This is a genomic window from Stappia indica (assembly GCF_001696535.1).
Lineage (GTDB): Bacteria > Pseudomonadota > Alphaproteobacteria > Rhizobiales > Stappiaceae > Stappia > Stappia indica.
Genome location: NZ_MBQE01000001.1, coordinates 112070 through 337427, shown reverse-complemented (window position 1 = coordinate 337427; position 225358 = coordinate 112070). Strand labels below are relative to the sequence as shown.

General features: G+C 66.1%; 203 protein-coding genes, 3 tRNA genes and 1 pseudogene (2 of these 207 cut by a window edge). 117 read left to right on the top strand and 90 right to left on the bottom strand.

Annotated elements, in window-relative coordinates; genetic code table 11:
• A protein-coding gene (locus BBX35_RS01560) for an LpxI family protein (RefSeq protein WP_067218028.1) crosses the window boundary here: on the top strand, positions 1–437 show its final stretch. The gene continues 475 nt to the left of window position 1, outside the view; only the last 437 of its 912 coding nucleotides appear in the window; the start codon falls outside the window, past its left edge; it ends in the stop codon at positions 435–437.
• Positions 434–1630, top strand: coding sequence for a lipid-A-disaccharide synthase (gene lpxB, locus BBX35_RS01555; protein ID WP_067215244.1), 1197 nt, complete (start codon positions 434–436; stop codon positions 1628–1630). Before BBX35_RS01560 ends, lpxB begins: the two co-directional genes overlap by 4 nt.
• Positions 1631–2047: 417 nt before the next feature.
• Here the strand turns inward: lpxB and gltA are convergent, their stop codons facing one another.
• Both gltA and gltX read right to left on the bottom strand, forming a co-directional pair.
• A complete protein-coding gene (gltA, locus tag BBX35_RS01550; RefSeq protein WP_067215241.1) occupies positions 2048–3340 on the bottom strand; it encodes a citrate synthase in 1293 nt (430 codons plus the stop codon).
• Positions 3341–3590: 250 nt separating this feature from the next.
• On the bottom strand, positions 3591–5021 hold the full coding sequence (gltX, locus tag BBX35_RS01545) for a glutamate--tRNA ligase (RefSeq protein WP_067215238.1): 1431 nt from the start codon (positions 5019–5021) through the stop codon (positions 3591–3593).
• 213 nt (positions 5022–5234) lie between these two features.
• On the opposite strand from gltX, the gene BBX35_RS01540 reads away from it, so the two are divergent.
• Complete coding sequence (locus BBX35_RS01540) at positions 5235–7730, top strand: ComEC/Rec2 family competence protein (protein ID WP_067215236.1); 2496 nt, start codon at positions 5235–5237, stop codon at positions 7728–7730.
• A gap of 39 nt (positions 7731–7769) precedes the next feature.
• Here BBX35_RS01540 and lexA read toward each other — a convergent pair whose 3' ends face one another.
• The 6 genes from lexA to BBX35_RS01510 all read right to left on the bottom strand — a co-directional run bounded on the left by lexA (position 7770) and on the right by BBX35_RS01510 (position 14189).
• On the bottom strand, positions 7770–8486 hold the full coding sequence (gene lexA / locus BBX35_RS01535) for a transcriptional repressor LexA (RefSeq protein WP_067215233.1): 717 nt from the start codon (positions 8484–8486) through the stop codon (positions 7770–7772).
• A gap of 176 nt (positions 8487–8662) precedes the next feature.
• Positions 8663–9877, bottom strand: a complete 1215-nt coding sequence (locus tag BBX35_RS01530) for a molybdopterin molybdotransferase MoeA (RefSeq protein ID WP_067215231.1) — start codon at positions 9875–9877, stop codon at positions 8663–8665.
• Between the two features lie 32 nt (positions 9878–9909).
• Positions 9910–10431, bottom strand: coding sequence for a cyclic pyranopterin monophosphate synthase MoaC (gene moaC, locus BBX35_RS01525; RefSeq protein ID WP_067215229.1), 522 nt, complete (start codon positions 10429–10431; stop codon positions 9910–9912).
• Between the two features lie 3 nt (positions 10432–10434).
• On the bottom strand, positions 10435–11244 hold the full coding sequence (trpC, locus tag BBX35_RS01520; protein ID WP_067215227.1) for an indole-3-glycerol phosphate synthase TrpC: 810 nt from the start codon (positions 11242–11244) through the stop codon (positions 10435–10437).
• Positions 11237–12265, bottom strand: coding sequence for an anthranilate phosphoribosyltransferase (gene trpD, locus BBX35_RS01515; protein WP_067215226.1), 1029 nt, complete (start codon positions 12263–12265; stop codon positions 11237–11239). The genes trpC and trpD overlap by 8 nt, the downstream gene beginning before the upstream one ends.
• A 34-nt stretch (positions 12266–12299) precedes the next feature.
• Complete coding sequence (locus BBX35_RS01510; protein ID WP_067215223.1) at positions 12300–14189, bottom strand: peptidylprolyl isomerase; 1890 nt, start codon at positions 14187–14189, stop codon at positions 12300–12302.
• Positions 14190–14437: 248 nt separating this feature from the next.
• Here BBX35_RS01510 and tpiA point away from each other — a divergent pair, with 248 nt between their 5' ends.
• The 11 genes from tpiA to BBX35_RS01455 all read left to right on the top strand — a co-directional run bounded on the left by tpiA (position 14438) and on the right by BBX35_RS01455 (position 28398).
• Positions 14438–15196, top strand: coding sequence for a triose-phosphate isomerase (tpiA, locus tag BBX35_RS01505; RefSeq protein ID WP_067215221.1), 759 nt, complete (start codon positions 14438–14440; stop codon positions 15194–15196).
• 133 nt (positions 15197–15329) lie between these two features.
• Positions 15330–15698 carry a preprotein translocase subunit SecG gene (gene secG / locus BBX35_RS01500; RefSeq protein ID WP_067215219.1) on the top strand — a complete coding sequence of 123 codons (369 nt, stop codon included), beginning with the start codon at positions 15330–15332 and terminating at the stop codon, positions 15696–15698.
• 120 nt (positions 15699–15818) lie between these two features.
• Entirely contained in the window at positions 15819–17447 is a 1629-nt protein-coding gene (locus BBX35_RS01495; RefSeq protein WP_067215216.1) for a CTP synthase, read from the top strand.
• Between the two features lie 63 nt (positions 17448–17510).
• The gene (locus BBX35_RS01490) at positions 17511–18377 is read left to right on the top strand and encodes a VOC family protein (protein WP_067215214.1); all 867 of its coding nucleotides are present in this window, start codon (positions 17511–17513) and stop codon (positions 18375–18377) included.
• Between the two features lie 124 nt (positions 18378–18501).
• A complete protein-coding gene (locus BBX35_RS01485; protein WP_067215211.1) occupies positions 18502–19647 on the top strand; it encodes an efflux RND transporter periplasmic adaptor subunit in 1146 nt (381 codons plus the stop codon).
• Between the two features lie 5 nt (positions 19648–19652).
• On the top strand, positions 19653–22802 hold the full coding sequence (locus tag BBX35_RS01480; protein WP_067215209.1) for an efflux RND transporter permease subunit: 3150 nt from the start codon (positions 19653–19655) through the stop codon (positions 22800–22802).
• Between the two features lie 84 nt (positions 22803–22886).
• Positions 22887–22962, top strand: a tRNA-Lys gene (locus tag BBX35_RS01475).
• A gap of 365 nt (positions 22963–23327) precedes the next feature.
• A complete protein-coding gene (locus tag BBX35_RS01470; protein WP_067215207.1) occupies positions 23328–23618 on the top strand; it encodes a hypothetical protein in 291 nt (96 codons plus the stop codon).
• 426 nt (positions 23619–24044) lie between these two features.
• Positions 24045–25013, top strand: coding sequence for a TAXI family TRAP transporter solute-binding subunit (locus tag BBX35_RS01465; protein ID WP_067215204.1), 969 nt, complete (start codon positions 24045–24047; stop codon positions 25011–25013).
• Positions 25014–25123: 110 nt separating this feature from the next.
• Complete coding sequence (locus BBX35_RS01460; RefSeq protein ID WP_067215202.1) at positions 25124–27964, top strand: TRAP transporter permease; 2841 nt, start codon at positions 25124–25126, stop codon at positions 27962–27964.
• Entirely contained in the window at positions 27961–28398 is a 438-nt protein-coding gene (locus BBX35_RS01455; protein ID WP_088941621.1) for a universal stress protein, read from the top strand. The genes BBX35_RS01460 and BBX35_RS01455 overlap by 4 nt, the downstream gene beginning before the upstream one ends.
• 76 nt (positions 28399–28474) lie before the next feature.
• Here BBX35_RS01455 and BBX35_RS01450 read toward each other — a convergent pair whose 3' ends face one another.
• The 3 genes from BBX35_RS01450 to BBX35_RS01440 all read right to left on the bottom strand — a co-directional run bounded on the left by BBX35_RS01450 (position 28475) and on the right by BBX35_RS01440 (position 30485).
• Entirely contained in the window at positions 28475–29563 is a 1089-nt protein-coding gene (locus BBX35_RS01450) for a YeeE/YedE family protein (RefSeq protein WP_067215200.1), read from the bottom strand.
• Positions 29564–29650: 87 nt separating this feature from the next.
• Positions 29651–29983: an ArsR/SmtB family transcription factor gene (locus BBX35_RS01445; RefSeq protein ID WP_067215198.1), complete on the bottom strand. Its 333-nt coding sequence runs from the start codon at positions 29981–29983 to the stop codon at positions 29651–29653.
• Between the two features lie 100 nt (positions 29984–30083).
• A complete protein-coding gene (locus tag BBX35_RS01440) occupies positions 30084–30485 on the bottom strand; it encodes a thioredoxin domain-containing protein (RefSeq protein WP_228187974.1) in 402 nt (133 codons plus the stop codon).
• A 208-nt stretch (positions 30486–30693) separates the two neighbouring features.
• On the opposite strand from BBX35_RS01440, the gene BBX35_RS01435 reads away from it, so the two are divergent.
• The 10 genes from BBX35_RS01435 to BBX35_RS01390 all read left to right on the top strand — a co-directional run bounded on the left by BBX35_RS01435 (position 30694) and on the right by BBX35_RS01390 (position 39922).
• Complete coding sequence (locus tag BBX35_RS01435) at positions 30694–31434, top strand: cytochrome c biogenesis CcdA family protein (protein ID WP_067215197.1); 741 nt, start codon at positions 30694–30696, stop codon at positions 31432–31434.
• Between the two features lie 186 nt (positions 31435–31620).
• Positions 31621–32076 carry a sulfur oxidation c-type cytochrome SoxX gene (gene soxX / locus BBX35_RS01430; RefSeq protein ID WP_067215195.1) on the top strand — a complete coding sequence of 152 codons (456 nt, stop codon included), beginning with the start codon at positions 31621–31623 and terminating at the stop codon, positions 32074–32076.
• 57 nt (positions 32077–32133) lie between these two features.
• Entirely contained in the window at positions 32134–32586 is a 453-nt protein-coding gene (gene soxY / locus BBX35_RS01425; protein WP_067215193.1) for a thiosulfate oxidation carrier protein SoxY, read from the top strand.
• A gap of 52 nt (positions 32587–32638) precedes the next feature.
• Entirely contained in the window at positions 32639–32965 is a 327-nt protein-coding gene (soxZ, locus tag BBX35_RS01420) for a thiosulfate oxidation carrier complex protein SoxZ (protein ID WP_067215191.1), read from the top strand.
• Positions 32966–33050: 85 nt separating this feature from the next.
• The gene (soxA, locus tag BBX35_RS01415; protein ID WP_067215188.1) at positions 33051–33905 is read left to right on the top strand and encodes a sulfur oxidation c-type cytochrome SoxA; all 855 of its coding nucleotides are present in this window, start codon (positions 33051–33053) and stop codon (positions 33903–33905) included.
• Positions 33906–34048: 143 nt separating this feature from the next.
• Positions 34049–35743, top strand: a complete 1695-nt coding sequence (gene soxB, locus BBX35_RS01410) for a thiosulfohydrolase SoxB (RefSeq protein ID WP_067215186.1) — start codon at positions 34049–34051, stop codon at positions 35741–35743.
• Positions 35744–35827: 84 nt separating this feature from the next.
• Positions 35828–37117, top strand: coding sequence for a sulfite dehydrogenase (gene soxC, locus BBX35_RS01405; RefSeq protein WP_067215184.1), 1290 nt, complete (start codon positions 35828–35830; stop codon positions 37115–37117).
• Positions 37101–37763: a c-type cytochrome gene (locus BBX35_RS01400; protein WP_067215182.1), complete on the top strand. Its 663-nt coding sequence runs from the start codon at positions 37101–37103 to the stop codon at positions 37761–37763. Before soxC ends, BBX35_RS01400 begins: the two co-directional genes overlap by 17 nt.
• A gap of 69 nt (positions 37764–37832) precedes the next feature.
• Complete coding sequence (locus tag BBX35_RS01395) at positions 37833–38570, top strand: c-type cytochrome (protein WP_067215179.1); 738 nt, start codon at positions 37833–37835, stop codon at positions 38568–38570.
• A gap of 74 nt (positions 38571–38644) precedes the next feature.
• Positions 38645–39922: an FCSD flavin-binding domain-containing protein gene (locus BBX35_RS01390; protein ID WP_067215177.1), complete on the top strand. Its 1278-nt coding sequence runs from the start codon at positions 38645–38647 to the stop codon at positions 39920–39922.
• A 67-nt stretch (positions 39923–39989) separates the two neighbouring features.
• On the opposite strand, the gene BBX35_RS01385 is transcribed toward BBX35_RS01390, so the two are convergent.
• Together BBX35_RS01385 and BBX35_RS01380 are read right to left on the bottom strand one after the other, a co-directional pair.
• Positions 39990–40970 carry a DMT family transporter gene (locus BBX35_RS01385; RefSeq protein ID WP_083205960.1) on the bottom strand — a complete coding sequence of 327 codons (981 nt, stop codon included), beginning with the start codon at positions 40968–40970 and terminating at the stop codon, positions 39990–39992.
• A 54-nt stretch (positions 40971–41024) separates the two neighbouring features.
• Positions 41025–42077, bottom strand: coding sequence for an SPOR domain-containing protein (locus tag BBX35_RS01380; protein ID WP_141687797.1), 1053 nt, complete (start codon positions 42075–42077; stop codon positions 41025–41027).
• 270 nt (positions 42078–42347) lie between these two features.
• Between BBX35_RS01380 and glmS the strand changes: the two genes are divergently transcribed.
• Positions 42348–44174, top strand: a complete 1827-nt coding sequence (glmS, locus tag BBX35_RS01375; RefSeq protein ID WP_067215172.1) for a glutamine--fructose-6-phosphate transaminase (isomerizing) — start codon at positions 42348–42350, stop codon at positions 44172–44174.
• 88 nt (positions 44175–44262) lie between these two features.
• Here glmS and BBX35_RS01370 read toward each other — a convergent pair whose 3' ends face one another.
• Together BBX35_RS01370 and BBX35_RS01365 are read right to left on the bottom strand one after the other, a co-directional pair.
• Complete coding sequence (locus tag BBX35_RS01370) at positions 44263–45726, bottom strand: peptidoglycan-binding domain-containing protein (protein WP_067215169.1); 1464 nt, start codon at positions 45724–45726, stop codon at positions 44263–44265.
• A gap of 174 nt (positions 45727–45900) precedes the next feature.
• Positions 45901–46308 carry a YbaN family protein gene (locus BBX35_RS01365; protein ID WP_067215167.1) on the bottom strand — a complete coding sequence of 136 codons (408 nt, stop codon included), beginning with the start codon at positions 46306–46308 and terminating at the stop codon, positions 45901–45903.
• A gap of 232 nt (positions 46309–46540) precedes the next feature.
• On the opposite strand from BBX35_RS01365, the gene BBX35_RS01360 reads away from it, so the two are divergent.
• Entirely contained in the window at positions 46541–47212 is a 672-nt protein-coding gene (locus BBX35_RS01360; protein ID WP_208979781.1) for a DUF502 domain-containing protein, read from the top strand.
• Positions 47213–47233: 21 nt separating this feature from the next.
• Here BBX35_RS01360 and recG read toward each other — a convergent pair whose 3' ends face one another.
• Complete coding sequence (gene recG, locus BBX35_RS01355; protein ID WP_067215163.1) at positions 47234–49342, bottom strand: ATP-dependent DNA helicase RecG; 2109 nt, start codon at positions 49340–49342, stop codon at positions 47234–47236.
• A gap of 198 nt (positions 49343–49540) precedes the next feature.
• Here recG and BBX35_RS01350 point away from each other — a divergent pair, with 198 nt between their 5' ends.
• From BBX35_RS01350 to BBX35_RS01295, 12 genes are all read left to right on the top strand, one after another.
• Positions 49541–49837, top strand: coding sequence for an FAD assembly factor SdhE (locus BBX35_RS01350; protein ID WP_067215160.1), 297 nt, complete (start codon positions 49541–49543; stop codon positions 49835–49837).
• 48 nt (positions 49838–49885) lie between these two features.
• On the top strand, positions 49886–53386 hold the full coding sequence (gene mfd, locus BBX35_RS01345; protein ID WP_067215158.1) for a transcription-repair coupling factor: 3501 nt from the start codon (positions 49886–49888) through the stop codon (positions 53384–53386).
• 87 nt (positions 53387–53473) lie between these two features.
• Positions 53474–53812: an FtsB family cell division protein gene (locus BBX35_RS01340; RefSeq protein WP_208979736.1), complete on the top strand. Its 339-nt coding sequence runs from the start codon at positions 53474–53476 to the stop codon at positions 53810–53812.
• Between the two features lie 195 nt (positions 53813–54007).
• Positions 54008–55060, top strand: a complete 1053-nt coding sequence (pdhA, locus tag BBX35_RS01335) for a pyruvate dehydrogenase (acetyl-transferring) E1 component subunit alpha (RefSeq protein WP_067215155.1) — start codon at positions 54008–54010, stop codon at positions 55058–55060.
• Between the two features lie 15 nt (positions 55061–55075).
• Positions 55076–56470 carry a pyruvate dehydrogenase complex E1 component subunit beta gene (locus BBX35_RS01330; RefSeq protein WP_067215153.1) on the top strand — a complete coding sequence of 465 codons (1395 nt, stop codon included), beginning with the start codon at positions 55076–55078 and terminating at the stop codon, positions 56468–56470.
• A gap of 15 nt (positions 56471–56485) precedes the next feature.
• Entirely contained in the window at positions 56486–57880 is a 1395-nt protein-coding gene (locus BBX35_RS01325; RefSeq protein ID WP_067215151.1) for a pyruvate dehydrogenase complex dihydrolipoamide acetyltransferase, read from the top strand.
• 106 nt (positions 57881–57986) lie between these two features.
• Entirely contained in the window at positions 57987–59435 is a 1449-nt protein-coding gene (lpdA, locus tag BBX35_RS01320; RefSeq protein WP_067215149.1) for a dihydrolipoyl dehydrogenase, read from the top strand.
• Positions 59436–59528: 93 nt separating this feature from the next.
• Entirely contained in the window at positions 59529–59777 is a 249-nt protein-coding gene (locus BBX35_RS01315) for a GlsB/YeaQ/YmgE family stress response membrane protein (RefSeq protein WP_067215147.1), read from the top strand.
• 57 nt (positions 59778–59834) lie between these two features.
• Positions 59835–60074: a GlsB/YeaQ/YmgE family stress response membrane protein gene (locus tag BBX35_RS01310; protein ID WP_067215144.1), complete on the top strand. Its 240-nt coding sequence runs from the start codon at positions 59835–59837 to the stop codon at positions 60072–60074.
• Entirely contained in the window at positions 60071–60505 is a 435-nt protein-coding gene (locus BBX35_RS01305) for an acyl-CoA thioesterase (RefSeq protein WP_088941620.1), read from the top strand. The genes BBX35_RS01310 and BBX35_RS01305 overlap by 4 nt, the downstream gene beginning before the upstream one ends.
• A gap of 54 nt (positions 60506–60559) precedes the next feature.
• The gene (gene lipA, locus BBX35_RS01300) at positions 60560–61543 is read left to right on the top strand and encodes a lipoyl synthase (protein ID WP_067215139.1); all 984 of its coding nucleotides are present in this window, start codon (positions 60560–60562) and stop codon (positions 61541–61543) included.
• Positions 61544–61604: 61 nt separating this feature from the next.
• Positions 61605–62063, top strand: coding sequence for a type II toxin-antitoxin system RatA family toxin (locus tag BBX35_RS01295; protein ID WP_067215138.1), 459 nt, complete (start codon positions 61605–61607; stop codon positions 62061–62063).
• A 2-nt stretch (positions 62064–62065) separates the two neighbouring features.
• Here the strand turns inward: BBX35_RS01295 and BBX35_RS01290 are convergent, their stop codons facing one another.
• The 3 genes from BBX35_RS01290 to BBX35_RS01280 form a co-directional block, all read right to left on the bottom strand.
• Positions 62066–62518 (bottom strand): hypothetical protein, encoded by a 453-nt coding sequence (locus BBX35_RS01290; protein WP_067215135.1) that lies wholly within the window; start codon positions 62516–62518, stop codon positions 62066–62068.
• Between the two features lie 82 nt (positions 62519–62600).
• The gene (locus BBX35_RS01285; protein ID WP_425274568.1) at positions 62601–63107 is read right to left on the bottom strand and encodes a CinA family protein; all 507 of its coding nucleotides are present in this window, start codon (positions 63105–63107) and stop codon (positions 62601–62603) included.
• Positions 63108–63121: 14 nt separating this feature from the next.
• On the bottom strand, positions 63122–64381 hold the full coding sequence (locus BBX35_RS01280) for a bifunctional 2-C-methyl-D-erythritol 4-phosphate cytidylyltransferase/2-C-methyl-D-erythritol 2,4-cyclodiphosphate synthase (protein ID WP_244271546.1): 1260 nt from the start codon (positions 64379–64381) through the stop codon (positions 63122–63124).
• 145 nt (positions 64382–64526) lie between these two features.
• Between BBX35_RS01280 and dusB the strand changes: the two genes are divergently transcribed.
• From dusB to hflX, 9 genes are all read left to right on the top strand, one after another.
• On the top strand, positions 64527–65561 hold the full coding sequence (gene dusB, locus BBX35_RS01275) for a tRNA dihydrouridine synthase DusB (protein WP_067215131.1): 1035 nt from the start codon (positions 64527–64529) through the stop codon (positions 65559–65561).
• A complete protein-coding gene (locus tag BBX35_RS01270; protein ID WP_067215129.1) occupies positions 65558–66673 on the top strand; it encodes a two-component system sensor histidine kinase NtrB in 1116 nt (371 codons plus the stop codon). The genes dusB and BBX35_RS01270 overlap by 4 nt, the downstream gene beginning before the upstream one ends.
• Positions 66674–66690: 17 nt before the next feature.
• Positions 66691–68127 carry a nitrogen regulation protein NR(I) gene (gene ntrC, locus BBX35_RS01265; RefSeq protein WP_067215126.1) on the top strand — a complete coding sequence of 479 codons (1437 nt, stop codon included), beginning with the start codon at positions 66691–66693 and terminating at the stop codon, positions 68125–68127.
• A 170-nt stretch (positions 68128–68297) separates the two neighbouring features.
• Positions 68298–70523 carry a sensor histidine kinase NtrY-like gene (locus tag BBX35_RS01260; RefSeq protein ID WP_208979735.1) on the top strand — a complete coding sequence of 742 codons (2226 nt, stop codon included), beginning with the start codon at positions 68298–68300 and terminating at the stop codon, positions 70521–70523.
• Positions 70513–71880 (top strand): nitrogen assimilation response regulator NtrX, encoded by a 1368-nt coding sequence (gene ntrX / locus BBX35_RS01255; protein ID WP_067215123.1) that lies wholly within the window; start codon positions 70513–70515, stop codon positions 71878–71880. The genes BBX35_RS01260 and ntrX overlap by 11 nt, the downstream gene beginning before the upstream one ends.
• 57 nt (positions 71881–71937) lie before the next feature.
• Positions 71938–73314, top strand: a complete 1377-nt coding sequence (gene trkA, locus BBX35_RS01250) for a Trk system potassium transporter TrkA (protein WP_067215121.1) — start codon at positions 71938–71940, stop codon at positions 73312–73314.
• A 43-nt stretch (positions 73315–73357) separates the two neighbouring features.
• Positions 73358–74221 (top strand): D-amino-acid transaminase, encoded by an 864-nt coding sequence (gene dat / locus BBX35_RS01245; RefSeq protein ID WP_067215119.1) that lies wholly within the window; start codon positions 73358–73360, stop codon positions 74219–74221.
• A 208-nt stretch (positions 74222–74429) separates the two neighbouring features.
• Positions 74430–74684 (top strand): RNA chaperone Hfq, encoded by a 255-nt coding sequence (hfq, locus tag BBX35_RS01240; protein ID WP_067215116.1) that lies wholly within the window; start codon positions 74430–74432, stop codon positions 74682–74684.
• Positions 74685–76088: a GTPase HflX gene (hflX, locus tag BBX35_RS01235; protein ID WP_083205959.1), complete on the top strand. Its 1404-nt coding sequence runs from the start codon at positions 74685–74687 to the stop codon at positions 76086–76088.
• A gap of 17 nt (positions 76089–76105) precedes the next feature.
• Here hflX and mazG read toward each other — a convergent pair whose 3' ends face one another.
• Positions 76106–76942: a nucleoside triphosphate pyrophosphohydrolase gene (mazG, locus tag BBX35_RS01230; RefSeq protein ID WP_067218008.1), complete on the bottom strand. Its 837-nt coding sequence runs from the start codon at positions 76940–76942 to the stop codon at positions 76106–76108.
• A gap of 118 nt (positions 76943–77060) precedes the next feature.
• Between mazG and arfB the strand changes: the two genes are divergently transcribed.
• Positions 77061–77480: an alternative ribosome rescue aminoacyl-tRNA hydrolase ArfB gene (gene arfB, locus BBX35_RS01225; RefSeq protein ID WP_067215115.1), complete on the top strand. Its 420-nt coding sequence runs from the start codon at positions 77061–77063 to the stop codon at positions 77478–77480.
• Here arfB and BBX35_RS01220 read toward each other — a convergent pair whose 3' ends face one another.
• Positions 77481–78311: a helix-turn-helix domain-containing protein gene (locus tag BBX35_RS01220; protein ID WP_067215112.1), complete on the bottom strand. Its 831-nt coding sequence runs from the start codon at positions 78309–78311 to the stop codon at positions 77481–77483.
• Between the two features lie 131 nt (positions 78312–78442).
• Between BBX35_RS01220 and BBX35_RS01215 the strand changes: the two genes are divergently transcribed.
• From BBX35_RS01215 to xylA, 3 genes are all read left to right on the top strand, one after another.
• Positions 78443–78850, top strand: coding sequence for a hypothetical protein (locus BBX35_RS01215; protein ID WP_067215110.1), 408 nt, complete (start codon positions 78443–78445; stop codon positions 78848–78850).
• Positions 78851–78993: 143 nt separating this feature from the next.
• Entirely contained in the window at positions 78994–80457 is a 1464-nt protein-coding gene (gene xylB / locus BBX35_RS01210; protein ID WP_067215108.1) for a xylulokinase, read from the top strand.
• Positions 80454–81761 (top strand): xylose isomerase, encoded by a 1308-nt coding sequence (xylA, locus tag BBX35_RS01205; RefSeq protein ID WP_067215105.1) that lies wholly within the window; start codon positions 80454–80456, stop codon positions 81759–81761. The genes xylB and xylA overlap by 4 nt, the downstream gene beginning before the upstream one ends.
• Positions 81762–81873: 112 nt before the next feature.
• Here xylA and BBX35_RS01200 read toward each other — a convergent pair whose 3' ends face one another.
• Positions 81874–82077 carry a hypothetical protein gene (locus BBX35_RS01200; protein ID WP_067215104.1) on the bottom strand — a complete coding sequence of 68 codons (204 nt, stop codon included), beginning with the start codon at positions 82075–82077 and terminating at the stop codon, positions 81874–81876.
• Positions 82078–82251: 174 nt separating this feature from the next.
• Here BBX35_RS01200 and BBX35_RS01195 point away from each other — a divergent pair, with 174 nt between their 5' ends.
• Positions 82252–83148, top strand: coding sequence for a LysR family transcriptional regulator (locus tag BBX35_RS01195; protein WP_067215101.1), 897 nt, complete (start codon positions 82252–82254; stop codon positions 83146–83148).
• A gap of 15 nt (positions 83149–83163) precedes the next feature.
• Here the strand turns inward: BBX35_RS01195 and BBX35_RS01190 are convergent, their stop codons facing one another.
• Both BBX35_RS01190 and BBX35_RS01185 read right to left on the bottom strand, forming a co-directional pair.
• Positions 83164–85599, bottom strand: a complete 2436-nt coding sequence (locus BBX35_RS01190) for a GcvT family protein (protein ID WP_067215100.1) — start codon at positions 85597–85599, stop codon at positions 83164–83166.
• Between the two features lie 62 nt (positions 85600–85661).
• Entirely contained in the window at positions 85662–87251 is a 1590-nt protein-coding gene (locus BBX35_RS01185) for a trimethylamine methyltransferase family protein (protein WP_067215097.1), read from the bottom strand.
• A 535-nt stretch (positions 87252–87786) separates the two neighbouring features.
• Between BBX35_RS01185 and BBX35_RS01180 the strand changes: the two genes are divergently transcribed.
• From BBX35_RS01180 to BBX35_RS01160, 5 genes are all read left to right on the top strand, one after another.
• The gene (locus BBX35_RS01180; RefSeq protein ID WP_067215095.1) at positions 87787–89478 is read left to right on the top strand and encodes an ABC transporter substrate-binding protein; all 1692 of its coding nucleotides are present in this window, start codon (positions 87787–87789) and stop codon (positions 89476–89478) included.
• Between the two features lie 127 nt (positions 89479–89605).
• Entirely contained in the window at positions 89606–90556 is a 951-nt protein-coding gene (locus BBX35_RS01175; protein WP_067215093.1) for an ABC transporter permease, read from the top strand.
• An 18-nt stretch (positions 90557–90574) separates the two neighbouring features.
• Positions 90575–91594, top strand: coding sequence for an ABC transporter permease (locus BBX35_RS01170; RefSeq protein ID WP_208979734.1), 1020 nt, complete (start codon positions 90575–90577; stop codon positions 91592–91594).
• A 13-nt stretch (positions 91595–91607) separates the two neighbouring features.
• A complete protein-coding gene (locus BBX35_RS01165) occupies positions 91608–93695 on the top strand; it encodes a dipeptide ABC transporter ATP-binding protein (RefSeq protein WP_067215090.1) in 2088 nt (695 codons plus the stop codon).
• Between the two features lie 205 nt (positions 93696–93900).
• Positions 93901–95178, top strand: coding sequence for an adenylate/guanylate cyclase domain-containing protein (locus tag BBX35_RS01160; protein WP_067215088.1), 1278 nt, complete (start codon positions 93901–93903; stop codon positions 95176–95178).
• Between the two features lie 861 nt (positions 95179–96039).
• Here the strand turns inward: BBX35_RS01160 and gyrA are convergent.
• The gene (gene gyrA, locus BBX35_RS01155; protein ID WP_244271584.1) at positions 96040–98799 is read right to left on the bottom strand and encodes a DNA gyrase subunit A; all 2760 of its coding nucleotides are present in this window, start codon (positions 98797–98799) and stop codon (positions 96040–96042) included.
• Positions 98800–99094: 295 nt separating this feature from the next.
• Between gyrA and BBX35_RS01150 the strand changes: the two genes are divergently transcribed.
• Positions 99095–99739, top strand: coding sequence for a MarC family protein (locus BBX35_RS01150; protein ID WP_067215084.1), 645 nt, complete (start codon positions 99095–99097; stop codon positions 99737–99739).
• Between the two features lie 25 nt (positions 99740–99764).
• Here BBX35_RS01150 and BBX35_RS01145 read toward each other — a convergent pair whose 3' ends face one another.
• The 5 genes from BBX35_RS01145 to BBX35_RS01130 all read right to left on the bottom strand — a co-directional run bounded on the left by BBX35_RS01145 (position 99765) and on the right by BBX35_RS01130 (position 102314).
• Positions 99765–100322: a disulfide bond formation protein B gene (locus BBX35_RS01145; RefSeq protein WP_083205958.1), complete on the bottom strand. Its 558-nt coding sequence runs from the start codon at positions 100320–100322 to the stop codon at positions 99765–99767.
• Between the two features lie 11 nt (positions 100323–100333).
• Positions 100334–100492: a DUF5993 family protein gene (locus tag BBX35_RS23540; RefSeq protein ID WP_158592635.1), complete on the bottom strand. Its 159-nt coding sequence runs from the start codon at positions 100490–100492 to the stop codon at positions 100334–100336.
• Positions 100493–100717: 225 nt separating this feature from the next.
• The gene (locus tag BBX35_RS01140) at positions 100718–101068 is read right to left on the bottom strand and encodes a hypothetical protein (protein WP_067215081.1); all 351 of its coding nucleotides are present in this window, start codon (positions 101066–101068) and stop codon (positions 100718–100720) included.
• A 79-nt stretch (positions 101069–101147) separates the two neighbouring features.
• Entirely contained in the window at positions 101148–101489 is a 342-nt protein-coding gene (locus BBX35_RS01135) for a hypothetical protein (RefSeq protein ID WP_171901371.1), read from the bottom strand.
• A gap of 534 nt (positions 101490–102023) precedes the next feature.
• Positions 102024–102314, bottom strand: a complete 291-nt coding sequence (locus BBX35_RS01130) for a hypothetical protein (RefSeq protein ID WP_141687796.1) — start codon at positions 102312–102314, stop codon at positions 102024–102026.
• A gap of 865 nt (positions 102315–103179) precedes the next feature.
• Here BBX35_RS01130 and BBX35_RS01120 point away from each other — a divergent pair.
• Positions 103180–103728, top strand: a complete 549-nt coding sequence (locus BBX35_RS01120) for a glyoxalase superfamily protein (protein ID WP_067215073.1) — start codon at positions 103180–103182, stop codon at positions 103726–103728.
• 80 nt (positions 103729–103808) lie between these two features.
• Here the strand turns inward: BBX35_RS01120 and BBX35_RS22665 are convergent.
• Positions 103809–103919: pseudogene (locus BBX35_RS22665) on the bottom strand (SDR family oxidoreductase); the annotation flags it as partial.
• Positions 103920–104096: 177 nt separating this feature from the next.
• Between BBX35_RS22665 and BBX35_RS22660 the strand changes: the two are divergent.
• From BBX35_RS22660 to BBX35_RS01105, 4 genes are all read left to right on the top strand, one after another.
• Positions 104097–105284, top strand: coding sequence for a restriction endonuclease (locus BBX35_RS22660; RefSeq protein ID WP_171901370.1), 1188 nt, complete (start codon positions 104097–104099; stop codon positions 105282–105284).
• A gap of 112 nt (positions 105285–105396) precedes the next feature.
• Entirely contained in the window at positions 105397–105903 is a 507-nt protein-coding gene (gene coaD, locus BBX35_RS01115; RefSeq protein ID WP_067215070.1) for a pantetheine-phosphate adenylyltransferase, read from the top strand.
• Positions 105904–105938: 35 nt separating this feature from the next.
• Positions 105939–106481 carry a peptidylprolyl isomerase gene (locus BBX35_RS01110; RefSeq protein ID WP_067215069.1) on the top strand — a complete coding sequence of 181 codons (543 nt, stop codon included), beginning with the start codon at positions 105939–105941 and terminating at the stop codon, positions 106479–106481.
• Between the two features lie 86 nt (positions 106482–106567).
• The gene (locus BBX35_RS01105; RefSeq protein ID WP_088941638.1) at positions 106568–107005 is read left to right on the top strand and encodes a peptidylprolyl isomerase; all 438 of its coding nucleotides are present in this window, start codon (positions 106568–106570) and stop codon (positions 107003–107005) included.
• A 114-nt stretch (positions 107006–107119) separates the two neighbouring features.
• Here the strand turns inward: BBX35_RS01105 and BBX35_RS01100 are convergent, their stop codons facing one another.
• Positions 107120–107692, bottom strand: coding sequence for a dihydrofolate reductase family protein (locus BBX35_RS01100; RefSeq protein WP_067215064.1), 573 nt, complete (start codon positions 107690–107692; stop codon positions 107120–107122).
• Positions 107693–107898: 206 nt separating this feature from the next.
• Between BBX35_RS01100 and BBX35_RS01095 the strand changes: the two genes are divergently transcribed.
• Positions 107899–108510, top strand: a complete 612-nt coding sequence (locus BBX35_RS01095) for a pyridoxamine 5'-phosphate oxidase family protein (protein WP_067215061.1) — start codon at positions 107899–107901, stop codon at positions 108508–108510.
• Positions 108511–108534: 24 nt separating this feature from the next.
• On the opposite strand, the gene BBX35_RS01090 is transcribed toward BBX35_RS01095, so the two are convergent.
• Complete coding sequence (locus BBX35_RS01090) at positions 108535–109530, bottom strand: SLAC1 anion channel family protein (protein ID WP_208979733.1); 996 nt, start codon at positions 109528–109530, stop codon at positions 108535–108537.
• Positions 109531–109715: 185 nt separating this feature from the next.
• On the opposite strand from BBX35_RS01090, the gene glmU reads away from it, so the two are divergent.
• A complete protein-coding gene (gene glmU, locus BBX35_RS01085; RefSeq protein WP_067215059.1) occupies positions 109716–111077 on the top strand; it encodes a bifunctional UDP-N-acetylglucosamine diphosphorylase/glucosamine-1-phosphate N-acetyltransferase GlmU in 1362 nt (453 codons plus the stop codon).
• Between the two features lie 683 nt (positions 111078–111760).
• Here the strand turns inward: glmU and BBX35_RS01080 are convergent.
• The 3 genes from BBX35_RS01080 to BBX35_RS01070 all read right to left on the bottom strand — a co-directional run bounded on the left by BBX35_RS01080 (position 111761) and on the right by BBX35_RS01070 (position 112811).
• Positions 111761–111910: a DUF1127 domain-containing protein gene (locus BBX35_RS01080; protein WP_067215056.1), complete on the bottom strand. Its 150-nt coding sequence runs from the start codon at positions 111908–111910 to the stop codon at positions 111761–111763.
• A gap of 281 nt (positions 111911–112191) precedes the next feature.
• Positions 112192–112344 carry a DUF1127 domain-containing protein gene (locus tag BBX35_RS01075; protein ID WP_067215054.1) on the bottom strand — a complete coding sequence of 51 codons (153 nt, stop codon included), beginning with the start codon at positions 112342–112344 and terminating at the stop codon, positions 112192–112194.
• Positions 112345–112661: 317 nt separating this feature from the next.
• Positions 112662–112811: a DUF1127 domain-containing protein gene (locus BBX35_RS01070; protein ID WP_067215052.1), complete on the bottom strand. Its 150-nt coding sequence runs from the start codon at positions 112809–112811 to the stop codon at positions 112662–112664.
• Positions 112812–113188: 377 nt separating this feature from the next.
• Between BBX35_RS01070 and queA the strand changes: the two genes are divergently transcribed.
• Positions 113189–114274, top strand: a complete 1086-nt coding sequence (gene queA, locus BBX35_RS01065) for a tRNA preQ1(34) S-adenosylmethionine ribosyltransferase-isomerase QueA (RefSeq protein ID WP_067215049.1) — start codon at positions 113189–113191, stop codon at positions 114272–114274.
• Positions 114271–115416, top strand: coding sequence for a tRNA guanosine(34) transglycosylase Tgt (gene tgt / locus BBX35_RS01060; RefSeq protein WP_067215047.1), 1146 nt, complete (start codon positions 114271–114273; stop codon positions 115414–115416). Before queA ends, tgt begins: the two co-directional genes overlap by 4 nt.
• A gap of 51 nt (positions 115417–115467) precedes the next feature.
• Here tgt and BBX35_RS01055 read toward each other — a convergent pair whose 3' ends face one another.
• Complete coding sequence (locus BBX35_RS01055) at positions 115468–115923, bottom strand: DUF4864 domain-containing protein (RefSeq protein ID WP_067215044.1); 456 nt, start codon at positions 115921–115923, stop codon at positions 115468–115470.
• Positions 115924–116169: 246 nt separating this feature from the next.
• On the opposite strand from BBX35_RS01055, the gene BBX35_RS01050 reads away from it, so the two are divergent.
• Complete coding sequence (locus BBX35_RS01050) at positions 116170–116505, top strand: PilZ domain-containing protein (RefSeq protein WP_067215041.1); 336 nt, start codon at positions 116170–116172, stop codon at positions 116503–116505.
• On the opposite strand, the gene BBX35_RS01045 is transcribed toward BBX35_RS01050, so the two are convergent.
• From BBX35_RS01045 to BBX35_RS01035, 3 genes are all read right to left on the bottom strand, one after another.
• Positions 116502–117713 (bottom strand): lytic murein transglycosylase, encoded by a 1212-nt coding sequence (locus tag BBX35_RS01045; RefSeq protein WP_067215039.1) that lies wholly within the window; start codon positions 117711–117713, stop codon positions 116502–116504. The two genes, BBX35_RS01050 and BBX35_RS01045, sit on opposite strands and share 4 nt — an antisense overlap.
• A gap of 87 nt (positions 117714–117800) precedes the next feature.
• Positions 117801–119960 (bottom strand): putative bifunctional diguanylate cyclase/phosphodiesterase, encoded by a 2160-nt coding sequence (locus BBX35_RS01040; protein WP_067215037.1) that lies wholly within the window; start codon positions 119958–119960, stop codon positions 117801–117803.
• A complete protein-coding gene (locus tag BBX35_RS01035; protein WP_141687795.1) occupies positions 119944–120525 on the bottom strand; it encodes a hypothetical protein in 582 nt (193 codons plus the stop codon). Before BBX35_RS01035 ends, BBX35_RS01040 begins: the two co-directional genes overlap by 17 nt.
• Positions 120526–120759: 234 nt before the next feature.
• On the opposite strand from BBX35_RS01035, the gene BBX35_RS01030 reads away from it, so the two are divergent.
• A complete protein-coding gene (locus BBX35_RS01030; protein WP_067215032.1) occupies positions 120760–121854 on the top strand; it encodes a fatty acid desaturase in 1095 nt (364 codons plus the stop codon).
• Positions 121855–121866: 12 nt separating this feature from the next.
• Here the strand turns inward: BBX35_RS01030 and BBX35_RS01025 are convergent, their stop codons facing one another.
• Positions 121867–122634: a porin family protein gene (locus tag BBX35_RS01025; protein WP_067215029.1), complete on the bottom strand. Its 768-nt coding sequence runs from the start codon at positions 122632–122634 to the stop codon at positions 121867–121869.
• Positions 122635–122947: 313 nt separating this feature from the next.
• Between BBX35_RS01025 and BBX35_RS01020 the strand changes: the two genes are divergently transcribed.
• The 7 genes from BBX35_RS01020 (at position 122948) to BBX35_RS00990 (ending at position 128526) form a co-directional block, all read left to right on the top strand.
• Positions 122948–125695: a cation-transporting P-type ATPase gene (locus BBX35_RS01020; RefSeq protein ID WP_067215027.1), complete on the top strand. Its 2748-nt coding sequence runs from the start codon at positions 122948–122950 to the stop codon at positions 125693–125695.
• A 69-nt stretch (positions 125696–125764) separates the two neighbouring features.
• Positions 125765–126112, top strand: coding sequence for an ArsR/SmtB family transcription factor (locus BBX35_RS01015; RefSeq protein WP_067215024.1), 348 nt, complete (start codon positions 125765–125767; stop codon positions 126110–126112).
• The gene (locus BBX35_RS01010) at positions 126109–126519 is read left to right on the top strand and encodes an SRPBCC family protein (RefSeq protein ID WP_067215021.1); all 411 of its coding nucleotides are present in this window, start codon (positions 126109–126111) and stop codon (positions 126517–126519) included. Before BBX35_RS01015 ends, BBX35_RS01010 begins: the two co-directional genes overlap by 4 nt.
• A 47-nt stretch (positions 126520–126566) precedes the next feature.
• A complete protein-coding gene (locus BBX35_RS23830; protein WP_067215019.1) occupies positions 126567–126800 on the top strand; it encodes a hypothetical protein in 234 nt (77 codons plus the stop codon).
• Complete coding sequence (locus BBX35_RS01000) at positions 126800–127231, top strand: DUF1801 domain-containing protein (protein WP_067215016.1); 432 nt, start codon at positions 126800–126802, stop codon at positions 127229–127231. Before BBX35_RS23830 ends, BBX35_RS01000 begins: the two co-directional genes overlap by 1 nt.
• Before the next feature lie 16 nt (positions 127232–127247).
• On the top strand, positions 127248–127652 hold the full coding sequence (locus BBX35_RS00995) for a DUF1801 domain-containing protein (protein ID WP_067215014.1): 405 nt from the start codon (positions 127248–127250) through the stop codon (positions 127650–127652).
• 112 nt (positions 127653–127764) lie between these two features.
• A complete protein-coding gene (locus tag BBX35_RS00990; protein WP_067215011.1) occupies positions 127765–128526 on the top strand; it encodes a MauE/DoxX family redox-associated membrane protein in 762 nt (253 codons plus the stop codon).
• A gap of 31 nt (positions 128527–128557) precedes the next feature.
• On the opposite strand, the gene BBX35_RS00985 is transcribed toward BBX35_RS00990, so the two are convergent.
• The 4 genes from BBX35_RS00985 to BBX35_RS00970 all read right to left on the bottom strand — a co-directional run bounded on the left by BBX35_RS00985 (position 128558) and on the right by BBX35_RS00970 (position 130399).
• Complete coding sequence (locus tag BBX35_RS00985) at positions 128558–129271, bottom strand: alanyl-tRNA editing protein (protein ID WP_067215008.1); 714 nt, start codon at positions 129269–129271, stop codon at positions 128558–128560.
• Between the two features lie 99 nt (positions 129272–129370).
• Entirely contained in the window at positions 129371–129904 is a 534-nt protein-coding gene (locus BBX35_RS00980) for a GNAT family N-acetyltransferase (RefSeq protein ID WP_067215006.1), read from the bottom strand.
• A complete protein-coding gene (locus BBX35_RS00975) occupies positions 129892–130182 on the bottom strand; it encodes a type II toxin-antitoxin system TacA family antitoxin (RefSeq protein ID WP_425274567.1) in 291 nt (96 codons plus the stop codon). The genes BBX35_RS00980 and BBX35_RS00975 overlap by 13 nt, the downstream gene beginning before the upstream one ends.
• Positions 130183–130309: 127 nt before the next feature.
• Positions 130310–130399 (bottom strand) — tRNA-Ser (locus BBX35_RS00970).
• 534 nt (positions 130400–130933) lie between these two features.
• Here BBX35_RS00970 and BBX35_RS00965 point away from each other — a divergent pair.
• From BBX35_RS00965 to BBX35_RS00925, 9 genes are all read left to right on the top strand, one after another.
• Entirely contained in the window at positions 130934–131332 is a 399-nt protein-coding gene (locus BBX35_RS00965) for a hypothetical protein (RefSeq protein ID WP_067215001.1), read from the top strand.
• 450 nt (positions 131333–131782) lie between these two features.
• Positions 131783–132997 (top strand): septal ring lytic transglycosylase RlpA family protein, encoded by a 1215-nt coding sequence (locus tag BBX35_RS00960; RefSeq protein ID WP_083205953.1) that lies wholly within the window; start codon positions 131783–131785, stop codon positions 132995–132997.
• A 109-nt stretch (positions 132998–133106) separates the two neighbouring features.
• Entirely contained in the window at positions 133107–134315 is a 1209-nt protein-coding gene (locus tag BBX35_RS00955) for a D-alanyl-D-alanine carboxypeptidase family protein (protein ID WP_171901369.1), read from the top strand.
• Positions 134308–134979 (top strand): dTMP kinase, encoded by a 672-nt coding sequence (gene tmk, locus BBX35_RS00950; RefSeq protein ID WP_083205952.1) that lies wholly within the window; start codon positions 134308–134310, stop codon positions 134977–134979. The genes BBX35_RS00955 and tmk overlap by 8 nt, the downstream gene beginning before the upstream one ends.
• Complete coding sequence (locus BBX35_RS00945; RefSeq protein WP_067214997.1) at positions 134976–136049, top strand: DNA polymerase III subunit delta'; 1074 nt, start codon at positions 134976–134978, stop codon at positions 136047–136049. The genes tmk and BBX35_RS00945 overlap by 4 nt, the downstream gene beginning before the upstream one ends.
• Positions 136050–136124: 75 nt before the next feature.
• Positions 136125–137690 carry a methionine--tRNA ligase gene (gene metG, locus BBX35_RS00940; protein WP_067214994.1) on the top strand — a complete coding sequence of 522 codons (1566 nt, stop codon included), beginning with the start codon at positions 136125–136127 and terminating at the stop codon, positions 137688–137690.
• Positions 137690–138490, top strand: coding sequence for a TatD family hydrolase (locus BBX35_RS00935; RefSeq protein ID WP_067214992.1), 801 nt, complete (start codon positions 137690–137692; stop codon positions 138488–138490). The genes metG and BBX35_RS00935 overlap by 1 nt, the downstream gene beginning before the upstream one ends.
• 5 nt (positions 138491–138495) lie before the next feature.
• A complete protein-coding gene (locus BBX35_RS00930) occupies positions 138496–139320 on the top strand; it encodes an MBL fold metallo-hydrolase (RefSeq protein WP_067214990.1) in 825 nt (274 codons plus the stop codon).
• Positions 139317–139853, top strand: a complete 537-nt coding sequence (locus BBX35_RS00925; protein WP_067214987.1) for a regulatory protein RecX — start codon at positions 139317–139319, stop codon at positions 139851–139853. Before BBX35_RS00930 ends, BBX35_RS00925 begins: the two co-directional genes overlap by 4 nt.
• Positions 139854–139906: 53 nt before the next feature.
• Here BBX35_RS00925 and BBX35_RS00920 read toward each other — a convergent pair whose 3' ends face one another.
• The 16 genes from BBX35_RS00920 to BBX35_RS00845 all read right to left on the bottom strand — a co-directional run bounded on the left by BBX35_RS00920 (position 139907) and on the right by BBX35_RS00845 (position 158624).
• Entirely contained in the window at positions 139907–140815 is a 909-nt protein-coding gene (locus BBX35_RS00920) for a hypothetical protein (protein WP_141687794.1), read from the bottom strand.
• A gap of 82 nt (positions 140816–140897) precedes the next feature.
• Positions 140898–142856: a diguanylate cyclase domain-containing protein gene (locus BBX35_RS00915; RefSeq protein ID WP_171901368.1), complete on the bottom strand. Its 1959-nt coding sequence runs from the start codon at positions 142854–142856 to the stop codon at positions 140898–140900.
• Between the two features lie 415 nt (positions 142857–143271).
• A complete protein-coding gene (locus BBX35_RS00910; RefSeq protein ID WP_067214979.1) occupies positions 143272–143814 on the bottom strand; it encodes a GNAT family N-acetyltransferase in 543 nt (180 codons plus the stop codon).
• Between the two features lie 10 nt (positions 143815–143824).
• Positions 143825–144427, bottom strand: a complete 603-nt coding sequence (locus BBX35_RS00905) for a helix-turn-helix domain-containing protein (protein ID WP_341871200.1) — start codon at positions 144425–144427, stop codon at positions 143825–143827.
• 193 nt (positions 144428–144620) lie between these two features.
• Entirely contained in the window at positions 144621–145688 is a 1068-nt protein-coding gene (locus BBX35_RS00900) for a BMP family ABC transporter substrate-binding protein (RefSeq protein WP_067214974.1), read from the bottom strand.
• 107 nt (positions 145689–145795) lie between these two features.
• Positions 145796–146716 carry an ABC transporter permease gene (locus tag BBX35_RS00895; protein ID WP_067214972.1) on the bottom strand — a complete coding sequence of 307 codons (921 nt, stop codon included), beginning with the start codon at positions 146714–146716 and terminating at the stop codon, positions 145796–145798.
• Between the two features lies 1 nt (position 146717).
• Positions 146718–147797, bottom strand: a complete 1080-nt coding sequence (locus BBX35_RS00890) for an ABC transporter permease (protein WP_067214969.1) — start codon at positions 147795–147797, stop codon at positions 146718–146720.
• A complete protein-coding gene (locus BBX35_RS00885; protein ID WP_067214967.1) occupies positions 147787–149367 on the bottom strand; it encodes an ABC transporter ATP-binding protein in 1581 nt (526 codons plus the stop codon). Before BBX35_RS00885 ends, BBX35_RS00890 begins: the two co-directional genes overlap by 11 nt.
• Positions 149368–149386: 19 nt before the next feature.
• The gene (gene xdhC / locus BBX35_RS00880) at positions 149387–150406 is read right to left on the bottom strand and encodes a xanthine dehydrogenase accessory protein XdhC (protein WP_067214965.1); all 1020 of its coding nucleotides are present in this window, start codon (positions 150404–150406) and stop codon (positions 149387–149389) included.
• The gene (gene xdhB / locus BBX35_RS00875; RefSeq protein ID WP_067214962.1) at positions 150406–152745 is read right to left on the bottom strand and encodes a xanthine dehydrogenase molybdopterin binding subunit; all 2340 of its coding nucleotides are present in this window, start codon (positions 152743–152745) and stop codon (positions 150406–150408) included. The genes xdhC and xdhB overlap by 1 nt, the downstream gene beginning before the upstream one ends.
• Complete coding sequence (gene xdhA / locus BBX35_RS00870; RefSeq protein ID WP_067214960.1) at positions 152735–154222, bottom strand: xanthine dehydrogenase small subunit; 1488 nt, start codon at positions 154220–154222, stop codon at positions 152735–152737. Before xdhA ends, xdhB begins: the two co-directional genes overlap by 11 nt.
• Positions 154223–154225: 3 nt before the next feature.
• A complete protein-coding gene (gene uraH, locus BBX35_RS00865) occupies positions 154226–154579 on the bottom strand; it encodes a hydroxyisourate hydrolase (protein ID WP_067214957.1) in 354 nt (117 codons plus the stop codon).
• A 120-nt stretch (positions 154580–154699) separates the two neighbouring features.
• Positions 154700–155641 carry a LysR family transcriptional regulator gene (locus BBX35_RS00860; RefSeq protein WP_067214955.1) on the bottom strand — a complete coding sequence of 314 codons (942 nt, stop codon included), beginning with the start codon at positions 155639–155641 and terminating at the stop codon, positions 154700–154702.
• A gap of 9 nt (positions 155642–155650) precedes the next feature.
• Positions 155651–156628: a quinone oxidoreductase family protein gene (locus BBX35_RS00855; protein WP_067214952.1), complete on the bottom strand. Its 978-nt coding sequence runs from the start codon at positions 156626–156628 to the stop codon at positions 155651–155653.
• A gap of 131 nt (positions 156629–156759) precedes the next feature.
• The gene (locus BBX35_RS00850) at positions 156760–157485 is read right to left on the bottom strand and encodes a CDP-alcohol phosphatidyltransferase family protein (protein ID WP_067214950.1); all 726 of its coding nucleotides are present in this window, start codon (positions 157483–157485) and stop codon (positions 156760–156762) included.
• 158 nt (positions 157486–157643) lie between these two features.
• Entirely contained in the window at positions 157644–158624 is a 981-nt protein-coding gene (locus tag BBX35_RS00845; RefSeq protein ID WP_208979732.1) for a DUF2182 domain-containing protein, read from the bottom strand.
• A 179-nt stretch (positions 158625–158803) separates the two neighbouring features.
• Here BBX35_RS00845 and BBX35_RS00840 point away from each other — a divergent pair, with 179 nt between their 5' ends.
• Positions 158804–160039 (top strand): UbiH/UbiF family hydroxylase, encoded by a 1236-nt coding sequence (locus tag BBX35_RS00840; protein ID WP_067214947.1) that lies wholly within the window; start codon positions 158804–158806, stop codon positions 160037–160039.
• A gap of 32 nt (positions 160040–160071) precedes the next feature.
• Here the strand turns inward: BBX35_RS00840 and BBX35_RS00835 are convergent, their stop codons facing one another.
• Positions 160072–161154: a CaiB/BaiF CoA transferase family protein gene (locus tag BBX35_RS00835; RefSeq protein ID WP_067214944.1), complete on the bottom strand. Its 1083-nt coding sequence runs from the start codon at positions 161152–161154 to the stop codon at positions 160072–160074.
• A 68-nt stretch (positions 161155–161222) separates the two neighbouring features.
• Positions 161223–162176, bottom strand: a complete 954-nt coding sequence (locus tag BBX35_RS00830; RefSeq protein WP_067214941.1) for an AEC family transporter — start codon at positions 162174–162176, stop codon at positions 161223–161225.
• 154 nt (positions 162177–162330) lie between these two features.
• Here BBX35_RS00830 and BBX35_RS00825 point away from each other — a divergent pair, with 154 nt between their 5' ends.
• The 3 genes from BBX35_RS00825 to hspQ all read left to right on the top strand — a co-directional run bounded on the left by BBX35_RS00825 (position 162331) and on the right by hspQ (position 164914).
• The gene (locus BBX35_RS00825) at positions 162331–163248 is read left to right on the top strand and encodes a lysophospholipid acyltransferase family protein (protein ID WP_067214938.1); all 918 of its coding nucleotides are present in this window, start codon (positions 162331–162333) and stop codon (positions 163246–163248) included.
• Positions 163249–163402: 154 nt separating this feature from the next.
• On the top strand, positions 163403–164446 hold the full coding sequence (locus tag BBX35_RS00820; RefSeq protein ID WP_067214936.1) for an HpcH/HpaI aldolase/citrate lyase family protein: 1044 nt from the start codon (positions 163403–163405) through the stop codon (positions 164444–164446).
• A gap of 144 nt (positions 164447–164590) precedes the next feature.
• The gene (gene hspQ, locus BBX35_RS00815) at positions 164591–164914 is read left to right on the top strand and encodes a heat shock protein HspQ (protein ID WP_067214933.1); all 324 of its coding nucleotides are present in this window, start codon (positions 164591–164593) and stop codon (positions 164912–164914) included.
• Positions 164915–165038: 124 nt separating this feature from the next.
• Here hspQ and BBX35_RS00810 read toward each other — a convergent pair whose 3' ends face one another.
• Positions 165039–165677: an invasion associated locus B family protein gene (locus BBX35_RS00810; protein WP_067214931.1), complete on the bottom strand. Its 639-nt coding sequence runs from the start codon at positions 165675–165677 to the stop codon at positions 165039–165041.
• Positions 165678–166016: 339 nt separating this feature from the next.
• On the opposite strand from BBX35_RS00810, the gene BBX35_RS00805 reads away from it, so the two are divergent.
• From BBX35_RS00805 to BBX35_RS22655, 5 genes are all read left to right on the top strand, one after another.
• Entirely contained in the window at positions 166017–167879 is a 1863-nt protein-coding gene (locus BBX35_RS00805; RefSeq protein WP_067214928.1) for an extracellular solute-binding protein, read from the top strand.
• A 19-nt stretch (positions 167880–167898) separates the two neighbouring features.
• Positions 167899–169521, top strand: a complete 1623-nt coding sequence (locus BBX35_RS00800) for an AMP-binding protein (RefSeq protein WP_067214927.1) — start codon at positions 167899–167901, stop codon at positions 169519–169521.
• Positions 169518–170672 carry a hypothetical protein gene (locus BBX35_RS00795; protein ID WP_067214924.1) on the top strand — a complete coding sequence of 385 codons (1155 nt, stop codon included), beginning with the start codon at positions 169518–169520 and terminating at the stop codon, positions 170670–170672. Before BBX35_RS00800 ends, BBX35_RS00795 begins: the two co-directional genes overlap by 4 nt.
• A gap of 47 nt (positions 170673–170719) precedes the next feature.
• Positions 170720–171415 (top strand): DsbA family oxidoreductase, encoded by a 696-nt coding sequence (locus tag BBX35_RS00790; protein WP_067214922.1) that lies wholly within the window; start codon positions 170720–170722, stop codon positions 171413–171415.
• Between the two features lie 159 nt (positions 171416–171574).
• On the top strand, positions 171575–174559 hold the full coding sequence (locus tag BBX35_RS22655) for an NACHT domain-containing protein (protein ID WP_083206090.1): 2985 nt from the start codon (positions 171575–171577) through the stop codon (positions 174557–174559).
• Positions 174560–174668: 109 nt separating this feature from the next.
• On the opposite strand, the gene eno is transcribed toward BBX35_RS22655, so the two are convergent.
• Entirely contained in the window at positions 174669–175943 is a 1275-nt protein-coding gene (eno, locus tag BBX35_RS00785) for a phosphopyruvate hydratase (RefSeq protein WP_067214919.1), read from the bottom strand.
• 98 nt (positions 175944–176041) lie between these two features.
• Positions 176042–176893: a 3-deoxy-8-phosphooctulonate synthase gene (kdsA, locus tag BBX35_RS00780; protein ID WP_067214916.1), complete on the bottom strand. Its 852-nt coding sequence runs from the start codon at positions 176891–176893 to the stop codon at positions 176042–176044.
• 289 nt (positions 176894–177182) lie between these two features.
• Here kdsA and galU point away from each other — a divergent pair, with 289 nt between their 5' ends.
• Genes galU through BBX35_RS00765 form a run of 3 tightly spaced genes read left to right on the top strand, consistent with a single transcriptional unit; the run spans position 177183 to position 179709 of the window.
• Entirely contained in the window at positions 177183–178064 is an 882-nt protein-coding gene (gene galU, locus BBX35_RS00775) for a UTP--glucose-1-phosphate uridylyltransferase GalU (protein WP_067214914.1), read from the top strand.
• A gap of 11 nt (positions 178065–178075) precedes the next feature.
• Positions 178076–179086: an NAD-dependent epimerase gene (locus BBX35_RS00770; protein ID WP_067214911.1), complete on the top strand. Its 1011-nt coding sequence runs from the start codon at positions 178076–178078 to the stop codon at positions 179084–179086.
• 11 nt (positions 179087–179097) lie between these two features.
• On the top strand, positions 179098–179709 hold the full coding sequence (locus BBX35_RS00765) for a pyridoxamine 5'-phosphate oxidase family protein (protein ID WP_067214909.1): 612 nt from the start codon (positions 179098–179100) through the stop codon (positions 179707–179709).
• Positions 179710–179715: 6 nt separating this feature from the next.
• Here BBX35_RS00765 and BBX35_RS00760 read toward each other — a convergent pair whose 3' ends face one another.
• A complete protein-coding gene (locus BBX35_RS00760; RefSeq protein ID WP_141687793.1) occupies positions 179716–180156 on the bottom strand; it encodes a hypothetical protein in 441 nt (146 codons plus the stop codon).
• Here BBX35_RS00760 and BBX35_RS00755 point away from each other — a divergent pair.
• Together BBX35_RS00755 and BBX35_RS00750 are read left to right on the top strand one after the other, a co-directional pair.
• Positions 180155–181084, top strand: coding sequence for an AEC family transporter (locus tag BBX35_RS00755; RefSeq protein ID WP_067214904.1), 930 nt, complete (start codon positions 180155–180157; stop codon positions 181082–181084). The genes BBX35_RS00760 and BBX35_RS00755 overlap by 2 nt on opposite strands.
• A gap of 120 nt (positions 181085–181204) precedes the next feature.
• Positions 181205–183262 (top strand): M3 family metallopeptidase, encoded by a 2058-nt coding sequence (locus BBX35_RS00750; protein WP_067214902.1) that lies wholly within the window; start codon positions 181205–181207, stop codon positions 183260–183262.
• A 24-nt stretch (positions 183263–183286) separates the two neighbouring features.
• Here the strand turns inward: BBX35_RS00750 and BBX35_RS00745 are convergent, their stop codons facing one another.
• The 14 genes from BBX35_RS00745 to BBX35_RS00685 form a co-directional block, all read right to left on the bottom strand.
• Complete coding sequence (locus tag BBX35_RS00745) at positions 183287–185095, bottom strand: DEAD/DEAH box helicase (protein ID WP_067214901.1); 1809 nt, start codon at positions 185093–185095, stop codon at positions 183287–183289.
• Positions 185096–185471: 376 nt separating this feature from the next.
• Positions 185472–186047, bottom strand: a complete 576-nt coding sequence (locus tag BBX35_RS00740) for a sarcosine oxidase subunit gamma (protein ID WP_067214899.1) — start codon at positions 186045–186047, stop codon at positions 185472–185474.
• A complete protein-coding gene (locus BBX35_RS00735) occupies positions 186040–189060 on the bottom strand; it encodes a sarcosine oxidase subunit alpha (protein ID WP_067214897.1) in 3021 nt (1006 codons plus the stop codon). Before BBX35_RS00735 ends, BBX35_RS00740 begins: the two co-directional genes overlap by 8 nt.
• Positions 189057–189362, bottom strand: a complete 306-nt coding sequence (locus BBX35_RS00730) for a sarcosine oxidase subunit delta (RefSeq protein WP_067214895.1) — start codon at positions 189360–189362, stop codon at positions 189057–189059. Before BBX35_RS00730 ends, BBX35_RS00735 begins: the two co-directional genes overlap by 4 nt.
• A 9-nt stretch (positions 189363–189371) precedes the next feature.
• Positions 189372–189728 (bottom strand): cupin domain-containing protein, encoded by a 357-nt coding sequence (locus BBX35_RS00725; RefSeq protein WP_067214894.1) that lies wholly within the window; start codon positions 189726–189728, stop codon positions 189372–189374.
• Between the two features lie 8 nt (positions 189729–189736).
• Complete coding sequence (locus tag BBX35_RS00720) at positions 189737–190990, bottom strand: sarcosine oxidase subunit beta family protein (RefSeq protein ID WP_067214891.1); 1254 nt, start codon at positions 190988–190990, stop codon at positions 189737–189739.
• A 176-nt stretch (positions 190991–191166) separates the two neighbouring features.
• Positions 191167–191571 carry a DUF423 domain-containing protein gene (locus BBX35_RS00715; protein ID WP_067214889.1) on the bottom strand — a complete coding sequence of 135 codons (405 nt, stop codon included), beginning with the start codon at positions 191569–191571 and terminating at the stop codon, positions 191167–191169.
• Positions 191572–191575: 4 nt separating this feature from the next.
• Positions 191576–192487 (bottom strand): nitrilase-related carbon-nitrogen hydrolase, encoded by a 912-nt coding sequence (locus BBX35_RS00710; protein WP_067214887.1) that lies wholly within the window; start codon positions 192485–192487, stop codon positions 191576–191578.
• An 85-nt stretch (positions 192488–192572) separates the two neighbouring features.
• Positions 192573–192776 carry a hypothetical protein gene (locus BBX35_RS23280; protein WP_139111061.1) on the bottom strand — a complete coding sequence of 68 codons (204 nt, stop codon included), beginning with the start codon at positions 192774–192776 and terminating at the stop codon, positions 192573–192575.
• A gap of 113 nt (positions 192777–192889) precedes the next feature.
• A complete protein-coding gene (gene recJ, locus BBX35_RS00705) occupies positions 192890–194719 on the bottom strand; it encodes a single-stranded-DNA-specific exonuclease RecJ (RefSeq protein WP_067214884.1) in 1830 nt (609 codons plus the stop codon).
• 22 nt (positions 194720–194741) lie between these two features.
• Entirely contained in the window at positions 194742–195740 is a 999-nt protein-coding gene (gene glpX / locus BBX35_RS00700; RefSeq protein ID WP_067214882.1) for a class II fructose-bisphosphatase, read from the bottom strand.
• 38 nt (positions 195741–195778) lie between these two features.
• Positions 195779–197101 (bottom strand): homoserine dehydrogenase, encoded by a 1323-nt coding sequence (locus BBX35_RS00695; RefSeq protein ID WP_067214879.1) that lies wholly within the window; start codon positions 197099–197101, stop codon positions 195779–195781.
• Between the two features lie 51 nt (positions 197102–197152).
• Positions 197153–198370, bottom strand: coding sequence for an LL-diaminopimelate aminotransferase (locus BBX35_RS00690; RefSeq protein ID WP_067214877.1), 1218 nt, complete (start codon positions 198368–198370; stop codon positions 197153–197155).
• 174 nt (positions 198371–198544) lie between these two features.
• Positions 198545–199057, bottom strand: coding sequence for a hypothetical protein (locus BBX35_RS00685; protein WP_141402579.1), 513 nt, complete (start codon positions 199055–199057; stop codon positions 198545–198547).
• 165 nt (positions 199058–199222) lie between these two features.
• Here BBX35_RS00685 and BBX35_RS00680 point away from each other — a divergent pair, with 165 nt between their 5' ends.
• Together BBX35_RS00680 and BBX35_RS00675 are read left to right on the top strand one after the other, a co-directional pair.
• On the top strand, positions 199223–201028 hold the full coding sequence (locus BBX35_RS00680) for a PHA/PHB synthase family protein (RefSeq protein ID WP_067214872.1): 1806 nt from the start codon (positions 199223–199225) through the stop codon (positions 201026–201028).
• Between the two features lie 150 nt (positions 201029–201178).
• The gene (locus BBX35_RS00675) at positions 201179–201796 is read left to right on the top strand and encodes a DUF6653 family protein (RefSeq protein WP_208979731.1); all 618 of its coding nucleotides are present in this window, start codon (positions 201179–201181) and stop codon (positions 201794–201796) included.
• On the opposite strand, the gene BBX35_RS00670 is transcribed toward BBX35_RS00675, so the two are convergent.
• The 3 genes from BBX35_RS00670 to rocF form a co-directional block, all read right to left on the bottom strand.
• A complete protein-coding gene (locus tag BBX35_RS00670; protein ID WP_067214870.1) occupies positions 201793–202614 on the bottom strand; it encodes a sterol desaturase family protein in 822 nt (273 codons plus the stop codon). The genes BBX35_RS00675 and BBX35_RS00670 overlap by 4 nt on opposite strands.
• A gap of 210 nt (positions 202615–202824) precedes the next feature.
• Positions 202825–204036, bottom strand: coding sequence for an ornithine--oxo-acid transaminase (gene rocD, locus BBX35_RS00665; protein WP_425274542.1), 1212 nt, complete (start codon positions 204034–204036; stop codon positions 202825–202827).
• Positions 204037–204065: 29 nt separating this feature from the next.
• Complete coding sequence (gene rocF, locus BBX35_RS00660) at positions 204066–205019, bottom strand: arginase (protein ID WP_067214868.1); 954 nt, start codon at positions 205017–205019, stop codon at positions 204066–204068.
• Between the two features lie 188 nt (positions 205020–205207).
• Between rocF and BBX35_RS00655 the strand changes: the two genes are divergently transcribed.
• Complete coding sequence (locus tag BBX35_RS00655) at positions 205208–205630, top strand: Lrp/AsnC family transcriptional regulator (protein ID WP_067214865.1); 423 nt, start codon at positions 205208–205210, stop codon at positions 205628–205630.
• A 65-nt stretch (positions 205631–205695) separates the two neighbouring features.
• On the opposite strand, the gene rpsI is transcribed toward BBX35_RS00655, so the two are convergent.
• The 3 genes from rpsI to BBX35_RS00640 all read right to left on the bottom strand — a co-directional run bounded on the left by rpsI (position 205696) and on the right by BBX35_RS00640 (position 207285).
• On the bottom strand, positions 205696–206172 hold the full coding sequence (rpsI, locus tag BBX35_RS00650) for a 30S ribosomal protein S9 (RefSeq protein WP_067214863.1): 477 nt from the start codon (positions 206170–206172) through the stop codon (positions 205696–205698).
• A 3-nt stretch (positions 206173–206175) separates the two neighbouring features.
• Positions 206176–206643, bottom strand: coding sequence for a 50S ribosomal protein L13 (rplM, locus tag BBX35_RS00645; RefSeq protein WP_067214860.1), 468 nt, complete (start codon positions 206641–206643; stop codon positions 206176–206178).
• Positions 206644–206871: 228 nt separating this feature from the next.
• Positions 206872–207285, bottom strand: coding sequence for a PaaI family thioesterase (locus BBX35_RS00640; RefSeq protein ID WP_067217986.1), 414 nt, complete (start codon positions 207283–207285; stop codon positions 206872–206874).
• A 157-nt stretch (positions 207286–207442) separates the two neighbouring features.
• Here BBX35_RS00640 and BBX35_RS00635 point away from each other — a divergent pair, with 157 nt between their 5' ends.
• From BBX35_RS00635 to BBX35_RS00625, 3 genes are all read left to right on the top strand, one after another.
• Positions 207443–208273 carry an enoyl-CoA hydratase gene (locus BBX35_RS00635; RefSeq protein ID WP_067214858.1) on the top strand — a complete coding sequence of 277 codons (831 nt, stop codon included), beginning with the start codon at positions 207443–207445 and terminating at the stop codon, positions 208271–208273.
• 7 nt (positions 208274–208280) lie between these two features.
• Entirely contained in the window at positions 208281–208811 is a 531-nt protein-coding gene (locus BBX35_RS00630; protein WP_067214856.1) for a CoA-binding protein, read from the top strand.
• Between the two features lie 370 nt (positions 208812–209181).
• Positions 209182–210465, top strand: a complete 1284-nt coding sequence (locus BBX35_RS00625) for an O-acetylhomoserine aminocarboxypropyltransferase (protein ID WP_067214853.1) — start codon at positions 209182–209184, stop codon at positions 210463–210465.
• 74 nt (positions 210466–210539) lie between these two features.
• Here BBX35_RS00625 and BBX35_RS00620 read toward each other — a convergent pair whose 3' ends face one another.
• Positions 210540–211643 (bottom strand): COX15/CtaA family protein, encoded by a 1104-nt coding sequence (locus tag BBX35_RS00620; protein ID WP_067214851.1) that lies wholly within the window; start codon positions 211641–211643, stop codon positions 210540–210542.
• Positions 211644–211851: 208 nt separating this feature from the next.
• Here BBX35_RS00620 and BBX35_RS00615 point away from each other — a divergent pair, with 208 nt between their 5' ends.
• Positions 211852–212082: a DUF2842 domain-containing protein gene (locus tag BBX35_RS00615; RefSeq protein WP_067214849.1), complete on the top strand. Its 231-nt coding sequence runs from the start codon at positions 211852–211854 to the stop codon at positions 212080–212082.
• Here BBX35_RS00615 and BBX35_RS00610 read toward each other — a convergent pair.
• Positions 212057–213136: a polysaccharide deacetylase family protein gene (locus tag BBX35_RS00610; RefSeq protein ID WP_067214847.1), complete on the bottom strand. Its 1080-nt coding sequence runs from the start codon at positions 213134–213136 to the stop codon at positions 212057–212059. The genes BBX35_RS00615 and BBX35_RS00610 overlap by 26 nt on opposite strands.
• Before the next feature lie 217 nt (positions 213137–213353).
• On the opposite strand from BBX35_RS00610, the gene BBX35_RS00605 reads away from it, so the two are divergent.
• Positions 213354–214508 (top strand): GNAT family N-acetyltransferase, encoded by a 1155-nt coding sequence (locus BBX35_RS00605; RefSeq protein WP_171901367.1) that lies wholly within the window; start codon positions 213354–213356, stop codon positions 214506–214508.
• Between the two features lie 89 nt (positions 214509–214597).
• On the opposite strand, the gene BBX35_RS00600 is transcribed toward BBX35_RS00605, so the two are convergent.
• Positions 214598–216940, bottom strand: coding sequence for a GumC family protein (locus BBX35_RS00600; protein WP_244271545.1), 2343 nt, complete (start codon positions 216938–216940; stop codon positions 214598–214600).
• 54 nt (positions 216941–216994) lie between these two features.
• On the opposite strand from BBX35_RS00600, the gene BBX35_RS00595 reads away from it, so the two are divergent.
• From BBX35_RS00595 to BBX35_RS00550, 10 genes are all read left to right on the top strand, one after another.
• Positions 216995–217552, top strand: a complete 558-nt coding sequence (locus BBX35_RS00595) for a polysaccharide biosynthesis/export family protein (protein ID WP_067217984.1) — start codon at positions 216995–216997, stop codon at positions 217550–217552.
• 124 nt (positions 217553–217676) lie between these two features.
• On the top strand, positions 217677–218915 hold the full coding sequence (locus BBX35_RS00590; RefSeq protein ID WP_067214839.1) for a glycosyltransferase: 1239 nt from the start codon (positions 217677–217679) through the stop codon (positions 218913–218915).
• Complete coding sequence (locus BBX35_RS00585; RefSeq protein WP_341871199.1) at positions 218912–220471, top strand: undecaprenyl-phosphate glucose phosphotransferase; 1560 nt, start codon at positions 218912–218914, stop codon at positions 220469–220471. Before BBX35_RS00590 ends, BBX35_RS00585 begins: the two co-directional genes overlap by 4 nt.
• Positions 220468–221739: an O-antigen ligase family protein gene (locus tag BBX35_RS00580; protein ID WP_083205949.1), complete on the top strand. Its 1272-nt coding sequence runs from the start codon at positions 220468–220470 to the stop codon at positions 221737–221739. Before BBX35_RS00585 ends, BBX35_RS00580 begins: the two co-directional genes overlap by 4 nt.
• 72 nt (positions 221740–221811) lie before the next feature.
• Positions 221812–221888: transfer RNA gene (locus BBX35_RS00575), tRNA-Pro, on the top strand.
• Positions 221889–222358: 470 nt separating this feature from the next.
• Positions 222359–222826 carry a DUF930 domain-containing protein gene (locus BBX35_RS00570; protein ID WP_171901366.1) on the top strand — a complete coding sequence of 156 codons (468 nt, stop codon included), beginning with the start codon at positions 222359–222361 and terminating at the stop codon, positions 222824–222826.
• Between the two features lie 109 nt (positions 222827–222935).
• On the top strand, positions 222936–223226 hold the full coding sequence (locus tag BBX35_RS00565) for a ribbon-helix-helix domain-containing protein (protein ID WP_067214834.1): 291 nt from the start codon (positions 222936–222938) through the stop codon (positions 223224–223226).
• A gap of 168 nt (positions 223227–223394) precedes the next feature.
• Positions 223395–223790: a VOC family protein gene (locus BBX35_RS00560; RefSeq protein WP_067214832.1), complete on the top strand. Its 396-nt coding sequence runs from the start codon at positions 223395–223397 to the stop codon at positions 223788–223790.
• A 30-nt stretch (positions 223791–223820) separates the two neighbouring features.
• The gene (locus tag BBX35_RS00555; RefSeq protein WP_067214830.1) at positions 223821–224345 is read left to right on the top strand and encodes a twin-arginine translocation signal domain-containing protein; all 525 of its coding nucleotides are present in this window, start codon (positions 223821–223823) and stop codon (positions 224343–224345) included.
• 14 nt (positions 224346–224359) lie between these two features.
• Positions 224360–225358 carry the 5' portion of a GMC family oxidoreductase gene (locus BBX35_RS00550; RefSeq protein ID WP_067214826.1) on the top strand. The gene runs 573 nt beyond the window's last position, so only the first 999 of its 1572 coding nucleotides appear in the window; it begins with the start codon at positions 224360–224362; its stop codon lies off the right edge, out of view.

Below are 225358 nucleotides of genomic sequence, written 5' to 3'. Positions count from 1 at the left end.
AGGGCGAGCTGCTCGCGGACATGGAGCTGGGAGCCGCGACCGTCGCCGAGCTCGGCCGCCTCGACATCGGCCAGGCCGCCGTCTGCTTCCACGGTCGCATCATCGCGGTCGAGGGGGCGGAGGGCACCGATTCCATGCTGGAGCGCTGCCGCGAGTTGCGCGAGCGCGGCCGGGTGCGCGGCAAGGGCGGCGTACTGGTGAAATGCGCCAAGCCGGGCCAGGACCTGCGCGTCGACCTGCCGACCATCGGTCCGGGCACCGTGCAGCGGGTACGGGATGCCGGGCTCTCCGGCATCGCCATCGAGGCTGGCCGGGTTCTGATCGCCGAACGGGCCGAGACCGTGGCGCTGGCCGCGCGCTCAGGCATCTTTCTCTTCGGTATTTCAGGGGGCATTTCCGGCAAGGCTGCCGAGGCGCAGGCGGGGAACGGTCAATGAGCGACGAGGCCGGTCGTCCGCTGCGGGTCTATGTGGTGGCGGGCGAGGAGTCCGGCGACCAGCTCGCCGCGCCGATGATGGCGGCGATTGCCGCGCAGGCCGGCCGGCCGGTCGAGTTCTTCGGCGTCGGCGGCGAGCGTATGGAAGCGCAGGGGCTCAAGAGCCTCTTTCCCATCGAGGATATCGCGGTGATGGGCCTCACCGCCGTTCTGGCGCGGCTCCCGTCCATCGTCCGCCGGGTCTACCAGACCGTCGACGATGTGGTCGCCACCGCGCCCGACGTGCTGATCATCGTCGACAGTCCCGATTTCACCCACAACGTCGCCAAGCGGGTGCGCAAGCGCGCGCCCTCCATTCCCATCGTCGACTATGTCTCGCCGTCGGTCTGGGCCTGGCGCCCGGGGCGGGCGCGCCGCATGGCCGCCTATGTCGACCGGCTGCTGGCGATCCTGCCCTTCGAGCCCGGCGTGCACGAAAAGCTCGGCGGCCCGCCGACCAGCTATGTCGGCCACTCGCTGATCGAGCGGGTCGATGACTTCCGCCCCGCCGCCGGCGAGAGGAGGGCGCCGGAGGAGGGGGCTCCGGTGCTCTTGATGCTGCCGGGCAGCCGGCGCAGCGAGGTGACCCGGCTGCTGCAGGACTTCCGCGGCGCGGTCGAGATCCTGCGGCAGGCGCATCCGGATCTTGAGGTGGTGCTGCCGGCGGTGCCGCGCCTGAAGCCGATGATCGAGGAACAGCTTGCCGACTGGCCGCATCCGCCGCAGGTGGTGACCGGCGAGGCGGCCAAGCTTGCCGCCTTCCGCCGGGCCCATGCCGCGCTTGCCGCTTCGGGCACCGTCTCGCTGGAGCTGGCGATCTCGGGCGTGCCGATGGTCGTCGCCTACAAGCTCGACTGGTTCTTTCGCCGGCTCAAGGATATCCATCGCATAATCCCGGTCGCCCGCGTCAGCTCGATGGTGCTGCCGAACATCATCATCGGCGAGAATGTCGTGCCGGAGTTCCTGGACGACGACGCCAACCCGCGCTCGCTTGCCGATGCGGTCGGCCCGCTGCTGGTCGACGGCCCGGCCCGCCGGCGCCAGGTCGATGCCTTCGCCGCGCTCGACAACGTCATGCGGCTGGAGGGGAACGAGAGCCAGGCGGGCGCCGCCGCGCGCATCGTCCTGGAAGAGGTTCGCCGCCGGACTGCCTGACTGGGCGGGAAACCGGCGTTTGGCGTGAATTGAGACGCCAAACGCAAATTCGCGCTGAAATTTTGCAAAATTCGTCTCAAAAATATTTCAACGTTTTCAATGTCCTGGCGAAATATTGAGACGGCCTGCGCAAACCGCATGGGCCCGTTCCGCGCCACTTGTCCCCGTTTTTGCGACGGGAGCGGCGGGGCCTATCCCCGTTTGACGTACCGCGTCGGGGCGCTCCGGAACCATGCCACGACCGCCGTGCCTCTCCGGTCCCGGATCGTCGGCCTTCGGCCTCGTCCGGGTAGACGCAAAGAGAGGCATTCCGCCTCGCAACAGCCGACGTCACCTCCGGATCCGGGCTCGCCGTCGCCCCAAACGCAAAAAGGCCGCCCGGAGGCGGCCTTTTCGGAGCTTGTGGTGTCGATCCGCTCAGCGACGCTGGGAGATCGGCAGGTAGTCGCGCTGCGCGGCGCCGGTGTAGAGCTGGCGCGGGCGACCGATCTTCTGGGACGGATCCTCGACCATTTCCTTCCACTGGGCGATCCAGCCGACGGTCCGCGCCAGGGCGAACAGCACGGTGAACATGGTGGTCGGGAAGCCGAGCGCACGCAGGGTGATGCCCGAGTAGAAGTCGATGTTCGGATAGAGCTTCTTCTCGACGAAATAGTCGTCGTTGAGAGCGATCTTCTCCAGCTCCATGGCGACGTCGAGAAGCGGATCGTCCCGGATGCCGAGCTCTGCCAGCACTTCGTGCGTGGTCTTCTGCATGATGCGGGCGCGCGGGTCGTAGTTCTTGTAGACCCGGTGGCCGAAGCCCATCAGACGGAACGGATCGTTCTTGTCCTTGGCGCGGGCGATGTATTCCGGGATCCGGTCGACCGAGCCGATCTCCGACAGCATGTTGAGCGCCGCCTCGTTGGCGCCGCCATGCGCCGGGCCCCACAGGCAGGCGATGCCGGCCGCGATGCAGGCGAACGGGTTGGCACCCGAGGAACCGGCGAGACGCACGGTCGAGGTCGAGGCGTTCTGCTCGTGGTCGGCATGGAGGATGAAGATCCGGTCCATGGCGCGGGCGAGAACGGGATTGACCTTGTATTCCTCGCAAGGCACCGCAAAGCACATGTGCAGGAAGTTCGACGCGTAGTCGAGGTCGTTGCGGGGATAAACGAAGGGCTGACCGACGTGGTACTTGTAGGCCATGGCGGCCAGCGTCGGCATCTTCGCGATCATGCGCAGGCTCGCCACCATGCGCTGGTGCGGGTCCGAGATGTCGGTCGAGTCGTGGTAGAAGGCCGAGAGCGCGCCGACGGTGCCGACCATGATCGCCATCGGATGGGCGTCGCGGCGGAAGCCGGTGAAGAAGCGGCTCATCTGCTCGTGGATCATCGTGTGATAGGTCACGCGATGCACGAAGTCGTCCTTCTGGGCCTTGGTCGGGAGCTCGCCGTAGAGCAGCAGGTAGCAGCTCTCCAGGAAGTCGCCGTGCTCGGCCAGCTGCTCGATCGGATAGCCGCGATACAGCAGGGTACCTTCGTCACCGTCGATATAAGTGATCGCGGATTCGCACGAGGCGGTCGAGGTGAAGCCCGGGTCGTAGGTGAAACAGCCGGTCTGCGCATAGAGAGAGGCAATGTCGACCACATCGGGTCCGATGGACCCCGGACGCACCTTCAAGTCCCAGGACTTGTCACCCATCGTCAGCTTGGCAGTGTTGTCGCTCATTCAGGCTACCCCCTTGTATGAAGCGCGCCGCAGGATCGTCCGGGCCGGCTTCCAGGAGAGGCTGGGGCGTGCCGGACACACGGCGGGAGGAAAGGTCGAATGTTGCGTATCCCATTTGTCCGCTCCCCGCAAGCGCGCCTCCCTAACGCTTTCGTCACAGGGTGACGGGGGATTCATGTGAACCGCAGACGGCGGCCGGGATCGGGCCGCCGTCCGTTTGCAGCCGGCGCGTGCGCGGCGCCGTATCGGTTCAGTGGGCTGCCTGATCGGCGATGCGGGCAAGCGATTCCTCGCGGCCGAGCACAGCCAGAACGTCGAAGATGCCGGGCGAGGTGCCGCGGCCGGTCAGCGCCGCGCGCAGCGGCTGCGCCGCCTTGCCGAGCTTCAGGCCGGTCTCCTCGGCATAGGCGCGAACGGCCTCCTCGGTCGCTTCCGCACTCCAGGTGCCGACCGCGGACAGGCGGCCATGCAGGTCGGCGAGCACCTTGCGCGCATCGTCCGCCTCCAGCAGCTTTTCCGCCTTCTCGTCCATCGCGAGCGGGCGCTGCACCCACAGGTACTCGGCGCTGTCGGCCAGCTCCACCAGGGTCTTGGCACGCTCCTTCAGCCCGGGCAGGGCGGCGCGGAACATCTCGACCTGCGCCGGGTCCTGCAGCCAGGTGCGCAGGCCTTCGGCATTCTCCGCATGCGGCAGGAAGCTGGTGAAGTCGGCCAGCAGCTCGTCCGTACCGGCGGCACGCATGTAGTGGCCGTTGAGGTTCTCCAGCTTCTTGAAGTCGAAGCGCGAGGGCGACTTGCCGATGGCGTCGAGATCGAACCAGCCGGTCATCTCGTCGGTCGAGAAGATCTCGTCGTCGCCATGGCTCCAGCCGAGGCGCGCCAGATAGTTGCGCATGGCAGCCGGCAGATAGCCCATGGCCCGGTAGGCCTCAACGCCGAGCGCGCCGTGGCGCTTCGACAGCTTGGCGCCGTCCGGTCCGTGGATCAGCGGGATATGCGCCATCACCGGCACGTCCCAGCCGAGCGCCTGGTAGATCAGCGTCTGGCGGGCGGCATTGGTCAGGTGGTCGTCGCCGCGAATGATGTGGGTGACGCCCATGTCGTGGTCGTCGACGACGACGGCCAGCATGTAGGTCGGCGTGCCGTCGGAGCGCAGCAGGACGAGATCGTCGAGATCCTTGTTCGGGAAGACGACGCGGCCCTGCACGCGGTCCTCGATCACCGTCTCGCCGTCGACCGGTGCCTTGAGGCGGATCGCCGGCTTGACGCCCGCCGGCGCCTCGGAGGGATCGCGGTCGCGCCAGCGCCCGTCATAGCGCGGCGGCAGGCCGTTGGCGCGCTGCTCCTCGCGCATCGCGGTCAGCTCTTCCGGCGTCGCGTAGCAGCGATAGGCCATGCCCTTCTCGATCAGGCTCTCGGCCGCCTCGCGGTGGCGGGCGGCGCGGGCGAACTGCGAGATCGCCTCGCCCTCCCAGTCGAGACCGAGCCAGGTCAGCCCGTCGAGGATCGCCGAGATCGCCGCATCGGTGCTGCGCTCGCGGTCGGTGTCCTCGATCCGCAGCAGCATCTTGCCGCCGAAGCGCCGGGCATAGAGCCAGTTGAACAGCGCCGTGCGGGCGCCGCCGATATGCAGGTAGCCGGTCGGGGAGGGCGCAAAGCGCGTGACGACGGGAGAGCTCATTCAAACGGCCTCGTGATCGGTGGCGGTGCCGGCGCGGGGCGTCCGGCGGGCCTTCGGGATTATCCGGTGCCGTTTCGCGTCTTGCGCGAACCCGGGTTGCAATGCAACGCTTCGGTCCTGGCACGGTCGGCGACCGTGTAGCACAGCGGCGGCGCGCCACCAATGCCCGAGCGAGGGGCACCTGCGCGCCGGCCAGGGGAAGGGGCGGCTGGGGTGTCCCGGGCAGACAAGGACGAGGGCGAGAACGACGGCGGCCGGCAGCTTCCGGCCGCGCTGCCCGGCCAGCTTCCGGATGACGGTCCGGCAGCAGCGCCGGGGCGCGTGGGCGGCGGCAAGGCCGGTCGCCGCTGGCTGGCGCTCGCTCCCTTGCCGCTTGCCGATCTGCTGGCCCGTCGTCGGCGAGCCCGGACAAGATGGCACGAGAGCGAGGGGCCGGGGGCAAGATTTGCGGCCGCGGTCGCCGAGAGCCTGGCGCAGGGGCGCGGCCTTGCCTGGGCTGCGCTCGCCTTCACCCTCGGCATCGCCGCCTATTTCCGGCTGCCGTCCGAGCCGCTTGTCCCCGTTGTCGCGCTTGCCGCGGCGCTCGCCTGGGCCGGCTGGTTCGCGAGCGCGCGGCGCGGCACGCACGGTCTCGTGCTGCTGGGTCTGGCGCTGGTGCTGTCGGGGCTTTTTGCCGGCGCCCTGCGCACCGCGCTCGTGTCCGCGCCGGTGATCGACAGGGCCCGCAGTGTGACGCTGACCGGCTTCGTCGAGGAAGCCGAACGCACCGACCGCGGCACGCGGCTGCTGCTGCGCGTTGCGGGGATAGAGCGGCTGGCACCGGAGAAGACCCCGTACCGCGTCCGGGTGTCGCTGCGCGGCGATCCGGAGGGCGAGAGGATCGCCGTCGGCGAGGCTGTGCGGCTGCGCGCAAGGCTGATGCCGCCGTCGGCTGCCGTGATGCCAGGCGGCTACGACTTCGCCTTCCGCGCCTTCTTCGACGGCATCGGCGCGACCGGTTTCGCCTTCGGCGCGCCGAGCCGCATCGATCTCGGTCCCGCGCCGGTGCCGCTGCGGCTGAAGGCCGGGATCGCCAGCCTGCGCAAGGCGATAGCCGCGCGCATCATCGCCGCGCTCGGCGAGACGCCCGCCGCAGCGCTCGCCATCGCGCTGATCACCGGCGACCGCTCGCTGATCCCCGAACCGGTGACGGAGGCGCTGCGGACCGCCGGCCTTGCGCATATCCTGGCGATCTCGGGCCTGCACATGGCGCTGTTCGCCGGCTCGGTATTCTTCGTGGTGCGGGCGCTGCTGGCGCTGTCTCCGCACCTGGTGCATGAGCGGCGGATCGATGCCTGGGCGGCCGTCGCCGCAATGTCGGCTGCCGTCTTCTATCTCGGCATTTCCGGCGGCTCCATCGCGACGCAGCGCGCCTTCCTGATGATCGTGCTGGTGTTTTGCGGGCGGATCTTCGCTCGGCGGGCCTTGACGCTGCGCAATGTTGCCATCGCCGTCCTGCTCATCCTGGCGGTGCTGCCGGAGGCGCTGCTCGATCCCGGGTTCCAGATGTCCTTCGCCGCGGTGATCGCGCTGATCGCGGCCTATGAGGAGATCACCCGCCGGCGCGCTGCGCGCGAGCGCAAGGCACCGATGGCGCTGCCGGGGCGGGGACTGTTGCAGGCCGCGACATCGGGGGCGGCGGGCTGGTTCTGGGGGCTGCTCCTGACCTCGCTGATCGCGGGCCTCGCGACGGGCGCCATCGGCGCCTATCACTTCCACCGCATCTCCCCGCTCGGCACGCTCGGCAACCTGCTGGCGATGCCGGTGGTGACGCTCGTCGTGATGCCCTTCGCGGTGCTGGCGCTGGCCTTGCTGCCCTTCGGGCTGGAGGCCCTGCCGCTCGCCGCGATGGGCGCCTGCATCGATCTCGTGGTGGCGATGGCGACCTGGGTCAGCAGCCTGACGCCGGAGGACGGGGTGATCGGCGCGCCTTCGCTCACCGGCACGCTGGCGGTGGTCGCGGCCGGGCTCATCGCCTGCCTTGCGCCGCGGGGATATCGCCCGGCGGCGCTGTTGCCGCTCGCCGCCTTGGTGCTGCTTTATGCCCAGCACCGGCAGCCGGACATGCTGATCTCGGCCACCGGAACGACCATCGCCGTGCGCGACGCGGCCGGGGACTTGCGCGTCTCTGCGCGGCCGAGCGGCTTCCTGCCGGAGGTGTGGCTGCGGGCGGAGGGCATCAGCGTGCAGCACCACCGCGACCGGCGGATCGGTGCCGGCGACATGCGCTGCGACAAGCTGGCCTGCGTCGTGCGCGCGCACGGCCCGCCCGGATCTGTCCCCGGTGATACGCCCGCGGCAAACGGGCGACCGGACACGACGCCTCGTCCCGTTGCGGCAGGGCAGGGCCCGCCGGTGCTGCTGGTCTCGCTGGTGCGCGACAGCGCCGCCTTCGAGGAGGATTGCCGCAAGGTCGACATCATCGTCTCGGCGCTGATCGCCCCGCCCGGATGCCAGGCGAGCCAGGTGTTCGATGGCGCAAGGCTCGCCCGGGACGGTGCCGTCGCACTCTATTTCAGCGTCCCGTCTGCGCCGGGTGCCTTGGCCGCGTCCCGATCGACGACCGCCCACGCTCAAGCCGTTGCGCCGTCATCGTCCGGCAGAGGCGGCGCTCTCGCCGTGGCGGTGAGCCCCAGCTACGGCGTGCGTCGCCCCTGGACGCCGAGATAGCTCACGCACGACAACACTGTCGGGCGTCTGCCGCCGCCGTCAGTAGCGGCGGAACAGCGAGACGAGCTTGCCCTGGATGCGCACGCGTCCCGGCCCGAAGATGCGGGTCTCGTAGGCCGGGTTGGCGGCCTCCAGAGCAACGGACGCGCCCTTCTTGCGCAGGCGCTTCAACGTCGCTTCCTCGTCGTCGATCAGGGCGACGACGATGTCGCCGCTGTCGGCGCTGTCCGACCGTCGGATCACCACGGTGTCGCCGTCGAGAATGCCGGCCTCGATCATGGAATCGCCGCGCACTTCCAGCGCATAGTGATCGCCATTGCCGAGCAGGTCGGCCGGCATCGCGATGGTGTGGCTGTGGGACTGGATCGCCTCGATCGGCACGCCGGCGGCGATGCGGCCCATGACCGGGATCTCGATACTGTCGTTTGCCGCGGGCGGCAGGGCGGGGACCCGTTCCACCGGCGGCGTCTTGCCGAGCGAGCCTTCGATGACGGAGGGGGAGAAGCCCTGGCCGCGCTGCGCGGCAAGGCCCGGGGCGACCGATTCCGGCAGCTTGACGATCTCCAGCGCGCGGGCGCGGTTCGGCAGGCGGCGGATGAAACCGCGCTCCTCCAGCGCGGTGATCAGCCGGTGGATGCCCGATTTGGACCGCAGGTCGAGCGCATCCTTCATCTCGTCGAAGGAGGGAGGAACACCGGTTTCCTTCAGCCTTTCGTGGATGAACAGGAGCAATTCGTGCTGCTTGCGCGTCAACATGCGCTTGGGTCCCCCCGGTCTGGCTCGCAAGGCCCGGCCGAAATCGGCCGGCTGCTGCCGATCGCTGCCTGCGACTCAGGCTATGTACAAATCATGAACATAGTCTAACCGTTCTTGCCTTGTTCCACAATGCCCATGCGGGAACGAAAGCAGGAGGGGCAAGGCGCGGAGCGGGTTCAGCCCTGGGGCAGGCGCAGGACCGGGACCGGCGTGCCGGCGGGCAGGGGGGCGGCGTGCGGCGGACGCACCACCAGCGCATCGGCGCGGGTGAGCGTTGCCAGCATGGAGGAGTCCTGCCGCTCGAACGGGGCGACACGCTCGGTGCCGTCGTCGTCGCGCTGGATCCGCGCCCGCAGATAGTCCTCGCGCTGGTCGTTGCCGCCGATATCGGCGGTCAGCGGCAGCAGCTCGGCATCGCGCCGGCGCGGCGGGCGGCCGAGCAGGGCGTCGATCAGAGGGCGCAGGAAGAGAACGCCGCAGACGAGGCTGGAGACCGGATTGCCGGGCAGGCCGAGCACGCGCATGCCTTCGATCCGTCCGGCCATCAGCGGCTTGCCCGGCCGCATGGCGATGCGCCAGAAGCCGAGCTCCATGCCGGAGGCGGCAAGCACGTCCTGGACGAGGTCGTGGTCGCCGACGGAGGCGCCGCCGAGCGTCACGAGAATGTCGGCCCCGGCAGCGCGCGCCTCGGCGATCTTCTCGGCAATGTGCTCGCGCCGGTCGGCGGCGATGCCGAGCTGCAGCGGCTCGCCGCCGCAGTCTTCGACCAGGGCGGCAATGCCGGCATGGTTGGAGGCGATGATCTGATCCGGCCCCGGCTGCTCGCCCGGCTCGACCAGTTCGTCGCCGGTGGCAAGGATCGCCACCTTCGGCCGGCGGCGCAGCTCCAGCACGGGGTGGTTCATGGCCGCCGCCAGCGCAAGGCGGCGATAGTCGAGCCGCGTTCCCGCGGTGAGCAGCACCTCGCCGGCCTTGAAATCGAGCCCGGCGGGCCGCACGAACTTGCCCGACGGCGCGCTTTCCAGCGCGGTGACGCGCTCGCCGTCGCGTGTCGCGTTTTCCTGGATCAGGATCGTGTCGCTGCCTTCGGGAAGCGGAGCTCCGGTGAAGATGCGCACGGTCTCGCCCACCCCGATGGCACCGGTGAAGGCGCGGCCCGCCGGGGCCTCGCCGATCAGTGTCAGCGTTGCCGGAACCTTGGCGATATCGGCCGCGCGCACGGCGTAGCCGTCCATGGCGGAGGCGGCGAAGGGCGGCTGGGTGCGCGTCGCGGCAAGGTCGGCAGCGAGGATGCGGCCGTTGGCGCGGGCGAGCGGTACGGTTTCGGACCCGACAGGCTCGACGCCGCCGAGAAGTCGCGACAGGGCTTCGTCGACCGAGATCAGCGCCATGTCAGCCGTGCCTCATGTCCGTTGGCCTCGTGTCAGGCGGGGGGCGTTTCGCTGGCCGCGGTCCAGTCGCCGGACTTGCCGCCGGACTTGGCGACGACGCGGATGCCCTCGATGGTCATGCCGCGGTCGACGGCCTTGGCCATGTCGTAGATCGTCAGGCAGGTGACCGAACAGGCGGTCAGCGCCTCCATCTCGACGCCGGTCTGGCCGGAAACGCGGGCCATCGCGGTGACGCGCAGGCCCGGAAGCGCCTCGTCCGGCACGATGTCGACGGCGACCTTGGACAGCAGCAGCGGATGGCAGAGCGGCACCAGCTCGTGGGTGCGCTTGGCGGCCATGATGCCGGCGATACGGGCGGTGGCGATGACGTCGCCCTTCTTGGCCGAACCGGACAGGATCAGCGCCAGCGTTTCCGGCTTCATGCGTACATGGCCTTCGGCCTGCGCCTCGCGGGAAGTGACCTCCTTGGTCGAGACGTCGACCATGTTGGCCGCGCCGCTCTCGTCCAGATGGGTCAAGCGCGGGGAAGCGTCTCCAGACGATGAACCGGCCATATCCTACTCCGCCGCAAGTCCGGGACGCGCCAGCAGCGCGCGCGTCGCACCGGCCACATCGTCCTGGCGCATCAGGCTCTCGCCGATCAGGAAGGTGGAGATGCCGCAGCGCCCCATCCGGGCAAGGTCCTGCGGGGTGAAGAGGCCCGATTCGCCGACGACCAGGCGGTCGCCCGGGATCATCCCGGCCAGGTCCTCGCTGGTTTCCAGCCGCGTCTCAAAGGTCTTCAGGTTGCGGTTGTTGATGCCGATCATCGGCGAGGAGAGCCGCAGCGCCCGCTCCAGTTCGTCCGCATCGTGCACCTCGACCAGCACGTCCATGCCGAGGCCGAAGGCGGTCGCCTCCAGATCGGCGGCCAGCGCGTCGTCGACGGCGGCCATGATGATCAGGATGCAGTCGGCGTTCCACGCGCGGGCCTCGAACACCTGATAGGTGTCGTACAGGAAATCCTTGCGCAGGGCCGGCAGCGAGGTGGCGGCGCGGGCCGCGACCAGGAACTCCGGCGCGCCCTGAAAGGACGGCGTGTCGGTCAGTACGGAGAGGCAGGCCGCTCCACCCGCCTCATAGGCGCGGGCCAGCGCCGGCGGGTCGAAGTCGGCGCGGATCAGGCCCTTGGAGGGGCTCGCCTTCTTCACCTCGGCGATCAGGCCGAACTCGCCGGCCTCCTTGCGGGCGCGCAGCGCATTCAGGAAGCCGCGCGGCGCGTCGGCCCCGGCGGCGCGTCGCTCGATCTCGGCCTGCGGCACGGCGGCCTTGGCAGCGGCGATCTCCTGGCGCTTGTAGGCGCCGATCTTTTCCAGAATGTCAGCCATCGCCGCGCACCTCGTTCGACACCTCGACGAGGCGCGACAGACGCGCCAGCGCATTGCCGCTGTCGATGGCGCTCGCGGCCATCGCGACGCCCTCGGCAAGGGTCGGTGCGCGGCCGGCGACCACCAGCGTCGCGCCGGCATTCATCAGGACGGTATCGCGATAGGCGGACTTCTCGCCCTCCAGCACGGCCTTGAGCGCGACGGCGTTTTCCGGCGCCTCGCCGCCCTTCAGGTCGGCGGGGGCGTGGATCGCGAGGCCGACATCCTGCGGCGAGATCTCGAACAGGCGGATCTCGCCGTTTTCCAGCGCGGCGACGCGGGTCGGGCCGGTCGTGGTGATCTCGTCGAGACCGTCGGAGCCGTGTACCACCCAGGCCGATTCGGAGCCGAGGGCGGCCAGCACGTGGGCGATCGGCTCCACCCATTGCGGGGCGAAGACGCCGACCATCTGGCGCTTGACGCCGGCCGGGTTGGACAGCGGGCCCAGCAGGTTAAAGATCGTGCGGGTGCCGAGCTCGGTGCGGGCCGGGCCGACATGCTTCATCGCCGAATGATGGTTCGGCGCGAACATGAAGCCGAGGCCCGCCTCGCGGATGCAGCGGGAAATATGGGCCGGGCTGATGTCGATGTCGACGCCGAGCGCGGCCAGCACGTCGGCTGCGCCCGACTTCGACGACAGCGAGCGGTTGCCGTGCTTGGCGACATGGACACCGCAGCCGGCGACCACGAAGGCCGAGCAGGTGGAGATGTTGTAGCTGCCCGAGGCATCGCCGCCGGTGCCCACCACGTCGACCGCATCGGCGGGGGCGGAGACCGGAACCATCTTGGAGCGCATGGTCGCGACGGCGCCGGCGATCTCGTCGACGGTCTCGCCGCGCACCCGCAGCGCCATCAGGAAGCCGCCGATCTGCGCCGGGGTCGCTGCGCCCGACATGATGATGTCGAAGGCGGACTGCGCCTCGGCGCGCGACAGGGCGTGTCCGTCGGCCGCCTTGGCGATCAGGGTCTTGAGGTTGCTCAAATCGACGTCCTCCGGAAAGGGACCCGGGGCGGCATCAGCTGCCGCCCTGGCCGAGCACCCGGTTGATGTTGGCCTGGTTGACGCTGACGCCGAGCCGCGCCTCGCGTTCGCCGACATACTGGCCGATGACCGAGTTCTGCAGCGCGTCGGCCAGCCGCTGGTCGAGCGCGGCGATCTCGCCGGCCTCGCGGAAGAAGGCCGGGGCAGTGGCGCCGGTCACGCGGAAGACGAGACGGCGGTCGCCTTCGCGGGCGGCGGTGCCGAGCGTGCCGACGGGGCCGGAGAACACGGCCGGAATGGCGGAGGCGGGCAGGGGGCCGTTGGCGCCGTTGCGCTTGATGCCGCTGGCCGAGGCGACCGTCAGGCTGCGCTCGGTGGCGACATCCTGCAGCGACTTGCCGCCGCGGACCTCTTCGACGATGGACGCGGCCAGATCGTCGAGACGGGCCTTGCGCTGCTCGGCGGTCCAGGCGTCGACCACCTGCTGGCGCACTTCGTCCAGCGTGCGGTCGCGGGCCGGCACGACTTCGCGCACCTCGAACCAGAGGAACCCGTCGCGGCCGAGCTGCAGCATGTCGGCCTCGATGCCGACATCGCTCTCGAACACGTCGGAGATCAGGTCGTTCACCTCCGGCAGCGCGACGGCGTTGCCTGCTTCGTCCTTGCCGGCGCTGTCGAAGGCGGCCGGCGTGTCGAGGGTCAGGGAGAATCGCTCGGCGACCTCCTGCAGCGTCGCACCGCCGGCGCGCGCGTCCTCGATCTCGTCATGCAAGTCCAGCACCTCGCGCTGCGCCTGGCGCAGGGCGATTTCCTTGCGCAGCTCCGGCGCGACCTCTTCCAGCGGCGACTGGTGCGCCGGAGTGATGTCGGCGATCTTGAGCAGCACGGACGTCAGGCGACCCTCGACGATGTCGGAGGTCTGGCCCTCGGCGAGCGAGAACGCCGCCTCGGCGATGGCCGGGTCGAGCAGATCGGTGCGGGCCATGTTGCCCAGCTCGACCTGCGCTTCCGTCAGGCCGCGCTCGGCGAGGATGTCGTCGAAGGTCTTGCCTTCGGAAAGGGCTGTGCGGGCCGCCTCGACCGCGGCAGCATCGCCCAGCGGGATCTGCAGGATGCGGCGGCGCTCCGGCTCGCCGAAACGGTCGCCCGAGGCCTGGTATTCCTGGCGCACGTCGTCTTCGCTGACCTCGTCCGGGCGCGCCAGGCGCTCGGGCGTCAGCGACAGCAGCGCGACCTTGCGGTACTCGGGCGCACGGAACGTGTCCTGGTTGGCCTCGAAATAGGTGGTGAGCTCGCTGTCCGTCGGGGCGGGAATCTCGCCGGCCTGATCGGCGCCGAATTCCACGTAGTCGACGCTGCGCTCCTCATTGGCGTGCTGGTTGAAGGCTTCCAGCATCGCCGCCGGGGTCGCAAGGCCGCCGCTGATCGCGTCGGCGATCTGCCGGCGCTCCTCGAGCAGGCGCCGCTCGGCGACGAAGGCATCTTCGGTCAGGCCGTTGGCCATCAGCACGCGGGCGAGCAGGGCGCGGTCGAAGCCGCCGCCCGGCGCCTGGAAGGCCGGAGCCTCCTGAATCAGACGGACCAGTTCCTGGTCGGAAACGCCGAGATTGTACTGGTCGGCGGTCTCGTTCAGCGCAGCTTCCGCGATCAGGCGACCGAGCACCTGCGCGGGAATGCCGAGCGACGCGCCCTCGACGGTGGACAGCGGCCGGCCGATGTTGCGGCCGATCGTGTCGAGCTCGCGCCGATAGGCATTGTCGAACTCGACGATCGAGATCTTGCGGTCGCCCACCGTCGCGACCTGGTCGCCCCCGACATTGAGAAGATCGCCCGAAATGCCCCAGATCGCGAAGCTGATCACGAGAAGACCGATCAGGAGTTTGGAAATCCATGACTTTGCGCCGCTGCGCAGAGTGTCGAGCATTGCAGGTTCCGTCGTTTCTGGGGCGTTACCGGGGCAACAGGATACGGCCCGGACCTTGGGTAAGATCCGAGCGAGAGCGGCCGGATCATAGAGACGCGGGCCCGGCGGAGCAAGGCACTGGCAAAGGGTTGGGCGGCAGCTTGCGCCGTATCGTCTTGAACGGGGCGCAAATTCTGGTAGCACCGGCGCTGAACCTGCCTTTCGCGCAGACGCCAACCGCCGACCGAATGCCAGCCGAGGATGCCGACATGACCGAGAAGAACACGCCGCTGATCGCCGGAAACTGGAAGATGAACGGGCTGGCGACCGCACTCGGCGAGCTGCGCTCGATGGCGGAGGCGGCGGCCGGTGGTCTGGCCGCTTCGGTCGATCTGGCGATCTGCCCGCCTGCGACGCTCGTCGCGGCGGCGGCGGCTGCCGCCGGCGACAGCGGCCTCAGCATCGGCGGACAGGACTGCCACACCGCCGCGAGCGGCGCCCATACCGGCGACATTTCGGCCGAGATGCTGGCCGATTCCGGGGCGCGCTGGGTCATCGTCGGGCATTCCGAGCGCCGGGCCGACCACGGCGAGAGCGACGCGCTGGTCCGGGCCAAGGCGGAAGCGGCCTGGCGCGCGGGCCTCATCGCCATCGTCTGCGTCGGAGAGACGGAAGCCGAGCGCAAGGCCGGCAAGGCCCTCGAGGTCGTCGGCGCACAGCTTGCCGGCTCGGTGCCGGACGGGGCGGACGGCGCGCGGCTGGTCGTCGCCTACGAGCCGGTCTGGGCCATCGGCACGGGCCTGACGCCGACGGTGGATGACGTTGCCGAGATGCATTCCTATATGCGCAAGGAACTGCAGGGACGGTTCGGGCCTTCGGCCGCATCGATCCGGCTGCTCTATGGCGGCTCGGTGAAGCCGGGCAATGCCGGCGAGCTGCTGTCGGTGGACAATGTCGACGGCGCGCTGGTCGGCGGCGCCAGCCTGAAGGCCTCGGATTTCCTTGCGATCGCAAAGGCCGCCGGTTGATGTGCCGGCTCAGTTTCCGTCATGCGGCCAGCAGCTGGCAGCCATGAGCGGGAGCAGGGCCGATCAAGGGTGGAAACCGTGACGGCATTGGTGTAGAACCCGCTGCAATCCGAACACGAAAGACTGGTTGTCGATGGAAACCGTTGTCATCGTTATTCATCTGATGGTCGTGCTGGCGCTCGTCCTGGTGGTACTCCTGCAGCGCTCCGAGGGCGGTGCCCTCGGCATCGGCGGCGGCGGAGGCGGGATGATGTCCAGCCGCGGCAGCGGCAATGTGCTGACCCGCGCCACCGGCATCCTGGCTGCGGTCTTCTTCGCGACCTCGCTGGGTCTTGCGCTTCTGGCCAAGAACAGCGATCGCCCGGCCTCGATCCTTGATACCGTGCCGGGCACGCAGACCGCGCCGGCAGGCGAGGGAACGTCGGGCTCCGGCAACGGCATTCTCGACCAGCTGCGTCCGCCCGAGACGCCCGCCGGACCGCAGGTTCCGGCGGCGCAGTAAGCCCAGGGCGGCAGGCGTCTTCATCCAATGCCCCGCGATACCCGTCGCGGGGCATTTTCTTGTGTGTTAACTCCGTGTCGGGCGTTCGAATCAGCGCCCGCAGCGATATGGTATTTGTCCATGGCGCGATACATCTTCATCACCGGCGGCGTGGTTTCTTCCCTTGGCAAGGGACTCGCCTCCGCGGCTCTTGGAGCCCTCCTGCAGGCGCGTGGATACCGGGTGCGGCTTCGCAAGCTCGACCCCTATCTCAACGTCGACCCGGGGACCATGAGCCCCTACCAGCACGGCGAGTGCTTCGTCACCGACGACGGTGCCGAAACCGACCTCGACCTTGGCCACTACGAGCGGTTCACCGGTCGTCCGGCCAACAAGATGGACAACATCACCACCGGCCGGATCTATCAGGACATCATCGCCAAGGAGCGCCGCGGCGACTATCTCGGCGGCACGGTCCAGGTGATTCCGCACGTCACCGACGCGATCAAGGCCTTCGTGCTGGACGGCAACGACGACTACGATTTCGTGCTGTGCGAGATCGGCGGCACCGTCGGCGACATCGAGGGGCTGCCGTTCTTCGAGGCGATCCGCCAGCTCGGCAACGAGCTGCCGCGCGGGCATGCGGTCTATATTCACCTGACCCTGATGCCGTTCATCGCAACGGCCGGCGAGCTGAAGACCAAGCCGACCCAGCACTCGGTCAAGGAGCTGCGCTCCATCGGCATCCAGCCGGATATCCTGATGGTCCGCTGCGACCGCAAGATTCCGGACAGCGAGCGGCGCAAGCTGTCGCTGTTCTGCAATGTGCGCGAAGGCGCCGTCATTCCGGCCTACGACGTCAAGTCGATCTACGACGTGCCGATCGCCTATCACAAGGAAGGCCTGGACGACGAGGTGCTGGCGGCGTTCGGCATCACCGGCGCGCCGGCGCTCGACCTGTCCCGCTGGACCGGCATTTCCGAGACGCTCGCCAATCCGGAAGGCGAGGTCACCATCGCCATCATCGGCAAGTACACGGTCCTCAAGGACGCCTACAAGTCGCTGATCGAGGCGCTGGTGCATGGCGGCATCGCCAACAACGTGCGCGTCAACATCGAGTGGATCGAGTCGGAGATCTTCGAGAAGGAAGACCCGACCCCGTGGCTGGAAAGCGTGCACGGCATTCTGGTGCCGGGCGGCTTCGGCGAGCGCGGTGCGGAAGGCAAGATCGCAGCGGCCCGCTTCGCTCGGCTGCACAAGGTGCCGTATTTCGGCATCTGCTTCGGCATGCAGATGGCGGTCATCGAGGCCGCACGCAATCTCGCGGGCATCGCGGACGCCAATTCGACCGAGTTCGGCGAAGCGGCCGAGCCCGTGGTCGGCCTGATGACCGAATGGTCGAAGGGCAACCAGATCGAGGTCCGGCGTGCGGACGGCGAGCTGGGCGGCACCATGCGTCTCGGCGCCTATCCGGCGCGGCTGCAGAAGGGCTCGCGCATCTCCGACATCTACGGTTCGGAGATGATTTCCGAGCGCCACCGCCACCGCTACGAGGTGAACATCTCCTACCGCGAGCGGCTGGAGCAGGCGGGCCTGCGCTTTGCCGGCACCTCGCCGGACGGCCTTCTGCCGGAGACGGTGGAGATCGACGACCACCCCTGGTTCATCGGCGTGCAGTACCATCCGGAACTGAAGTCGCGCCCGTTCGAGCCGCATCCGCTCTTCGCGTCCTTCGTGGCCGCGGCAATCGAGCAGAGCCGCCTGGTCTGATCGGGACCGGACCGGCCGTCCCGCACGGGACGGGCCGGACGCATTGGGGCAGGGGAGAGAACTATGACCGCACGCGGTTTCGATCACTTGGTCTGGGCGGTGCGCGATCTCGCTGCCGCCGCCCGTTTCATGGAGCAGGCGGGTTTTCGCGTCACGCCGCGCGCCCGTCATCCCTGGGGGACGGAAAACCATCTGGTCCAGCTCGACGGGTTCTTCATCGAGATCCTCGGGATCGGCGACGAGACGCTGATCCCGGAAGCGTCGGGCAACAGCTTCTCCTTCGGCGCCTTCAACCGCGATTACGTGAAATCGCGCGAGGGCGTCTCGATGCTGGTGATGGAAAGCCGGGATCCGGCCGCGGACCGGGCCGATTTCGAGCAGGCCGGCCTTCACGTCTATGAGTCGTTCTCCTTCGGCCGCGAGGCGAAGCTGCCCGACGGCGGCATTCGCAAGGTCGGCTTCGACCTGACCTTCGTGCGCAACGACAGCGATCCCGCGCACGGCTTCTTCACCTGCCTCAACCGCTATCCGGAGAACTTCTGGTCGGCCGAGTACCAGGTCCACCCCAACGGCACGACCGCGCTCGAATCGGTGGTGATCGTCTGCGACGAACCGGCCGAGCAGCACATCTTCTACGCGGCCCTGACCGGGCAGCGGGAAATGCGGGCGACCAGCCTCGGGATCACCATCGAGACGCCGCGCGGCCGGCTGCACCTGATGCCCCCGGCGGCCTTTGCCTCGCTCTACGGCATCGAGGCGCCGCAGATCGCTCCGGGCGGTTCGGTGGTCGCCGCGCTCGGCCTGCGGACCCGCGACCGCGCCCATGTCGCGCAGATGCTGCGCGAGGCCTCGCTGGAGGCTGTCGAGGCCCCCGAAGGACTGGTTCTCCCGACCGGGGACCACTTCGGATTGGCGCTTGTCTTTGATTGAATTGCCTGCGTAACCTTTCCGAACTTGCAAAAAATCCGGCTGTGCTGGGGAGGTGTCATCGCCTCTTCTCGTTGGTCGGTTAGACGGGTGCCCTGTTTCCAGGACCCGGGGGGAGGTTACAATCATGGCCCAACTGCGTTCGTTCCTGCGCGTGAGCCTCGTTCCTGGTCTTGCCGTCGCGCTGGCCGCCTGCAATCCGTCGCAGGAGAGCTCGACCCAGGAAGCCCCGCCGCCCTCCGTCACCGTCGCCGCAGCCGTTTCCAAGGACGTGCGCCAGTCCGCGCGATTCGTCGGGCGCGTGCAGGCAGTCGACGACGTGAACCTGATCGCCCGCGTCTCCGGCTTCCTCAGCTCGAAGAATGTGGACGACGGCGCCACCGTTCAGGACGGCCAGTTGCTCTTCACCATCGAGCGCGCGCCCTACGAGGCGGCCCTTGCCTCCGCCAAGGCGGATGCGGCCCGCGCGGCCGCCGATGCGGCGCTGAAGGCCTCTGACCTGGAGCGCGACAAGGACCTGCTCGACAAGGGCCATGTCTCGCAGGCCAAGTATCAGGCGACGCTGGCTGCCAAGGAGCAGGCCGATGCGTCGGTCGCGGCGGCCAATGCCGCGATCACCCAGGCCGAGCTCAATCTCGGCTACACCGACATCACCGCGCCCTTCGCCGGCCAGATCGGCAAGACCAATTTCAGCGTCGGCGACGTGGTCGGCCCTTCGACCGGCGCCATCGCGCGGCTGGTTCGCACCGATCCGATGTATGTGAATTTCGCGATCAGCGAGAAGGACTACCTCGATGCAGTGCGCGGCGCCAATCCGGCCGATGCGGTCGGCGACAAGCGCCAGCTGCCGGGCATCCATGTGATTCTGCCGAACGGCCAGCGCTATGAGCAGGATGGCGAGATCGTCTTCATCGACAATGTGGTCGACCCGAAGACCGGGACCATCGCCGTGCGCGGTCGCTTCCGCAATCCGAACCGCCTGCTGGTCGCCGGCACCTTCGTCGAGGCGGTGATCGAGGCGCCGGTGTCGATGAAGGAAATCGTCATTCCGCAGTCGGCGGTCCAGCGCGACCAGCGCGGGCCCTTCGTCCTGGTGGTCGGCAGCAACGAGACGGTCGAGCAGCGCTATGTCGAGCTCGGCCCGCAGGTCGACACGGACTTCACCGTCAAGAAAGGCCTGCAGGAAGGTGAGCGGGTGATCACGCTCGGCCTGCAAAAGGTCCGGCCGGGCGTCCCGGTCAACGCCGCGCTCGCCGCCGGCTCGGCGGAGTAACGCCGATGTTCTCGCGGATCTTCATCAACCGGCCGAAATTCGCGCTGGTCATCTCGATCGTCATCACCATCGCCGGCGCGCTCGGCTACATGTCGCTGCCGGTCGAGCAGTTCCCCAACATCACGCCGCCGGTGGTCAACGTCTCGGCCAGCTATACCGGCGCCAGCGCGCAGGTGCTGGAAGAGACCGTCGCCGCGCCCATCGAGGCCGAGGTGAACGGCGTCGACAACATGCTCTACATGTCGTCGAACAGCTCCGACAACGGCAGCTATTCGCTGAACATCGTCTTCGATGTCGGCACCGACCCGGATATCGCGGCGGTGAACGTGCAGAACCGCGTGTCGCAGGCGACGAGCGTGCTGCCGGCCGACGTGACGCGCAGCGGCGTCACCGTACAGAAGGCCAGCACCAACATGTTGCTGGTGGTGACGCTGTTCTCGCCCAATCGCACCTATGACGAGCTGTTCCTCGCCAACTACGCCTCGATCAATCTCAAGGATTCGCTGGCGCGCGTGAAGGGCGTCGGCAAGGCCGACGTGCTCACCGACTTCGCCTACGGCATGCGGATTTGGCTCGATCCGAACCGGCTGGCGGCCCTGTCGATGACGCCGTCCGATTTCATCGCGGCGATCCAGGACCAGAACCTGCAGGTCGCGGCGGGCCAGATCGGCGCGCCGCCCGCGCCGGAGGGGCAGCAGTTCCAGTACACCGTGCGGGCACAGGGGCGCCTGTCGACGGTCGAGGAGTTCCGCGACATCGTGCTGCGGACCGGCGAAGACGGGGCGCTCGTGCGCGTCGGCGACGTCGCGCGGGTCGAGCTCGGATCGCAGTTCTATGCGGCGAGCGGGCGCTACGACGGCCAGCCGGCCACCGTCCTTGCCGTCTATCAGGCGCCGGGTGCCAATGCGCTGGCCGTTGCCGAAGGCGTCCGGGCGCGGCTCGAGGAGCTGTCCAAGGCCTTCCCGGAAGATATCGCCTACGACATTCCCTTCGACACGACCGAGTTCGTTCAGCGCTCGCTCGACGACGTGGTCATGACCTTGATGATGACCTTCGGGCTGGTCGTTGCGGTCGTCTTCGTGTTCCTGGGCAACTGGCGGGCGACGATCATCCCGACCGTCGCGATCCCCGTCTCGCTGATCGGCACCTTCGCGGTGCTGCTGCTCGCGGGCATGTCGCTCAACACGATCAGCCTTTTCGCCTTGGTGCTGGCCATCGGCATCGTCGTCGACGATGCCATCATCGTCGTGGAGAACGTCGAGCGCATCATTGCCGAGGAGGGGCTGTCCGCCAAGGAAGCGACCGAGAAGGCGATGACGCAGATCACCACGCCGGTGATCGCGACCACGCTGGTCCTGCTTGCCGTGTTCGTGCCGACGATCTTCATGCCGGGCATCACCGGACGGCTCTATTCGCAGTTCGCCGTGACCATCTCGGTCTCGGTGGTGATTTCCTCGATCAACGCGCTGACCCTGTCGCCGGCCCTGTGCGGCCTGGTGCTGAAGGCGCGCTCCGGCCCGCCGCGCGGGTTGCTGGCGGTGTTCGAAAAGGGGATCGGCGGCGCCCGCAACGGCTATGTCGGCGTGGTGTCGCGTCTTCTGCCGCGGTCGTTCCTGGGGCTTGTCGGCATTGCCGGCGCCGTTGCGCTGATCGTGGTGATGAGCGGACGCCTGCCGCAGGGCTTCCTGCCGCTGGAGGACCAGGGCTACCTGATGGTCGACGTGCAGCTGCCCGATGGAGCTGCGCTGCCGCGCACGACCGAGATCACCGACCGGATGGAGGAGATGCTGGAAGGCGTCGACGGCATCCAGCACGTCATCATGGTCAATGGCTTCTCCATCCTGAACTCGGGCCTTTCGCCGAACTCGGGCATGGTCATCGTCAAGCTGAAGCCCTGGGGCGAGCGCGAGACGCCGGAGCTGAGCGCCAACGGGATCCTCGCGAAACTCTGGGCGACGTTCTCGACCATCCCGGGCGCCAACATCATCGCCTTCAACGCGCCCCCGATTCCCGGTCTCGGCACCACCGCCGGCGTCGAGATGAAGGTCCAGCAGACCGGCGGCGGCACGCCGCAGGACCTGGCCTCGGCGGTCGGCTCGCTCGTCTACACCGCCAACCAGCAACCCTCCATTGCCCAGGCGTACTCGACCTTCCGGGCGAACGTGCCGCAGCTTTTCGTCAATCTCGACCGCGAGCGGGCAAAGCTGCTCGGCATCCGGATCTCGGACGTCTTTCAGACGTTGCAGGCCTATTTGGGTGGCTATTACGTCAACGATTTCAATCTGTTCGGGCGTGTTTATCGCGTGATGATTCAGGCCGAAGGCGCCATGCGCGACCGGGCGGACGACATCACCCAGTTGCATGTGCGCAACGAGGCCGGCGACATGGTGCCGCTGCGCTCCATCGTCAGCGTCGAGAACGTGCTCGGGCCGCAGATCCTCAACCGCTACAACATGTTCCGCGCCGCGTCGGTCAATGCCGAGCCGAAGGCCGGGATGTCCACCGGCGATACCATCAGGGAAATGGAGCGGGGGGCGGCCGAGGCGCTGCCGTCCGGCTACACCTATGAATGGACCGGCTCGGCGCAGCAGCAGCAGGGTGCGGGCGCGGTGGTCGTCATCGTGCTGATGCTCTCGATTCTCTTCGCCTATCTCTTCCTGGTCGCCCAGTACGAGAGCTGGTCGATGCCGCTGGCGATCCTGATGTCGGTGACGGTGGCGCTGCTCGGTGCCTTCGTCGCGGTGGCGGCGACGGGCAGCGACGTGAACCTCTACACCCAGATCGGCATGATCATGCTCGTCGGTCTCGGTGCGAAGAACGCCATCCTGATCGTCGAATTCGCGATGGAGGAGCGCGAGAAGGGCAAGTCGATCATCGCCGCGGCGCGCGAGGCGGCGCATCTGCGCTTCCGTGCGGTCATGATGACGGCGCTGGCCTTCCTGCTCGGCGTCGTGCCGCTGGTCACGGCGAGCGGGGCCGGCGCGGCCAGCCAGAAGGCCATCGGTTTTGCCGTGTTCGGCGGCATGCTGTTCGCCACCACGCTCGGCGTCGTGCTGATTCCGGTGCTCTATGTGGTCATGCAGATCCTGCGCGAGCGCATCAAGGGGATCTATGTCGGCGCCGACGTTGCACGGGACGAGGCGAGGCCCGCGTAAGCAGGCAAGGCGAGGGCGGTTATCCACCCTTGCCAATTCGCCTCTTGTCACGCTGGGCGCACATTGTTACAGGAACGCGCGTGTGAGCCTGTAGCTCAGTTGGTAGAGCAACTGACTTTTAATCAGTAGGTCCAGGGTTCGAGCCCCTGCGGGCTCACCATGATCTCCCCGGTATCGACGGTTCGAAAAGATATCGGGTGAGCAAGGTGAGCGGCTGCAAATCCTGTGCGCCGCCATCATGCACCTCTCTTCTTTGCGAGTTTCCTGCGTCTGCCGACGACTATGGCGTTTGTCGGGGGGAAACGCGTCCCATTCGCCTTGTTGAGCGCTTGCTCATCAGGCCGGTTGGAAAACCCATTCTTCATGATGTAGAGTTACGTTCGGGAATGGCGGGAGCGATCCTCGGCCTGCCGGCTCTGTCCGGACCGGACTTGAGGATCGTCTATCGACCATCCGGCCGATGGTGTGTACAACTGTCGGCAGAGGCGAGTGACCACTACAACGACTGGACGGACGCACGAGACGATGTCTGACACCTCCGGCGGCAACAGCACGGCAGAGTATGAGTTCCTGAGGGGGCACATCGCTGCGACCATGGCTCTCATCCATGGGCTGATCGCACAAGGTGCGCTCGACCGTCAGGCACTCGACGATTATTTCACCGACTATCTCAGCCGCCTGCCGCACACGCGAGAAACGCTGGCCTTGCGACTGGTCATAGATCAGTGGCGTCAGGGCCTGCGCGAGGGGCAGGACGAGGCGCAGCTGCGGCGCAATTTCCTCGAAGTCATCCATGGCGGCAAGAGCGGCGACTGAAGCTCTGCTGCACTAGAGCATCGATGTCCCGCGTAGCGGCACGCCGATCGTCTCCCCGATAGTGCAAGATTGTCCTGCAATCTTCCCAAGACCCTCCCGTCAATTTTTCCAGAACCTCTACAGGGGGTTGGAAGACCGTACGTTTTCGGTCTAACCTGACGCTCCGCATTTGCGCGGGAAGGCTGTGGCAGTTCTGTCCAGCCCACGCACGGAAGCGAGGAGGGGGAGGCAATCGTTCGCGCGAAGGCAGCTTTCGAGACTGCCGGCAAGCAGTGCGATCCCGAAGCGGGTCGGGCCTTGCACGTGAATGACAGCCCCGCGTTCGGGGCTTGCGATCTTCCTGAAGCGCCTTCAACCGGGCGGCCCGTCACGACGGGCTTCCCATGCGTGTTGCACGAAACCGCTGCCTATCACGGGAGGCACTGCATGAAACTCTTCAAGTCGTTGACCCTCGGGACGATGCTCGCCGGCGCCATGGCGCTGTCCGGCACTGCCCAGGCCGAGACCTTCATCACCATCGGCACCGGCGGCCAGACCGGCGTCTACTACCAGGTCGGCGGCGCCATCTGCCGCCTCGTCAACCGCGGCTCCGCCGAGCACGACATCAAGTGCACGCACACGACCGGCGGCTCGGTGTCCAACATCAACGGCATCCGCGCCGGCGATCTCGACATGGGCGTCGCCCAGTCGGACTGGCAGTACCATGCCTATAACGGTACGGCCCCGGACACGTTCCCGGATGGCAAGTTCGAGGAGCTGCGGGCAGTCTTCTCGGTGCACCCGGAGCCGTTCACCGTGGTGGCGCGCACCGATTCCGGCGTCAAGACCTTCGACGACCTGAAGGGCAAGCGCGTCAACATGGGCGATCCGGGCTCGGGCGCCCGCGCCACCTTCGAGGTGGTGATGGACAAGATGGGCTGGAGCGCCTCTGACTTCTCGCTCGCTGCCGAGCTGAAGTCGGCCGAACAGTCGGCCGCGCTGTGCGACAACAAGATCGACGCCATCGTCTTCACCGTCGGCCACCCGGCGGGCACGATCAAGGAGGCCACCACCTCCTGCGAGTCGCGCCTGATCAACGTCGACAACGACGTCATCCGCAAGCTGGTCGACGACAACCCGTTCTACTCCATGGCGACCATCCCGGCCGGCATGTATGCGGGCACGGACGAGGACACCACGACCTTCGGCGTTGGCGCGACCTTCGTCTCGTCGACCAAGACCTCTCCGGACGTCATCTACGAGGTCACCAAGGCCGTGTTCGAGAACTTCGGCCGGTTCAAGCAGATGCATCCCGCCTTCGAGAACCTGAAGGAAGAGGACATGATCAAGAACAACCTCTCGGCGCCGCTGCATGAAGGCGCCGTGCGGTACTACAAGGAGCGCGGCTGGATGTAATCCGGCGCGCAGGCCGGCGCGAAACCCTCGCGCCGGCCTCTTTTGTTTCAGATCGCGGTCAGGCTGTCCGGCGGACACGACATGGCTTGGGTTGAACCTGTGGGGGGCGCATGAGCGAAGGCACGAACAAGGGACAGCTGAGCGCGTCCGAGCTTGAGGACCTGGTCGCCTCGACCGATACCGGCGGACGCAACCCGACCAACCGCCATGTGGCCATGCTGATCGCCGGCGTCGCGCTGGCCTGGTCGCTGTTCCAGATCTGGATCGCCTCGCCGCTGCCCTACAGCCTCGGCATCGGCGTGTTTTCGAGCCGCGAGGCGCGGCCGATCCATCTCGCCTTCGCGCTTTTCCTCGCCTACCTCGTGTTTCCCGCGTTCCGCAATTCTCCGCGGCGCTCCGTGCCCATCGCCGACTGGGCGCTGGCCATCGGCGCGACTGCCTGCGCGCTGTATCTCTTCGTCTTCGACACCGCGTTGATCAAGAGCCTGATGGGCACGCGGCTCGCCGACCGGCCGAACAACCCGAACGGCACCGACGTCGTCGTCGCCGTGCTCGGCATCCTGTTCCTGCTGGAGGCGACGCGCCGCGCCCTCGGGCCGCCCTTGATGATCGTTGCGATCATCTTCCTCGGCTACACGTTCCTCGGCCCCTATGCGCCCGGTCTGCTTGCCTGGAAGGGCGCCAGCTTCAACGCCGTCGCCTTCCATCAGTGGTTGTCGACGGAAGGCGTCTTCGGCATCGCGCTCGGCGTTTCGACCGATCTCGTCTTCCTGTTCGTGCTGTTCGGCGCCTTGCTCGACAAGGCGGGGGCCGGCAACTACTTCATCAAGGTCGCCTTCTCGCTGATGGGCCATTTCAGCGGCGGGCCAGCCAAGGCTGCCGTCGTCGCCTCCGGCATGACCGGTCTCATCTCCGGCTCGTCCATCGCCAATGTGGTGACCACCGGCACCTTCACGATCCCGATGATGCGCCGTGTCGGCTTCTCGCCGGAAAAAGCCGGCGCCGTCGAGGTGGCCTCGTCGGTCAACGGCCAGATCATGCCGCCGGTGATGGGCGCCGCCGCCTTTCTGATGGTGGAATATATCGGCATCTCGTATTTCGAGGTGGTCAAGCACGCCTTCATCCCGGCGATCATCTCCTACATCGCGCTCGTCTACATCGTGCACCTGGAAGCGATGCGGAAGGGCATGGAGGGCCTGCCGCGGGCGAGCGAGCCCAAGCCGCTGAAATGGGCGCTGATCTCCTTCGGCGTGACGATCTCGGTGATGCTGGCGATCGCGGGAGGCATCTACTACCTGTTCGCGGCCTTCGAGGCGCTCGGCAGCTCGCAGAACCGCCTGTTCGCGGTCCTGATCGTGCTCGGCCTCATCGCCTGCGTGATGGCGCTGCTGCGCTCGCGGGCGGGCGAGGACACGCGCATGCGCGTGCTGTCGACCGGCGCGCTGGTCATCGGCGTCTCGGCCATCGCCTCCTTCGGCCTGTTCTTCTTCATGGACGTGCTCACTCGCGTCACCGGCAATTGGACGCAATGGGCGGTCGCGGTGCTTCTGCTGGCCGTCTATGTCGGGCTGGTGCGGTACTGCTCGCAGTTTCCGGATCTGGAGATGGACGATCCGAACGTGCCGGTGGTGCGGCTGCCGGAACCGGGGCCGACGGTCAAGTCGGGCCTGCACTTCCTGCTGCCGGTCTTCGTGCTGATCTGGTGCCTGATGGTGGAGCGGCTGTCGCCGTCGCTGTCGGCCTTCTGGGCGGCGATGCTGATGATCTTCATCCTGCTGACCCAGCGCCCGCTCTTCGCCTATTTCCGCAATGAGCCGACGGAAGGCACGGTGGCGCGCGGCTGGTCGGAGCTGATCGACGGCATGATTGCCGGTGCCCGCAACATGATCGGCATCGGCATCGCGACGGCAGCGGCGGGCATCATCGTCGGTGCGGTGTCGCAGACGGGCGTCGGCGCGGTGCTGGCGGCGCTGGTGGAATTCCTCAGCCAGGGCCAGATCCTGCTGATCCTGATCTTCACCGCCATCCTCAGCCTGATCCTGGGCATGGGCCTGCCGACGACGGCCAACTACATTGTCGTCTCGTCGCTGCTGGCGCCGGTGATCGTCGCGCTCGGGCAGCAGAACGGACTGATCGTGCCGCTCGTGGCGGTGCATCTGTTCGTGTTCTACTTCGGCATCATGGCGGACGTGACGCCGCCGGTGGGGCTTGCCTCATTTGCGGCGGCGGCGGTCTCGGGCGGCGATCCGATCCGCACCGGTTTCGTGGCGTTCTTCTATTCGCTGCGCACCGCGCTGCTGCCGTTCCTGTTCATCTTCAACACCGACATCCTGCTGATCGACGTGACGCCGCTGGAGGGCGTCGTGGTCTTCATCGTCGCGACGGCGGCCATCCTCGTCTTCACGGCAGGGGCGCAGGGCTACTTCATCGTGCGCTCGCGGCTTTGGGAATCGGCCGCGCTGATCCTGGTGGCGTTCACGCTGTTCCGTCCCGGCTTCTGGATGGATCTTGCCGTCGCGCCCTATGACCAAGTGGATCCGACCAGCCTCGTCGAGACGCTGGAGCGGGCAACGCCGGGCACGGAATTGCGTGCGACGGTGTCGGGCATGAACGACGTGGGCGACCCGATCACGCTGACGATGATGATCCCGGTCGGCAACGAGGCGACGGGCGACGAGCGGCTGGAAGCGTTCGGACTGATGGTGTTCGAGCAGGACGGCAAGCTGATCGTCGACGGAACCGCATATGACTCGCCCGCGCAGCAGGCCGGTTTCGATTTCGATCAGGTCTTCGAGACGCTCGACGTACCGACGGCCCAGCCGCCCCGCGAGCTGTTCTACATTCCGGCGCTGCTGTTGCTGGGGCTGGTCTACATGCTGCAGCGCGGCCGCAAGCGGCAGCTCGTCGAGGAGAAGAAGCGGCTGAAGGCCGACAAGGAGGCGACCGCATGAGCTCGCTGTTCAAGCATATCCTCGCCTGTATCGACCTCGGCGACGTGCCGACCTCGGCCCAGGTGATCGCCGCGGCGATGGAGACCGTGGGGGCGGATGACACGCTGCATGTCTTCACCGCCGTGCCGGATTTCGGCCGCAGCATCGTCGGATCGTTCTTCCCCGGCGACTATGAGAAGACGGCGATCCAGAAGGCGCGCGATGCGTTGCACGGGTTTATCGACACCCATGTGCCGAAGGGCACCCGGGTGCAGGCGGTGATCGGCCACGGCAACATCTACGAGGAGATCCTCGTCGCCGCCGACAAGGTCAAGGCGGACCTCATCGTTATTGGTTCGCATCGGCCGGAGCTGAAGGACTACCTGCTGGGGCCGAACGCGGCCCGGGTGGTCCGGCATGCGCAGGTGTCGGTGCTGGTCGTGCGCGAGCGCTGACGCGCCGGCGACTCCGGAAAACGAACAGGATCGAGAGGCGAGGGCGGTGCGCGCGTGCCGCCCTTTTGTTTTTGCGTCAGGCGCCGTGCGAGCCGCGCTGGCCCAACATCGCCATGATGCTGCCCTCGACCAGCCAGGCGAGGCCGAGCCGGGCACCGACCGCGATGGACACCATCACCAGCGGGGCGGAGACAGCAAGCACCGAGGCGGCAGTGATGCCCTGGCCGATGGTGCAGCCGAAGGCGAGAATGCCCCCGGTACCCATCAGGAAGGCGCCGACCATGTGACGGCGGAGTTCGCGGACATCGTCGCAGGCCTCCCACCGGAACTCGCGCTTGAACAGGGCGCCGGCGACCGCACCGAAGATCACCCCGAAGACGGAGCCGATGCCGAAGGTCAGCGTCGCCCCGCTATAGGTCATGACATAGACCAGCGTGTCGCCCAGCGGACGGACGAAGGTGAAGGATTCGAGTTTCTGCGGCTCGAAGGGATTGTTGCCGAGCAGGCCGGTCGCCAGCCATCCGCCGGTGATTGCAAGGCCAACGGCGATGCCGCTGACGACCAGACGGGTTTCGGCGCGGAAGCTGCCGTCGCGCAGAGCCCAGAGAGCCAGCGCGCCGGCGATCATGAGCCCCAGCGTCGCGCCGGTCTCCAGCCCGAGCGCCGTGTCGAGAATGTCGTTTAGACCCGTGCCCCCGAGCGAGGCGAGCGACAGGGTGAAGGGATCGATCAGGACCTGGCGCAGGACGCCGGTCACGCCGCGCATCGCCATATAGGCGGAGACCGCCATGACGAGGAAGGTCACGACCGAGCGCAGGTCGCCGCCGCCGATGCGCGCGAGCGTCCCGAAGCCGCAGGTGCCGACGAGTGCCATGCCGACGCCGAACATCATTCCGCCGGCAATCGCGCCGAGCCAGGGGAGGGTGGAGGGTAGGTAGATCGAGCGCGCCGGATCGATATGGCCGAGCGCGACCGCAATCTGGGTCAGCGCCAATGCAACGGCGATGGCGAGAGCCCAGCTGCGCAGCCGGCGCAGGTCGCCGCCGAGGAATGCATCCTCGAGCGCGCCCATGGTGCAGAACCGGCCGACACGCGCGGCAAGGCCCAGAGCGGCGCCGCCGGCAAAGCCGCACAGCGCCATCACAACGGATGTCTGCATTTCCATCGGCCGCGCCTCCCCTTCGCGTACGCTGGATTTATCGGGTCTTCTCCGTCGGCGATTCGCCCGACTGCCGCCGGCAGTCCTATCGCGTCACGTCCGGCAGAAGACGGTGTAGACCGCCTCGATGATCTGGCGGGCATCGTCGCTCGCTAGCCGGTAGTAGACGGTCTTGCCCTCGCGCCGGGTGGTCACCAGCTTGTCCATCCGCAGCCGCGCAAGCTGTTGCGAAACGGTCGGCTGGCGCAGCGAGAGCAGGGCCTCCAGTTCCGTGACGGATTTCTCCCCTTCCGCCAGGATGCACAGGATAAGCAAACGGCTCTCGTGAGCAATCGCCTTCAGGAAATCGCTCGCGACTTTCGCCCGGTCGACAATCCGGTCGAGGTCGTCCGAACATTCGAGTTCCTTGATTCCCGGCAGTGCCAAGTGCGTGTCCCTTGTCGTCGGTCCGCACGCGCGTCAGAGCGGAGCGGAGCTTGGTTTCGCGCAGTATACAGGTTCGGCGGTCAACCCGCATGCAGGCGGATCAGCCGGATGTCGGGCGGCTGGGTGCGCCTTCGTCGGACGGGGCCAGCTTCTCGATCATCTGTCCGAGCAGTCCCCAGAAGAAGTCCTGGCCCGGATAGCCGCGGATCCTGCCGATTTCGCGCCCGTCCTCGATCAGTGCGAAGCTCGGCGTGAACCGCTCGCCCTTCATCCAGCCCAGATCATCGGGCATCGGCTCGTGGATGTCGACGCGACGAAGTGGCGCCTGGCGGCCTTCCTCGGTCTTCGGGTAGATCGGTCCGATCTCCGCATGCCAGCGGGCGCACCACTCGCAGCCCTTCTGTTCGAACATGACGAGCTCGGCCGCGCGTGCCTGCGGCACAGCGAAAACGGCAAGAGCCGTCAGCAGCATGAGGGGCAGCATCAGGGCCGGCCAGCGCATCGTCGTTCTTTCTGATCGCCAAAAGGTGAGGGGACAGGTCTATCCCGCCAGCCTATACCAAAACAAGTGGATCATATGCGAAAAGAGGAATACGAGTTGAGGCAAGGGGTCACATTGCCGTGTAGCGTGTATGCGCTATGCCCGGTGATATCGGATCGCCGCTCACCTCGCCCTTCCGCCCGGTCCAAGACAGCAAGCAGGTAGGCTCATGTTTCAGGACATCACCGTCATCGGCGCGTTTTTCGCAGGTCTCCTTTCCTTCGTGTCTCCCTGCGTCCTGCCGCTGGTGCCGCCCTATCTCGGCTTTCTGGCGGGCGTTTCGCTGGATGAACTGACAGGCGAGGGCGCGGAACAGAAGGCCGATCCGCGCAAGGTGTTCTTCGCATCGCTCGCCTTCGTTCTGGGCTTTTCTTCGGTCTTCGTGGCGATGGGGGCCAGCGCGTCCTTCATCGGCCAGTTCGTCACGCAGCATCTCCAGGTGTTCGGCTATCTCGCGGGCGCCGCGATCATCGTCATGGGGCTGCATTTCCTCGGCGTCTTCCGCATCGGCCTGCTGTACCGGGAGGCGCGGGTGCATGTGGAGCGAAAGCCCGCGGGCCTCTTGGGCGCCTATGTGATCGGCCTTGCCTTCGCGTTCGGCTGGACGCCCTGCGTCGGGCCGATCCTGGCGGCGATCCTGTTCGTTGCAGGCACCGAGGAATCGGTATTGCAGGGCGCCGTTCTGCTCGGCTCCTATGCGCTGGGGATCGGCGTGCCGTTCCTGATCGCGGGCCTTTTCGCGGGCCCGTTCATGCGGTTCATGCGCCGCTTCCGCAAGCACATGGTGACTGTGGAGCGGGTGATGGGCGTGTTCATGATCATCACCGGCGTCGCCTTCATGACCGGCCAGATGGCCCGCTTCTCCTTCTGGCTGCTCGAAACGTTTCCCGCTCTCGCCGTCATCGGCTAAGCTGACGACCGCATCCGGGGGGAATGCGGTCGCATTGATGTATTCTCATAAATGAATATGTGAATTGATTGCCCCTCTCGATGGTGCTACGGTTTCATCAGGTCGGTTGAATCGACCGTCAAGAAGACAAGGCCGGGAACGCGGCCTGAAGCTGGCGCAAGCCGGTCAGAGGGAAGGAAATAGCCCATGAGCCTCTTTCGTAGGGGTCTGTCGGCTGCGTGCATCCTGCTTGCAGGCGTTGCAGCGGCCAGTGCCGAAGACATCGTGTCCTACGAAGTTGTCGACGGAACCATTCCGAAATCGCTGACAGGCGTCCCCGGAGATCCGGCCGCCGGACGCAAGGCGGTGATCGACCGCCGGCTCGGCAATTGCGTTGCCTGCCATACGGCCACGGAGCTGTCCGACCAGCAGTTTCACGGCGAGGTCGGGCCGCCGCTCGACGGCGTTGCCGACCGCTGGGACGAGGCGACCCTGCGTATGATCATCGTCAATCCGAAGATGGTCTACGAGGGTACCGTGATGCCGGCGTTCTACCGCAATGACGGCTTCCACCGCGTGGCGCCCAAATTTGCCGGCAAGACCATCATGACCGCGCAGCAGGTCGAGGATGTGGTCGCCTACCTGATGACGCTCAAGGACTGAGCCGCGGTCACCGGATGGCGTGCCGCGACCAGCCGAATTCTTAGCGAGGAACTCGAGATGAACATGACACGACGCCAGGCGCTTGCCCTGGGTGCCGGAGCCGCCGTTCTTGCGATGACGGGGCTGCCGCGCTTCGCATCGGCGGAAGACGCCAAGGTCCAGGCGGCGATCGATGCCTTTGCCGGCGGCGCCTCCATCGAGACGGGCACCGTTTCGCTGTCCGCACCGGAGATCGCCGAGAACGGCAATACCGTGCCGATCGGCGTGTCCGTCGACAGCCCGATGACCGATGCGGACCATGTGACCGCTGTCATGCTGCTGGCGGCCGGCAACCCGCAGCCGGGCGTTGCGACGTTCCACTTCTCGTCCATGTCGGGCTCGGCGGATGCCACCACCCGCATGCGGCTTGCCAAGACGCAGGATGTGATCGCACTGGCCAAGACGTCGACGGGCAAGGTCTTCATGGACCGCAAGACCGTCAAGGTGACGATCGGCGGCTGCGGCGGCTAAGCCGGCCCGCCTGCGTCCATTCTTCAACATTCATCGCCAGCAGGAGCGCGAGATGTCCAGTTCCAAGCCCCGCGTCAAGGTGCCGAAGACGGCGTCCAAGGACGAGGTCATCCAGATCAAGACCCTCATTTCCCACACGATGGAGTCCGGCCAGCGCAAGGACGACAAGGGAAATGTCATTCCGCGGTCGATCATCAACAAGTTCACCTGCGAGTTCAACGGGAAGACCGTCTTCTCCTGCGATCTCGAGCCTGCGATCTCGGCCAATCCCTATCTGGAATTCAGCGCCAAGGTGCCGGAGACGGGCACGTTCAAGTTCACCTGGGTGGACGACGACGGCTCGGTCTACTCCAGCGAATCCAAGATCACCGTCGAGTAAGGCGGGCCCTGCCGGCGATGGGGGTCGCCGGTGGACATTCGAACGGCACAAGCGGGTTGGCAGCTCGCATCACAGGGGGAGGCATATGAAGAAACTTGCGGGCACACTTATCGCCGGCACCGCCGCTGTTGTGGTCCTGGCGACAGGAGCCGCGATCGGTGACGAGACCGAGATGCCGAGCATCGACGGTACGACCATCGTGACGCGGGTGGCGCCGCCCGAGGGGCACCCCCTGAGCGAGGTGATCTCCGGCTTCGAGTTCAGGACCAAGGAAACCCAGGACCTCGAGCTCGACGACTTCAACAACCCCGGCTTCCTGATGGTCGAGCAGGGCGAGACGCTCTGGTCGACGGTCGAGGGCAGCGCAGGCAAGTCCTGCGAGAGCTGCCACGGCGATGCCTCCGAAAGCATGAAGGGCGTTCGCGCCTCCATGCCGAAGTGGAACGAGGCCGCCGGCAAGCCGATGGCGCTGGAGCAGTATGTCAACGCCTGCCGGACCGAGCGCATGGGTGCGGATGCCTGGAAATGGGAATCCGACCAGATGCTGGGCATGACGGCCTATGTCGGCCTGCAGTCCCGCGGCATGCCTGTCGCGCTCGACCTCAAGGCCGGCGCCATGCAGAGCTGGTGGGACAAGGGCAAGGAGATCTACTACACCCGCAGCGGTCAGCTGGATCTCGCCTGCGCCAGTTGCCATGAAAGCAACTACGGCAACTACATCCGCGCCGACCATCTCAGCCAAGGCCAGTCCAACGGTTTCCCGACCTACCGGCTGAAGTGGCAGAAGATGGGCTCCCTGCATCGTCGCCTGAAGGGCTGCATGGCGGATGTCCGTGCCGAACCCTATGACGTGGGGTCGGACGAATTCGTCGCGCTTGAGACCTATCTCGCCTGGCGCGGGACGGGCCTTTCGGTCGAGACGCCGGCGGTGCGCAACTAGGCGCGACCGGATCCGGGGCGGCGAGTGCCGCCCCGACCATTGACGAAAACAGAGGTGTTCCGTTCGCGCCCTTGCGGCGCAACGGCTTCGCTTTGCCCGTTCACGGGCGATGGCGAAGAACGACCCGGAGTGGATGAGCGAGCATGATTTCCCGGCGTGAGTTCCTGATGGCGGCGGTGGCCGCCGGTGCCCTGACCAGCGGTTCCGGCTTCGGCCAGTGGGCGCGGCTGGCGGCCCAGCAGAGCCTGAGCCAGGACGACCTGCTGTCGTTCCGGCCGCTCGGCAACGTCACGTTGGTGCATCTGACGGACATCCACGCCCAGCTGATGCCGGTCTACTTCCGCGAGCCGTCGACCAATCTGGGCGTCGGCGAGGTGAAGGGCCTGCCGCCGCACGTGACCGGCGAGGATTTCCTCAAGCTCTACAACCTGCAGCCGGGCTCTCCGGAAGCCTATGCGCTGACGTCGGTCGATTTCGATTCCCTGTCGCGCGCCTATGGGCGGATGGGCGGCGTCGACCGCATCGCCACCGTGCTGAAGTCGATCCGTGCCGAGCGCGAGGATCGGATGCTGTTCCTCGACGGCGGCGACACCTGGCAGGGCAGCTATACCTCTCTAAACACCGGCGGCATGGACATGATCGAGGTCATGAACGCGCTGGCGCCCGATGCGATGACCGGCCATTGGGAGTTCACCTACGGGGCGGAGCGCGTCAAGGAACTGGTCGAGGGACTTCCCTATGCCTTCCTCGGCAGCAATATCCGCGACACCGAATGGGACGAGGCGGTCTTCGAGCCCTATCGCATCTTCGAGCGCGGCGGGATCAAGGTCGCCGTGATCGGCCAGGCCTTCCCCTATACGCCGGTCGCCAATCCGCGCTGGATGATGCCCGACTGGTCGTTCGGCATCCGCGAGGAGGAGGTGCAGGCGAATATCGATGCGGTGCGTGCGGAAGGCGCTGAACTCGTCGTCCTGCTGTCGCATAACGGCTTCGACGTCGACCGCAAGCTGGCAAGCCGCGTCACCGGTCTCGACGTGATCCTCACCGGCCACACGCATGATGCTCTGCCCGAGCCGGTGAAGGTGGGCAAGACGCTGCTGGTCGCCACCGGCTCCAACGGCAAGTTCGTCTCGCGCCTCGATCTCGACGTGCAGGGCGGCGAGGTGAAGGACTTCCGCTACCGGCTGATCCCGATCTTCTCGGATGTCATCACGCCGGACGCGGAGATGGCTGCGCTGGTGGAAAAGGTCCGTGCACCCCATGCGGACGAGCTGGCGCGCGAACTGGCGACGACCGAAACGCTGCTCTATCGGCGCGGCAACTTCAACGGCACGTTCGACGATCTCATCTGCGATGCGCTGCTGGAGCAGCGCGAGGCGCAGATCGCCCTGTCTCCGGGCTTCCGATGGGGGACGTCGGTACCGGCCGGCCAGCCGATCACCGTCGAGGACCTGCACAACGCGACGTCGATGACCTATCCGGCCGCCTACCGGTCGGAAATGACCGGCGCGATGCTGAAGGACATCCTCGAGGATGTGGCGGACAACCTCTTCAACGTCGATCCCTATTACCAGCAGGGCGGCGACATGGTCCGCGTCGGCGGCATGGCCTATTCGATCGATCCCACCAAGGAGATCGGCAGCCGGATTTCCGACATGACGGTCATCGCCGACGGGACGGCCGTCGAGGCCGGCAAGAGCTATGTGGTGACCGGCTGGGCCAGCGTGAACGAGGGGACGGAAGGCCCCGCGATCTGGGATGTGGTCGAGGCCCATCTGAAGGACCGCGGCACGGTCACGCTGGAGCCGAACCGCGCCGTGCGCGTCACCGGGATCTGAGAGAGCGGATGCGGGGTGAAGCTCCGCCCTTAATATTCAATCATATGAAATCGCGTATCTGAAAAGATGCCTGCGGAGGACGAGATGAAGAAAACACCAGGACCTGACGGGGTGCTTGCCAGCCCGGGCCGCCGGTCGCTTCTGAAGGCGGGACTTGCGGCTGGCGGGCTGGTCGCGACAGGCGGCTTTTCCCGGGCCTCGGAGGTCAATCCGGACAATCTGCCGCCGAATGTCGCCGACTGGAGCCGCTATCTGGGCGCCGGCGTGGATGCCGCGCCCTACGGCATGCCGTCCGAGCACGAGGCGCATGTGGTGCGCCGCAGCGTCGAATGGCTGACGGCCTCGCGCGAGAGTTCGGTGAACTTCACGCCGCTGCACGAGCTGGACGGCATCATCACGCCGAACGGGCTGTGCTTCGAGCGCCATCACAGCGGCGTTGCGGATATGAACCCGACCGATTTCCGGCTGATGATCAATGGCCTCGTCGAAACGCCGCTGGTCTTCACGCTGGAGGACCTGAAGCGCTTCCCGCGCGAGAACCGGATCTATTTCCTGGAATGCGCCGCCAACTCCGGCATGGAATGGCGCGGTGCCCAGCTGAACGGCTGCCAGTTCACCCACGGCATGGTCCATTGTGTCATGTATACCGGCGTGCCGCTGAAGTACCTGCTGGAAGAGGCGGGGGTGAAGACCAATGCCCGCTGGGTCATGCCCGAGGGCGGCGATTCCGCCGGCATGAACCGCTCGATCCCGCTGGAAAAGGCGCTGGACGACTGCATGGTCGCCTTCAAGATGAACGGCGAGGCGCTGCGCCCCGAACAGGGCTATCCCGCACGCCTGGTGGTGCCGGGCTGGGAAGGCAACATGTGGGTCAAGTGGCTGCGCCGCATCGAGGTGGGCGACGAGCCGTGGCATGCCCGCGAGGAGACGTCGAAATACACGGACCTGCTGGAAAACGGCAAGGCGCGGCGCTTCACCTGGGTGATGGACACCAAGTCGGTGATCACCAACCCGAGCCCGCAGGCGCCGCTCCTGCACAGCCGCGGCCAGACCGTGCTGAGCGGGCTTGCCTGGTCGGGCAACGGCCGCATCACCCGGGTCGACGTCACGACCGACGGCGGACGCAACTGGCACCAGGCGCGCATCGACGGGCCGAGCCTGCCGAAGGCGCTGCATCGCTTCTACTACGAGTTCGACTGGGACGGGTCTCCGCTGCTGCTGCAGTCGCGTGCCTATGACGATGCGGGCTACGTCCAGCCGACCAAGAACGAACTGCGCGCCGCGCGCGGAACCAACTCCATCTATCACAACAACGGCATCCAGACCTGGGAGGTCAAGGCCGATGGGAGCGTGGAAAATGTCGAGATCTCTTAAGTCCGCGGCTCTCGTCCTGGCGCTGGCCGTCGCCGGAAGCATGCCGGCCTCGGCGGGCAAGCTCGGCCTTGGAACGCCGGCCACGCCCGAGGAGGTTGCCGGCTGGGACATCGACGTGCGTCCGGACGGACAGGGGCTGCCGGAGGGGCGCGGAACGGTCGCCGAGGGCGAGGCCATCTTCTCGGAGCAATGCGCCGCCTGTCACGGCGATTTCGGCGAGGGTGCGGGACGCTGGCCGGTTCTGGCCGGCGGGGCTGGTTCTCTGTCGTCGCACGATCCGGTGAAGACGATCGGCTCTTACTGGCCGTACCTGTCGACCGTCTACGATTACGTCTATAGAGCCATGCCATTTGGGAATGCGCAAAGCCTATCCCCCGACGAAACCTATGCTATCGTTGCATATCTTCTGTATCTGAACGACGTCGTGACGGATGAGGAGTTCGAGCTCTCGAAGGAGAATTTCAGCTCGATCAAGATGCCGAACGAGGATGGGTTCATCGACGATACGCGGTCGGAAGAGCCGATGAAGGCGACGGCCGAACTGTGCATGACGGACTGCAAGACGGATGTGAAGATCACGAAGCGGGCCCGTATCATCGACGTGACACCGGAAGACGAAGAGGCTGCCGGCATGTCGGTCGACTAGCCATCGAGCCCGGGACGGCGGGCTTCGATCGTTTCTCGTCACCTTGGGAGGGGGAGTGCGAGAATGGGAATGAGTGGCGTTCGGTCCGGCGTGCTGTCTGGCGTTCTGGGCATCACGCTTGCGATTGCCTGGGCGGGAAGCGTGCTTTCGGCCCAGGCGCGTGACGAACTGGTCGAGAAGGGCAGCAAGCTGTTCCGCCAGTGCCAGTCCTGCCATCAGGTCGGGCCGAAGGCCCGGCATGCGGTCGGACCCTATCTCAACAACATCTTCGGTCGCCGGGCAGGCACCCTCGAAGGGTTCCGCTATTCCGATGCGATGGAGCAGGCCGGGCAGGGCGGTCTGGTGTGGGACGAGACAGCGCTCGCCCGCTTCATCGGCGACCCGTCGGGGACGGTCAAAGGCACGCGGATGAAGTTCCGCGGTCTCACGGCCGAAGCCGACCAGAAGGCACTTGTCGCCTTCATCCGCCAGCATTCGCCCGGCCCCTCCAACATTCCCGAAACGCCGCCGACGGCGCCCGTGCATGCATCGGCAGGCGATCCCGACCTTCCCGAGCACATCCTGTCGATCGCGGGTGATTCCGCCTACGGCGAATACCTGTCCAGCGAATGCGTCACCTGTCACCAGGCCAGCGGCGAGGACAAGGGCATTCCGTCCATCACCAGCTGGCCGGCACGCCGCTTCGTGACCGTCATGCATGCCTACAGGTCGAAGCACCGGGAGAACCCGGTGATGCGCTCCGTGGCCGCGAGCCTGACGGACGAGGAGATCGCGTCGCTGGCGGTCTATTTCGAAACGCTTGAGTGAAGAGTAGGGAAGAGGATAACTTCAGGTTGAACAATCGAGGGTAACCCGCAAGGCGGGAACGGGAGGAGCAGAGCATGGGTATTACACGGCGCGGGTTTGCGAAGGGCACGGCGGCAATTGCCGGCGTAGGACTGCTGTCGGGGATGGGGCGTGCGGCCTATGGCCAGGCGCGGCCGAAGGTCGTGGTGATCGGCGGCGGTGCCGGCGGCGCGACGGCGGCGCGCTATCTCGCCAAGGACAGTCAGGGTGCCATCGACGTCACCTTGATCGAGCCGACGAAGGCCTACTACACCTGCTTCTTCTCCAACCTCTATCTTGGCGGCTATCGTTCGCTGGAATCCATCGGCCACACCTACGACAAGCTCGCCTCCGAGTTCGGCGTGAACGTGGTGCATGACTGGGCGATCGGCATCGACCGCGATGCGAAGACGGTGGCGCTCGCCGGCGGCGGCAGCGTGCCTTACGACAAGCTGGTGGTCTCGCCGGGCATCGATCTCATCTATGACAGCGTGCCGGGATACTCGCTGGAAGCCGCTTCGCTGATGCCGCATGCCTGGAAGGCGGGAACGCAGACCGCGCTGCTGAAGAACAAGATCGCGGCGATGCGCGAGGGCGGTACCTTCGCCATGGTGGCCCCGCCCAACCCCTATCGCTGCCCACCCGGGCCGTACGAGCGCATCTCCATGGTCGCGCATGTGCTCAAGACTTCCAATCCGACGGCGAAGATCGTCGTGATCGACCCCAAGGAGGCGTTCTCCAAGCAGGCGCTCTTCATGGAAGGATGGGAGAAGCACTATCCCGGTATGGTCGAGTGGCTGCCCGCCTCCATCCATGGCGGCATCGAGAGCATCGACCCGCAGACGGGCGAGATCGTCACCGGCCTCGATACGATCAAGGCGGATGTCGCCAACATCATCCCGGCGCAAAAGGCCGGACGGATCGCCGAGGCGGCAGGCCTGACCAACGAGAGCGGCTACTGCGCCATCGAGCCGGCGACGATGCAAAGCAAGGTGGATGCGAACATCCATGTCATCGGTGATGCCTGCATTGCCGGCGACATGCCGAAGTCGGGCTTTTCCGCCAACAGCCAGGCCAAGGTTGCGGCAATGGCGATCCGGGCCGACCTCACGGGCTCCAACAAGTTCCCGCCGAGGTTCTCCAACACCTGCTGGAGCCTCATCGCGACCGACGACGGCGTGAAGGTTGGGGCGAGATACGAAGCCGGCGAAGAAAAGATCACCTCGGTCGACAGCTTCATCAGCCAGACCGGTGAGGACGCGGCTCTGAGGAAGACGACCTACGAGGAGTCGGTCGGCTGGTACGAGGGCATCACGGCCGACATGTTCGGCTGATACCTGCCGGTTTTCCGCTGAAACTCTTCAAGCCGCCGGGCCCTGGGTCCGGCGGCTTTTGCGTGACTTACTCGGCAGCGGCCCTGGCACGGCCCGGCAAAGCATGCGTGAGCGAAGGCGGGAGCATCGCGGCAATCCGGCGCCATAGCGCTGCCGGCGCGGTCGCGAGCAGCAGGCCCGCCATGATCAGAAGAAAGCCGGCAAAGTGATAGCCGTGCAGTTCCTCGCCCAGGAACACCACGGCCATCAGTACGCCGTAGGGCGGTAGCAGATACATGAACAGCCCCGCCGTGGAAGGGCCGATCACCGCGACACCGTGCTGGAAGCAGTAGAAGGCCAGAACGGAGGAAATGGAGGCGAGACCGAAGATCGACAGCCAGGCATCGAGGGATGCCGGGAAGTGTCCGGTTTCGGCGATCTCCACCAGCGTGAAGGGGGCGAGCGTGACGACGCCGGCAAAGGCAAGCGCCGCGAAGAGCGACATCGTCGGGACGGCGGAGAGCGTGCTGCGCTTCAGGAGCACCGAATAGACAGCCCAACTGAGCGCCGCGATGGCGAAGATCACATCGCCTGCGTTGAAGCGGAGCGCGAACAGCTGGGCGAGCGAACCCTTCACCACGATGGCGACGACGCCGAGGATCGCCAGCACGATGCCGATGGCTTCGCGCCGGCCGATGGCACGGCCGCGGAACAGCCATTCCAGCACCAGGATAAGCACCGGCGATGACGTGTAGATTAGCGTCCCGTTGGTGGCGCTGGTGTAGCGCAGCGCGAAATAGACGCCGGCGCCGCAGAACCACATTCCGAGCAGGCCCATCACGCCAATGAGATCCCAGTTCCGGACGATGTCGCGCCCGTGCGCCTTGAGACCCGGCAAGGCGAAGGGCAGGAGGATCAGCAGGGCGACGAGCCAGCGAAGAAACGCCAGCGTCCAGGGCTCGACCGTATCGGCGGCAGCGCGGCCGATGACGATGTTGGAGGCGAAGAACAGCGGCATGACGAGAAGCAGGGCAAAGGCCCGCTGTCGGACATTCGTGGGATCGAACATGGAAAGCCTGACCAGGGGAGGGGCAGCCGCTCGCAACAGGCCGTCCGGTCGCCTCTAGCGCTGCTCGGTACGGTCCCGCGGGAACGGCACGGGCCGGCAACTGATACCCTCGTCTGCGATGTAGACGCAAGTCGCCGCTGCATCGGCAGCGTTTGGGTAGGGGCCGGCATAGAGGCGCACGCCTTCGCCCCCGTCTTCGTCCGGAACGATACGGCTGAGAACCTGCGTCGGCAGGTCCTTGTGCGCTGCGCGCAGGCCCGACCAGGCCTCTTCTGCCGCACTCTGTGAGGCGTATGGTCCGAGATCGATACCGAAATCCGTGCGCTGGATGCGGTCGCCGCTGTCGGAGGCGATGTGCCCAGCAGCATCCCGCACGGACAGGGACGGCGCTTCCGCTGGCGTCTCGTCCGTGTTCGTTGCCGGGATCGAAGCGGTGTTCGTCGCCTCTCCAGGCACCGGAAGGGCAACGATGCGCACCGGCTGGCGCAGCGTCTCGGGCAGGGCGGCCTCGATGAGGTTTTCCGATTTGGCGGCGGTCGCTTTTGCGTCGGCTTCCGGAGCTTCAGTGACCTGTTCGGTTGCCTGCGGCTCGGCGCGCCGGGCGCTCGGCGCGGGCAGCGTTTCGACCGGCGTCGGGGTGCCGGCGCGCGCGTCGACGGCTGCGTCCACGTTTTCGCGGAAGGTGGCGGGCGGGGCTGCGGCTTCTGCCTCGGCGGCCTGCTCCTTGCGCTCGATTAGAATCTCGCCGCGCTCATGCATCACCGACATGGCACGGCGCAATTCGGCGACCTCGCGCCGCAAGGTCTCGAGTTCGGCCTGCATCAGGCGGCGAGCCTGCGCGCCTTCGACGCCGCCGTCGGACGGATAAATCTCTACCCCGCCGGATGGGCGGGAATTGATCGAAGCGGTGCTGCCGACTTCGCCGACCGGCGGAAGAAGCATCGTGCCGGCCTGGCGCGCATGAAAGGGAGATTCGTGAGCAAGGAAGATCGAGGCCGCGCCGACAATGGCGAAGAGCATCGCGCCGCCGCCCCAGAGCGCGACGGTTCGCGTGTCGCCGGATATGTGGACCGGCCGTTTTCTCTTGCTCGCCTGTAGCGGTTTCACGCCGCGTTTCCCGCGCCTGCTTCGTCTCTCACCAGAGAATGCCGAACATGGTTAACAAGGCCTGAAGTTTCTGTCGACACAAAGGGTTTTAAGCAATTTTGCCGAGATGCGATGGCCGCCGTTTCGTCTTTGTTTGCAAATCCGTGTCACGAATTGAAACAGGTTTTGATTGTGCGGAGAGGGGCTGCGTTCGCTAAGGGTGTGGCCAGACACGACAGGCGGGGCGCCGAAACGGTGCGCCCGGACAGCGGCCTTTGGAGACAGTCACATATGTGCGGAATCGTCGGGATCTTGGGAAAGCAGCCGGTCGCGAGCCTGCTGGTCGATGCGCTGAAACGCCTTGAATATCGTGGCTACGATTCGGCCGGCGTTGCAACGCTCGATGCCGGACAGCTCGTGCGGTGCCGCGCCCCCGGCAAGCTGCGCAACCTTCAGGACAAGCTCGAGCGTGGGCCGATTGCCGGCCTTGCCGGCATCGGCCATACGCGTTGGGCGACGCATGGCGCAGCGACCGAGGCCAACGCGCATCCGCATTCCGCTCCCGGTGTTGCGGTCGTGCACAACGGCATCATCGAGAACTATCTGGAGCTGCGCGGCGAGCTGCAGGCCGGCGGTGCCAAACTTTCCAGCGATACCGATACGGAAGTCGTCGCGCATATGGTCTCGCGGGAGCTGGCCCGCGGCGCCAGCCCGCGCGATGCGGTGGCCGTGACGCTGCCCCGGCTCAAAGGCGCCTTTGCGCTGGCCTTCATCTTCGAGGGGCAGGAAGACCTTCTGATCGGCGCAAGGCGCGGGTCTCCGCTTGCGGTCGGCTATGGCGAGGGCGAGATGTTCCTCGGTTCGGACGCCATTGCGCTGTCGCCATTTACCGACCGCATCTCCTATCTGGAGGAAGGCGACTGGGTGGTGCTCACCCGGAACAGCTGCGAGATCATGGATGCGTCCAACGCGCCGGTCGAGCGGCCGGTGATCTCCTCGCAGGCGGTCTCGCTGACCATCGACAAGGGCAACTATCGCCACTTCATGGCGAAGGAGATCCACGAGCAGCCGGAGGTCATCGGCCATACGCTGTCGCGCTATCTCGACCTGTCGAAGATGCAGACGACTTTCACCAACGGCACGTTGATCGATTTCGCGCCGCTCGACCGGCTGATCATTTCCGCCTGCGGGACCGCCTATTACGCGGGTCTGGTGGCGAAATACTGGTTCGAGCGCTACGCAAGGCTGCCGGTCGACATCGATGTCGCCTCCGAGTTCCGCTACCGCGAAATGCCGATCCGCAAGGGCGACATGGCGCTGTTCATCTCGCAGTCCGGCGAAACGGCGGACACGCTGGCCGGCCTTCGCTACTGCAAATCGCAGGGCATCAAGGTCGCCGCGGTCGTCAATGTGCCGGAATCGACCATCGCCCGCGAGGCGGATCTCGTCTTCCCGACGATTGCAGGCCGCGAGATCGGCGTCGCCTCGACCAAGGCGTTTACCTGCCAGCTGGCCGTCCTGGCTTCGCTTGCGGTGCATGCCGGCGTGCAGCGCGGCCACGTCTCCGCCGACGAGGCGGCCGCGCTGGTGCGTTCCCTTGCCGAGGTGCCGGGCACGGTCAACCGCGCGCTGTCGCTCGAGGCAGAGGTCGAGGCGCTGGCCCAGCCGCTGTCGCGGGCCCGCGACGTGCTCTACCTCGGACGCGGGACCAGCTTCCCGCTCGCCATGGAAGGCGCGCTGAAGCTGAAGGAAATCTCCTACATCCACGCCGAAGGTTATCCGGCCGGAGAGCTGAAGCATGGCCCGATCGCGCTGATCGACGAGGACGTGCCGGTCATCGTCATCGCGCCGTTCGACCAGGTGTTCGAGAAGACCGTCTCGAACATGGAAGAGGTTGCGGCGCGCGGCGGCAAGGTGGTGCTGATCACCGACGAGAAGGGCGCTGCCGCCTGCGGCGCCCCGACCTGGCGCACGGTTGTGGTTCCGGACGTGCCGGAGTTCATCGCACCCATCGTCTTCGCGCTGCCGGTGCAGCTGCTCGCCTATCACACCGCTGTCTTCATGGGCACGGATGTGGACCAGCCGCGCAATCTCGCGAAATCGGTCACGGTGGAGTAGGCGGCACCGTCTGTCCCGTTGGTCCGAAACGAAAAGGCCACCCGGAGGCTCTCCGGGCGGCCTTTCCTGTTTTTCAGACGAGCAAGGTTCAGTTCGCCGGCTTCTGCTCGTTCGTTGCAGCGTCCTCGGTGTCGGCCGCAGCGGGGCACAGCATGCCCAGCGCACCGACGGTGACACAGGAGCGGCACCAGGTGATGCCCTGACGCTCCTGTTGCTGGAGCAGTTCTTCCTCGCTCATGCCTTCCGGCGCCGGGATGCAGCTGCGGCCGCAGGGCTCCAGGCTCTCGTCCTCGGCGCTGAGCAGGCTGTAGAGACGGCCGCTGGCACACAGGGCAGGGGCGGCGGCAAACGGTCCGGCCGAAGGCACGCTGCCGGCATCTCCCGTATCCGTGCCGTCGGCGCCTGTATCCTCGCCTGCGCCCGTATCGGGAGCCGCTGCGCCGTTCTCGCTTTCACCGGCCGGATTGCAGGCGGCGAAGAGCTTGGCCAGGGTCTCCGGGTCGGTGTACGGCGCCTCGTCGGTGCCGAGGTCGCTGTCCTCGCGGAAGCTGGCCCAGGCTTCGCGCGTCCGGCGTCCGGTCAGGCCGTCGACCGGACCGGCATCGTAGCCGGAGGCGTTCAGGCAGGCCTGGATCCAGGAGATGTTCTCCTGCGGCGTCGGAGCGGGACGCTCGGGCGCGCAGCCGGCGCCGAAGGGACGATACCCTTGTGCGCAGACGCAGCGGTTCTGGTTCGAGGAATAGACGAACGGGAACGTGCAGGCCTGGCTGTCGCGGCGCACGCATTCGCCGCCGTCGACCACATAGCCGCTCGGGCAGATGCAGCCGCCTGCGGAGCGCGAGTACTGCCAGGGCGCGATGCAGGCCGGCGGGGTAGCGATCGGCGGGACCGGAACCGGCAGGATGCAGCGACGCTCACGGGCGGAATAGATGTAGGGCAGACGGCAGACCGGCGGACGGTCCGGCATCACGCAGCGATTGCCCTGGCGCACTTCCGGCGGACGGCAGACGACCGGCGGCAACACGCAGCGACCTCCACGCATGACGCGCGGCGGGCGGCACTCGGGACGCTCTGGCATGACGCAGCGGTTGCCGCGGCGAACCTGCGGCGGCGGACAGATGATCGGCCGGTCGGGCATCACGCAGCGGCCGTTCTGCATCACGCGCGGCGGGGCACAGATCACCGGAGCCGGCAGCACGCACTGTCCGTTGCGCATGACGCGCGGCGGCAGGCAGACGGCCGGCCGCTCCGGCATTTCGCATCGCCCGCCACGCATCACCCGCGGCGGCGGGCACAGGACCGGCCGGTCGGGGCGGACGCAACGGCCGTTCTGCATCACCCGGGGCGGAGCACAGAGGATCGGCCGCTCGGGCAGGATGATCGGTCGGTCGCGGCCAAGATCGAGCGGCTGGGCGGCTGCCGGCGTTTGCAGAAAGGCAAAGAATGCCAGCGTCATTGCCATGAGCAGCCAGACGGCGGCTCGCAGACCGGCTGTCAGGGGCGGAGGGTCGGCGCAGGTCACGCCTGCAACAGCATGTGTTTTCTTGGTCATTGCCAAATCCTCGCAGTCTCTGGTTTGACCGTCGGCCTGTCCTGGCGGGGATCGGATGACGGGATGAGGCAAGTCTGCGCGTGCGACCAGCCTGTCGCCGTGACGGACATCACATGGTGCGGCGCCTTGTCACACGATGGTAAACCACTGGTGAGGAAGAGGCATCAGGGTTCTTCAGGTCGGCTCCGAGCCGGAGGGGCGCGAGGCGACATAGGTGGCGCAGCCCATCATGACCACGCCGACGAACACGGCGAGCGGCAGGGTCGGCCTTGCCGACAGCAGAAAGACCGCATAGCCGAAGGCCATGCCGCTGAGCGCGGCGATCTTGGCGCGCGGGCGTATGGCCCCTTCCTCGCGCCAGGCGCGGATGCCGGGGCCGAATTGAGGATGCTCAAGCAGCCAGGCTTCAAGCGCGGGCGAGGAACGGGCGAAGCAGGCCGTCGCACCGATGAAAAAGATGGTCGAGGGGAGCAGCGGCAGGAATGCGCCGATGATCCCGATCGCAACCAGCAGCACGCCGAGCAGCCGGTAACCGAGACGCAGGGCCCAGGAGGAGCTGGGCGTGGGTGCATTCTGGTCCATGAAACCGGTTTGTCTCCATGGGCGGCTTGCTCATTCGCTCAGGCTGACTATCAAATGTTCGGGCAGGGGGCTAGTTCGGCGCTGCAACATCGCAATATGCGAGAGGCAGGGTGCGAAGGCGGAGCGGCCGAAGCCGCATCGCCAGATGTCAGGACGTGAAGCAATTATGAGCGGAAGCAGCAATTCCGAAGACCTGGAGCCGACCTCCGTGCCGGTTGCACGGCCGCGAGCCATGACCCGGATGCGGAACTATTTTCTGACCGGACTGATCATCGCCGGCCCGCTCGGCATCACGGCCTATCTGACCTGGTCGATCATCCAGTGGGTCGACGGCTGGATCAAGCCGCTGATCCCGCATGTCTACAATCCCGATACCTATCTTCCTTTTCCCATCCCCGGTGTCGGCCTCATCGTCGCGTTCCTGGCGCTCGTCGTCATCGGCTTCCTTACGGCGAACATCGCCGGCAAGACGCTGCTGTCCTATGGCGAGTTGCTGCTGGGCCGCATGCCGGTGGTGCGCAATCTCTACAGCGGCCTGAAGCAGATCTTCGAGACCGTGCTGGCGGAGCGGTCCAACAGCTTCAAGAAGGCGGCGATCATCCAGTATCCGCGCCCCGGTCTGTGGGCCATCGTCTTCATTGCAACGGACGCGCGCGGCGAGGTCGCGCATCGTCTCGATCAGGTGGGAGCCGACGTCACCGCAGTCTTCCTTCCGACGACGCCCAATCCGACGTCGGGATTTCTGCTCTATGTGCCCAAGAGCGAGATCATCGAGCTGGACATGACCGTCGAGGACGCGGCGAAGCTCGTGATATCCGCCGGCCTGGTCAGCCCCGAATACGAGAAGCTCGCCGCGATGCAGCAGCAGAAGACCGAGGCCGAGGCTGTCGTCACGGCCGGTTGAAGACCTGCGACACTTGTCTCCTCATCCCGCGCGCAGCAGACGGACCGCTTCGTCGCGTCCGAAGAGATAGAGCAGCATCTTCAGGTGCGGACCGCGTTTGCCATCGAGGGCCGGCTCGGTCTCCAGCACCAGGCGTGCGTCGTCGCGCGCCGTTTCCAGCAGATCGGCTTGCGTCCCGGCATCGGCAATACGGAAGCCCGGCGTACCGGACTGGCGGGTGCCGAGGATTTCGCCTTCGCCGCGCAGGCGCAGATCTTCCTCGGCAATCAGGAAGCCGTCATTGGTCTCGCGCATGATCGAGAGGCGCGCACGGGCGGTTTCGCCAATCGGTGTCTTGTAGAGCAGAAGGCAGGTCGAGGCTTCCTTGCCGCGCCCGACCCGTCCACGCAGCTGGTGCAGCTGCGACAGACCGAACCGCTCGGCATGCTCGATGACGATGATGGAGGCTTCCGGCACGTCGACGCCGACCTCGATCACCGTGGTGGCGACGAGCAGCTGGACTGGACCATCCTTGAAGGCGCGCATCGCGGCGTCCTTCTCGTCGCTGCTTTGGCGCCCGTGCACCAGCGCGACGCGCGGTCCCAGGAGCTGCGTCAGGACCGCGTGTCGTTCTTCGGCGGCGGCGAGGTCCGACTTTTCGGATTCCTCGACCAGCGGACACACCCAATAGGCCTTCTTGTCCTCCTGCAAGGCGACGCGCAGGCGCTCGACCACCTCGTCCATCCGGTCGAGCGGCACAGCGACCGTGGTGATCGGCTGGCGGCCGGCGGGCTTCTCCGTCAGGCGAGAAACTTCCATGTCGCCGAAATAGGTGAGCACCAGCGTGCGCGGGATAGGCGTTGCCGTCATCACCAGCATGTCGACGCCCTGTCCCTTGGAGGCGAGCATCAGGCGCTGGTGGACGCCGAAGCGATGTTGCTCGTCGACGATGGCAAGGCCGAGATTGGCAAAGGCGATGTCCGACTGGAAGAGCGCATGGGTGCCGACCAGCAAGTCGATCTCTCCCGCCTCCAAGGCTGCCCGCGTCTCGCGCTTGTGGCGCGCGCCATCCCGCCCGGTGAGGATGGCAAGGCGAATGCCTGCCGCCTCGCAGAGCGGGGCGAGAGAGGCGTGGTGTTGGCGGGCAAGAATCTCGGTCGGTGCCATCAGCACGGTCTGGGCGCCCGACTCGATGGCCGCGGCTGCCGCCAGCAGTCCCACCACGGTCTTTCCGGCGCCGACATCGCCCTGCAGCAGGCGCAGCATGCGGATCGGCGAGGCGAGATCCTCCTCGATCTCGGTGACGGCCTGTGCTTGTCCATTGGTGAGCGAATAGGGAAGGGCGGCGAGGATCTTCGCCTTGAGGACGCCGTCGAACTTGCGGCCGATGCCTCGCGTTTGTCGCAGGGAGCGGCGCACGAGGGCCAGCGCCAGCTGGTTCGCGAGAAACTCGTCGTAGCTGAGACGCGCGAGAGCGGCGCTGTCCTCGCCGTGTTCGGCAAGGCGCGCCTCGTCGGGCCGATGCAGCGCGGTCAGCGCCTCGCGGAACGAGGGCCAGTTCGCCCGCTTGCCATGGGCGGCATCCAGCCATTCGGGCAGATCCGGCACGCGCTCCAGGCCCGCAGCGATGGCCTTTTGCAGCACCTTGCCCGACAGGCCCTGCGTCAGCGGATAGACCGGTTCGACCAGCGGCAGCGTGTCTGCCTCGTCCGCCGACACCACATGGTCGGGGTGGACCATCTGCGGGCGGCCGTTGAACCATTCGACCCGGCCGGAGACGATCAGATCGGCGCCCACCGGCATGGACTTCTCCAGCCAGCTGGAATTGGCATGGAAGAACACGAAGGCGATCTCGCCGCTGTCGTCGTGGCCGAAGATTCGGTAGGGCGCGCGGCTGGCGCGGGGAGGTGCCTGATGACGGTCGATCCGCACTTCCAGCGTAACGATGGCGCCTTCCGGCGCACGGGCGATGCCGGGGCGCAGGCGGCGGTCGATGACCCCGCTCGGCATGTGCATCAGCAGGTCGATGACATGCGGCTCGCGTTCCGGATCCGTTCCAAGCAGGCTGGCAAGGCGCACGGCCAGCCGGGAGCCGACCCCGGGCAGGGAGGAAACGGGCGCGAACAGCGGATCGAGACTAGAAGGACGCATGGACGAGACGCGGGCCGGTCTTCTGGCTGGTGGACATGCTGCCGAAGTCGAGGTCGCTGGAACCCGCGGCAGCCCCGTGCATTGAGTTTCACGCGGGGACCGCTATAACCCGCGCACGATCAGGGTTCTGTCAAGGCCGCACCCATACGGCCGGGCAGAGGCATCCCCAGGGATGCATGCGAAGGCAAAGGAAACGGCATGGCAGACCGTACGGTCACGTCCGAAAGCGAACGCGACGACGACAATGCGCGGCGCAAGCGCATTCTCTACCGCTGCCAGCATCGCGGCATGAAGGAGATGGACATTCTCCTCGGCGGATACGTGGGCGATAACATCGCAACGATGAGCGAGGCGGATCTGGCCACGCTGGAACTGTTGATGGACGTGTCCGACCAGGATCTGTTCGCCTGGATGATCGGCAACAAGCCGGTGCCGGCGGAGCACGATACGGAGCTTTATCGCGCCATCGCCGCCTATCGCAGCCAGAGCAGCTAAACACTCCGCCGGTCGCATGGGGTGCGGCCGGCTGCCGGGAACCGAATCGTGGTCGACAAACTCTCCCTCAAGACGGGCAATGCCGTCATTACCGGCGTGCCGGATGGTGCGGAAGCCTATGTGCTGGCGGCTCTCATCAAGGATGCCGGGCCGGGCCTTTCCCTCGTCTTCGTGGCGCGCGATGCCAGCCATGCCCGCAGCGTGCAGGATGCTCTGGCCTATTTCGCGCCCGATTGCGATGTGCTCGACCTGCCGGCCTGGGATTGTCTGCCCTATGACCGCGTTTCACCGACCTCTGCGCTGGTCGCCAGGCGACTGACCTCACTCAGCCGGCTGGCCGGCGGGGGCGGGGCGTTGGAGCGGCCGACCATCCTGCTCACGACCGCCAACGCCGCCCTGCAGCGCGTGCCGGTGCCGGATTTTGCCCGCAGCCAGAGCTGGAGCGCGCGCCCGGGCAATCGGGTCGACCTCGGCGGGCTGGTGTCGTGGCTGGAGACCAACGGCTTCGTGCGCTCCTCGACGGTGCAGGATACGGGCGAGTACGCCGTGCGCGGTGGCATCGTCGATGTCTTCGCGCCGGGAATGGAAGCGCCCGTCCGTCTCGACTTCTTCGGCGACACGCTGGAGTCGCTGCGTACCTTCGATACCGAGACCCAGCGCACCACGCGGCAGATCAAGCATCTCGATCTTGTCGCGATGAGCGAGGTCGTGCTGACGGAAGAGGCGATCTCCCGTTTCCGCAAGGGCTATGTCGCGGGCTTCGGCGCGACGGACCGGGACGACATCCTCTACCAGTCGATCAGCGAAGGCCGGCGCTATGCCGGCATGGAGCACTGGCTACCGCTGTTCCACGAGCAACTCGCCACCCTGTTCGACTATTGCGCGGGCGTGCCTTTCGTCCTGTCGTCGTCCATCGACGATGTGGTGCGTGAGCGCCAGGACCAGATCTCCGAGCACTACCAGGCGCGCGTCGACGCGATGGGCAAGGCCGGCGGCTCCGGTTCGGTGCCGTACAAGCCGCTGGCGCCGGATGCGCTCTATCTGACGGGCGATGAGTGGGCGACCTCGCTTGCCGATGGTGCGAGTCTGCGGCTTTCGGCCTTCGACGTGCCGCCGGGCACGGGGCAGCAGGTGCTCGAACTCGGCGGCCGGCAGGGTCGCAGCTTCGCGGCCGAACGCTCGGCCGGCGATGTCAACGTCTTCGACGCGCTGGCGGCGCATGCCAGCGCTCGCCGCAAGGCCGGAGACCGCATCGTCATCGCCTGCTGGAGCGAAGGATCGCGCGAGCGCCTGTCGCATGTGCTGGCCGACCACGGGCTCGACCGGGCCGCGCCGGTTGCGACCGACCGCGATGCGCTGGGCCTGCCCAGGGGCATGGCAGCACTCGCCGTGCTCGGCATCGAGCAGGGCTTCGAGGTCGACGGCCTGACCGTCATTTGCGAGCAGGACATTCTCGGCGACCGTCTGGTGCGCCAGCGTCGCCGCAAGGCGTCGGGCGCCAACGTCCTGACCGAGGCCGCAAGCCTTGCCCAGAACGACCTCGTGGTGCATGTCGACCACGGCATCGGCCGCTTCATCGGTCTGCGCACCATCGAGGCGGCCGGCGCGCCGCACGATTGCCTCGAGCTGCAATATGCCGGCGGCGACAAGCTGTTCCTGCCGGTGGAGAACATCGAGCTTCTGACCCGTTACGGATCGGAAGACACCGAGGCGCAGCTCGACAAGCTGGGCGGCGGAGCCTGGCAGGCCCGCAAGGCCCGGATGAAGAAGCGGATCCTCGAGATAGCCGACGGGCTGATCAAGACCGCCGCTGCCCGGGCGCTGCGCACGGCACCGCCCATCGTTCCGCCGGAAGGCGTCTACGACGAGTTTGCGACGCGCTTCCCGTATGACGAGACCGAGGACCAGCTCAACGCCATCGATGCGGTGTTCGAGGATCTCGCGTCCGGCCGCCCGATGGACCGGCTGGTCTGCGGCGACGTCGGTTTTGGCAAGACCGAGGTCGCCCTGCGCGCTGCCTTCATCGCGGCCATGACCGGCCGTCAGGTTGCACTGGTAGTGCCGACGACGCTGCTGGCCCGCCAGCACTTCAAGACGTTCTCCGAGCGCTTCCAGGGCCTGCCGATCAATGTCGCCCACGCCTCGCGGCTGGTGCCGGCCAAGGATCTTGCGGCGACCAAGAAGGGTCTTGCCGACGGTTCGGTCGATATCGTCGTCGGCACCCACGCCCTGCTCGGCAAGGGCGTCACCTTCCGCGATCTCGGTCTGCTGATCATCGACGAGGAGCAGCATTTCGGCGTGAAGCACAAGGAGAAGCTCAAGGAGCTGAAATCCGAAGTGCATGTGCTGACCCTGTCGGCGACGCCGATCCCGCGCACCCTGCAGCTGGCGCTGACCGGCGTGCGGGAACTGTCGCTGATCGCGACACCGCCGGTGGACCGGCTTGCCGTGCGCACGTTCATCTCGCCGTTCGATCCGGTGGTGGTGCGCGAGGCGCTGCTGCGCGAGCGCTATCGCGGCGGCCAGAGCTTCTATGTCTGTCCGCGCGTCTCGGATCTTGCCGACCAGAAGGCCTTCCTCGAGCAGAACGTGCCGGAGGTGAAGGTCGCGGTGGCGCATGGCCAGATGGCGCCGGGCGAGCTGGAAGACGTCATGAACGCCTTCTACGAGGGCAAGTACGACGTGCTTCTGTCGACGACCATCGTGGAGTCGGGCCTCGATATTCCGACCGCCAACACGCTGATCGTCCACCGGGCGGACATGTTCGGCCTTGCCCAGCTCTACCAGCTGCGCGGGCGTGTCGGCCGGTCGAAGACGAGAGCCTATGCGCTCTTCACGGTGCCGGCCAACAAGTCGTTGACGACCACCGCCGACCGCCGGCTCAAGGTGCTGCAGTCGCTCGACAGCCTCGGCGCCGGTTTCCAGCTTGCCAGCCACGATCTCGACATTCGCGGTGCCGGCAACCTGCTGGGCGAGGAGCAGTCGGGCCACATCAAGGAGGTCGGCTTCGAGCTCTACCAGCAGATGCTGGAGGAGGCCGTGGCACAACTGCGCACCGGCGACGACACCGAGGCCGAGGAGACCTGGTCGCCGCAGATCCAGGTCGGCACGCCGGTTCTCATTCCGGAGGACTATGTCGCCGACCTGCCGCTGCGCCTGTCGCTCTATCGCCGCCTTGCGGATCTCTCCGCGCCGGAGGAGATCGATGCGTTCGGCGCCGAGCTCATCGACCGGTTCGGACCGTTGCCGGAGGAAGTCGAGCACCTGCTGAAGATCGTCTTCATCAAGGGGCTGTGCCGCCGGGCGAACGTGGAGAAGATCGACGCCGGGCCGAAGGGCGTGGTCATCGCCTTCCGCAATGGCTCGTTCGCCAATCCGGCGGGGCTCGTCGCCTATATCGCCGAGCAGGGTGTGCTGGCGAAGATCCGGCCCGATCAGAAGGTGGTTCTGGTGCGCGACTGGGACAGCGCCGAGCAGCGGCTCAAGGGCAGCGCTGCCGTCCTGCTCAAGCTGGTGCGCCTTGCTGAGGCCGAAACTGCTGCCGCCTGAGCCTTTCGCCCGGGCGGCAACCAACCATTAAGGCTGTTGGCCGATAGTGGTCCCGTCGAACTGTTCGTATCGAGTCGGGTCGCTTCCGTGCCGTTCAATTCCACCCGTTACCGCCGCCGCACCCTTCGCCAGCGCCTCACGGTGCCCGCGATTGCCGTGGGGCTTGTCGCCTACTTCGCCTTTCACGCGCTGAACGGCGAGCTCGGTCTCGTGGGCAAGGCCCGCATCGAGCATCGCTATGCCGAGCTCGAAAAAGAGCTTGCGGTGGTGCGCGGGGAACGCGAAGAATTGCTGAGGCGCGTGATGCTGCTGCGCCCTGAAAGCCTCGATCCGGACATGATCGACGAGCGGGCGCGTGCCAGCCTCAATCTGGTCCATCCGCAGGAGCTTGCCATCCTGCGTCCGAGCCATGCCTCTGCAGAATAACCAAAATCCGGTTCAGAACGTATATTGAACCGAATTGCGGTTAAATCTGAAAAATGCCTTTTATATCAAAATCATAAATCGATTCTTGTGTCGGCAACTTCCGGCTTTCATTGACTTTTCGCCTCGCGTACCTTCCGCTAGATTGCTGAAGGGGAAACGCCGTCCTGCAAGGGACGCAAAACCGAGACGAGGGACATGGCTGGAACGTCTGGCAAGACCTCCGGTGCACGCTCGAAGAGCGCTGCCCGGTCGAAGGGAGGGGCGGCCAAATCGTCGCCCGCGATCGTAGAGTTCACCAAGGAGCAGGAACTGGGTGCCTATCGGCACATGCTGCTCATCCGCCGCTTCGAGGAAAAGGCCGGCCAGCTTTATGGCATGGGCCTGATCGGCGGCTTCTGTCACCTTTACATCGGCCAGGAAGCGGTCGTCGTCGGCATGCGCATGGCATCCAAGGACGGCGACCAGATGATCACGGGCTATCGTGATCACGGCCACATGCTCGCCATGGACATGGACCCGAAGGGCGTCATGGCCGAGCTGACCGGACGCCGGGGCGGCTATTCCAAGGGGAAGGGCGGCTCCATGCACATGTTCTCCAAGGAAAAGCAGTTCTACGGCGGTCACGGCATCGTCGGCGCCCAGGTCTCGCTCGGCACCGGCCTTGGCTTTGCCAACCGCTACCGTGAGAACGGTGCGGTCGCGATGACCTTCTTCGGCGACGGCGCCTCCAACCAGGGCCAGGTCTACGAGAGCTTCAACATGGCGCAGCTGTGGAAGCTGCCCGTGGTCTACGTCATCGAGAACAACAAGTACGGCATGGGCACCAGCGTCGAGCGCGCCTCGGCGACGACGGATCTGTCCCAGCGCGGCGCCTCGTTCGGCATTCCGGGCGAGCAGGTCGACGGCATGGACGTGCGTGCCGTCATGGCGGCCAGCGAGAAGGCTCTCGAGCATTGCCGCTCGGGCAAGGGCCCGTACATCCTCGAAATGATCACCTATCGCTATCGCGGCCACTCCATGTCCGACCCGGCCAAGTACCGGTCGAAGGAGGAGGTCCAGAAGATGCGCACCGAGCACGACCCGATCGAGCAGGTTCGCAAGCGTCTGCTGGACAACGGATGGGCGAGCGAGGACGACCTCAAGGCCATCGACAAGGAGGTGCGCGAGATCGTGGCGGAGTCCGCCGAGTTCGCGCAGACGGATCCGGAGCCGGATGTATCCGAGCTCTACACCGACATTCTTCTTTGAGCGCGGGAGCGTACGATGCCGATTGAGATTCTGATGCCGGCCCTCTCCCCGACGATGGAAGAGGGCACCCTGGCCAAATGGGTGAAGAAGGAAGGCGACAGCGTCGCCGCCGGCGATGTGATCGCCGAAATCGAGACCGACAAGGCGACCATGGAAGTCGAGGCGGTCGACGAGGGCGTGCTCGGCAAGATCCTCGTTGCCGAGGGGACCGAGAACGTCAAGGTCAACACGCCGATCGCCATGCTGCTGGGCGAGGACGAGGACGCATCCGCCCTCGACGCCGCGCCGAAGGCCGCCGCTGCAGCGCCCGCGCCGCAGGAAAAGGAAGCCGAGGCTCCGGCCGAAAAGCCCGCTCCTGTTGCCGCAGCGCCCGTTGCTCCGGCGCCTGACGATGTCAGCGATCCGGATGTGCCGGAAGGCACGCCGATGGTGAAGACCACCGTCCGCGAAGCGCTGCGCGATGCCATGGCGGAAGAGATGCGCCGCGACGGCGACGTCTTCCTTATGGGCGAGGAAGTCGCCGAGTACCAGGGCGCCTACAAGATCTCGCAAGGCCTGCTCGAGGAGTTCGGTGCCAAGCGCGTCATCGACACCCCGATCACCGAGCACGGCTTTACGGGTCTGGGCGTCGGGGCGGCGATGGCCGGCCTCAAGCCGATCGTCGAGTTCATGACCTTCAACTTCGCCATGCAGGCGATCGACCAGATCATCAACTCCGCTGCCAAGACGCTCTACATGTCCGGCGGCCAGATGGGCGCGCCGATCGTGTTCCGCGGCGCCAACGGCGCGGCGGCCCGCGTCGCCGCCCAGCACAGCCAGGACTATGCGGCCTGGTACGCCCATGTTCCGGGCCTCAAGGTCGTGCAGCCGTGGTCGGCGGCCGATGCCAAGGGCCTGCTCAAGGCCGCGATCCGCGATCCGAACCCGGTCGTCTTCCTCGAGAACGAGATCCTCTACGGCCAGACCTTCGAGATCCCGGATGTCGAGGACTTCGTCCTGCCGATCGGCAAGGCCAAGGTCGAGCGCAAGGGCAGCGATGTCACCATCGTCTCCTGGGGCATCGGCATGACCTACGTCATGAAGGCGGTCGAGGAACTGGCGGCTGCGGGTATTTCCGCGGAAGTGGTCAACCTGCGCTCGATCCGTCCGCTCGACATCGACACGATCATCGCCTCGGTGAAGAAGACCGGGCGCCTGGTCACGGTGGAAGAGGCCTACCCGATGTGCTCGGTCTCCTCGGAGATCGGCTATCAGGTCCAGGAGAAGGCGTTCGACTGGCTCGACGCGCCGATCCTGCGGGTCACCGGCAAGGATGTGCCGATGCCTTACGCGGCCAACCTCGAGAAGCTGGCTCTGCCTTCGGTGAAGGAAGTCATCGACGCGGTCAAAGCCGTCACCTACACGGCCTGAGGCGGGGAAGAGACGATGCCAATCAAGATTTTGATGCCGGCCCTCTCGCCGACGATGGAAGAGGGCAATCTCGCCAGGTGGCTGGTCAAGGAGGGCGACACCGTCTCCTCCGGCGACGTCATCGCGGAAATCGAGACCGACAAGGCGACCATGGAAGTCGAGGCGGTCGACGAGGGCACGGTCGGCAAGATCCTCGTTGCGGAAGGCAGCGAGGGTGTGAAGGTCAACGAGGTCATCGCGCTGCTGCTGGAAGAGGGGGAGGATGCCTCCTCCCTCGACGGCGCCGCGAAGGCCGATGCTGCACCGGCCAAGGCGGAAGCTCCGGCGAAATCCGAGGCTCCGGCAAAGTCCGAGTCTGCTGCCAAGTCGGAACCGTCCGCTCCGGCTGCTGACCAGCAGGCGGCTCCCGCCAAGGCGCCGCCGGCCCCGGCCAGCGACAAGGGCGAGCGCATCTTTGCCTCGCCGCTCGCGCGACGGCTTGCCGCGCAGGACGGTCTCGACCTTGCCGCGATCTCCGGCTCCGGTCCGCATGGCCGCATCGTCAAGCGCGATGTGGACGAGGCGCTGAAGTCAGGCACCGGGCGCAAGGGCGCGGAGGCGCCGAAGGCTGCTGCGGCCGACAAGCCCGCCGCGGCGGCTCAGGCTCCCAAGGCCGCTGCGCCGTCCGGCATGGCGGACTCGCAGGTACTCAAGCTCTTCGAGGAAGGCAGCTACGAGGTCGTGCCGCATGACAACATGCGCAAGACCATCGCCAAGCGTCTGACCGAGTCCAAGCAGACCGTGCCGCATTTCTACCTGACGGTGGATTGCGAGCTCGATGCTCTGCTGGCTCTTCGCGCCCAGCTCAACGATGCGGCGCCGAAGGACAAGGACGGCAAGCCGGCCTACAAGCTCTCGGTCAACGACATGGTCATCAAGGCCCATGCGCTGGCGCTGAAGGCGGTGCCGGCAGCCAATGCCAGCTGGACCGACGGCGGCATGCTGGTTCACAAGCACGCCGATGTCGGCGTTGCGGTGGCCATCGACGGCGGCCTGATCACGCCGATCATCCGCCGTGCCGACGAGAAGACCCTGTCCGCGATCTCCAACGAGATGAAGGACCTGGCCGGCCGTGCCCGCAGCCGCAAGCTGCAGCCCCAGGAATACCAGGGCGGCACCACCTCCGTGTCCAATCTCGGCATGTTCGGGATCAAGGACTTCGCTGCCGTGATCAATCCGCCGCACGCGACCATTCTCGCGGTCGGCGCGGGCGAGCAGCGCGCCGTGGTCAAGAACGGCGCACTGGCGATTGCCACCGTCATGTCGGTGACCCTGTCGACGGACCACCGCGCGGTCGACGGCGCCCTCGGCGCGGAACTGATGTCTGCGTTCCGGCAGTTCATCGAAAACCCGATGAGCATGCTGGTGTAATCAGCAGGCCGGCGCCGCACGGCGGCGCCGGCCGTCTCGCCATCATTTCCGTTTCCGCCGGGTGCAGCCTTCCGGCGCGCCCGCCGTCCTATCTGGAGGACTTTTCATGAGCGGTACGTCCTACGACGTCATCATCATCGGCTCGGGCCCGGGAGGCTATGTCACGGCCATCCGTGCGGCGCAGCTCGGCCTCAAGACCGCGATCGTCGAGCGCGAGCATCTTGGCGGCATCTGCCTCAACTGGGGCTGCATTCCCACCAAGGCGCTGCTCCGGTCCGCGGAGATCCTCGATCACGCCAACCACGCCAAGAGCTACGGCCTCAAGCTGGAGGGCAAGATGACCGCCGACGTCAAGGACGTGGTCGCTCGCTCGCGCGGCGTCTCGGCCCGTCTCAATGGCGGCGTCGCCTTCCTGATGAAGAAGAACAAGATCGACGTGATCTGGGGCGAGGCGAAGCTGACCAAGCCCGGCGAGATCAGTGTCGGCAAGTCGACGAAGCCGGTGGTCGAGCCGCAGAACCCGGTGCCGAAGGGCGTCAAGGGCGAGGGCACCTACACCGCCAAGCACATCATCGTTGCGACCGGCGCGCGTCCCCGCGCCCTGCCGGGCATCGAGCCGGACGGCGAGCTGATCTGGACCTACTTCGAGGCGATGAAGCCGGACGTCATGCCCAAGTCGCTGGTCGTGATGGGCTCGGGCGCCATCGGCATCGAGTTCGCCTCCTTCTATCGCTCGATGGGCGCAGAAGTGACCGTCGTCGAGGTGATGCCGCAGGTCATGCCGGTGGAAGACGCCGAGATCTCCGCTTTCGCCCGCAAGCAGCTGGAAAAGCGCGGCCTCAAGATCCTCACCGAGGCCAAGGTCGCCAAGGTCGAGAAGGGCGCGAATTCCGTTACCGCGCATGTTGAGACCAAGGACGGCAAGGTCGAGAAGATCACCGCCGACCGCCTGATCTCCGCCGTCGGCGTCCAGGGCAATATCGAGGGCCTCGGCCTCGAGGCGCTCGGCGTCAAGACCGACCGCGGCTGCATCGTCATCGACGGCTACGGCAAGACCAACGTGCCGGGCATCTACGCCATCGGCGACGTCGCCGGCCCGCCGATGCTGGCTCACAAGGCCGAGCACGAGGGCGTCATCTGCATCGAGAAGATCGCCGGCGTGCCTGGCGTCCATCCGATGGAGAAGAGCCGCATTCCGGGCTGCACCTACTGCAATCCGCAGGTCGCCTCCGTCGGCCTCACCGAAGCCAAGGCCAAGGAGCAGGGCCGCGACATCCGCGTCGGCCGCTACAGCTTCGCCGCCAACGGCAAGGCGATCGCGCTCGGCGAGGACCAGGGCATGATCAAGACGATCTTCGACAAGAAGACCGGCGAACTGATCGGCGCCCACATGGTCGGCGCGGAAGTGACCGAGCTGATCCAGGGCTTCGTGGTCGCCATGAACCTGGAGACCACCGAGGAAGAGCTGATGCACACGATCTTCCCGCATCCGACCCTGTCGGAAATGATGAAGGAAAGCGTGCTCGACGCCTATGGCCGGGTACTCAACGCCTGAGGACAGGCCCCGGTCCGAACTTGAGTTGCGCGATGAAGCGTCTACCCTCGGCGGGTGCTTCACCGCACCTTCCTGCAAACGGGGACTTTCGACATGGACGTCAAGAACATCCTCATCTGGTGCGTCATCGGTCTCATTGCCGGCTGGCTCGCCAGCCTGGTGATCGGCGGTGGCGGCCTCGTGCGCTATCTGATCACCGGCCTGATCGGTGCCTTCGTCGGTGGCTTCCTGTTCAACATGGCCGGCATCAGCATCAATGTCGGCAATGCCTTCGTGAACCAGATCATCGTTGCGGCGATCGGCGCCGTGGTGGTGGTGCTCGTGGCGCGGGTGATTGCCTGACCTTCCGGGCGACAACACCGGCCGGGTCCACCCGGCCGGTTCTCAGGTGAGGACATAATGGGCATCTTGCTCTGGATCATCATCGGACTGATCGCAGGCGCCGTCGCGTATCGCGTGCTCGACAGCCGCGGCGGCTTCTTTGGCAGCCTGATCGTCGGCCTGATCGGCGCGCTGGTGGGCGGCAAGCTCGCCGAAATCTTCAAGCTGAACGTTTCGGGCGGTTTCATCGACCAGTTGGTGCTGGCGACTGTGGGGGCGATCCTGCTTCTGTTCGTCTGGCGGAAGATCCGCAGTTGACCGAGCCGGCACCCATCGAGGCCTATCCGCTGCGCACGAGCGACAAGCTGCGCTACAGCGATACGGACCGGCAGGGACACGTCAACAACGCGGTCTATTCGACCTTTCTGGAGACCGGCCGGGTGGAGCTCCTGTTCCATGTGGCCGGCGAACTTGCAGAGCCGGGAGCCTCCTTCGTGATCGCCCGGCTGGAGCTCGACTTCCTTGCCGAAGGCCTGTGGCCCGGCACGGTGGAGATCGGTACGGCGGTGGCGAGCGTCGGGCGCAGTTCGGTGACTTTGGAGCAGGTGATCTGCCAGGACGGCCGGCCGCTGGCGAAGGCACGCAGCGTGGTGGTGCAGGTCAACGAAGCGACCCGCCGCTCGCAGCCGCTCGGCGAGACCGCCGTTTCGCAGCTCAAACGCTATATGAGACCTGCTGCGGCGGTATAGCAGACCGGCGCGGAACCGCTTGACCTTTCACCCCAACAGCGACACTTAGGTGCCATGGTTACACTCCTCGACACGGTCACCCAGGGCAACTCGCAGGCCGAGCGGCCCCGCCACCCGGAAAAGGCCCACCGGCCCGACAACCCGATCCAGCGCAAGCCTGCCTGGATCCGGGTCAAGGCGCCGACGTCTCCCGTCTACCGGGAAACGCAGCAGGTGGTGCGCTCGAACAACCTCGTGACCGTCTGCGAGGAAGCGGGCTGTCCGAATATCGGCGAGTGCTGGTCGAAGAAGCATGCCAGCTTCATGATCCTCGGCGACACTTGCACCCGCGCCTGCGCCTTCTGCAATGTGCGCACCGGCATGCCGGGTCCGGTCGATCCGAAGGAGCCGACCGGCGTTGCCGAAGCCGTTGCGACGATGGGCCTGGAGCATGTCGTCATCACCTCGGTGGACCGCGACGATCTTGCCGATGGCGGCGCCGGCCATTTCGCCGAAGTGATCCAGGCGATCCGCGAGCGTGCGCCCTCGACCACCATCGAGGTGCTGACGCCGGATTTCCTGCGCAAGCCCGGCGCCCTGGAGACGGTGGTTCGCGCGCGGCCCGACGTCTTCAACCACAATCTGGAGACGGTGCCGTCCAAGTATCTTACGGTGCGTCCCGGTGCGCGCTATTTCCACTCCATCCGCCTGCTGCAGCAGGTCAAGGAGATCGACCCGAGCATGTTCACCAAGTCGGGGATCATGGTCGGTCTCGGCGAGGAGCGGAACGAGGTTCTGCAGCTGATGGACGACCTGCGCACCGCAGATGTCGACTTCCTGACCATCGGCCAGTACCTGCAGCCGAGCTCCAAGCACCATGCGGTTGCGCGTTTCGTGACGCCGGACGAGTTCACGGCGTTCGAGAAGATCGCCTATGCCAAGGGCTTCCTGAAGGTTTCGGCAAGCCCGCTGACCCGTTCGTCGCATCATGCGGGCGAGGATTTCGCCGATCTGAAGCGCGCGCGTGCCGCCAAGCTCGGGCAGGCCGCTTCCGCCTGATCTTCCGGCCCGGCCACGCGCCGGGCCGTCGACACGAGAAAGACGCAGGACCGAAAGTCACATGCCGTCATTCCAGACCGTCCACAAGGTGGATCACAGCAGCGAAGACATGTTCGCTCTGGTCGCCGATGTGGAGAAATATCCCGAATTCGTACCGCTTTGCGAGAAACTGCAGGTGAGGGGGCGCAAGGACCTCGGCGAAGGGCGCGAGATGCTCGTGGCCGACATGACCGTCGCCTACAAGCTGTTCCGCGAGACCTTTACCAGCCGCGTGACCCTGGACCCGGCGGCCGGCCGCATTCTCGTCGAATATCTCGACGGGCCGTTCCGGCATCTGGAGAATGTCTGGACATTCAAGCCGATCGGCGAGAGCGCCTGCGAGGTCGGGTTCGACATCACCTACGAGTTCAAGAGCCGCACGCTGAGCGCGCTCATGTCGGCGATGTTCGATCGCGCGTTCCGCAAGTTCTCGGATGCGTTCGAGGCGCGGGCCGACGTCGTCTACGGCTCTTCGAGCTGACGTCAGCGCGCGTGATAGGATGAAGACGCTGCGCCGGAGTTCCCGTATTTGGAGAACACCTGCCGGATATAGATGAAGCGCATGCGGCGGTTCATCGCCTCTTCGCTGGCGCGCATCACTTCCGCATTGGTGCCTTCGATGCCGATATCGGCGAGCTTGACCTGCTCGTTCGGCTCCTCGCAGATCCGGTACCAGCCCTTCCCCTGATTGATTTCCAGACCGACATCGCGGCCTTCCTCGGCCTCGTAGTTCATCCAGGCGACCGTTGCCGCGCGGGCGTAGTAGGCCTGGCCGCAAAGCGCGATTTCGTAGAGATTCTCGCCGGCTCGCGTGAACACCTTGTGGCTGCCATAAAAAGAGCCGTCGGAATGGCGCGAGATCATATGGATGTCGCCGGCAAGGGCACCTGCGGGCAGGGCAATTGCGAGCACAAAGGTCAGGCAGGTCTTACGCATGTAACATGTCCCTGTTTGAACAGGACCTTGGGTGCATTCCCCAGAAAAAACAATTAACCGGGGAAAAACCTTGCCGATGTGGTCAGTCGCTCGTTTCCCGAGCCGATAAAACTTTAGCGATGGACTGCGACAGGCCGGCCAGCGCGCGCTCCACCGTGGCAAGTCGCACGTCGCTGCGCCCGATATCGCCGAAGCGCAATTCCTCATGATGGGTCGGCAGGCCCCTGGCTGCCAGCGCCATGTGGACGAGGCCGACCGGCTTGTCCGCCGAGCCGCCGCCCGGCCCGGCGATGCCGGTGACCGCAACGGTGATGTCGGCGCGGGATTCGGCAAGAGCGCCTTCCGCCATGGCGATGGCGACGTCGCGGCTGACCGCGCCGACGCGGGCGATCAGCTCGGCCGGCACGCCCAGCATGTCGCTCTTCGCCTCGTTCGAATAGGTCACGAAGCCGCGGTCGACTGCCGAGGAGGAGCCGGCGATTTCCGTGAGCGCTCCGGCGATGAGGCCGCCGGTGCAGGATTCGGCCGTAGCCAGCATCAGCTTGGCGGCGCTTGCCTCGCGGATCACCCGGGCGGCGCTGTCCTCGATGCGGGCAAGATCGGTCACGGCCTGGCTCCTTCGGCAAGTGCTTCGTCGTCGTCCTCGGCCGGCAGGCGCACGGTGGCGGTCGCCAGGGCTGCGATGCCTTCCTCCCGGCCCGTGAAGCCGAGCCGTTCCGACGTGGTGGCCTTTACCGATACCCGGTGCAGCGGTACGCCGCAAATCTCGGCGATACGCGCGCGCATCGTCTCGCGATGCGGGCCGATCTTCGGGCGCTCGCAGACGATGGTGACATCGAGATGGGAGATGCGGCCGCCGCGCTGGCGCAGGCGGTCGACCGCGTAGATGAGGAACTGGTCGGACGGCGCACCGCGCCACTGCGGATCGCTGGGCGGGAAATGATGGCCGATGTCGCCATCGCAAATGGTCGCCAGCACCGCGTCGGTGAGGGCGTGCAGCACGACGTCGGCATCGGAGTGCCCCTTCAGAGCGCGGTCATGGGGGATGGTGATGCCGCCGATGATAACCCCGCTGCCGGCTTCGAAGGCGTGCACGTCGTAGGCGGTGGCGACCCGCGTTTCCATCTCCATGTGCTGCTCCCTGGCGGCGTTGTCGAGGCGGCGCAGGTCCTCCGCCGTGGTGATCTTGATGTTGCCGGTCTCGCCGGGTGTGATCACGACCTGCAGGCCGACCCACTCGGCAACGGCCGCATCGTCGGTGAAGGAGGTCCGATCTTCGCGCGCCGCCGCCTCATGCGCGGCCAGAATGTCGCTATAGCGGAAGGCCTGCGGCGTCTGTGCGGCATAAAGCCCGCTGCGCTCCACCGTGCCGAGGATTGCACCGCTCTCGCCGTCCGCGCGCTTCAGCGTGTCGGAAACCGGGACGGCGGCGATTGCCGCACGATGGCCGTTCACGATCGCGTCGATCGAGGCGTTTACAACGTCCTTCGAGACGAAGGGGCGGGCGCCGTCATGGACGAGGACAATGTCGGGGGCGAAGTCTTCCAGCGCACGCAAGCCGTTCAGCACCGTTTGCTGGCGTGTGTCGCCGCCTTTGGCGGGCGGCAACAGGCGCGGATCGGCGAGGCCTGAGATGCTGTCGGCATAACGCGTGTCGTCGCTGTCGCCGATCAGAACCAGAACGGCGGAGACGCGCTCGCAGGCAAGCGCAGCCTCGATTGTGCGTCGCAGCACAGTCGCGCCGCCAAGCTTGCGGTACTGCTTGGGCAGGCCGCCGCCGGCGCGCAGGCCCTTGCCTGCGGCGACGATAATCATCGCCGCACGGGCGGGAGCGCTTGGCGGGAAGGTGTCGGGCACGGTCATCGTCATGTCCGGTCGTCAATGCGGATGCGGCGGTTTTGACGGTTTCGCCGCGCATCCACAAGGCTTATGTCGGACGCGCGAATTTCGCACTTGCAGCGTAAACGACATTGTCTATTCTGTAGGCACAGTGGAAAGTGCACATCATATGAGCATTCAGCAGGGCGGCGCCAACGGCCGCGGCATCAGGATCGGGACTGTCGAGAGCGCCAATCGCGTGTTTCTCGCCCCCATGTCCGGCGTTACCGATGTGCCTTTCCGGCGTCTGGCGCACCGCTTCGGCGCCGGGCTCGTCGTTTCCGAGATGGTGGCGTGCGAGCAGCTTGCCGAAGGCAATCCCGAAACGCGCTTGCGCAGCGAAGGCATCGACGGCGCGCCGCATGTGGTGCAGCTCGCGGGCCGCGAGGCCCACTGGATGGCGGAAGGGGCGCGCCTGGCGGAGGCCGCCGGCGCCGATGTCATCGACATCAACATGGGCTGCCCGGCCAAGAAGGTGACATCCGGCTATTCCGGCTCGGCGCTTATGCGCGATCTCGACCATGCTCTGACCCTGGTTGAGGCGACGGTCGGCGCGGTCTCCGTGCCGGTGACGCTGAAGATGCGCCTCGGCTGGAATCACGACTCGCTCAACGCGCCTGAGCTTGCCGCGCGGGCGGAGGCGGCCGGCGTTGCGATGATCACCGTGCACGGCCGCACCCGCTGCCAGTTCTACAAGGGGCAGGCGGACTGGGATGCGATCCGTGCGGTGCGTGAGCGGATTTCCCTCCCGCTCGTCGCCAACGGCGACTGCGCCTCGGCAGACGATGCGCGCGAGATGATGAGCCGTTCCGGCGCCGATGCAGTGATGGTCGGGCGCGGCGCCTATGGCCGGCCGTGGCTGCCGGGAGCAATCGCTGCCGAGCTCGACGGCCTGCCGGCTCCCGACGTTCCGTCCGGCGCGGCGCTTGGCGAGCTCGTTTGCGAACATGTCGAGATGATGCGCGAGCTCTATGGCGCGCAGAAGGGTCTGCGGCTCGCGCGCAAGCATATCGCCTGGTACCTCGATGCCGGCGCTGCCGCGGTTCCCGGCGAGGTGCGCCAGAAGATCCTCACATCGGAAGACGCCGGCTTCGTTGCCGCGAGCCTTCGCGCATGCTTTGCGGGCGAGCCCGAGACCGTATCCAGCCTGGAGGCCGCCGCATGAGAGGCGCACGCGAAGCCGCCGCCGGCCCGATCCCCGGCACAAACGGCCAGATCCTCGACGCCCTGCCGCATCCGTTGATCCTCGTCGACCCGCAGGGGCGCATCGTCGAGGCCAACATGGCGGCCGAAAGCTTCTTCCGCGCCAGCGCGCAGGTGCTGCGCCGGCATCCGGTCTCCCATTTCGTGCCCTTCGGCAGTCCGCTCCTGATGCTGATCTCGCAGGTGAGAGAGCGCGGCGCGCCGGTCAACGAATACAAGGTCGACATCAGCTCGCCGCGTATCGGCGCGGAGAAGATCGTCGACATCATCGCCGCACCGGTGACCGACCGGCCCGGCGCCGTCGTGCTGATGCTGCAGGAGCGCGGCATGGCGGAAAAGATCGACCGCCAGCTGACGTCCCGCGGCGCGGCGCGTACCGTTTCCGGTCTTGCGACCATGCTGGCGCACGAAATCAAGAACCCGCTGTCCGGCATTCGCGGCGCGGCGCAGTTGCTGGAGGCTTCGGCCGCCGAGGACGACCGTCCGCTCACCCGGCTGATCATGGACGAGACCGACCGGATCGTGAAGCTGGTCGACCGGATGGAGGTGTTCTCCGACGAGCGGCCCGTGGAACGCGAGCCGGTCAACATCCACGTGGTGCTCGACCATGTGCAGCGCCTCGCCAATTCCGGCTTTGCGCGCAACATCCCGATCAATGTCGAATACGATCCGTCGCTGCCGCTGGTCCTGGCCAACCGCGACCAGCTGGTGCAGGTGTTCCTCAATCTGGTGAAGAATGCCAGCGAGGCGGTGGCGGGCGAGCCGACCGGCGAGATCACCCTGACCACAGCGTATAGGCCCGGCATCCGCCTGTCGGTGCCCGGTTCGCGCGAACGTGTGAGCCTGCCGCTGGAATTTTGCGTGCGCGACAACGGTCCCGGCGTTCCCGAGGATCTGCTGCCGCATCTCTTCGACCCCTTCGTGACGACCAAGGCCAACGGCTCCGGCCTGGGGCTCGCGCTCGTCGCCAAGATCATCGGCGACCACGGCGGCGTCATCGAATGCGACAGCCAGCCGGGCCGCACCGTTTTCCGCATCCTGATGCCCGCCTACGCGACGCAGGACGAAATCTGACCTCTGGGACACCGACCATGCCGACCGGGACCATCCTCGTTGCCGATGACGACGCCGCAATCCGCACGGTGCTGAACCAGGCGCTGTCTCGGGCCGGTTACACCGTCCGGCTCACCTCCAACGCGACCACGCTCTGGCGCTGGGTCAGCTCGGGCGACGGCGATCTCGTCGTCACCGACGTGATGATGCCGGATGAGAACGCCTTCGACGTCCTGCCGCGCATCAAGAAGCTGCGCCCGGATCTGCCGGTCATCGTCATGAGCGCGCAGAACACGTTCATGACGGCGATCCGGGCCTCGGAGAAGGGGGCTTACGAGTATCTGCCCAAGCCCTTCGACCTGAAGGAGCTGACGAGCATCGTCGGCCGCGCCCTGTCCGAACCGCGCCGGATGAAGATCGACGAGCCGGAGGAAGCGGGCGAGAACATCCCGCTGGTCGGCCGCTCGCCGGCCATGCAGGAAATCTACCGGGTCCTCGCCCGGCTGATGCAGACCGACCTGTCGGTGATGATCAACGGCGAGTCGGGAACAGGCAAGGAACTCGTCGCCCGCGCCCTGCACGACTACGGCAAACGCCGCAACGGCCCCTTCGTTGCCATCAACATGGCGGCGATCCCTCGCGACCTGATCGAGGCAGAGCTGTTCGGTCACGAGAAGGGCGCCTTCACCGGCGCGCAGCAGCGCTCGGCCGGCCGCTTCGAGCAGGCCGACGGCGGCACGCTGTTCCTCGACGAAATCGGCGACATGCCGATGGAGGCGCAGACGCGGCTCCTGCGCGTGCTGCAGCAAGGCGAATACACCACCGTCGGCGGGCGCGTACCGATCCGCACCGACGTGCGCATCGTCGCAGCCACCAACAAGGACCTGCGCCAGCTGATCAATCAGGGCCTCTTCCGCGAGGACCTCTACTACCGCCTCAACGTCGTGCCGATCCGGCTGCCGCCGCTGCGCGAGCGCATCGAGGACATCCCGGATCTGGTGCGGCATTTCTTCACGTTGGCCGAGAAGGAAGGGCTGCCGGCCAAGCAGATCGAGACGGCTGCCATCGACCGGCTGCGCCGCTACCGCTGGCCGGGCAATGTGCGCGAGCTGGAAAACCTCGTTCGTCGCCTGTCCGCACTCTATCCGCAGGACGTCATCTCCGCGGCGCTGATCGACCAGGAGCTCAGCCAGCCGGCGCCCAACGTCGAGGAAGAGGAGAATGCACAGATCGACCTGTCGGGCTCGGTCGAGCGCTATCTCAACACCTACTTCCAGGCCTTTGGCGACGCGCTGCCGCCTCCCGGTCTCTATCACCGCATCCTGCGTGAGGTGGAGTATCCGCTGATCGGTGCGGCGCTCGCGGCAACGCGGGGCAACCAGATCAAAGCGGCAGAGCTGCTCGGGGTGAACCGCAACACATTGCGCAAGAAAATCCGGGATCTCGACGTCCAGGTGATCCGCTCCAACCGCTGACGCCGGCTTCACGCGGCGGCATCTCTGTCGTAATTTGGCAACATTGTGTGGTAAGGGTGCCGCATTCCCAGCACCCATCCCGCCTGGGCCGATTCTAGCAACGGTTGCCGATTGTGCTTGCCGAGAGAACCAGCGGAGCAGAGTCCCCGTCCGACAGCGGTCGGAGCGGGTTGCGTGTGCGTCGCATCGGCCTCGTGCTGGTCATCGTCTCGCTGATCTCCATCACGCTGACCTTCTTCGTGTTGATGGGCGTGACGCCGATTGCGCCGGACGGACCCGTCGCGCAGGTCGCGATGGTGATCAACGGCGTTCTGGTCGCTATCCTGCTGTTGCTGATCGGGCTCGAGTTCGCGGCGCTGCTGCAGGCGCGCAGGCGAGGGCGGGCCGCGGCCCGGTTGCACGGTCGCATCGTGACGCTGTTCAGCGTCGTCGCGGCGGTGCCGGCGGTTCTGGTCGCCATCCTTGCCACAATCACCCTCGACCGCGGCCTCGACCGCTGGTTCGAGGACCGCACCCGGCTGATCATCGACAATGCGCTGACCGTTGCGCAGGCCTATCTGCAAGAGCACGCGCGCGTGCTGCGCGGCGATCTCATCGCCATGGCCAACGATATCGACCGGGCCAAGGCGGTCTACGACTTCGAGCCGACGCGCTTCGACAGCTTCTTCCAGACGCAGACCACCTTGCGGGCGCTCGGCGGCGCCTATCTGATGAAGCCCGACGGCACGGTGATCACCCGCGTCGTCGTCAACCCTGACGTGGAAGTGATCCTGCCGCCGGTCGAGGCCTTCGGCCAGGCCGCGGCCGGCGAACCAGTGCTGATCGCGCCGGGCGTCTCCAACCTCGTTGGCGGCGTGATGAAGCTCTCCGCCTATGACGACATGTATCTCTATGTCACCCGCGCGATGGACAAGCGCGTGGTCGACTACATGCGCCTGGCCGAGGATGGGGCCAGCCAGTACGGCCGGATGGAGCAGAGCCGGTTCGGCGTGCAGGTGGCCTTCGCGCTCGTCTATACCGGCGTCACGCTGGTGCTGCTGCTGTCGTCGATCTGGATCGGCTTCGGCTTCGCCAACCAGCTGGTCTCGCCGATCCGCCGGCTCATCGGCGCCGCCGATCAGGTGTCCAAGGGCAATCTCTACGTCCAGGTCGAGACCGACAAGTCGGCCGGAGACCTTGCCAATCTCGGTACGACCTTCAACAACATGACGGCGCAGCTGCGTGGCCAGCGCGACGCACTGCTGGCGGCGAACGACCAGATCGACCGCCGCCGCCGCTTCACCGAGGCGGTGCTGTCGGGCGTGACGGCCGGGGTCATCGGCATCGACGACACCGGACGCATCACGCTGGTGAACCGCTCCGCCCTGTCGCTGCTCGACGTCAGCGAGAGCGCGCTGCTGGACGAGCCGGTCGGGCGCGTGGTGCCGGAGCTCGCCTCCGTCGTGGAGGACGTGCTGGCCCGCGCCGACGACCGGATGGCCGAGACGCAGGTCTCGCTGCACCGGCATGGGCGCGAGCGCAGCGTCAACGTCCGCGTCACCAGCGAACAGTCGACGCGCAGCGAACACGGCTTCGTGATCACGCTGGACGACATCACCGACCTCGTCACCGCCCAGCGCACGTCCGCCTGGGCAGACGTCGCGCGCCGCATTGCCCACGAGATCAAGAACCCGCTGACGCCGATCCAGCTGTCTGCGGAGCGTATCCGCCGGCGTTACGGCAAAACCATCGTCGACGACGACCGTACCGTGTTCGACCAGTGCATCGACACGATCATCCGCCAGGTCGGCGATATCGGCCGCATGGTCGACGAGTTCTCGTCCTTCGCCCGCATGCCGAAGCCGACGATGAGCACCAGCGATCTGCGCACCACCGTGCGCGAGGCGGCTTTCCTGCAGAGCGTCGCCAATCCGGACATCTCGATCCGCACCGATCTGCCGGAGGTGGCCGTCAAGGCGCGGTTCGACCAGAGGCTGGTCGGGCAGGCGCTGACCAACGTCATCAAGAACGCGACGGAATCCGTACTGGCGGTGCCGGCCGACAGCGGCAGCAAGGGACGGATCGACGTCACGGTGCACCAGAACGGCGAGACCATCGCCATCGAGGTGGTGGACAATGGCATCGGTCTGCCGGTGGAGAACCGTCAGCGGCTGCTGGAGCCGTACATGACGACGCGGGACAAGGGCACCGGCCTTGGTCTCGCAATCGTCAAGAAGATCATGGAAGAGCATGGCGGCGGCATCGAGCTTCTCGATGCGCCGGTGCGAGACGAGAGCATTGGAGGCGGACGAGGGGCCATGGTCCGCCTTACGATGGTACGAAACACGGCGGATCTTCCGCCAGACGCAGGCGAGGCGTCCGTGACCCCGGAGACGGTTGCTACAGATGGCGTATGATATCCTGATCGTTGACGACGAGGCCGACATTCGCGACCTCATCGCCGGCATCCTCGACGACGAGGGCTACAAGACGCGCACGGCCGGCGACAGCGATAGCGCGCTCGCCGCGATTCAGGAGCGTCGACCGTCCATGGTCGTGCTGGACATCTGGCTCCAGGGCAGCCGGCTGGACGGGCTCGAGCTGCTGGACGCCATCAAGGCCCAGGACCCGGAGCTCCCCGTCGTCATCATTTCCGGTCACGGCAATGTCGAGACGGCGGTTTCGGCCATCAAGCGCGGCGCCTACGACTATATCGAGAAGCCGTTCAAGGCCGACCGGCTGGTGCTGATCACCGAGCGCGCGCTGGAGGCCACTTCGCTCAAGCGCGAGATCAAGCAGCTGCGCCAGCGCAGCGGCGATGCGCCGGAGCTGCTGGGCGCCAGCAGCGCGATGAACAACCTGCGCCACATGATCGAGCGTGTCGCCCCGACCAATAGCCGGGTGTTGATCATCGGTCCTTCGGGCGCCGGCAAGGAGCTGACCGCCCGCACGATCCACGCCATGTCGCAGCGCGCGCGCAATCCCTTCGTGGTGATCAACGCGGCGACGATCACGCCCGAACGCATGGAAGAGGAGCTCTTCGGCATCGAGGATTCCGACGGGCGGATCCGCAAGGTCGGCGCGATGGAAGAGGCCCATGGTGGCACGCTCTACATCGATGAAGTCGCCGACATGCCCTACGAGACCCAGGGCAAGATCCTGCGCGTGCTTGTCGACCAGACCTTCACCCGTGTCGGCGGTGTCGGCAAGGTCAGCGTCGATATCCGGATCCTGTCCTCGAGCGCGCGCAACCTGGAGGGCGAGATCTCCGAGGCGCGCTTCCGCGAGGACCTGTTCCACCGGCTGGGCGTGGTGCCGCTGCAGGTGCCGCCGCTGGCCGAGCGGCGCGACGACATTCCGGATCTCGTGCGGTTCTTCATGGAGCAGATCTCGGCGTCGGCCGGCTTGCCGATCCGCAAGATTGGCGAGGATGCGATGGCGGTGCTGCAGGCCCACGACTGGCCCGGAAACGTCCGCCAGCTGCGCAACAACGTCGAGCGCCTGATGATCCTCACGCGCGGCGATCCGGAGGCGGTCATCACCGCGGATCTGCTGCCGGGCGAGATCGGGGCCGACGTGCCGAGCCTGCCGACCAACGGCGGCGGCGAGCACCTGATGGCGCTGCCGCTTCGGGAAGCGCGCGAGATGTTCGAGCGGGACTATCTGCAGGCCCAGATCAAGCGTTTCGGCGGAAATGTCTCGCGCACGGCGGAGTTCGTCGGCATGGAGCGGTCCGCCCTGCACCGAAAGCTGAAGTCGCTCGGTCTTTCATAGCCGTGACGACGTGGTAGGTTCCGGATTGACCGGACACCTTGAAGGGACTTCGATCCGATGAGAGTGGTGATTTGCGGCGCCGGCCAAGTGGGCTACGGCATTGCCGAGAAGCTTGCGGCCGAACAGAACGATGTCTCCGTCATCGATTCCTCGCCGCGGCTGATCAACGCGATCCGCGATACGCTCGACGTGCGCGGGTTCGTCGGCCATGGCGCGCATCCGGACGTGCTGGCGCAGGCCGGTGCGGACCAGGCCGACATGCTGATCGCCGTCACTCTCTACGACGAGGTCAACATGGTCGCCTGCCAGGTGGCCCACTCCCTGTTCAAGGTGCCGACCAAGGTGGCGCGCGTGCGTGCGCAGAGCTATCTGAAGCCGCATTGGAGCGATCTGTTCTCCCGGGACAACATGCCCATCGACGTGATCATCTCGCCGGAGATCGAGGTGGGCGAGATGGTGCTGCGCCGCCTTGCGCTTCCCGGTGCGGTGGAGACCGTGCGCTTTGCCGACGACCAGGTGGTGGTGGTCGGGCTGATCTGCCGGGAGGATTGCCCGGTGGTCAACACGCCGCTGCGCCAGCTCACCGAGCTGTTTCCCGATCTCGGCGCGGTGGTCACCGGCGTCTTTCGCGGCAACCATCTCTTCGTGCCCAAGAGCTCCGACACGCTGTTCGTGGACGACCTCGTCTATGTGGTGGCGCGGCGCGACCAGGTGCGGCGGACGCTGGCGATCTTCGGCCATGAGGAGCCGGAGGCGACCCGCGTCGTCATCGCCGGCGGCGGCAATATCGGCCACTACGTCGCCCGCACGCTGGAGCAGCGCCAGTCGGCCGCCAAGGTCAAGATCATCGAGCATTCGCGCGAGCGGGCGCTCAGCATCGCCGACACGTTGAAGCGCGCCGTGATCCTGCATGGCAGCGCGCTCGACCAGGGCATTCTCAAGGAAGCCGACATCCAGGACGCGGACACGCTGATCGCGCTGACCAACGAGGACGAGGTCAACATCCTGTCCTGCGTCATGGCCAAGAAGCTCGGATGCAAGCGCAACCTGTCCCTGATCAACAATCCGAGCTACCCGACCTTCGCCCATGCGCTCGGCATTGACGCCTTCGTCAATCCGAGGCAAGTGACGATCTCCAAGATCCTGCAGCATGTTCGGCGCGGCCGTATCCGCGGCGTCCATGCCCTGCAGAACGGCGCGGCCGAGGTGATCGAGGCCGAGGCGCTGGAAACCTCGCCGCTGGTCGGCAAGCCGTTGCGGGAAGTCGACCTGCCCGACGGCATTCGCGTCGGTGCGGTGTTCCGCGACGGGACCGTCATTACCCCGGACGGCTCGACCGTGATCCGCGCCCATGACCGCTGCGTGCTGTTTGCCATCGCGGAGCGGGTGCGGCAGGTGGAGCAGATGTTCCGCGTCAGCCTGGAATTCTTCTGATACGCGGCCGGGCCGCCGCGTTCCGCAATCGACTGGAGGAATCATGAGCCGCATCGCATATGTGAACGGGCGCTATGTCCGGCACGCGGAGGCCGCCATTCACATCGAGGACCGGGGCTACCAGTTCGCCGATGGCGTCTACGAGGTCTGCGAGATCTGGCATGGCCATCTCGTCGACGAACGGCGCCATCTCGACCGACTCGAGCGCTCCTTGAACGAACTGTCGATCCGCATGCCGATGGGCCGCGCCGCCCTGTCGCAGGTGCTGCATGAGGTCGTACGCCGCAACAAGGTCCGCGACGGTCTCGTCTACATGCAGGTGACGCGCGGCGTGTCTCGCCGCGACCACGTCTTCCCGCCCGCGACCGTCCAGCCGGCGCTGGTGGTGACCGCGCGCTCCTCGCAGCCCGCTGCGGCCGCCGCGCTGGCCGAAAAGGGCGTGTCGGTGATCTCCGTGCCGGAGAACCGCTGGGAGCGCGTCGACATCAAGACCGTCGGCCTGTTGCCGAACGTTCTGGCCAAGCAGAAGGCGAAGGAAGCGGGGGCCAAGGAAGCCTGGTTCGTCGACCGCGATGGCATGGTGACCGAGGGCGGCTCGACCAATGCCTGGATCGTCACCAAGGACAATTGCCTGGTCACCCGGCCGGCCGTGAGCGGCATCCTGAAGGGCATCACCCGCCAGGTCGTCCTCGACATGATCGAGCGCAACGGCCTCACCTTCGAGGAGCGTGCCTTCAGCCTTGAAGAGGCGAAGCAGGCCAAGGAAGCCTTCATGACCGCGGCGACGACGGTGGTGATGCCGGTGGTGCGGATCGATGGCCAATCCGTCGGCAACGGCCACCCCGGCGAGCTGACGCGGGAGCTGCGGCGCATGTTCCACGCCACGGCCGAAGTCAGTGCGGTGTGACTTGAGGCAGGCTGTGTCATATAAACGGGCAGAAATGGCAACAAGGATGCGCTAGACTGGCGTCGTGCGTCCGAGGGTCTTCCTCCGGGCTCTTGACGCCGGGTCTGCCGGGCGCAATGCTGCGGGCAGCAGAACTGCATGGCGGCAGATTTTGTTTCCGGCTGGGCGCACCAATAAATGACAATGCGAATGCAGGAAAAAATAAAACATGGCTGACCGCGCTCAAAACCTTCAGGACACTTTCCTCAACCATGTACGCAAGCAGAAGACCCCGCTGACGATCTTTTTGATCAACGGCGTGAAGCTGCAAGGCGTCGTAACCTGGTTCGACAACTTCTGCGTTCTTCTGCGCCGTGACGGACATTCGCAGCTTGTCTACAAGCACGCGATCTCCACCGTGATGCCGAATGCTCCCGTTCAGCTGTTCGAACCGGACGAGACCGGCGAAAAGACGGCGGGCTGATTGAAGAACCAACCCCGCTCGAATCGGAAGGACAAACCCGCGCAGGAACCGGACAATCCGTTCGAGGGCCCGCGCGGGGCCGCTGGCGCGCGCGCCGCTGTCGTCGTTCCGGTGCTCACCGGCCGCCATCGCGACGAGAGCGGCGCCCAGTTGCGCCGCTCGCCCGAGGCGCGGCTTGAAGAGGCGATCGGCCTCGCCGCCGCCATCGACCTGGAGATCGTCTCCAGCGGCATCGTCACGGTCGCAACGCCCAAGCCCGGCACGCTGTTCGGCAGCGGCAAGGTCGATGAGCTCGCCGCCATCGTGAAGGCGGAAGAGATCGAACTCGTCGTCGTCGACCATCCGCTCACGCCGATCCAGCAGCGCAATCTGGAAAAGGCGCTGCATTGCAAGGTGCTCGACCGCACCGGCCTTATCCTGGAAATCTTCGGCGATCGCGCCAGCACGGCAGAGGGCACGCTGCAGGTGGAGCTTGCCCACCTGAAGTGGCAGAAGAGCCGGCTCGTGCGCTCGTGGACCCACCTCGAGCGCCAGCGCGGCGGTCTCGGCTTCGTCGGCGGTCCCGGCGAAACCCAGATCGAGGCCGACCGGCGCCTCATCCAAGAGCGGATCAACCGGCTGGAGAAGGATCTCGAGCAGGTCACGCGCACCCGCGAGCTGCACCGCGCCAAGCGCAAGAAGGTGCCGCAGCCGGTCGTCGCGCTGGTCGGCTACACCAATGCCGGCAAGTCGACGCTGTTCAACCGGCTCACGCAGGCAGAGGTTTTCGCCAAGGATCTCCTGTTCGCGACGCTCGACCCGACGTTGCGGCGAGTAACGTTGCCGCATGGGCGCGACGTCATCCTGTCGGATACGGTGGGCTTCATCTCCGATCTGCCGACGCATCTCATCGCCGCGTTCCGCGCAACGCTGGAGGAAGTGACCGAGGCCGATCTCATCCTGCATGTGCGCGACATCTCGCACGAGGATACCGAGGCCCAGGCCGCGGACGTCGCTGCAACGCTGAATGCCCTGGGTCTGGAACAGGCGCAGAGCAGCCGGTTGATCGAGGTCTGGAACAAGGTCGACAAGCTGTCCGACGAGCATCGCCAGACGCTGCTTGCCGCCAACCGCATCGACGAGGGACCCGTTGCCGTCTCCGCCGTCACCGGCGAGGGCGTTGCGGATCTTCTGGCGCGGGTGGAGCTGCGGCTCGCCGAGGACAGTCTCGTCTACGAGCTGCGGCTGGCGCCGGAGGACGGCGAGGGGCTTGCCTGGCTTTATCGCAACACCGACGTGCTGCGGCGGACAGACGGCGAGGAGGGAATCTCCCTTCGCGTGCGTGTCGGCGAGCGGCGCAAGGGCGAGTTCACCACCCGCTATCGCGGCGTCTTTACCGAAATCGACGAGGGCGCGGCGGACTGAAATCCGCCGCGTCGGCCTCAGGCGTCGTTCGACTTCGCCGCCTGCCAGACCGCTTCCATCTCGTCGAGGCTCATGTCGGCGAGCGTTCGGCCTTCGCCCTCTGCTGCGTCTTCGATGGCTGCGAAACGGCGACGGAACTTGCGGTTGGTGCGCTTCAGTGCTTCCTCCGGGTCGATGTCGAGGTGCCGCGCAAGGTTGGCCACGGCGAAGATGAGGTCGCCGATCTCGCCGGCAATGCGCTCTCGGTCGGGTGCCTTGCCGCCCTCCGCGTCGATCTCGCTGGCCAGTTCCTCGGTCTCCTCGCGGATCTTGTCGAGCACGGGCCCGGCGCTGCCCCAGTCGAAGCCGACGCGCGCGGCGCGGCGTTGCAGCTTTTCCGCTTCGGTCAGGGCAGGGAAGATTGCCGGCACGTCGTCGAGGAACCGCCGGCGCTCTTCGCCCAGGCCCGCTGCCTCCCGGGCGCTGGCGCGCTCCAGCTTCTCCTGCTGCTTGATCTTCTCCCACATGCCCTTGGCGATGCCGGCCGAGCGGGCATCGTCGTCGCCGAAGACATGCGGATGCCTGCGGATCATCTTGGCGGTGATCGCCTCGACCACGTCGGGAAAGGCGAAAGCCCCCTGTTCCTGGGAAAGGCGGGCGTGATAGACCACCTGCAGGAGCAGGTCGCCCAGTTCCTCGCGCAGGTCGACCATGTCGCCGCGCTGGATCGCGTCGGCGACCTCGTAGGCTTCCTCGATCGTGTAGGGCGCGATGGTGGAAAAGTCCTGCTCCAGATCCCAGGGGCAGCCGGTCCCGGGCGTGCGCAAGGCGGCCATGATCTCGATCAGTCGCTGGATGTCGCGGTCCGGTGTCACGCTGGCGCCCCTCATATCTGGTCCTGGCGACCGACATAGCATTGCACCGGAGGCGTTCCAAGCGGCCCCCGGACGCGACAGGGAAACGGAACGGACGGCGATGGCATCAGTGGCGGACATGGATCTGGAGGTGGCGCCGGGCGTGACGATCCCGGCTGCGGACCTGTCGGAGAGCTTCGTGCGCGCTTCGGGACCTGGCGGGCAGAACGTCAACAAGGTGGCGACGGCCGTTCAGCTCCGCTTCCAGCTTTCCGAGAACCGGACGCTCGCCGAGGACGTCAAGCAGCGGCTTGCTCGCCTTGCCGGCAGCCGGCTGACGCTGGCCGGCGAGATTCTCATCCAGGCCGACAGGTTCCGTACCCAGGAGCGCAACCGGCTGGACGCGCTGGAGCGTCTTGCCACGCTAGTGCGCAAGGCGCTCGAGCGGCCGAAACCGCGCAAGGCGACGCGGCCGACAAAGGCCTCCAAGGAGCGCCGGCTCGCCGCCAAGAAGCAGCGCGGGGCGATCAAGCGGATGCGCTCCGGCTCCGACGACTGATCAGCCGGCCGGCGGCTTGTCCGCAAGGCCTGCACCGAGGTCCGCCATCGCCGCCGCGGTCGCCTCGTCGGCGGGAAAGAAGCTCTCGATCACCAGTTCCGACAGGAAGATGTCGAGCGCGGTTCCGAACAGCGTGGTCGTGCTGAGGAACGAAAGGACGGTATCGCCGGCGAGCAGTTCCAACGGGACGGCGATGCCCGCATGCCGGTCGCGGCCGTTGACCGGCTGCGCTTTCGCCGAGGTGGGCACCGGATAGCTGCCCAGTTCCTCCACCAGAGCTGCGATCTCCGCGTCTCCCGACAGATCGGCCTGCCGGCCCAGCCGCTCCAGCAGATGGGCCCGCCATTCGCGGTAGTTGCGGATGCGCGGGGCAAGACCCTCGGGATGCAGGCTCACCTTCAGCACGTTGACCGGAGGCTCCAGCAGGTGCGGGGCGATGCCGGTGAGCAGCGCCAGCGCCGGAGCATTGGCGCGGATCAGGTTCCAGTTGCGGTCGACGGCCAGCGCCGGGTGAGGGGCGTGCCCATCGAGAATTCGCCCGACCACCTCCATCGCGGCAGCAAGGTCGGGATGGTTCGGCGCGCGCTCCGGCATCTGCGGCGAAAAGCCGGCCGCGACCAGCAGGGTGCCGCGGTCGCGCGGCGGCAGGGCGAGCTGGTCGGCGAGCCTCAGAACCATCTCCCGGCTCGGCTGCGCCTTGCCGCATTCCAGGAAGCTGAGATGGCGCTGCGACAGGCCGGCCTCGGCAGCCAGTGCCAGCTGGCTGAGGCGCCGGCGGCCGCGCCACTGGCGCAGGAGGTCGGGAAAGCTGGCGGAGGGTGTCGTGATCATGGGCCTGATCCTGCCCGCGATCTTTTCTGTCTTCAATGACCTGCGAGGTAATCGCCTCAATGACCTGACGGGTGTTCTCTCCTGTCATCCAGTCCGGCATCCGGCCGGCCTGCCAGCCAAGGAGAGTTCCCATGTTGCAGATCTTCGACCGTCTTTCCCTGCGCGGCCTTCTCGGTCTCGATGCCGTCACCTGCCTTGTGATGGGCGGGCTGCTGCTTGTTGCCGGCGGCGTTCTGGCGCTGCCACTCGGTCTGCCGCACGATCTCCTGTTCTATGCGGGGCTCGCGCTGCTGCCGGTCGCCGCCTTCATGCTGGCGGTCGCCGTCCCCTCCGCTCCGCCGGCCGCGGGCGTGTTCGTCGTCGTTGCGGGCAACTGGCTCTGGGTGGCGGCAAGCCTTGCGCTGCCGCTGTTCGGCCTCGTCTCGCCGACAGCGCTCGGCTACGCCTTTCTCGGCATCCAGGCCGCCGCGGTGGCGGTGCTGGCGCTTGCCGAGCAGCGGGCCATGGCGCGCTTGGGGGCATCGACCGCTTCTGCCTGACCGAGGGCTTACGAACACCATGCTCCGGCGGCGCGATCCCTTCGTGCCGCCGCTTTTCATCGTGCCTCTTTATTTCCTCGCGCCATGGTATATTTTGGTATCGAAAATAATATGAACAGCCGCACGGCGGCGCGGGAGGACGCGTGTATCTGGGAATCGACATCGGTACGTCCGGGGTCAAGACCGTGCTCATGGACGAGACGGATGCGATCCTTGCTTCCGCCTCCAGTTCGCTGACCGTTTCCCGGCCGCATTCCGGCTGGTCGGAGCAGGACCCGCACGCCTGGTGGGAGGCGGTGGTCGCAACGCTCGACGAGCTCTCCCGCAGCCATCCGTCCGAAATGTCGGCCGTTGCCGGCATCGGCTTGTCCGGCCAGATGCACGGCGCCACACTGCTGGACGCCGCGCACGAGGTGCTTCGCCCGGCGATCCTGTGGAACGACGGCCGCTCGGAAGCCGAATGCGCGGCGCTCGACGCACGAGCGGACTTTCGCGGCATCGGCGGCAATCTGGTGATGCCGGGCTTTACCGCGCCGAAGCTCGAATGGGTTGCCCGCCACGAGCCCGAAACCTTCGCGAAAACTGCCTTGGTGCTGCTGCCGAAGGATTACGTCCGCCTGCGCCTGACCGGGACGGCGGCCTCGGACATGTCGGACGCCGCCGGCACCTTGTGGCTCGACGTTGCCCGGCGCGACTGGTCGGACGAGCTGCTCGCTGCAACCGGTCTCATGCGCGCCAACATGCCGGCGCTTGCCGAAGGAACCGACGCCACCGGGTCGGTCCTGCCGGAGCTCTCGTCCCGCTGGGGCTTTGCCCGTCCGCCGGTGGTGGCGGGCGGTGCCGGCGACAATGCCGCCAGCGCCTGCGGCATCGGCGCGGTGCGTCCGGGCGAGGCCTTCCTGTCGCTCGGCACGTCCGGCGTGCTCTTCGTCGCCACCGACCGTTTCCGGCCCAACACCGCCGGTGCGGTCCATGCCTTCTGTCACGCGCTGCCCGACACCTGGCACCAGATGGGCGTGATCCTGTCGGCGACCGACAGCCTCAACTGGCTGGCGCGGGTTTCGGGCTGCGATGTCGCGACGCTGGAGGCGGAGGCCGCCGCGCGCCAGCGCTCCCGCCGCGACGGGCCGCCGGTGCTGTTCCTGCCGTATCTGTCCGGCGAGCGCACACCGCACAATGACGCCTCGGCGCGCGGCAGCTTCGTCGGCCTGTCGCAGGCGCATGATCGGGCCGATCTCGCACTCGCCGTGCTGGAGGGCGTCGCCTATGCCTTCCGCGACTGCCTCGACGTGCTGTCGGCGGCCGGCACCCGTGTGGAGCGCGCCACCGCCATCGGCGGCGGTGCCCGCTCGCGCAACTGGCTGGAGATCCTGGCAACCGTGCTGGGCATCGAGATCGACGTGCCCGGCAACGGGGATTTCGGCGCCGCCTTCGGTGCGGCGCGGCTCGGCCGCGCGGCGGCCACCGGCGCTTGCGGCGCCGACCGTTTCGCACCGCCGCCCACGGCACATTCCATCGGCCCTGACGCGGGGCAGCGCGCCTTCCACGAGGAAGGGCTCGCCCGCTACCGGGCGCTTTATCCGGCACTGAAAGAGGTTCTGCGATGACAGCGTTTTTCGACGGCATTCCCGCCATTCGCTACGAAGGGCCGGAGAGCGAAAATCCCTTTGCCTATCGCTGGTACGACGCCGACCGGCTCGTGCTGGGCAAGCGGATGGAGGATCATCTGCGCTTCGCCGTCGCCTACTGGCACAGCTTCTGCTGGCCGGGCGGCGATCCCTTCGGCGGGCAGACCTTCGAGCGGCCGTGGTTCGGCGAGACGATGGAGATGGCGCGTCTGAAGGCCGATGTCGCCTTCGAGATGTTCGACCTGCTCGGCGTGCCGTTCTTCTGCTTCCACGACCGGGACGCGGTGCCGGAGGGCGCGACGCTCGCCGAGAGCAACCGCAACCTGCAGGAGATCGCCGAGGTCTTCGCCCGCAAGATGGAGACGTCTAAGACTCGCCTCCTGTGGGGCACGGCCAACCTCTTCTCGCACCGCCGCTACATGGCCGGCGCGGCGACCAATCCGGACCCGGACGTCTTCGCCTATGCGGCAGGGCAGGTGAAGGCCTGCATGGACGTGACCCATCAGCTCGGCGGCCAGAACTACGTGTTGTGGGGCGGGCGCGAGGGCTATGAGACGCTGCTCAACACCGACCTCAAGCATGAGCTCGACCAGATGGGCCGCTTCCTGTCGATGGTGGTCGAGTACAAGCACAAGATCGGCTTTCCGGGCACGATCCTGATCGAGCCGAAGCCGCAGGAGCCGACCAAGCACCAGTACGACTACGACGTCGCCACGGTCTACGGCTTCCTCAAGGCCTATGGCCTCGAGAACGAGGTGAAGGTGAACATCGAGGTCGGCCACGCGGTGCTCGCCGGCCATTCCTTCGAGCACGAGGTGGCGCTCGCTTCCGCGCTCGGGATCTTCGGCTCCATCGACATGAACCGCAACGACTACCAGTCCGGCTGGGACACCGACCAGTTCCCGATGAACGTGCCGGAAGTGGCTCTGGCCCTCTACTACATCCTGAAGGCGGGCGGCTTCACCACCGGTGGCCTCAACTTCGATGCCAAGCTCCGCCGCCAGTCGCTGGACGCGGCCGACCTGATCCACGGCCATATCGGTGGCATGGACACCTGCGCGCGCGGGCTTCTGGCTGCGGCCGAGCTCATGGAAAAGGGCGACCTGTCGGATGCGGTGGCCAAGCGCTATGCCGGCTGGCAGGCGCCGGAGGCGGCCGCGATGCTGAAGGGCGAGCGCACGCTGGAGGAGATCGCCGCGCGTGTCGAGCGCGAGGGCATCGATCCGCGTCCCGTCTCGGGCCGTCAGGAATACCTGGAGAACCTGGTCAACCGTCGCCTCTGAGCAGCGGTTCCTCGTCGCGCCTGCACGAAAACGAAAACCGCCGAAGCGTGAGCTTCGGCGGTTTGTCGTTCAGGCGGATCGATGCGGTCGTCGGGCCGGCGGGGATGCGTGCTCAGCGACCGTTCAGTCCGAGGCGGGCAGCGTTCGAGGCACCGGGCTCGCCGGCGCGGAACGACTGGAAGCGGGCCTGCTTCGCCGCGTCGCCCGACATGCCGAGATCGGCAAGGGTGCGCGGATCGGAGTCGGCGACCGAGAGCGCATGAACGCGCGATGCGATACCGAAGGTGTTGCCGAGGACCCGGGTCAGGTAGGACATGGGTGCTCTCCATATGCTCGAGTTGCGTGTGCCGTTGCGGTTCGGGCGGTTCGCGTTGGCGAACTGTCCTGCCGCTCTGACCGGGGATATGGTCGCATTCGTGCTATCAGGCAAACCAAAAGAACTCATGTATATGATCAATTTCATTGAACTGAACCGCCAGGAGGCCGAGCCATGGATCTGGTGCCGGGAAAAGGCACGCCGCTGATCGAGACGGACCTGTACAGGACCTTCCTCGTCATCGCGGAAACAGGAAGTTTTTCAAAGGCTTCCGAGGTGATCGGCCGCACGCCGTCGGCCGTCTCCATGCAGGTGAAAAAGCTGGAGACGCTGCTCGGCACTGCGGTTTTTGCAAGGGAGGGACGCAGTGTCCGCATGACTGCGGAAGGCGAGGCGTTGCTCGGTTACGCGCGCCGCATCCTGCTGCTCAACGAGGAGGCGGTGGCGATGTTCCGCTCGCCCTCCATCGAGGGCGAGGTGCGCTTCGGCGCGCCGTCCGATTTCGGCACGCGATTCCTGCCCAACATCCTGACGCGCTTCGCCCGGTCGCATCCGGCGGTCAATGTCGACGTGCATCTCGACGGCAGCCCGCCGCTGCTGCAGAAGCTCAAAGAGGGGCAGCTCGACCTGATCCTCTACACGGCGCGGCCCGACAGCGATCTCGCCCGGGGCGGGGAGATCGTCTACACCGAGCCGCTGGCCTGGGCCGGGCTGGAAGGGGGCGTCGCCTATAGCCGCAACCCGCTGCCGCTGGCGCTGTCGGTGTCCGGCTGCCCCTGGCGCAAGGCCGCGCGCATCGCGCTCGACAAGGCCGAGCATCCCTACCGCATCGCCTATCAGAGCTTCCACAGCGCGGGCCAGGAAGCGGCCCTGCTGGCCGACCTTGCCGTCGCACCGTTCCCGACCAGCGTCATCACGCCGCCGCTGCAGAAGCTGGACGCGCGTCACGGCCTGCCGGAAATCGGCGACTACCACTTGATCCTCAAGGAGGCGGGCAATGCCGGCAAGGCGAGCGATGCCTTCGCCAGCCATGTGATCGCCTGCTTCCGGGAGATGAATCCGGCAAGCTGACGCGCGCTGTGCCGTCTACATGCGCATGCGCTCGGCGCGCGGGTCGAACAGCGGCTCGGTGATGATGTGCGCCTTCACCCGCTCGCCGATGATCTCGATCTCGAAGGCGCCGTCCGCGCCGAGCGCCGCCAACTCCTTCGGCAAATAGCCCTGCGCCAGCGAGGCGTCGACGAAGTGGCCGTAGCCGCCGGAGGTGATCCAGCCGACGACCTTTCCGTCGTGCCAGATCGGCTCGTCGCCGATCACGTCGGCATCGTTCGCCTCAACGACGAAGCTGACCCGGCGCAGAGTGCCGCCGGTTTCCTTCTCCCGCATGGCGGCCTCGCGGCCGATGAAATCGCCCTTGTTCAGCGCGACGAAGCGGCCGAGATCGGCCTCATACGGCCCGTAAATCGGCCGGAACTCGCGGAACCAGGTGCCGAAGTTCTTTTCCAGCCGCAGGCAGAGCAGGGCGCGCATGCCGAAGTCGCCCAGGCCGAGATCGGCGCCGGCTTCCTTCAGCGCGTCGTAGACCCGGCGCTCGTAGTGAGGTGCCATCCAGATCTCGTAGCCGAGGTCGCCGGTATAGCTGATGCGGCTGACATGGCAGGGGGCCGAGGCGACGTCCATCGCCCGGCTGGCCATGAAGGGGAAGGCGGCATTCGACACGTCATCGCCGGTGACGCGCGCCAGCAGGTCGCGCGCCCTGGGGCCGGCGATCGACAGGCCGACCCAGCCGAGATTGATCGGCGTCACGCGCACCGAGCCGTCCTGCGGCAGGTGCCGCTCGAACCAGCGCATGTGATAGATTTCGGCCTGCGACGAGCCCCACATCAGGAAGCGGTCGTCGGCAATGCGGGCGATGGTGAAGTCGCCGATCAGCTTGCCGGTCTCGTTGAGCATCGGCGTCAGCACCATCTTGCCGAGGGCCGGCATGCGGTTGGTCATCAGCTTGTCGAGGAAGGCCTCGGCGCCGGGACCTGCGATCTCGTACTTGGCGAAATTGGCGATCTCGGTGATGCCGACGCCGTTGCGCACCGCCTGGCACTCGGCCTTGACATGCGCGAAGTCGTTGGACCGGCGGAAGGAGACGATGTCGCGCGGCTCCGTGCCTTCGGGCGCGAACCAGAGCGGGGTTTCCAGCGCCCAGCTGTCGCCCATCACGGCGCCTTGCGCGCGCATGCGGTCGTAGAGCGGCGTCGTCTGGTGCGGACGGGCGGCCGGCAGTTCCTCGTTGGGATAGCGGATGCGGAAGCGGCGGGAATAGTTCTCGCGCACCTTGGCGTTGGTATAGGCGAGGGTGGCCCAGGGGCCGAAGCGGGCGACATCCATGCCCCAGATGTCGAAACCGGGATCGCCGTCGACCATCCAGTTCGAGAGGGCAAGGCCGACGCCGCCGCCCTGGCTGAAGCCGGCCATGACTGCGCAGGCGCACCAGAAATTGGTCAGGCCGCGCACCGGGCCGACCAGCGGATTGCCGTCGGGGGCGAAGGTGAAGGGGCCGTTGACGAACTGCTTGATGCCGGTGTGCTTGAGCGCGGGGAAGTGCTCGAAGCCGATCTCAAGCGAGGGGGCGATGCGCTCCAGGTTCGGGGCCAGCAGCTCCTGGCCGAAGTCCCAGGGCGTCTGGCGCGGGCTCCAGGGCGTCGCCGCGCGCTCATAGGTGCCGAGCAGCATGCCGCCGCGCTCCTGACGGGTATAGATCTCGCCGGAAAAGTCGATGGCGTGGACCATCTCCTTGCCGGTCGAGGCGACGATCTCGGCGATCTCCGGCATGTCTTCGGTCAGCAGGTAGTGGTGCTCCATGGCAAGGACCGGGAGTTCCAGCCCGACCATGCGGCCGACCTCGCGCGCCCAAAGGCCGCCGGCATTCACCACGTGTTCGGCCTCCACCGTGCCCTGCTCGGTGACGACGAGCCAGGTGCCGTCCGGCTTCTGGGCCAGCTCGACGACGCGGTTGCGCAGCGAGATCTCGGCGCCGGCCTTGCGCGCCGCCTTGGCATAAGCGTGGGTGGTGCCGGAGGGGTCGAGATGACCCTCGATCGGGTCCCACATGGCGCCGACGAAGTGCCGCTCGTCGATCAGCGGCAGCAGCTCCTTGGCCTCTTTCGCCGAGATGATCTCCGTTTCCATGCCGAGGTAGCGGCCGCGGGCATGGGCCATCTTCAGCCAGTCGAGTCGTTCCGGCGTGTCGGCCAGCTGCAGGCCGCCGGTCAGGTGAAGGCCGCAGGACTGGCCGGAAAGCTCCTCGATCTCCTTGTAGAGCGAGACGGTATAGGCCTGCAGCTTGGCGACGTTCGGGTCGCCGTTCAGCGTGTGGAAGCCGCCGGCCGCATGCCAGGTCGAGCCGGAGGTGAGCTCCGAGCGCTCGATCAGCAGCACGTCGGTCCAGCCCCTCCGGGTCAGGTGATAAAGGACGCTGCAGCCGACGACGCCGCCGCCGATCACCACCACGCGAGCCTGGGATTTCATTCGTCTGCTTCCCCGCTTGTCTGGAAAGGGATGGGAGCGTCGGCGGCAGGCGGCCGCCGACGTCAGAAGTCGGTCGGGGCGCCGCCTTCGGCCTTTCGCCGGGCGACGAAGGCGGCCAGCTCCTCGGCGATGGCCGGATCGAGCGGCGGCGCCTCGTATTCGGTGAGCGCCTTCCTGCAGACCACCTGCGCCTTGTCGTAGGCGGTCGGCGAGCCGGCATCGCGCCAGGTCTCGAAGTTCCGCCAGTCGGAGATGATAGGCGGATAGAACGCGGTCTTGTAGCGGGCTTGCGTATGGGCCGTGCCGAAGAAGTGGCCGCCGGGCCCGACATCGCGGATCGCCTCGACCGCCAGCGCGTCCGGCGAGGTGTCGAGCGGCTGCAGGAAGGCATCCATCATCTGCAGGAGATCGATGTCGATGACGAATTTCTCGAAGCCGGCCGTCAGCCCGCCTTCCAGCCAGCCGGCGGCGTGCTTGATGTAGTTGGCGCCGCCCATGATCGCGCCCCAGAGCGAGAACACGGTCTCCCACGCGGCCTGGGCGTCGGGCGAGTTGGCCGCACAGACCGCGGAGGAGCGGTAGGGCAGCTTGTAGCGGCGGGCGAGCTGGCCGCCGACAAGGGCCGCCTGCATGTATTCCGGCGTGCCGAAGGCGGGGGCGCCGGACTTCATGTCGACATTGGAGGTGAAGCCGCCATAGACCACCGGCGCGCCGGGGCGCACGATCTGGGCGAAGGCGAGGCCGGCCAGCGCCTCGGCGTTCTGCTGCACCAGGGCGCCGGCGACGGTGACCGGCGCCATCGCACCGGCGAGCGTGAACGGGGTGAGCACGATCGGCTGCCCGCGCCGCGACATCTCGATGATGCCCTGGAGCATCGGCGTGTCCAGGCGCAGCGGGGAGGAGGAGTTGATAATCGATATGACAGAAGGAGTTCTTTCGAATTCCTCATGTGTCAGTCCAAGTGCAATCCGGGCGATCTCCATGCCGTCGAGATTTCGCTCGCGGCCGAGTGAGTAGATGTGGAAGGCCTTGTCGGTCAGCGTCACGAAGTCGGAGATGCAGTCGAGATGGCGGACCGACGCGTGGATGTCGACCGGCTCGACCGGGTAGCCGCCGTTCAGGTCGATGACGTTGAAGACCTGGCTGAGGCGGAGGAAGTCGCGATAGTCCTGCTGGCTGCCGGGGCGCCGGCCGCGCTGCGCGTCGGCGCAGTTCGGGGCGCTGGCGACACCGCTCCAGATGACGCTGTCGCCCCCGACCTTGAGATTTCGCTCCGGGTTCCTCGCGTGAAGGATGAACTCCTCCGGTGCGCTGGCGAGCGCCTGCAGAACCAGGCCGCGATCCATCCTGATTCGGTCGGACGAGGGGGATATGTCGGCGCCGGCCGCCTTCAAAAGGGCCTTCGCCTCGCTATTGATAAAATCGACACCGATATTTTCCAGGACGTCGAGCGAGGCGGAATGGATCGCCTCAAGTTGATCTTCGGAGACCGCCTGGACGGGAGCGAAGGGGTTGCGGCGGGCCCGGAAGGGCTTCTGCTCGATGGCGTCCGAATGGCCCTGGACCTCCCGGCGGCCCCTACGTCCGCGGCGACGGCCGCCGGCCTCCTCCTCGCCCGGGGCGAGACCCTCGATTTCGTCCGTCTGGGCCATGCGAACCGGCTCCCCCGCCGTGGTTGCGGACGTCTAGTTTCGTATCCGTCTCAGTAAATTTCCAGCGTTTCCGAAAACACCAAGCATACGGCCAGTTGTTTCGGAGGCGTTCGCGTTTCAATACGCGCGATATGACAGGAGCCTAGCGCCGGCAACGAGGGAAAGGCGATATCGATTATGCGACGATCTGTTGTTCGATACCGACACGGCCCTGCCGGACCTCAAAAAAATGCCTCCAAGGCTTTGCCAAGCCACCGGGATTGCATGTTAGGTTGACGCGATCCGATCCGTGCGGACCGCCTGTCGGCCGCTGCGGCATCGGGAAAGAGCACCGGTGCGCACATCCGGCGAGGGGCCGGACGGGCGGCCGGCCGAAACGGAGGATCTCCAGGGCAGGTCCGCAGTCGGACCCTGCAGGCGCGCCAGCGCCGGCGAGGAACGGCAAGGCCAGGAACGACATTCGAGCGCGAGCCCCGGCCCGCCTCGGCAGCACAAAAACATCAAGCACAGCAATCGGTTGGAGGGGAGACAGGGCATGTCGACCAACGAGACGTCAAGCAAGATGCATCCGAAAGTCAGGGAAGCGCAGGAACAGATGGACAGCGGCCGGCTGAGCCGCCGCGAGTTCGTCCGCTACGCCGCGCTTCTGGGTGTGGGCGCCGGCGCGGCCTACGCGATGGCGGGCCTTCCGAGCCCAGCGGTCGCGCAGGATGCGGCCAACCTGCCGTTCCCGGCAGACGATGCCAACGCCAAGGCTGGCGGCATCCTGAAGGTGGCGATGCAGGTCCAGAAGATCGACGATCCGGCGACCTTCTCGTGGACCCAGGCCTCCAACCAGACCCGCCACATGCTGGAATACCTGGCGATGACCGGCCCGGACAACGTGACCCGGCCGATGCTGGCCGAGCGCTGGGAAGCCTCCGAGGATTTGAAGACCTGGACCTTCTACCTGCGCAAGGGCGTGAAGTGGCACAACGGCGACGATTTCACCGCCGAGGACGTGAAGTTCAACTTCGAGCGCTGGACCAACCCGGATCTCGGCTCGTCGAATATCGGCCTCTCGTCGGTCTCGGCGATGGTCGAGGATAAGGACGGCAAGAAGAGCCTCATCGACGGCGCCATCGAGATCGTCGACGATCACACGATCCGCTTCAACCTGACCAAGCCGGTGCTGTCCTTCCCCGAGGATATGTACAACTACCCGACCGCCATCGTGCATCGCGGCTTCAAGCCGCCGCTCGACAGCTCGATGAACGGCACGGGCGCCTACACGATCACCGAGAATGTCGTCGGAGACCGCTGCATCCTGAAGAAGGTGACCGAGGTCGGCGGCCAGCCCTTCGAGTACTGGGGCGGCACGGTGTTTCTCGACGAGATCCACTACTACAACTTCGATGCCGACAACCAGCTGACCGCCTTTGCCGGACAGAGCGTCGATGCGATCTACGACTTCGGCGTCGAGCAGATGGAGCTGGCCAAGGCCATCGACGGCAACATCATCGCCGCCCGCACCGCGCAGTGCCTGTGCTGCCGCATGCGCGTCGATGCCGAGCCTTTCACGGACGAGCGCGTGCGCAAGGCCGTGACCATGGCCATCGACAACGCCGCGATCAAGCCGCTGGTCTATCCGGAAGGCGGCGATGTCGGCGAGAACCATCACGTCGCGCCGGTCCATCCGGACTACCAGGCGTTGGCGCCGCTGACCCGCGACGTGGAGGGCGCCAAGGCGCTGCTCGCCGAGGCCGGCCATCCGGACGGCATCACGCTGACCATCGATGTCGGCAACACGGACGGCCCGTGGCACCAGACGGCCGCCGAAGCCATGCGCGACCAGCTCAAGGACGCGGGCATCACGCTGAACATCAACGTCATTCCGGCTTCCAAGTACTGGGAGATCTGGACGCAGACGCCGTTCGGCGCCACCGCCTGGACCCACCGTCCGCTCGGCACGATGGTGATGTCGCTCGGCTACCGCACGGGCGTGCCGTGGAACGAGTCCGGCTTCGCCTCGCCGGAGTTCGACGCCGCGCTCGACGAGGCCGAGGCGACGCTCGACGTGGAGGCCCGCAAGGGGCTGCTCGCCAAGGCGGCGCAGATCCTGCAGGACGCTTCCGTGATGGTCATGCCGATCTGGCGGCCGGTCTACTGCATGGCCTCCAAGTCGGTGAACGGCTACCCGGCCCACCCGACCCAGTATCACCAGTTCAACAAGGTCTGGATGAGCTGACGCTGACAAAGGCTTGCCGCGCCTGGATTTTCCGGGTGCGGCGGCTTCTTTGCCGAGGTCAGGGGGAGGGCCCGCATGCCGCGCTTGAGGCGGGGCATGGTCGAGGGGCCGACACGGTGGGCACCACATGCTGAAACTGATCCTGAGACGCCTGGTTCAGATGGTTCTGATCATGGCGGTCTCCTCGCTGCTGCTGTTCGCGATCTTCGACACGCCGGAGTTCAAGAAACGGCTGGCAGTCCAGGAGCTTGGCGGCTTCGCCGTCTCCGCCCTGACCGAGGAAAGCTACAAGAGCTGGCTGGCCGCGCGCGGTCTCGACGTGCCCTTCTACCAGCGCTACGCCAACTGGGTCGGCAACATCCTGAGCGGCGATCTCGGCTTCTCCTACGAGAAGAACCGGCCGGTCGCGCCGCTGCTGGCCGACAGGCTGGCCAATACCGGCATCCTGGCCTTTTTCGTCTTCGCGCTGATGATCCCGCTGTCGCTGATCCTGGGCATTCTCGCGGGGATGAAGGAGGGATCGCTGCAAGACCGGACGATCTCGTTCGTCTCGGTGTTCACGACCAGTATCCCGGAGATCGCCAGCGCCATCCTGCTGACCATCATCTTCGCCCTCGGCCTCGGCTGGCTGCCGGTGAAATCGGCGATGATCGGCGGGTTCAATTTCCGCGAACTGATCCTGCCGGTGCTGACGCTGGTGATCTACGACTTCGGCTATGTGGCCCGGATGACCCGCGCCTCGATGGCCGAGGTGATGACCTCGCAATACATCCGAACGGCGATCCTGAAGGGCCTGCCGTACCGCCGGGTGGTGATGCGCCATGCGCTGCGCAACGCCTTGATCGCGCCCTTCACGCTGATCGTGTTGCAGCTCAACTGGCTGCTGTCGGGCGTCGTCGTGGTGGAGGTCTTCTTCGAATACGACGGCTTCGGCAAGCTGCTGCTGGAAGCGGCACTGTTTCCCGATGTGGAGGTGGTGCAGGCCTGCACGCTGGTCGCCGTCGCCGTTGCCGTGCTGTCGCAGATCATCTCCGACATCGGCTACACCTTCCTGAACCCTCGCATCCGTTTTGCGTAAGGACCGGAGACGCGTTCCATGGCAGTGACCGAGATCCCGTCCGGCCCTTCCGTCCTCGACCGGCTGTCGAAGCCGAAGCCCGTCGCCGTGCTGGTGCTGCTGATGTGGCTGCCGCTGATGGCCTATGTGATGTTCGGCCAGGCAATCGGCGGCGAGGCGCGGGCCGTGCTGCTGCCGGCGATCCCGGCGACGCTGATGCTCTACGTGCTGGGCATCCGGGCGTTCCGCGAGAGCCGCGTCGCGGTGATCGGGCTGACGCTGGTGTTCTTCTGGCTGCTGATGGCGGTCAGCGCGCCGTACCTGCCCCTGATGGACCCGAACAAGCCGATTGCCCCGTTCACGACGCCGTTCACCGAGCGGAACGACCTGTTCTTCTGGCTGGGCACCGACTTCAAGGGCCGGGACATGCTGTCGCGCATGATCTGGGGCTGCCAGCGGGTGCTGGTCTGGGGCGTGACGGCGACCATGGTCGCCTATGTGGTGGGCGCCATGTTCGGCCTGATCTCCGGCTACCTGGCCGGCTGGTGGGACGAGATCATTTCGTTCGTCGCCAACGTGCTGCTGTCGTTCCCGGTGATGGTGCTGTTCATCGTCATCCTGAACTATCTGGGGCCGTCGGGCTTCAACATCGTGGTGGCGGTGACCTTCGCCTCGGCGCCGGCGATCATGCGCATCGTCCGGGGATTGGCGCTCGACATCAAGACGCGCGACTACGTCTACGCGGCGCAGACCCGCGGCGAGCATCCGCTCTACATCATGATCTTCGAGCTGCTGCCGAACGTGCGCGGGCCGATCATCGTCGATGCCTGCCTGCGGCTCGGCTACACGACGGTGGCGATCACCACGCTGACCTTCCTGGGCCTCGGCCTGCAGCCGCCCGACCCGGACTGGGGATTGATGATCCGCGAGAGCGCCAAGACGGCGATGCTGTGGAAGTTCTCCTACATGCTGCTCGTGCCGGCGCTGGCCGTTTCGAGCCTGATCCTTGGCTTCAACCTGATGGCCGACGGCCTTCGGGAAATGAGCCTGCGCGACTGAGGAGGGGGACAGAATGAGCGATCACGCCGCCGATCAGGTTCCCGTTCTCGAATGCCGGAACCTTTGCATCTCCTACTACACGCGCGCCGGCGAGATCCCGGCCGTGGTCGACTTCAACCTGAAGCTCATGCCGGGCGAGGCGCACGGCATCGTCGGCGAGAGCGGCTGCGGCAAGTCGACCGTGGCGCTGGCCATCATGCAGTACATGGGCAAGAACGGCGCCATCGTCGGCGGGGAAATCCTGTTCGAAGGCCGCGACATGCGGCAGATGAGCGAGGAGGAGCTGCGGCGGATCCGCGGCTCGCGCATCGCCATGGTCTACCAGGAGCCGATGGCCTCGCTGAACCCGTCGATGACCATCGGCGACCAGCTGGCCGAGGTGCCGATCTACCATGACGGGTTGAGCGAGCGCGAGGCGCTGGCGCGGGCCGAGGAGATGCTGGCCAAGGTGCGCCTGCCGGACCCCAAGCGCATCCTGGCGTCCTACCCGCACCAGATTTCCGGCGGCCAGCAGCAGCGCGTGGTGATCGCCATGGCGCTGCTGTCGAACCCCAAGCTGCTGCTGCTCGACGAGCCGACGACGGCGCTGGACGTGACCGTCGAGGCGGGCATCGTCGAGCTGATCAACGAGATCGCCGAGGAGTTCGGCACCTCGATGATCTACATCTCGCACAATCTCGGGCTGATCCTGGAGACCTGCGACCGGCTGACCGTGATGTATTCCGGCGAGGCGGTGGAGGTCGGGGACATCCATGACGTCTTCGACGAGATGCGCCATCCCTACACGCGGGGACTGTTCGGCTCGATCCCGTTGCCCGGCGCCGACAAGAACGCCCATCCGCTGGCGGCAATCCCGGGCCAGCTGCCGCTGCCGCACGAGCGCCCCGAGGGGTGCAACTTCGGGCCGCGCTGCACCTTCTTCCGCGACGGGCTGTGCAATGTCGGCCGGCTGCCGATGCATGCGGTGCCGGGCGACGACGACCACAAGGTGCGCTGCGAGCGCTTCCAGGAGATCGACTGGGACCGCGACCTGCCGAAGGGCGAGGCGAAGCCGCCGGTGGAGGCGGGCGACACGGTGCTCTCCGTCGAGAACATGACCAAGCACTACCTGATCGAGGACGGCGGGCTCTTCGTCGGCGGCAGCGAGCGGGTGGTGAAGGCCAACGAGAAGCTGAGCTTTACCGCGCGCGAGGCCGAGACGGTGGCCATCGTCGGCGAGAGCGGCTGCGGCAAGTCGACCTTCGCCAAGGTGCTGATGGGGCTGGAGGATGCGACCGACGGCAAGGTGATGCTGGGCACTGTCGAGCTCGGCGACCTGCCGGTGGAGCGGCGCAATGCCGAGACCATCTCGAAGCTGCAGATGGTCTTCCAGAACCCGTTCGACACGCTGAACCCGTCGCATTCCGTCGGCAGCCAGATCGCCCGGGTGATCCGCAAGTTCGGGGTCGCCAGCAAGGACGAGGAGGTGGAGGAGATCGTCTTCCGGCTGCTCGACACGGTGAAGCTGCCGCGCGATTTCGCCAAGCGCAAGCCGCGCCAGCTGTCCGGCGGCCAGAAGCAGCGGGTGGGCATCGCCCGCGCCTTTGCCGGCAATCCGAAGGTGGTGATCGCCGACGAGCCGGTGTCGGCGCTGGACGTTTCGGTGCAGGCGGCGGTGACCGAGCTGCTGATGGACATCCAGCGCGAGAACCGCACGACGATGCTGTTCATCAGCCACGACCTGTCGGTGGTGCGGTACCTGGCCGACCGGGTGGTGGTGATGTATCTCGGCCGGATCATGGAGCAGGGCACGACCGAGGAAATCTTCGCGCCGCCCTACCATCCCTACACCGAGGCGCTGCTGGCGGCGGTGCCGATCGCCGATACGCGGATCGAGAAGCGGCACATCGTCCTGAAGGGGGAAATCCCATCGCCGACCAACCCGCCGAGGGGCTGTCCGTTCTCCACCCGCTGCCCCTACATGATGCCGGGCACCTGCGATGCCGAGCTGCCGCCGCTGCGCAGCTTCGGCGAGGGGCACCGGATCCTGTGCCATCTCGATCCGGCCGAACTGGCGGCGATGGAGCCGGTGATAAAGCCGAAGGTCGAGGCGGCCGAATAGGTCTTGAGAATTTCGAGACGGATTTTGCAAAATTCCGTCTCGAAATTGCGAAATTTTGATTTCGGCCGTCTCAATTTCCCGAAATCGCCGATGCTGCCGGGCGGCGTGCCCCGCAGCACTTGTCCCCGGTGCGGCTGCCTTGAGGTAGAGTGCGGTCGTGACGTGCTGTCCGGGGTGGCCGGATGAAGAGGCGGGAAAGACGGGGATGGCCGGGATCGATCCGTTTCCAAGGTCCTATGCGAAGGGGGTGCGGCTGCGCCGGCGCTCGCAGCGTGTGCCGGGCGAGGCGGGCGGAGCGGCAGGGACGCTCGCCGATCTCGAGGCCTGGCTGCTCGGCGAGGCGCTGGCGGTCGGCGACGTGCTGGATTTCTTCGAGGCGTTCTGCTGGCGCATGGCGGCGGCGATGCCGGCCTTCGAGCGGGCGAGCCTGCATGTCGGCACGCTGCACCCGCAGATCTATGGCTTTGCCTGGAACTGGGAGGCGGGCGACGGGATCTGCGACGAGATCCAGGTGGCCGAGGATATCCTGGCAACGGATGCCTATCGGCGAAGCCCGATCTTTGCGGTGATCGAGCGGGGCGAGGCCTTCGACCGGATGATCGACGAGGACACCTCGGCGCACTACCCCTTGCTGCGGGAACTCGGGCAACTCGGCTACAGCCATTACATGGCGCTGCCGCTGACGGCTGCCGGCGGAACCGGGGGTGGCGGCCAGCACAACCTGGTGTCGCTGGCAACGCGCCAGCCGGGCGGCTTCACGGAAACCGAGCGGGCGGGCATCGACCGGCTGCTTTCGATCCTGGCGCTGCATGTCGCCCGGCATATCGACCGGCGGATTTCGGCAAACCTGCTCGACGCCTATCTGGGGCCGGCGGCGGGAGGCAAGGTGCTGCAAGGCAGCATCCGGCGGGGCGTCGGCGAGGAAATCGACGCGGTGATCTGGATGTCTGACCTGCGCGGCTTCACCGATCTGTCGGCGCGGCTGCCCGGGCCGGCGATGACGGCGCTGCTCAACGCCTATTTCGAGCGGCTGGCCGGGGCGGTGATCGCCGAAGGCGGCGAGATCCTGAAATTCATGGGCGACGGGGTGCTGGCGGTGTTTCCGCAAGGCGAGGGGGCGGCAAGTGCTGCCCTGCGCGCTGCGCGGGCGGCGCTTGCCGGGATTGCGGCGCTGAACGAGGCACCGCCGGCGGCGGTCGCGGGCGCGCGGGATATCTGGGCGCCGCTGCGCACGGGCATCGCGCTGCACGAGGGTACGGTGTTCTTCGGCAATGTCGGCTCGGCCGGACGGCTCGATTTCACGGTGATCGGCCCGGCGGTCAACACGGCAAGCCGCATCGAGGCGCTGACCAAGGAGCTCGGCCGGGAAATCCTGATCTCGCAGGCGGCTGCGCGCGATCTCGATGTGCCGCTCGACGACCTCGGCGAGCATCGCCTTCGCGGCGTCGCCGAGCCGGTGCGGTTGTTCAGCCCGAAAGGGTGAGGGGGCGTTCTCTCGAGGCGACGATGGGAGAAGGCGGACGCAACGCGCCATCGCTAATGCTCTGGGAACGAATGGGCCCCGGATCTCCGGCTTCGCCTTCGTCCGGGGTGACGTCAGAGGTTGGGACGACGGCGGTGGGCTGACGGCCGAGGTGGGATCTCCGGTGGTGGGGTGCGAGATGGTGCCTCCCTCTCGGAGGTCATCCCGGGCAAGCGAAGCGCGACCCGGGACCTATTGGCACCCTCGGGAGGAGTGAGGCAGGAGGCGCCTGTTCCACTGTCCGCTGTCATACCTGCGAAGGCAGGTATCCAGTATCCGCCGGGGTGGATGGTGGCGCGAAGCCAGCCGCCACCGACGTTCCGGCGGCAGCGCTGAGGCTCAACGCGAACCGTACGGGGTTACTGGATCCCGGTCTTCGGCTTTGCCGAAACCGGGATGACATCCTGTGGGTGGGGCGGAGGATGTGCAGCGCCGAGCCTGGACCGGAGAGGCACGGCGGGTGAGGTGTCGTTCGGGAGCGCGCCTCATAGGCCCTCGGCTCTCCGGTCCCGGGTCGCGCTTCGCTTGCCCGGGATGACGAATCGAGAGGGTGGTGCGAGAGCGAGCGCTGTCCGGGAGGGCGAGGCGAGAGGCTTCGGTGTTCTCGCTGCCGCTCTGGGAACGAATGGACCCCGGCTCTGCGCTGCGCTTGGCCGGGGTGACAGCCGAGGTTGGGAGGGAGGCGGTGGGCTGACGGCCGAGGTGGGGTGGCTGCCTCGGGGAGGAGAGGAGATTGCGCAAGCGAAGGCGCGCTCGCGCAAACAAAAGGGCCGCAGGAGTGTCCTGCGGCCCGTGATGGTGTCGTGAGACGGTGAGGCGGGATCAGGCGTCGTCGCCCGGAGCCTCGTCGCCAGCCTCGCCATCGCCAGTCTCGCCGTCGTCGGCATCGCCCGACGTGTCGGAGTCGGACGCTGCTGCGGCCTCGTCGAGCATCGCCTCTTCGGCGTCCTCCTCGTCGGAGACACGGCCGACCGAGACGACTTCCTCGCCCTCGGCGGTGTTGAAGACGATGACGCCCTGGGTGGCGCGGCCGGCGATGCGGATGCCGTCGACCGGGCAACGGATCAGCTGGCCGCCATTGGTGACGAGCATGATCTGGTCGCTGTCTTCCACCGGGAAGGAGGCGACGAGCGGGCCGTTGCGCTTGGTCACCGCCATGGCGGTGATGCCCTTGCCGCCGCGGCCCGTGACCCGGTACTCGAAGGACGACGAGCGCTTGCCGTAGCCGTTTTCCGAGATGGTGAGGATCACCTGCTCATGCGCGCTCATGGCCACGTAGCGCTCCTGCGGCAGGTCGCCCGCCGGCACGCCCTCGTCCTCGCCGCCGGCCTCGCCGTTCGCCTCGCCATTGGTCTCGTCGGCCTCGCCGCGCATCAGGCGGCGCAGGCGCAGATAGGCGCTGCGCTCGTCCGCCGTGCAGTCGAAGTGACGCAGGATCGACATGGAGATGACGCGGTCGTTGTCGGCAAGGTTGATGCCGCGCACGCCGACCGAGTTGCGGCCCGCGAAGACGCGCACATCGGTGACGGCAAAGCGGATGCACTGGCCGAGCGCCGTGGTCAGCATGACGTCGTCATGCTCGGTGCAGGTGAAGACGCCGACGATGCCGTCGCCATCCTCCAGCTTCATCGCGATCTTGCCGTTCTTGTTGATCTGCGTGAAGTCGGAGAGCTTGTTGCGTCGGACGGTGCCACGCGTGGTGGCGAACATCACGTCGAGATTGCCCCAGCTCTCCTCGTCCTCCGGCAGCGGCATGATCGAGGTGATCTGTTCGCCCTGCTCGAGCGGCAGCATGTTGACCAGCGCCTTGCCGCGCGAGGTCGGGCCGCCGAGCGGCAGGCGCCAGACCTTCAGCTTGTAGGCGATGCCGCGCGAGGAGAAGAACAGCACCGGCGTGTGCGTGTTGGCCACGAACAGGCGGGTGACGAAATCCTCGTCCTTGGTCGACATGCCCGAGCGGCCCTTGCCGCCGCGCCGCTGCGCCCGGTAGGTGTCGAGCGGAACGCGCTTGATGTAGCCGGCATGGCTGACCGTGACGACCATCTCCTCGCGCTGGATGAGATCCTCGTCCTCAAGGTCCGCGCCGCCGTCCATGATCTCGGTCCGGCGGGGCGTTGCGAACTCCTCGCGGATTTCCGTCAGCTCCTGGCGGATGATGTCGAGGATGCGCGAGCGCGAGCGCAGGATGTCGAGATAGTCGCGGATCTCTTCGCCGATCTTGTTGAGCTCGTCGGCGATCTCGTCGCGGCCAAGGGCGGTAAGACGCTGCAGGCGCAGGTCGAGAATGGCACGGGCCTGCTCCTCGGACAGCTTGTAGGTGCCGTCCTCGTTGACCATGTGGCGCGGATCGTCGATCAGGCGGATCAAGGGCTCCACGTCGCGGGCCGGCCAGTTGCGCTCCATCAGCTGGGCGCGGGCGGTGGCCGGGTCCGGCGCGGTGCGGATCAGCGCGATGACCTCGTCGATATTGGCAACCGCGATGGCGAGACCGACGAGGACATGGGCGCGGTCGCGCGCCTTCTTCAGCAGGAAGCGGGTGCGCCGGCCGATCACCTCCTCGCGGAAGGCGATGAAGGCGGTCAGCATGTCCTTCAGGCCGAGCTGCTCCGGCCGGCCGCCGTTCAGCGCCACCATGTTGGCGCCGAAGGTCGATTGCAGCGCCGAGTAGCGGTAGAGCTGGTTAAGCACCACGTCGCCGACTGCATCGCGCTTCAGCTCGACGACCACGCGCATGCCGGAGCGGTCGGACTCGTCGCGGATGTCGGAAATGCCCTCGATGCGCTTTTCGCGCACATGCTCGGCGATCTTCTCGATCATCGACGCCTTGTTCACCTGATACGGGATCTCGGTGATGACGATGGCGTAGCGATCCTTGCGGATCTCCTCGATCTCGGCGCGGCCGCGCATGACGATGGAGCCGCGCGCGGTCTCATAGGCAGAGCGGATGCCGGAGCGGCCGAGGATGATGCCGCCGGTCGGGAAGTCGGGACCGGGCACGATCTCCATCAGCTCGGCCGTGGTCATCGCCGGATTTTCCATCAGGGCGATGGAGGCGTCGATGACCTCGCCGAGATTGTGCGGCGGGATGTTGGTGGCCATGCCGACGGCGATGCCGCCGGCGCCGTTGACCAGCAGGTTCGGGAATTTTGCCGGCAAAACGACCGGCTCGCTCTCCGAATTGTCGTAGTTGTCCTGGAAGTTGACGGTCTCCTTGTCGATGTCGTCAAGGAGGCGCGCCGACACCTTCTGCAACCGGCACTCGGTGTAACGCATGGCCGCCGCGGGATCGCCGTCGACCGAGCCGAAATTGCCCTGGCCGTCGATCAGCGGCAGGCGGAGCGAGAAGTTCTGCGCCATGCGCACGAGCGCGTCGTAGATCGCGCTGTCGCCATGGGGGTGATATTTACCCATCACGTCGCCGACCACGCGGGCCGACTTGCGGTAGGGCTTGTTCCACTCGTAGCCGTTTTCATGCATCGAGTAGAGAATGCGCCGGTGCACCGGCTTCAACCCGTCGCGCACATCCGGCAGGGCGCGGCTGACGATCACGCTCATGGCGTAATCGAGGTAGCTGCGCTTCATCTCGTCGGTGATGGAAACGGGCCGGATATCGGACGGCAGGCCACCCGTAGGTGCGTTCGTGTCCCGATCGGTCAAGGGATCTCTCACACTTGTTGAATCTGTCCCGATCTTATAGCCGATTCCGCGCCTCCAGCCAAATGGCCGAAGGGTTTTTGCGCCGCGAAAAGGATAGCTAAAACAGTGCCTTGTCACTTTCCCAAGGGAAAGTTCGGGAAGGGGGTGCCGCCCGGGTGCCGATCCACCGTATTTTGCCTGATATAACGGGGCCGGACGAGTCGAGCGGGGGGCTTGCGCAATGCTTGCGGACTATCTCATCAACGCCTTCGCGACGCTGTTCGTGACCATCGATCCGGTGGGCCTGGCGCCCATGTTCCTGGCGGTCACGGCAGGTGCCACGGCGGCCACGCGCCGGCGCATCGCGGTGCGCGCGACGCTGATCGGCGGGGCCATCCTGTTCCTCTTCCTGGTCGCCGGGCGCGGGGTTCTGGGTGTGCTCGGCATCTCCGTGCCGGCATTCCAGATCGCCGGCGGCTTGCTGCTGCTGATCATCGCCATCGAGATGGTGTTCGAGAAGCGCAACCGGCGGAAATCCGAGACCGCGGAAAAGGCGGTCTCGCAGCACGCGGCGCATCAGGAGGAGCTGCATGACGTGGCCGTGTTTCCGCTGGCGATCCCGCTGATCGCGGGACCTGCGGCGATCTCCGCCGTCATCCTGCTGTCGTCGCAGGCGGTCGACACGGTGTCCTATCTGGGCCTGGCGCTGGTCATCCTGGTGATCATCGGCGCCTGCTTCGTCTCGTTCCTGCTGGCCGACCGCATCGAGCGGATGATGGGCGAGACCGCCGCCGTGGTGGTGACGCGGCTGCTCGGCGTGCTGCTGGCGGCGCTGTCGATCCAGTTCATCGCGGACGGCATCCGCGCGATGATCGCCGCCAGCTAGGCGCACTCAGCCCGTCGGGGCCTGCCTATTGCAGCAGGCGGTAGACGGTCGGATCGTCCGGGCAGGCGGCAAAGCCGCATTCGGCAAGCGTGCTCGCCGCATTGAGCCCGGCCATCGCCAGCACCAGCAGGACGGCAACCAGCGACAGCCCGGTCAGGCGCGCCGGGCGGCCGCCGTCGGCACGCGGTTCCTCGCCGGGCGCGCGCAGGATCAAGAGCGCCGCACAGGCGGCAACGGCGACGACGAAGACGACGAAGGCCCAGGTGTAGAAGTGCAGGCCGAGGAACGGCGCGCCATAGCCCGCATCGCCCGGCTGGATGTGCAGCAGCACCTGGCGCATGGCAAAGCCCGCGCCGGCAAGCCCGGCAAGGATCGTCACGCCGTAATGGGCGGGCCGGGGACCGCGCGCCACGTTCAGCACCGGACCGATGGCCAGCAGCAGGAAGCCGGCGCGTTGCAGCAGGCAGAGCGGGCAGGGCAGCTCGCCATTGGCGAACTGGTCGAAGAAGGCGACGGAGAGCACGGCCGAGATGGCCAGAAGGGCAAGCGCGTTGAGCGTCGTCTCGAGGGATCTTGAGATCATGGCGTGCCCCTTCAGAACGACAGCGGCAGCGGATCGGTCGCGTGATGCAGGTAGACCAGCACGGCCGCGAGGAAGCTGGCCGCGGTCAACAGCCCCGCAAGGCGCATGGGGCCGAAGGCAGCGGCGGCAAGGGCCGCGAACAGCAGGGCAAAGAGGGCGGCGAGAAACATCGGGCGAAGCCTTTGCGGGTCCGGTTGCGGAACGTTGCGCCAAGGCTATGCGATTCTAGGGCGATCACGGAGCCGTGATTGTTGCCGATGCGGGGAAGTGCGAACGAAGGCTCAAAACGGCAAAGGCGACGCCTGCGGGGTGCAGAGCGTCGCCTTTTGCAGTATCGGACCGCCGGCATGCGGCGCCCGTTCTAGTCTCCGCTCGCCGGCATGCGGCGCGCGGGATCAGGAGCTGGACGGAACGCGCTCCAGAACCGAGGTGTTGGCGGCCGGCTGGCGGGTCTCGACGGTGGTGAACTGCACCTGGCGCATGCCCTTGTTGCCGCTCAGCGCTGCGGCACAGGTCGCCGACCAGTGGCCCCAGGTCTGGCCCTCGCATTCCATCGGCAGCGCGGAGGCGCCGCGGTCGGTCTTCGGGGCCGCCATCTCGGTCACTGCGGCGCCGGCGGACGCCGTCTGGACGGTGTGGGCGATGCTTGCGATGCCGCCGAACACGGCCAGAGCGGCGACGCCGGCAATCGCCAGATCCCGCATGCGGTTAGCGTGCTGTTCGCCATGATCGTGAATGAAGGTCATTGTCGTCACGTCCCTGCTTATTACCGTTCTTCGATGGCCCCACATTGAGGCATAACGGGCAAGGAAACCGTGACGCGGATCACGATCCGGAGGGTTGCACCGGCAGCGCCTGGTTGCCCGTCGCCGGCTCGGCGATCACCGGATGCTTCTGCGGCGGGGGGCCGGCGAAGCAATCGGGATCCTCTTCCCGGAAGATGATGCCGCCGCAGACCGCTTCGATGGTCTTTGCGATGACACGCTCGTCCTTGCCTGCCGAGATAACGTGCTCGCGGGCAGAAAGTTGCATATTGGCAGCGGTTTCCGCCGCGGCGTCGACATCCGAGGCGGCCAATCCAACCCCGAGCGTGGCGACAAGCAGCACGACGCCGGCGCCCCACAGGGCGATCGGAGTCGATAGCTGATGAATTTTGTGAATCGTCATCATGCACCGCCATATGGATTGTCTCGCCGGGATTGGCAAGACTTCGCCGGTTCAGCATTCCGTGAACGGCCTGTGCTGCTTTTGTGAACGATTGCAGCGAGTTGCCGGTAAGCCGGGCATGCTTTCGCATGCCAGCCATGCGTCCATCGCATGGCCTTTCGGCGGTTCGGACGCTTCGCAGATGCGAAACGGTCCTGCCTTCTGCCCGCGACCGGCCTTGCACCGGTCCAGCCGGGGGAGCGCGGCGCGCATCCCCTTGCAACCCTGTCTGGTCAGATGGGGAGCGCCGGGGCGCGGACAAGACGCGGGACGGCGCAAATGGCGCGCAATCGTCCACGCTCGCGCGAAGGTGAAGAGCCGGTGAGGGCCAAGTGAGCGCGCGCGGCCGGATCGCAGGAAACGGAATGAGGGGGTGTCTTGCGGCAGGGAGTGGTGACGGCGGGTCGGGGAGCCCGCCGTCACGCTGCTGAGGACTGGCCGTGCCGTATGCGCAGCGCGGCCAGCCGGGAGAGGTCCGAGGTCAGGAAGACCGGATCACTCCGAAACGCGGCTGCGCGCGAGAACGGTGGTGGTGCCGTCCCGGGTCGCGATGGTGCGCCAGGCGGGCGCGGCGGCCGGATCGATGCTGCGGGCAAGGTCCGCACATCCCTGCGCGGCGTCCTGCATGGTGCCGGCGGCGCAGGCGACCTGCACCGTGCGCGCCATGCGATCGCCCTTCTGCGCCGTGTTGATCTGATGACCGGGGCCGAAGTTCAAACCGCCGACGGCGACGGAGATGGCAATGGCGGCAAGGCCGCCAAGGCCCAAAGCTGCAATGCCACGCATGTCCTGCGCCTCCTTGTGCTTATGAGCAACAGTCTAGCAGAAAAGCGGGGCGAGTTAAATAAATTCGCGAGAAGTGACTTTACGGCAACAATTGCAAAGCACTGGCGGTGGCCGGGAAACGACGGGCTCGGCGTCCAAGATGCGACGCTGCAGGGGCTCGGTCCTGTTTGCCGTCCAGCAAGGCGCACCCCAAAGAGGGCTCCCGGGCGCGATCAGTCCTCAAGGATCACGAAATCTCCAACCTTCATGGCCTGCTTCAAGCCCAGATGGCTTGCCGCCCGCACGTGGAGACGCGGAATCTCGAATTCATTGTTTAGACGCGGCCTATATATCTCGCAGGGTATTTCATGCTCGCCATCGGAAGAGACGACTTTCGCCGGCATTCTCGTCTTTTGAGCCATGTCGCCGAGGTCGCCCACGTCCAGGACGAAAAGGTTGTCTCCGTTCTTGTGGTCGGGGTAGCGCCCAAATGTCCAAAATCTTTGTTTTCATTTTTGTTCGTCCGAAAGAGCGGGGCCGGAGCACGGGGCGGGCGGTGCGGAACGTCGACGGGATCGGCAAGGTCTCGTCTCGCCATTCGGTTGGGCTCTCTTCAGTTTATCGGCGGCGGGGCAGGGTGCAAGGCGAGGGTGTAGACGGCCGACGCGGGCCAACATTCACACGCTGCTGCTCCCGGCTGACAGGGGCGGGGCTGCGCGCTATTGTCGGGGCCGGCCGGAGGCAGCCGGCAGCCCGCACCCCGTCGTGAACCTGGCGGGGCATGGCGAATGCCTCCGAAACGATGCGTCCTGACCGTTCCACCGTCGGGCGAAGGCGTCGGTAATGCGGGTGCTGACGAAGACTTCGCCGTGACGAGGAAACGGACATGCGCGACCATCGCCATTCGAAGCTCATGGCCAAGGCCATGCGCGAGGCTCTTGCCGAGAAAAACCTGACCATCAGCCACAGCGAGGCGCTGGAAATCGTCGCCCGCCAGTTCGGCCTTGCCAACTGGAACGTGCTGGCGGCGAAGATCGGGGAGGGCGAGGCGGCCGAGAGCCGCGAGACCATCCGCCTCGACCAGACAGTGCCGATCGTCCGCATCTTCGACGTCGCCAAGGCGAACGAGTTCTATGTCGGCTTTCTGGGCTTTTCGCTCGACTGGGAGCACCGCTACGGCGAGAATTTTCCGCTCTATATGCAGATCTCGCGCTCCGGGGTGCGGCTGCACCTGTCGGAACATGCGGGCGATGCCACGCCCGGCGGCAACATGTGCGTCTACATGACCGGCATCCGCGAGCTGCACCGGGAGCTGCAGGCGAAGGACTACCGCTACATGAAGCCGGGGCTGGAGGAGCAGGACGGGCGGCTGGAACTGCAGGTCATCGACCCGTTCAGCAACCGCATCCGCTTCATGGAGCTCACGGGGAGCTGACGGAATAACCCTCGTTGTGCCTGCAGGGCGCGGGGTAGGCAAAGGCCCGTCCCGCGCCCGATCAACTCACGGCGAGATCGTCAGGCACCGAAGCCGCCGTCGATCGTGTGCATCGCCCCGGTGACGAAGCCGGCCTCGGGGTCGGCGAGCCAGGCGACCATGCTTGCGACTTCAGCCGGTCGATGGCGTCGTGGTGTCTATTCACTCGTGAACCGCTTGCTTTTGCCAGAGCTGACCAGACTGAATGGGGGGATTTTACTTGCCAGTGGCTTTAGCTGGCCACTTGCAAGAGACGCGGCTTTCGACGCAATTTTTGATTACAACTGATGTGGATACTATCTTTTTTGGTTTTGCGAGGGGTTGAGGCTATGCAGGCGGCTACATTTACCAAAGCACTTGAGCAATTTGAAGCTATCGAGGCTAATCTCGTAAAGCTTGAGAGATTATGTAACGAAATTGAAGGTCTAATCCCATCCGGCATTTGCTTTGGGCCTAACGCGGCTTATGAAGACAAATGCCGAGCAGCAGGTGCCATCTCCGAACATATGCCTGCCATTGATGGTTGGGCGCTTAAGCTTGGTTTTTTGGATCTTGATGAGATCGCACAGAGCCGGCTGGATTGCTGTGAATTAGGGGAGCCTAGTGCAGCAGCTGCCTTCGAGAGATCGCTAGAGGAGCCCTCCTACAACCTACGTGAATATCGGTTTAGGTTTAACCGAAAGCGGCGAGAGTTGGTGAAAACGGCTTTGGATCAAGCTATCGATAAGATTGACGGCTTGATCCGCACAATCCGACCTGAAGTGGAAGCATTGGACCCGCGCGAGCCGATGCCTGAGCAGGCTCTATCCCAGCTGCGTAATCACTACAAAGAAATTTCCACGCTCATTGGGAGTAGCATGCCGCGTCCTGACGGCTGGAGTGATATGGATCGGCATCTTCATTTCGGTTTAATTTGTGATTTCAATGACATTGAGCGGTTTGATTGGCCGTCAGCTAAGGCGAGTCTACGAAAAAATCTGTATGGGCAAGATGATCCAATACCTGTCGACATCAGCGATATCGGTGAATTAGTCGCTAGCAAGCCAACAGGACCTATTCCGACCAAACTCAATTGGGCGAAACTAACGGATGAAGAGTTCGAGCGTGTGATTTTCGCACTTATTTCCGGAGAACCTGGATATGAGAACCCGGAGTGGTTGACGCAGACACGTGCTGCCGACAAGGGGCGCGATTTATCGGTGGTTCGTCTCACAAAGGATGGTTTGTCCGGTCATATTCGGACAAGAGTCATTATTCAGTGCAAGCACTGGTTGGTAAAAAGCGTTTCGACGTCCGAAATTAGCTTGCTTAAAGAGCAGATGAGCTTATGGGAGCCGCCGCGTGTCGATGTTCTCATTATTGCGACTAGCGGTCGTTTCACGACAGATGCTGTGGAGGCCATTGAGAAGCATGGACAATCGGATCGGGCACTCAGAATAGAGATGTGGCCGGATAGCCACCTTGAGATGTTGCTGGCGGCGCGCCCAGGGCTGATAGCTGAATTTGGCTTGCGATGAACAATAAGGGGGTGGTCGCGCACTGCGGATCGCGTCCTGCCCTTTAGATAAGCCGCCATCCCTGCCTTTCGTCCCGCTTGCCTGACGGCAGCGAGCCCTGTACATCGGCGGCATGACACGCACCGCGCTCTATCCCGGCTCGTTCGACCCCGTCACCAACGGTCATGTCGACATTCTGCGCCACGCGCTCGACCTTGCCGACAAGGTGGTCGTCGCCATCGGCGTCCACCCCGGCAAGTCGCCGATGTTCGCCTTCGAGGAGCGGGTGGAGATGATCGCCCGCGTCGCGCGCGAGGCCTTCGGCGCGGCGGATGCGGCGCGCATCGAGGTGATTTCCTTCGACGACCTGGTCATTGAGACGGCAAGGCGCAACGGCGCCGCCTTCCTGGTGCGGGGCCTGCGCGACGGGACCGATCTCGACTACGAAATGCAGATGGCGGGCATGAACCGCTCGCTGGCGCCGGAAGTGCAGACGGTGTTCCTGCCGGCCTCGCCGGAAGTCCGCCACATCACCGCCACGCTGGTCAGGCAGATCGCCAGGATGGGCGGCGATGTCCGCCATTTCGTTCCGGCTCATGTCGCGGAACGCCTGGCCGAGCGGCTGGCGGACCCGCGCTGAGAGTTCCAACCCCCGTTGAGGGAGACTTTCCTTCCATGGCACGCCTGCTTTCGTTCCTTTCCGCGCTCGTCCTTGCCGCCGTCGTCGGCCTGTCGCCGGCCGGCGCCCAGTCGACCGATCCCGAAAACACGCTGCTGCTCGACCTGAAGGACGGGCAGGTGGTGATCCGCCTGCGCCCCGACCTTGCGCCGAACCACGTCGCGCGCATCAAGGAGCTGGCACGCAAGGGATTCTATGACGGCATCGTCTTTCACCGGGTGATCGACGGCTTCATGGCCCAGACGGGCGATCCGACCGGCACCGGCATGGGCGGGTCCGACCTGCCGGACCTGAAGGCGGAATTCTCGCCCGAGCCGTTCCGCCGCGGCACGCTCGGCATGGCCCGCTCGCAGAGCCCGGACAGCGCCAATTCGCAGTTCTTCATCATGTTCGCCGACGGCGAATGGCTGAACCGCCAGTACACGGTCTTCGGCGAAGTGGTCGAGGGCATGGAATTCGTCGACAACATCAAGCGCGGCGAGCCGGTGCAGAACCCGGACAAGATCGTGCGCATGCGCGTTGCCGCCGACGCCAACTGACGTTACGAACACCGCACACAGATTCCACGAACATACGAAGGAGACCGAGGGTGGCCGACTACAAGGATGCAGAAAACACGCTGGTGATGGAAACCACCCAGGGCCAGGTCGTCATCAACTTGCGCCCGGACCTTGCGCCGAACCACGTCGCCCGCATCAAGGAGCTGGCGCGCGAGGGCTTTTACGACGGCATCGTCTTCCACCGCGTGATCGAGGGCTTCATGGCCCAGACCGGCTGCCCGCGCGGCACCGGCACCGGCGGTTCGGGCAAGAAGCTGCGCGCCGAGTTCAACGCCGAGCCGCATGTGCGCGGCACCTGCTCGATGGCCCGCGCCCAGGACCCGAACTCCGGCGACAGCCAGTTCTTCATCTGCTTCAACGACGCCCGCTTCCTCGACCGCCAGTACACGGTCTGGGGCGAGGTGATCGAGGGCATGGAGAATGTCGACAAGATCAAGCGCGGCGAGCCGGTGCAGAACCCGGACAAGATCGTCTCGATGAAGGTCGCGGCCGACATCGCGTAACGCGCGCCCGCGCACAGACGCGCGAACAACAGACGCGCGAACACTTGCGAACAGGAAGGGGCAGGGGCCATGCGGCGCCTGCCCCTTTTTCGTTGCGCGTGGTGCGAGCATTTTTCAGGCCGCGGCCGCGTACTCCATCCAGACGATGCCGTCGTTCAACGGCCGGACGTGGCGAAGCCGCAGGCGGACCTCGGCGCCTTGCGGAAACAGCGTCTTTCCCCGGCCGAGCACCACCGGATAGACCATCAGGCGGTAGCCGTCGACGAGACCGGCGGGGATCAGCGCGTGCAGCAGCGCGGCGCTGCCATAGACGAGAAGGTCGCCTTCGCTGCACGCCTTGAGCGCGGCGACCTGCCGGACCGCATCGCCTTGCAGGATGCTGGTCTGCGCCCAGGTGCCCGAGGCCAGCGTGCCGGAGACGACATGCTTGGGCAGGGTGTTGATGCGCGCGGCGAAGCCGGTGTCGTCGGTGACCTGCGGCCAGACGGCGGCGAAGGCTTCATAGGTTCGGCGGCCGAGCAGCAGGGCGCTGGCCGCGAACAGTTCCTCATGCTTCAGCCGGTCGCCCTCGGGTCCGCGCGAGAACGGCCCGGTCCAATCGCCAAGGCCGCTTGCCTCCATGCCGACAGGGTCCTCGATGATGCCGTCAAGCGAGATGTACTGGGTGACGATGATCCTGCAAGACACCGGGTGCTCCTGTCCTTGAGGGCGGTGCGTGCCGCCGGGAAGCGTCGAGTGTGCGGGTGCCGGCCGCCATCCGGCAATAACCTGCAAGGTCATCGTCCGGCGGAGTGCGCCCGCTCTTCCGCCTGCACCTTCCCGCTGCTAGCTTGCGCGCGGACCGGGCCGGCCCGCGAGCAGAAGGCCGGGGAGCAGAAGGAGCGGAGAGGCGCATGACGACGATCACCACGGTGGAGCAGCTCGAGACGCTCTACGGCACGCCGGGGGCCGCCTCCAAGGTCAAGGAAATCGACTGGATCAGCGACGAATATGCCGCGCTGATCAAGGCTTCGCCGTTCGTGGCGCTGGCGACCGCGGGGCCGGAGGGGCTGGACTGCTCGCCGCGCGGCGACCGGGGCGAGGTGGTGCGCATCCTGGATGCGAAGCGCGTGGCGCTGCCCGACCGGCGCGGCAACGACCGTATCGATTCGCTGCGCAACATCGTGCGCGACCCGCGCGTGGCGCTGCTGTTCCTCATTCCCGGCAGCGGCACGACGCTGCGCATCAACGGACGGGCGACGATCAGCGCCGATCCGCAGCTGCTGGAGGAGTTCGCCGTCGACGGCAAGGCGCCGCGCAGCGTGATCCTGATCGAGGTGGAGACGATCTACTTCCAGTGCGCCCGGGCCATCGTGCGCGCGCGCCTGTGGGACGCCGAGGCGCAGGAGGCGGCGAACGGCCTGCCGACGCCGGGCGCGATCCTCTCCGCCCTGAGCGAAGCCAAGGTCGGCGGCGAGGCCTACGACCGCGAATGGCCGGAGCGGGCGCGCAAGTCGCTGTGGTGAGGTGAGGCGCAAGCCTCGGCTTTCCTACTCCGGACGGCAGATCTCGTTGCGGCGCATCGCGGCGAAGGTCTTGGCGACCAGCATTGCGATCACCGCCCACAGCACGCCATAGGCAATGAAGGAGAGGGTGCGCTGGAAGGTGGCGCCCGTCGATTCGGCGAACAGGGCCGAGGCGATGGTGAAGGCTGCCACGGGGAAGGAATAGGCCCACCAGGCCATGGAGAAGGGCAGGCGCAACAGGCGCCCGACCTGGGTCAGCGTCACCAGCACGAACATCAGCGCGCTGTAGTAGAGGACGCGGGCGAAGGCATCGACCACGCCGCCGTTCAGCAGCATCCACGCGACGAAGCCGACCGAGGGCGGTGCGATCAGGATGACCAGCGTCGGCAGCAGGCGCTCGGCGATCGGGTTGTGGAAGATCAGCCGGTTGAACACCAGCGTCAGGAAGATCACCCAGAACAGCATGCCGACGGAAAAGAAGAACCACGAGATCTCGACATAGCCGAGATCGACGCCGGCGACCGGCACCAGCACGTTGCCGACGGCGGGAATGAACCAGGCCGGCGTCAGGTGCGCCTGTTCGAAGGTGCGGTGGCTGATCCAGGCGGACACGACTCCGAGAATGATGAGGAGATGGGCGGCCGTTGCCGCCATCCACACCGCCTCGACGAGGCCGCGGGCATGCGGAAGAATGCCGGAGCAGACCAGCAGCACGCCGATGGTGATCGCCGGGAAGAAGGCGATGCGCACGGGATTGTTCCACTCCGCCTTCATCGCGTCCGTGTGGCGCAGCGCCTTGGCGAGATAGACCGCGGCGATGACGCAGAAGGTGGCGGCGGTCATGAGCGTCAGCGCGAAGCTGATGTTGCCCGGCGCGCCCGACAGCGCGACCTCCATGCGGCGGGTCGCCAGCGACAGGCCGGCGAGGCCCATCACCACCGCGAAGAAGGTGATCGGGAAATGCCGCAGCCAGGGCTCGTCCGCCGTCCCTGCCTGTGCTGCCGCCGTCATCGTGCTCATGGCTTGCCCCGCCCGAATGCCTGAAAACCCATTCGGATACCTGAATATCCGTCCGCACCGGCTTTCGCCAACATCCGTTCTCGTGTTTCCTGCGACAAAGTGCCGGGCAGGCCGGCGCAACGACTTGACGGACGGGCGCCGGCTCCCGATGACTGGCCCGCCGGAATCCACGCAAGAGGTTTGCAATGCCGTCCACGTCCCGCCTTGCCATCGTCCTGGCCGCCGGCCTCGGCACAAGGATGAAGTCCGACCGGCCCAAGGTGATGCACCAGGTCGCCGGGCTGTCGCTGGTCGGCCATGTGCTGAAGGCGGTCGAGGCGGCCGGAATCGGCCGGGTGGCCGTGGTGGTGGGACCGGACATGCCGGAGCTGGTGGCCGAGGTGGCGCGCCGGGCGCCGCAGGCGCAGTGCCATGTGCAGCAGGACCGGCTGGGCACCGCCCATGCAGCGCGCGCCGCCGAGCCGGCCTGGCGCGACCTGCCCGACCAGGTGCTGGTGTTGTTCGGCGACACGCCGCTGGTCTCGCCGCAGACGCTGGCGCGGGTCTGCGCAAGGCTGGACGAGGGCGCGGACGTCGTCGTGCTCGGCTTCGAGACCGAGGATCCGACCGGCTACGGCCGGCTGCTGACGGACGGCGACCGGCTGCTGGCGATCCGCGAGGAGCGGGACGCGAGCGAGGCCGAGCGGGCCGTGCGCTTCTGCAATTCCGGCATCATGGGCTTTCGCGGCACGCGCTTTGCCGGGATCATCCAGCGGATCGGCAATGCCAATGCCAAGGGCGAATACTATCTGACCGACGCGGTGGAGATCGCCGCCGAGCTGGGCCTTTCCGTCGTCACCGAGCGGGCCGACGAATGGGAGGTGCAGGGCATCAACACGCGGGTGCAGCTCGCCCGGGTCGAGGCCGACTACCAGCGCCAGGCGCGGATCGCGGCAATGGAGAACGGCGCGACGCTGGTTGCGCCGGAGACCGTGCATTTTTCCCATGACACGCGGCTCGGCCGTGATGTGGTGGTGGAGCCGAACGTCGTGTTCGGCCCCGGCGTCGAGGTCGGCGACGGGGTGACGATCCGTTCCTTCTCGCATCTGGAAGAGGCACAGGTCGCCGAAGGGGCGACGCTCGGGCCTTACGCGCGGCTGCGGCCCGGCGCGGAGATCGGCGCCGGCGCGCATATCGGCAATTTCGTCGAGATCAAGAATGCGCGGGTCGAGACGGGGGCCAAGGTCAACCACCTCACCTATATCGGCGATGCGCGGGTGGGCGCGGGCGCCAATATCGGCGCGGGCACCATCACCTGCAATTACGACGGCTTCCTCAAGCACCACACGGATATCGGCGCAGGCGTGTTCGTCGGCTCGAACTCGACCCTGGTGGCGCCGGTCACCATCGGCGACGGGGCGTATCTGGCCGCCGGCGGTGTCGTCACCGAGAACGTGCCGGCCGACGCGCTGTCGCTCGGCCGGGCGCGGCAGGTGGTGAAGGAAGGGCGCGGCGCGCAGCTGAAGGAGCGCTTTGCCCGTGCCAAGGCCGAGAAGAAGGGCGCTTAGGGGCGTCCGAGTTTTCAAGGAAGCGCGCCTTCGGCGCGGCTGATGCGCTGGATCCCGGATCTGCCCATGCGGCTGCGCCGCAGGGCGTCCGGGATGACGGGCGGAGAGGGTGGCTGGCCTCGCGCACGCCCCTCGCCGAGGGCATCCGCTTTCGCAAACCCACACGCCCCGGCGGATACTGGATGCCTGCCTTCGCAGGCATGACAGCCATAGGGATGGCGGCGCCTCCTGCCTCACGCCTGCCGAGGTCGCCAATGGCTCCCGGGTCTCGCGATGCTCGCCCGGGAGGACGAACGCGAGTCCTGCGTGAAGTCGCGGGTCGTCCGGTCTGGACGGACGGTGGTGCGTGCGGAGACATGTCGGGGGGAGGGCCTGGTCCAAAAACGAACGCCCACCGGTGGGAGGAGGATCCGGTGGGCGTCGTTTTGGAGGGCCGGTGAGGGAGGAGGAACACCGGCCTGAACGGGAGCGAAGCGTGGGAGGAGGATCGCTTGCTCCGTTGCCCCTGATATGGGTGAGTCCCGCGTCTATTTAAAGAGACGATCTTGCATATCAGCCCCGCTTTTTGTGCAGAGCAGCATAAAATTTTGAAAAGCGATATATTTCAGTCGCTTAAATGAAAACGCCGCCCCGGATGGGACGGCGTTTTCTGCTGCGGTGCCCCCGCGATGCGGAGCGGGCTCTTAGCGGTGGTGGCTGCGGGCGATGTAGTCGATGTCGCCGCGGCCGATGCCCAGGTCGCTGAGCTCGCGATTGGAGAGGCGGGACAGCTCGTCATAGGTGCGACGGTACTGCTGCCAGGAATTGTACTTGCGGATGAGCGTGTTGATCATTGTCGTGTCCTTGACTGCGAAACCGGACGGGCTGCCGGCCGGACGCTGCGCATCCGTGCGCTGGTCCGTTGGTGCCTCTGTCCGGCGATGTGGTGTTCGTTTCGGGCGGCCTGTGCCGACCCGCTCCCTGTCCCCCGCCTTGCGGGAGAAGCGTCCGCCCGCCGGTAGGGAGGAGGAAACCGGCGGGCGGCGCTTTTGCCTGACGGGTCCGGGAGGAGAAGACCCGTCGGTGCACGATCTGGGGCGCGTGGGAGGAGGGTCGCGCCCCGGTCCGTGATTGGTTAGCCGATCACCGCACGGCGAGCGACAGCCGGGATCTCGCCACGCGAGATGCCGAGATCGTCGAGCTCGCGCGGGGTCAGGCGGGACAGCTCCGTGACGGTGCTGCTATAGGCGCGCCAGTTGCGGTACTTGCGAGCGAGGGTCGTGAACATTTCAAACTCCGTGATGTTCTTCTTATTGCTCCCGAAGCGGCCGCTCTTCGCTCGTCATGCTGCGCTGCGTCATCGTTCGGTGGCACTCATATGGAGTGCTTCGCGCCGTTTGTGAGGCGCTATTTTCGCATGCCCGCCTTGCGGCTTTCGCCGGGGTTGCCCGGTCTTGCGGCATGCACGCAAAAAAAGCGAACGCCCGCCGGTGGGAGGAGGTACCGGCGGGCGTCGCAATGTCCGAACGGGATTGGGAGGAGGATATCCCGTCGGCAACACGTCAGGAGACAGGGGAGGAGGTCTATCTCCTTGAACGTGAACTGTTAACGGCTGGCGCGACGGGCGACGAAACGAATGTCGCCGCGGGCGATGCCGAGATCGTTGAGCTCGCGGGTCGAGAGCCGCGACAGCTCGGAAACGGTGGTCTGGTACGTACGCCAGCTGCGGTACTTGCGGGCGAGAGAGTCGAACATGGCATCCTCATATGCACGATCTGTGCGGGAGTTGGCTGGGCGGGTCATCCCGTGTCAGCGCTCCGATCCGATGGCCAAGAGATACTTTTTTCAGCCGTCGAAAAAAAGAGACGATTGTGCACGGCAGCCATGCAAATTGTGCATCGCAAAATAGTTGCGATCGCATCTGCCTTGCCGCAGCCGAACTCCGAATCCCGACCCTTGCGGAACGCGCCGGGCGACGTCCGGTTCCCGGCACGGCAAGACCTGTTGAATCGCGCCTCGTTTGGCCCCGCATGAGAGGCCTGGAAGGGGCGCGCGGTTGACCGCGCCGCGGGGGAGGGATAAGAGCCGAAACCCTGTATCAACGCCATCTTTCACCGGGTTCAGCCAAGGCCATGCGCGTCGACGATTTCGACTTCGAGCTGCCGCCGGAGCGCATTGCGCTGCGTCCGGCCCGACCGCGCGATGCCGCGCGCCTGCTGGTGGTGCGCCCGAACGGCGAACCGGTGTTGGACGATCGCGGCGTGCGCGACCTGCCCATGCTGCTGGAGCCGGGCGATGCGCTGGTCTTCAACGACACGCGGGTGATCCCGGCGCAGCTGGAAGGCACCCGCACGCGCGGCGAGGCGGTGGCACGGATCGGCGCGACGCTGCACCTGCGCGCGGGCGATGACCGCTGGTGGGCCTTCGTGCGCCCGGCCAAGAAGCTGGTCGTCGGCGACCGCGTGCAGTTCGGGGGAGAAGGCAAGGCCTGCCTGCTGGGCACGCTGGACGCCACGGTCGCGGAAAAGCGCGATACGGGCGAGATCCTGTTCGTCTTCGACCTCTCCGGTCCGATGCTGGACGAGGCGATCGCCGCCGTCGGCCATATCCCGCTGCCGCCCTATATCGCGGCCAAGCGCGGCGAGGACGAGCAGGACCGGCAGGACTACCAGACGATCTTCGCGGAAAAGGACGGGGCCGTCGCCGCGCCGACCGCAGGCCTGCACTTCACCGACGCGTTGCTGGCGGCGCTGGACGCGCGCGGCATCGAGCGGCACCGGGTGACGCTGCATGTGGGGGCGGGCACGTTCCTCCCCGTCAAGGCGGACGACACCGACGAGCACCGGATGCATGCCGAGTGGGGCGAGGTGAGCGCGGAAACGGTCGCCGCGCTGCGCGCCGTGCGGGCGCGCGGCAACAAGGTCGTCGCCATCGGCACCACGTCGCTGCGCATCCTGGAAAGCGCGGCGCAGGGCGAGGAGGGGCTGGCGCCCTTTGCCGGCGAGACTTCGATCTTCATCACGCCGGGCTACCGGTTCCGCGCCATCGACGCGTTGATGACCAATTTCCACCTGCCGCGCTCGACCCTGTTCATGCTGGTGTCGGCGCTGTCGGGCCTCGACACGATGCGCGCGGCCTATGCCCATGCCATCGCGACCGGCTATCGCTTCTATTCCTATGGCGATGGCTCGCTTCTCTTCCCCAAGGATCCTGCATGACCGCGCCCTTTTCCTTCCGCCTTCTCGCCACCGACGGCATGGCCCGGCGCGGCGAGATCGTCACGCCGCACGGGCGGGTGGCAACGCCGGCCTTCATGCCGGTGGGGACGCAGGCGACCGTGAAGGCGATGTATCCGGGACAGGTACGGGATCTGGGCGCCGACGTGGTGCTGGGCAACACCTATCACCTGATGCTGCGGCCGGGCGCCGAGCGCATCGCCCGGCTCGGCGGGCTGCACACGTTCATGAACTGGCCGCACACGATCCTCACCGATTCCGGCGGCTTCCAGGTGATGTCGCTGGCGCAGCTGCGCAAGCTGACCGAGGAGGGCGTCACCTTCCAGAGCCATATCGACGGCTCGCGCCATGTGATGACGCCGGAGCGCTCGGTCGAGATCCAGCAGCTGCTCGGTTCCGACATCCAGATGCAGCTCGACGAGTGCATCGCGTTGCCGGCGCCGCGGGAAGACGTGGAGCGCGCCATGCGCCTGTCGCTCCGCTGGGCCGAGCGTTCGCGCGCGCAGTTCGAGAAGATGGGCGGGCCGGGGCGCGGCCAGGCGCTCTACGGCATCGTGCAGGGCGGCGACGTGCCGGACCTGCGCATTGCCTCGGCGCAGGCGCTGGGGGAGATGCCGTTCGAGGGCTATTCCGTCGGCGGGCTGGCGGTCGGCGAGCCGCAGGACGTGATGCTGGCGATGCTGGACGTGACGACACCGGCAATGCCTGTCGACAAGCCGCGCTACCTGATGGGCGTCGGCACGCCGGAAGACATCCTGGAGAGCGTTGCCCGCGGGATCGACCAGTTCGACTGCGTGATGCCGACGCGGGCCGGCCGGCACGGCCTTGCCTATACCCGCTACGGCAAGGTGAACCTGAAGAACGCCCGCCATGCGGACGATCCGCGCCCGCTGGACGAGGCTTCGGACTGCCCGGCGGCGCGGGACTATTCGCGCGCCTATCTGCACCATCTTGTGAAGGCGGGCGAGGGCCTGGCCGCGATGCTGCTGACCTGGACCAACCTCGCCTATTACCAGACCTTGATGCGCGAGATGCGCGCGGCGATCGAGGAAGGCCGGTTCGAGGACTTCCGGGCGAAGACGCGCGAGGATTGGGCCCGCGGCGACCTGGCGCCGCTGGACTAACTAAAGAGGCGACCTGGCGCCGCTGGACTAGCAAAGAGGCGATCTGGCGCCTCAGGCCGAGGCGCCGGGGCTTTTCGTCAGCACGCAGCCGGCGATCTTCCAGCTTCCGTCGGCCTGCTGCTCGAACGTGTAGAGCGCCAGCCAGTCGGTGCCGCTGCTGTCGGTGAGAAACACCTCCTGCACCGGACCGCGCGGGGTCTCGCGCAAGCGGCCGAACGTCACCGAGCGCGGGGCGACAACCGGCGCATATCCGCGCCTCACCATCTGCATGAAGCGATCCGGCGAGGGGAACATCTGCCGGATCGCCGGGGCCGCAAAGCCATAGGCGGCCGAGGCATCGCCCGCGCGCATCGCGGCGATCTGCCCTTCGACGAGAGCCCGCAAGGAGGCGGCATCGTCCGCACGGGCGGGCGCGGCAAGGACGCCAAGCGCGAGCAGCGCGGCGGCTATCCAGGACAGGAACGACAGGTTCTGCGTGGAGCGGTGGGGCAGGGCGGCAAACGGCATGACGGCCTCCGGCAGGTTGGCCTTCCGCCGCGCCGGCGGAGGGCGGGACGGGCGGCTTTTGCAGGATCTCTCCTCCCGGCAAAACGCGCCCCTGCCTGACCTTACGCAAGGAAATGCCGGCCGGATGCCGAGGGCAGCGCAATGGCGGCGTCTTTACCTTCCGTTCAGACGCTGGCAGCTAACAATTGTCAGACAAGGTGCCCCATTGCCGGAAATTGCCCGCCGGCGTGCCTGCGAGTTGACCAGATGCGCCACAAGCCGACCGTGCGCGGGGAAATCCGCTCCGCCCCGAGAGCCACCTGCACGATCCCGGCGATCATCGTCGACCGGGGCATCTCGATCTCGTGCATCGTCGAGGATCTCAGCATTACCGGCTGCCGCGTGCGCATGAAGGGCCAGGCGGCGCTGAGCAGGCGGTTCGTCTTCGAGTTTCCCAAGCGCGCGATCAAGGTCGAGGCCGAGCTGGTGTGGATGAACGGCGACGAGGCCGGCATCCGCTTCCTGCACAAGAAGTCGGGCGAGGACAAGCCGGCGGCCAGGACGGCCGCCAGCTCCGCCGATGATCAGGTCGAGATCGGCTAGAACCGGGAGAGAAGCGCGGGCGTCGGCCAGCCGTCCGCCGGAATGCCGAGGCGCAGCTGTTCGGCCCGCACCGCGGCGCGGGTGCCGGCACCCAGAATCCCATCGATCTTGCCGACGTCGTGCCCCCTTGCCGCAAGCTTTTCCTGCAGTTGCCGCATCTGTGCGTCCGAGAGGCCGGGATCGGGATTGCCCGGATCGTAGCGCGATGCGCCGGCGAGCCGCGTTGCCAGATAGGCAGCGGTCGTCGTGTAGATGAACGACTGGTTCCACTCCAGATAGACGCGGAAATTCGGGTAGGCGAGGAAGGCCGGCCCCTTGTAGCCCTGCGGCATCAGCAGGGCGGCCGGCAGGTTCGCGGAGGGCAGGCGGCCGTCGCGGGCGGTGACGCCGGCCTTGGCCCACTCGCCAACGGTGGTGTCGAAGTTAAGGCCGGTCTTTTCCCAGGGGAGGCTGGCGGGCAGCTTCACCTCGGTCAGCCAGGGCTCGCCGGCGCGCCAGCCGAGGCTCTTGATGAAGCCGGCGGCGGTGAGGATCGTGTCCGGCGCGCTGTTCTTCAAATCGACATGGTTGTCGCCGTCGCCATCCTTGCCGAAGCGGATGATGTCCTCGGGCAGCATCTGCACCTGGCCGATCTCGCCGGCCCAGGCGCCGGTGGTGCGGGCCGGGTCGAGGTCGCCATGGGCGACCATCTCGATGGCGGCGAGAAGCTGCGGGCGGAAGAGCTGCGGCCGGCGGCAGTCATGGGCGAGCGTCGCCAGCGCGTTGACGGTGTTGAAGTCGCCCTGGACGGCGCCGAAATCCGTCTCCAGAGCCCAGAAGGCGGTGATCACCGGCGCGGGCACGCCGTAGTCGGCTTCGGCGCGGGCGAAGGTCCTGGCGAACTTCTTCATGTTGCCGGCGCCGTGCTTCAGGCGGTAGCCGCTGACCGAGCGCTTGGAGAAGGTGAGGAAATCCTGCTTGAAGACGCCCTGCGCACGGTCGCGCGCGAGAACCGTCCGGTCGATCTGCGCGCCGCCCAGCGTCTTGCGGATCGCCGCATCCGGCAGCCCCTTGGCGCGGGCCTCGTCGGCGACACCGTTCAGGAAGGCGCCGAAGTCGCCGCCGCAGGGCGTGTTGGCGATTGCGGGCGCGGCGGAAAGCAGCGCGGCAGCGCAGGCAGCGGCCAGAGAGAGGCGGGAGAGGGACAGGCGGGAGAGGCGGCAGATCATCGGCGGGCCCTTTCGGCTGGTCGAGTCGCCCGGCGAGTTTGCGGGAACCGACCGCGCACAAACAAGAGCACGGCTGCAAAAATCCGCTCAGCCCGCGCAGGACCGGGGCTGCTGTTCGTTGAGATACTCCACCGCCGCCTCGAAGGGGACGGGGCGGCAGAACAGGAAGCCCTGGCCGAACTGGCAGCCGCGCTGCACCAGATAGCGGGCCTGGGCCCGGGTTTCGATCCCTTCCGCCACCACGACGGCGCCAAGGCCCGAGGCAATCGCCAGGAAGCCGTCGATGATCACCTCGGCCGAGCGGTCGCGGCCGATGCCGTGGACGAACTCGCGGTCGATCTTCAGCTCGTGGATGGTGAATTCGCGCAGGTGCTTGAAGGAGCCGTAGCCGGTGCCGAAATCGTCCATCGAGATGCGGATGCCGAGGGCGGCGAGCATGTCGACATTGTCGCGGATGGTCTCCGCCGAGCGCGCGATGAAGACGTCCTCGGTGATTTCCAGCGTGATCAGCCGTGCTAGCGACTGGTTCTCCATCACCAGCCGGCGCAGCTCATCCATCCCGCTGCGGGTGGCGAGCATGGATTCCTCCAGGTTCAGCGACACGCCGCGGCTGTCGAGGCCGAGCTCGGCAAAGCGCTTGAGATCGGCCACCGCCTGGCGGGCCATCTGCATGGTGAAATCGGCCTGCAGGCCGAAACTGTCGATCCGGGACAGGAACTGGTCGGGCGACAGCAGGCCGCGCTGCGGATGACGCCAGCGGGCGAGCGCCTCGAACCCGGCATGGCCGTTGTCGGCGAGCGAGACCTTGGGCTGGTAGTGCAGGACGAATTCGCCCTCGCGCAGGGCCCGCTCGATCTCTTCCTTCTCCTCCAGGCTGTAGCGCTGCGGCGCCATCTGCGGCGAATAGATCGCGTAGGAGGGGCGCTTTTCCTGCTTGGCGACATACATGGCGCGGTCTGCGGCGGCCATCAGCGCCTGCGGACCGCCGGGCACGGACTGGCTGCCGGCAACGCCGATGCTGGCGCCGACGCGAAGCTCGCGCGGGCCATGGCGCACCGGGTTCACCGTCGCCTCCAGCACGCGCTTGGCGAATTGCTCCGGATCGCGGCTGCCCTCCTTCGTCACGATGACGATGGCGAATTCGTCGCCACCGAGGCGGGCGACCATGTCGCCAGGGCGCACCAGATTGCGGTAGCGCTGCGCCAGCACCTTCAGCACGACGTCGCCGGCCTCGTGCCCGTAGGCGTCGTTGATCGGCTTGAAGCTGTCGAGATCGACCAGCAGGAAGATCAGCTCGCCGTCTGCGCCGGCCACGTCCGCGGCCTTGTCGAGATAGCCGTCGAAGGCCTTGCGGTTGGCAACGCCCGTCAGTCCGTCATGGGCGGCGATGAACTCCAGCTCCGCCTGCTTCTGCTCGCGCTCCTGCGCCAGCGCGCGGTTGCTGACCAGCGCGCGCTGCAGCTCCTGCACGGAAACCGCGATGCTGCCGATCTCGTCGCGCCGCGCGGTGTAGGGCACATGCGTTGCCAGATCACCCTGCAGCAGGAGGCGGATGGTGCGCACAAGCCGCGTCATCGGCCGGATGATCGCGCGCGAGGCGGCGATGCTGGCCGCGACGGCGACGAGGGCGCCCAAGAGCGACAGGATGATGAAGTTGCGGATCAGCCGGTCGGACGTCGCCGCGGCCTCTTCCGTCGCCTGGCGGAACTGGTTGGACGCCCGGCGGCCGATGGACTGGGCGTGGGTTTCCACCTCGGCATAGGTCTTGTGGCCGCCGCGGGTGGCGACAGCCCCGAGCGTCGCGTTGCGCAGGATCAGCAGCACGGCCTGCGAGGTGTTCTGGCGGTAGATGCCGAAGGCCTCGCGCAGCTCTTCGACGCCGTCGAGCCCGGCCTTTTCCAGGATCGCGATATCCGCCGCCGCCCGCTCCAGACCGTAGTTGATCGAGCGCAACGTGCCCTCGAGCTCGGCGCCGCGCACACCGATCTCGCTCCACATCGACAGCTTGTAGAGGTTGGCCTCGACGCTCGCCAGGTGATGCGGCACCTCGTAGGCGCGGTCGAGCACCGCCTCCAGCTGCGACAGGTCGGAAACGACCGCGGCACGCTGCGTGGTCAGCGTGTGCCAGGCAAGCGCGGTCATCACGGCCAGCGCGATCAGGCTGACCAGCGGCGCGGCCATCACCTTGGCCGTGACCGGCCAGTTGGAAAAACGCAGGCGGCCGATCAGCCTATCCGGTCGGCGCATCTTCGAAGGCCCCTGCGCACAGGATCCGCTCGTCGTCGAGCATGAAACACGTGTGATACCCCACGGCCGAACGCGCGGTCTTCGGGTGGGGGAAGAGCAGCAGGAACACCTTCTCGCCGCTGCCGCGGGCGGAGGCCTCCGCCAACTGGGTCCAGAACCGTCCCTCGATGTCTGTGATGTTGGAAACGTCGATGCCGATCAGCTCCGGATGGCCGGTGTCGAACCAGCTGACGCCCCTGGTGGTGACGCCCCACAGATGCAGGCCGTTCGCCTCTCGCTTCCAGGGAGCGGAGAGGAAATCCTTCAGGGCGGCATCGAGACCGGCCTCGCGGATATGCCGGCGTGCAAGGTCTGCCAGTTCGACCACGTCGCCGCGCACGAGCTCCAGATCGGAGCCGGCCGCGCGCGCGGAAAGCGCGGTGGCCGCCTCGAGGGTCGTTTCCTGCGGATTGCTGTCGGCGACCGCTGCGGCCGATATTGCCAGCGCCACGGCCAAGGCTCCCGCCGGCAGTGCAGCGCGGACGGTCATCGGGACAACAGCAAGGGGCAGGTGGGATGCTGGCATCTTGATCTCCGGTCTCCCCCAAACAGAAACGGATACCCGCGAGTCGTGAAAGTGCCTTTAAGGCAGTTGTTTCAATTTTTACGAATTGCGGCTCGCCGACCAGCAGGATTTTCGTGTCTGCAACGTAGCGTCAGTTTTGCTGATGGCAGGAATGTGGCAAATTCCGTTTGACTGTCCGCCGCTCCGGCGGCTTCCTGCCCGGATATCCTATTCAAGTCCCTGCGCTGCGGTCTCATGAGCACGACAGAAAATTCCGCGTCCCCCCTCGGCAACGGTCCGATCTCGCCGCAGTCGCGCCGCCACCTGCAGATGCGCAAGGACATCCTGCGCAGCCATCCGCAGCTGCGCTCGCTCGCGGGCCCCGACTGGCGCACGGCGCTGTTCGTTCCGCTGCTGCTGGCGATCCACTGGGGCGTGGCGTGGGCGGTTTCGGACAGCAACCTGCTCGTGGTGTTTCTCGCGGCCTTCCTGATCGGCCAGTTCGTCATCCACGCGGCCGGCGCATTGGTGCACGAAACGGCGCACCGGCTGATCTTTCGCGGCGACAAGGCCAAGCTCGCCTTCGACCTCGGACTGGAGACGATCCTTGGCTCCTTCGGCAAGCAGCTGACCTATCAGCACGAGCACCTGTCGAGCCATCACCCCTATATGGGCGACTACGAACGCGACTACGAGCACGAGGACCTGTGCGCCTTCAAGGCGCGGGAAATGCTGGTGGAAGGGCGGCCGCGCCTGCAGCGGGTGCTGACGGTGGCAACGCTGGTCGTGCACCTTTTGCCGTTCGGCTTCATCATCTCGGACGAGATCTTCCCGCGGCTCTACGAGCGGCTGACGGGGCGGGTGTCGAAGGACCGCCAGCGCCGGATCGGATCGACCCGCGCGCCGGCCTGGCAGCGGCGTCTGTTCATCGGCTGGTCGCTCGGCGTCAACCTGGTGCTGCTCGCCGCCTTCGGCTGGCTGGGCTGGCTCTATCACAACTGGGCGCTGTCGATCTTCCTCGGCAAGTTCGGCATCTCGAACCTCGGCCAGTCCCTGAGCGAGCATCCGGGCGACGACGAGGAGGTGCCGACGCGCTCCACCTATGGCTGGGTCAACCGGCTGTTCTTCAACACCGGCTATCACAACGAGCACCACACGTTCCCGAACGTGCCCTGGACCCGCCTGCCGGAGCTGACGAAGACGGCGCCCGAGGCCTTCACGGCGCGCTCGGACCGCTCCTATCTCGGCTGCTGGTGGGACCATGTGCGGCGGGATTTCGCCACGTCGCGGCGCAACCCGCTGCAGGGCGAGGCGCAGGAGCTGCGCTGCCCGCGCGCGGGAACCTCGTAAGCCGGCAACCGCCTAGAAGCGGTAGGTGACGCCGGCGAGCGGGCCGCTCATGTCGATGTCGAGCTGCATGCCGCCGCGGTCGTAATCCAGGAACATGTGACGGTAGCCGGCCGAGAGGAACAGGCTGTCGGTGACGCGGTAGTTGAGCGTGCCGACCGCCTGCCAGGTGAGCTCGGATCCCGCGCCGAAGCCGCCGATATCCGCATAGCCGATGGCCGACCAGTCGGGCGCGAACTGCCACCGCACCCGGGCCGCCGCAACCGGATCGAGCCAGGTGTCGCTCTTGCTGGCCGCAAGGCCTGCGGCCTGGATGTTGACGCTGGCATCGAGGTGCCACAGGCGCACGCCGCCCATCAGATCGAGCGTGACCTCCGGCGTATCGACCACCGAATAGCCGGCCGCGAGCGTCGCCGAGAGCTGGCGGACCTGGCCGTGCACGTCGAAGCCGAAGGGCGCGAAGGGCAGGGCGATGCGCTCCTCCTCGCTGACCGCCGACCATGTGAAATCGCCGAAAATCACGAAGCGGTCGTAGCGCGCGGTGCCGTTCAGGAAGAACGCGCCGTCGAGGTTTTCGAAGATGTCGCGGAAGGAGCGGTCGAAGGAGACCGTCGGCACCGTGGGGCGCGGCCGCGCATTGCCGGACAGCGAAGGCGCCCAGGCATAAGGCGTGACCTGGAAGCGCCAACCGTCCTGTGCCTGCGCACCGGTCGCCTGCGAGAGGCCGGCGGCAAGGGCAAGGACTGCCACCCCGTGCAGCAGTTGGGGCAGCAGTCGAGACATCAGTCGGGGCGAAGGTCGGCGATCCGTCGAGGCATTCATCGGGGCGGGCTCTCCTTGCGCGCGGGGGTGGTGCGGCCGTTCGCTCATGCGCGGTTCCCGCGAAGCTTCGACCGGCGGGGCGGCAAGGTCAATTCGCAATGACGGCTGCGGCGGTCTTATCCCGATGGCATCGGAGACGGGCGCGGATGCGACCCAGGGACCGTCCCCTAGGTGTTTCCCGGACTAGGCCGGGCATACCCTGTGCCCCACATTGGCGGTCGTCCGCAGGCCTTGCGCCGTCCTCCCTTTCCCAAGCGATCACGGATGCACGCCCATGACCCCGTCCCAAGAGCGCGACATCAGCGAAGCCCATGCGCGCGAGGGCAGCCAGGTGCTGGCTGCGCTCGAGACCGTGCCGACTGGCCTTTCCAACGAAGATGCGGCCCGCCGACTGGCGAGATACGGCGCGAACCGGCTGCCGGAGGCGCCGCGCCGCGGACCTCTCGTGCGCCTGCTCGCCCAGTTCCACAACGTCCTGATCTATGTGCTGATCGGCGCTGCGGCGGTGACCGCGCTGCTCGGCCACTATGTCGACACCGGGGTGATTGCGGCGGTGGTGATCGTCAATGCGGTGATCGGTTTCATCCAGGAGGGGCGGGCCGAACAGGCGATGGACGCGATCCGCGACATGCTGGCGCCGCACAGTTCGGTGCTGCGTGGCGGCCGGCGAAAGGGCATCGCCAGCGCCGAGATCGTGCCCGGCGACATCGTGCTACTGGAAGCGGGGGAACGGGTGCCGGCGGACCTGCGGCTGCTGGAGACGGCGGGCCTGCGGATCGACGAGGCGCTGCTGACCGGCGAATCCGTGCCGGCGGAGAAGGAAACGCGGGCCGTGGCGGGCGAGGCGCCGCTCGGCGACCGGCACGGCATGGCCTATAGCGGCACGCTGGTCACCGCGGGCACCGGGCGCGGCGTTGCCGTCGCCACCGGCCCCGATACGCAGATCGGCCGCATCAGCGGGCTGCTGCAGTCGGTGGAGACGCTGACGACGCCGCTGATCCGCCAGCTCGACAGTTTCGCCCGCTGGCTGACGCTGTTGATCCTGCTGGTCGCCGGGTTGCTGCTCGCCTGGGGCTATTATGTGGTGCATATGCCGTTCGGCGAGCTGTTCATGGCGGTCGTCGGCCTGTCGGTCGCCGCGATCCCCGAAGGTCTGCCGGCGGTGCTGACGATCACGCTGGCGGTCGGCGTGCAGGCGATGGCGCGGCGCAATGCCATCGTCCGCCGCCTGCCGGCCATCGAGACGCTGGGATCGGTCTCGGTGATCTGTTCCGACAAGACCGGCACGCTGACGCGCAACGAGATGCTGGCGGCGACGGTCGCCACCTCCCGCCACCTGTTCGCGGTGACCGGGGAGGGCTATTCGCCGGACGGCACGCTGCGGCTCGACGAGCGCGATGTGACGCCGGGCGAGCACGGGATGCTGGTGGAGATCGCCCGCGCGGCGGCCCTGTGCAACGACGCCGCTCTCCATCCCCACGACGAGGGCTGGCGCACCGAGGGCGACCCGATGGAGGGGGCGCTGGTGGCGCTGGCCGCCAAGATCACGGGCGACGGCCACGAGCCCTTCGCCGATCACGAGAGACTGGCCGAGATCCCCTTCGATGCGGCGCATCGCTACATGGCCGTGCGCCACCGCAGCGGTGAGGGGCGCGTGGAGACCCATGTGAAGGGCGCGCCGGAGCAGGTGCTGGCGATGTGCAGCGCCCAGCGCGGCCCGGACGGGGCGGCGGAGCCGCTGGAGCGCGATCACTGGACGCGCGAAATGGACGCGATCGCCGCGAAGGGGCAGCGGGTGCTGGCGCTGGCGGCAGTGGGCGGGCAGGGGCAGGACAGCAAATCGGGCGGCGGGCCTGACAGCGGGCCGCTCTCCGGCGACGATCTCAAGGGTCGGCTGGTGATGCTGGGCCTCGTCGGGCTGATCGATCCGCCGCGACCGGAGGCGGTCGCCGCCGTCGCGGAGTGCCACGGGGCGGGCATCCGGGTGAAGATGATCACCGGCGATCATGCCGGCACGGCAGCGGCCATCGGCCGGCAGATCGGCCTGACGAACCCGAACCGGGTGCTGACCGGCAACGATCTCGACGCGATGGACGATGCGGAGCTTTCGGCGCAGGTGGTGGAGACCGACATTTTCGCCCGCACCAGCCCGGAGCACAAGCTGCGGCTGGTCTCGGCGCTGCAGGCGCATGGCCTGACCGTCGCGATGACCGGCGACGGCGTCAACGATGCGCCGGCGCTCAAACGCGCGGACGCGGGCATCGCCATGGGCCGCAAGGGCAGCGAGGCGGCGAAGGAGGCGGCGGACCTCGTGCTCGCCGACGACAATTTCGCCTCCATCGCGGCGGCCGTGCGCGAGGGGCGGACCGTCTACGACAACATCAAGAAGGTGCTGAGCTGGACGCTGCCGACGAGCGGCGGCGAGTCGCTGACCGTCGCCCTGGCGCTGCTACTGGGCATGGCGCTGCCCATCACGGCGGTGCAGATCCTGTGGGTCAACCTGATCACCGCCGTCACGCTGGGCCTTGCGCTCGCCTTCGAACCGACGGAGGAGGACACGATGCGCCGCCGGCCGCGCCCGCGCCACCAGCCGATCCTCGGCGGCGAGCTAATGTGGCATATCCTGCTGGTCTCGGGCCTGTTCCTGGCGGCGGTCTTCGGCATCTATTTCTACGCGACCGACCGGGGTCACGCGCCGGAGCTGGCCCGCACCATGGCGCTGAACACGCTGGTGGTGCTGGAGATCTTCCACCTGTTCTTCATCCGCAACATCTACGGCACCTCGCTGACCTGGAAGGCGGTCAAGGGAACGCCGATGGTGTGGGCGAGCGTCATCGTGATCACGCTGGCTCAGTTCGCCATCACCTACCTGCCGCCGCTGCAGGCGGTGTTCGGCACGACGGCGGTGCCGTTCTTCGACGGGGTGCTGATCGTGGCGGTGGGGGCGGTGTTCTTCGCGCTGATCGAGATCGAGAAGCAGCTGCGGCTGGTGTTCCGCCGCCCCGAGGCGCAGCCGGGCTGACCACAGGGCTTGACGCACCAATAACCGGGCGGTTATGAAACAAACCCATAGCCACCGGGTTATGGGTTCATGCCGAACGCTCAACATGCTGTTCAAGACACATCGCAGGACGTGCTGTTCCGCTCTCTCGCCGATCCGACGCGGCGGGCGATTTTCGAGCGCCTGTGCCGCGAGGGCGAGCAGACCGTCGGCGCGCTGACTGCGCAGGCCGGGGTCTCGCAGCCCGCCGTTTCCAAGCATCTTTCCGTGCTGAAACAGGCAGGGCTGGTGCGCGACCGGCAGGCCGGGCGCCAGACGCATTACAGCGCCGATGCCGCCGCCCTTGCCCCGCTGGCCGACTGGACCCGGCGCATGACCGGCTTCTGGGAAGCCCGGTTCGACGCCCTGGAAGACCTGCTGGGAAGGATGGATCAGTGACGCAGACGCAGGACGATACGCTGTCGGTGGTGGTGGAGCGCACCATCGCCCACCCGCCGGAAAAGATCTGGCGCGCGCTGACCGAACCGCATCTCATCGAGGAATGGCTGATGAAGGGCGACTTCCGCCCGGCCATCGGCCACCGGTTCGGCTTTCGCGCCGACTGGGGCGCCGTCGACTGCGAGGTGCTGGACATCGAGCCGCCGCACCTTCTCGCCTACAGCTGGGGCGATCACGAGCTGAAGAGCATCGTCACCTGGACGCTGACCCCGACGGGCAGCGGGACGCAGCTGCGGCTGGAACAGACCGGCTTCCGCCGCGACCAGCCGCGCTATTTCGGCGGGGCGAATGCCGGTTGGCCGCGCTTCCTCGACAAGCTGGAAGAGGTCGTCGCCCGGCTGACCTGACAGGCGAGGCCCTGCCATTCTTCTTTCCTCAAGACCGGAGCATTGCCATGACCCGCAACGGATGGATCCGTCAGCTGCACCGCTGGCTGTCGCTCGCCTTCACCCTGGCGGTGCTGGCCAATATCGCGACGAACCTGGCCGGTACGCCCTCCGTCTGGGTCGGCGTTCTGGCGCTGGTGCCCTTGATCCCGCTGATGCTGACGGGGCTGTGGCTGTTCGCCCTGCCGTGGGTGAGCCGCCGGACTGCGGGCGGGGATGCGCGCTGGAAGGAGCAGGCGTAATGGCGGCCGGCAAGCGCGAGACGCCGAAGGAACCGAGGCTGCTGACGGGCGGCAACCCGCAGATCGCCAAGGGCGAGGGCGACGAACCCGTGCAAGCCTATATCGCGGCAATGCCCGGCTGGAAGAGCGAGGCCGGCCGGCAGCTCGACGCGCTCATCGAGCGCACCGTGCCGGACGTGCGCAAGGCGGTGAAATGGAACTCGCCGCTCTATGGCGTCGAGGGACAGGGCTGGTTCCTGGGCGTCCACTGTTTCACCAGATACATCAAGCTCGCCTTCTTTCGCGGCAGGCAGCTCGATCCGCTGCCGCCGGTCGCCTCCAAGGACGAGAACACCCGCTACGTTCACCTGAACGAGGGCGAGGAGATCGACGAGGCGCAGCTGGCGAGTTGGATCGCCCAGGCGGCGAAGCTGCCCGGCTGGACACCGTGACAAGGGAGGACTTGCGATGACGAAGAGCGAGACGATGGCGCCGGGTGAAGCTTCTGCGCTGATCGATGCGCGGATCCGCGAGCTGGGCGACTGGCGCGGGCAGATGCTGGCGCGGGCGCGGGTGCTGATCCTGAGGGCCGAGCCGGACACCGTGGAGGAATGGAAGTGGCGCGGCGTGCCCGTGTGGTCGTGCGGCGGCATCCTGTGCACCGGCGAGACCTACAAGGACAAGGTGAAGCTGACCTTTCCCAAGGGTGCCGCGCTGGAGGATCCGTCAGGTCTCTTCAATGCCAGCCTCGACGGCAATGCCCGGCGCGCCATCGATCTCCTCGAAGGCGACCAGCTGAACGAGGCGGCCTTCACGGCGCTGATCAAGGCGGCGGCGCGGTTGAACGCGCAGAAGAAGCCCGCCAAGCGCTGAGGCGGAGCGCGGCCGCTCACCGATCCGGTGCGGAACCACTTTCCGTTCAGCCCGTTGGGGAAGGGAGGGCGGGCGTTCGTCTCGCCCGCCGACACCAAGGGGAGACCGCGCCATGACAGCCGCCGAGGAGCACAAACGCGCAACGCTCTACCGCATGGTGATGCCGGACCACATCTGCCCGTACGGGCTGAAGTCCAAGGACCTTCTGGAGCGGCACGGCTTCACCGTCGAGGACCATCATCTCGCCTCGCGCGAGGAGACCGACCGGTTCAAGCGCGAGCACGGAGTGGACACGACGCCGCAGACCTTCATCGACGGGCAGCGGATCGGCGGGCATGACGATTTGCGCCGCTATTTCGGCGAAAGCGTCGAGGGCGAGGACGCGACCAGCTACCGCCCGGTGATCGCGATCTTCGCCATGGCGCTGCTGATGGCGCTGGCGGCGAGCTGGGCAGCCTTCGGCTCGGTCCTGACATTGCGCGCCTTCGAGTGGTTCGTCGCGATCAGCATGTGCATTCTCGCCATCCAGAAGCTGCAGGACGTGGAGAGCTTCTCGACCATGTTCCTGAACTACGACCTGCTGGCCCGCCGCTGGGTGCGCTACGGCCGGCTCTACCCCTTCGGCGAGGCGCTGGCCGGAGTGCTGATGATCGCCGGCGCGCTGTTGTGGATCGCGGCGCCGGTGGCGCTGTTCATCGGCACGGTCGGCGCGCTCTCGGTGTTCAAGGCGGTCTATATCGACCGGCGGGAGCTGAAATGCGCCTGCGTCGGCGGAGCGAGCAACGTGCCGCTCGGCTTCGTTTCGCTGACCGAGAACCTGATGATGATCGCCATGGGCCTGTGGATGCCGCTCAAGGCACTGTGGCTGGGGTGAAGGGAGCGGTACACGCCGTGCGCGCTAGTCGCTAGAAACCGATCTTCACGCGCCGGTTCTGCCGGCCCTTGTTGTCGACCTTCAATACGCGCACGGGTCGGGCGAGCCCGGTCGAGGCGAGATGCGTTCCGCCGCAGCCCTGCCGGTCGATCTCGCCGATCTCGACGATGCGGACGTTGCCGTCGGCCTGGCGGGGCGGCGAGACGGCCTTGCTGCGAAACAGTCCGGGAACGGCGTTGGCCTCGTCCCACGGCATCAGGACAGCCCGCACGGGAAGATCGGCCCGGATCACCTCGTTGACGGGATCCGCCAGCTCGCGCAGCCTGGCCGCATCCGAGCCCGGCAGATCGAAATCCAGCCGGAACGTCTCGTCGTCCGACAGCTGGGCGCCGGTCAACAGCGCGCCGTTGAACTCGCGGAAGACGACGCTGTTGGCGATATGGGCGAGAGTGTGCAGCTCGCACATCAGGCGACGGAACTCCGGCTCCACCTGGACCTGCAAGGGGCCGTCCGGCTCGTCCTCGCCGTCGAAGGCGTGCCACCATCCGCGGTCATCGGGCGTGACGGCGGTGATAGCCGCCTCGCCGCGAGACCAGCGGAGCGTGGCGCGGTCCGGAAGCTGCCCGCCGCCACCGGGAAAGACGATGCACTGGTCGAGAAGCACAGCGCCCGCGCGGACATCGAGCGCCGAGGCTTCCAGGACGAGCAAACTCGCGTCCGTCTGATAAAGGGGCTGCGATCTCACGCGTCCGTCTCCGTGGGTTGGGGCGGGGGGGGGGCAGTCGACAGGCGATTTACGCTCCACCCATCTGACAATCCCGATCTGGTCGCCGCCACCGTTGCTCTAGCTGAACGCGGCAACGACGGTTTCGATGGGAAGAAACAGCGTGCGGCTGTCTTCCGGATATTCGATGAACTCGGCGCAGCGGAAGTAAAAGCGCTTGGCGGCATCGTCCTTTGCATGGACCAGCACAGCCCCGATCCCGATGCTCTGAGAGGCGATGGCAATCCGGCGCAACGCATCCGAAAGAATATCGGCGCCGAGGCCTGCTCCCGCATGATCGCGAGCGACGGCCAGGCGCCCGATCACCGAGACTGGAATCGTATCGGGCGCATTGCGACGCACCTTGCCGGGAGCCGCCACGCGCTCGACCGCACCGGCCGAGATGCAGAAATAGGCAACTACCCGATTCCCCTGGCAGACGACATAGGTGCGAGAAAAGCGGCTTTCGTTCTTTAATGCCCGGTGACGCAGCCAATCATTCAGCGCCGGCTCGCCGCAGTCGAAATCCGCCACGTCGTGGTCAGCGGTTAAGGGAACGGGAGCCGAGAGATCACTGTTGGCGCGGCGCTCCGATGCGCCCTCTATTTCTTCCATGCCGGCACTCGGCGCAGCAGGGACTGCAGCTTCGGTCCGGGTGCAGGCGGACTGTCAAGTGCACGTACGAAGGCGTCGTAACGATCAGAATCCAGTGCGAAAAGCCGCTGGTCCAGCAGCACGTCAATCGCCTGCTGTCGGGCGCTTTCGACCATGAATTCCGTGCGCGTCTTGCCCAGCACCGCTGCCGCATCGTCAATGAGCTGACGTGTGTTCGTCTCAATCCGCAGATTGATACTTCCCTTCGTATCGGCAGTGGAAAGCCGTTCGGCAACCATTACGCGCGCCTTCTCAGAGGTGTTAGACGACTTGATATGAGCTTTCGACATGCCCTAAATATCATTTTTCGTATCTACAATGTCAATACGCAGAGCGGTCAAACGAGGCTGTCGGACTGTAAGTGTTTGGCGGAAGAGGTGGGATTCGAACCCACGGTACGGTCTCCCGTACGGCGGTTTTCAAGACCGCTGCCTTAAACCACTCGGCCACTCTTCCGATGCGCTTCGTTTCGCCCTCGCGGGCCGGCTTGTCAAGCGGCGAGGCGAGGGCGGGGCCGGAGGTTTCCTCATGTGAAAGAGCGCGGTGCGAGATCGAGCGCCCGGGAGGCTGCCGGTCGCCGTCCGTTGCTGCGCCTTGCCCAGATTGCGGTCTGGGTGGCATTCGGTACGGCGAGGGCGCTTGAGCCTGCGCGCGGTTGGGGCCGGGTGCCGGGCGGGCTTTTCGGGGGGAGAAAGAGAAAAGCCGCCGATCCGGAAGGTCGAGGCAGGGACCGGATCGGCGGCTGCGCCGTTGTTCGGCGTCCGGCGCGGGGGCACGCGCCATGTGTTCGTTGTAGTCCGCGCCCCTCTTGCGGGATGTGACCGGCATCACAAACCGTCGCATCGCCGTTTTTCGCAGTGGGAGCGGCGCGCCGGCAGCGGCCCGAACCTGCGGCGACTGATCCGCCGGCCGATACCCCGCGTAACCCTTGCATCATCAGGATGGCCCTTTGCGGCCGCTTTCTCGCAAGGTTCGACCGGGAGACAAGCAATGCAGCTACGCAAGGCAGGCGCGCTCGCCGCGCTGATCGCAAGTGTCGCCGTCGCCGGAACGCCGGCGCTGGCCAGCGCGCAGCTTTCCGAAAAGGAAATCCGCAACACGGTCGCCGGCAAGCGCATCTATCTGAAGGTGCCGCTCGGCGGCGAGTTTCCGCTCTACTACCAGGCCAACGGCAAGGTCAGCGGCTCGGGCGATGCGGTCGGGCTCGGCCGCTTCATGCAGCCCAAGGACCAGGGGCGCTGGTGGGTGCGAGGCAACCGGCTCTGCCAGAAGTGGCAGGCCTGGTACGACGGCAAGCAGTTCTGCTTCACCCTGTCCAGGGGCGACGGCGACACGCTCTTCTGGCGCCGCGACGACGGCATGACCGGGCGCGCCCGCATCGGCCAGTAACCGGGCTCCAGGCACCGCAAAGACGGAACGGGGAGGGCGTGACCGCGCCCTCCCGACATATTTCTGCGACCCTTTCGCCACAGGTTGTTGAAAAACGTGCGCTGCGACATGCGCGCACGTCGACCGCGTCTTCACCTTGCAGTAAGAGACGGCATGGTACACGTGTCGTGATGCGCCATTTGGGGGGCAGCATCGCAACGAGACGGGTCCGACCGGCAGGGCACGCAAGGCAGGCGAAACGCGACAGACTCCCCCGGACTTCCAGTCCTGAAACGGGCGTCGACGCACCCCACCTTGCAAGACCACTGCAGACGGCGGCAAAGGACCCCGAGCGGTCGGCCGCCTGGCAGCAGGATGTCGACCGAAGGAGCGGCAAGGCGGACAGAAGGTCCGCGCAAGCCGGAACCCCGGGCGAAAACCGCCGGTCAGGTATCGAGTTAGGGCGGCAGAATGAACGATGGCAAGGACCCGGCGGCACGCCGGCACCTGAGCACGGGCCCCAAGGGCGCAAACCCCATTTGCGCGAGCGAAGGCCTTCCCCGCAGCAGCAGCGTGGCGCCGGTGAACGGCCGCCTACTCACCTCGCGCAGTTTCGGCATCCTGGCGGTTTCGTCGCTATGCCTTGCGCTGGCCGCCTGCGGCACGGCCCCGAAGGGCAAGAAGGTCAAGTTCAGCGAAGAGAAATACGGCGTCGCGGCCAGCCCGCGCGTCGTCTCGGGCAACCAGCCGGTGCCCAAGGGCGGCGGTCGCTACATGGTCGGCAAGCCCTACAAGGTGGCCGGCAAGTGGTACCACCCGAAGGACAATCCGAATTACACCTCCACCGGTCTCGCCTCCTGGTACGGGCCGACCTTCCACGGCCGGATGACCGCCAATGGCGAGGTCTTCGACCGTAACGCGCCGACGGCCGCGCACACCACGATGCCGCTTCCGTCCTATGCGCGCGTGACCAATCTGAAGAACGGCCGCTCGATGATCGTTCGCGTCAACGATCGCGGCCCCTTCCACGGCAACCGCACCATCGACCTGTCCGAAAAGGTCGCGACCATGCTCGACTTCAAGAGCGCGGGCGTGGCCAAGGTGAAGGTGGAATATGTCGGCAAGGCCCGCATGGACGGGCAGGACCAGAGCTTCCTGATGGCGTCCTATCGCGGTCCGGGCTCGGTCGAGCCGGGCGCCACCATGCCGGGCACGATGCTGGCCCAAGCCGACATTCCGGCCGCCAGCCCGACGCCGGCTTCCGGCCCGGCGCCGGTGCCGCGCAACCGTCCGTACGGTCCGGTCATCGCAGGGTCCGGCAGCTTCGGCCAGATGGTCGTCGCCGCCTTCGATCCGGCGGTCGCGTTCGAATCGAGCGCCGCCTCGGTTCAGGTCGCCTCGCTCAGCACGTTCGAGGGCGCTGTTCCGGCAAGCGGCGGGCAAGCTGCCCCGTCCGCGCCGGTCATGAGCTATGACGGGAATGCGCCGTCTGCGGTGCCTGCGGTCGCGACCGAGCCGGTTCTGGCTCCGGGGCCGGCCTATCTCGGCCAGCCGAGCACCTTCGCGCGCGGTTCCGCGATCTCGTCCTACCGGGCCGCGGCCCGGATCGAGGGCGCCTATGCCGCCTTCGACGCGATCGGCCAAGGCCTGTCACCGCGCGAGCTTGCCGCCCGCCAGTCGGACTGAAATAGCTCAAGGCACAGGTAGGCTTGACCCGTCCGAGCCTGTATGTTCTCGCCATGGCGAGGACATCGGGCCGGGACGCGGAGAGCAGGGAATGACGGCTGGAGCCGCAATGCGGAGAGGGAATCGCACGGGCGCGCTGCCTCGGCGCCTGATGCGCGTCGCCGCGGCCGGGCTGCTGACGCTCGCCCTGGCCTTTGCCGCGCCGCCGGGCACTGCCCGCGCGCAGGAGGCGGGCGCCCCCGACAACACCTCCGCACTGCTTCTCGACATCACCACCGGCACACTGCTTTCGAGCCGCAATCCGACCGTGCGCTATCAGCCCGGCTCCTCGGCCAAGCTGATGACGGCTGCGGTCGTCTTCGACGCGCTGGCGGCCGGCGAACTGACCGAGGAAACGGTCTTCACCGTCAGCGAGCATGCCTGGCGCAGCGGCGGCGCGCCGGCCCGGGTCACCACCATGTTTGCGCGCCTCGGCAGCGAGGTGCCGGTGATCGACCTGCTGCGCGGGCTGATCATACAGAACGCCAACGACGCGGCCATCGTGCTGGCGGAAGGGCTCGCCGGCAGCGAGGAGGCCTTTGCCGCGCGAATGAACGACAAGGCTGCGGAAATCGGCCTGACCAGCAGCAATTTCGCCAATCCGACCGGCTACGAGACGCAGGACGCCTACGTGACAGCGCGCGACATGGCCCGGCTCGCCGACTATGTGCTGACCCGCCACAGCGACCGCTATGCGCTGTTCAGCGCGCCGGACTTCACCTGGAACGGCATCTTCCAGCGCAACAAGAACCCGCTGATCGGCGAGGTCGCGGGGGTCGACGGGCTGGTGGCGGGCTTTGCCAAGGGGGCCGGCTTCAACGCCGTCGCCTCTGCCGAACGCAGCGGCCGGCGGCTGATCGGCATCGTCGCGGGCTATCCGGATGCGGACAAGCGCGAGGAGGCGCTGCGCCGCCTGTTCGACAGCCTGGAGAAGGATTTCGAGGACGTGGTGCTGTTTTCCGCCGGCGACACGGTGACAGAGGCACGCGTCTTCGGCGGAGCGATCGGCGCGGTGCCGCTGGTGGTGCGCGAGGATGTCGAGATCCTGTTGCCGCGCGGCGACCGCCATGCCTATCGGCTGCGGGCGATCTACAACGGTCCGCTGCCGGCGCCGGTGCGCGAAGGCACGGAAGTGGGTGAGCTGCGGGTGCTGAAGGACAACGACGTCGTCTACCGCGCGCCGCTGCTGACCGGCGGCGCAGCCGAAGCCGGCACTGTGACCAGCCGGGCGGCCGACGTCGTCAAGGAGACGCTGTTCGGATGGTGGCTCGATGAGTGAGCCTTTGGTGCGCGGGCATTTCGTCACCTTCGAGGGCGGCGAGGGGGCCGGAAAGTCGACCCAGATCGAGCGGCTGCGCAAGCGGCTGGAAGGGGCCGGCGTCAAGGTGATGGTGACGCGCGAGCCCGGCGGCTCGCCCGGCGCGGAAACCATTCGCCGGCTGCTGCTGGGCGGCCGGATCAAGGATCTCGGCCCGGAGATGGAGGCGATGATGTTCGCCGCCGCTCGTGCCGACCATGTCGACACGACGATAGAGCCGGCGCTGTCGCGTGGCGACTGGGTGCTGTGCGACCGCTTCGCCGATTCCACCCGCGTCTACCAGGGGGAATCGGGCGTCGACACGGCTTTCCTCGACCGGCTGGAGGCACTGGCCGTCGCCGGTTGCCGGCCGGACCTGACGGTGCTGGTCGATGTGCCGGCCGAGATCGGCATCGCCCGGGTTGCCGCGCGCAGCTCGGCCGGTGCCGCGCCGCAGCCCGACCGGTTCGAGACCGAAGGGGAAAGCGTGCACGACCGGCGCCGGCAGCTGTTCCTGGAACTGGCGGCCAGCCAGCCGGAGCGGTTCCTCGTCATCGACGGGACGCAGACGCAGGACGAGGTGGAGCAGGAGATCTGGCGGGCGGTCTCCGCGCGCCTGCTGCAGGGCGAGGGCGCACGCACATGAACGACCTGGCCGATCCGCTGCTGACGGAAGCCGATGCCATCGAGGATGTGCCGCTGCCGCGCGAGCGCGACAGGCTGATCGGCCACCACGAGGCGGAAGCGGAGCTGCTGTCCGCCTATCGCTCGCGCCGCATGCACCATGCGTGGATTCTCGCGGGGCCGAAGGGCATCGGCAAGGCGACGCTGGCCTTCCGCTTCGCCCGCTTCGCGCTGGCGCATCCCGACCCGGCCACCCCGGCCGTTGCCGAGGCGCCGGACTGTGCAATCCCGGCCGGGCATCCGGACTTTCGCAAGATCGCGGCGGGCGCCCATCCCGGGCTGCTGCACCTGCGCCGGCCGTACGATCCCAAACGCAAGGCCAAGGACAAGATCAAGCAGGACCTGACGGTGGACGAGATCCGCCGGACGGTGCCGTTCTTCGGATCGACGGGCTCGGAAGGCTCCTGGCGGATCTGTATCGTCGATGCGGCCGACGACATGAATGTCAATGCAGCCAATGCCTTGCTGAAGGTTCTTGAAGAACCGCCTAAACGGTCCCTGTTCCTCGTCCTGTCCCATGCGCCGGGGCGGCTGTTGCCGACGATCCGCTCGCGCTGCCGCATGCTCCACATGCGGGCGTTGTCGCGCGAGGAGGTGCTGGCCGGGCTCGGTGACCTCGGCGTCGCCGATCCGGCGGACCGGATCGCGGCGCGGGCGGCGGATCTGGCGCAAGGGAGCCTGCGCAAGGCGATCAAGCTGGCCGAGGGCGATTCCATCGATCTCGCCGACAGTTTCGCGAAGCTGATGGCCGGCCTGCCGCGGCTGGATGCGGCCGCCGCGCACGACCTTGCCGACCAGGTATCGCGCAACGGCGCGGACGACGCCTGGAGCCTGTTTCAGGACTTGGTGGCCGACCACCTGCATACCCGCCTCGGCGAGGCCGGGCAGGGCAGCCTCCAGCGCCTTGTCAGGCTGAGCGAGGTATGGGAAAAGACCAGCCGCGCCGCGCGCGAGGCGGATGCCTACAATCTCGACAGGAAGCAGATCGTGCTCAACACCTTGCGCGATCTTGCCGAAACCGCGCGGGCCTGACGCCCGCCGCCTCGCACTCGACTTCTGGAACGCCCATTCGGGCCGCCACCTGTAATCCGGACCCTCTGACAGGCCATGACCGATCGATCGCCCTTCTTCGTCACCACTGCCATCTCGTATCCCAACGGCGCGCCGCATATCGGCCACGCCTACGAGAGCATGGCGACGGATGCTATCGCGCGCTTCCAGCGCCTCGACGGCCGCGACGTGTTCTTCCTCACCGGCACCGACGAGCACGGCCAGAAGATGCTGCAGACCGCGCGTGCGGAAGGCATCCCGGTCGAGGATCTGGCGGAGCGCAACGCCACGCGTTTCCGCGACATGGCGGCGGCGCTCGGCTGTTCCAACGACGATTTCATCCGCACCACCGAGCCGCGCCACCACGAGGCGAGCCGGGAGATCTGGCGCCGGATGGCGGCCAATGGCGACATCTACAAGGACAGCTATTCCGGCTGGTACTCGGTCCGTGACGAGGCCTATTACCAGGAAGGCGAGACGGAGCTGCGCGCCGACGGCGTGCGCTACGGCCCGCAGGGCTCGCCGGTCGAATGGGTCGAGGAGGAGAGCTACTTCTTCCGCCTGTCGGCCTATCAGGACCGCCTGCTCGCCCATTACGAGGCCAATCCGGACTTCATCGGCCCGGACGAGCGCCGCAACGAGGTGATCAGCTTCGTCAGCCGCGGCCTGAAGGACCTGTCGATCTCGCGCACCACCTTCGACTGGGGCGTGCGCGTGCCCGACGACGAGCGGCACGTGATGTATGTGTGGGTCGATGCGCTGACCAACTACATCACCGGCGCCGGCTTTCCGGACGAGAACAACCCGCGCTGGCGCTACTGGCCGGCGAACCTGCACGTCATCGGCAAGGACATCGTGCGCTTCCACGCCGTCTACTGGCCGGCCTTCCTGATGTCGGCGGGGATCGAGCTGCCGAAGCGGGTCTTCGCGCACGGCTTCCTGTTCAACAAGGGCGAGAAGATGTCGAAGTCGGTCGGCAACGTGATCGACCCCTTCGCGCTGATCGACCATTACGGCCTCGACCAGGTGCGCTACTTCTTCCTGCGCGAAGTGCCCTTCGGCCAGGACGGCAACTACAGCCACGAGGCCATCGTCAACCGCATCAATGCGGATCTGGCGAACGACCTCGGCAACCTGGCGCAGCGCTCGCTGTCGATGATCGGCAAGAACTGCGAGGCGCGTCTGCCGGAGCCGGGCGCCTTCACGGCCGAGGATGAGGCCATTCTGGGCCAGGCCGATGCGATGCTTGCCGGTGCGCGCGAGGCGATGTCGCGCCAGGCAATCCACCAGGCGCTGTCGGTGGTGTGGGCCTGCGTCGCCGAGGCCAACCGCTATTTCGCCTCGCAGGAGCCCTGGGCGCTGAAGAAGAGCGACCCGGCGCGCATGGCGACGGTGCTCTACGTCACCGCGGAAGTGATCCGCCAGGTCGCGATCCTGGCGCAGCCGGTGATCCCGACGAGCGCGGGCAAGCTGCTCGATCTCCTGGCGGTGCCGGCGGATGCGCGCGGCTTCGACCGGCTGGGAGCGGGCGGGCGGCTTGCCGCCGGTGCCGAACTGCCCAAGCCCGAGGGCGTCTTCCCGCGCTATGTCGAGGCCGAGGCGCCGGCCGGCGGAGCCGCGTGATGCTGGTCGACAGCCACTGCCATCTGGACTTCCCGGACTTCGACGCCGAGCGCGATGAGATCATCGCCCGGGCCGGCGAGGCCGGGGTCCGCCTGATGGTGACGATCTCGACGCGGGTGGCACGGTTCGACACGATCCGCGCACTCGCGGAGCGCTACGACAACGTGTTCTGCTCGGTCGGCACCCATCCCCACAATGCGGGGGAGGAGGCCGAGATGGCCGTGACGACCGACGATCTGGTGCGCCTGTCGGCACACGAGAAGGTCGTCGCCATCGGCGAGGCGGGGCTCGACTATTTCTACGACAAGGCGCCGCGCGAGGCGCAGGCTGCGGGTCTGCGCCGGCACATCGCTGCCGCGCGCCAGACCGGGTTGCCGCTGGTGATCCATTCGCGCGATGCGGACGACGACATGGCCGCGATCCTGCGCGAGGAGACGGAGAAGGGGGCCTTTCCTGCCCTGCTGCACTGCTTCTCCTCCGGGCGCGACCTGGCGCTGACCGGTATCGAGCTGGGGCTCTACGTGTCGTTCTCCGGCATCGTCACCTTCAAGCGCTCCGACGAGCTGCGGGCGATCGCTGCCGAGCTGCCGGCCGACCGGCTGCTGGTGGAGACGGACGCGCCCTATCTGGCGCCGCAGCCCTGGCGCGGCAAGCGCAACGAGCCGGCCTATGTGGCGCATACCAACAAGGTGCTGGCGGAGACGAAGGGCATGAGCGAGGCCGAGATGGCCCGCCAGACCACCGCCAATTTCTTCCGCCTGTTCTCGCGGGTGCCGCGGCACCTAGAGCAGGAAGGCTGAGAGCGATGACGGACGGCGCCCGGCTCGACTTCACCATCCTGGGCTGCGGCTCGTCCGCCGGCGTGCCGCGCGTCGGCAATATCTGGGGCGATTGCGACCCGAACGAGCCGCGCAACCGGCGCATGCGCTGCGCCATGCTGGTGGAGCGCAAGGGACCGAACGGCACCACGAGCGTTCTGGTGGATGCGGGGCCTGACCTGCGGCAGCAGCTTCTGGATGCCCGCGTCACGGATCTCGATGCGGTGCTGCTGACCCATTCCCATGCCGACCACCTGCACGGCATCGACGACCTGCGGCCGCTGGCGATCACCCACCGCAAGCTGATCCCGGTCCATATGGACGCGGTCACCTCGCACCGGGCGCACGATCTGTTCTATTACGGCTTCGCAACGCCGCAGGGCTCGAGCTATCCGCCGATCCTGCGCGACATCCGCATCACCGCCGGCACGCCGGGCGTGATCGAAGGGGCCGGCGGGCCGATCCCGTTCCTGCCGCTGGAGGTCGAGCACGGCGATATCGCAGCACTCGGCTTCCGTTTCGGAAATGTCGCGTATCTGCCTGATGTCAAAGACATTCCGGAGGCTGTGCAGCCGGGTTTCGAAGGACTCGACACCTGGGTGATCGACGCGCTGCGCCGTACGCCTCATCCCTCGCACTTCTCGCTGTCGGAGGCGCTGGAGTGGATTGCCCGCATGCGCCCGCGCAAGGCGATCCTGACCAATATGCATGTCGATCTCGACTACCGCACGCTGGAAGCGGAGCTGCCCGAGGGCGTGATCCCGGCCTATGACGGCCTGCGGTTCTCGGCAAGCCTCGACGCCGCGCCATGACGCGCGCCGCCCGTCCGCCGACCGAAGAGCGGCTGATGAAGGCGGCGCTCCATTATCTCGACCGCTACGGATCCAGCCGCGAGAACCTGAAACGGGTGCTCGAGCGCAAGGTGATGCGCGCGGCGCGCGAACTCGAACTCGATCCTGGCGATTTCGATGCGATGATCGAGGCCGTCGTGGCGCGCTGCGCCGCGTCCGGTCTCGTCAACGACCGGCTCTTTGCGGAATCCCGCATCGCCTCCGAACGACGCAAGGGCCGCTCGGCCCGGCGGATCGGCGCGGTGCTGGCGGCCAAGGGCATCGAGCAGGAACTTGCCGAAGAGCTGATGGCGCAGGAGGACAGCGACGACCTCACCGCCGCCTGCATCGCCGCGCGCAAGCGCCGCTTCGGGCCCTGGCGTCGGGGCGAGGCCGATCCCGACCGGCTGCGCAAGGAGATGGCGGCGCTGTGCCGGCAGGGCTTCTCGCTGTCGGTGGCGCGCAAGGTGGTGGACGCGCGGGACGGCGCGGAGCTGGAAGAGGACCAGGGGTAGATCGGGGAGGTGGCTCGGGTGCTCTTTCCTCACTTTGTCTTCAGCCCCCTGTCTCAGCCTTTACCGCAGGCCTGCAGCAGACTGCCGACCGCCTTCGAAGATCCCTTGAGCGTGAAGCTGCGCAAGTGCTCCAGCGAACCGCCGAGGTGAAGCTCGACGAAGCTGCCCTGCATGAGCGCGGCAAAGAACGGCTGGCCCGGGGCAAGCGTCGGCGACTGCAGGACGCGGGCCGTCTCCTCGACCATGAAAGGCACCGCCGTCGGCTGACCGCCATCCACCTCGATTTCGATCTCGAGGCGATTTTGCGCTCCCGCCAGGTCGCGGGCGTGCTGGCTGACCGAGCCGTTTTCTTCCCACATCCAGGTCGGACCATACTGGATGCGCAGCGAGCCGCCGTCGCAGACGAGGCGCAGGCTGTCGCCCTGCGAAGTGGCCAGTGTCGCCGACGGCACGGGGGCTGGCGCGAAGGACCAGCGGTCGCGCGGCTCTTCCTGCAACATTTCGACCGTCTCACCGCTCAGCGCATAGCGCTGGAAACAGGTTTCCACGCCGGCGCGCCCGCAGGACCCGCCATGCAGGACGGCAAGGAAGGTGCCTTCGGACGGGCGGTCGAAGCGCAGCTCATAGGCGAGAAACTCGGCGACCATGGCGTGCGAGCCGTCGGCGCGGCCGAGATAGATCTTCTGGGTGCAGCCGGCAGAGCCGCAGAACATCATGCGCGTGCCGTCGCAGGACAACTGGCCGTAGTCGACGAGGATGTCTGGCGCCCCATTGCCATCGACATTCGCCTCTCTCGCAAAGCCCTCGAGAAACTGCATGGTCGCCCCGCACATCTCGGCAAGTTCCGTCCGCTCCCGCTGCAGGACCGACTGCAAGTCGGCCAGGGCGGGAAGCGGCGCGAATGCAAAGAGCGACAGGCAGGCAAGGGAACGGACGAGCAGTCGGGGAAACGGAAAAGGCATATTGAAAACTCCGAGGATCAACAGGGCAAGGGTAGCGGGCTCCGGACGCGCGGGGCAAGCCCGGCGCATCCGGGCCGGCAGCCTAGCCTTCCTGTGGAATCGCGACCGGGAGCTCGTCGAAGACGGCGATGCGGCCGCGGCCCTCCGCCTTGGCAAGGTACAGCGCCTTGTCGGCCCGTCGCATGTGGTCGTCGGCGGTGATGTTGCCGCAAGTGATGAGCGCCACGCCGATGCTGGCGCCGATGACGATGCTCTGTCCGTCCACCGTGTAGGGAGCGCAGACGGCCGCGACGAGCCGTTCGGCAAGAGTCCTTGCCGCTTCCGGCTGAGACGCGCCATGCTGCAGGATGGCGAATTCGTCGCCGCCGATGCGGGCCACAAGATCGACCTCGCGCACGCAGCCGGACAGGCGCGCCGCCACCTGCCGCAGGACCTCGTCTCCGGCAGGATGGCCGAGCGTGTCGTTGACCTGCTTGAAGAAATCGAGGTCGAGCGCGAGCAGGGCGCTTGTCACCCCGCGGCTGGCCGCCGCTGTCGCCAGCTCGAGCCGGTCGCGCAGCAGCACCCGGTTGCCGAGCCCGGTCAGGGCGTCGTGCATCGCCATGTAGGCGATCTGCGCCTCGTCCTGCTTGCGCGCGTCGATATCCTCCAGCACGCCGGCCCACTGGATGACGTTGCCGTTGTCGTCCAGCACCGGACCGCCGCGATCGCGCACCCACAGCCAGCGCCCGTCCGCGACGCGCAGGCGGAACTCGATGTCGAAATAGTCGAGCGTGCCGCTCTTCTTCTGGCTGATGGCGCGCGCGACACGCTCCTGATCGTCGGGATGAACCTGCTCGATCCACGACACGCCGAGGGCGTCCTTGTCGGGCATGCCGGTCAGCTTTTCCCAGCCTTCCACGGACAGCAGATCTCCATCGGCCGACCAGCGCCAGAAGACCAGGGCGCCGGCATTGGCGACCGTGTGCAGCCGGCGTTCGTTCTCGCGCCGCGCGGCCTCCGCCGCCTCGAAACTGAGCCGAAGCATCTCGAATTCACGGATCCTCGAGGGCGGGATCGGCGCGGACAAGCCGTTGTTGCCGCCGTCGCCGCTGGCGATGGCCAGGCTGCGCGCCGCCAGCGCCTGTACCGGCCGCCGGATCAGCTGGCCGATATGGATGGCCAGGACGATGGCCAATGCCGCCGCCAGCGCCGATCCGAGCAGAAGGCCGGCCAGCGGCGTCTGCCAACGGGCATTGAACACCTCAAGCGGCTCGGCGACCACGGCGGTCCAGCCGGGCGTCATCTTGATCCGCTGATACGCCATGACCGTATCCAGGCCCTCGGTCGTCCTGGCTTCGAACAGGCCGCCATCGAGGGCGACGGACTGCAGCCGGTCCCAGTCGGGGGCCTTCACGCCGACGGACTGCTCTGCATCGCGGGAGCGCGCGAGGATGAGTCCGTTGCCGTCCGTGACGGCGATGAGAATGCCGGAGACCTGCTCGCCGCCGGGCTGCAACGTCCGGATCAACTGCCGAGGAGGCAGGGAAAGAACGAAGACGCGCGGGGGCGTTTTGTTGCTCGACACCGGCAGCGCCAGATGGACACGGTAGTCTCTCGCGTTCGTTCCCAGCACAAGGTTCGAGACAAGAGGCACGTTCCGCTCGAAGGACTGGCGAGCGATGGCCAGCACCTGTTCGCTGGCACGCGTCTTCGGCTGGCCGGCTTCAAACTCAATGACCTCGATCATCCCATCAAGTCCGATACCGTCGTAGCGGCTGCCTTGCAGGATCAGACGATTGCTCAGCGTGCCAGGCGACCACAACGTCGCGAACGTGCTGAGCACGGTGAAGCGGCTTTCGATCTCGGACTCGATGGCATTGCGGATGGTCAGTGCCGTTTCGCTCAAACGGGAGGTCGCGGTGTCCCGATAGGCTGCGCCCGTACGCCAGGCTGCATATCCGGAGATCACGAGAATGGGCAGAAGACAGACCAGCACCAGAACGACGAGATGCGTGTTGATGCCGGCGTGCCTCGACGCGACCTGCTTGTTCAACGGCAATGCATCAGACCCCCGCAAGACCGATCATTTCAAATCTACATAACTACAAGCGATGACGGATGTCTCGTCATCGGCGCGGACAACATGACAATTTTATCGATTTTGCGCCCGTGGCCGGCATTCGTGCCACACCGGGCACGATCCGCAGAAGACGCGAGGTCGCAGGCCCGGTCGCTCGCCTGATTTCAGCTCAACATAAAAGTTCCATAATATATCTTATGCGAATTAGCGATATGACGGTGAGGATTGGAGCGAAGCCCGGCCCGGCGGCGTCTCCAGCTCTTGTCGGCCGGCTCCCCCGGATCGATGCTTGATGGTGCCGGTTGGGTTTCGCTCATGCCCTCACGCGCTGGTGCCGGCACATGCCGGCGCAGCGTTGGGCGACTGCTGGTGCGGCAAAGCTCTGAACGCCGTGTCAGGCTGCCGCTTCGGATCCCAGTCGGCAGTACATGTAGGTGGTGGCGTGACGTGCCCGTCCGTCCGGGTCGAAGGCATAGTCCGGGATGATGCCGGCAACCTCGAACCCGACGGAGGCATAGAGCGGCTCGGCGACATCGCCGGTGCGCGTGTCGAGCGTCACCAGCGTCTTGCCGAGCTGGCGTGCGCGCTCCAGAGCGCGGTGCATCAGAGCTCGGCCGATGCCGAGGCGTCGCGCGTGCGGATGGACGATCATCTTGGCGATCTCGCAGCGATGCGGCTGGTTGGGCGGCATGGCCAATAGAAGCTGCACGGTGCCGAGGAGTTCGCCGTCCCGCCTTGCGCCGAACACGATCCGGTACCCGGCCTCGACAGCCGGCCGGACATCCTCCAGCCAGAATAGTGTCGCCTGCTGTGCGGATACGGGCGCCATGAAGCCGATAGCGGCCCCGCCGGCGACGCTGTCGACGAGGATGCGCGACAGCGCAGCAAGGTTCGCCTCGATGGCCGAACCGTCGAGCTGGAGAATATGCGGTTCCATTCGAGGATCCTCAGGCCAGAGCGATGAGATAGCGCGCGCCATGCTCTGCGGTCTCGAAGACCGTGGTCCCGAACAGCCGATAGCGCAGGCAGTCGCCCGGGTACAGGTCTCGGCGCTCCCCATCGACTGTGAGGGTCAGCCTTCCCGCGATCATCACAAGATGATGCTCGTGGCCCGGGACCGCCGGACGGTCGTAGGAGATGCGCTGATCGGGCGCGATCTCGCATTCGATGATTTCCAGCTTCAGCCCGCTGCTGGGCGGCGAAACGGACCGACGGGTGAAGCCGCTTTCGGGATCCGACCAGATGCTCTGGTCGGCACGGCGAAGAAGCGGCGGAAACTCCGGCTCCAGCGGCGCGAGAAGCTGGGAAAGCGGCAGGCCGAAGGCCGACGCCATGCGGCCGAGCGTTTCGGCCGTCGGACTGACCTCCCCGTTCTCGATACGCGAGAGCGTCGCGCGGCTCACGCCGCTGTTTTCCGCCAATTCCTGAAGGGTGAGCCCGCGATCCGCCCTCAGGGAGCGCAAATGGTCGGCAAGTGCCGTGTTGTGTCGGTCAATCCTGTCCATATGAGGGATATAATCCCATATATGGGATATTGCAGCAGTGTTCACCGCGCGTAAGTGCCGTGATCGGACCTCCCTGCCCTTTGCTGCGATCCCGATCCACGGCGCCCCGCCATTTTGCAACCGAATGCCTTTCGCGAAACCCGGAACACGGCGGCGAGAGCGGGTGGGCCAAAAGAAACGGGCCGGGAGATCGCTCCCCCGGCCCGCGGTGCTTTGGTGGATGGCGACAGGCCGAAGGTCAGTTCGGCAGCTTGTCGTCGATGCCCTTGACGTACCAGTTCATGCCGAGGAGCGTGCCGTCATCGATGATGATGCCCTCGCCCGCTGCCTCGCTGCCGTCCTGCTTGAAGATCGGGCCGGTGAAGGGATGGAACTCGCCCGAACGGATCTTCTCGGCGGTCGCCGCGGCTTCCTTGGCAACGTCCTCCGGAACGTTGGTGAAGGGAGCCATCACGACCATGTCCTTGTCGAAGCCGCCCCACACGTCCTCGCTCTTCCAGGTGCCGTCGAGCACGGCCTGGACGCGGCGGATGTAATAGGCGCTCCAGTCGTCGACGATGGCGGTGAGCTGCGCCTTCGGCGCGAAGGCGATCATGTCGGACGCCTGGCCGAAGCCGACCGCGCCGCGCTCCTCGGCGACCTGCAGCGGTGCCGGGCTGTCGGTGTGCTGGGAGATCACGTCAGCGCCCTGGTCGAGCAGCGCCTTGGCAGCGTCGGCTTCCTTGCCCGGGTCATACCAGGAGTTCACCCACACGACCTTGACCTTGAAGTCCGGATTGACCGACTGCGCGCCCAGCATGAAGGAGTTGATGCCGCGCACCACTTCCGGGATCGGCACGGAGGCGACATAGCCGGCGGTGCCGGTCTTGGACATCTTCGCTGCCATCTGGCCGATGACGTAGCGGCCCTCGTAGAAGCGGGCGGAGTAGGTCGAGAGGTTCTCGGAACGCTTGTAGCCGGTGGCGTGCTCGAACTTCACGTCCGGGAACTTCTCGGCGACCTTCAGCGTCGGGTTCATGAAGCCGAAGGACGTGGTGAAGATGAGCCCTGCCCCGTCGCGTGCCAGGCGCTCGATGGCGCGCTCCGCATCCGGGCCTTCAGAGACGTTCTCGATGTAGACGGTCTCGATCTTGTCGCCGAATTCCTTCTCGATGGCGAGACGGCCCTGGTTGTGCTGGTAGGACCAGCCGTGGTCGCCGATCGGACCGACATAGATGAAACCGACCTTCAGCTTGTCGGCCGCTTCGGCGCCGACAATGCCGAAGCCGAGCAGCGCAGCCGCCGCCAACCCCAGAACTTTTTTCATTTCCTGCTCCTGTGTCCCCTGTTGCAGCCCCCGCCGGAGTTTCGCCGGCTTTCAAGATGGCAGGTGGCGGATGGGGGCTGCCCCGTCCGCGCCCGCTGGTCAGCGCATCACCGGTCCGGCACGAACGGCTTGCCGAGGCAGGCCGGCGTGTTGATACGGGTCAGGATACGGTTTCGCGAAATGATCACAAGCACTGCGATGGTCGCAGCATAGGGCAAGGCCGCCAGCAGCTGCGAGGGAACGCCGACGCCATGCGCCTGGGCATGGAACTGCAGGATGCCGACCGCGCCGAAGAGATAGGCACCGGCCAGAACCCGCAAGGGCCGCCAGGTGGCGAAGACGACGAGCGCCAGCGCGATCCAGCCGCGGCCTGCGGTCATGCCCTCGACCCATTGCGGGGTGTAGGCCAGCGACAGGTAGCCGCCGGCCAGACCGGCGCAGGCGCCGCCGAACAGCACCGCAAGATAGCGCACCTTGCGCACCGAAACGCCGAGCGCGTGGGCCGAGCCGTGATTGTCGCCGACCGCGCGGATGACCAGACCGGCGCGGGTGCGGAACAGGACGTAGGAGACCGCCGCGACCAGCGCCAGCGACACGTAGACCAAGAGGTCCTGGCCGAACAGCGCCCGACCGATCACCGGCAGGTCGCTCAGCACCGGGATCTCGATCGCCTGAAGTTTCACGCCCGGCCGGCCGACGAACGCCTCGCCGATCATGCCGGCAAGGCCGAGGCCGAGCAGCGTCAAGGCCAGGCCGGTGGCGACCTGGTTGGCGACGAGATGGATGGTCAGGAAGCCGAAGAGCAGCGCCAGAACCATGCCGGCAAGCATGGCGCACAGCACGCCGACATAGGGAGAGCCGGTGGCCTGTGCGGCGGCAAAGCCCATCACCGCGCCGAGGATCATCATGCCCTCGACACCGAGATTGAGAACGCCGGACCGCTCCACCACCAGCTCGCCGATGGCGGCGAGCAGCAGCGGCGTCGCCGCAGTGATGACGGTCAGGAGGATCGCTTCGAACGCACCCATGTCAGGCCCCCTTCCCCGTGGCGGCGGGTCCGCCGAGCCGGATCCGGTAGAGGATCAGCGTGTCGCAGGCAAGCACGTAGAAAAGAAGCATGCCCTGGAACACGCGGGTGGTCTTGTCGGAGATGCCAAGCGCCACCTGCGCAGCCTCGCCGCCGAGATAGGACAGGGCCAGCAGCAGGCCGGAAAACAGGATGCCGACGGGGTTCAACCGGCCGAGAAAGGCCACGATGATCGCCGTGAAGCCGTAGCCGGGCGAAATCACCGGGGTGAGCTGGTTGATCGAGCCGGAGACCTCGCTGATGCCGGCAAGGCCGGCCAGCCCGCCCGACAGGAGGAAGGCGAACCATACCATCTTGTTCTGCGAGAAGCCGGCAAAGCGCCCTGCCCGCGGCGCCTGGCCGAGGACGCGGATCTCGAAGCCCTTGAGCGATTTCATCAGCACCACGGCGAGCGCTGCGACCGCAATCAGCGCGAAGATCGCGCCCACATGCATGCGCCCGTCGGCCAGAGCCGGCAGCGATGCTGCATCGGAAAAGATGCGGCTTTCGGGGAAGTTGTAGCCGTCCGGATCGCGCCAGGGGCCGCGCACCAGCCAATCGAGCAGGAGCAGCGCGATATAGACCAGCATCAGGCTGGTCAGGATCTCGTTGGTGCCGAAGCGTACCTTCAGAAAGGCCGGAATCGCCGCCCAGGCCATGCCACCGGCAATGCCCATCAGCAGCATCAGGGGCAGCGTCAACGGGGTCTGGAAATCGGGAAACAGGATCGGCAGGATCGAGCCGGCAAGGGCGCCTGCCGTGAACTGGCCCTCGCCCCCGATGTTCCAGGTGTTGGAGAGGTAGCAGACCGCAAGACCGACGCCGATCAGGATCAGGGGCGTTGCCTTGACCACCAGCTCCTGCAGCGACCAGGAGGCGGTCAGGGGCTCGATGAAGAAGACGTAGAGCGCCTCGGCCGGGTTCTGGCCCAGGGCCGCGAACAGGATGGCGCCGCTGACGAGCGTCAGGGCAAGCGCGATCACCGGCGACAGCAGCGCCATCGCGGTCGAGTGTTCGGCGCGTTTTTCCAGCTCAAGCCGCATGGGTCGCACCTCCCTGCCCTTCATCCATCCCGCCCATGAGCAGGCCGATGCGCTCGCGGGTCATGGCCTCCGCCGGCTCGGCGTCCGACATCCGGCCGCGCGAGATGACGGCGATGCGGTCGGCGATCTCGAAGATCTCGTCGAGATCCTGGCTGATCACCACGACGGCCGATCCCTGGCGGCTGAGGTCGATGAGCTCCTGCCGGATGAGCGCTGCGGCGCCGGCATCGACGCCCCAGGTCGGCTGGTTCACGACCAGCACGCCCGGACGGCGGTCGAGCTCCCGGCCGATGACGAATTTCTGCAGATTGCCGCCGGACAGGGCGCGTGCCTCGGCATCGTCGTGAGACATGCGCACGTCGAAATTGCTCTTCAGCCGCTGCTCCAGCTGCCGAGACCGGTCGCGGTCGACGAAGCCGCCGCGCACCAGACCGTCCCCTGTGGAGTGGCGGGTCAGGACGATGTTCTCCGACAGTCTGAGGCCCGGCACTGCGCCATGGCCGAGCCGTTCTTCCGGCACGAAGGCAGCGCCTGCCCGCCGACGGGCGGTGATGCTGCTGCGCCCGGCCGACTGGCCGTCGATCTGCACGGCGTCGGCGGCGGACAGGCGCTCGCCCGACACAAGGTCGAAAAGCTCGCCCTGGCCGTTGCCGGCAATGCCGGCAATCGCCACGACCTCGCCGCCGCGGACCTTCAGATCGACATTGTCGATAGCGACGGAGAAGGGCCCGTCCGCCGGAGCGGACAGCCCGCGCAGCTCCAGCCGAACCGCGCCGGCCTCGGGCCGCGGACCGCGGTCGAGATCGTGCACCGCGCTGCCGACCATCATCCGCGCCAGCGAGGCGGCGGTCTCCTGCGCCGGGTCGCATTCGGAGATGACCTTGCCGTGGCGCATGACGGTGGCGTGGTGACAGATGCGCTTCACCTCCTCCAGCCGGTGGGAGATGTAGAGGATCGCGCAGCCTTCCGAGGTGAGCCGCTCCAGGGTGAGGAACAGCTGGTCGGCCTCCTGCGGCGTCAGCACCGAGGTCGGCTCGTCCATGATGATCAGGCGCGGCTCCTGCAGCAGGCAGCGGACGATCTCGATGCGCTGGCGGATGCCGACGGGAAGGTCTGCGACGATGGCGTCCGGGTCGAGCGTCAGGCCGTAGTCGCGCGAGACGTCGCGGATGCGCGCGGAGAGCTCGCGCATGGCGGTGCCCTTGGGAAGAGCGAGCGCGATGTTCTCGGCAACCGTCAGCGCCTCGAACAGCGAGAAATGCTGGAAGACCATGCCGATGCCGAGCTGGCGCGCCTCGGCGGGGGTGGAAATGGTCACTTCCCTGCCCTGCCAGTGCAGCGTGCCCCCGTTGGGCTCAAGCGCACCGTAGAGGATCTTGACGAGGGTCGACTTGCCGGCACCGTTCTCGCCGAGCAAGGCATGGATTTCGCCGGCACGCAGCGTCAGCGACACCGTGTCGTTGGCGAGAACCTCGCCGAAGCGCTTGCTGATGCCCCTGGCCTCGAGCAGGATTTCGCCCTGTCTCTCACGGCCTGTTGCGGGCGGATCTGTCGGTGTCGTGGCTGTCATCGCTTCCCCCGCAGCGTTATCATACGAGCCTCATTCCCCCCGCAAGCCTGCCGCCGCGTTTGTTGTGGAAAGCTCCTGCCTGTTCGCGGCGAAGCATGAGTTCGGCCGCAACGGAGATGGCGATGGCGGCCGGCTCCTTGGATGCGATTCCCGAAATGCCGATGGGACAGCGGAAGCGCGCCAGCGCCTCCTCGCCGTGACCGGCCGCCCGCAGCCGCGAGACCATGCGCGCCGCCTTGGTCGCGCTGCCGATCATGCCGACGCCGCCGATGCCGGGCGCCCGGAGCGCCGCATCGGCAATCGCCAGATCGAGCGCATGGTCGTGCGTCATGATCAGCACCTCGGCCGGGCGGGCGTGACCGCTTGCCGGCTCGCGGAACAGCGCGGTCGGGTCGCTCAGGTGGCGGGCTTCGACGCTGCGCGGGGCATGGGCGGGAAAGGCATTGGCGCGGCTGTCGACCCAGGTGACGCGGAACGGCAGACTGGCCAGCGCCAGGACGATGGCACGCCCGACATGGCCGGCCCCGAACAGGACGAGACGGGTTTCGCCGGCGGCGAACCGCTCTTCCAGCAGGCCGGCGGATAGGGCCAGAGGCGCATCCACCGTGTCTTCGCCGGCGACGATCTCGCGCGGGCCGACTTCTCCCTGCGCGCCGATGGCTGCGCGGGTCGCAAAGCCGCCGCGCCCGGCAAGCTCCGCGAGGCAGCGCGCCTCGTCGAACCGTGCGCCCGAGAAACTCTCCACCGCCAGCGTCACGCGGCCGCCGCAGCACTGGCCAAGGTCGGGCCCCAGCGTGAAAGTCCGCAGTTTCAGCGCATCGGCCGAGGTCGCGTCCGCCGCTTGCGCGGCCGCCATGGCGATGGCCTCGTATTCCAGCGTGCCGCCGCCGATGGTGCCGTGAAACGATCCGTCCGGCGCCACCACCATGCGTGCCCCGACCTCGCGCGGTGCCGAGCCCTGCAGCGCCAGCACGCTGACCATGGCGCAGCGGCCATGGCGCTCCAGCAGATCGCGAACGGCGCTCCAGGGGTTGCGCATCAGCCGGCCCTGCTCCGCTTCATGGACAGGACGGCGTGCAGGATCGCCTCCGGCGTTGCCGGGGCATCGAGATCCGGGATCGCGCCGGGGTTGAGGCTGGCGAGCGCGTCATGGATGGCGCTGAAGACGGAGATCGCCAGCATGACCGGCGGCTCGCCGACCGCCTTGGAGCGGTAGACCGTGGGAGAGGGATTGCCGGCCGAGGCATAGAGCGCCACCCGGAAGTCCTCCGGCACGTCGGAGGCGGTCGGGATCTTATAGGTGGAGGGAGCGTGCGTGCGCAGGCGGCCCCGGTCGTCCCAGACCAGTTCCTCGGTGGTCAGCCAGCCCATGCCCTGCACGAAGCCGCCCTCGATCTGGCCGATATCGATGGCCGGATTGAGCGAGTGGCCGACGTCGTGGAGGATGTCGACGCGATCGACCCGCATTTCACCGGTCATCGTGTCGACGGTCACTTCCGAGCAGGCGGCGCCATAGGCGAAGTAGAAGAACGGCCGGCCCGAGGCGCTGGGGCGGTCCCAGGTGATGTTGGGCGTGGCGTAGAAGCCCGCCGCCGACAGCTGGATGCGTGCCAGATGAGCCTCGCGGGCGAGCTCGCCGAGCGTCATGGAGCGCTCGCCGAGCTGCACACGGTTGCCGGCAAAGGAAATCGCGTCCGGCGCGACCTGATAGCGCTCGGCGGCGAAGGCAACGAGGCGGCCGCGGATGGTCTCGGCCCCGATCTTGGCGGCCATGCCGTTGAGATCCGTGCCCGAGGAGGCGGCCGTCGGCCCGGTGTTGGGCACCTTGCCGGTGTGGGTCGCGGTGATCTTCACCTTGTCGAGCGTGACGCCGAATTCCTCGGCGACGATCTGCGCCACCTTCTGGAACAGGCCCTGCCCCATCTCGGTGCCGCCGTGGTTCAGATGGATCGAGCCGTCGGTGTAGAGATGCACCAGGGCACCGGCCTGGTTCAGGTGCTTGAGCGTGAAGGAGATGCCGAACTTCACCGGCGTCAGCGCCAGGCCCTTCTTGAGGATCGGGCTGGACGCGTTGAAGGCGGCGATCTCGTCCCGGCGCCGGCGATAGTCCGAGCTTTCTTCCAGTTCCTCGACGATGGCGTGCAGCGTTGCGTGCTCTTCCACCTTCATGCCGTAGGGTGTGACGTCCCGCCCCTCGCGGTAGAAGTTGCGCTTGCGCAGGTCCAGCGGATCGACCCCGAGGCGGATCGCCAGGGCGTCCATCATCCGTTCGGCGGCCAGCATGCCCTGCGGCCCGCCGAAGCCGCGAAAGGCGGTATTGGAGCAGGTATGGGTCTTGAGCCGGCGCGAATGGATCATCGCGTCGGGATAGTAGTAGCTGGAATCGGCGTGAAACATCGACCGGTCGACCACGCCGAGCGACAGGTCGGCGGAGTAACCGCAGCGGGCAAAGAGCCGCATGTCGACCACCCGCAACAGGCCTTCGGCATCGTGGCCGAGCTTCCAGTCGACGCGGAAGTCGTGCCGCTTGCCGGTCATGATCATGTCGTCGTCGCGGTCGAGCCGCAGCTTGCACGGACGTCCGGTCGCGCGTGCGGCGATGGCCGCGATCGCCGCCCAGTGGTTCGCCTGGGACTCCTTGCCGCCGAAGCCGCCGCCCATGCGGCGCACCTCCACCGTCACCGCCGCGTCCGGCACCGCGAGCACGCGGGCGATGATGTGCTGCGTCTCGCTCGGATGCTGCGAGGACGTGTGGACGAACATGTCGCCGTCTTCGCCGGGCACCGCCAGCGACACCTGGCCCTCGAGATAGAAATGCTCCTGCCCGCCGATGCGCAGCGAGCCTTCCATCAGGTGGCCGGCGGTCGCGAGACCGGTCTCGGGCGAACCCTTGCGGAACTGGTAGTCGGGCAGCACCGTCTCGTCCGCCGCCAGCGCGTCCTCGACGGTCAGCAGCGGCGGCAGGTCCTCCACCTCGATGCGCGCCTTGCGGGCCGCGTGGCGCGCAGCCTCGCGCGTCGTCGCAACGACGGCAAAGAGCGGCTGGCCCCAGAACAGGATCTCCTCGTCCGCGAACATCGGCTCGTCGCCGAGTGCCGGAGACACGTCGTTCTTGCCCGGAACGTCGGACGGGCCGAGAACCGCGACGACGCCGGGATGGGCGCGCACCGGATCGAGATCCAGCGAAAGGATCCTGCCTCTTGTCGCATCACGTGCCCAACCGGGCACCACATGCAGCGTGCCGGCCGGCTCGCGGATATCGTCCACATAGACCGCGCTGCCGCTGACATGACGGATGGCGCTGTCATGCGGCAGGGACTGGCCGACGCTGGCGAGCGCAGCCGCGCCAAGGGGCTTTTCGCCGCTCTCAGGCTGCATGGATGACCTCCCCGCTGCGCAATCCGCTCACCCTCGTGCGTTCGTCCGGCGTGCCGCCAATTTCCACCAGGGCCTTGGCGAGCAAGGCGCGTGCCACCTCCTTGCGATAGGCATCGCTGGCGCGCATGTCCGAAATCGGGGCGAAATCGTCCGCCAGCGCCTTCAGCGCCGCCGCCCAGGTGGACGGGCGGTCGGGCCGGGCGCCGATCAGGGCGAGCTCGGCGATCTCCGCGCGTTTCGGGGTCGTCGCCATGCCGCCATAGGCGAGCCGTGCCTCGGTGATCGTGCCGTCGGCCAGCGTCACCCGCAGGGCGCACAGGACGGATGAAATGTCCTGGTCGAAGCGCTTGGAGATCTTGAAGCAGCGGAAGGCGTGGTTCGGATCGAGCCGCGGCACATAGAGCCCGGTGACGATCTCGCCTGGTTCGCGGTCCTGCTTGCCGTAGTCGATGAAGAAGGCTTCCAGCGGCAGTGTGCGGGAGTCCTCGCCCCGCCGCAGCTCGATGGTCGCGCCGAGGGCGATGAGCGCCGGCGGACTGTCGCCGATGGGGGAGCCGTTGGCGATGTTGCCGCAGACGGTGCCGGAGGCGCGCACCTGCCGCGAGCCGATGCGTCGCCAGAGTTCGCCGAGGTCGGGATCGATCCTCGCCATGTAGGGATGCGCGGCGGCGAAGGTCGTGCCCGCCCCCATCAGCACGCCGCCGGGCGTGTCCTCGATGCGGTCGAGATCGCGCACCCGGCCGAGCCAGATCACCTGCGGCAGCTCGCGGAGCTGCTTGGTGACCCAAAGACCGACATCTGTCGCCCCGGCGACGAGCGTTGCCTGCGGGTGGCGCTCGGCAAGCGCGGCAAGTGCATCCAGCGAGGCGGGTGCTGCGAAGAAACCGCCCTCCTCCTGAGCGATGAAGACGTCGCGCGTGTCCTGCTCCATCGCCTGCAATGCGGCGATGCTCTCGTCCGCGCGCCGCGAGAAAGTGTCGTCGATCTCGGTGAAGCAGGCCTCCAGCGCGGCATCGACGATGGGCCGGTAGCCGGTGCAGCGGCAGAGGTTGCCGGCCAGCCAGTCGGTCACCGTCTTGCGCGTCGCCGGCTTTTCCGGCGCGTGGTAGAGCGTGAAGAGGCTCATTACGAAGCCCGGCGTGCAGAAGCCGCATTGCGAGCCGTGATGGTCGACCATCGCCTGCTGGACGGGGTGAAGCTGTCCGTTCTCGGCCAGATCCTCCACCGTCACCAGCTCGGCGCCGTCGAGCATGCCGAGAAACTGGATGCAGGAGTTCACCGGCTGGTAGACGAGGCATCCTTCGACCAGTCGCCCGACCGCGACCGTGCAGGCGCCGCAGTCGCCCTCGCCGCAGCCTTCCTTGGTGCCGACAAGACCGCGACGCAGGCGCAGATAGTCGAGCACGGTCTCGGTCGGCCGCACGTCGGCCAGTTCGACGACACGGCCATTTTGCAGGAAACGGACGACCTCACGCATTGCTCAACTCCCGCGATAGGTGGAATAGCCGAAGGCTGAGAGCAGCAGCGGTACGTGATAGTGGCTGGCCTCGTCGGCAATCCCGAAGCGCAGCGGAATGATATCAAGAAACGGCGGGTCCGGCAGGTTTGCGCCGGAGGCGGCGAGATAGGCGCCTGCCTCGAACCGCAATTCGTAGACGCCCGCGCGGAAGGCCTCGCCCTCCAGCAGCGGCGCGTCGACCCGGCCGTCGGAATTGGTCACGGCGGAACGGATGTGCCGGAACGCGCCGGCCTCCTCGCGCCAGAGCGTCAGTGACAGGCCCGCTGCCGGCTTGCCGAGCGCGGTGTCCAGGACATGCGTGGTCAGTCGTCCCATGGTCCCCCTTCCATGCGTGCTGTTGCGCGTTCGCTTGCCGCCTCCAAGTGATCACGCTTTGTGCATGCCTTGAAAGGGTGCAGCAGCTTGAGCGCCGCGACCAGAAGATATTTTCGCCCTCTATGATGCCGAATTGGCATCGATCATGGCAAGGCGTGCTCGCAATGCGTCCATCGAATGTTCGAAGAACGCGCGTGCCGCGTGACCGAGGCTGCGATGCGCCGAGGTCAGAATGGTGAAGCGGTCGCGCTTCAACGGCTGATCCGCCAGCGGCAGGAAGACCAGCGACCCGTCGACCAGCTCCTGCTCCAGGCCGAGCGTGGTGAGGAAGGCGACGGTATCGTCGCGGCGGGTCAGCTCCCGCATCAGCTTCAGCGAGTTCGCCTCCACGAAGGCGCCGGGCGGAAAGCCGCCATCCGACAGAGCGATGTCGAGGCGCTTTCTCAGCGACAGGTCAGTCGAGGGAAAGCAGAACGGATGCGAAAGGCAGTCGGCGAGCGACACGCGCGCCAGCTGCGTCAGCGGATGGCCGGGCCGCACCACGGCCCCGATCTCCAGATCCCGGTGAAAGGCGACCGCCAGCCGCGGATCGTCCGGCGGCTCGAAGGCGAAGCCGACATCCGCCTCGCCGGCGATGATGGCCTCCACAACCTGCTCCGATCCGGTCAGGACGGTGTGCAGGTGGATGCCGGGATAGTGGCGGCGAAAGGCGGCGACCACATCGGGCAGCAGGCTTTCGGTGACGCTTTCGACGCTGGCGATGCGCACGGTGCCCCGCTGCATGCCGGTCAGGGCATCGAGATCGCCGAGCGTTGCCTCAAGGTCGGCGAAGGTGCGCAGGACATGCGCCCGCAGGATCTCTCCCGCGGGCGTCAGTTGCACCCCGCGCGCCAACCGGTCGAACAGCGTGTGGCCGAGCGACTGCTCCAGCCACAGGATCTGCCGGTTGACGGCGCTCGAGGCGACGTTCAGCTCGCGTGCCGCGGAGCGGATCGACCCGGACCTGGCGACGGCTGCGAAATAGCGCAGCGCCGGACCGTAGAGGGAGCGGGATCGATCCATGGCTCGCGGTCAGGGCACGAGAACGGTGGTTCCGGTGGTCTTGCGCCCCTGCAGGTCCTCATGCGCCTTCACGGCGTCGGCGAGCCTGTACTCCTGGTTCACCGCGATCTCGACGTCGCCCGAGCGCACCACGTCGAAGAGATCGTTTGCGGTCTCCTCCAGGTCGGCGCGCGAGGCGATGTAGGTGAAGAGCGTCGGCCGGGTGGCGAAGAGCGAGCCCTTCGGCCCTAGCAGGCCGAGGTTGAAGTCCGTGATCGGGCCGGACGACTGGCCGAACGACACCCACATGCCGAGCGGACGCAGGCAGTCGAGCGAGCCGGGATAGGTGTCCTTGCCGACCGAATCGTAGACCACGTCGCACAGCTTGCCGCCGGTGATCTCGCGCACGCGCTCCACGAAGTTCTCGGTCCGGTAGTTGATGACGTGGGTGTAGCCGTTCGCCTTGGCAAGCTCGGCCTTTTCCTCCGACCCGACCGTGCCGATCACCGTGGCGCCGAGCTTGGCTGCCCACTGGCCGGCAATGAGACCGACGCCGCCCGCGGCCGCATGGAACAGCAGCGTGGTGTCAGAGGTCACCTTGTAGGTCTTGCGCAGCAGGTAGCGCGCGGTCATGCCCTTGAGCATCATGCCGGCGGCGGTCTTGTCGTCGACCCCGTCCGGGATCTTTACGAGACGGTCGGCCGGAATGAGACGCTCTTCCGCGTAGGAGCCGAGCGGGCCGACATAGGCCACCCGGTCGCCCGGCGCGACGTGGGTCACGCCCTCACCCACCGCGACGACGGTGCCCGCGCCCTCGTTGCCCGGAGTGAAGGGCAAGCCGGCCGGCGCCGGATAGAGGCCGGAGCGGAAATAGATGTCGATGAAGTTGAGGCCGACGGCGGTGTGGCGGATGCGCGCCTCGCCCTTGCCCGGGTTGCCGAGTTCGACATCTTCCCAGCGCATGACTTCCGGTCCACCGGTCTCATGCACCCTGATTGCTTTTACCATGTTTCGCTCCCGTCGGGATTGGTTCTCGATCGTGAGCAGGATGATGGGCGGCCCCGCCTGCGGCGGCAACCCCCTTTCGCATGATGGTGCCTTGCTTTTTCAGGCGTTTGCGCGCGGCTGGAGCGGAAGCCTCAGCGCAGACGTTCGAGCAGCTGGTGCAGGGCCGAGACGCCGAGCAGATAGATGCTGGTCGCGGCCAGCAGCCACTTCACCGGTCCTTCGGCCGACATGCCATCGGCAATGGCAAAGCCGGCGGCCACGAACCACAGAAGCGTCACGGCGAGCGTCAGAGGACGCCAGCGTACCACGCGCACGGGATGGACGAAGCGGATCGGCGCGAAGGTCAGCGCACACAGCGCCACCACGAAAATCACCGTGAAGACCTGCGAGGACGACAGCACCATCAGGCCGAAGACGACCATGTTCCAGCCCGCCGGGAAGCCCTTGAACGAGCCGTCCGGCTGCTTCATGCCGTTGTCGGCGAAATAGAGCGCGCCGGTGAACACCACGAGACCGCCGCAGATCCAGTTCCACGGTGTGGACAGCATGTCGCTGGCGGCAAGCGCGAAGGCCGGAAGGAAGACATAGGTCGCGTAGTCGATCACGAAGTCGAGCGAGGCGCCGGGCCATTGCGGCATGCGGCGGGCAATGTCGAAATGCCGGGCGAGCGGGCCGTCGATCCCGTCGATGACGAGCGCGATGCCGAGCCAGACGAAAAGCATCGTCCAGTCGCCGCGCGAACCGGCGAGCAACGCCAGCAGCGCGATGGGCGCGCCAAGGGCGGTCAACACATGGATGAGGAACAGCGGATGCGCGCTTTTCAGCCTGTCCGCAACGCCAGCGTCGAGATCCGCCATCTTTCCCTTTGCCACAGGCACAGCCTCGCAACCTGGTCCCAATCCTTGTCGGACGGGACGAGAGAACGCTTCCCCCTGTCCTTCCTATGCCCGCAAGAGGGCCGGACTGCAACAAGACTGACATGGTTTTGTCGCAAAAAGCGAGGCCGGAAGCGGTCTCAGCCGGCAAGCGCAGTGCGGCCGAAAGCGGCAAGCGAAAGCAGGAAGCCGCCCCAGAGAAGCAGAAAGACGCCGATCACCTGCGGCAGGCGCTCGGAGAGAAACGTCTTTTCCAGGCCCATCAGCAGGCCAAGCAGCGCGATCCAAAGCACGTTCATGATGCCGACGGCGAACATCACCGTCATCAACGCCCAGCAGCAGCCGAAACAGAAAAGCCCCTGCATGACGCCCAGCCGGAACGTCTCTGCCAGCGTCGAGGGCCGGTGCCCGGCGAAGAACAGCCGCGGATTGCGGCATCGCCACAGGCACGCTGCCTTGGCCGGCGTGAACTGGTAGATGCCGGCCACAACCAGCGTGGTGCCGGCGAGGACCGTGGCGACGGGTGCCATCATCGGCGTCAGCGCGCCGGCCATGGTCAGTGCGGCCTGCGCCAGGGTCGCAACGACCGCATAGGCCATCCAGACCGAAAGATATCCGAGGGCCAGCACCAGCGTTGCCCGGCCCGGGGCAAGCGCGCGGCGCCCCTCATGCGGGCCCTGTTGCACTTTCTCGGCGAAATGCGCGATCACCGGCGCTGCGGTCGGCAGCATCATCGCCAGCGCCATCGCCGCCCACATCACTAGGACGAGCAACATATCGTGCGCCGACCAGACGGCAGAGGCGGGCATGCCGAATGTCGAGACACCCTCGGGCAGGCAGATCGCGGCAAGCATCGCGCGCGCTTCCGCCGGCAGTCCGGCAAAGATGTTGAAGGCGTTGAAGAGCGCCATGCCGGGGCCGAGCTCGCCCATGTCCATGACCGGGAGCATGGCCGCGACCATTGCCGCGAGATAGGCCCAGCCGGCGAGCGACACGACGCCGATGCAGGCCAGCACGACGGCGCGCGGATGCCGGGCGGCAAGGCTCCAGAGGCCGCGCTCCTCCTGCGGATCGCGTGTTCCGCCGGTGCCCTTTGCCGAAGTCTCGATCCCAGTCGACACGATGCAGCTCCTTCGCTCCGGGAACGGTCCCCGAAACTTTCGCCAATGATAGACGGATCCGGCGCGCCTGCCATCCGCGCGGCACCCGATGCGACCAAATGCGCCGCGCAGGGGCTTGCATTGCACGGCGGCCGCGTCATCTTTCCGGACAAGCTTTCACGAGAGATCGGACCCCGGCCATGACACAGCGCAAACCCGCAAGCGGAACCCCGTCGCGCGAGGCCGATATCGCCGTCGTCGGCGCCGGCCCGTCCGGCATGACCATGGCCTTGCTGCTCGCGCGCCACGGCTTTCGCACCGCCCTTGTCGCCCCTGCCCTGCCGGCTGCCGACGACCGCACCACGGCGCTGCTGGAATCCTCCGCCGAGATGCTGCGCTCGCTGAAGCTGTGGGACCGCATCGCCCCCCATACGGCACCGCTGGAGCACATGCGCATCATCGATGCAACGGGGCGCTTGATTCGCGCGCCGGAGGTCGTGTTCGACGCATCCGAGCTGAAGCTGCCGGCCTTCGGCTACAATATCCGCAATGCGGAGCTGAACGCGGAGCTGGCAGAGGCCTGCAAGGCCGAGCCGCTGCTGGAGCGGATCGATGCCCGGGTCGACGGGCTGAAGACCGGCGAAAGCGGCGTTGCGCTCACGCTGTCCGAGGGCAGCACGCTGAACGCCCGGCTGGTGGTGGGAGCGGACGGTCGCCGCTCGGCCGTGCGCGAGGCGGCTGGCATCGAGGTGCGCGAGTGGCGCTATCCGCAGTGCGCGCTGGTGCTCAATCTCGAGCATGATGCGCCGCATCACGACCATTCCAGCGAATTTCACACTCCCACCGGCCCGTTCACGCTGGTGCCTCTCAAGGGGCGGCGGTCGTCGCTCGTGTGGGTGCAGGAGCCGGGCGAGGCAGAGCGGCTGCATGCGCTCGACGACGAGACGCTGGCGCTGGAGATCGAGCAGCGTGCGTCCTCGATCCTTGGCCGCATGCGGATCGTCGGAACGCGCCAGCTCTATCCGCTGGGCGGCCTGAGTGCGAAGTCTGTTGCCGCCAATCGCTGCGCGCTGATCGGCGAAGCAGCGCATGTCTTCCCGCCCATCGGGGCGCAGGGGCTCAACCTCGGCTTCCGGGACGTGGCAACGCTGGGCGAGGTGCTGGTGGCGGCCCGCCGGCGCGGCGAGGACATCGGCGCCGCACCGGTGCTAGCGGCCTATGAGCGGGCGCGCCGGCCGGACATCGCCTCGCGCACGACCGCCGTCGACCTGCTCAACCGCTCGCTGTTGAGCGATCTTCTCCCCGTCCAGCTGTTGCGCGGGCTGGGGCTCTATCTCGCTGGCCGGGTGCCGCCGCTGCGCCGGTTCCTGATGCGCGAAGGCATCGCCCCTGCGATGGCGCGCCCGCGCCTGATGCGCGGGCTGACGCTCGGCTGAGGCGTTGGGCACACGCCCCTAAACAGGCGCCTTTAAACAGGCGCCTTGGCGCTTCGGCTGCCACGGAAGGCCGGCGCAATCGGCACGACGGTCGCCGGCAGGGCGACGTCGCCCGTCGTGACCTCGAAGTCGAACAGCCCGCGCTCGCGGAAATGCGGGTCGAGGAACGCCTCGGCCAGATCGGCAAGCGGCGCCGCGCAGCAGTCGGCGGCAGCAAGTCGCGGCGCCCAATAGGCGGTGTCCTGTGCGGCGAATGCTGCGGCCAGCGCCCGCCCTGCCCGTTCCGGATCGCGGCGGTCGTCACGCTCTTCCTGCGACAGGCCGAGCGTATCGCAGAGCGCGGTCCAGAATTTCTCCTCCAGAGCCCCAACAGCGATCAGGCCGCCATCGGCAGCCGTGTAGATCCGATAGCGGGGCGAGGCTCCGGTCAGCAGATCGGCGCCGTTGCCCGGCGCCTTGCCGGTTGCGGTCAGCTTTGCCTGGGCGAACAGGGCGAGCGTGAACATCGCATCGCACATGGCAATGTCGAGAACGGCGCCGTGGCCGCTGCGTTCGCGCGCGATCAGCGCGAGCAGGATGTTCATCACTGCCGGAAAGCTGCCGCCGCCGATATCGGCAATCTGCGCCGGCGGCAGGACCGGTACCTCGGCCGTGCCGCAGGACAGGGCGAGCAAGCCGGTCAGCGCCATGTAGGTAATGTCGTGTCCGGCCTCGAGCGCACGCGGCCCGGTCTGCCCGAAGCCGGTAATCGAACAGTAGACGAGACGGGGATTGCGTGTCGTCAGCGCCTGCGGCCCGAGGCCGAGCCGTTCCATCACGCTCGGACGGAACTGCTCCAGAACCACGTCGGCCGTGTCGACCAGCTCCAGCACCCGCTCGCGCGCGGCCGGATCCTTGAGATCGAGCTCGATGCAGGTCTTGCCGCGATTGAGCATGGCGTAGAGCGCGCTTGTCGGCCCTGCCTTGGGCGGAAAGAAGCGCATGTCCTCGCCACCCGGCCGCTCGATCTTGATGACCTTCGCTCCCGCCTCGGCCAGCATCAGGCTGGCCAGCGGCCCGGGCAGCAGCGTGCTGAAATCGAGCACGGTGATCCCGGCAAGCGGTTGTTGCGTCATGTCCCTGGTCTCCTCCCGGACGGCCGCCCTCTTGTATGTTCTGCAGGCGGCGCGGTTCGGCGCATGGGTTACTGGAGCGGCAGCAGGCCTTCCGTTATCAGATAGATGAAGATCGACACGGTGATCGTGGAGGCGATGGTGCCGATGAGGATCGAGCTGGAGGCCCGCTGGATGTAGACGTGATACTGCTGGGCGATCACGAACACATTGGCCGCCGGCGGCAGGCAGGCCATCAGCACGGCCGTCGCCACCCAGGCCGGCTCGACGCCGCCCATCCAGTTCAGCAGCATCAGCACGATCAGCGGATGAACGATCAGCTTCACCGAGAGGATCACCGGAAGCTCCATCGGCACACGGCCCATGGGCTGCTGCGCGACGGTGACGCCCATGGCGAAGAGCGCGCAGGGAGCCGCCGCGTTGCTGAGGAAGGTCAGCAGCGTGTCGATGGCCTGCGGCGGCTGAAACTCGACCGCAGCCGCCAGCACGCCGGCGATGGTCGCCAGGATGAACGGATGGGTGAAGATGCGCTTCACCACCGTGATCATCGTCTTCAGCGGCGGCTCGTTGTCGGTGCCGCCGAGCGCCATCATCAGCGGTGTGAGCGTGAACAGCAGGATGTTGTCGAAGCAGAAGACCAGTGCCGTCGGCACGGCGGCGGCAGGTCCCAGCACCGCTAGCGTCAGGCCGGGGCCCATGTAGCCGACATTCGAGTAGGAGCCGGCCAGCGCCTGGATGGTCGCTTCGGGAATGTTGCCGCGCGAGGCCAGCACACCGACGCAAAAGGCTATGGCGAAGGCACAATAGGTGGCGAAGGTGGTCGCTGCGACGTAGCCGACATTCGTCAGCTCCTCGATCGGCGTCTTGGCGAGAAGTCGAAAAAACAGAGCCGGCAGCGCTATGTAGATGATGAAGAACTGCATCCACGCCAGGCCGGACGCGGGAATGTCCTTCAGTTTTCCGGCGGCGACCCCAAGAAAGATCAGTCCGAAAAACGGAAGCGCCAGCGATATAACATTTTCCATCAGGGCCTCCGGCGGACGGGAGGGGCGCCCGCCAAACAGGGAGCGTGTTGCCAAGCCTCGACTGCTTGGTTAATCACCGCAGGCCTAGCGGGTTCGCACAGACCGGTCAACGGCAACGACCCTCCGCATAAGTGAGTAGAGACGGCAACAGGCGATGACGCAGACCGATTCCCCCGGCGAAACCGGCAAACAGCCCGGCGAACGGTCCGGCGAGCGGGGCGGATTGCGCTACCGGCTGGAGTGGGGCCTGCTGAATTTCGCCCTTTGGCTGCTGCGCCTGATGCCGCCGGACACGGCCTCCGCCGTCATGGGCAAGGCGTGGCGCCTGTTTGCGCGCTTCAACAGCCGCCACCGCCGGGCGCTCGGCAATCTGGCGAAGGCGATGCCCGAGCTCTCGCAGGAAGAGCATCAGCGTATCCTGCTGGGAATGTGGGAAAATCTCGGCCGGATCGCCGCAGAGACGCTGCAGCTCGACCGGCTCGTTTCCGATCCCGAGCGGTTCGAATACGATGTGGACGATGTCCGAGAGGCGGTCGGCGACGGCGGCGCGGTTGTCGTCTCCCTGCACGCGGGCAACTGGGAAGTGACGGCCATGGGCGGGCTGGCCGCCGGCTGGCAGCCGGTCGGCGTCTACCAGACAATCAAGAACCCGCTGGTGGACAAACTGGTCCACGATCTTCGTGCGCGCATTTATCCCGGCGGCTTGTATCCCAAGAGCCACGAGACCGCGCGGCGGCTGCTGACCATCGCCCGCTCGGGCGGCCGAACGGCGATGCTCGCCGACCTGCAGGATCGGCGCGGCGCAGTGATTCCGTTCTTCGGCCGCGATGCCTGGGCGACCGTCTATCCCGCGACGATCGCGCGGGCCGCCGGCGTGCCGCTGGTTGCGAGCCGCGTCATCCGGCTGCCGGCCAACCGCTTTCGCATCGAGGCGCGGATCGTCGAGATGCCGCGCACGGGCGACCGCAAGGCCGACGCGCTGGAGGCGACGCAGCGCTATCATGCCCTGTTCGAACGATGGATCCGCGAGAACCCGTCCCAGTGGATGTGGATCATGCGCAAGTGGCTCTAGCGGCCAGGCGCGCTTCCCCCCTCGCCCATCTCTCGCCGCCGTTCGGCTTCGCCGAAGGTCCCGCTTGCATGCCGCGTTGCGAAAGCCATTATATGCATCGCAACATAACGGGTGAGGAGCCGCATCGAAGCGGACCGTCGGGGAGGACACCACCATGAAGACACCGCGCGCTTTCTATCAGCCGCTCGCCATCGGCGCGCCATCGCCGCTGCGCGAGCAGCCGGTGCGGCTGGAGCGGATGATCCACTTCGTGCCGCCGCATGTGGAGAAGATGCGCGCCAAGGTGCCGGACCTGATCCGCTCGGTCGACGTGGTGCTGGGCAATCTCGAAGATGCCATTCCCGCCGATGCCAAGACGGATGCCCGGCGCGGATTCATCAAGATGGCGCAGGACAACGACTTCGGCAGCACCGGCCTGTGGACCCGCATCAACTGCCTGAACAGCCCCTGGGTTCTCGACGATCTGATGGAGATCGTCACCGAGGTCGGCGACAAGCTCGACGTAGTGATGCTGCCCAAGGTCGAGGGGCCCTGGGACATTCACTATATCGACCAGCTCCTGGCGCAGCTGGAGGCGCGGGCCGGCGTGTCGAAGCCGATCCTCGTCCATGCGATCCTGGAGACCGCGGAGGGCGTGAAGAATGTCGAGGCGATCGCCACTGCCAGCCCGCGCATGCATGGAATGAGCCTGGGGCCGGCCGACCTTGCCGCCTCGCGCGGCATGAAGACCACCCGGGTCGGCGGCGGTCATCCGGATTACACGGTGCTCGCCGATGCCGGCGATGGTGCCGCGGCGCGCTCCGCGTTCCAGCAGGATCTGTGGCATTACACCGTCGCGAAGATGGTCGATGCGTGCATGTCCGCCGGCATCAAGGCCTTCTACGGTCCCTTCGGCGACTTCTCGGATCCTGCTGCCTGCGAGGCCCAGTTCCGCAACGCCTTCCTGATGGGCTGCGTCGGCGCCTGGTCGCTGCATCCCAGCCAGATCGACATCGCCAAGCGTGTTTTCAGCCCGGAGCCGGCCGAGGTCTCCTTCGCGCTACGCATCCTGGAAGCCATGCCCGACGGCACCGGCGCCGTGATGATCGACGGCAAGATGCAGGACGACGCCACCTGGAAACAGGCAAAGGTGATCGTCGATCTTGCCCGTATCGTTGCGGCAAAGGATCCGGCCATGGCCGATCTTTACGGACTGTGAGCTGAAGGCGGGGCGAAGTACGAGGCACAGCTGCCTCTGCCTTCGCCTCGCGACTTGTAAACCGCCCGTTGAGAGCGTATGCGCTAATGTTGAATCGAGGGAGAAGCTCCCGACTTACGCTCAAACCGGCTGAAATCTGAACAGATGCGTACCGCGAAATTCATGATCGGTCAGGTCGTCAGACACCGGGTGTATCCCTTCCGGGGAGTCATCTTCGACGTCGACCCGACATTTTCCAACACCGAAGAGTGGTGGGACGCGATCCCGGAAGACGTGCGCCCCGAGCGCGACCAGCCGTTCTATCACCTGCTCGCCGAAAACGCGGAGACGGAATACGTCGCCTATGTTTCGGAACAGAACCTGGTGCCGGACGATACGGGCGAGCCCGTTCGCCATCCCCAGGTCGACGAGATCTTCGAGCAGCTGGACGACGGCTCCTACCGCCCGCGCGACGTCGAGCTGCACTGACAGGGTCCGCCGGCGCGCGTGACCGGCAGGCTGTCACAGGCAACTCGCAACTTCCGGACATCACAACGAAAAACGCCGCGGCCAAGGCCGCGGCGTTGTCGTATCGAAGTCAGGCAATGCCGGCTCAGTTCGCGCCCGAGCCGGTCACTTCCTTCTGCTTCTCGATCAGGCGCTGGCGAGCCTCTTCGGCGCGCTTCTGCAGCTCGGACTGGAGCTGCTGCTGCTTCTGCTGCAGCTCTTCCGGATTGATCGCCGGGCCGTCATAGACCTTGGTGAAGCCGGACAGGGTCAGCTGGAACGGCACCTGCTTGGCCTGCTGGTTCAGCGTGGTCAGCACCAGGTTGCCGCCGGCCTTCATCGAGCCGACGAAGGCATCGTCGATCACCAGCTCGGAGTAGCAGGCGTTCGGGAAGCAGATGCCGTACTTGGCTTCGGTCTGCTTGCCGCTGTCGACCTGCACGCGCAGGCCCGGCTGGATCAGCATCCCGGGGGGGACGGCCATCAGCAGGGTCTTGCGGGCTTCGCCGCCAATCTCGCGCACCGCGACGGAGGCCAGGAACTGGCCGGTGTCCGTGCGAAGCTCCTGCGTCACGACGCAGATCTCCTTGTTGGACTGCGGGTCGGTATTGCAGATCTTCACCCAGGGCGAGTCCGCCGAAGGCTGGATCGTCTGGGTCTGCGCAGCGGCGCCGCCGGCAAAGGCCATGGTCGCCGCAGCGGCGATGGTCAGGCCAGCCAGGTGGTTCTTCAGTTTATCTGCCATGCAATGCGTCCCTAAAGTCCGTTGTTTCGCCACGGCGGACACCAAACGCGTCGTCGCCGCGAACGGGAAATCCTGTCCCTCGCTCGCCAAACCTGTGCGCAACGAATGCGGCAAGACCTTGGCTCATGCGATCACGGGCGCATCTTTACAGTCTGGCGCGAGGAATATCCAGTTTCTCGGGCACAGCAGTGGCTTCAACCGGCATACGCGCGTGCAGGACCGCCGAGCTGTTGCGAGAATGCCGCAGTCTTTCCCGCCTGCCCGCCGCCAGCCGTCGCCGGGCTGTCGTTGAGACTGCGTTAACCATAACAAAGTGATTGGGAACTACGATCCAACCCCATGACCGAGATGCGACCAGTCCCGATTCTCTCCCTCGCGAAGATTTCCGCGCTGTTTGCCGCGGCCGTGCTTGCTTTTGCGCCGGTCGGCGGCGCCGCGCAGGACGCCGACGTGCCGTGGAGCCATGGCATCGCCATGCATGGCGACCCAGCCCTGCCGGCCGATTTCGCCCACCTGCCCTATGCCGATCCCGACGCGCCGCGCGGCGGCGCGATCACCCATGGCGTCCAGGGCTCCTTCGACAGTCTCAACCAGTTCATCGTCCAGGGCGGCACCACCACTGCACGCGGCATCCGCGATACCGATTTCGGCGCGCTGGTGATCGAAAGCCTGCTTGAGCGCAATCTCGACGAGCCCTTCACGCTTTACGGCCTGCTGGCCGAATCGGTCCGGATGCCGGAAGAGCGCGACTGGATCGAGTTCCGCATCAACGAGAAGGCCCGCTTCTCCGACGGCACGCCGGTGACCGTGGACGACGTGATCTTCTCCTTCGAGATCCTGCGCGACAAGGGACGGCCGCATTTCCGTTCGCGCTATAGCCGCATCACCTCCATGGAGAAGACCGGCGAGCGCAGCGTCCGCTTCACCTTTGCCGACGGAAGCGACCGCGAGCTGCCGCTGCTGGTCGGCATGTCGCCGATCTTCGCCAAGCACACGATCGATCCGCATACCTTCGACCGCAGCACCCTGGTGCCGCCGGTCGGCTCCGGCCCCTACATCATCGACAGCGTCGACCCTGGCAACCGCATCGTCTATCGCCGCGATCCGGATTACTGGGCGAAGGACCTGCCGATCCGGCGCGGCCTCTACAATTTCGACCGCTTGAGCATCGAGTATTACCGCGACGAGAACACCCTGTTCGAGGCCTTCAAGAAGGGGCTGGTGCAGGTGCTGCCCGTCGCCGATCCGGCGCGCTGGACCACCTCGCTCGATTTTCCGGCCGTGACCGAAGGCAAGGTCGTCAAGGAAGGCTTCCGCCTCGGCACGCCGGCGGGCATGCACGGCTTCGTCTTCAACACCCGCCGGACGATCTTCTCGGACGTTCGCGTGCGCCGGGCGCTTGCCATGCTGTTCGACTTCGAATGGGTGAACCGCACGCTCTATCACGGCCTTTATGCGCGCACTGGCGGCTATTTCGACAATTCGGTGCTTTCCTCTCTCGGCCGTCCGGCCAGCAAGGCCGAGCGTGCGCTGCTTGCCCCGTTCGCCGAAGAGATCGCCCCGGATGTGCTGGAAGGAACCTGGCAGCCGACGCAGGCTGACGGCTCTGGCCGCGACCGCAAGGTGCTGCGCGCGGCGGTGGAGCAGCTGGCCGAGGCCGGCTACCGGATCGACGGGCGCACCTTGCGCGGCCCCGACGGCGCGCCGCTGTCCTTCGAGATCCTTGTCGCATCGCAGGACCAGGAGCGGCTGGCGCTCGCCTATCAGCGGTCGCTGAAGCTGATCGGCGTCGAGGCGCGCATCCGCTCGGTCGACAGCGCCCAGTATCAGCGCCGCCGCCAGACCTTCGACTACGACATGGTCATGAACACCTGGCTGGTCTCGCTCTCGCCCGGCAACGAGCAGAGCTACCGCTGGGGCAGCGAGGCGGCCGGACAGGACGGCTCGTTCAACTATGCCGGCGTGAAGAGCCCGGCGGTCGACGCGATGATCGACGCCATGTTGTCGGCACGCGATGCGGACGGGTTCACCGATGCGGTTCGCGCCTTCGACCGGGCGCTGATTTCGGGCGCCTATGTGGTGCCTCTTTTCCATCTTCCTGAAAAATGGGTGGCGCGCTGGACCGCGATCGGCCGCCCTGAGGTACAGTCCATTACCGGACCGCGCTTCGAAACCTGGTGGTCCGCCGCCGAACGGCGTTGAGTGGCTTGGGAATGACGAGATGATCCTGACCCCGCTGAAGACAATCGAGGCACATCGGCAGAGCGGCATCTGGGGCCGCGTCACGCTGGATGCGCTGTTCCGCAAGACGGCCGCCGCCCATCCCGAGCGGCTGGCCCTGTGCGATCCGGACGAGGCCGCAGGCGGCTTTCGCGAGGTGCCGCGCCGGCTCACCTATGCGGAGGCGGATGCCGAGATCAGCCGGCTTGCCGCCTTCTTCGCGGCAGTCGGGCTGAAGCACGACAACGTCATCGGCCTGCAGAGCGCCGGCACGGTGGATGCGGTCATCGCCTTCCTGGCGGCCTTGCGGGCCGGGCTGGTGGTGGCACCGCTCCCGCTGCACTGGCGCCAGAAGAACGTGCTGGAGGCGCTGACGCGCGCCGGTGCCAAGGCGCTGGTCGCCGGCGAGAGCTTCGGCGGGCGCTCCATCGGGCTGGAGGCGCGCGACACCGCTGCGGACCTCTTCGCCCTGCGTTTCGTCTTCGGCCTGGGACGGGATGTCGCCGACGGCCTGATGGAGGTGGAGCAGATCCTCACCGAGCTGCCCGACGACATCGAACCTGCCCCCACCCGCCGCGATCAGAACGCTGCCGACCACGTCGCGACGCTGACATGGACCCGCTCGACCAGCGGCGAGCCGCTTCCCATCGCCCGCAGCCACAACCAGTGGGTCGCCTGCGGCCTGATGCCCTATCTCGAGCTTTCCCTGCCGCAGGCGCCGAGCTTCCTGCTCCCTTACGCGCTGACCGGCATGGCCGGCATCGGTGCAGGCCTCGTGCCCTGGCTGCTGTCAGGCGGCACGCTGCATCTGCATCACCCCGGCTCGCTGCGCCGGCTGGCCGCCCACGCGGATGCGGTGGAGGCCGATATCGTGCTGTGCCCGGGCGCCCTGGTGCCGGCGCTGGACCGGAGGATCGAGCGGCCCGACTGCCGCATCGTGCCGGTCTGGCAGGCGCACTCGCCCGCCCCTGCCCCGCATGCCAGCAACCGCGAGCTGGTCGACCTGCATGTCGCCGACGAATTCGCCATGGTCGCCCGCACCCGCGAGGGCAGCGCCCTGCCCCGGCCGCTGCCGAGCGGGCGCATCGGCTCGCCCTCGGCCGCCCCGCAGGCGCCGGCGCTGCTGGAACTGGCCATCGACACGGAAGTCAGCCCGGCGACGCTGAAGGTGCGCGGCGCCATGGTGCCGGATTCGGCGTGGCCCGCCTGCAAGGTGCGCATGCCGACCGACAAGGCCGGCTTCGTCGACACGCTGCTGCCGCTGCGCCAGACCGAGAACGGCATCACCGGCTTCGGCATTCCGGGACAGATGGCGCCGGGCGTCGGCTCGCTGCCGACGCTGGATGCGCTTTATGCAGCCTTCCCCGGCATCCGCGAGGCGGCCGCCTTCCTCGTCGAGGACGGCATTCTCGGCGCCCGGCTCTATGCCGCGATGGTGCCGCAGAAGGGCCTGCTCTTCGATGTGGAGGGCTTCTACGCCTATCTGGAAGCCGAGCATGCCGGCCTTGCCGAGATGCCGCATCGGGTGCTGCCCGTCGCCGCGCTGCCGCGCAATGCCGCCGGCAAGGTCGACCGCGAGGCGCTGGCCATCCGCGCCGGCTTCGGCCACTCGCAGGTCGCATGAGTCGGGAGGCCGCCCGCCGCCTGTCGGTGCTTCTGGACGGTCCGAGGACTCGCCCTGAGAGCCTTCTTGCGCGCCTTGGCCGTGCCTGGGGCGATCTCGCCGAGATCGCCTGGGCCGATACCCCGCCGGCACGCCTGCCCGATGTGGTGGTGAGCCTGCCCGGCAAAACCGCCCGCGGGTTCCCGGAGGCGCGAGCGAAAGGCGTGCATGTGCCGCGCGTTGTGCTCTGCCCTGATCCGGTCGCCGATGCCGAGGGGATCGAGACACACCTGCCGGATACGTTCCTTTCCCCCGCCTGCCCGCCGGAACTGGCGCTGGAGAGGCTGGCCGAGACGGTGCGCCAGGCGCGGCGCATGGAGGAAGCACGGTTACGCCGGGCCGCCTTCGGACCGTTGGCAGCGGTACAGACCCGCGATCTCTCTCAAGGCATTCCGGTGCTGGTCGCCGGCGACAGCGCCCGCATCGGCGTGGCACTCGGTGCCCACCTTGCCGCGCTCGACCTGCGCGGCTGCCTCACGGCGGATGCCGCGCTGGCTGCGCTGGAGGAGGCCCCTGCCCGGCTGATGGTGATCGACCTGCCGGCATCCCGGGCGAGCGAGCTGCTCGCGCGTCTGCGCGCCGATGCGCGCCATATCACGCTGCCCGTGCTGGTTCTGTGCGCCGACGAGGCGGAGGCTGCTGCCCTGCTGACGGTTGGGGCCAGCGACTGCATGCCCCGCGCGGCCGCGCCGCAAACCCTTGCCCGGCATCTCCTGTGCCTGCTGCGGGCCGGCGCGCGCCGGTCCCTTGCCGACCGGGTGCTCGCCGGCTATCGCCCGCGACGCGGTCTCCCCCTTCTGCCGCGCGAGGCGTATGAGTGCTATCTGGCGGCCCTTGGCGAGGCGCTGGCCTTGCGCGGGCTGGAGCCGCTGACCCTGCAACTGGCACAGATCGCGCCGCCGCCGCTCGCGTCCAGGGCCGCGAATGACGACCCCTTCGCCGGTCCCGTCGTCAACCCCGTCCTTTCGGCTACTCTTGCTGCATCGCGCGACGAGGATTTTGTTGCTAGGGTCGAGGAGCTGGGCGATATCGCCGTGCTGCGGGATGCGGAGGCGCAGGAGCGCATCCGCCAGCGGATCGGCGCCATCGTCGCCAGCACCGCCTTTGCCTGACGCGCCACCTCTTCGCGCTTCTTGCGCAACCGACGAAAGGACTGCCCATGCCAGCCGAGACGGACACCGCAGCCGGGCAGCAGGCAGCCTCGCCCGAGCAGGCCGCAATGCCCATCGACGTCATTTCCGACGTGGTCTGCCCCTGGTGCTATATCGGCAAGCGGCGGCTGGAAAAGGCGCTGGCGAGCCTGCCGGACGTTCCGGTTGCCCTGCGCTGGCAGCCCTATCAGCTCGACGCGACGATCCCGCCGCAGGGTAAGGATCGCCAGCAATACCTGATGGAGAAGTTCGGCAGCCAGGCGCGCATCGACGCGCTGCACGAGCAGATTGCCGCCGCCGGCCTGCAGGAAGGCATCCCCTTCGCCTTCGAGCGCATCCGCACCTCGCCCAACACGCTGGACTGCCACCGCCTGCTGCTGTGGTCGCGCGCCGACGGGCTGCAGAGCGAGATGGCCGAGCGCCTGTTCCGCCTCTATTTCCTGGAAGGAGCGGACCTCAGCGATCCGCAGACGCTGGTCTCGGCCGCCGCCGATGTCGGCATGATGTCGGATCTCGTGGCCGAGCTGCTGCCGACGGATTCCGACCGCAACAAGATCACCGCCGCCGTCGAACAGGCCCACCGCATTGGCGTCACTGGCGTCCCCGCCTTCATCATCGACGAACGCTTCATCGTCATGGGCGCGGAAAAGCCGGAAACCCTCGCCGCCGCGATCAAGCACGCCTATGAGACGAAGACGGGGTGAGATTGAGAATATGTTTGGAGCAATCAGAAGTATCGTCCAACCCAAACGTCAGGAACCACAGTACACAAACATGTTGCCATGCAAAAAATATAGCGCTTCTCAAAATTCGATTCGTGGGATTAAATAACTCATATTTCATTTCAGATAGAGGTGTATGTTATGTTTGGCGTCGGGGAGATCGTTTATAGTTTAATTAGTTCCATTGTATACGATGGCATCAAACGCCCTTTTAAGGGGCTTTCCGACGCAGTCGCACGCAGAAAAAGCATAAACCGAGCACTCGGAGCGACTTCAGAAGAAAAGTCAAAAACCCCCCCAGAAATAAATGATATTATTAAGATTATATCTCACGATCATGGCGAATATACTACAGCTGTATCTGAATTTCTTCATGAACTAAGAAAAAGTAGCATCCCAGACAGCCTTAAAAAGCTATCTATTTGTGGAAGGGATATGGAATTAGCATTTCCAGCATTCAACTTACTATACAAATCACATGAACCTTTGCCCTTTTCGAGCAAATCGCTGTTCGACGCTCTTGTCGCAGCCATAAACTCACGATTACAGCAAGGTGTCGAGGAAGAGGTTATATATGACGCGATAAAGATTAATAGCGGCGAAATAATAAACAGAATTGAAGATCTAGCTCGGAGCCTGCAGAAAGCCAACTCACACACCCCTTTGAGTGCGAGCCAGTTTTCCGAAATACGCCTTAGAGTAGCCAAAGGTATTGAGGCGGCAAACCGTCAGGTTACGGTGGAGACAACACAGGGCGCAAAAAAAGTAGCGATCAAAAAGATCGTTATCTCTCCTCGGTTAAGCGTCATTTCTTCCAATGAAATGCTGATGGCTCACAGAGAGGCACATTCCAACAGGGAATATAGCGTAAATTATCTAGGTTTTCGCAGAACCTTCAATAAAGCGATTATACTTGGAGACCCTGGCGGAGGAAAATCCACCTTAACACAATCACTTTGCTATGATCTCGCACGCCAGATAAGTCTGGAATCGTCAACACCCAAGCATGATTCATTTGATTCTAGGGATTTAATATTGCCGCTGCGCGTTGTTTTACGTGCGTTAGAAAAAAATCAACAGCGACACCCCTCTTACTCGATATTCGATTATCTAGTTGATGAAGTAAAAATATATTGCGAAAATGATGACAGTATTGCAAAGAAGTTCCTATTGCAATCTCTGTACTTAGGCGAGGTTGTAATTCTTTTTGACGGTCTGGATGAGATACTAGAAGTGGGCGCGCGGAGGGCAATGGCGGAGCTGATACAAAAATTTGTGCATAGCTATGCCACCTGCCCCGCATTGGTTACATCTCGCATAGTTGGATATAAAGACGCTCCTTTGAGCGATGAATTTGCGATGTATACGCTCGCGAAGTTGAATAAAGAAGAAGTTCGGAAATTTTCGGGGCTATTAATCCGCGCAATCTCTGGCTTGCGAAAGGCGGAGGCCGACGAAAAAGCAAACGATTTCATTTCTCAAACCGAATCTGCAGCCTCAGATCTCCGTGAGAATCCTCTTCTTTTAGGTCTAATGGTGTATGTATTTAACGCCAGAGGAGAAGTTCCAAATAATAGGCCTGAAATTTATAAAGAATGCTCAATGCTAATGTTTGAAAAGTGGGATCAGAGGCGAGATATCGTTTTCAGCTTCCCTCAAGATTTTAATCTTCTCGATTTGTTTGGGCACCTAGCACTGGAAATATTTGGAAATGCTGAAACGGAAGAAGGGGTAACTGAAGAATGGTTGACGGAAAAACTCAGGGAATTTTTCCTTATCTGGTACGACAACAATAAATCAAGATCTTATGAGGCGGCCAAAGTATTGGTAAACTTCATAACCGGACGAGCGTGGGTTATGTGTGATGTTGGGCCGCAGTTATTTAAATTTACACATAGGACATTTTTGGAGTATTTCTTTGCACGCCGCTTGGAGGAGGAGGCGGGCGGAACTGTATCCTTACTGGAGAGACATCTAATCGGAAAAGCTCTGAATGCTGAATGGGATGTGGTTAGTCATCTGGCTTTACAGATTTCAACATTCCGCAGCGGGGTTCGGTCGACACAGGCTGTTGATGCGCTTGTCAAGTATGGCACTGAGACCAACCTCAGCCCCAAAGACGAGATGAATTTTTTATCATTTTTTGCCAGAGCCATCGACTACCTCATAGTTCCAGAAACAAAATTGCGAAAGGTTTCGACCTTCATATTTTCGAGATGCCTGCACATTGGCTCAAGATACAATAAGAATTCCGTCGAAATAATTCATGAACTTCTGGAATCAACAAAGAGTAAACAAAAATTCGTAGAAGACACACTGCGAAAATTAGTTGATCCGCGAGTTGATGCACCTAATTCTTCTGAGCGTTCATTTTTATTGTATTTAATCGGAGCGCGAGTCACAGGCTTTCGAGCAAGTTCTATTAGTGGACATTATTCGCCGTCGGATCGAGTGTGGCAGGCTTTTGCGGACACGAGGATCAGAATTCACGCAGATCAATACAAGCGTGCCTTGGTTGACGCCAATGAAGCGCGATCATATATATACATTTATCATGACAAAATTGTTGAGATGTATAGAAAATATCGTCGCGACATTTTCTTGCAGAGGGCTTCCCCACTTACGCCAACTGAAATATCGGCGCTACCGTTCTTTTTGTTTGTTTCGTCATTGCGCCCCAATTTGCTCAACAGAACCCATATTTACTCCCCATTGAAACTGGGGGACCAGCAGAGATTAGAGCTGCTAGACATGCTTTCCGAAGATTTCTTGTCCGCGTGGCGATCTGGCGATGCACTGGATATGCTATCTGAGACAAACTACTTTGCAGGCAGCCTATTGGAGGAACTTGTTTTTCGCGCAAGACACGGTTTCCAACGCCCCAGCCACTCCAGAAAGCACGGTTTCAGTTCGAAGGAGATCTTTATAATACTCCTATTTATTTGGGTTACGCGCAAGAATGCTCAAAATTCCGGAGACCCTGGCAGAATTCGACGTAGAAATCACCATGAGTCTGTTTCGAGTATTATTATGGATGATATGAAATTTTTCGATTCTGATGAATTTGGCAAAGCAATACTGGAGATAGCGCAGCAGCTTCGCAGTGATTTTCCCGCGCCCTCTTAGATCTCTGGCTCCACTTCCGTGCTTGGAATTGAGATTAGAGCATTCAGTTGCTGTCTATCGCGGTCGCGGCAATTATCGCGACCGCGATCAACATCTAACTGCCGGATGATCAGCCCTTCAGGATGCTACGGCCGGCGTAGCGGGCCTGCTCGCCCAGCTCTTCCTCGATGCGGATGAGCTGGTTGTACTTGGCCAGCCGGTCGGAACGGGCCAGCGAGCCGGTCTTGATCTGCCCGCAATTGGTGGCGACGGCGAGGTCGGCGATGGTGCTATCCTCGGTCTCGCCCGAGCGATGCGACATGACGGCGGTGTAGGCCGCCTTGTGCGCGGTGTCGACCGCGTCCAGCGTCTCCGTCAGGGTGCCGATCTGGTTGACCTTGACCAGGATCGAGTTGGCGACGCCCTTCTTGATGCCCTCGCGCAGGCGCACCGAATTGGTGACGAAGAGATCGTCGCCGACCAGCTGGCACTTGGAGCCGACCAGATCGGTCAGCGCCTTCCAGCCGGCCCAGTCGTCCTCGGCCATGCCGTCCTCGATGGAGATGATCGGGTAGCGAGCGACGAAATCGGCGAGATAGGCAGCCATCTCGTCCGGGCCGAGCACCTTGCCCTCGCCGGAAAGGTGATACTTGCCGTCCTTGAAGAACTCCGTGGAGGCCGCGTCGAGCGCGAGGCAGATGTCCTCGCCCGGGCGGTAGCCGGCCTTCTCGATGGACTTCATGATGAAGCCGAGCGCGTCCTCGGTCGAGGCAAGGTTCGGGGCGAAGCCGCCCTCGTCGCCGACATTGGTGTTGTGGCCGGCGTCCTTCAGGCCCTTCTTCAGGGTGTGGAAGACTTCCGAGCCCATGCGCACGGCCTCAGTCAGCGTTTCGGCGCCGACCGGCATGATCATGAATTCCTGCACGTCGATGGGGTTGTCCGCATGGGCGCCGCCGTTGATGATGTTCATCATCGGCACCGGCAGCAGGCGTGCGCCGGCGCCGCCCACATAGCGGTAGAGCGGCAGGCCGGCCGACTGGGCCGCGGCGCGGGCGACGGCCAGCGAAACGCCGAGGATGGCGTTGGCGCCGAGGCGCGCCTTGTTCGGCGTGCCGTCGAGGGCGATCATCGCCTCGTCGATCTTGATCTGGTCTTCCGCATCCAGGCCGCCGACGGCGTCGAAGATCTCGGTGTTGACCGCGTCGACCGCCTTCTGCACGCCCTTGCCGAGGTAGCGAGAGCCGCCGTCGCGCAGCTCCACCGCCTCATGCGCGCCGGTCGAGGCGCCGGACGGTACCGCGGCCCGCCCGAAGGCGCCGTCTTCCAGATACACGTCGACCTCGACGGTCGGGTTGCCCCGGCTGTCGAGGATCTCGCGGGCGGTGATGTCGACAATTGCGGTCATTCTCGTCTCCCTGCGGGTGGGACTTGGCAAAAGGTGGGTTTCAGCCTGTCCCCGTCCGGCTGTTCCTAGCCGAAGCGGACGACAGGGAAAAGGCGGTGTCAGATGCCGCGCGGGCGCGACTTGGCGATGCGGTCGAAGGCCATCAGGTCGGACAGAAGGTCCTTCAGGTCCTTGAGCGCGATCATGTTCGGCCCGTCGGAGGAAATAGTGTTGTCCGGGTCGGGGTGGGTCTCGATGAAGACGCCGGCAACGCCGACGGCCACGGCCGCGCGCGCCAGCACCGCCACCATGGTGCGGTCGCCGCCCGAGGAGGTGCCCTGCCCGCCCGGCTGCTGCACCGAGTGGGTCGCGTCGAACACGATCGGCGCGCCGGTCTGCGCCATGATCGGCAGCGCGCGCATGTCGGACACCAGCGTGTTGTAGCCGAAGGAGGCGCCGCGCTCGGTCAGGAGCACGTTGGGATTGCCGGTCTCGACGATCTTGGCGAGCACGTTCTTCATGTCCCAGGGGGCGAGGAACTGGCCCTTCTTGACGTTGATGATCGCGCCGGTCTTCGCGGCGGCGACCAGCAGGTCGGTCTGGCGGCAGAGGAACGCCGGGATCTGCAGCACGTCGACGACCTCGGCCACCGGGGCGCACTGGTCGGCGGAGTGAATGTCGGTCAGCACCGGCATGCCGTAAGTCTCGCGGATCTCGGCGAAGACCGGCAGCGCCTCATTGAGGCCGACGCCCCGCGAGGCGGCGATGGAGGTGCGGTTGGCCTTGTCGAAGGAAGCCTTGAAGACGACGGAAATTCCGAGGCTGTCGGCGATTTCCTTCACCGCGGCGGCGCATTCCAGCACATGCGCCCGGCTTTCCATCTGGCAGGGGCCGGCGATCAGCGACAGCGGCGCGTCCTGCGAGAAGGCGACATTCCCGACCGTCACGGTTCCATTGCACGTCTGGTTCATGGCAGCTCGTATCTCCTGCTGGACCTGGCCGATCTTCCGGCCCGCCCCGCCCGCTGGCGCGTTCCGCCCGTCAGTAGTCCGCATGGCGAGCCGGTGCAAGCACCTCGCGCGCAAGAGATGCCATCACGGCTGCCCGATCCTTGCCGCAATCCTCGTGTCATCGTTCGGCGGGTATGACGCGAAGCCGTTGTGCCGCCATTCTTTTCGCCGACTTGGTTCCGTCATCCTTTCAGGTTACCTTGCGGCCCGTGCCGCCTCCCGATTCCACCAGACACGGAAAACGCGCTTCATGCAGAACAAGAAGATCCGCAAGGCAGTCCTTCCGGTGGCAGGCCTTGGCACCCGTTTCCTGCCCGCGACGAAGGCCCTCCCCAAGGAGATGCTGACCATCGTCGACCGGCCGATCATCCAGTATGTGGTCGACGAGGCGCGCAACGCCGGCATCGAGCACATCGTCTTCGTCACCGGGCGCAACAAGCACGTCATCGAGGATCACTTCGACATCGCCTACGAGCTGGAGGACACGCTGCGGTCCCGCTCCAAGGCATCTGCGCTGAAGCTGCTCGAAGCGATCCGCCCGATGCCCGGCACCACCAGCTTCACCCGCCAGCAGGAACCGCTGGGCCTCGGCCACGCCATCTGGTGCGCCCGCGACATCATCGGCAACGAGCCTTTCGCGATCCTGCTTCCCGACATGCTGATGAAGTCCGAGCCGGGCTGCCTGTCGCAGATGGTCGAGGTCTACAACCAGAGCGGCGGCAACGTGATCTCGGTCGAGGCCGTGCCGGAGGACCAGACCCAGAATTACGGCATCGTCGAAGTCGACGGCGACGCGAGCGGTCGCACCTTTTCCATCACCGGCATGGTGGAGAAGCCGGCGCCGGGCACCGCACCGACGAACCTCTTCATCAACGGCCGCTACATCCTGCAGCCCGAGATCTTCCAGCTGCTCGGCAGCCAGGAGACGGGCGCCGGCGGCGAGATCCAGCTCACCGACGCGATGCTGTCGCTGATGGGCATGCAGCCCTTCACCGGCCTGCGCTTCGAGGGCGAGACCTACGATTGCGGCTCCAAGTCCGGCTTCCTGGCCGCCAACATCGCCTTCGCACTGGAGGACGAGGAGCTGGCCCGCGAACTGCGGCCGCTGCTGCAGTCGCTGCTCGACAGCTGAGCGGGCCGCACATGCGCAAGGTTCTCGTCACCGGGTCGGCGGGCTTCATCGGCTTTCATCTCGCAAGCCGTCTGCTCGCCGACGGATGGCAGGTGATCGGCCTCGATTGCGTCAGCCCCTATTACGATCCCGCGCTGAAGGAAGCGCGGGTGGAGATCCTGCGCCAGCATCCGAACTTCATCGAGGCGCGGATCTCGCTGGAGGACCGAGATGCGGTGATGGCGCTGATGGCCGAGCATGCGCCGCAGCGCATCATTCATCTGGCGGCCCAGCCGGGCGTGCGCTACTCGCTGGAGGCGCCGCAGGCCTATGTGGATGCCAACGTCACCGGCTTCCTGACCGTGCTGGAGGCGGCCCGCGCCCACCCGGTCGACCATGTGGTCTTCGCCTCCACCTCTTCGATCTACGGTCTCGACGAGACGATGCCGCTGTCGCCCCATCGCGGCGGCAACCATCCGATCTCGCTCTATGCGGCGACGAAGAAGGCGAACGAGGCGATGGCGCACAGCTACGCCCACCTCTTCCGCATCCCGCTGACCGGCCTGCGCTTCTTCACCGTTTACGGCCCCTGGGCGCGGCCGGACATGGCGCTCTACAAGTTCACCCGCGCGATCCTGTCAGGCGAGCCGATCGACATCTACAACAATGGCGAGATGCTGCGCGACTTCACCTATGTCGACGACATCGTCGAGGGCATCGTGCGCATCGCCGAGCGCCCGCCGGCGGTGAACGAAGGGTGGGATGCGGCGGCCTCCGATCCGGCGACCAGCTCGGCCCCCTACCGGATCCACAATATCGGCAACTCCGAGCCGGTGAAGCTGCTGCGCTATGTCGACGCTATCGAGGCGGCGTGCGGGGTAAAGGCGATCCGCAACCTCATGCCGCTGCAGCCAGGCGATGTTCTGGCCACCTGGGCGGATGTCGACGACCTGACGCAGGCGACGGGCTTCCGTCCCCGCACGTCTGTGGAAGACGGCGTGCGTGCCTTCGTCGAGTGGTATCGCGACTTCTACAAGGTCTGAGGCTGGGCGAAATGACCGGCGAACCGCTTCCTGCCTTTCGCGACGATCTCAAGCTCACGTTGGCCGAATGCTGGCGGCTGCTGCAAGAGGGTGCCGCCTCGCGGCACTCGGCCTTTCATGTCCCCACCGTTGCCACGCTGGACGAGCAAGGCTTGCCCGAGTTGCGCACCATGGTGTTGCGCGCCGCCGAACCCGAGCGCCGGCTGCTGCGTTTTCATACAGATCGCCGCAGCGCCAAGATCGCACAAGTGGCACGCAGTCCCTCCGGCGCCATCCACATCTACGACAAGCCGTCCGGCATCCAGCTGCGCCTTGCCGCCAGCCTGTCGATAGAGATGGAAGGGGATGAGGTCAATGCGGCCTGGGCTGCGTCGCGCTCGTTCAGCCGGATCTGCTACCGGGTCACGGCAGCACCGGGAGCCGAGGTGGAGCATCCGGAGGACGTCGCGTTCGATCACGGCGCGGCCGACGAGGGACGCAGCCAGTTCTGCATCCTGCTCGCCCGCATCCACCGTATCGAATGGCTGCATCTGGCCCATGCCGGCCACCGGCGCGCGATCTTCGAGGTCGACGACAAGGATGCGGGAAAGCCTGAATGGAAAGGCCGCTGGCTCGTGCCTTGAGGCGGCTCAGCCGTCGGTACGCTCGGCCATCATGTCGAGATAGGCCTTCTGCATGTCGCTGATGCGGCCAGCGACTCGCGCATTTGCCTTGAAGGCATTTTCCGCCTGCATCATGTCGACCATCGCCCCCGCCATGTCGGGCGAGAAGCCGATCCCGGGTGCTCCCATCGCCGGAGCGCCTCCCTGCCCGCCGGCCTGGCCTGCTCCGTTGCCGCTCGCTTCAACCAATGCGTTGCCCGCCTGCGCCCCGGCCGCGACGATGCGGCGCGCGGAAGCTTCGAAGCGCTGGCCGGCGGCCTGAAGGCCGGAAAGGGAGATGGACAGGGCGGACATGATCTGCACAGTATCCGCGTCCCCTCTTAACGAATCCTGAGTCCAATCCCTCGCATTCAAGCCAAGGCGCGCCGGAGCCTCCACTGTCATTTCAACCAAGGATTGCAACGTCATGCTCCTGACGCTCTCGATCACGGGACCCTTTTTCGCCGTCATTGCCTTCGGTTTCTTTGCAGCAAAACGTGGCTGGATGCCGGACGGGGCGGTGCGCAGCCTGAACGTCTTCGTCTTCAATTTCGCGATGCCGGCGCTGGTGATCCGGGCGCTGGCCGGACAGGACATCATTGCCGCCCTGACAGGACCGATGGTGCCGGTTTGGGTGCTGGCGGGCGGCGTGACCTTTGCGCTCGCCATGCTGGCGATGCGCGTCCTGTGCGGCGGCGGACTTGCCGAAATGGCGGTCAGCGGCCAGGCGGCAACCATCGGCAATATCGGTTTCCTCGGACTGCCCCTGATGCTCGCCGCCTTCGGCGACCGGGCAGCCGCACCCATGGCCGTCGTGCTGGTGCTGGATCTGACGATCTTCATCCCGCTCTGCATCGGCCTTCTGGAATGGGCGTCTGGAAAGGGAGCGAGCCTGAAGCTGATCGCCACCGTGGCGAAGGGCGTCATCTTCAACCCGTTCGTGCTGGCGATCGTCGGCGGCACGCTGTTGTCGCTGGCGGGCGGCAAGCTGCCTCAGGCGGGCGACAATCTGCTGAATTTCCTCGGAGATGCGGCCGGCGCGACGGCACTGTTCTCGCTCGGCGTGCAGCTTGCCTCCAGGCAGGTGGAAGGCGAGGCACGCACCATATCGCTGATGATCGTGATGAAGCTGTTCGTGCATCCGCTCGCAGTTTTCACCGCGGCGATGCTGCTCGGTCTCGATGCCGCCAATACTGCCGTTCTGGTGGTGGTCGCTTCGCTCCCCATCGCCGGCAATGTGTTCGTTGTTGCAGAGCGTTACGGCATCTTTCTCCAGCAGCTTTCGGCCGCCATCCTGCTGTCGACCACTGCCGGTGTCGTCACGGTCTCGCTGGCGTTGATGTGGGCGGGATTGTAGCTCCCGCATCCCGCGGCAAGGGGCTGACAGGCGGCAGGAGCAGTCCCATATTGGGGGCTGAATTTGCCGGATTCTTCCGGCACAGCCCTCTTCTCGGACCGTGTTTCAAGGATCCAGTTCATGACCGACGCACCCGTCGCCGACCGCAATCCGTTGCTTGCCGAATGGACCGCCCCGTTCGGGCTGCCGCCCTTCGGCGAAATCGAGCCGTGGCACTACGAGGCGGCCTTCGAGACGGCGCTGAAGCTGGCGCGGCAGGCGGTGGACGAGATCGCGGACAATTCGCAAGCCCCGAGCTTCGCCAACACGATCGAGGCCATGGAGCTGTCGGGACGCGAGTTGACGCGGGTCGCGTCCGTGTTCTTCAACCTGGCAGGCAGCCACACGTCCGAAGAGCTGCAGCGGATCGAGCGCGACATCGCCCCGAAGCTCGCCCGCCATTCCAGCCAGACCCTGCTCAACCAGGCCCTGTTCGCGCGTGTCGCCGCTCTTTGGGAGACGCGCGACAGCCTCGGTCTCGACGAAGAGCAGGCCCGCGTCCTGGAGCGCTACCACCGGATGTTCACCCGGGCCGGCGCAGGCCTCGATGACGCCGGACGCAGCCGGATGGCCGAAATCACACAGCGCCTCGCCGTGCTCGGAACCCAGTTTTCCCAGAACGTGCTGGCGGACGAGGCCGGCTATCAGCTGCTGCTGGAAAGCGAGGAGGACCTGGCCGGCCTGCCCGGCTTCCTGCGGCAGGCAGCGGCGGAAGCTGCCAGCGAGCGCGGCCATCCGGGCAAGCATGTCATCACGCTCTCGCGCTCGCTGATCGAGCCGTTCCTGCAATTCTCGACGCGGCGTGACCTGCGCGAGACGGCCTTCAAGGCCTGGATCTCGCGCGGCGAAACGGGTGGCGACACCGACAATCGCGCGATCATCGCCGAAATCCTGAAGCTGCGCGACGAGCGCGCGCGTCTGCTCGGGTTCGACAGTTTCGCCGCCTACAAACTCGACGACACGATGGCGGGCACGCCGGAGGCGGTGCGCGAGTTGCTGGAAACCGTGTGGACCCCGGCGGTGTCGCAGGCGCGCAGCGAAGCGGAAGCCCTGCAAAAGCTTGCAGCCGACGGCGGCGACAATATCGCCATCTCGCCGTGGGACTGGCGCTTCTATGCGGAAAAGCTGCGCCAGCGCGACCACGCACTCGATGAGGCCGAGCTCAAGCCGTATTTCCAGCTGGAAAAGATGATCGAGGCGGCCTTCCATACCGCCGGCCGGCTGTTCGGACTCACCTTCCGCGAGATCGAAGGCCTCAAGCTCTACCATCCGGACGTGCGCGCCTTCGAGGTGCTGGACGCCGACGGCGGGCATGTCGGCCTGTTTCTTGGCGACTACTTCAACCGGTCGACCAAGCGCAGCGGCGCCTGGATGAGCGCTTATCGCCGCCAGGAGAAGCTGGCCGGCAACATCCGGCCGATCATCGTCAACGTGATGAATTTCGCCAAGGCGCCGAAAGGGCAGCCGACGCTGCTGACCTTCGACGATGCGCGCACGCTGTTTCATGAGTTCGGCCACGCCCTGCACGGCCTACTCTCGGATGTCACCTATCCGATGATCTCCGGCACATCGGTGGCGCGGGACTTCGTCGAGCTGCCCTCGCAGCTCTACGAGCACTGGCTGTCCGAGCCGGAGGTGCTGTCGCGCTTTGCCGTGCATGTGGAGACGGGCGAGCCGATGCCGGCCGAGCTGATGGAGCGCGTGCTGGCCGCCCGCAACTTCAATCAGGGCTTTTCGACGGTCGAATATCTCTCGTCCGCTCTCTTCGACCTCGACGTCCATACCCGCCGGGCGGATGGCGAGGCGGACATCGCAGCGCTGGAGCACGAAACGCTGAGCCGCATCGGGATGCCGACGGAAATCACCATGCGCCACCGGCCGACGCACTTTGCGCACGTGTTCTCGGGCGACGGCTATTCAGCCGGCTACTACAGTTACATGTGGTCGGAAGTGATGGACGCGGATGCCTTCACCGCCTTTGAGGAGACCGGCGATATCTTCAATGCGGAGCTCGCCCGGCGTCTGCGCGAGGCAATCTACTCCGCCGGCGGGCGGCAGGATCCGAAGGATGCCTATGTGGCCTTCCGCGGCGCGCTGCCCGACGCCGGCCCGCTGCTGAAGAAGCGCGGCTTCGTCTAAACGCGAGGAACCGAAGCGCCCCGGTCAATCAGGGCGCTTCGGCTTCCGGTTCTTGTGCTTCGGCGGTTTGCCGCGATCGGCCGCCGGGGCCTTGTGCTTGCGCGGCGGCTTGCTGCCGTCCTGCTTGAATTTGGGCTTCACATACCGCGGGGCGATACTCACCTCACCCACCGGCGAGATCCGGATGCCCTTCTCGACGCTGCCGGGCTGCAGGATCTGCCAGGCATAGGCGCCAGCCTTGTCGGCGGAGATCTCGAAACGGGTTTCGCGGTCGTCGATCCGGATCGTTCCGACATCGCGTTTGGTCACACCGCCGGCATTGCAGATCATCGGCAGCAGGAACTTCGGGTCGGCGCGGTGCTTGCGCCCGAGCGAAATGGTGAACCAGACGCCATCCTCCATGCTCGGGCCGCGCGGCTCGCGGGTCGGTGCATGGTCCTCGCCGGGCCGGCGCGGGCGGTTGCTGGGTCCCCGGCTCTGCAGCGCCTCGGCAGGAAGCGGCAGAAGATCCTCCGGAACCGGATGCGCGGCCAGATTCTGGCGGAGGAACGCGGCGGCGATGCGCTCTGGTCCGGCGCGCTCCAGAAGCTCTGCGACGAAGTCAGCCTCCAGATCGTCGGGCAGCGCTGCGGTGGTGGCGGCATCGAGAATCTGCCGGCGGTAACGCGCCTCGATCTCCGCAATGCCGGGCGCCGCGCGCGTGGTCGCGCTTAACTGCGCCATTGTCAGAACGCGATGTGCGGCGCCGCGCCGGTTTTCCGGAACGATCAGGACGCAGATGCCCTTTCGGCCTGCGCGACCGGTGCGACCGGAGCGATGCAGCAAGGTCTCCGGCTTGCTCGGCAAGTCGGCATGGACCACGAGGTCTAGGTTCGGGAGATCGATGCCGCGGGCCGCGACGTCGGTCGCCACGCAGACGCGCGCGCGCCCGTCGCGCATGGCCTGCAGCGCGTTCGAGCGCTCCGACTGCGCCATCTCGCCCGAGAGCGACACCACCGAGAAGCCGCGATTGACGAGGCGTGCCGTGAGATGGCGAACCGCTTCACGCGTGTGGCAGAACACAAGGGAGCTCTTGCTGTCGGACACCAGGAGCGTGTTGATGATGGCGTGTTCGCGCTCGTCGCGCCGCACGAGCATCACCTGATATTCGATGTCGGCATGCTGTTCGGTGGTGGCGATTGTCGCGACACGCACCGCATCGGTCTGCACCGTCTTGGCCAGTTCGGCGATGCCACGCCGGACGGTCGCCGAGAACAGCAGCGTCCGGCGGTCCTTCGGCGACGCGCCGAGGATGAACTCCAGGTCGTCGCGAAACCCGAGGTCCAGCATCTCGTCGGCTTCGTCGAGCACCACCGCGCGAATGCCGCCAAGGTCCAGCACGCCGCGCGTGATGTGGTCGCGCAGGCGGCCGGGCGTGCCGACCACAAGGTGGGCGCCGCGTTCCAGCGCCCGGCGCTCAGTGCGGATGTCCATGCCGCCGACGCAGGTCGCGATCCTGATCTGCGTTTCCGCATAAAGCCAGGCGAGTTCCCGCTGAACCTGAATGGCGAGCTCGCGTGTGGGCGCGATGATCAGGCCGAGCGGCGCGCCGGCCACGTCGAAGCGTGTCGCGCTGCCGAGCAGGGTCGAGGCGATGGCAATGCCGAAGGCGATCGTCTTTCCCGATCCGGTCTGAGCCGAGACGAGCAGGTCGGCCTGGCCGTACTTCTCGTTCGTCATCTCCAGCTGGACCGGCGTCAGCTGGTTGTATCCCTTGGCCTCCAGGGCGGAAGCAAGGGCCGGATGTATCCCGGAGATCGGGGATGCGGAACTGGGATCGATATTCGGCGTCATGGTCACCATCTTTGCAAGCTGCCGAGTATCATAGCGTGTGTGCATCGGGCAGCGATAGTTTGCGGAGATCATCGCTGGCTGGCGAGCCGAGCCGATGACGACACTACTGGAAAGGCCTGGAGGGGCTGAGCCGGAAAGAAGCCCGGGCGCTCCCGAGCCAACCGGCAGAATGCGGATCGCGTGTCCTGACCGGTGGTCACCCGTGGCGACAGCGTGCCGTTTCTCCGAGAGCCGGCCCGTCCCGTCGGTCGGGGCAGCGGCCTGCTCATTCACCACGACCGCCGCCGCCGCGCAAGACCGCTTTCAAAACAAAACGGGCGGCACCGGCCGGCACCGCCCAATTTCCTGCTGTTTTTGTGCAAGAGCCGTGACCGGATCAGGCCTCGGCGAGATGTCCCTCGACATAGGGCGCAAAGCTCGACCAGCACTCGACGGCGAAATTCTGCTCGCCCGTACGCCACAGAACGATCTCCGCCTTGGTGAAAAGCGTGCGAGTCACCATGCCGACCGGAAAGGCGGCCGGGTCGAGATCCAGAAAGACATGCGCGTTGAGAAGATCGGCAGCGTCCGGCCCTTCCAGCAGCAGAGCGACATTGCGCTCCGACACGTCGACCAGCGAGTGCGGTGTCGCGCCAAGTGCCGCGGCGATCTCGCCGGCAAGGCTGCGCGCAAGCGCATCGACCGCCTGAGGCCCCTCCGTCGACGGGCGGGCGAGCAGCAGCCACTCGTCCGGCCCCTGCCACAGCGCGGCGCGCTCGCCGGAGCTTTCGGCGGCAAGAGGCGATTGCGGCAGGGCGGCACCGAAGGCGGCTCCCGCCTTTGCAGCCGCAGCGGCATCGCCCCGGAAAACAAAGCGGACCAGCGGTGCAGCCCGGCGGAGCGTGGTTCCCGCCCCAACGAGTGGCGACAGTGCCAGCGTCTCGGCCGGCGCGTGAAACAGGGCGTCAGGCATTGAACCGGTTTCCTTCCGGATCGACAAAGAGCGGCGGGACCACCTCGACGGCAATCGCCCCGCCCGGCATCGGCACATGCAGGGTTTCGCCGTGACGGGCACGGCCGTTTGCGATCATCGCCAGCGCGATCGGCCGGCCGGCCGCGGCGGACATGTAGGACGAGGTGACATGACCCAGCGCCGGCGTGCGCGGCGCCGGATCAGCTTCCACGGTGACTTGCGCCCCCTCCTCCAGCAGCGCCTTGCCGTCCTTCGTCAGCAGGCCGACAAGCTGCTTGCGGCCCGGGGCCACGAGGTCAGGCCGGGCCAGCGACCGCTTTCCGACGAAGTCCGGCTTGTTCTTGCCGATGGCCCAGGACGTGCCGACATCGTCAGGCGTTACCGTGCCGTCGGTCTCCTGGCCGACAATGATGTAGCCCTTCTCCGCGCGCAGGACGTGCATCGTCTCCGTGCCGTAGGCGCAGCCGCCGAGCCGTTCGACATTGGCGAAGACCGCGTCCCAGACCTGACGGGCGCGCGAGGGAGGCACGTTGATCTCGTAGCCCGCCTCGCCGGTGAAGCTCATCCGGAACAACCGGCAGGGAATGCCGCCCATGACATGCCCCTGGCGCACCGACATGTGCGGCATCGCTTCGGTGGCAAGGTCGATGTCGTCGACGAGCGGCGCGATGGCCTCGCGCGCCTTCGGCCCCTGCACCGCGATCACCGCCCACTGCTCGGTGGTGGAGGTCAGCCAGACCTTGAGATCCGCCCACTCGGTCTGGAGATAGTCCTCCATGTGGGACAGGACGCGCGGCGCACCGCCGGTCGTCGTGGTGACGTGGAAGCGATCCTCGGCAATTCGGCCGACGACGCCGTCGTCCATGATGAAGCCGGCCTCGTTGAGCATCAGCCCGTAGCGCAGACGCCCGACCCCGAGCTTCTTCCAGGGATTGGTGTAGACGCGCTCAAGGAATTCAGCCGCATCCGGCCCGACCACTTCGATCTTGCCGAGGGTCGAGGCATCGAAGATGCCGACGCTCTCGCGAACCGTACGACACTCGCGCAGGACCGCGGCATGCATGTCCTCTCCGCCTTTGGCGAAGTACCAGGCGCGCTTCCACAAGCTCACGTCTTCGAAGGCCGCGCCTTGCGCCGCAGCCCAGTCGTGGATCGCCGTGCGGCGGACCGGATCGAACAGATCGCCCCGCGAGGTCGTCGCCAGCGTGCCGAAGGTCACCGGCGTATAGGGCTGGCGGAAGGTGGTGAGGCCGACTTGCGGGATCTCGTTGGCCAGCGCGGTCGAGGCGATGGAGAGCGCGTTCATGTTGGACAGGCGCCCCTGATCGGTCGCCATGCCGGTCGTCGTGTAGCGCTTGATGTGCTCGATCGAATGCATGCCTTCGCGCACGGCAAGCTTCACATCCTTTGCCGTGACATCGTTCTGGAAGTCGACGAAGGCGCGCACGCGGGACGCATCGCGGTCGTGCGGTACCGCTCCGAGCCACCAGCCGAAAGAGGCTTCGCTGCCGCTGGCGGAGAAGGCCGGGATGTCGGTCGCGTTTCCAGTCGCGGCCTGCGCTGCTTCCGCGCCGGCGCGCGCGCCGTCGGCCAACACCTGCGCCAAACCGTCGATACCGCGGCAGCTGCCTGCGGAGCGCTGAGCCTGGACCGGATCGCCGGGCAAGAAAGCGCCCTTGTCGGCGTGCCAGTCGAGCTTGCCGCGGGCCTGTGAGTGCAGGCTGACATTGGGCGTCCAGCCGCCGGACATCAGCAGGCAGTCGCAGGCAAGGCTGCCGGCGGACGAGACCGTGTCTCCGGATATGCGGCCGAGCCGAATACCCTCGATCCGCTTCGTACCCTTCACGCCGGTAACGGTGCAGCCGGTCTCCACCCGGATGCCATGGGCACGGGCCTTCTCCTTCAACGCCGGATCCACATCGGTCCGCATGTCGAGGATGGCGACCACATTGCCGCCGAGCGCCTTGATGTCGAAGGCGGCGCGCCAGGCACTGTCGCACGCCGTCGCGACGGCGATGGCACGCCCCGGCAGCACGCCGAAGCGGTTGGCGTAGATGCGGCCTGCCTCAGCCATCATGACGCCGGGACGGTCGTTCTCGGGGAAGACCAGCGGCCGCTCGATGGCGCCGGTGGCAAGCACCACCTGGCGTGCACGCACCTGCCACAGGCGCTCGCGCGGCAGAGAGGGATCAGGATCGGCGAGGTGGTCGGTGACGCGCTCGGCGAGGCCGATGAAGTTCTGGTTGAAATAGCCGAAGACGGTGGTGCGAGGCAGCAGAGTGACGCGGTCGTTGCCCGCAAGCTCGGCAATCGCGGCAGACACCCACTCCGCGGCGGGTCGGCCGTCGATCTGTGCGCCGACATCATGCAGCAGAGAGCCTCCCGGCTCCCCCTGCTCGTCGGCAAGGATCACCCGTGCCCCGGAGCGCGCTGCGGTGAGCGCCGCCGCAAGGCCGGCCGGACCGCTGCCGGAGACGAGCACGTCGCAATGGGCGTAGCGGTTGGCGTAGCGATCCGGATCCGGCGCGGTCGGCGCCTTGCCGAGGCCCGCTGCGGCACGGATGAACGGCTCGTAGACCCGGTTCCAGAAGCTCTTCGGCCACATGAAGGTCTTGTAGTAGAAGCCGGCGACGAAGAACGGCGACAGCCGGTCGTTGACCGCGCCGACGTCGAAGGCGAGCGAAGGCCAGCGGTTCTGGCTGACGACGACCATCCCCTCGTGGATCTCGACCTGGGTGGCCCTCAGGTTCGGCACGCTCTGGCCAGCGGCGGCGGCTGCCGCCGACTTCGCCACTCCGACCAGCGCGTTCGGCTCCTCCGAGCCGGCGGTCACGATGCCGCGCGGTCGGTGATACTTGAACGAGCGGCCGACGAGATGGATGCCGTTGGCAAGCAGCGCCGAGGCCAGCGTGTCGCCGGCCTGCCCGGTCAGCGTCTTGCCGTCGAAGGTGAACGTGACGGATTTCGCGCGGTCGATGCGCCCGCCCTTCGAGGTTCGGAACGTCGCGGTCATCGGGCGCCCTCCCCGACAGCGGCAGCGCTGTCCGGTCGCGGTTCGCCGGTCTTGTAGACGGCGATGAAACGGTCGCTGACCGTATCGCGCAGCGCGTTGAAGAAGCGGCCGCAGCCGTGAACATGGCGCCAGCGCTCGGCCATCACGCCTTTGGGATTGGTCCGCATGTAGAGGAACTCGGCCCATTGATGATCGTCGAGATCGGCCGGCTGCACGGGGCGGGCGATATGCGCCTCGCCGCCGTAACGGAACTCGATCTCCGGGCGTTCGACGCCGCAGCAGGGGCAGTGGATAAGAAGCATCGGCTTGCCCTAGATTTTGGTCTTCTGAGCCGCAGTCTCCGGATCGCCGGTGTTCGGCGTGCCGGAGGGCTCGATCAGCAACAGATGGGTTTCGACCTCGGCGACCGGGCAATGTTCGACGCCTTTGGGAACGACAAACAGTTCGCCGGGCCCGAGCGTGACATCGCCATCGCGCATGCGGATGGTCAGCCTGCCGGACAGGACCTGAAAGAAGTCATCCGTATCGGGATGCGAATGCCAGGTGAACTCGCCCTTGACCTTCACCACCATGAGATCGTGACCGTTGAACGAGCCGACGATTTTCGGCGACCAGTGGTCGGAGAACCGGGCGAGCTTGTCGGCAAGGTTCACAGGCTGATGTGTCATGTCGGGCCTCAATGCGCGACGGCGGCAGCTGCCGCCTCGTCGATGAGCCGGCCGGTACGGAACCGGTCCAGAGTGAACGGCGCATTGACCGGATGGGGCTCGTCGCGGGCGATGGTGTGGGCGAAGACGTGGCCCGAACCGGGCGTTGCCTTGAAGCCGCCCGTACCCCAGCCGCAATTGACGTATAGGCCCGGAACCGGGGTCTTGCCGATGATCGGCGAGCGGTCCGGCGTCACGTCGACGATGCCGCCCCAGTTGCGCAGCATGCGCATGCGGCGGAACATCGGAAAGAGCTCGCAGATCGCATCGACCGTGTGGGTGGTGATCTGCAGGCCGCCGGTCTGGCTGTAGGAGACATACTGGTCGGTGCCTGCACCGATCACCAGCTCTCCCTTGTCCGACTGCGAGATATAGGCGTGTACCGTGTTGGACATGACCACGCAGGGGAAGCACGGCTTCACCGGCTCGGACACGAGCGCCTGCAGCGGGTTGGATTCCAGCGGCATGCGCACGCCGGCCATGTCCATCACGACCGAGGTATGGCCGGCTGCGACCACGCCGACCTTCTTCGCCCCGATGAAGCCGCGCGAGGTCTCGACGCCGGCCACCGATCCGTCAGGATGTCGGCGAATGCCGGTCACGGCGCAATTCTGGATGATGTCGACGCCGCGCCTGTCGGCTCCGCGCGCATACCCCCAGGCCACGGCGTCGTGGCGGGCGACGCCGCCCTTGCGCTGAAGCGCGGCGCCGAGAACCGGGTAGCGGATGTTGCGGCCGATGTTGAGCGGCGGGCAGAATTCCTTCGCCTCTTCCGCGCTCAGCCACTCGTTCTGGACGCCGGCGAGCCGGTTGGCATGCACGTGCCGCTTGAAGACCTGGATGTCGTGGACCGTGTGGGCGAGCATCATCACGCCGCGCGCGGAATACATGACGTTGTAATTCAGCTCCTGCGACAGGTCCTGCCATAGGTCCATCGCGTGGTCGTAGAGCGCCTCGCTCTCTTCCCAGAGATAGTTGGACCGCACGATGGTGGTGTTGCGGCCCGTGTTGCCGCCGCCGAGCCAGCCCTTTTCCAGCACGGCGATGTTGGTGATGCCGTGCTCGGTCGCAAGGTAATAGGCGGTGGCAAGGCCATGCCCGCCCGCACCGATGATGATCACGTCGTATTCGGGCTTGGGATCGGGCTTGCGCCACTGGTGGCCCCAATCCTGATGGCCATTGAGGGCCTTCAAGGCCAGGTCCCAGAAGGAGAAACGTGTCATGCGGTCCTCTTGCCGGCGGCGCTTTTTCGCGGACGCGGGGAAGCACCTCACCAGCGAGGCCGAGTTCCCTGCATCCATATTCCCGTTGTGCTACCGATCCGGCAGCCGCTCTTGCCGAAAAACGACATTCCGTCGAGGCTTTGCGTCGCACCTGCGACAGCCGGGGACGGAAGACTTCAGGCCCTGCGCATCAGCCGCGCGACGCCGGCGACCAGGATGGCGGTCCAGCCGAGGATCATCAAGCTTCCGCCGACAGGTGCGGCCATCGCGAACAGCCGATCCCCCAGCATCACCCGAGTGGTTATATCGCCGGCAAAGAGCGCAAGGCCGATGGTGAGGGCCAGCGCCGCGACGGCCAGGACACCGCGCGGCCCCGTGCCCTTCAACGCAGCCAGCGCGAGAAAGGCCGGAGCGTGGAAAAGCAGCATGTTGGCCGCGGTCGACAGCAATTCGCCGCCGGGAACATGGGCAGCCATCGCCGAGAGCGCCACGCCCAGCCCGCCACTGAGGCCGCCCAGCAGAACGACAGCGCCGCTGGCACGGTCGCTGCCGAGCGTTTCTGAAACATCGGAAAAAGCCATCGTGTCACTCGCTCGACAATGTGACGTGATCCGCCGACCAGTTGCCCGGCCAGACCTCGGCGCCGCCCGCGCGCAACGAGCGAATGGCCGCGACCGGGACATCGGCGACGAGAAGAGGCTCCTCGCCCCTTGTACCATCGATGGGGGCGATCTCCGCAACGACGCCGCGATATCCGAGAGCAGGCTCGCACGGAATGTAGAGCGCGGCACCTGAAACGTTGGTGTCGTTCTGGGTGGTGCCGGGCGAAGCGCCCACCACGCCGCAGACCGCGACGGAGCACATCAGCTCGACAGCCCGCGCCTTGGCGCAGCCGAAGACGCGGTGATAGCCGGCAAGGCTCGACGTCATGGACGGCACGATCAGCAGGTCCGGCGCGTCGCGGGCAATGAGAGTGGAAAGCGCCGGCATTTCGATGTCGAGGCAGATCAGCATCATCATCGACAGGCCGGCGAACTCGAATCGCACCACCTTGTCGCCCGGGGTGAGAAGCCAGCTTTCGCGGTCGAGCTCGAACGGCGTCAGGGCCAGCTTGTCATGGGCGATGCTGCGTCCGTCGGCGAGCATGGCAACGGCGCGATTAAGGAAACCGCCGTTGCCGTCGGCCCAGGGAACAGATCCGGCGACAAGCGACACCCCGTGCTCCGTAACGAGGGCAGCCATTTCCGGCAGCAGGGCTTCCGCCTCCGCCGCCATGAAGGCCAGCTCTTCCGTCGGTTTCAGGCCTTTCGGCTTCCAGGCGAGAAATGCCTCGCTGAGATATTCGGGCAGGACCAGAAGCTCGGCGCCCTGGGCATGAGCACGGGCAAGACGCTGCGAGACGCCTGCGAGGAAGGCCTCGCGGCTGCGACCGCCCATGCCGAGGTTGAAGGCGCAGAGCGCCAGACGAAATGTTTCGGGAAAGGAGGAGGTGTTCATGGGCCGGATGCTGGCCCTATCGCCCGATACAATCAAGGCGACAAATTGCGCTGCCGATCAAAAACCGGCAGCAGCAAGCGCAGGCTCAGTCGTTGGAGATGATGACCTTTGCCGCCATCAGCAGGCTGGCGAGCACGAGCCCTGCACGCAGCGGCGTGACAGCGGGAGCACGCTCGGGAACGGTCGCGGAAACGCCCTGCGCCTGCAGGCGGCGCAAGGCGCGCTCTGCATTGTCCGCAGCAGTGTCGACTTCGGCCATCAAATGACGCAACTGAGCCCGAGGAGTCATGATTCCATCCCGCAAATCCATCCAGGATCACGGTAACGCGGGCGGAGTTTCGCCTTCCTTAACGGGGCAGGAAATGCCGATGGGCAGAAGATTCCGAGCCGGTCCGGGTACTCTCAGAGACGGGAACGCTGGGGATCGGCGACGTCGATGACCCGCAACTGCACGCGCTCCTGTCCCTGCCAGGTATCGAGGGACAGCGCGCCGGCGACGTGCAGGGCACTGCCGCGGGCACCGAGGATCGCCTGACCGAGCGGCGTGTCCGCAGCCTTGAAGGCAATGGCCTTGAGCGTGCTGCCGCCGCCATCGGCCAGCGTCAGGCGAACATGCCCCTTGCCGACCGTATCGGCGAAGGTGACGCGGTGGCTGGGAAAGGCGAAGACAGGTTCCGGATGGCCGGCGCCGAACGGGCCGGCCGTCTCCAGCATGTGCAGAAGATCGGCGCTGGCGGCTCCCGCCGTCATGGCGCCGTCGATCTTCAGTTCGGTCGCCGAGCGTGCGGCGGCAACGTCCTCGACCAGCGCGTCCTGCAGGAAGGCGGCGAGGTCGGCGAGTTTCTCGCGGCGTACGGTCAGACCGGCGGCCATCGCGTGTCCGCCGCCCTTTTCCAGTATCTTCTCTTCGACGGCGCGCCGCACGGCAGCTCCCAGGTCGACACCGGGGATCGAACGCCCGGAGCCTGTCCCCTTGCCATCGGCGTCATAGGCGATGGCAAAGGCCGGCCGGCGATAGCGCTCCTTGAGGCGGGCGGCGACGAGGCCGACGACGCCGGGATGCCATCCGGGCGAGCCGGTGAGAAGAACGGCCGGGTCGTCCTGCTGGGTGGCGATCAACGCCTGGGCATCGCCCTCCAGCAGCATTTCGGCCTCGATGGCCTGGCGCTCGGCATTCAGCCCGTCGAGCCGTTCTGCGATGGTGCGCGCCTCGTCCATGTCGTCGGTGGTGAGAAGACGCGCCCCGAGCGCGGCATCGCCGATGCGCCCGCCGGCGTTGATGCGCGGACCGATCATGAAGCCGAGATGATAGGGCGTTGCCCGGCCGTGAACGCGCGACACGTCGCCGAGCGCGGCAAGACCGGCATTGGCGCGGCCATGCATGGCAAGCAGCCCCTTTCGGACGAACGCGCGGTTCAGCCCTTTCAGCGGCACCACATCGCAGACCGTGCCGACTGCGACGAGATCCAGAAGCGCCAGCAGATCAGGCTCGCGCCTGGCGCGGAACATCCCGCGCCGGCGGAGCTCGCGGTTCAGTCCGACGAGAAAGACGAAGGTGACGCCGACCGCGGCGAGGTGGCCGAGGCCGGACAGGTCGTCCTGGCGGTTGGGATTGACCAGAGCGGCGGTGGCGGGCAGCTCTTCGCCAACCTGGTGATGGTCGAGCACCACCACATCCAGCCCGACCTCGCGCGCCTCGGCAAAGGCCTCGAAGGAAACGCTGCCGCAATCGACACAGACGAGGAGCCCGGCCCCCTCCTCCCGCAACATGCGGATGGCCGGCCCGTTGGGGCCGTAGCCTTCAATGATGCGGTCGGGGATGTGAATGCGGCTGGCGATGCCGATCGCGGACAGATAGCGCGACAGCACCGCGGAGGACGTGGCGCCGTCCACGTCGTAATCGCCGAAAATGGCAATCCGGGCTCCGGCACCGACCGCGTCCGCGACCCGAGCCACGGCCGCTTCCATATCGCTCAGCGACGAGGGGTCCGGCATCAGGTCCTTGATGGTCGGATCGAGAAACCGCTCTGCGGCTTCCAGCGGGACGTCGCGCGCGGCCATCACCCGGGCGACGACCTCCGGAACGCCGAGGCGCTGGGCGATTGCCAGCGCCGTCGCGCCTTGCGGCTGTGTCAGCCGTTCCCGCCAGGTCCGCTCGCCGGCAGAGCGGGTGACGCCGAGAACACGGCGGCGCCCGTCATCCGTCGAAGCGGTCTGGTCGATGCCGGTCATATGGCGGGAGCGGCCTCTTTGCTCAGTCGAGGTGGAACTTGTCGAGCTGGGTGTGGCGCGCCTTGATGTAGCGCACCGTACCGGTCGCCGCGCGCATGACCACGGTGTGGGTGGTGATGTCGCCGCGGCCGAAGCGCACGCCCTGCAGGAAGTTGCCGTCGGTCACGCCGGTGGCTGCAAACAGCACGTCGTCGCCGCGGGCCATTTCTTCCATCGTGTACTTGCGATGGATGTCGTCGATGCCCATGCGGCCGGCGCGCTCGATCTGCTCGTCGCGGGTGATCACCAGACGGCCCTGCATCTGGCCACCGATGCAACGCAGCGCTGCCGCCGCGAGCACGCCTTCCGGCGCACCGCCGATGCCCATGTAGATGTCGATGCCGGTTTCCTGCGGGTCCGTGGTGTGGATGACGCCGGCCACGTCGCCATCGCCGATCAGGCGAACCGCGACGCCGGTGGCACGCAGGTCTTCGATCAGGCGGGCATGACGCGGACGGTCGAGCACGCAAGCGGTGATCTCGGCGACCGGAACGCCCTTGGCCTTGGCCAGGGCATTGATGTTGTCGGCGACCGGCGCATCGAGATCGACCAGGCCGGCGGGATAGCCCGGGCCGATGGCAATCTTTTCCATGTAGCTGTCCGGCGCATTGAGCAGGCCGCCCTTCGGCGCCATCGCGATGACGGCCAGCGAATTCGGCAGGTTCTTGGCGCAGATCGTGGTGCCCTCGAGCGGGTCGAGAGCGATATCGACCGCAGGTCCCTCGCCCGTGCCGACCTTCTCGCCGATGTAGAGCATCGGCGCCTCGTCGCGCTCGCCCTCGCCGATGGTCACCGTGCCGTCGATCGGCAGACGGTTGAGCTCCCGGCGCATGGCGTCGACCGCCGCCTGGTCGGCGGCCTTCTCGTCGCCGCGGCCGCGCAGGCGAGCGGCGCCGACGGCGGCACGCTCGGTAACGCGGGCGAGTTCCAGGGTCAGGATACGGTCGAGTGCTTCGCTATGAAGGTCTGCGTTGCTGGGCATCAGGGTTCCTCGAAAGGCGCGTGACAGGGTCGGATCGGTCAGCCGAGTTTCTCGATACGGATGAGCTGCGGGGTTCCGGCGACGACGTTCTGAGCGGAAATCGTCGCAAGAGCCCGCTTCACCGCGGCCTCGGTGGTTTCATAGGTGATCAGGATCACCGGTTGCGGCGTGTCGCCATGCGGGGTCTGGTCGCCAACGCGGCGAGTACGGTCGCGCTGGACGATGGATTCCAGCGAGATGCCCTCCCCGGCCATGATCCGGGCGATCTCGGCAAAGGCTCCGGGGCGATCATAGACCGCAAGGCGGATGTAGTAGCCGCCCTCGTGCATGCGCATGCGCGCGGCCTTGTAGGGAGACAGCTTGCCGACGGGACGGCCCAGAGCGGGGATCGCAAGACCGCGGGCGATATCGGCGATGTCGCCGAGGACAGCCGATGCGGTGGCATTGCCGCCGGCACCGGGGCCGACGAGCACGACCTCGCCGACGGCGTCGCCGTCGATTGCGACCGCGTTCAACACGCCATCGATGCGCGCGATGGCCGAAGCCCGCGGCACCATGGTCGGATGAACGCGCTGCTCAATGCCGCTGTCGGTCTTCTGGGCAACGCCAAGCAGCTTGATGCGGTATCCGAGTTCGGTCGCCGCTTCGATGTCGGCACGGGTGATCGAGGAGATGCCCTCGATATAGATCGCGTCTGCGTCGATCTCGTTGCCGAAGGCGAGCGAGGTCAGCAGCGCCAGCTTGTGGGCGGTGTCGAAGCCTTCGATATCGAAGGTCGGATCGGCCTCGGCATAGCCGAGCCGCTGCGCATCGGCGAGGCACTCGGAAAAGTCCAGCCCCTCCTGCTCCATCCGGGTCAGGATGTAATTGCAGGTGCCGTTGAGGATGCCATAGATCCGCGAGATGTCATTGCCGGCCAGCGACTCGCGCACCGCCTTGATGACCGGAATGCCGCCGGCAGCGGCAGCCTCGAAGGCAAGGCTGACGCCGTTTTCCTCGGCAAGGCGGGCAAGCTCGACACCATGACGGGCGAGCAGCGCCTTGTTGGCGGTCACGACATGCTTGCCGGCGGCAAGGGCGGCGCGCACGCTCGCCTCTGCCGGGCCGTTGTCGCCGCCGATCAGCTCGACGAAAACGTCGATATCCGGAGAAACCGCGAGATCTTCCGAACGGTCGAACCACGCGGTGCCGGAGAGATCGATACCGCGGTCGCGGGAGCGATCGCGCGCCGAGACGCCGGTTACGGTGACGGGGCGGCCGCACCGGGCGGCAAAACTGTCCGCCTTGCGGCGAAGCAGACGAACAAGCGAGGCACCAACCGTTCCGAGGCCGGCAACGCCGACGCGCAATTCAGATTTCATGAAGATCGCGATCCGTTTGAGGAGTGACGCGCCGCGCGAGGCGGCACGCCCTTAACCCGAGGCTCCGATGGGGATGACGTTGTGCAATTTTTCGTCCGCGGTTTCAAGGAACCGACGCAGGCTTCTCGCCGCCTGGCGGATGCGCTGCTCGTTTTCCACCAGGGCGATGCGGACATGGGTGTCGCCGTACTCGCCGAATCCGAGACCCGGAGCCACGGCAACGTCCGCATGCTCGATCAGGAGCTTGGAGAACTCCAGCGAGCCGAGATGGCGGAACTTCTCCGGAATCGGAGCCCAGGCGAACATCGACGCTTCCGGAGCAGGAACGTCCCAGCCGGCGCGGCCGAAGGACTCGACCAGAATGTCGCGCCGCTTGCGGTAGGTCTCGCGCGCCGCGACGATGCAGTCGTCCGGTCCGTTGAGCGCTGCCGAGGCCGCCACCTGGATCGGCGTAAAGGCGCCGTAGTCGAGATAGGACTTCACCCGGGCGAGCGCCGCGATCAGCCGCTCGTTGCCGACGGCAAAGCCCATACGCCAGCCGGGCATGGAGAAGGTCTTGGAGAGCGAGGTGAACTCGACTGCCACGTCGATGGCGCCCGGGACCTGCAGCACCGAAGGCGGCGGCGTGGAACCGAAATAGATCTCCGAATAGGCGAGATCGGAGAGCACGAAGATGTCATGCTTCTTCGCAAAGGCGACGACGTCCCGATAGAACTCGATGTCGGCCACATAGGCGGTCGGGTTCGCCGGATAGCACAGGATCATCGCGATCGGCTTCGGCACCGAATGGATGAGCGCACGCTCCAGCGCGTGGAACACCTCCGGCCCGGGCTCGGACGGAATCGAGCGCAGCACGGCGCCGGCCATCAGGAAGCCGAAAGCATGGATCGGATAGCTGGGGTTCGGCACCAGCACGACGTCGCCCGGCGCGGAAATCGCCTGCGCCATGTTGGCGAAGCCTTCCTTGGAGCCAAGGGTCGCGACGACCTGGGTCTCCGGGTTCAGCTTCACGCCGAACCGGCGCTCGTAATAGGCCGCCTGTGCCCGGCGCAGTCCGGGAATACCCTTGGACGCCGAATAGCGATGGGTACGGGGGTTCTGGACGGTCTCGGTAAGCTTGTCGACGATGTGCTTGGGGGTCGGCAGGTCGGGGTTGCCCATGCCGAGGTCGATGATGTCTGCGCCTGCCGCGCGTGCCTTTGCCTTGAGCCGGTTGACCTGTTCGAAGACATAGGGCGGCAAGCGCCGCGTCTGGTAGAACTCTTCCATGGTCCAATCCTCACCCGCAAAGCGTGGTCTGCGCGCGCCTCTCGTTCGGGCGCATACAAGGCATCGGCCGAGGCACGACGCCGAACGGCGGCTACATACCAGTGGCCGGGCCGCTGCGCATCGGCAAAAAGGCGTTGAGGCCAAAATATCCGCGTTGGAAAGCCTGTAGCGACCCTATTCGCTTGCGCCGTCCGCCTCGATCTCGGAAATGGCGCGTGCGCCATGGCTCTCGCCGAGCATCTTCAGCTGATTGACGTTGCTGGATACCGCGGCACGGGAGCCGCCGCGCGAGCGCGCGATTTCCTGAAGCTGGCTGCGCGTAGCTGCGGCCGCATCCTCGGTGAGCAGTCCTTCGGCATCCCGCGTCGACGAAGGCCCCGCGATTCCCCGTTCCGCGACCGGCCCCGAAACGGCGGGCATGCCGGTCGGCCCGTAGGCGACAGGCGGCGTCAGCGGCGCCATCGGCTCGGCTGCCGTCGGCGTGGACTCAACGGGGGGCGTCATGGCCGCACGCGAAGCCCCCTCCGGCTCGAGAGCGTCGATCAACGTGCCGGAAGGCGCGTAGGCGCATCCGGCGACGAGCGCCGAAGCCAAAATGGTGGTGAAGACCGTTGCACGCATGTAACCGTGGTCCTGCACGAATTTCCCGAGCGTCACCGCTTGCAAGCTGATGGGGACGTACGACATTGTAAGCGCTTTGTCCAACTTGTCAGTCCGACGTCATCAAGCCCTATTATGGCGTCAAGCGGACAAGGTGTGCAAACGGGGGTCGAAAATGGTCGCCGGACAGATCCGCATCCACGATGCGATCGCTGAGGGCAACCGGGTACCAGAGTGGAGGATACGCCAGGGATGACTGACGAAAAAACCAGTCCGCTGTTGCAGTATATCGTCAAGAATCCAGAGGCGTTTGCTCAGAACTTCGGCCGCATCATCGAAAATGCCGGACGGGCCATGGCGGCCTATGTCGAGCCGCGCGAGAAGGGCGAGATCAAGCCAGAGACCAGCGACGAACTGACAGTGATCTTCAAGACCCTGGCGCAGGTCGGCGAGTACTGGCTGTCCGACCCGCAGCGCGCGCTCGAAGCGCAGACGCGGCTATGGGGCAAGTATATCGACCTGTGGAATTCCTCGCTGAAGCGGATGATGGGAGAACAGGCCCTACCCGCTGCCAGTCCCGACCCGCGCGACAAGCGCTTCGGCGATCCGGAATGGAGCGAGAACCAGTTTTTCGACTTCGTGAAGCAGCTTTACCTCATCACCTCGCAATGGGCCGAGCAGATGGTGGTGGAGGCGTCCGACCTGGACGAGCACACGCGCCACAAGGCCGATTTCTACGTCAAGCAGATCGCCAATGCGCTGTCTCCCTCGAACTTCATCCTGACCAATCCCGAGCTGCTGCGCGAGACGCTGGAATCCAACGGCGAGAATCTGGTGCGCGGCATGAAGCTGCTTGCCGAGGACATCGAGGCCGGCAAGGGAGATCTGAAGATCCGCCAGTCGGACCCGACCAAGTTTCGCGTCGGCACGAACCTGGCCCTGACCCCCGGCAAGGTGATCGCCCAGAACGACGTGCGTCAGCTGATCCAGTACGAGCCGACGACGGAAACCGTGCTGAAGCGGCCGCTGCTGATCGTGCCGCCCTGGATCAACAAGTACTACATCCTCGACCTGACGCCCGAGAAGTCGTTCATCAAATGGGCGGTGGATCAGGGGCACACCGTCTTCGTCATTTCCTGGGTCAACCCGGACGAACGGCAGGCACAGAAGAGCTTCGAGCACTACATGCGCGAAGGCATCCTGGAGTCTCTGGACGTCATCCGCAAGGCGACGCGCGAAGAGAAGGTCAATGCCATCGGCTACTGCGTCGGCGGAACTCTGCTCGGCGTTACCCTCGCCTACATGGCGGCGACGGGCGATGATCGCATCGCCAGCGCCACCTTCTTCACCACCCAGGTTGACTTCACCCATGCCGGCGACCTGAAGGTCTTCGTCGATGAAGAGCAGATCCAGGCCGTCGAGCGGCGCATGGGCGAAAAGGGCTATCTCGACGGCTCGAAAATGGCGTCGGCCTTCAACCTTCTGCGCTCGAACGATCTGATCTGGCCCTACGTGGTCAACAACTACCTGAAAGGACGGGAGCCGTTTCCGTTCGACCTGCTGTACTGGAACTCGGATTCCACACGCATGCCGGCGGCGAACCACTCGTTCTACCTGCGCAACTGCTATCTGGAGAATCGGCTCAGCAAGGGCTCGATGGAAATCGGCGGCGAGAAGCTCGACCTCGGCAAGGTGAAGATCCCGATCTACAATCTCGCCACCCGCGAGGATCACATCGCGCCGCCGCAGTCGGTGTTCCTGGGCTCGCAGTTCTTCGGCGGACCGGTCGACTATGTGCTGTCCGGATCCGGCCACATCGCCGGCGTCGTCAACCCGCCTGCCCGCAACAAATACCAGTACTGGACGGGCCCGCGCCCGAAGGGCGACTACGAGGCATGGCTCACCAAGGCGAAGGAGCATCCCGGCTCCTGGTGGCCGCACTGGGACAGCTGGATCCGCACACACGAAGGGTCCACGACAAAGCCCCGCAAGCCAGGGGCCAACCGGATGAGGATCATCGAGGACGCGCCGGGGAGCTTCGTCAAGTCGATCTCGTGACCGCTTAACCCCTGAAAACCATGTCGGGCATCTCCGATGGCAAGACACAGGCGGCTGCGTTAAACTCGTCGGCTTGAGGAAACGTCCACCGGGTCGCAGCAGCCTCCTGTAACAGGGAGCACAGCCCGGACTTCGCAAGAGATGCGAGAGATGCAACAGCAAAAGGCCCAGTTTCGGCCGAAACCCGCGCGCTATTCGGTCTATCGGCCGATGAATGCCGGCCGCTTGCGCATGCTCGGCATGGATGCGGATGTCTGGCACCGCCATGCGAGCGGATGGAGCGTGTGGACGCGCTTCGCCACCCTCCCCCTGCTCTACCTTGCGGTCTGGTCGCACGGCTGGTTCGGCTGGCCGCTGGCCGGCCTTTCGATCGCAACCGTTTGCCTCTGGCTGTGGCTCAACCCGCGCATCTTCTCGCCGCCGCGGCGGCTGGATACCTGGCATGCGCGCGCGACCTTCGGCGAACGGGTCTGGATCAACCGGGCCGTCGTGCCGATCCCCTCGGACGACAACCGCCGCGCCATCCTGCTGTCGCTTGGCACCTCCGCCGGCTTTGCACTGGGCATGTGGGGCGCGATGACTCTGAACCTCTCGATGGTCATCTTCGGCACCGTGGTCACCTATGCGGCGAAGATGGCATTCCTGGCCGGCATGGTGGCGCTGTACGACCGCATGCGCGACGCGCATCCTGTCTATCGTTCGTGGACCGTCGTTCCGGACAATGACAATGCCTCGCGCCACGATCTGGCGCGCCGGAGCGCTTCCTAGCGAGAAGCCCCCCTCGGGATCACGCGTGGTTCTCCAGGCTGGTCTCCCTCCTCCTGTCCCTCTTCCCATTTCTCCAGACGACGGACTTCCTGATCGTAACAGGGATGCAGCGTTCCGCACACCCGATCCCAGAACGAGAAGAAGTTGGCGTAGTTGTAGCGGAACCGGGAATGGTGCTGATCATGAAAAGTCACGCACACCATTGGCGAAGGCACGCGTACCAACGGGGATGCGTAGAATTCGAAGCCCGAATGGCCGATCGTTCCGTTGACATGATCGACGAGCCTGTGGAGGACCAAGATCTCGATCGGGATAGGCAGCAAGAAGGGAATCCAGAGGTAATAACTCTGCATCACGAACGCATCGACAAGGCTGTCGTTGTAGGTGCTCCACACGGTGGGCGCCACGGATTGGTGATGCTCTGCATGGAAGCGGTAGAGCCGCGGGCTGTGCATCAGTCGATGGCCCCAGTAGAACCAGGCATCGAAGGCGATGACGGAGACCACGAACATCAGCACTGCCGACCACCATGTGAGCGGAAGCGGTGCGACAAGGGTCCAGCCCTTCACCGATGCGAAAACACCCGCGGCGATGCATCCCGAGGTAACGGTCAGGGATAACAGGCTCTGGCGGATCTCGCGCCACTTTCGTATCTCGCCACGGCGGCGCTTTTGAATGCGCCGCTCCGGATAGCGGGACTGAATTGCGTCCAACACCAGGCCGGTTGCAAAATACAGAGTGACATTCGTTCCATAGGCTGCCGCGTGGAACGGCAGGAATTCCAGGGCGACGTTCACCAGATACTCGACAGTTCCCATGCAAACGCGCCCCGAAACACAATGGGCGGAGTGGCAGCACGCTGCCACTCCGCCCTGGGAGCATGTCCATACAGGGGGACCGCCCCGGATTCTGCCTGGCGGTCGACACTGCGTGGAAACACGCTTGCGATCCGCCGTTGTTGGCAAAAATCTATCTGAACGCACCAAGCTGCTCCAGAAATTTAACGAGTGCGATTTGCTAAAGTCACATTATTTGCTTGTCGTTAGTACCGTGTCGAAGCGCTCGAGCGCCCAGTCAACCTCGTCGGCGGTGATGACCAGCGGCGGGGCGATGCGGATCGTATGGTCATGGGTGTCCTTCGCAAGGATTCCCTGCTCCCTGAGCACCTCGCAATAGGCGCGGGCGCCGCCGGCCTCCGGATGCAGCTCGACGGCCAGCATCAGACCGCGACCGCGCACGTCGCGCACGGCGTTGGAGCGGATCGAGCGCAGGCCTTCGATGAAGCGCTGCCCCTGTCGTTCGGCATTCTCGATCATCCCTTCCTCGACCAGCACCTGGAGCGCTGCCCGGGCAACCGCGCAGGCCAGCGGATTGCCGCCGAAGGTCGAGCCATGCTCGCCCGGCTGCAGGACGCCCAGCACCTCCGAGTTGGAGAGCACCGCAGAGACAGGATAGAAGCCGCCCGACAGCGCCTTGCCGACGAGCGTAACGTCCGCCTCGATGCCCTCATGCTCCTCGGCAAGCAGCTTGCCGGTCCGGCCCAGACCCGTCTGGATCTCGTCAAGGATCAGCGTGACGTTGTGCTGCGTGCAGAGCTCCCGGGCGCGGGTGAAGTAGCCGGCCGGCGGGATCAGGATGCCGGCCTCGCCCTGGATCGGCTCGACGAGGAAGGCGACGGTGTTCGGCGTGATTGCCTGCTCGAGCGCATCGATGTCGCCGAAGGGCACCACGCGGAAGCCCGGAGCGAACGGGCCGAACCCGGTCCGGGCCACGGGATCGGTCGAAAACCCGACGATGCCGAGGGTGCGTCCGTGGAAGTTGTTGGCGCAGACGATGATCTCCGCCTTGCCGGCCGGGACGCCCTTGACCTCATACCCCCACTTGCGCACCGCCTTGACGGCGCTTTCCACCGCCTCAGCGCCGGAGTTCATCGGCAGGATCTTGTGTGCGCCCGTCAGCCTGGCCAGATCCTCATAGAGAAGCGCCAGCTGATCGTTGCGGAAGGCGCGGGAGGTGAGCGTCAGCTTGGCTGCCTGCTCGGTCATCGCAGCGAGGATCTTGGGATGGCAGTGCCCCTGATTGACCGCCGAATAGGCCGCGAGGCAATCCATGTAGCGGTTGCCGTCGACATCCCACAGCCAGACGCCCTCGCCCCGGGTCAGCACGACGTCGATCGGCTTGTAGTTGTGCGCGCCGAGCTCATGTTCGGCGGCGATATAGTCTTCGGGCAGGCGGGTCACATCCATCTCCATTAATTCGCTGCCAGAATTCAGGCAAAGGCCTGGGTCGGGCGGTCCATGACGTCCTGGCCGAAGAGGCTGGCAACCAGCTCGGCAAGAGCAATGGCGCTGCGGCCGCGTTCATCCAGGAAGGGGTTGAGCTCGACGATATCGAGCGACACGGTGACGCCGGCATCCTCCAGCAGCTCCATCACCAGATGGGCTTCGCGGTAGGTGGCCCCGCCCGGCACGGTCGTGCCGACACCAGGGGCAATGCCGGGATCGAGGAAGTCGACATCAAGCGATACGTGAAGAACTCCGTTCTCCTTTCTGATCTTATTCAGAAAATCTCGCATCAGAAGTGAGACGCCATTCTCGTCGATCTGCCTCATATCGCAGACCGTCACGCCGCGGCGGCGCAGCAGTTCGCGCTCTTGCGGGTCGATGGAGCGAGCGCCGAAAACGCACATCCGCGAGGGATCGACGACGGCGCGCGGCGCATCGGCCATCACGGGAAAGAGTTCCTCCTCGCCCGCCGCCAGAGCCAGCGACATGCCGTGCAGGTTGCCGGAGGGAGAAATCGACGGCGTGTTGAAGTCGGCATGCGCGTCGAGCCAGAGCACATACAGAGGGCGGCCCTTCTCGTGCCAATAGCTCGCGACGCCGGAGAGAGAGCCCATGGAGAGCGAATGGTCGCCGCCCATCAAGACCGGCAGATAGCCTTCATCGCACAGGCGCCGCGCTTCGTGCGCCAGCGGGCGCACCCAGGACGCGACAATCTCCGGCACATGTGCCCTTCCCGGGAGATGCAGCGCGCCGATTGTCTCCGCAGGAAGCTGTTCCACATCGCCGAAATCGCTGACCGACCAGCCGAGTGCCTCGAGCCGCTCGGCCAGACCCGCAACGCGCAGCGCCGCTGGCCCCATGGCTGCGCCGCGCCGGCCCGTGCCCGCTTCGAGCGGCACGCCAAGAAGTGCAATCGGTTGGGTCCTGTCCGTCGACATGCGTCCGTCTCCTGCCTTGCTGTCTGATCCATCAACGATCTGCCGGGCAAATGGATCCGGCAACCGTCAGCGACAGCCTAGCTCAGGTCGGATGATGTCCGGATGAAGAGTGAGCGAACAGGTGATAATTCGTCAGATTGGCGATATGATCTTGCAGATTGAAAAGACAAATCTGGCAAAGTGATAAGATGGACGATCTGGACCGCCGACTCATAGCGCTGCTGCGGCACGACGCGCGCCTGCCCGTCGCCTCCCTTGCGGCCGACCTCGGCGTATCGCGGGCAACCGTGAAGGCGCGGATCGACAGGCTGAGGGAAACAGGCGTCATCCAGGGGTTCACCATCCGCCTGCGCAGCCACGAAGCCGGAGGCCGGGTACGCGCGATCATGATGATCGAGGTCGAGGGGCACCGGGCGGAGACCGTGGTGCGGCGGCTTCAGGGGTTCCCGGAGGTGCGAGCCCTGCACACGACCAACGGTCGCTGGGATGTGGTCGCCGAACTGGAGACCGACACGCTGGAAGCGTTCGACCGCCTGCTTTCCACCGTCCGCCTGCTCGATGGCATCGCCGGCTCGGAAACCAGCATCCTGTTGTCATCTCGCAAAGGGTAGCCCTCGAACGCAAAACGGCCCGCCAGAGGCGGGCCGCAGAGTGTCGCAAGGATGATCGGTGACGATCAGCGCTTGGAGAACTGGAAGCTCCGGCGAGCCTTCCGGCGGCCGTACTTCTTACGCTCCACGACGCGGCTGTCGCGCGTCAGGAAGCCTTCCTTCTTGAGGATGCCGCGCAGCTCCGGCTCATAATGGGTCAGAGCCTTGGAGATGCCGTGGCGCAGCGCGCCGGCCTGGCCGGACAGACCGCCGCCGGACACGGTGGCAATCACGTCGTACTGGCCATCGCGGTCGGTCAGGACGATCGGCTGGCGCAGGATCATCTGAAGGACCGGACGCGCGAAATACGCGGAGTAGTCCTTCTTGTTGATGGTGATCTTGCCGGTGCCCGGCTTGATCCAGACGCGCGCAATGGCGTCCTTGCGCTTGCCGGTGGCGTAGGCACGGCCCTGGGCGTCAAGCTTCTGGACGTGCACCGGAGCGTCGGACTGGGCAGTGCCCAGAGCGCCGCCGAGATCTTCGAGGGACTGGAGCTCAGCCATGGATTAGGCCCTCTTTCCGTCGTTCTTCGCGTTGAAGGCCTTGAAGTCGACGGAAACCGGCGACTGGGCCTCATGCGGATGCGTGGCACCGGAATAGATCCGGAGATTCTTGAGCTGGGCGCGGCTCAGCGGGCCACCCGGCATCATGCGCTTCACGGCCTGCTCAAGCACACGCTCGGGGAAACGACCCTCGAGAATGGCGCGGGCGGTGCGCTCCTTGATGCCGCCGGGGAAGCCGGTGTGCCAGTAGTACTTCTTGTCGTAGTACTTCTTGCCGGTCAGCACCGCCTTGTCAGCGTTGATCACGATGACATTGTCACCGCAGTCGATGTGAGGCGTGAAGGTCGGCTTGGTCTTGCCGCGCAGCGTGTTGGCGATGAAGGCGGCCAGGCGGCCGACGACAACGCCTTCTGCGTCGATCAAGATCCACTTCTTCTCGACCTCGGCCGTCTTGGCAGAATAGGTCTTCATGGCTGTGGTCCGTCTTTGGTCGCGGGCGCCGCGATCAATGCGGGACACCCGAGGTCAAGCAAAACGGGCCCCGAAACGGGCCCGCTTCCTGTCGGCGCAGGATGTACGCGGCTTCGCCTGCACTGTCAATGCACACGAAACGCAACTCGTCAAAAATTTGTCAGAAAAAACATATACTTGGAAAAACGGTATATATATACCACACAAAAAGAACCGTTTTTTCGCCTATCAGCGCGGCGGAATCGAATAGGTGGCCGTTGCGTGGGCCACGAGGTCGCCCCCTGCCCGGCCGGTAATGGCACATTCGGTGACCGCGAGGCGCTTGCCCAGCTTCAGCAGCCGACATGTCCCGACCAGATCGCCCGGCTCCGGCTTGCGCAGGAAGTTCATGTTGAGATTGGTGGTCACGGCCAGCGCGACGGGACCGATATGCGCCAGGATCACCGCATAGGCGGCAAGATCGGCAAGCGCCATCATCGTGGGGCCGGAGATCGTGCCGCCCGGCCGCAGGTGCTTCTCGGATGCCTTTACCGACAGCACGGCTTCCCCCGGCGCCACCGCCTCGATTTCGTAGATGCGTCCGTCCACATGGATCTGCGGAAATTCGCGATCCAGAAAGGCGTTGAGCTCGGCGACGGTCATGATGGGCACGGGGCGGTTCCTTCCCTGGTGATTTTTTTCTCTTTTGACGCTTTCGTTAACGTAAGCCGCAAAAAGCGACAAGTGCCAAGGGGAACGAAGGTCCCTTTGTCGGACTTCCGGCTTGCCCTATAACGGGAACAGACAGGGAGAAAGCGCCATGAGCGATGCAACATCCGCCGCAGCGACGGCGATCAGCCAGGACGGGCCGATCGCCCGGGAATTGTCGGGCGGCGTGCTGCGGCTGACGCTGAACCGCCCCGAGCGGCGCAACTCGCTGTCGGAAGAGATGATGGCGGGACTGCAGGATGCCCTGGACGCGGCGGGCGAGGATACTACCGTTCGCGTGATCCTGTTGCGAGCCGAAGGGAATGTTTTCTGCGCCGGTCACGACCTGAAAGAAATGACCGCCGCCCGCAGCCATTCCGACCGCGGCCGCGTCTATTTCACCGAGGTGATGAACCGCTGCGCCCGGCTGATGCAGACCATCGTCACGCATCCAAAGCCCGTAATTGCCGAAGTCGACGGCATGGCAACGGCAGCGGGGCTTCAGCTCGTCGCCTCCTGCGATCTGGCCATTGCCAGCGACCGCGCCCGCTTCTGCACGCCTGGCGTCAATATCGGCCTGTTCTGCTCCACTCCGATGGTGGCCCTGTCGCGCAACGTCTCGCGCAAGCAGGCGATGGAGATGCTGCTGACCGGCGAGATCATCGATGCATCGACGGCGCGCGAGTTCGGGCTCGTCAATCGGGTGGTGCCGGCGGACTACCTTGCACAGGTGACCGCGAAATACGCCGAAACCATCGCATCCAAGTCACCGCTGACGCTGAAGATCGGCAAGGAAGCCTTTTACGCACAGGCGGAAATGTCGCTCGCTGATGCCTATCGTCATTGCGCGCAGGTGATGGTGGAGAACATGCTGGCGCGCGATGCGGAGGAAGGCATCGGCGCCTTCATCGAAAAGCGTACGCCCGAGTGGACCGGTGAGTGAGAAAGCCGTGAGCGAGCCCCAGCACGACACCTATCCGGACAGCTATATCCGCGCGATCCTCGACGACGTGAAGACCATCGCTATGGTCGGCGCGAGCCCGAACACCGTCCGCCCATCCTATTTCGTCCTGAAATACATGCTGTCGAAGGGCTATGAGGTCTTCCCCATCAATCCGGGTCATGCCGGCAAGGAGATCCTCGGCCAGACGGTCTATGCCAGCCTTGCGGACGTTCCCTCGCCCATCGACATGGTCGACATCTTCCGCAATTCGGACGCCGCGCTGGCAGTGACGCAGGAAGCGCTGCAGCTCTCTCCACTGCCGAAGGTTATCTGGATGCAGCTTTCGGTGACGAACGAGGAGGCGGCGAAGCTGGCAGAAGCCGCCGGCGTGCGCGTCGTCATGAACCGGTGCCCGAAGATAGAATATGGCCGGCTGTCTGGAGAAATCGGCTGGACCGGCGTGAACTCTCGGACGCTTTCGGCCAAACGCCCGGCCCTGAAGGGCGGTTTCCAGCATCGCGGGTTGCGCAAAGACTGAAACCGCCGCGATTCAGGGATTCTTTCCTTCGCACGGATACTCTCCGGGGATGGAAATGCTGCCGACTTCGCTCGCTTCGCCTTAAAGCATCGTCATTCTCGTAGCGATTGCGATGCTTGTGGCCGCCGGACTAGCGATGATCATCGCCGGCAACCGGGAGGGGCCTTACGGCGGCGAGCGCTCGCGGAGCTCTCACGACGGTGGCATCTTCGACAGCGATGCGGACGGCTGCGACGGCGACTGACGCCGCGCAGAAAGCTCCATTCGGCAAAAGCCGTTCCCCCCAGCCGCCTGAAACGAAATCGCTTTCCTTTGACCTGCCTGCGGGCATCGGCCAGTATGCCGCCGCTTTGCAGTCACGGAGGAATTCATGAGCGACCGCATTCCCGGTTTTTCGACGCTGGCGATCCATGCCGGCGCGCAGCCCGACCCGTCCACCGGCGCGCGGGTGACGCCGATCTACCAGACCACGTCCTTCGTCTTCGACGACGTCGATCACGCGGCATCGCTGTTCGGGCTGCAGGCCTTCGGCAACATCTACACCCGCATCACCAACCCGACGACCGCTGTCCTGGAAGAGCGCGTTGCAGCGCTGGAAGGCGGCACCGCGGCGCTCGCAGTGGCCTCCGGCCACTCGGCGCAGCTCCTCGCGTTCCACACGATGATGACGCCGGGCGACAACATCGTCGCCGCCAACAAGCTCTATGGCGGCTCGATCAACCAGCTCAACCACTCGTTCAAGAGCTTCGGCTGGGAAGTGAAGTGGGCCGATGCGAACGATCCGGAAAGCTTCGCAGCGCTGATCGACGACCGCACCCGTGCGATCTTCATCGAAAGCCTGGCGAATCCCGGCGGCGTCGTGGTCGATCTCGAGGCGATCTCTAAGGTCGCCAAGGCGCATAACGTTCCGCTCGTCGTCGACAACACCCTGGCCACTCCTTATCTGTGCCGGCCGATCGAGCATGGCGCCGACATCGTGCTGCACTCGCTGACCAAATTCATGGGCGGCCACGGCAACTCGATGGGCGGCGTGATCGTCGATGGCGGCAGCTACGACTGGTCGTCGACCGACCGCTATCCGATGCTGTCGAAGCCGCGCCCGGAATATTCGGGCATGGTGTTGCACGAGACCTTCGGCAACTTCGCCTTCGCCATCGCCTGCCGCGTTCTGGGCCTGCGCGACCTCGGCCCGGCAATCTCGCCGATGAACTCGTTCATGATCTTGACCGGCATCGAGACACTGCCGCTGCGCATGCAGCGCCACAGCGACAATGCGCTGAAGGTGGCCCAGCATCTCGCCGGTCATGACAAGGTGGCGTGGGTCTCCTATGCCGGCCTGCCGAGCGACGCGAACCACGAGCGACAGCAGAAATACATGCCGAAGGGCGCAGGCGCGGTCTTCACCTTCGGTGTCAAGGGCGGCTACGAGGCCGGCGTCGCGCTGGTATCGAACTGCCAGATCCTGTCGCACCTCGCCAATATCGGCGACACGCGCTCGCTGATCATCCATCCGGCGTCCACCACCCATCGTCAGCTCACCGACGAGCAGAAGACGGCGGCCGGTGCAGGTCCGGACGTGGTGCGCCTGTCGATCGGCCTCGAGGATGCAGAAGACATCATCGCCGATCTGGACCAGGCTCTGGCCTCGGTCTGAGCGGACATCGCTTTCCAGAAATGAAAAAGCCGGGCATCTCGCCCGGCTTTTTTGTGTTCGTTTCGCCGGTCGTGTCAGGCGCGAACCGGCTCCGCGAAGCGCGCCCGCGCCCAGAATTCCACGACCGCCATCATCACCACGACGATGAAGCCCTGGTGAGACAGAGCCAGCCAGAACGGCACATGGCCGAGCAGCGTGCCGATGCCGATCAGCATCTGGACGAAGAGGATCGCCACAACCGCATGTGCAGCCCCGCGCAGGTGGCGTGCGGCATCGCTCCGATAGACGGCCCACATCGCCCAGAGCGCGAAGCCGACGATCAGATAGGCCGTCATGCGGTGCTGGAACTGCACCGTCAGCACGTTCTCGAAGTGATTGATCCAGGCCGGAGCCATGGTCCACAGGCCCGAGGGGATGAACTGACCGTCCATCAGCGGCCATGTGTTGAAGGACAGGCCCGCCTTGAGACCTGCGACCAGTCCGCCCAGGAAGATCTGCAGCACCAGCAGGGCAAGCAGAAGCTTCGCCGTCCCCGAAAATGGTCGGGATGTCTGCGGGCTCGCCGAGGTGCGGTTCGCCGGGATCAGCGCAAGATATCGTGCGAGCGCGAAGAGATAGATGAAGATCAGACACGCCAGAGTCAGATGCGTTGCAAGGCGGTACTGGCTGACGTCGACGCGCTCGGCAAGGCCGGACACGACCATCCACCAGCCGACCACACCCTGCATGCCGCCGAGCACGAACCCGCCGACCAGCCAGGGCAGAAGCCACTTTTCGATCCGGCCGCGCCACCAGAACCAGACGAGCGGCACGAAGAAGGCGAGACCGATCACCCGGCCGAGCAGCCGGTGCCCCCACTCCCACCAGAAGATGAACTTGAACTCCTCGAGCGACATCCCCTTGTTGATCAGCTGGTACTCGGGGATCTGCCGGTACTTCTCCAGCTCCTCCTCCCACTCGGCGACGGAGAGCGGAGGAATGGCGCCATGGATCGGCTTCCACTCGGTGATCGACAGGCCGCTGTCGGTGAGACGAGTCGCCCCACCGACCACGATCATGGCGAAGATCAGGAGACAGATGGCATAGAGCCACAGGCGGATTGCCTTGCGGTTGGATGCGATACGAGCGGTCGCGTCATCCAGCGGGGCGGAGAGCGGAGCTGCCGTCGTGTCTGACATGGGAAGTTACCGTGCCGTGATACGTGAGGACGGCACAGGGCGTGCCGCAAGCCTGAGCGGGGTTATAGGCACGAGGTGTGGAAGACAAGGGCTTGACGAGCGGGGCCGCTGTGACACATGCACACAGGCGACATCGGCAAGAGCAAGAGCTACTTGTTGTGCCTTGAACAACGGGCGCACTGCCCTGCCCCGCCAATCCGGAGACGACATGCGAAATCCGCTGCGCAAATTCATCGGCATGGTGGTGCTGGTCATCTTCGTGATCAGCTATGCCTTCACCGCGATGGTGATCGGCGACATGACCTTGCAGCACTCGTCCCGCGTGGTTCAGCTGCTGTATTTCGGCATCGCAGGCATCGCCTGGACCATTCCGGCCGGCGCCATCATCTGGTGGATGGAGCACGGTTTCCGGATCAGCCGCAGGCAGGATGCGGATTGATCGTATCGCGAAGGCGCCGGGCCGCGTTGTAGACCGGAAACGGTGCTCCGGTCAGGTATTGGGACACGATCGCCGAGTTCTGGAAATAACCGTTGAGCGAGATCCGCGGCAGCGCCATCGGCTCCAGGCCAGGTGAAAGCACGCCCGGCCGGGTGGTGACTGCAGCGGCGAAACCCAGTTCGCGGATCACCTCCAGCGACTGGACGTTCACGGCCGCCTCGTAGCCGTAAGGATAAGCGAACACGCAGGGGCGCACGCCGAGTTCCTGGTCGAGGCGTTCCAACCCCTTGGCGACGTCCCGCCGCATCCGGTCGCGCGTCAGGCGTGCCAGCGCATAGTGATCGTGGGTGTGAGCCCCGACAGAAAACAGCGGATCGCGCAGCATTTCGCGCAATTCGTCCCAGCTCAGGATCAGCTCTTCGGCAAGCGCGGGCAGATCGATCCCGTGGATCGTCGCCAGCCGGCGCAATTCGAGACGCTGCGAATCCTCGCCAAGGTCCCGGGTGAACCAGTGCAGGAGATGGCAGAAGACCTTCTCCTTGTCGGCGTCGGTCCGCGCCGAGAAACGGCGCATGCTGGCGCCGACCGGAACCTCTACCTCTTCCGCCGTCGCAACGATCCGTTCCAGCGCTTCCCACCAGATTTCCGAACTGCGATCCGCAAAGCCGGACGTCACGAAAATGGTGAAAGGCGCCGAATGGCGTTTCAGCACCGGCCTGGCATGAACCAGATTGTCGCGGTAGCCGTCATCGAACGTCAGCGCGGCGAACCGCTTGCCGTTGTAGTCCGGCTCGCGCATGCGCTTCACGGCAGTCTCGAGAGAGACGATCTCCATTCCCGCAGCGCGGATCTGCCGGATCGTGCGGTCGAGAAATTCGGGCGTGACGGTGAGATGGGCGTTGGGCGCAAAACCCTTCGGCGCCTCGGTGGGCCGAACGCTGTGCAGCGTGAAGATGACGCCCCGGCCGCCGGTAAATGGTGCCAACAGACGGCCCATCCCGCTCCAGTGCAGGAGCTTGCAGCCTCCAGCCAGCAGGTGACGCCGAAGATCCATCGTCTCTAAACGCCTCTTTCCGGCGAGCACGCACCGGCTTTTTCAACTGATGGGAGCATATCGACGTTTTCTTTAGAACTCCTTGCTAGTGAGGTCAGTAATCGAACGAGTGGCAATCGGGTCAACAACGACGAGAGCATGGCGGATGGGGAACGCAATGATCAGGTCGGTCGGACTTTTCCGGTCGGATGACTGGGATACGATGGACATTGAAGCGATGAGGCTGGATGCCATGCTCGAGAATGGCGAATTCGCCGTGCATACGCATCGCGATCCGGCCGATGCCGCCTGCGCTTGGCGCCATCTGGAGGAAAATGCCTTCGGGACGCTGTTCACCAGCTACGAGTGGCTCGCCTCCTGGTACGAATATGTCGGACGAAATCGTGGCATCGAGGCAGTGATCGTCGTCGGCGAGATCGATGGAGAGCCCGCATTCCTGCTGCCGCTCGCCGTGATGAAGTCATGCGGCGGCGCGCTGCGCCTTGGCCGTTTCCTGGGCGATTTTCACGGCAACCAGAACAGCGGCCTGTGGCGACGGGACGTCTTTGCGGGCATTCATGGCAAGAGCCTGCGCAAGACGCTGCTTCGCATCGGCCGTGAACACAATATCGATCTATTCGACCTCAAATACGTTCCGGCGACCATGGACGAGCGGGTGCATCCGCTGATCGACCGCCACGCCACCGAGAGCCTGAATGCGGTCCATGCGTTCGCGCTCCAGCCGGATTTCGAGGCTCTCTACAAGGAGCGTCGCAGCGCCAGCGCCCGCAAGAAACTGCGGGTGAAGGAAAAGAAGCTCGCGGAGCTGGGCGGCCTCGTCTGGCGCAAGGCAGCGGACGAGGAAACGGCACTGCACTTCCTCGATACGCTGATCGCACAGCGCAGTGCGCGCCAGGCCTCGCAGGGCATTCCCAACGTGTTCGAGCCGGCAGACGTGCGCAGCTTCCTTGCCGACCAGCTCAAAGGAGCGATCCGCGATCATTCCGAGCATGTCACCATTCACGCTCTGGAAGCAGGCGGCCGCATCCGCGCCACCTACCTCTGCGGCGTTCAGTACGGACGCTATCATGCCTATACCAACAGCATCGATGAGGACGTGGCGGTACACAGCCCGGGCGACGTGTTGCTCAACCACGTGATCGCCGATGCCTGCCGGCTGGGCGCCCACACCTTCGATTTCGGCCTCGGTGCAGAGCGCTACAAGACCGCTTGGGCCGAGAAGGAAGTGCTTATGGATGTCGAGATCCCCGTGACCCTGAAGGGCCATCTCGCACAGCGCGGGATCAAGCAGGTGCGGAACCTCAAGCGCCGGATCCGCAACTCGCCAGCGCTGTGGCAACTGGTGCGTGGCATGCGCAAGCTGAAAGGCTGATCGAGCCTCTCGGCCAAGCTGGAACAACAAAAAAGGCCAGGCATTTCGCCTGGCCTTTTCGTTTTTAGGACAAGGACACCAGGGGCGGATCACGCGGCCATGTCGGCTCGCGCTGCCCGCTCACGGCTGCCGTCGCTGACGGTCTCGACGACCACCGGCGCACCGGTCTGGTCTTCGAGCATGCGCATGGCGTCTTCCATCTCCGGATCCGCCGGCGAACCGCCAGAGGCCACGACGACCTGATCGGCCATCGCCAGGATCTGGGCACTGATGAGAGAATCGTCGATCAGGCCGAGATCGAAGAACACCTGATCGTAGGTGTGGTCGATCGCTTCCATCAGCATCTCGAACCGCTCGTTCTGGGCAAGCTCGTCGTCGATTGCGCGCCGTCCGGCCTCGATGACATGAGCTCGCGACGCTGCATCCCGGTAGATCACGCCGGCGAAAGATGCCGTACCGTCGAGCAGCTCAGCGAAGCCGGGAACGGCCTCCGGGTCGGCAAGATCGGGCCGCACCTCGAGGAACAAGGGCATCACCCCCTCCTCCGCGGCGGCACGGACCAGCCGGAACGTGACGCTCTGCGAGATTTCGTCGCTGTCGACGCTGAGGACCGCAACACGGCGCGGGCGTGGGGACGCGGGAGCCGCCACTGGGCCGTCCAGCCCGGACACGGCAGCCGGCGCGTCGCCGGTATCCTGCGGCACCTCATCGACATCGTCTTCTGCCGCGACGGCTGCAGCCGGCTGCACCGCAGCGGGAGCCGACCAACCATAAGAGAAGGTCGAAGCGCCTGCGCCATATGCCGGCACGGCTCGTGCCTCAGCGGCCTTCATAGAGCCGGCATCTGCAGAAGGCATGGCGGCGCGTGAGGCAGACGCCTCGCCCGGCTCAATGACGCGCGTGACAAACGCGCGACCGGAGACGAACACGCCGAGGATGACCGCTATGGCGGACAGCATCAGCGAGACGAATGCCGCGATGGCAACCGTCTGCGGCACCTTGGGCGAGAACGGCTCCAGAGGAACGGTCGCACGCGAGATGACGCGGGCATCGGCGCCGATTGCCGTTGCGTTGCGCCGCGTGTCGGCCTCGCGGTAGCGGGTCATCAACTGATCCAGCTGAGTGGTCTTCACGGCCGCTTCGCGCTCCAGGTCACGCAGCCGGACCTGATCGTCGTTCGATTGCGCCGCACGGGTCTTTAGCTGGTCCAGCGTCGCCTGCAGGGACGCCACACGCTCCTGCTGGATGCGTGCCTCGTTCTCGAGGCCAGCTGCCACGCGACCCGCCTCCTGGCGAATCTGCCGCTCGAAATCGTCGAGCTGCGAGCGCAGCGCGCGAATCTGCGGATGGTTGGGAAGCAGGGTGGTAGACAGCTCGGCGATGCGCGCCTGCAACTCCACCTGGCGCTCGCGCAGTCGCTGGATGAGCTGCGAGTTCAGCACGTCCTGCATGCCGTCGAGCGAGCCGCCACCGCCGAGCTGACTGCGGATCAGCTTGGCGCGTGCCTCGGCCTGCGACTGGGCGGCGCGAGCATCGGACAGCTGGGTGCCGATCTCGCCGAGCTGCTGACGGTCGAGCGTCTGGTTGTCGGCTCCGAGCAGAAGGTCGTTCTGCGACCGGAAATCCTCGACGCGCTTCTGCGCCGCCTGGACTTCCTCGCGCAGACGCTCGATCTGCGGCTCCAGGGAGGCCGCGGCGATATCGGTCGTCTCGCGCTTTACCGACGACTGGAGGTCGAGATATTCCTCGACGACAGCGTTCGCGACGCGGGCCGCAAGCTCGGGATCGCGAGAAACGTAGCGGACCGAGATGACGCGCGAGCCATCGACGCGGAAAACCTCGAGATTGTCGTAGAAAACCTTCAGAACCCGCTCTTCGCGGGTGTTGCTGTCGCCGTCCCGCATCAGTCCGAGCGCTACGAACATCTCGCGGACGAGGCTGCTGGAGCCTGCTTCGAACTCCGGAACGCTGGCAAGATCGAGCCGTTGGGCCACGCGACGCATCAGGTCGCGAGACTGCAGCAGCTCCACCTGGCTGGCGACGCCCTCGGTGTCGAGCAGCGCCCTCTCCTCCTCGGCGCCGCGCACATCACCCGGATAGACGATGTTCGAGGTTTCGATCAGCACTTTCGACTCGGCCCTGTAGCGGGCCGGAACAAACTGAAGGATGACAAAGGTGAGGACCACTGCGCCAACCACAAGCGGCACGATCCAGCGGAGCGAACGACGCAGGGCCGTAAGGATCGCCGAAAGGTCGATCTCGACGCGCTCGTCGACGCCGGGCGGGCGGACGTCAGGTGCGTGCGGCTGATTCATGCTCGCTACTCCGGAAGGATGTCTGCGAGGATGATGACGATTCATGGTAAGCGGAGAGTTAACCCCACGATCGATATCGTAAACCTGCAAGACGACGCCGACGTCGCCGGGATTCACCGCAAGTTAACCACGTTGCGGAAAAGAATGGCGCAATCGCTTCAGGAGATCGGAATGTTCACGCGCCTCATCGCCGTCCTCTGCCTGGCTCTGACGGTCGCCGCCTGCAGCGGATACCGCCAGCCCCCCACGGCATTTCACGACATCCTCACCAAGCCCTACCGGCTGGACTCCAGCGACGTGCTGAGGGTCATCGTCTTCGGCCAGCAGGACCTCAACAACACCTACACGGTGGATCAGGCCGGCTATATCGCGATGCCGCTCATCGGCAGCGTCGCGGCACGCGGACTGACGGTCCGCGAACTCGAGAGCCAGATCACAAATCGCTTGAAAAACGGGTATTTGCGCGATCCGGACGTATCCGTCGAAGTCGCAACCTATCGTCCCGTTTTCGTCATGGGCGAAGTCACGAACGCCGGACAGTATCCCTATGTCGCCGGCATGACGGCCCAGAACGCGATCGCCACGGCGGGCGGCTTCACGCCTCGCGGCCAGCAGAACTCGGTCGACATCACGCGCCAGATCAACGGCGAAGTGATCAGCGGCCGCGTGCCGATCACCGATCCTGTCCGCCCCGGCGACACGATCTATGTGCGAGAGCGATTCTTCTAATCATCGCACGGCTTTCCCTCGGTCATGGATTAACCAGCGACTCATCCCTGTCTGCTAGCGTTCTTCGAGCGTGACCTGGAAGATAATCCAGGCGCGCCGAAGCGTTGAGCCAGGGAGTTTCCAGATGACCGCCGCGCCCTTGCGCATCGTTCACATCGTTCGTGCCCCGATCGGCGGCATCTTCCGCCATATCTCGGACCTGGCGCTTGCCCAAACACGTGCCGGGCATCAGGTCGGCGTCATCTGCGACGCCTCCACCGGCGGCACGTTCGAGGCAGAGGCCATTGCCCGCCTCGCTCCGCAGCTCGCCCTCGGCATCGCGCGGTTCCCGATGCGTCGCCATGTGACGCCCGCCGATATCGGCGCTGCGCTCTCCCTTTTTCGGCACGTGCGCGACCTGAAGCCGGACGTGCTGCACGGCCACGGAGCCAAGGGCGGCGTGTTCGCGCGGTCCATCGGCACGCTGCTGCGGCTCCGCGGACGCAAGGTCACGCGCATCTACTGCCCGCATGGCGGCAGCCTCCACTACGATCCGCAGCGAATCGAGGGGCGAATCTATTTCGCCCTGGAGCGGCTGCAGGAGCGCTTTACCGACGGCCTCGTCTTCGTTTCCGACTACGAGTACTCGGCGTACGAATCGAAGGTCGCCCAGCCGAAGGTCGCCGCCCGCGTCGTCTACAACGGGCTCGCGCCGGAAGAATTCTCCGAAGTGCCGCCGCAGGCGGATGCCGCCGACTTCATGTTCATCGGCATGCTGCGCGACCTGAAGGGCCCCGACCTGTTCATCCAGGCGCTAGCGCGGCTGGAAAGCACCTACGGGATGACGGCACGCGCCCATATCGTCGGTGAAGGCGAAGATCGCCCGCGCTATGAGGCGATGGTGCGCGAGCTCGGCCTCGCCGAACGCGTCGTCTTCCTGGGAGCGATGCCCGCCCGCGAGGCGTTCCGGCAAGCGCGCTGCGTCGTGGTTCCTTCCCGCGCCGAGGCGATGCCCTATATCGTGCTGGAGACCGTGGCTGCGAAAGTGCCGCTGATCGCCACGCGTGTAGGCGGCATTCCCGAAATTTTCGGCCGCTACGCCGACAAGCTGGTGACACCGGGCAATGTCGACGAGCTGGCGGCGGCCATGGCTGCCGCGTTCAGCGATGCGGATGCTATGCGCCGGCGGGCGGAGGGGCAGCGCAAATGCCTTTCGGAAACCTTCAATGTCGAACTCATGAACGACCGTATCACCTCGCTCTATCTGGAGACCCGGGGCGTGAAGCGGCAAGACAAGGCTGGACGGAGCCCGGAGACGTCGACGCTGGTTTCCGCCAGCGCTTTGGCGAACCGGGAAGCCGGCTCGCCGGGCAGGCATGAATGAAGGAGGCCAAGGACGTGCCCCCGCACCACACCACGCAGCTGCTGCACAACGTGATGCCGAGCAGCGCGGAGACGGAAAGTGAGAACGCCAACCCGCAGTTCAGCAACAGCAAGCTGTCGCCGCTGGCCGTCAAGATCGCCAACGGTCTTCAGACGTCCGTGATCTCGCCGAGCGTGCTGGGCGGAACCGTACGCCTTGCCGACCTCGTCATTGTCACCGCGTTCGGCTTCGCCTCCCTGCATTCCGGAGGCGTGCCGCTGGCCTCGTCGACGGCGCTGTTGCCGGTTGCCACAGCGCTGCTGCTGTCTTCGGCCTTCTTTCAGGCTTCGGACTGCTACCAGATCCCGTTGATGCGCAACATGGTAGCCCAGGCCGCGCGCATGACCATCGCCTGGACGCTGGTGTTCGTCACCCTGTTCATGGCCAAGACATTTGGCAATGTCATGCGCGGCCTGCCGGGCGACCTGCTGATCATCTGGTACGGCTTCGGCCTGGCGACACTGCTCACGGCCCGCACGCTGGTCACGATCTTCGTGCGAAAATGGACGCGGGAAGGCCGGCTGGAACGTCGCGCCGTGATCGTCGGCGGCGGCCAGGTGGCGGCCGACTTCATCCACGAAATCGAGCGCCAGCCCAATAACGACATCCGCATCTGCGGCCTGTTCGACGACCGCAAGGGCGACCGCTCGCCCGATATCGTCGCCGGTTATCCGAAGCTCGGTACAGTCAGCGATCTCGTCGAATTTGCCCGCATTGCGCGTATCGACATGCTGATCGTGACGATCCCGCTGCGCGCAGAAAAACGGCTGCTCGAGTTCCTGAAGACGCTTTGGGTGCTGCCGGTCGACATCCGTCTTTCGGCGCATACCGACAAGCTCACCTTCCGCGACCGTGCCTCGTCGTTCATCGGAACCGTTCCGATCGTCGATGTGGTGCACAAGCCGCTGGCCGACTGGGACAGCATCGCAAAGCGTGCGTTCGACCTGACCGTGGCAAGCCTGATGATCGTGCTGCTGTCGCCGGTGATGCTCGCGACCGCGCTCGCCGTGAAGCTGGAGAGCAAGGGACCCATCCTGTTTCGCCAGAAGCGCTATGGCTTCAACAACGAGGTGATCGAGGTCCTCAAGTTCCGGTCCATGTATCACGAGATGGCGGATCCGGGCGCGAAGAAGGTGGTGACCCGCAACGACCCGCGCGTCACTCGTGTCGGCCGCTTCATCCGCCGTTCGTCGCTGGACGAGCTGCCGCAGCTCTTCAACGTGATCAAAGGCGACCTTTCGCTGGTCGGGCCGCGGCCGCATGCGGTCAATGCCCACACCAACGAAAAGCTCTGGGACGAGGTCGTGGACGGCTACTTCGCTCGCCACAAGGTGAAGCCGGGCGTCACCGGCTGGGCCCAGATCAACGGCTGGCGCGGTGAAGTCGATACGCCGGAGAAGATCCAGAAGCGCGTCGAGTACGACGTCTACTACATCGAGAACTGGTCGATCCTCTTCGATCTGCGGATCCTGCTGGCGACGCCGTTGGCCCTCTTCAAGTCGGAGAACGCCTATTGAGCACGGCCGCCCATAGCGGACTTGCCGGCGGCGGTGCAGGGCTGCGCATCGACACGCGCGTCATCGGCACGATCGCACTGTGGGTGGTCACGTTTCTCGGCGGTTTCGTGCTGCGCGAGCCGGCGCCCTACGAACTCGCCATGGTCGTGGTGCTGTCCGGCTGGCTGCTGTCGGGCCCGAGATTTTCTCCGGCCGTCGGCCCGCTCCTGCTGGTGATCGTCCTGTTCATCTGCGGCGGCCTCCTGGCGACGCTGATGTCGGACGATTTCGGCGAGGCGATCATGTACATCGCCGTGACCGGCTTCCTTGCCCTGACCGCCGTCTTCTTCGCCGCAGTGACCGCTAGCGATCCGACGCGTCTCGCAACCATCGCGAACGCCTATACGGCCAGCGCGGTCATCGTCGCGCTTCTCGGCATCGGCGGATATTTCGGCGTGTTGCCCGGCAGTCTTTTCACACTGTATGGCCGGGCCAAGGGCACGTTCCAGGATCCGAACGTCTTCGGCCCCTTCCTTGTGCTGCCCTGGGCCATCGCCCTGCATGCGGTGCTGACTCGCCCGCTCAAGCGCTCCCTGATCGCCATCGCCGTTCTCGCGGTGCTCAGCTTCGGCATCCTGCTCAGCTTCTCGCGTGCCGCCTGGGGCCTTGCGGCTTTTTCCGGCGCGGGCCTTTACCTGATCCTGTTCTCCATGACGCAGGATCGCGGCGAGCGCAGCCGGCTGATCCTGTTCGGAATTGCCGGAACCCTTGCGCTGCTTGCCATGATCGCAATTGCGCTGTCGGTGGATTCGATTTCCGGCATGCTTTTGCAGCGCGCCAAGCTGGTTCAGGACTACGACACCGCACGGCTCGGCCGGTTCGCGCGATACTCGCTCGGCTTCCAGATGGTGCTGGACAACCCGTTCGGCCTCGGTCCGCTGCAGTTCCGCAACTTCTTCCCCGAGGACGAGCACAACACCTACCTGAAGGCGTTCACCACCTATGGCTGGCTCGGCGGCGTCGCCTATCTGTCGCTCGTCGTCTTCACCGCCGTCCGCCTTTTCCCGCTGATCTTCCAGCGGCGCCCGTGGACATGGGCAGCGCAATGCGTGTTCGTCGTCCTGCTCGGCCACATGCTGATGTCGGCGATCATCGACACCGACCGCTGGCGTCACCTGTACCTGCTGTATGGCCTCGCATGGGGACTTATCGCCTGCGAATATGCCTGGAGAAGCTCGGCCGGCCGCCGTCTCTCCACAGCCGGTGCACGGGTCTCGCATCAGCGGTGAGTGCATGGGCTTAAGCGCTTGCGTGCCCCTTGCGAAGCGGATAGGAAGAACGGGCTCGCGACAGCGGGCAGTCGGGCAGTAGCGCAGCCTGGTAGCGCACTTCACTGGGGGTGAAGGGGTCGTCGGTTCAAATCCGGCCTGCCCGACCATTTTTTGCAATCCAGCCGATTGCACGACACGCCTGCAGCGGCCGGGATCCTGGCGAGCGCGCGGTGTGAAGCCAACTATTCCAGGATCTCCAGACAGCTCAGCACCGACCGACGATCGAGCGGACGATATCGCGCCGACGTTGGCGGGTCATGATGCGGATTCGCAGAGCCCGCAGGAGCGCGGCGGGAAACCGGTCGGACTGGCGTTGTCACTGGCGCTGCACGTTGCAGCAGCTCTCATCCTGCTCCTCTTCGCAGATCCTCCGAAGCCGTTTGGTGTTGCCGGCGAGGATGCGATGGATGTCGTTCTCGTCTCTCCGGGCATGCGATTTCCGCAGCGGCAGGGCGAACGTGGAGCAACTCCGCCTTCCCCGTCCCCGGCCGAGGCGACACCGGACGAACCAGCCGCGCCCGCACCGCCCATCGTGCAGCAGCAGACGGTGCCTGCCGAGGCGACTGCGGAGCCGCGCATGTCCGTCCCTCCGCCCTCCCCGTCCGGCAAGGCGACCGACCGGTTGACCCAGGCTCCCTCGCGTCAGCGCGAGATGGTCGAGGCCCGCACGCTCTACACCTCACGGCTCCGGGACACGGCGCTCGGCCGTGCGTCCCTCGCCGACCTGGCTCTTGCCGACCCCGAGGAGCAGATCTTCCAGCTGTGTACCTACGAGGCGGTGGAGCAGTTGCGGCGTGAACATCCCGACCGGCGATTCGACTATGCCATCGCGGAAGCTCGTGAGGAGGCCACGCTGTCGGGACTCGCGCTGGAGGCAAAGGGAGCCGCCATCCAGGGAAGAGACCGCTGGTACGACCTCTCGTTCCGCTGCGAGGTCGCCAGCGACCTGATGGGGGTGACAGCGTTTTCCTATCTGCTCGGCGCGGAAATCACCCGCCCCGAGCGCGACGATCTCGATCTCCCGACGGGCGGTCCTGTGCACTGACCCGCCTGCAGCTTGTGCTGAGGTCTACTTGTACGGGGCGCGAACGGCGCTACCATGCATCCCAAGGACCGGAAACAACAACTCCGGCCGTCATGTGGGAGGAAAGCACATGTGCCATCTCTTTGCCGGACAGGATCCGGGCGATTACGAGCCCGAAACCCGTCGCCTGCGGCTGAACGGACAAAGCACCAGCATCCGGCTCGAACGCTCGTTCTGGGACATCATCGATGAGATCGCACAGAGCGAGGGTGTCAGCACGCCAGCCTTCATCTCCAAGCTCCATTCGGAGGTTCTGGAACTGAGGGGCGAGACGCGCAACTTCACCTCTCTGCTGCGCTGTGCCTGTCTCGTGCGCCTGCGCCAAACCCTGCCACAGCTGCATCTGGAGGCGGCTGAGTAAAAAATCGTCTGTAGTAAAACTTTACTACCCGCGAAGTGAATCCCGGACGCATCCTTTCTCCATCGGAAGAACTGGGCACCAGCCATCTGGCCGCGGACTTGCGGTCAGAACTGTCCGATTGAAGAAACCTGCCGACACTGCCGGCAGGACTGATCCGGGAGAAAACTCGTGGCGAAATGCATACACGCGATGATCCGCGTGATCGATGAAGTGCGTTCAACAGCCTTCTACAAGGCCGCTTTCGGGCTCGATATCGCCGACAGGTTCGAGTTCGACGACTTCATCCTCATCTATCTCAGAAACGACGACGCGGATTTCGAGGTCGAGCTGACGGTCAACAAGGGGCGTACCGAGCCCTACGACCTCGGCAACGGCTACGGGCATCTCGCCTTCTGTGTCGACGACCTCGATGCGGAACATGCCCGCTTCGAACAGGCGGGGCTCGCTCCGCGCAAGATCGTGGAGTTCAACCGCGACGGCGCGCTGCTGGCCCGTTTCTTCTTCGTTCAGGATCCGGACGGCTACCAGATCGAGGTGCTGCAGCGCCACGGCCGTTATCGCTGAACGGGGCAACCGTTTCGGGAGGGAGGAAAAATGACCGAAACACTGACCCACAGGAACATGACCAGACGGCAATTGCTGGCGCGGAGCGCAGCAGCAGGCGCCGCCTTCGTCGTCGGGCCGGGCTTCTTCGCCGCCAGCAACGCAGCATGGGCAATGGAGGTCGCCCATCTCAAGTCGCAGACCATGGCGACGCTGGTGCAGATGGCGCGCGACATCTATCCGCACGACCGCATTCCCGACGAACACTACGTGGCAGCGGTCAAGGGATACGACGCGGCGGACAAGGCGCAAATGGTCGAGGCAGGGATCGCTGCCCTCGATGCAGCCGCACAGGGCAAGGGCCATGCCGGCTATCTCGCCGTGGGCTGGGAGCGCGAGCGGGCCGACATCCTGCGCTCGATGGAGGAGAGCGTCTTCTTCCAGGCCGTCCGCGGCGGACTGGTGACCGGGCTCTACAACCAGAAGGCCGTCTGGCCGCTGTTCGGATACGAGGGAGAGAGCTACTCGCAGGGCGGGTACATCGACCGCGGTTTCGACGACATCAACTGGCTCTGAGGGAGGAGACTGTCATGGCCGCACCATTCGACCTGAATGACGACAATGTCGTCGTGGTCATCGGGACAGGCGCCGGCGGCGGTGTCCTGGCCAACGAACTGGCTCAGAAGGGCGTCAGCGTGGTCGCGCTGGAAGCCGGCGGAAGATACCTGCCGGAAGACTACATCAACGACGAGTGGGAGAGCTTCGGGCAGTTGGCCTGGCTCGATCCGCGCTCGACCTCCGGCGACTGGCGGGTCGCCAAGGACTTCTCCGGGCTGCCGGCCTGGATCGTCAAGGCGGTCGGCGGCACCACCACCCACTGGGCCGGTGCCTCGCTGCGGTTCCAGCCGCACGAGTTCAAGACCCGCACCACCTACGGCAACGTGCAGGGCGCCAACCTTCTCGACTGGCCGATAGATCTCGCCGAGATGGAGCCCTGGTACGAGAAAGCGGAGGAGAAGTTGGGCGTCACGCGCACCGGTGGCCGTGAGGGACTGCCCGGCAACAACAACTTCAAGGTGCTCGAGGCCGGCGCCCGCAAGCTCGGCTACAAGGAAGTCCATACCGGACGGATGGCCATCAACTCGGCCGAGCGCGACGACCGCTACGCCTGCCAGCAGACCGGCTTCTGCTTCCAGGGGTGCAAGTGGGGCGCCAAGTGGTCGGCCGCATATACGGACATTCCGCGCGGCGAGGCGACCGGCAATCTCGAGGTGCGCGAGCGCGCGCATGTGCTGCGGATCGAGCATGATGCGGCCGGCAAGGTGACAGGCGTGCTCTATGCCGACAAGGACGGCAACCAGCACCTGCAAAAGGCCCGTGTGGTGTGCGTCGCGGGCAACTCGATCGAGAGCCCTCGCCTGCTGCTCAACTCCGCGTCCAACCTGTTCCCGGACGGGCTGGCCAACTCCTCCGGCCAGGTGGGACGCAACTACATGCGGCACGTGACCGGCTCGGTCTATGCGGTGTTCGACAAGCCGGTGCGCATGTGGCGGGGCACCACCATGGCCGGCATCGTGCAGGATGAGGCG

What these genes read in the sequence shown, in the direction of transcription:
- lpxB (WP_067215244.1), top strand. Translation starts at nt 434, where the DNA reads ATGAGCGACGAGGCCGGTCGTCCGCTGCGGGTCTATGTGGTGGCGGGC.
- gltA (WP_067215241.1), bottom strand. Translation starts at nt 3,340, where the DNA reads ATGAGCGACAACACTGCCAAGCTGACGATGGGTGACAAGTCCTGGGAC.
- gltX (WP_067215238.1), bottom strand. Translation starts at nt 5,021, where the DNA reads ATGAGCTCTCCCGTCGTCACGCGCTTTGCGCCCTCCCCGACCGGCTAC.
- lexA (WP_067215233.1), bottom strand. Translation starts at nt 8,486, where the DNA reads ATGTTGACGCGCAAGCAGCACGAATTGCTCCTGTTCATCCACGAAAGG.
- BBX35_RS01530 (WP_067215231.1), bottom strand. Translation starts at nt 9,877, where the DNA reads ATGGCGCTGATCTCGGTCGACGAAGCCCTGTCGCGACTTCTCGGCGGC.
- moaC (WP_067215229.1), bottom strand. Translation starts at nt 10,431, where the DNA reads ATGGCCGGTTCATCGTCTGGAGACGCTTCCCCGCGCTTGACCCATCTG.
- trpC (WP_067215227.1), bottom strand. Translation starts at nt 11,244, where the DNA reads ATGGCTGACATTCTGGAAAAGATCGGCGCCTACAAGCGCCAGGAGATC.
- BBX35_RS01510 (WP_067215223.1), bottom strand. Translation starts at nt 14,189, where the DNA reads ATGCTCGACACTCTGCGCAGCGGCGCAAAGTCATGGATTTCCAAACTC.
- tpiA (WP_067215221.1), top strand. Translation starts at nt 14,438, where the DNA reads ATGACCGAGAAGAACACGCCGCTGATCGCCGGAAACTGGAAGATGAAC.
- secG (WP_067215219.1), top strand. Translation starts at nt 15,330, where the DNA reads ATGGAAACCGTTGTCATCGTTATTCATCTGATGGTCGTGCTGGCGCTC.
- BBX35_RS01495 (WP_067215216.1), top strand. Translation starts at nt 15,819, where the DNA reads ATGGCGCGATACATCTTCATCACCGGCGGCGTGGTTTCTTCCCTTGGC.
- BBX35_RS01490 (WP_067215214.1), top strand. Translation starts at nt 17,511, where the DNA reads ATGACCGCACGCGGTTTCGATCACTTGGTCTGGGCGGTGCGCGATCTC.
- BBX35_RS01485 (WP_067215211.1), top strand. Translation starts at nt 18,502, where the DNA reads ATGGCCCAACTGCGTTCGTTCCTGCGCGTGAGCCTCGTTCCTGGTCTT.
- BBX35_RS01480 (WP_067215209.1), top strand. Translation starts at nt 19,653, where the DNA reads ATGTTCTCGCGGATCTTCATCAACCGGCCGAAATTCGCGCTGGTCATC.
- BBX35_RS01470 (WP_067215207.1), top strand. Translation starts at nt 23,328, where the DNA reads ATGTCTGACACCTCCGGCGGCAACAGCACGGCAGAGTATGAGTTCCTG.
- BBX35_RS01465 (WP_067215204.1), top strand. Translation starts at nt 24,045, where the DNA reads ATGAAACTCTTCAAGTCGTTGACCCTCGGGACGATGCTCGCCGGCGCC.
- BBX35_RS01460 (WP_067215202.1), top strand. Translation starts at nt 25,124, where the DNA reads ATGAGCGAAGGCACGAACAAGGGACAGCTGAGCGCGTCCGAGCTTGAG.
- BBX35_RS01455 (WP_088941621.1), top strand. Translation starts at nt 27,961, where the DNA reads ATGAGCTCGCTGTTCAAGCATATCCTCGCCTGTATCGACCTCGGCGAC.
- BBX35_RS01450 (WP_067215200.1), bottom strand. Translation starts at nt 29,563, where the DNA reads ATGGAAATGCAGACATCCGTTGTGATGGCGCTGTGCGGCTTTGCCGGC.
- BBX35_RS01440 (WP_228187974.1), bottom strand. Translation starts at nt 30,485, where the DNA reads ATGCGCTGGCCGGCCCTGATGCTGCCCCTCATGCTGCTGACGGCTCTT.
- BBX35_RS01435 (WP_067215197.1), top strand. Translation starts at nt 30,694, where the DNA reads ATGTTTCAGGACATCACCGTCATCGGCGCGTTTTTCGCAGGTCTCCTT.
- soxX (WP_067215195.1), top strand. Translation starts at nt 31,621, where the DNA reads ATGAGCCTCTTTCGTAGGGGTCTGTCGGCTGCGTGCATCCTGCTTGCA.
- soxY (WP_067215193.1), top strand. Translation starts at nt 32,134, where the DNA reads ATGAACATGACACGACGCCAGGCGCTTGCCCTGGGTGCCGGAGCCGCC.
- soxZ (WP_067215191.1), top strand. Translation starts at nt 32,639, where the DNA reads ATGTCCAGTTCCAAGCCCCGCGTCAAGGTGCCGAAGACGGCGTCCAAG.
- soxA (WP_067215188.1), top strand. Translation starts at nt 33,051, where the DNA reads ATGAAGAAACTTGCGGGCACACTTATCGCCGGCACCGCCGCTGTTGTG.
- soxB (WP_067215186.1), top strand. Translation starts at nt 34,049, where the DNA reads ATGATTTCCCGGCGTGAGTTCCTGATGGCGGCGGTGGCCGCCGGTGCC.
- soxC (WP_067215184.1), top strand. Translation starts at nt 35,828, where the DNA reads ATGAAGAAAACACCAGGACCTGACGGGGTGCTTGCCAGCCCGGGCCGC.
- BBX35_RS01400 (WP_067215182.1), top strand. Translation starts at nt 37,101, where the DNA reads ATGTCGAGATCTCTTAAGTCCGCGGCTCTCGTCCTGGCGCTGGCCGTC.
- BBX35_RS01395 (WP_067215179.1), top strand. Translation starts at nt 37,833, where the DNA reads ATGAGTGGCGTTCGGTCCGGCGTGCTGTCTGGCGTTCTGGGCATCACG.
- BBX35_RS01390 (WP_067215177.1), top strand. Translation starts at nt 38,645, where the DNA reads ATGGGTATTACACGGCGCGGGTTTGCGAAGGGCACGGCGGCAATTGCC.
- BBX35_RS01385 (WP_083205960.1), bottom strand. Translation starts at nt 40,970, where the DNA reads ATGTTCGATCCCACGAATGTCCGACAGCGGGCCTTTGCCCTGCTTCTC.
- glmS (WP_067215172.1), top strand. Translation starts at nt 42,348, where the DNA reads ATGTGCGGAATCGTCGGGATCTTGGGAAAGCAGCCGGTCGCGAGCCTG.
- BBX35_RS01370 (WP_067215169.1), bottom strand. Translation starts at nt 45,726, where the DNA reads ATGACCAAGAAAACACATGCTGTTGCAGGCGTGACCTGCGCCGACCCT.
- BBX35_RS01365 (WP_067215167.1), bottom strand. Translation starts at nt 46,308, where the DNA reads ATGGACCAGAATGCACCCACGCCCAGCTCCTCCTGGGCCCTGCGTCTC.
- BBX35_RS01360 (WP_208979781.1), top strand. Translation starts at nt 46,541, where the DNA reads ATGACCCGGATGCGGAACTATTTTCTGACCGGACTGATCATCGCCGGC.
- recG (WP_067215163.1), bottom strand. Translation starts at nt 49,342, where the DNA reads ATGCGTCCTTCTAGTCTCGATCCGCTGTTCGCGCCCGTTTCCTCCCTG.
- BBX35_RS01350 (WP_067215160.1), top strand. Translation starts at nt 49,541, where the DNA reads ATGGCAGACCGTACGGTCACGTCCGAAAGCGAACGCGACGACGACAAT.
- pdhA (WP_067215155.1), top strand. Translation starts at nt 54,008, where the DNA reads ATGGCTGGAACGTCTGGCAAGACCTCCGGTGCACGCTCGAAGAGCGCT.
- BBX35_RS01330 (WP_067215153.1), top strand. Translation starts at nt 55,076, where the DNA reads ATGCCGATTGAGATTCTGATGCCGGCCCTCTCCCCGACGATGGAAGAG.
- BBX35_RS01325 (WP_067215151.1), top strand. Translation starts at nt 56,486, where the DNA reads ATGCCAATCAAGATTTTGATGCCGGCCCTCTCGCCGACGATGGAAGAG.
- lpdA (WP_067215149.1), top strand. Translation starts at nt 57,987, where the DNA reads ATGAGCGGTACGTCCTACGACGTCATCATCATCGGCTCGGGCCCGGGA.
- BBX35_RS01315 (WP_067215147.1), top strand. Translation starts at nt 59,529, where the DNA reads ATGGACGTCAAGAACATCCTCATCTGGTGCGTCATCGGTCTCATTGCC.
- BBX35_RS01310 (WP_067215144.1), top strand. Translation starts at nt 59,835, where the DNA reads ATGGGCATCTTGCTCTGGATCATCATCGGACTGATCGCAGGCGCCGTC.
- lipA (WP_067215139.1), top strand. Translation starts at nt 60,560, where the DNA reads ATGGTTACACTCCTCGACACGGTCACCCAGGGCAACTCGCAGGCCGAG.
- BBX35_RS01295 (WP_067215138.1), top strand. Translation starts at nt 61,605, where the DNA reads ATGCCGTCATTCCAGACCGTCCACAAGGTGGATCACAGCAGCGAAGAC.
- BBX35_RS01290 (WP_067215135.1), bottom strand. Translation starts at nt 62,518, where the DNA reads ATGCGTAAGACCTGCCTGACCTTTGTGCTCGCAATTGCCCTGCCCGCA.
- BBX35_RS01280 (WP_244271546.1), bottom strand. Translation starts at nt 64,381, where the DNA reads ATGACCGTGCCCGACACCTTCCCGCCAAGCGCTCCCGCCCGTGCGGCG.
- dusB (WP_067215131.1), top strand. Translation starts at nt 64,527, where the DNA reads ATGAGCATTCAGCAGGGCGGCGCCAACGGCCGCGGCATCAGGATCGGG.
- BBX35_RS01270 (WP_067215129.1), top strand. Translation starts at nt 65,558, where the DNA reads ATGAGAGGCGCACGCGAAGCCGCCGCCGGCCCGATCCCCGGCACAAAC.
- ntrC (WP_067215126.1), top strand. Translation starts at nt 66,691, where the DNA reads ATGCCGACCGGGACCATCCTCGTTGCCGATGACGACGCCGCAATCCGC.
- ntrX (WP_067215123.1), top strand. Translation starts at nt 70,513, where the DNA reads ATGGCGTATGATATCCTGATCGTTGACGACGAGGCCGACATTCGCGAC.
- trkA (WP_067215121.1), top strand. Translation starts at nt 71,938, where the DNA reads ATGAGAGTGGTGATTTGCGGCGCCGGCCAAGTGGGCTACGGCATTGCC.
- dat (WP_067215119.1), top strand. Translation starts at nt 73,358, where the DNA reads ATGAGCCGCATCGCATATGTGAACGGGCGCTATGTCCGGCACGCGGAG.
- hfq (WP_067215116.1), top strand. Translation starts at nt 74,430, where the DNA reads ATGGCTGACCGCGCTCAAAACCTTCAGGACACTTTCCTCAACCATGTA.
- arfB (WP_067215115.1), top strand. Translation starts at nt 77,061, where the DNA reads ATGGATCTGGAGGTGGCGCCGGGCGTGACGATCCCGGCTGCGGACCTG.
- BBX35_RS01220 (WP_067215112.1), bottom strand. Translation starts at nt 78,311, where the DNA reads ATGATCACGACACCCTCCGCCAGCTTTCCCGACCTCCTGCGCCAGTGG.
- BBX35_RS01215 (WP_067215110.1), top strand. Translation starts at nt 78,443, where the DNA reads ATGTTGCAGATCTTCGACCGTCTTTCCCTGCGCGGCCTTCTCGGTCTC.
- xylA (WP_067215105.1), top strand. Translation starts at nt 80,454, where the DNA reads ATGACAGCGTTTTTCGACGGCATTCCCGCCATTCGCTACGAAGGGCCG.
- BBX35_RS01200 (WP_067215104.1), bottom strand. Translation starts at nt 82,077, where the DNA reads ATGTCCTACCTGACCCGGGTCCTCGGCAACACCTTCGGTATCGCATCG.
- BBX35_RS01195 (WP_067215101.1), top strand. Translation starts at nt 82,252, where the DNA reads ATGGATCTGGTGCCGGGAAAAGGCACGCCGCTGATCGAGACGGACCTG.
- BBX35_RS01190 (WP_067215100.1), bottom strand. Translation starts at nt 85,599, where the DNA reads ATGAAATCCCAGGCTCGCGTGGTGGTGATCGGCGGCGGCGTCGTCGGC.
- BBX35_RS01185 (WP_067215097.1), bottom strand. Translation starts at nt 87,251, where the DNA reads ATGGCCCAGACGGACGAAATCGAGGGTCTCGCCCCGGGCGAGGAGGAG.
- BBX35_RS01180 (WP_067215095.1), top strand. Translation starts at nt 87,787, where the DNA reads ATGTCGACCAACGAGACGTCAAGCAAGATGCATCCGAAAGTCAGGGAA.
- BBX35_RS01175 (WP_067215093.1), top strand. Translation starts at nt 89,606, where the DNA reads ATGCTGAAACTGATCCTGAGACGCCTGGTTCAGATGGTTCTGATCATG.
- BBX35_RS01170 (WP_208979734.1), top strand. Translation starts at nt 90,575, where the DNA reads ATGGCAGTGACCGAGATCCCGTCCGGCCCTTCCGTCCTCGACCGGCTG.
- BBX35_RS01165 (WP_067215090.1), top strand. Translation starts at nt 91,608, where the DNA reads ATGAGCGATCACGCCGCCGATCAGGTTCCCGTTCTCGAATGCCGGAAC.
- BBX35_RS01160 (WP_067215088.1), top strand. Translation starts at nt 93,901, where the DNA reads ATGGCCGGGATCGATCCGTTTCCAAGGTCCTATGCGAAGGGGGTGCGG.
- gyrA (WP_244271584.1), bottom strand. Translation starts at nt 98,799, where the DNA reads ATGAAGCGCAGCTACCTCGATTACGCCATGAGCGTGATCGTCAGCCGC.
- BBX35_RS01150 (WP_067215084.1), top strand. Translation starts at nt 99,095, where the DNA reads ATGCTTGCGGACTATCTCATCAACGCCTTCGCGACGCTGTTCGTGACC.
- BBX35_RS01145 (WP_083205958.1), bottom strand. Translation starts at nt 100,322, where the DNA reads ATGATCTCAAGATCCCTCGAGACGACGCTCAACGCGCTTGCCCTTCTG.
- BBX35_RS23540 (WP_158592635.1), bottom strand. Translation starts at nt 100,492, where the DNA reads ATGTTTCTCGCCGCCCTCTTTGCCCTGCTGTTCGCGGCCCTTGCCGCC.
- BBX35_RS01140 (WP_067215081.1), bottom strand. Translation starts at nt 101,068, where the DNA reads ATGACCTTCATTCACGATCATGGCGAACAGCACGCTAACCGCATGCGG.
- BBX35_RS01135 (WP_171901371.1), bottom strand. Translation starts at nt 101,489, where the DNA reads ATGACGATTCACAAAATTCATCAGCTATCGACTCCGATCGCCCTGTGG.
- BBX35_RS01130 (WP_141687796.1), bottom strand. Translation starts at nt 102,314, where the DNA reads ATGCGTGGCATTGCAGCTTTGGGCCTTGGCGGCCTTGCCGCCATTGCC.
- BBX35_RS01120 (WP_067215073.1), top strand. Translation starts at nt 103,180, where the DNA reads ATGCGCGACCATCGCCATTCGAAGCTCATGGCCAAGGCCATGCGCGAG.
- BBX35_RS22660 (WP_171901370.1), top strand. Translation starts at nt 104,097, where the DNA reads ATGCAGGCGGCTACATTTACCAAAGCACTTGAGCAATTTGAAGCTATC.
- coaD (WP_067215070.1), top strand. Translation starts at nt 105,397, where the DNA reads ATGACACGCACCGCGCTCTATCCCGGCTCGTTCGACCCCGTCACCAAC.
- BBX35_RS01110 (WP_067215069.1), top strand. Translation starts at nt 105,939, where the DNA reads ATGGCACGCCTGCTTTCGTTCCTTTCCGCGCTCGTCCTTGCCGCCGTC.
- BBX35_RS01105 (WP_088941638.1), top strand. Translation starts at nt 106,568, where the DNA reads ATGGAAACCACCCAGGGCCAGGTCGTCATCAACTTGCGCCCGGACCTT.
- BBX35_RS01095 (WP_067215061.1), top strand. Translation starts at nt 107,899, where the DNA reads ATGACGACGATCACCACGGTGGAGCAGCTCGAGACGCTCTACGGCACG.
- BBX35_RS01090 (WP_208979733.1), bottom strand. Translation starts at nt 109,530, where the DNA reads ATGAGCACGATGACGGCGGCAGCACAGGCAGGGACGGCGGACGAGCCC.
- glmU (WP_067215059.1), top strand. Translation starts at nt 109,716, where the DNA reads ATGCCGTCCACGTCCCGCCTTGCCATCGTCCTGGCCGCCGGCCTCGGC.
- BBX35_RS01080 (WP_067215056.1), bottom strand. Translation starts at nt 111,910, where the DNA reads ATGATCAACACGCTCATCCGCAAGTACAATTCCTGGCAGCAGTACCGT.
- BBX35_RS01075 (WP_067215054.1), bottom strand. Translation starts at nt 112,344, where the DNA reads ATGTTCACGACCCTCGCTCGCAAGTACCGCAACTGGCGCGCCTATAGC.
- BBX35_RS01070 (WP_067215052.1), bottom strand. Translation starts at nt 112,811, where the DNA reads ATGTTCGACTCTCTCGCCCGCAAGTACCGCAGCTGGCGTACGTACCAG.
- queA (WP_067215049.1), top strand. Translation starts at nt 113,189, where the DNA reads ATGCGCGTCGACGATTTCGACTTCGAGCTGCCGCCGGAGCGCATTGCG.
- tgt (WP_067215047.1), top strand. Translation starts at nt 114,271, where the DNA reads ATGACCGCGCCCTTTTCCTTCCGCCTTCTCGCCACCGACGGCATGGCC.
- BBX35_RS01055 (WP_067215044.1), bottom strand. Translation starts at nt 115,923, where the DNA reads ATGCCGTTTGCCGCCCTGCCCCACCGCTCCACGCAGAACCTGTCGTTC.
- BBX35_RS01050 (WP_067215041.1), top strand. Translation starts at nt 116,170, where the DNA reads ATGCGCCACAAGCCGACCGTGCGCGGGGAAATCCGCTCCGCCCCGAGA.
- BBX35_RS01045 (WP_067215039.1), bottom strand. Translation starts at nt 117,713, where the DNA reads ATGATCTGCCGCCTCTCCCGCCTGTCCCTCTCCCGCCTCTCTCTGGCC.
- BBX35_RS01040 (WP_067215037.1), bottom strand. Translation starts at nt 119,960, where the DNA reads ATGCGCCGACCGGATAGGCTGATCGGCCGCCTGCGTTTTTCCAACTGG.
- BBX35_RS01035 (WP_141687795.1), bottom strand. Translation starts at nt 120,525, where the DNA reads ATGCCAGCATCCCACCTGCCCCTTGCTGTTGTCCCGATGACCGTCCGC.
- BBX35_RS01030 (WP_067215032.1), top strand. Translation starts at nt 120,760, where the DNA reads ATGAGCACGACAGAAAATTCCGCGTCCCCCCTCGGCAACGGTCCGATC.
- BBX35_RS01025 (WP_067215029.1), bottom strand. Translation starts at nt 122,634, where the DNA reads ATGTCTCGACTGCTGCCCCAACTGCTGCACGGGGTGGCAGTCCTTGCC.
- BBX35_RS01020 (WP_067215027.1), top strand. Translation starts at nt 122,948, where the DNA reads ATGACCCCGTCCCAAGAGCGCGACATCAGCGAAGCCCATGCGCGCGAG.
- BBX35_RS01015 (WP_067215024.1), top strand. Translation starts at nt 125,765, where the DNA reads ATGCCGAACGCTCAACATGCTGTTCAAGACACATCGCAGGACGTGCTG.
- BBX35_RS23830 (WP_067215019.1), top strand. Translation starts at nt 126,567, where the DNA reads ATGACCCGCAACGGATGGATCCGTCAGCTGCACCGCTGGCTGTCGCTC.
- BBX35_RS01000 (WP_067215016.1), top strand. Translation starts at nt 126,800, where the DNA reads ATGGCGGCCGGCAAGCGCGAGACGCCGAAGGAACCGAGGCTGCTGACG.
- BBX35_RS00995 (WP_067215014.1), top strand. Translation starts at nt 127,248, where the DNA reads ATGACGAAGAGCGAGACGATGGCGCCGGGTGAAGCTTCTGCGCTGATC.
- BBX35_RS00990 (WP_067215011.1), top strand. Translation starts at nt 127,765, where the DNA reads ATGACAGCCGCCGAGGAGCACAAACGCGCAACGCTCTACCGCATGGTG.
- BBX35_RS00980 (WP_067215006.1), bottom strand. Translation starts at nt 129,904, where the DNA reads ATGGAAGAAATAGAGGGCGCATCGGAGCGCCGCGCCAACAGTGATCTC.
- BBX35_RS00975 (WP_425274567.1), bottom strand. Translation starts at nt 130,182, where the DNA reads ATGGTTGCCGAACGGCTTTCCACTGCCGATACGAAGGGAAGTATCAAT.
- BBX35_RS00965 (WP_067215001.1), top strand. Translation starts at nt 130,934, where the DNA reads ATGCAGCTACGCAAGGCAGGCGCGCTCGCCGCGCTGATCGCAAGTGTC.
- BBX35_RS00960 (WP_083205953.1), top strand. Translation starts at nt 131,783, where the DNA reads ATGAACGATGGCAAGGACCCGGCGGCACGCCGGCACCTGAGCACGGGC.
- BBX35_RS00955 (WP_171901369.1), top strand. Translation starts at nt 133,107, where the DNA reads ATGCGGAGAGGGAATCGCACGGGCGCGCTGCCTCGGCGCCTGATGCGC.
- tmk (WP_083205952.1), top strand. Translation starts at nt 134,308, where the DNA reads ATGAGTGAGCCTTTGGTGCGCGGGCATTTCGTCACCTTCGAGGGCGGC.
- BBX35_RS00945 (WP_067214997.1), top strand. Translation starts at nt 134,976, where the DNA reads ATGAACGACCTGGCCGATCCGCTGCTGACGGAAGCCGATGCCATCGAG.
- metG (WP_067214994.1), top strand. Translation starts at nt 136,125, where the DNA reads ATGACCGATCGATCGCCCTTCTTCGTCACCACTGCCATCTCGTATCCC.
- BBX35_RS00935 (WP_067214992.1), top strand. Translation starts at nt 137,690, where the DNA reads ATGCTGGTCGACAGCCACTGCCATCTGGACTTCCCGGACTTCGACGCC.
- BBX35_RS00930 (WP_067214990.1), top strand. Translation starts at nt 138,496, where the DNA reads ATGACGGACGGCGCCCGGCTCGACTTCACCATCCTGGGCTGCGGCTCG.
- BBX35_RS00925 (WP_067214987.1), top strand. Translation starts at nt 139,317, where the DNA reads ATGACGCGCGCCGCCCGTCCGCCGACCGAAGAGCGGCTGATGAAGGCG.
- BBX35_RS00920 (WP_141687794.1), bottom strand. Translation starts at nt 140,815, where the DNA reads ATGCCTTTTCCGTTTCCCCGACTGCTCGTCCGTTCCCTTGCCTGCCTG.
- BBX35_RS00910 (WP_067214979.1), bottom strand. Translation starts at nt 143,814, where the DNA reads ATGGAACCGCATATTCTCCAGCTCGACGGTTCGGCCATCGAGGCGAAC.
- BBX35_RS00900 (WP_067214974.1), bottom strand. Translation starts at nt 145,688, where the DNA reads ATGAAAAAAGTTCTGGGGTTGGCGGCGGCTGCGCTGCTCGGCTTCGGC.
- BBX35_RS00895 (WP_067214972.1), bottom strand. Translation starts at nt 146,716, where the DNA reads ATGGGTGCGTTCGAAGCGATCCTCCTGACCGTCATCACTGCGGCGACG.
- BBX35_RS00890 (WP_067214969.1), bottom strand. Translation starts at nt 147,797, where the DNA reads ATGCGGCTTGAGCTGGAAAAACGCGCCGAACACTCGACCGCGATGGCG.
- BBX35_RS00885 (WP_067214967.1), bottom strand. Translation starts at nt 149,367, where the DNA reads ATGACAGCCACGACACCGACAGATCCGCCCGCAACAGGCCGTGAGAGA.
- xdhC (WP_067214965.1), bottom strand. Translation starts at nt 150,406, where the DNA reads ATGCGCAACCCCTGGAGCGCCGTTCGCGATCTGCTGGAGCGCCATGGC.
- xdhB (WP_067214962.1), bottom strand. Translation starts at nt 152,745, where the DNA reads ATGCAGCCTGAGAGCGGCGAAAAGCCCCTTGGCGCGGCTGCGCTCGCC.
- xdhA (WP_067214960.1), bottom strand. Translation starts at nt 154,222, where the DNA reads ATGCGTGAGGTCGTCCGTTTCCTGCAAAATGGCCGTGTCGTCGAACTG.
- uraH (WP_067214957.1), bottom strand. Translation starts at nt 154,579, where the DNA reads ATGGGACGACTGACCACGCATGTCCTGGACACCGCGCTCGGCAAGCCG.
- BBX35_RS00860 (WP_067214955.1), bottom strand. Translation starts at nt 155,641, where the DNA reads ATGGATCGATCCCGCTCCCTCTACGGTCCGGCGCTGCGCTATTTCGCA.
- BBX35_RS00855 (WP_067214952.1), bottom strand. Translation starts at nt 156,628, where the DNA reads ATGGTAAAAGCAATCAGGGTGCATGAGACCGGTGGACCGGAAGTCATG.
- BBX35_RS00850 (WP_067214950.1), bottom strand. Translation starts at nt 157,485, where the DNA reads ATGGCGGATCTCGACGCTGGCGTTGCGGACAGGCTGAAAAGCGCGCAT.
- BBX35_RS00840 (WP_067214947.1), top strand. Translation starts at nt 158,804, where the DNA reads ATGACACAGCGCAAACCCGCAAGCGGAACCCCGTCGCGCGAGGCCGAT.
- BBX35_RS00835 (WP_067214944.1), bottom strand. Translation starts at nt 161,154, where the DNA reads ATGACGCAACAACCGCTTGCCGGGATCACCGTGCTCGATTTCAGCACG.
- BBX35_RS00830 (WP_067214941.1), bottom strand. Translation starts at nt 162,176, where the DNA reads ATGGAAAATGTTATATCGCTGGCGCTTCCGTTTTTCGGACTGATCTTT.
- BBX35_RS00825 (WP_067214938.1), top strand. Translation starts at nt 162,331, where the DNA reads ATGACGCAGACCGATTCCCCCGGCGAAACCGGCAAACAGCCCGGCGAA.
- BBX35_RS00820 (WP_067214936.1), top strand. Translation starts at nt 163,403, where the DNA reads ATGAAGACACCGCGCGCTTTCTATCAGCCGCTCGCCATCGGCGCGCCA.
- hspQ (WP_067214933.1), top strand. Translation starts at nt 164,591, where the DNA reads ATGCGTACCGCGAAATTCATGATCGGTCAGGTCGTCAGACACCGGGTG.
- BBX35_RS00810 (WP_067214931.1), bottom strand. Translation starts at nt 165,677, where the DNA reads ATGGCAGATAAACTGAAGAACCACCTGGCTGGCCTGACCATCGCCGCT.
- BBX35_RS00805 (WP_067214928.1), top strand. Translation starts at nt 166,017, where the DNA reads ATGACCGAGATGCGACCAGTCCCGATTCTCTCCCTCGCGAAGATTTCC.
- BBX35_RS00800 (WP_067214927.1), top strand. Translation starts at nt 167,899, where the DNA reads ATGATCCTGACCCCGCTGAAGACAATCGAGGCACATCGGCAGAGCGGC.
- BBX35_RS00795 (WP_067214924.1), top strand. Translation starts at nt 169,518, where the DNA reads ATGAGTCGGGAGGCCGCCCGCCGCCTGTCGGTGCTTCTGGACGGTCCG.
- BBX35_RS00790 (WP_067214922.1), top strand. Translation starts at nt 170,720, where the DNA reads ATGCCAGCCGAGACGGACACCGCAGCCGGGCAGCAGGCAGCCTCGCCC.
- BBX35_RS22655 (WP_083206090.1), top strand. Translation starts at nt 171,575, where the DNA reads ATGTTTGGCGTCGGGGAGATCGTTTATAGTTTAATTAGTTCCATTGTA.
- eno (WP_067214919.1), bottom strand. Translation starts at nt 175,943, where the DNA reads ATGACCGCAATTGTCGACATCACCGCCCGCGAGATCCTCGACAGCCGG.
- kdsA (WP_067214916.1), bottom strand. Translation starts at nt 176,893, where the DNA reads ATGAACCAGACGTGCAATGGAACCGTGACGGTCGGGAATGTCGCCTTC.
- galU (WP_067214914.1), top strand. Translation starts at nt 177,183, where the DNA reads ATGCAGAACAAGAAGATCCGCAAGGCAGTCCTTCCGGTGGCAGGCCTT.
- BBX35_RS00770 (WP_067214911.1), top strand. Translation starts at nt 178,076, where the DNA reads ATGCGCAAGGTTCTCGTCACCGGGTCGGCGGGCTTCATCGGCTTTCAT.
- BBX35_RS00765 (WP_067214909.1), top strand. Translation starts at nt 179,098, where the DNA reads ATGACCGGCGAACCGCTTCCTGCCTTTCGCGACGATCTCAAGCTCACG.
- BBX35_RS00755 (WP_067214904.1), top strand. Translation starts at nt 180,155, where the DNA reads ATGCTCCTGACGCTCTCGATCACGGGACCCTTTTTCGCCGTCATTGCC.
- BBX35_RS00760 (WP_141687793.1), bottom strand. Translation starts at nt 180,156, where the DNA reads ATGACGTTGCAATCCTTGGTTGAAATGACAGTGGAGGCTCCGGCGCGC.
- BBX35_RS00750 (WP_067214902.1), top strand. Translation starts at nt 181,205, where the DNA reads ATGACCGACGCACCCGTCGCCGACCGCAATCCGTTGCTTGCCGAATGG.
- BBX35_RS00745 (WP_067214901.1), bottom strand. Translation starts at nt 185,095, where the DNA reads ATGACGCCGAATATCGATCCCAGTTCCGCATCCCCGATCTCCGGGATA.
- BBX35_RS00740 (WP_067214899.1), bottom strand. Translation starts at nt 186,047, where the DNA reads ATGCCTGACGCCCTGTTTCACGCGCCGGCCGAGACGCTGGCACTGTCG.
- BBX35_RS00735 (WP_067214897.1), bottom strand. Translation starts at nt 189,060, where the DNA reads ATGACCGCGACGTTCCGAACCTCGAAGGGCGGGCGCATCGACCGCGCG.
- BBX35_RS00730 (WP_067214895.1), bottom strand. Translation starts at nt 189,362, where the DNA reads ATGCTTCTTATCCACTGCCCCTGCTGCGGCGTCGAACGCCCGGAGATC.
- BBX35_RS00725 (WP_067214894.1), bottom strand. Translation starts at nt 189,728, where the DNA reads ATGACACATCAGCCTGTGAACCTTGCCGACAAGCTCGCCCGGTTCTCC.
- BBX35_RS00720 (WP_067214891.1), bottom strand. Translation starts at nt 190,990, where the DNA reads ATGACACGTTTCTCCTTCTGGGACCTGGCCTTGAAGGCCCTCAATGGC.
- BBX35_RS00715 (WP_067214889.1), bottom strand. Translation starts at nt 191,571, where the DNA reads ATGGCTTTTTCCGATGTTTCAGAAACGCTCGGCAGCGACCGTGCCAGC.
- BBX35_RS00710 (WP_067214887.1), bottom strand. Translation starts at nt 192,487, where the DNA reads ATGAACACCTCCTCCTTTCCCGAAACATTTCGTCTGGCGCTCTGCGCC.
- BBX35_RS23280 (WP_139111061.1), bottom strand. Translation starts at nt 192,776, where the DNA reads ATGACTCCTCGGGCTCAGTTGCGTCATTTGATGGCCGAAGTCGACACT.
- recJ (WP_067214884.1), bottom strand. Translation starts at nt 194,719, where the DNA reads ATGACCGGCATCGACCAGACCGCTTCGACGGATGACGGGCGCCGCCGT.
- glpX (WP_067214882.1), bottom strand. Translation starts at nt 195,740, where the DNA reads ATGCCCAGCAACGCAGACCTTCATAGCGAAGCACTCGACCGTATCCTG.
- BBX35_RS00695 (WP_067214879.1), bottom strand. Translation starts at nt 197,101, where the DNA reads ATGAAATCTGAATTGCGCGTCGGCGTTGCCGGCCTCGGAACGGTTGGT.
- BBX35_RS00690 (WP_067214877.1), bottom strand. Translation starts at nt 198,370, where the DNA reads ATGGAAGAGTTCTACCAGACGCGGCGCTTGCCGCCCTATGTCTTCGAA.
- BBX35_RS00685 (WP_141402579.1), bottom strand. Translation starts at nt 199,057, where the DNA reads ATGTCGTACGTCCCCATCAGCTTGCAAGCGGTGACGCTCGGGAAATTC.
- BBX35_RS00680 (WP_067214872.1), top strand. Translation starts at nt 199,223, where the DNA reads ATGACTGACGAAAAAACCAGTCCGCTGTTGCAGTATATCGTCAAGAAT.
- BBX35_RS00675 (WP_208979731.1), top strand. Translation starts at nt 201,179, where the DNA reads ATGCAACAGCAAAAGGCCCAGTTTCGGCCGAAACCCGCGCGCTATTCG.
- BBX35_RS00670 (WP_067214870.1), bottom strand. Translation starts at nt 202,614, where the DNA reads ATGGGAACTGTCGAGTATCTGGTGAACGTCGCCCTGGAATTCCTGCCG.
- rocF (WP_067214868.1), bottom strand. Translation starts at nt 205,019, where the DNA reads ATGTCGACGGACAGGACCCAACCGATTGCACTTCTTGGCGTGCCGCTC.
- BBX35_RS00655 (WP_067214865.1), top strand. Translation starts at nt 205,208, where the DNA reads ATGGACGATCTGGACCGCCGACTCATAGCGCTGCTGCGGCACGACGCG.
- rpsI (WP_067214863.1), bottom strand. Translation starts at nt 206,172, where the DNA reads ATGGCTGAGCTCCAGTCCCTCGAAGATCTCGGCGGCGCTCTGGGCACT.
- rplM (WP_067214860.1), bottom strand. Translation starts at nt 206,643, where the DNA reads ATGAAGACCTATTCTGCCAAGACGGCCGAGGTCGAGAAGAAGTGGATC.
- BBX35_RS00640 (WP_067217986.1), bottom strand. Translation starts at nt 207,285, where the DNA reads ATGACCGTCGCCGAGCTCAACGCCTTTCTGGATCGCGAATTTCCGCAG.
- BBX35_RS00635 (WP_067214858.1), top strand. Translation starts at nt 207,443, where the DNA reads ATGAGCGATGCAACATCCGCCGCAGCGACGGCGATCAGCCAGGACGGG.
- BBX35_RS00625 (WP_067214853.1), top strand. Translation starts at nt 209,182, where the DNA reads ATGAGCGACCGCATTCCCGGTTTTTCGACGCTGGCGATCCATGCCGGC.
- BBX35_RS00620 (WP_067214851.1), bottom strand. Translation starts at nt 211,643, where the DNA reads ATGTCAGACACGACGGCAGCTCCGCTCTCCGCCCCGCTGGATGACGCG.
- BBX35_RS00615 (WP_067214849.1), top strand. Translation starts at nt 211,852, where the DNA reads ATGCGAAATCCGCTGCGCAAATTCATCGGCATGGTGGTGCTGGTCATC.
- BBX35_RS00610 (WP_067214847.1), bottom strand. Translation starts at nt 213,136, where the DNA reads ATGGATCTTCGGCGTCACCTGCTGGCTGGAGGCTGCAAGCTCCTGCAC.
- BBX35_RS00605 (WP_171901367.1), top strand. Translation starts at nt 213,354, where the DNA reads ATGAGGCTGGATGCCATGCTCGAGAATGGCGAATTCGCCGTGCATACG.
- BBX35_RS00595 (WP_067217984.1), top strand. Translation starts at nt 216,995, where the DNA reads ATGTTCACGCGCCTCATCGCCGTCCTCTGCCTGGCTCTGACGGTCGCC.
- BBX35_RS00590 (WP_067214839.1), top strand. Translation starts at nt 217,677, where the DNA reads ATGACCGCCGCGCCCTTGCGCATCGTTCACATCGTTCGTGCCCCGATC.
- BBX35_RS00585 (WP_341871199.1), top strand. Translation starts at nt 218,912, where the DNA reads ATGAAGGAGGCCAAGGACGTGCCCCCGCACCACACCACGCAGCTGCTG.
- BBX35_RS00570 (WP_171901366.1), top strand. Translation starts at nt 222,359, where the DNA reads ATGTCCGTCCCTCCGCCCTCCCCGTCCGGCAAGGCGACCGACCGGTTG.
- BBX35_RS00565 (WP_067214834.1), top strand. Translation starts at nt 222,936, where the DNA reads ATGTGCCATCTCTTTGCCGGACAGGATCCGGGCGATTACGAGCCCGAA.
- BBX35_RS00555 (WP_067214830.1), top strand. Translation starts at nt 223,821, where the DNA reads ATGACCGAAACACTGACCCACAGGAACATGACCAGACGGCAATTGCTG.